Here is a 227,787-nt window from a genome sequence, read left to right as displayed (position 1 = left end):
GGACCGAAGGAAGCGGCCGACATCATCAACGGCGCCGGCAAGGTGATCGAGAAGCGGGTGATGAGCGAGATCGGCAAGATCGACAAGGCGCTCGCCAAGGAGATCGAGAACGAGATGTTCAAGTTCGAGCACCTCTTCGTGCTCGACCCGCAATCCATGGGCACTTTGCTGCGCGACATCGGCAACGACACCCTCATCGACTCGCTCAAGGGCATCAGCGAAGAAGAACGCGAGTACTTCTTCCGCGCGATGTCGAGCCGTGCCGCCGATGGCGTCAAGGACGAGATCGCCGCGCGCGGACGCACCAAGCTGGCCGACGTCGTCGCCGCGCAGAAGGAGGTCGTCCTCGTCGCCCGCAAGCTTGCAGCCGAAGGTTCGATCATCTTCGGCTCGGGCGATGACGAATACGTCTGAGCGGCGCGATGTCCGATCTCGGTTTCAAGATACCCAGGGAAGGCATGAGCCTGCTCGAGGCCCTGACCCAGCCGCAGGGCTTTCGCGCCGACGCGCGCTTCGGCGCGCTGCCGGCACCCGAGCCCGAACCGGCACCGCCGCCACCGCCCGAGGAACCGGCTGCGCCCGATCCGGTGGAGCAGGCCTTCACCCAGGGCTTCACTGCCGGCTACGAGCAGGCGCTGCAGGAAGCGCAAGCCCAGGCCGAAGCTGAAGCCGCGGCCCGTGAAGGGCTTGAACTTTCCCTGACGCGTTTGAACGCGGTTCTCGAAGAGGAACTGCGCAACCGCCTTCGCGAAACGGTTGCCGCCTTGTGCGAAAGCGCGATCGCCCCACTGGCGATCGACGAGGATGCCCTTGTGCGCCGGATCAATGCTGCGGTCGGAATGCTTTCGCGCGCCGACGACGAGCGCGTGATCAAGTTGCACCCAGAGGACGTGAAGCTGGTTTCCCCGCGCCTCGCCGCCGAATGGCAGGTGGAGGAAGAAGCCGGCCTCGAACGCGGCACCATCCGCATCGAGACGGCCAGCGGCGGTGTCGAGGACGGCCCGGCGACCTGGCGCATTGCCATCGCCGAAGCCCTGCAGCAGTGCTGATGAGCCCGTGCTGAAACTCTGGGACCCGATCCTTAGCGACCTGGCCGCCGAGCCGGTCGACCTGACGCCGCGCCGCTTCGGCCTTGTCACCGCCTGCGACGGCGGCTTGCTGGAAGTCAGCGGCCTGTCGGTGCCGGTCGGCGCGATGTGCCGCGTCGGCCATGGCCGGGGCAAGACCCTTTCCGCCGAAGTCATCGGCTTTCGCAACGGCAAGACGATGATGATGTTGCTGGGCGACACGATCATGCTGCGCCCCGGTGCGCGCGTGTGCCCCGAAGGCCGCCCCGGCATGCTGCCGGTGGGCGATGCCTTCCTCGGCCGCGCCGTCGATGGCGAGGGCCTGCCGATCGACGGCGGCCTGCCCATCCATACCCGCACCGAATGGCCCGCGGGCGGCGTGCGCACCTCGGCGCTCGACCGCAGCCCGGTGCGCGAATGCTTCGATACCGGCGTGCGCTCGCTCAATGCGCTCACCACTTTCGGCATCGGCCAGCGCATCGGCGTCATGGCCGGATCGGGCGTCGGCAAGTCGGTGCTGATCGACATGATTGCGCGCGGCGCGACGGCGGACGTGATCATCGTCGGCCTGATCGGCGAGCGCGCCCGCGAAGTTTCCGACTTCGTCGAGCGGCACATGAATGCCGAGAAGAAGGACAAGACCGTGGTCGTCGCCGTGCCGGCCGACCATGCGCCGAACCTGCGCCTGCGCGGCGCAATGCTCGCCACCTCGATGGCCGAGCACTTCCGCGCACAGGGCAAGCGCGTCCTGCTCATCCTCGACAGCCTTACCCGCGTGGCCCACGCCGCGCGCGAGATCGGCCTGCTGCTGGGCGAACCCGGCGCGGCGCGTGGCTATCCGCCATCTGCTCTGGCCACGATCACCAAGCTCGTCGAACGCGCCGGCAACTCGGCCGCCAGCAAGGGTTCGATCACCGGACTCTACACGGTGCTGGCCGACGGCGACAACCAGGACGACCCGGTCGTCGATACCGCGCGCTCGATCCTCGACGGTCACATCGTGCTGTCGCGCGATCTCGCCCAGCGCGGGCAATATCCGGCCGTCGACATCGCCGCTTCGCTCAGCCGCGTGATGAACGACATCGTCTCGTCCGGACACCAGCAACTCGCCCGCCAGTTCCGCGCGCTCATCGCCAGCTACGAGGCGAACCGCGACCTCGTGCTGATGGGTGCCTATCGTGCCGGGGCCGACCCGCAGCTCGACAAGGCGATCGCGATGCACGAACTGCTCACCGCTTTCCTGTGCCAGCAGGCCGGGGAAGTGATCGACCTTTCCGACAGCGGCGCCCAGCTTGCTGCTCTGCTGGGATGAGATTGCCGGCTCCTCCTGTCCCCTGCCGTGAGGCAAGGCCATGAAGGAAGAGCGCAAGCGGCTTGCGCGCCTCAAGCGGCTCGAGAAGATCCGCGCCATCGCCAAGCAGACCGCCGCGATGGAGTCCGCGCAGGCGGAAAGCACGCTCACGCAATTGCGCGCGCTGTCCGACCGCACCCGGCAGATGGCGAGCGACTACGCCAGCCGCCGCGAAATGACCGACGGCGGCTCGCTCCACCAGGTCGGGCGCTTCGTCAGTGGGCTGCAGGCCCTAACCAAGACCACCGACGGCGACGCCCTGCGCGCGCAGTCGATCGCCGATGCCAAGCAGCGCCTCCTCGTCGAGGCGGAACGGCGGCGCGCCGCCATCGAGGAACGCGCCCTGCTGCAGGAACGCATGATCGCCAAGGCCGGGCAGACGCCGGCTCTTGGCAGCAGAAAGGGATCTGGCACGGATCTTGAATAGTACCTTGCATGGTTAACCATGAGGTCCATCAAGGCATGATCCAGTTCTCGGCCCCGTCGATTTCCGCGAACGCTGCCCCGGCCAGCGGCACCGCGCCGTCGGCCACGGGCAATGGCGCCGAAACCGCCGATTTCGCTGCGCTTCTGGGCGCATCGGAAGCCCCTGCCGCGGGAGCTGCCATTGACGTCAAGCCTGCCACAACCGAGCTGACCGCCGCGCTCGCCGTTGAGGTCGCTACGACGACCGGCAAAAGCGGCAATGCAACCGGCAACGAAAGCGGCAAGGAAAGCGGCAAGGAATTGCCGGTTGCCGCAATTGCCGCTGCCGCCGTTTCCGCCCTCATCAAGGATACCAAGCCTACCGCCGACACTGCGGCCGAAGGCAAGGCACCGACCAACGAAGCTCCCGACGAAGAAGCGACTTCAGACCAGGCAGACGTGCCCATCGCGGCTGCCAATCCCGTCCTGCCGCTTGTCGTCCCACCGCTGCCCGGTACTGACACTCCCGTCGAATTCCGGGCAGCGGTTCCAGATACCGCCGCCGGCCGCACCGCTGCCGTCCCTGTCCCCGTCGCGAAGGCTACCGCCGCTACCGCCGCAGCAGTCGTCCAGGGCGAGAGCGCCAAGACCCTGCCGGAAGCGGCAGCTCTGGTGGCCAAGGCCATGACCGCCAGCGGCGGTGCACCGGCGCAGGTCCTGCAGGCCAAGCTGGCGCCGATCGTGACCGCCGATGCACCCGAGGCCGGCAAGACTGCAACCGCCCCGGCAGAGCTGAGCCCGGCCGCCGCGCTCATGGCCCGCATCGACACGGCCAAGGCCGCCGCAAACCGCCCCGCTACCGAAGCCGTGGCCCAGGCAGTGCCTGCAGCTACCGAAGCCGTGGCCCTGGCAATACCTGCAGCCCGCCCCGCTACCGAAGCCGTGGCCCAGGCAGTACCCGCGGGCCGTGCCGCCCCCGAAGTAAAGGCCAAGGCAGGGGACAAGGCCGAAGCCGCCACCGATCTAGCCAGCGATACGGCCCTGCCGGCAGCGCGCGCGACCGCGCAGCCCGTCGTGACCGTGACTCCGGCGCAAACCGCAAGCGCGCCTGCCGCAGCGACCGCCGCCGCAGCGGCCCCGGTAGCGCACGAACGGCCGCACGATTTCACAACGCTGGTCGACCGCCTATCCGAAGCGCGCGAGGCCGCTTCGCCGCAGGTCGTGCGCACCGCGATCAATCATGCCGAGTTCGGCCAGATCTCGATGCAGTTCCGCCCGGACGACGCGAAGATGAGCGTGACGCTCGCCAATGCCGATCCCGGCTTCACGTCTGCGGTTCATTCCGCCGTCGCCGCAACGCTCGCCGGCAATGCAGCAGGCAATGGCGACCAGCAGCGCAGCGACAGCCAGCAGGCCCAGCAACAGCAGCAGGCGACCACCCAGCAACAATCCGCAGCGTCGGGCAACGGACAGGGCCAGGGGCAAGGCCAGCAGCAGGCTGCCCAGGCCCGCGCCGAGCAGGGCGAACGCAACTTTCACCGTGCGCAGACCGCTTCGGCCAGCGCGCAGCAGGACAGCCGGAAGGCGTCCGACGGGGCCGCCAATGGCCCTCGGCGTAGCGGCATCTACGCCTGACATCTGACTATTCGGGGAACTTTGAGATGAGCAAATCCGGCAAGGAAGAGAAGCCCACCAAGAGCAAGGGCAAACTCGGCATCATCCTTGGCGCCGTGGGCCTGCTGGCTGTCGGCGGCGGCGGCATGTTCGGCCTGGTACAGGCCGGCGTAATCGGCGGCGGCCATCAGGAGGCCAAGCAGGACAACAATCCCAAGCTGATCCGCAAGGGCGAAGTCGATCCCTACGCGCCGGTCGGCGACAAGAAGGAAGAAGGCGCCACCGCTGAAGTCGATGGCGAAGGCGGCGACGAATATCGCACCGCCTACTACACCTTCTCCGAGGAATTCACTTCGAACCTCAAGAACTCGGACGCGATGGTGCAGATGGCCCTGGCCTGCTCCACCCGCCGCGATGGCCGTGTGCTGATGTGGCTGAAGAAGCACGAACTGGCAATCCGCTCGCAGCTACTCACCATCATCGCCGATACGCCTGAAGAGGACGTCTACACGATGGCCGGCAAGGGCCACCTGCAGAAGCGCATGACCGACGCGATCAACAAGGTCCTCACCCAGAAGGAAGGCTTCGGCGGTGTCGATGCCGTCTACTTCCGCAGCTTCATCGTCCAGTGATCCAGCGATGACTTCCGCCCGATTCCAAGGAACAGAGCGCATGAAGGCCCGCCACTGCAAGGAACTACTGGGCACCGGTCCGTCGATCGGCGAACTGGTCCCGGCCCTCTCGCTGATCGGCGAGCGGCTTGCCCGGGCGCTGGCCTCGGGTCTCGCCCGCCTATCCGGCGGCGATGCCCCGATCGTGCGCGTCGGCATGCCGCTCGACGGCACGCTCGGTTCGATCCAGTCGGAACTGGAAGGCCTTGCCTCGCACACGCTCCTTGCAGTGGGCCCGGAAGCCCGGCCGCTGCTGGCCGTGTTCGAAGCCGCGCCCGTCTTCCGCCTTGTCGATCGCGCCTTCGGCGGCCGCGGCGACGTGCCCAACCCGCTGCCCGATACTTTCCCGCTTTCCGCCGAACTGCTGATCGCGCGCATCGAGACGACCGTCGCCGATGCGCTTTCGATCGCTTTCGGCGGTGAAGCCAAGCACGCGGTGCGCACCGTGCGCCGCGAGATCAGCCTGCGTCAGCTCGCGCCCTTCGACCGCAACGAGGAGTTGCTGCTGCTTTCGCTCGAAGTCGAGGAAAACGGTTGCGAGCCCTGGTCGATGCTGCTGGCTTTCCCGCAGGCGACGCTTTCGGCCCTCGTCACCGTCCCGCGCCACCCGCGCAAGGCGCGCATGATGAATGTCGCTCCCGATCCTGCGGCTGAGCCCTTTGCCTCGATGCCACTGCAGGTGAAGGCCGTCCTCGTCGACATGACGATGGGCTTTTCGCGCCTGTCCAGCCTCAAGCCCGGCGACATCCTGCCGGTGGCGGTAGCCCGCAGCGTTCCTCTCAAGGTCGGCGACCAGACCGTCGCCAACGGCACCATCGGTGAACTCGACGATCGCGTCGCGGTTCAGGTTTCCCACGCATTCTGACTACGAAAGACGATCAACCATGAGCATTCATCCCCGCGGTTTCGATTTTCTTCGCGACGTCGACGTCCGGCTCTCGGTCGAACTGGGCCGCACCGAAATGAAGCTGAAGGACATCCTCGCCCTCGGCCCTGAAAGCGTCGTCGTGCTCGACCGCATGTCCGACGAGCTGCTCGACGTACTGGTCAACGGCAAGCCGATCGCCAAGGGCGAAGTCATCTCGCACAACGGTCGCTTCGGCCTGCGCATCGTCGAGATGGTCGGCATGGAGGAAACCGCCGGCGAGAACGCCATTCCGCTGCCCGGCGGCGCGGAGGGCTGACGCTCCATGCTTTGGTACATCCTCAAGCTGATCATCCTGCTGCCCATGATCGGCTTCATCGCCTGGGGCTGCCTCAAGCTGGCGAAGAAGATGCAGGAGAAGGCCGGGATCGGCGGCGGTTCGAAGTCGATCCGCATCGTCGAGACCACCATGCTCTCGCCCACGCTCAAGCTTGCGGTGATCGAATTCCACGGACGCGAGATCCTCGTCTCGGCTTCGCGCGGCGGCCTCACCCGCCTCGCCGAAGCTCCGGCGCGTCCCCGCACTGCGGAAAGCCTGCCCGAATGAAGCGCATCGTTTCCCTGATCGCCGCCCTGCCGGCGCTATTGCTGCCCGCAGTGGCCTTCGCGCAGGTCCAGGCCCAGTCGCTTCCGGCGGCAGCACCGGCATCGGACTCGGCGATCCCCGGCGCGCTCGACCGCGCCTTCGGCTCGCTGGGCGGTACCGAGGGTCCGGGCATGAGCCTTTCGCTCCAGCTGCTCCTGATCATGGGGCTGCTGACGATCCTGCCCAGCCTGATCCTTATGATGACCAGTTTCACCCGCATCCTGGTGGTGCTGGCGATCCTGCGCCAGGCCATGGGCCTGCAGCAGTCGCCGCCCAACCAGGTGCTGATCGGCCTGTCGCTGTTCCTCTCGCTCTTCGTCATGGCGCCCACGCTGGAACGCGTGAACGCCAGCGCCATCGCGCCCTACTCCGCCGGTACGATCAATGCCGAGCAGGCGATCGCCAACGGCGGCAAGGAATTCCACGCCTTCATGATCCGCCAGACGCGTGAGCGCGATCTGACCATGTTCGCCGAGATGGCCAATGCGCCGCGTTTCGCGAAGCCGGCCGACGTGCCCTTCTCGATTCTGCTGCCCGCCTTCGTCACCAGCGAACTGAAGACCGCCTTCCAGATCGGCTTCATGCTGTTTCTGCCGTTCCTCGTGATCGACCTCGTCGTCTCCTCCGTCCTCATGTCGCTGGGCATGATGATGATGAGCCCGATGGTGGTATCGCTGCCTTTCAAGCTGCTGCTCTTCGTCATGGTCGACGGCTGGGCGCTGCTGATGGGCTCGCTGGCCTCCAGCTTCGGGTAACGCAGGCGATGGAAGACATCACCAACCTGCTCAGCCTGGCCGACAAGATGCTTTGGGTGACGGCGCTCGTCGCCGCGCCGGTGCTGATCGCCTCTCTCGTCGTCGGCCTCGCGGTCGGCGTCGTGCAGGCCGCCACCTCGGTCAACGAGCAGACCCTGACCTTCGTCCCCAAGCTGGCCATCACCGCCCTCGTGCTGGTGCTGTTCGGCAGCTCGATGATGACGCTGATCGGCGACTTCACGCAGGAGATATTCGCCCAGATCGCGAACATCTCGCAGGCGGAGCGCGTCCTGCCGTGATGAACCTCGACTTCGGTTTCGGCGCGCTTGAACAGGACTTCTGGCGGCTGCTCTTCGTGATGACCCGCATCGGCGCGGCGCTTGTCGCCGCCCCGCTGTTCGGGACCGCGAGCGTGCCGCCCCAGCTTCGCGTCGTCGCAGCCGGAGCCGTTGCCGTCCTGATCTGCACCTGGACCGACGTTCAGGCTCCCGCAGCCCTGTTCTCGCTGGCAGGATTGGTCTCGGTCGCCGGCGAAGTGCTGGTCGGCCTTTCTCTCGGCTTCATCCTGCAGATCGCATTCGCCGCTCCGGTTCTTGCCGCAGAAATCGTCGGCGGCTCGATGGGCATGAGCATGGCCACTGCGGTCGATCCCAACTCGGGGGCGCAGTCGCCTGCGCTCGGCCAGTACTTCTCGGTGGTCATAACCCTGGTCTTCCTCGCACTGGGCGCCCACCTGCAGTGGTTCTCGCTGGTGATCCAGAGCTACAAGACCTTCCCGCCGGGCCACACCTGGCTCGGTGCCGAGCGTCTGTCCGACATCGCCGATTTCGCCAGCTACATGTTCGTCACCGCCGTCACCATCGCCCTGCCCGTCAGCCTGATCCTGCTGATCGTGCAGATGGTCACCGGCGTGCTGAGCCGCTCGGCACCTTCGCTCAATCTCTTCGCACTGGGCCTGCCCGCCGGCGTTCTTGCCGGAATTGCCGCCCTGCTGATTTCCGCCCCGGTCCTCACCGACCTCGTCACCCGCATTTCCGCCGATGCCATCGGCGCTACTTCGGACCTGCTGAAGCCATGAGCGAACAGAGCGGCGAAAAGAGCTTTGCGCCAACAGAGAAGCGCAAACGCGACGCAGCCCAGAAGGGCGACGTCCTTCGCTCGCGCGAGCTGGCAACGGCTGGTGCCGTCGCTGTCGGCGCGACATGGATGCTGGCCGCGGGACCGTGGGTTCTGGAGCGCCTGAGCGAGACGCTGCGCGCGGGCTTCATCTGGGACCGCGCCGCGATCGACGATTTCGAGCCGGGCCAGCTGATCGTCTCGGCGGCGATGTCCGCGCTGCCCCCGGTATTCCTGCTGGGCCTTGCGATCATCGCGGTGTCGCTGATCTCGCAGCTCGGCTTCGGCGAAGGGCGCTGGATCGGCGGCAACATGGCACCCAAGGCTTCGCGCATCAATCCGATGTCCGGCCTCAAGCGCATGTTCGGCCCGAACGGCGCGATCGAACTGGCCAAGGGCATCGGCAAGGTCAGCCTGCTGGGCACGATCGCTTATGTCTGGGCCAACGACAACATCGAGACGATCGCCAAGCTCGGCCGCGGCGACCTGTTCGGGCAGCTTTCCTACGCGTGGCATGGCGTGATCGTGCTGCTTTTCTGGCTTGCCGGCGGCCTTTTCGTGATCGCCCTTATCGACGTGCCGGTGCAGATGGTGCGCCGCCTCTCGCGCCTGAAGATGACGCTTCAGGAAATGCGCGACGAAAGCAAGGAAAGCGAAGGCTCGCCCGAGAAGAAGGCGGCGATCAAGAATGCCCAGCGCAAGATCGCCATGGGCGGCCTGATCCCGGCGATGAAGGAAGCGCAGTTCATCATCACCAACCCGACGCACTTCTCGATCGCGCTCACATACGATCCGGAAAAGGCCCATGCCCCGATCGTGCTCGCCAAGGGCCGCGGCGACAAGGCGCTGGCCATGCGCGAACTGGCCGCCGAGTACAAGGTGCCGGTGCTGGAGTATCCCGCACTCGCCCGCTCGGTGTACTACACCACCCGCGAACGCCAGGTGATCCGCGAGGAACACTACGCCGCGGTCGCCTCGATCCTCGCCTTCGTCATGTCGCTCAAGCGCGGCGAGAAGCGCGTGCGCCCCGAAGTCTCGGTGCCGGTCACGCTGCGCTTCGACGCCGACGGCAATCTCGACCCGGCTTCGGTGCACTGATCGTGGCAAACCCGGAAAAAACCGTTTCCAACCCCTTAAGCCCGGCCCCGAATGGCCGTCCTAGAGGCATATGGTAGACAGCACATCATCGAGCACATCGGCGACCTCATCGCTGATTTCGGCCATCGGCGGTGGCAGCGGGATCGACTTCGGGGCGCTCGCGGAGAACCTCGCCAAGGCGCAGTTTGCCGCACGCAAGGACCAGCTCGCGGTCAAGTCCGACAAGCTGGACGCCAGGATTTCCGCGGCATCGAACATCAAGTCGATGCTGCTCAACCTCGACACCTCGCTCGGTACGCTGGTGCGCTCGGGCGACCTCGCCCGCACGCCCTCGATCGCCAATGCCTCTGTCGCCACAGCGTCGCTGACCGGCTCGGCGCAGCCCACCGGCACGTTCTCGCTCGAAGTCACCCAGCTTGCTTCGGGCCAGCGCATCGCGTCGCAGGCCTATGGCGCATCCACCGATACGGTGGGCTCGGGCACCCTGAAGCTGCGCTTCGGCACGGTTGCCGGCGGTGCCTTCACCGAAGACACCGGCCATGCCGCGGTCGACATCACGATTGCGGCTGGCGCAACGCTGGCTGACGTCGCCTCCGCGATCAACGGTGCCAACTCCGGTGTGACCGCCTATGTCGCGAATACCGTGAACGGCGCCCAGCTCGTGCTGCGCGGCCCCGAAGGCGCGGCCAACGGCTTCGTGCTGGAGGCAACCGAGGATGCCGCCGACCCCGGCCTTTCGAACCTAGCCTGGAACCCGTCCTCGACCAATGGCCAGCTTCTGGCGACCGCGCAGGACGCCAAGCTGAAGATCGACGGCCTCGACGTCACATCTTCCTCGAACGCGGTCTCCGAAGCCATCCCGGGCGTGAAGCTGATGCTCGGCGCCACCAACGTCGGCGCCCCGACGACCGTGTCTTTCAAGGACCCCACGGACGTCATCCAGTCGGCCATGAGCGACTTCACCAGCGCCCTGAACGAATTGATGGCCGAACTGAACAAGGCGACGTCAATCGGCGGAGACCTGGCCAACGACGGCGGCGCCCGCGCGCTCAAGCGCTCGCTCTCGGAATTGGCCGGCACGACGATCATGCCCGGCGCGACCGGCCTGGCGAAAACGCTCTCCGATCTCGGCCTGAAGACCCAACGCGACGGCACCTTCTCACTCGATGCCGAACGGTTCAAGGCGACGCTGGCCGCCGACCAGGACGGCGTCGTAGCCATGTTCACGAACGGCATCAACGGCGTCTACGCGACGTTCGACGGCATCTACCGCAAGGCGACCAGCATCTCCGATCCGGGCTCGCTCGGCGCGTCGATCTCGCGCATGACGACGCAGCTTTCGGACGTGAAGGAAACCATCTCCGACCTCGCCACCAAGCAGGAAGAACTGCGCGCGCGCATGGTGGCCCGCTTCGCCGGCACCGAGACTCGCATCAGCCAGTCGAAGTCGACCCTTTCCTTCCTCCAGGGCCAGATCGCGATCTGGAACAACTCCAAGAACTAAGAACCGTCATGCTGGCCCACCGATCCCCTCACGAAGCCTACCGCCGCGTCGATTTCGACGCCCGCGTCAAGGGCGCCACGCCGAGCGAACTGGTCCACTTGTGCTACGAGCATCTCGTCAGCGCGCTGGGCACGGCGATCCACGCCAATTTCAACGGCGACAACAGCCTCAAGAGCCGTTCGATGACCCGTGCGCTCACCGCCGTCACTGCATTGCAGCTTGGCGTCTCGGGCGAGAGCGACATGGCTGCGGCGCTCAACCATCTCTACGAGTCGGCACGCCGAACGCTGCTGGACAATGCCGTGAACTTCAATCCGCAAACGATCGACACGCTGCGCACCGATTTCATGGAAATCGGGCAGGCGCTGCAGGCAGGCTGAGCAGGGCAACAGCCGAGATCGCACGGTTTCGGTTGCCCTCACCTTAGCGTTTCTCCTCTGCGGGAAACAACAAGCCCAAATCTCCTCGAAATCGGTGGCATCGTCCCACCCGTGCCCTGCGACTGCGCGTAAACCCCTAAGGGCAAACCGGTGGGGAGACTGCAGTGGAACGCATTTCCAACCTGATCCTGATCGACGGCGACACCCGCCGTCGCGCCACGATCAGCCATGCCCTTTCAACAGCCCAGATCCATGTCGAACCGTTCGAGAACATCTCGGAACTGGGCGCCGCATGGCCCCGCGGGGGCGTCGTCCTCCTGCACGAACAGGCCGGGGCCATTTCCAGCCTGATCGAACAGATGGCAAGGCACGGCGAATGGTTCCCGATCATCGCCTTCAGCGAATTTCCTTCGCCGCCGCGGATCGTCCAGGCCGTACTCGACGGGGCGATCGACTATGTCGGCTGGCCGATCACGGCAGATGAACTGAACGCCTCACTCGACCGCGCGATCCGGCGCACGGATGCCTTCGGCCACGCCAAGCTGCGCGAAGTGATGGCCCGGGCACGGATCGACCGACTGAGCCGCCGCGAAAGGGAAGTGCTGAGCGGTGTGGCGAGCGGGCTGTCCAACCGGCTGATCGGCGAAAGGCTCTCGATCAGTCCACGCACGGTAGAGATTCACCGTGCCAACATGCTGACCAAGCTTGGCGCCAGCCATACCTCCGACGCCATCCGCATCGCCATAGAGGCAGCCCTGATCAAGTAGGGTACGGCGCCCGATGGCTACCGGTCAGTGGAGGCGCGCGGCGGGCGGGACTTCGATGGTTTCCAGATCCTGCCCGTCGAATTCCAGACGCGCAAGCAACAGGGAAACATGCGCCGCCAGCAGGGCAAGCGCGACGGTCGCGCCTTCGGAAATCATTTCCTCGGACTCATCGTCCATGACGACCGTGGCCAGACAAGAACCGCTGCCGCCGCGCGACAGCATGAAGGCGATATCCGGCCCCAGTATCGCCAGTACGGCGCTTTCCGCTGCGCCGCTGGCCAGCATCGCCTCGATCGCGTTGAGATCGAGTTCGTGTTTCATCCCCAGCGGCGTTCCCTGCAGCAGCAGTCCAGCCTCGCGAATGCGATCGCTCTCCTCAGCTGCGTCGCTGCCGACGCAGTCGTTCAGGAAATCCCGAAGTCTGGCCGTCCAGACTTCCCAATCCATTGTCCGATCAATCACTGTGCCCGACCCGTTTTGCCATCGCCCCGCACCCGCCAGACGACATGAAGGGCCGACTGTCAATCCGCAGATTCCGCGCAACATAAGGCGCCGTCCCACCTTGCTACAGCATGACTGCACAAGGTGAAGCAGCGATTCACGTCTTACGTGGGGTAGGATTGCATCAACGCGCAGCGGCGTTGGCCACGCGGGCGCGCTCCTCGAACCACGGCACCATGCGCTCGATCGCTTCCTCAACCAGCGGCGTGGAGACCGCAAAGCTGAAGCGCATGAAACGATGACCGTCGACCGGGTCGAAATCGATGCCCGGCGCCGTCGCAACACCGGTATCGCGCAGCAATTGCTGGCAGAGGGCCAGGCAATCGTCGGTCAGATGACTGACATCGGCATAGATGTAGAAGGCCCCGTCGGGCGGCGCGATCTTCTGCAGCCCCAGGCGTGGCAGCGCCGCCAGCAGGAGTTCCCGGTTGCGGGCATAGACCTCGACATGACCCTCCAATTCCTCCCGGCAATCGAAGGCAACCAGCCCTGCGTGCTGGGCAAGGACCGAGGGCGTCAGGAACAGGTTCGACATCCGCGCCCGCGCAACCCCGACGAGATTGGGCGGAACGAGCAGCCAGCCCAGCCGCCATCCGGCCATCGAGTAGTACTTGGAGAAGCTGTTCACCACGACGGCGTCCGGCGCGTATTGCAGCATCGACTGCGCGGACTGGGTGTAGCTCAGCCCGTGGTAGATCTCGTCCGAAACGATCCGGATGCCCTTGCGACGGCAGACTTCGGCTATCGCCGCCAGTTCGCCGGGCGCAATGATCGTGCCGGTTGGATTGGCCGGGCTGGCAACGATCAGACCGTCCGGCACCGGGTCCAGTGCATCGAGCGCGGCTGCCGTGATCTGGTAGCGCTCGGCCGGGCCGCAGGCGACTTCGACCGGCTCGAGATAGAGCGTCTTCAGGGTATTGCGGTAGGCCACGTACCCCGGCCGGGCGAGCGCGACACGCGCGCCCGGCTCGAACAGGCTGGTGAGCGCGAGAACGAAGGCAGGGGAAGCCCCGCAGGTCAGGATCACCTGCTCCCGGTCGACCTTGACATCATAGGCATCGTCGTAATGGCGGGCGATGCGATCGAGCAGGGCGATGTTCTCCCAGTACCCGCCAGGCTCGCTGTCCAGCACCTCGTGTGCCTTGGCGATGGCCGCGGCCGGCGCGCCGGTGGAAGGCTGGCCATATTCCATGTGGATGACATCGCGGCCGCCTTCGGCAAGCTCGTAGGCAAGGCGGCCGATCGCCATGGCGTGGAAGGGTTCGACTTTTGCAACCATGTGCGGTTGCTAGGCTTGCTGCCCCGCTTGCACAAGCGCGAGCCCAAAAACCTTGGTTCGGTGCCCTACGATATACTTCGATGGTAGTACCAACCTACCTTCTCAGATCCGATAAATTGCTGGATTTCAGAGATAAGTTGAAACGGCGTCACTCATACAAGTTAGTCAGAGCACGAAACGGCGTTTCGCATCATGTTGATGGCGGGCAAGCGGAGGTTACGGCGAACCGGCCGCTTGCCGCTTGATTGACGGGGCCATGATGATCTTACGCTTTCTACGCGACCGAACGGCAGGATCGGCGGCCGAGTACGCCCTGCTGCTGGCGATGGCCGGCGGCGGCATCGCGATCGCAGCACTAGCGCTGAGCGGGTCCATCAACCTTGCCATGGCCGATGGCGCCAGTTCGGTAGCCAACGGCGGCAGTACTTCCGGGGGCGGCGGATCTTCGGGCGGTTCGGGCGCAAGCTCGACCGGCGGTAGTTCATCGGGCGGCACGTCCTCGGGAGGTTCGAGCGGGAGCAGCTCCAGCAGCGGTTCATCCGGCGGATCGAATGGTGGCAGCAGTTCGGGGGGAAGCAGCTCGGGCGGCTCCAGCTCTTCCAGCGGAGGCACGACGACCGGAGGTTCGACCAGCACTGGAGGATCGACCTCCGGCAACACCACGACGTCCAGCAGCAGCACCACATCCGGAGGCACGACCGGAGGCGGGACCAGCACGGGTGGTGGCACCGGCAGTTCCTCGGGCAGCAGCACTTCCGGCGGGGTTACCCTGCCGCCGGGATGCAAGAACGGCAACGGCAAGAAAGACTGTCCGACGACCTGACGCCCCCGTACGCTTCGTCCTGACGCGCGGGCTCAGTGCCGCTCGATGGTAATGTGCCGCAGTTCGTGCACCGGTTGCAGGCGACGGCGCAATTCCGCGGTATCGACCCGCTCCTCTTGCACGGAAACGCCGAGGATGGCGGCATGGGCGTCGGGCCCGACGCGCCAGACATGCAGGTCGCAGATCACCGCATCTCCCGGAGCTTCCACCAGTTCGCGCACTTCCGCCGCCACATGATCGTCGGTGCGGTCGAGCAGGACGAAAGCGGTGTCGCGCATGAGCGTCCACGACCAGCGGGCAATCACCAGCGCTCCGACGAGGCCCATGACCGGATCGAGCCAGACCCAGCCGAGATAGCGCCCGGACAGCAAGGCCGCGATGGCCAGCACCGAAGTCAGCGCATCGGCAAGGACATGCATGTAGGCGGAGCGCAGGTTGTTGTCCCCGTGTCCGTGACCATGGTGATGCCCGTGGCCGTGATGATGACCGTGGTTGTGATGATGGCCGTGGTCGTGCCCGTGGTCGTGCCCGTGGTGGTGATGGCCCGAAAGCAGCACGGCGCTGACGATGTTCACGGCCAGACCGATCACCGCGATCACGGTCGCCTCACCGAAGGCAACGCGCACCGGGCTGAGCAGGCGCATGAAGGATTCGAAACCGATACCCAACGCAAAGATCGCCAGCACCAGCGCCGATGCGAACCCGGCCAGATCCCCGACCTTGCCCGTCCCGAAGCTGAAAGCCGGATTGCGCTTGTGGCGGCGGGCGTAGGAATAGGCCATCGCCGCGACACTGAGCGCGCCCGCGTGGGTCGCCATGTGGAAGCCGTCGGCCAGCAGGGCCATCGATCCGGTCAGGTATCCGGCAACGATCTCGCCCACCATCATGACGGCGGTCAGTGCCACGACCCACAGCGTGCGCCGCGCATTGGCATCGTGCGACGCGCCGAGGAAGTCGTGATCGTGAATGAAGCGGTCTATTTCCGGCTGGCTCGCCATGTTCGGCAGTCTTTCTATTTCGCGTAGCGCCGGATCGCCGCGAGCAGGGCTTCGGCCCCGGCTTCGCGCTCGTCCTGCGAGAGTTCGGGAGCGGCGACATGCTCGTTCACGTGCGCCTCGATCAGTTCGTCGATGAGACCGTTCAGCGCGCCGCGCACCGCGGCGGCCAGATGCAGGGTCTTGGTGCAGTCCTCGCCGCCAACCAGCGCGCGCTCCACGGCCTGAAGCTGGCCGATGAGGCGGCGCACACGCATGACAAGGGCGTCGTTGTTGCCGGAGAGATGTCCCATAGGGTACCCCCCTACCCTATAGAATGGCGATTCGGCAAGGTCGCCCAATACGCGACGGAGCAAGGGGCAAGTCGACAGGCGCGCATGGCTTGGGCATTATGCCGCCATCTAGGGGTCGATGCAGGAACCGCCGTGGCTCGGCGGCGTAGCGGCTCGCCATACGAACTGGGGTCATCGATGCCGCAATTGTCCGACCTGGACCACCACCTTCCCGCACCCCTGGCCGAGGCCGTTGCGCCAGTGGCGCGCCTTGCGCAGTTCAAGGCCGGGCAGACCGTCATGGGCCACCAGGACGAGACTTCCGACGTCTTCGTCATCCTAGAAGGCACGCTGCGGATCGAACTGCTTTCGCAGAACGGCCGCGAGATCACGCTCAGCGATGCCGGCCCCGGTGCGCTTGTCGGGGAATTCGCCGCGCTCGACGACCAGCCGCGCTCGGCAACGGTCATGGCCACCACCAAGGCCAGCCTGGCGCGCATTCCCGGCGCGGCCTTTCGCGAAGCGGCGCTCGCCCATCCGGAATCGGCGGAGTGGCTGACCCGGCGCCTGGTGCGGATACTGCGTCAGCTCAACGAACGGATCTTCGAACTCAATGCCCTCGCCGTACGCAGTCGCCTCCACTGCGAACTGCTGCGTTTCTGCCTCGATACGGGTTTCGAGGGCAACGAGGCGACGATCACGCCCTCGCCCACCCACGCCGAACTGGCCAACCGCATCGGCACCCACCGCGAGGCCGTGACGCGCGAACTGCGCTACCTTGCCGAACAGGGCATCACGTCCAGTACCGGGCGCAAGCTGATCGTCTGCGACATTGCCCGCTTGGCGGAAATCGTGCGCGCCGCGGCCGGGGACGTCGAACTGATCCAGCGGGCCAACCAGGCGGGCATCGGCCGCGGCACGGCCTGACTTTCCACCCTGAAAGCCATCCAATCGGGGCTTAGTGGTAAAAGTCACATCAGCCCTGTGACCTAGGTCACGGCGCCCGGCCCCCAATCAGGGTTAACAGGTTCTTGTCCGGAGCGTGCGACCCCGCTTTCGGATGCGACCGGAAGCCAGTGGGAGGCTTGCATGCGACCTTCGGTCTCCCCCTTCCATCCGGAATCACTCGCAGACTAAGGCGGCAGCCGGGCCCGCATACCTCGAGCCAATCCCTAACACGGCTGCCGCCACTTTTCCCGTCCATGAAGATATGAAGAGATGGCCCTTCCCGACGATGCCGGTAGGGGTGCCGACAAGATCGAGAAGGGCCGGTAGACCCGCCACTACGGGTCTATGCGATCGGAGGCGATCGCAAGGCGTTCCTCCCTGAAAGCCTGTGCCGGAGCGACCTGAGTGCGGAACATGTCGCTCCGGCGGAGCCTCCCCTTTCAGGGCGACCCCCAGGATTCACCTGTCAACTCGTGCCTCGACAGGTGGTACCCAACAGCTCTTGTTCTTGTCCGAAACCCGAAGTGCCTGCGGTCGCTGCGCAAACAGCCAGCCGAAGAAATCGTGCCGCGCATCGCCGCTGGCCCATGCACTGCGCCGGGCGAGCGCGGCCAAGGCGCTGCCTCTTGTCAACCGATCGGTTCCCGACTTGGGATCAATACAGGACATGACCAGCGCCTTCTTTCACTGGCCGGTCTGCTCCCACCATCCGCAGTCGCGGCACAGCTGATAGGCAAACAATTTAGCACGATACGCGAAAATGCGTATAATTTTTTGCTAAGCTAAACAAGCAATAAGCAAAATGTACTCAATATCATCTTGCTCATTACTTACCGCGCTGCAGCAAGAGCCTTCTGGCGGCGGCGCTGAACCGAACTGCCCAGCCCGATAGCTTCACGGTACTTCGCGACCGTTCGCCTTGCCAGTGCGAATCCCTTGCCGTTGAGCAGGTCGACCAGCGCATCGTCGGACAGGATCGCCTTGGGATCCTCGGCATCGATCAACTGCTTGATGGCGGCCTTCACCGCCTCTGCCGAAGCCGCGCCCTCTCCGCCCGCGGCACTGACGCCGGAGCTGAAGAAAAACTTCAGCTCGTAAGTCCCGCGCGGACAATTGAGGAACTTGTTCGAAGTCACGCGACTGACGGTCGATTCATGCATGCCGATCGCTTCTGCCACGGCGCGCAGGGTCAGCGGCTTGAGCTGCGAGACGCCGTGGCGGAAGAAGCCGTCCTGCTGCTTCACCAGTTCGCTCGCCACCTTGAGGATCGTCTTCTGCCGCTGGTCGAGCGCCTTGATCAGCCAGTTGGCATCCGCGAGCTTTTCGGAGAGCCACGCGCGCGACGTCTTGTCCTCGCAAGTGCCCTTGAGTTCAACGTAATAGCCGCGGTTGACGATCAGGCGCGGCAAGGTCGCCTGGTTGAGCGCGATGTCCCAGCCCCCGTCGCTGCGCGGCGTCACGAGGATGTCCGGCGTGACGGCCCCGCTCGCCTCCCCGCCGAAGCGCGCGCCCGGCTTGGGATCGTAGTTGCGCAGTTCGGCTAGCATGTCGGCGAAATCCTCGTCGTCGACACCGCACATGCGCTTGAGCCGGGCCAGTTCGCCCTTGGCGACGAGGTCGAGGTTCTCGATCAGGCGCGCCATGCACGGATCGTAGCGGTCCGCCTCGCGCGCCTGCAGGGCGATGCACTCCGACAGCGAGCGCGCACCCACGCCGGTGGGGTCCAGCGACTGGACAAGGATCAGCGCGTCCTCGACCGCATCCTCGGACACGCCGAGATCGGCCGCCATTTCGGCAAGGCCGGCATGGAGATAGCCGGCATCGTCGAGCAGGCCAATGATGTAGCGTGCAATGCCCGCTTCGACGGGATTGAACGCTTCGGGCCCCACTTGCGCCTGCAGGTGTTCTGCAAGGGACTCCGCGCCCCCGGCGTGATCCTCGATACCGGGCCCGGCCTCGCCGCCGGCCATGCGGAATTCGCTGGCCCAGTTGTCGCCGCCGCTGCCAGCCGAGTAGGCCGCCAGTTCGCCGTCACCTGTATCGCGATCTCTGTCGAGCGATCCGGCGTCGATGTCGAGCGGCCGGTCGTCGCTTGCCCGCCCTTCCCCTATCAACTGGTCGACGGGGGAGCCTTCCAGCGTCGTTCGCCGGGCTTCCTCGGGCATTTCCAAGGCTTCGCCCACGGGCGCTGCCGGTTCTGCACCGACGTCGAGCAGGGGATTGGCGTCGAGCGCCTCGCCAATGAAGGTTTCGACTTCGAGATTGGACAGCGCCAGCAGCTTGATCGCCTGCTGGAGTTGCGGCGTCATGACCAGCGACTGGCTTTGCCTCAGGTCTAGCCGGGGCCCCAGCGCCATGCGTCAGTATTCCTGGGCGTCAGGCCTCACAGCGTGAAACCCTCGCCGAGATAGAGCCTGCGCACGTTCTCGTCGGCCACCAGCGCTTCGGGGCTGCCCGCGAAGAGCACCTGTCCGCCGTAGATGATGCAGGCGCGATCGACGATGTCGAGCGTTTCGCGCACGTTGTGGTCGGTGATGAGAACGCCGATTCCGCGAGTCTTGAGGTCTTTCACGAGATCGCGGATGTCCGCGATCGACAGCGGGTCGATGCCCGCGAAAGGCTCGTCAAGCAACATGATCGACGGCTTCGCGGCAAGGGCCCGGGCAATTTCGCAGCGGCGGCGCTCACCGCCCGACAGGGCCATGGCTGGGCTCGAACGCAGGCGCGTCAGGCCGAATTCGTCGAGCAGGCGTTCCAGTTCCCCATCGCGCACGTCCCTGTCCGGCTCGTTGAGTTCCAGCACGGCGCTGATGTTCTGTTCAACGGTCATGCCCCGGAAGATCGAGGTTTCCTGCGGTAGATAGCCCAGGCCAAGGATCGCGCGGCGGTACATCGGCAAGCGGGTGACGTCGACGCCATCCATGAGGATGCGGCCCGAATCCGGCCGCACCAGTCCCATGATCGAATAGAAGCAGGTGGTCTTGCCCGCGCCGTTTGGACCGAGCAGGCCCAGCACTTCGCCTTTCGCCACCGAAAGCGAGATGTCGGTAAGGACCGCGCGCTTGTCGTAGCTCTTGGCGATGGAGATGACTTCGAGCCCGCCGCGTTCGGCGACCGCGGCCGAAGCGGCGGCCGCACTGGAGCTCTGATCCTGCGAAAGTTCGGTCGTTTCCGTCATTGGTTACCGCGTTAACGCAGGCGACCGGGCAACGGCAAGTCGGCATTTTGCCTTCAAGGCCCAGATTGGCAGGTTTCGTGCATGTACCTGATTACCCGGCGCTGTTTACCGATCGCCCTCGGGCTACCGCCCATCCGCATCAACAGACCTTGCCGGAAATTTCGTCAAACTTGATCTTCCCGCAATTTGATGATCTAGTCTTGATGGGATTGAAGGGGAAGTGCTGCTGGATGGTTAAGACCACTCGACATCGGGCCGTCATGACTCCGGTCACCGGGCATCTGGTGGACTGGCGCAAGAAGATGAGCGACCACATCGCTTACGCCCTGCTGGTCTATACCGCCTTGCAGATTTTCGTGACGATCGGTGCCCTGAAGTCGCATGGCAGTTCGCTGCTGCCCTATCTTGCGCTGATCATCCTCGTCATCGCCATTATCCCGGCCTGCCGCCGCTTCGAAGCGCGCTGGAATCGTCTGACCGACGAACAGGCGCACGATCCGGGCATGGCGCCCTATTACCGGCGTGATCGCCTGGTGCTCTGGGCCATGGCCATCGGCCTGCCTTTCGTACTGACGGGACTGTTCAAGGGCCTCGCCCTGATCTTCGCCTGAGCGAGGCTGCGATCGGGGTTCTGCACCCCGGCCAGCCGACAGATCATGCATCTCGCATTTGCCCTCGGCCCGCGCGGCGACTAGGGCTGCCCTCAGCGCGGACCGGCTTTCGCGCGGTTCAAGGGAGTTGCGAAGTCCAATGCTCAATCCGGAACAGGCCAAGGAACGCGCGCAGGACCTGGTTGCGCGTGCCCGCCGCGCAGGCGCCGACGCCGCCGATGCCGTCTATGGCGCCAGTTCCTCGGAAGGCATCCAGATCCGCCTGGGCAAGCTCGAGGATGTGGAGCGTTCGGAAAGCGAGCATATCTCGCTGCGCGTGTTCAGCGGCACCCGTTCGGCCAGCATCGGTTCGTCCGACCTGTCGGACATCGCGCTGGACGAACTGGCCGCGCGCGCGATCGACATGGCCCGCGCGGCGCCGGAAGACGCCTATGCCGGTCTGGCGCCCGAGGAACTGCTGACCCACGGCCCCTTCCCCGAACTGGACCTGATCGATCCTGCCGAACCCAGCCCGCAGGCCCTGCGCGAACGCGCCGAGGAAGCCGAGGACGCGGCCCGGGCCGTGCAAGGGGTGACCAATTCGGACGGCGCCTCGGCCAGTGCCGGCTTCGGCATCTTCGCACTGGCGACCAGCCATGGTTTTGCCGGCGCCTATGGCGCGTCCAGCCACTCCACCAGCGCTTCGGTCGTTGCCGGTGAAGGCGCGGGCAAGCAGCGCGACAGTGCCTGGCGTCAGACGCATCACGTGGAGGACCTTCCGAGCGCGCGCGAAATCGGTGAACTGGCCGGAACCCGTGCGGTCGCCCGCCTCGAACCGGGCAAGGTGAAGAGCGGGCCGATGCCGGTCCTGTTCGATCCGCGAGTCTCGGGTACGCTGGTCGGCCATCTGATCGGCGCCATGTCGGGTAGCGCGATCGCCCGCCGCTCCAGCTTCCTGCTCGACCGGCTCGGGGAACAGATCTTCGCACCGGGCACCGCGATCGCCGAAGATCCGCACCGGCCCCGCGGCCTGCGCGCCCGCCCCTTCGACGGCGAGGGACTGGCGACGCGCGCGCGCAATCTCGTGGAAGACGGGAAAATCACCGGTTGGCTGCTCGACTGTGCTGCGGCCCGCCAACTCGGCCTCGAACCGACCGGCCACGCCTCGCGCGGGGGCGGCGGCGCACCGGGAATCTCGGTGGGCAATATCCACCTCGAACCCGGCCCGCTCTCGCCTGCCGAGCTGATGGCGGACATCGCCGACGGCATCTACGTGACCGAACTGATCGGGCAGGGCGTGAACGGAGTAACGGGAGACTACAGCCGAGGCGCTTCGGGCTTCCGCATCGTCAACGGCGAGCTGGCCGGGCCGGTCGCCGAATTCACCATTGCCGGCAACCTGCTCAAGATGTTCGCGCAGATGACCCCGGCCAGCGACCTAGAATGGCACCGCGCGATCAACGTGCCGACGCTGCGCGTCGACGGCATGACCATCGCCGGAAACTGATGGAAGAACGTCCCTGCGCCGCGCCCGTAGGAAGGGAGCGCGGCGCAGGGTTCACGATCAGAACGCTTCGGCCTCAAGCGCCATCATCGAGCCCTTGCCGGCCTTGATTGCCAGGAAGACCGCGGTTGCCTGCGGCAGGATGCGGTCGAAGTAGAACTGCGCGGTGGTCAGCTTGGTCTTGTAGAAAGCCGCCTCTTCGGTGCCTTCTGCCAGCTTGCGCTGCGCGATCAGCGCCGACTTGGCAAGGCAATAAGCCATCGCGACAAGGCCGGTCAGGCGCAGGTACTCGGTAGCCGCGGCAGCGCCCTCTTCGGGGTCCTTCATGCCCTTTTGCGCGATCGTCGCGGTCGAGAGCTGGAGGGCGCCGAACGCCTTTTCGAGCGCCTCGATCATCTTTCCGAACGTCTCGTCGCCCTTGTTCGCCTCGATGAACTGCGAGACCGGGTGGAAGAACGCGCGCAAGTAGCGGCCCATGTGGGCAGGCAGCTTGCGGCCGACGAGGTCGAGCGCCTGGATGCCATTGGTGCCTTCGTAGATCATGGCGATGCGCGCATCGCGCACATACTGCTCCACGCCGCTTTCGGCGATGTAACCGTGGCCGCCATAGACCTGCACGGCAAGGTTCGCGGTTTCAAAGCCGAGATCGGTGAAAAGCGCCTTCACCACCGGCGTCATCAACGCGACAAAATCCTGCGCGCGCTGCTTCACTTCCGGATCGGTGGCGTGCTTTTCGGCATCGAGCGCGCGGCTGACCCAGGCCGAGATGGCACGGCAGCCTTCGTTATGGGCACGCATCGTCATGAGCATGCGCCGCACGTCGGGGTGTACGATGATCGGGTCAGCCGGGCCGTTCGGGTTCTTCACGCCCGAAAGCGAGCGGCCCTGCAGGCGGTCCTTCGCGTACCACACGGCGGACTGGTAAGCCGCCTCACCCACGCCAAGGCCCTGCACGCCGACCGAAACGCGCTCGGTGTTCATCATCGTGAACATCGCCTCGAGACCCTTGTTGGGCTTGCCGACCAACCAGCCGGTCGATTCCTCGAAATTGAGCTGGCAGGTGGCCGATGCCTTGAGCCCCATCTTGTGCTCGATGGCCGCGACCGAAACTCCGTTCGAAGGCCCGGGCGTGCCGTCGTCCTTGGGCAGGTACTTGGGCACGAGGAACAGGCTGATGCCCTTCACGCCCGCCGGCGCATCGGGAAGCCGCGCGAGGACGAGGTGGATGATATTCTCGGTCAGGTCATGCTCGCCGGCGGAAATGAAGATCTTGCCGCCGGTCAGCTTGTAGCTGCCGTCATCCTGCGGAACCGCCTTGGTGCGCAGCATGCCCAGATCGGTGCCGCAGTGCGATTCGGTAAGGCACATGGTGCCCGACCAGGTGCCCGAGACCATCTTGGGCAGGTAGAACTGCTTGAGCTCGTCGCTGGCATAGCCCTCGATCGCGGTCGTGCCGCCGTGGGTCAGGCCCGGATAGAGACTGAACGACAGGTTCGCCGAGCAGATCATTTCCTCGGTCATCTTGTTGACCGATTCCGGCAGGCCCTGCCCACCCCATTCGGGATCGGACGCCAGCGCGCACCAGCCACCCTCGCGGAACAGTTCGTAGGCTTCCTTGAAGCCCTGCGGCGTGCGCACCACGCCGTTCTCCAGCGTGCAGCCTTCAACGTCGCCGCTGCGGTTGAGCGGGAGGAGAACCTCCTGCGCCACCTTGGCCGCTTCCTCGAGCACGGCATCGACGAGATCGGGGGTGAATTCTTCCAGCGCCTCGAGATTGCCGAAGCCGTCGTCCTGATGAAGCTCGTGCAGCACGAACTTCATGTCGCGCAGGGGTGCCTCGTAGACTTGCATTTCTCACTCTCCTCGCAGGCGCGCCTGCGCGCGCCTTGTCATCGCATCAGTTGCGCAGCGGCTTGCCGGTTTCAAGCATATGTTCGACCCGCGCAATCGTGCGCGGTTCGCGAACCAGCCGCATGAAGGTCTCGCGCTCCAGCTTGAGCAGTTCCTGCTCGCTCACCGTATCGACGAGGTCGGCCTCGCCGCCGGTAAGCACATTGGCCAGGGCGTCGGAAACGACCATGTCGTAATCGGTCGCCATCCCGCGCTTGCGGAAGCCTTGCGCCGCCATGTTGAGCGCGACATGACCGCCCTCGCCCGGCAGCCTGAACTCGGGCGCTTCGGGGGGCGCGTAGCCTTCCACCAGCGAAAGCGCCTTCTGCTTGGCATCGTGAAGCAGGCGGTCGCGGTTCATGGTGATGCCGTCGTCGGGCCGCAGGAACAGCATTTCCTTGGCCTGCGCCGCGGACTTGGAGACCGTTGCGGTCGAGACCGTCTCGAACACCTTGGCCACAGCGGGCATCGGCCCCTTGGGCATCATCGGCGCCTTGCGGGCGCGATCGATCATCTCGCCATTGCCGCCCCAGCCCGGGATCAGGCCGACGCCGCATTCGACGAGGCCGGTGTAAAGCTCGGCATGGGCCTGGATCGCATCGCAGTGCAGCAGGATCTCGCACCCGCCGCCCACGGCCAGACCGGCAGGCGCCCCCACCACCGGGAACGGCGCGTACTTGAGGCCCTTGTAGGCCATCTGGCCACCGGCCACGAGCTTCTCGATCTCGCCATAGGCCGCGATGTTGAGCGCGAAGAGGGCAAGGCCAAGGTTTGCGCCAGCCGAGAAGCTGTCCGCATCGTTATAGACGACGAGCGCCCTGAACTTGCTCGAAACGAGCGGAATAGCCTCGATGATCAGCTTCATCACGTCGCCATCGAGCGCATTCATCTTGCCGGTGAATTCGAGGCAAGCGACGCCCTCGCCGACATCCCACAAGGCCGCCGAACCGTTCTTGAGCAGCGGCTTGGAGGCCAGCTTGACGTCGGCCAGGCGCAGCACCCCTTCGGGGCGCACGACATCGTGGTAGTCCCCATCAAGGCCAAGGAACTGGCGCTTGCCGTCCTCGACGCGATAGAACGTGCGTTCGCCTGCCAGCTTGAGGATTTCGGGAACCGGCTTGCCTTCGGCGTCGAGCCTTCCGGCCAGGTACTGCGCGCCGAGCCTGTCGATCATCTCGAACGGGCCGGACTTCCAGTTGTAGCCGAGCTTCATCGCGTCATCGACGGCCACGACATCGGCGGCGGCTGACGGCACCAGCGCGGCGGCATAGGCCAGCGTCCCGCCCAGAATCGCCCAGGCATATTCGCCCACCGCGCCCTTGGTTTCGACCAGCGCCCGCAGGTCCCCCTTGGCTGCGCGACCCGAAGGGCCGCGGGCGCTGGTCTTCTCGCGGTATTCACCGGTCGCAAGGTCAAGAGCCTCCTTGCGGCGGCCCATGTCCCTATTGAGGCGGTAGAAACCGCCCTTGCCCTTGCGGCCGGTGAATCCCTCGGAAATCATCTTTTCGATAAGCGGATGGCTGCGTGCGATCTCGTGGTAGGGATCGTCCTTGGGCAGCGTGGAAGTCAGGCTCGCCTGCAGGTGCGGCATCAGGTCTATGCCCACGAGGTCGACCAGACCGAAAATGCCGGTCTTGGGCACGCCCATCGGCTTGCCGGCAATCGCATCGGCCTGCTCGACGGTAAGCCCCATGTCGAAAGCGGCATTGAGCCCGAGCTGGATCCAGTACGTGCCTATGCGGTTGGCAATGAAGCCCGGCGTGTCCTTGGCATGAACCACCGTCTTGCCCATAGCGACGTCGGCGAAGCGCTCGACCTTGCCTGCCACGGCCGCGTCGGTCGCAGGGCCGGTAACGATCTCCAGCAGGCGCATGTAGCGCGGCGGATTGAAGAAGTGCGTGATCAGGAAATCGCGCTTGAAGGCATCCGAGCGCCCCTCGACGAGATTGGCAAGCGGGATGGTGGAAGTGTTCGAGGACACCGCCGTGCCCTCGCGCTTGACCGCTTCCAGCTTGGCATAGAGGCCCTGCTTGATGTCGAGCCGCTCGATGACCGCCTCGATCACCCAGTCGCACTCGGCAACCTTGTCGAGATGGTCCTCGATATTGCCGGTCTCGACCAGTTTGGCCGCAGCCTGCGACATGAAGGGCGCCGGCTCGGTCTTGAGCATGCGCGCCACCGCGCCTTCGGCAATGGCGTTGCGGTTCTCGCCTTCCCGGGGAACGATGTCGAGCAGGACAACCGGTACCCCGGCATTGGCGACCTGGGCGGCGATCCCGGCACCCATGGTACCGGCACCGATCACGCAGACTTTCCGGATGCTATCGCTCATTCTGCCGACTCCAGGATCGTGGCGATGCCCTGTCCGCCGCCGATGCACTGGGTGGCCAGCGCATACTTGCCGCCTTCGCGCTTCAGCAGTGCCGCGGCCTTGCCGACGATGCGCGCACCGGTCGCACCGAGCGGGTGCCCGATGGCAATGGCGCCGCCGTCGATGTTGGTCTTCGCGGCATCCAGACCGAGGTCGGTCATGCAGGCAATGGCCTGCGAGGCGAAAGCCTCGTTAAGCTCCACCACGTCGAGGTCTGCCGCAGTAATGCCTGCGCGCTCCATCGCCTTCCTGCTGGAAAGGATCGGGCCGAGCCCCATGGTTTCGGGCGCACAGCCGGAGATCGCCACCGACCTGATGCGGGCAAGGATCGGCAGCCCGTGCTTGCGGGCATAGTCCTCGGTGCAGACCAGCACCGCGCTGGCGCCGTCGGTCAGCGGCGAAGAGGTACCGGCGGTAACCGAACCCTTGGCATCGAAGGCAGGCTTGAGACCGGCGAGGTCTTCGGCCGTGGTGCCGGGACGGATCGTGCCGTCTTCGCTCACGGTCCCGCCCTTGGTTGCAATCGGCACGATCTCGTCGGTGAACTTGCCGGCCTCGCGCGCGGCGGCGGCACGCTTCTGGCTCTCGACAGCCAGGGCGTCCTGCGCCTCACGGCCGATCCGGTACTTCGCGGCGACGTTTTCGGCCGTCTCGCCCATCGACATGTAGGCGGCGCTCTTTTCGGCAAGCGCGCGGTTGGGCATCGGGTTGAAGCCCATCATCGGCACCCGGCTCATCGATTCGACGCCGGCGCAGATGAAGACTTCCCCCGCACCCACGGCAATCTGGCCCATGGCGATGTGGATCGCGCTCATCGACGAGCCGCAGAAACGGTTCACCGTCATCCCGCCCACCGAGATCGGCAGGTCGGCCAGCAGGCCGATCAGGCGCGCCACGTTCAGGCCCTGCTCGCCCTCGGGGAAAGCGCAGCCGACGATCAGATCCTCGACGTCGGACGGTTCGACCTCGGTCTTCTCGATCAGGCCGCGAATCACCTGGGCGGCAAGGTCGTCTGGCCGGACCCGGGCAAGCGCGCCCTTGTTGGCCAGGTGAAACGGGGAACGGGCGAAACCCGCAATCACGACGCTTTGCATGCATTCTCTCCATGAGCGGACGGGCCTGAGAATCCGGACCGTTCGAAACATCTTCCCTTAAGGTGCGATTCTTTCCCTATACGTCAAGCAAATTTTCGGTTATCTCGAGTCCATACCCGGTCCCGGATCGGAGACGTCTGCCAGCAAGCGACGCGAAACCGGGCCTCGGGGAGAGAGATGGAAAGGTCGCACATGAGACTCACGAAACATGCAACAGTGGCATTTGTTGCCGCCATTGTTGCTGCTCCGGTCACGGCATCGGCCGCTGCGCCGGAATCGGTCCTTGGAATGTGGCGCACGCCTTCGAAGCACGGCGTCGTCGAAATCGTCCGCTGCGGAACCTCGATCTGCGGAAAGCTCCTGGAATCCGACAACATCCGCAGCAATCCGGATATGCGGGACGAAAACAACAAGGACGAAGGCAAGCGCAACCGCCGCCTCAAAGGCCTGCAGATCCTCGGCGGATTCGATCGCGACTCGGCCAAGTGGACCGGCGGCACGATCTACAATCCGGAAGACGGCGGCACCTACAAGGCGACGATCACCCCCGCCGGCGCCGACACCCTCAAACTCAAGGGCTGCATCGTCTGGCCCTTGTGCAAGACCCAGACCTGGACGCGGATCAACTGATGCGTTCGGGCGTTACCAGACACCACAAGAAATTGAATTCGGGAGAGATTCGAATGAAGTTGACGTCCGGCCGCGTGCTCCTTTCCAGCGCGGCATCCTTCTTTGCCATGGCCGTCGCAGGATCGGCCCACGCCCAGGCATTCTACCTTCAGGAGCAGTCCGTGCGCGGACAGGGCCGTGCCTTCTCGGGCGAGGCTGCGGACACCGGCGTCGATTCGCTATGGTGGAACCCTGCCTCGATCGCCGGAATGGAAGGCGGTGAGGCCGCCGTGCACGCCAGCGCCATCCTTCCCCGCGGCAAGGTATCCGACAACGGCACCGTGATCGTCCGCCCGGGCTCAGCGCCCGCCTCGGTCGGCGGCGACCCGGTCGAGAAGAACCCGATCGAAAATGGCGTGCTGCCTTCCGGCGCGATCGCCTACGGTTTCGGCAAGGTCGCGGTCGGCCTGGCCGTCAGCGCTCCCTACAACTTCACGACCGATTACGCCGAAGACAGCTGGGCCCGCTACACCGCGGACAAGACCAAGCTGCGCACCTTCGACATCCAGCCGACGCTGGCTGTTGCCGTGACGCCCGAACTGCGCTTGGGTGCCGCGCTCAACATCGAACATGCCGACGCTACCCTGGGCAATTACCTGCCCAATCTTTCCGCCCTGCTGCCCGACGGGCACCAGACCCTGTCCGGCAAGGGCTGGGATATGGGCTGGTCGGTTGGCGCCCAGTATCACACCGGTCCGCTCTCGCTCGGCGTCTCGTACAAGTCGAGCATCAAGCACAAGCTCAAGGGCACAGTCCTGACCGAGGGCCTGCTTGGCCCACTTGCCGGCCAGAACGGCGAGATCGCCACGCACGCCACGTTCAGCACGCCGTGGCAGGCGATCGGCAGCATCCGCTACAAGGCGACCGAACGGCTGACGCTCAACGCGCAGGTCGTGCGCTACGGCTGGAGCAAGTTCGACACCATCGATCTCGGCGCGCCGATCAACGCCTCGATCCCCGAGGACTACAAGAACAGCTGGAGCTATGCCGCGGGCGTCGACTACCTGGTCAATCCCGACTGGACCGTGCGCGCCGGCGTCCAGTACGGCGGAACCCCCACGCGCGACGGCGAACGTGACGCCCGCGTGCCGGACAGCAACCGCTGGAACTTCTCGGCCGGCACCAGCTACGCCGTCAGCAAGGCTTTCACCGTCGATGCCGCCGCTTCGTACATCTCGTTCAAGGATGCCACGATCGACCGCACGACCGCTGCTTACGCAGGCACGGCAGCACAGACCCCGATCCTGGTGAACGGCACACTCACGGACGCATCCGCGCTCGTCTTTTCCCTCGGCGCGCGGGTGAAGTTCTGATGAGCGCCGCGGAGACGATCGGCGGGGCCCCTTCGGGGCAACAGACTCGCCCGGCGCACCCCTCCTCCTCCCAGCTGCCGGAAGAGATGCCGCCGATCGCTCCGCGGTTGCTTACCGACCTGCTCGACCATGCAGTCGAGCATCATGGCGAGTGGCCCGCCATAGATTTCATGGGACGCAAATGGACTTATGCCGAAGTCGGCGATCTGGCGCGCAAGGCCGCGCGCGGCTTGCAGGATCTCGGCGTCAAGCCGGGCACGCGGGTCGGCCTGTGCCTGCCCAACACGCCCTACTATGTGATCTGTTACTTCGCGATCCTGCGCATCGGCGCGGTCGTCGTGAACTTCAACCCGCTCTACACCGAGCGGGAGATGGAGCACCTCATCGAGGATTCGGGCGCCAGCGTCCTGATCGCCTCGGACCTTGCCCTGTCACTGCCCAAGGTCGCCCCACTGGTGGGCAAGGGCAGCCTGTCACGCGTGATCGTGTGCCCCTTCGCCGACGCCCTGCCCACGTTCAAGCGCCGCGCCTTTCAGTTGCTCAAGCGCAAAGACATCGCGCATGAGCCGCACGACCTGCGCTTCGTACGCTTTGCCGACCTGATCGCCCGCGATGCCGCCCCCGATCCGGTCAAGCGCGATCCCGGCGACCTGGCCGTCCTGCAATATACCGGCGGCACCACCGGCGTGCCCAAGGGCGCGATGCTCAGCCACGCGAACCTGGCCGCCAACAGCGCCCAGATGATCGCCCATGTCGGCCACATGCCCGACGAACAGGAGCGCACGCTGGGCGTCCTGCCGCTATTCCACGTCTTCGCGCTGACCACGGTGCTCAACTACTCGGTCGATACCGCGGCGGAAATGATCCTGCTGCCGCGCTTCGAGATGAAGTCGTTCCTCGCCGCCGCACGGCGCACCAGGCCGACCCAGTTCTTCGGCGTGCCCACGCTCTATACCGCGCTCAATCACGTCAACCTGCACGGCGAGTTCGACAGCGTGCGCGTCTGCATTTCGGGCGGCGCCCCCCTCCCGCTCGAAGTGCGCCAGCGCTTCGAAGAGCGCACCGGCGTCAGGGTCGTGGAAGGCTACGGCCTGTCCGAAGCCTCCCCGATCATCGCCTGCAATCCGCTTGAGGGCGTGATCAAGGAAAACTCCTGCGGGCCGGCCTTCCCGGGCACGGCGCTGGAGATCCGCGATCCCGACAACTTCCACAAGGTGCTCGGCACCGGCGAGAAGGGCGAAGTCTGCGCGCGCGGCCCCCAGGTAATGAAAGGCTACTGGAACCGCCCGGAGGAATCGGAAAAGACCTTTATCTACGGGGCCCTGCGGACGGGAGACATTGGCTATCTCGATGCGGACGGCTATCTCTTCCTCGTCGACAGGATCAAGGACCTGATCCTGTGTGGGGGTTACAACGTCTATCCACGCGTGATCGAGGATGCCATCTATGAGCATCCGATGGTCGCGGAAGCGATCGTCATCGGTATTCCCGATGCCTATCGCGGACAGGCCCCCAAGGCGTTCGTTGCATTGCGCGAGGGGGATATCTTGAGCGAAGAAGAATTGCTGGAATTTCTGAAGCCGCGGCTGAACAAGATCGAAATGCCATCGGCGATCGAATTCCGGGACTCACTGCCCAAGACCCTGGTCGGCAAGCTTTCCAAGAAGGAACTCGTGGCCGAAGAAGCCGCGAAGCGCGCACCATGACCGAAAGCGGGGCAAGCGAAAGGGCGGACGAACAGCTTCCCGACATGCTGGGCATTCACGAGGCGGCACAGCATCTCGACGTGACGATGCGCACCTTGCGCTTCTATGAGGACAAGGGCCTGATCGCGCCGCAGCGCGTAGGCACGACGCGCATCTACGGCAAGCGCGAGATCGGGCGCATGCAACTGATCCTGCGCGGCAAGCGACTGGGCTTCAGCATCCGCGAGATCAAGGAGTTCCTCGATCTCTACGACGTCGATCCGGAGCACGTCGAGCAGGTGCGCAAGCTGCTCGTCAAGGTGAGCGAACGGATTTCCGAACTGCGCCGCCAGAAACGCGCGATCGAACAGACACTCGCCGAACTGCGACTCATCGAACAGCAGTCGAAGGACTGGCTGGATGGCGCGAACGGTACGGCCCAGCCGAAGTCGAAAGGTAACGATGACTGATCCCCGGGCCCTTGCCGTCGAGGAGCTGCGCGAACTGCTGCTCGTCGAAGAGATCGACACGGACCTGTTCCGCGGTGCGGCGGCGCCCGAAAGTCCCGGTCGCGTGTTCGGCGGACAGGTGATTGCGCAGGCGCTGGCCGCGGCGGCGAAGGAACTGCGCGAAGGCCATCACGCCCATTCGCTCCACGCCTACTTCATGCGCCCCGGCGACACGCAGCGACCGATCATCTACCGCGTCCTGCGCGACTTCGACGGCGGGACTTTCGCCAATCGCCGCGTCGTCGCCATGCAGGGCGGCAGGCCCATCCTCAATCTTGCAGCCTCGTTCCAGCGCCCCGAAGACGGCTATTCCCATGCCGCGCCGATGCCCGAAGTCCTCGCCCCGGATCGGTGCCCGGACATGCAGGACGTGCTGCGCAAGAAAGGCGCGCCCCTGCCCAAGCACCTGCAGGACCGTCTGGCCGCGTTCGAGATCCGGCCCGGGCCGCCCAGCTCCGACGTCGTCGACGGCGTCGGCCTGCCCAAGCAATACCTGTGGTTTCGCCTTGCCAGCCCGATCGGCGGAGACCCCGCGGTACATCGCATCGTCCTGGCCTATGCCAGCGATTTCGCCCTGCTGACGACGGCAGTCCTGCCGCAGGACATCAAGTTCTTCTCGCCGCAGTTGCAGGCCGCCAGCCTCGATCATGCAGTGTGGTTCCACCGCACGCCTCCGGTCGATGACTGGCTGCTTTATTGCATGGACAGCCCTTGGTCCGGCCACGCCCGCGGCTTCGCGCGGGGAACCGTTTACGACCGCGCCGGAACCATGGTTGCCAGCGTCGCCCAGGAGGGATTGTGTCGCCGGCGCGAGCCACCGGGCAAGGCTTGATTACTGCGCCCATCTCTCTAGTCACGGAACGATGCAAGAGACCAGCAAGCCGGTAGAGGATGTCTTTGCGGGGATGATCCACGTCCCCGGCGGAACTTTCACGATGGGATCGGAGAACTTCTATCCCGAGGAAATGCCGCTGCGCCGGGTGAAGGTCGATCCGTTCTGGATCGACGAAACGCCCGTGACCAACCGCGAATTCGCCGACTTCGTCGAAGCGACCGGTTATGTCACCGTGGCCGAGATCGCCCCTGACCCGAAGGACTATCCGGGCATGTTGCCGGGCATGGACAAGGCGGGATCGCTGGTCTTCCACAAGACCGCGACGCCGGTCGACACCGGCAACCCGGCGAACTGGTGGTCGTTCGTCTTCGGTGCCTGCTGGCGCCACCCGCTCGGCCCCGACAGCAACCTCGACGATCTCTGGGATCACCCGGCGGTGCATATCGCCTTCGCCGATGCAGAGGCTTATGCGAAGTGGGCGGGCAAGGAACTGCCGACAGAGGCCGAGTTCGAGTTCGCCGCGCGCGGCGGCCTCGAAGGCAGGGACTACGCCTGGGGCGATGAACTGGCGCCCGACGGGGCGATGATGGCGAATTACTGGCAGGGCCTGTTTCCCTTCGCCAACCAGTGCCTTGACGGGTGGGAGCGGACCTCTCCGGTCAAGAGCTTCCCGGCCAACGGCTACGGCCTCTACGACATGATCGGCAATACCTGGGAATGGACCACCGACTGGTGGTCCGAACGGCCGCAGACCGTGACCAAGAAGAAGCCGGGTGCCTGCTGCGTGCTGGAAAATCCTCGCGGCGGCAAGCTCAGGGACAGCTTCGATCCGGGCGAGCCGAATGTCAGGATCGGTCGCAAGGTCATCAAGGGCGGCTCGCACCTGTGCGCCGCCAACTACTGCCAGCGCTACCGGCCTGCCGCACGCCACCCGGAAATGATCGACAGCGCCACGACGCATATCGGTTTCCGTTGCGTGGTGCGCGACAAGACCTGATCCGTCAGCGTCCCGGGTGAGCACGCACCCGGGTTCGCCAACCCATCCAGCGCGACAGCGGCGGCGCAATCCGCTTGAGCGCCCATTCGACGGCGACGGCCAGCGCCAGCGAGGCGCCGAACAGTGGCATGGCCAGCGCCAGCAGCACGACGAGACCGACGAGCGCCCAGCTGTGCCGGACCGGCGCAAGCCACGACGGCGCACCGAGCATGTCGGCAGGCCGACGACGCCACCACAGCACCATGCCGGAAATCGACAGGGCGACCAGTCCCAGCAGCACCGCCAGGTTCAGCAACTGGTTGGCAAGGCCCCAGAAGGCCCCTTCGTGGATCGCCACCCCATAGCCGACGGTCCGGTCGATCCAGTGCCGGTCGGAAAAGCGCTCGATACCGATCAGCGTGCCATTGCCCGCAATCTCGGCGCTGTCGCGCTGCGGCCGGTCGGCGGCCTGGCTGCGCACCGTCCACGCCGCACCCGGCGCAGTGGGCGGACTGACTTCGACAGGCGCCGCAAAGTCCAAGGTTCCCGCTCGCCTGACGACCGCATCCAGAACAGGGCGCGGCATGGGCATGGCTTGCCCCATTGCCATGCCATGGTGCCTCGCGTGTTCGGCCATCGTCGCACGCATGGCGGCATCGGCGGCGGCCCGTTCGCGCGCATCGGCGGCAGACCCGGCCGACCAGTCCTGCTTGCCCGCAGCCGTTCCGGTTACCGAGCGGACCTGCCGCAGATAGTCTCCCCAGGCATTGGCCCAGGGCAGACCCGAGGCGATCAGGAACAGCGCGCCGAACGAGATCCACAGCCCGGTCACGGCATGGAGATCGCGCCAGAACACGCCCCTGCCCCTGCGCAGGCGAGGCCACAGCACGCCGCCCAGCCGCCCGCCGGTCTGTCGCGGCCACCACAGGAACAGCCCGGTCAAAAGCATGATCACGGTCCAGCAGGCCGCGGTCTCGACCAGCGCAGAGCCGCGATCCCCTGCCAGCAGTTCGCCGTGAAGGCGGAAGACGACGCGCATCAGCCGGTCCTGCTCGGCAACCTTGTTGAGTACCCTGCCCGTCTGCGGATGGACCCAGACCCGCGTTTCCTGCGCGTCCTTGCCGACAAGGACCTGCACCGCATCGCCAGCGGCCTCGGGCAGCACGTACTTGTGCAGGACCGAGCCCGGCACCGCCGCAACCGCATTCGCAGCCACGGCCCCGGGCGCGAGCATCGGTGCATCGCTGCTCGCGACCTGGCGATAGGGCGCATAGAGTGCGGCCTCGATCTGCGGCTTGAACAGGTAGATGCCACCAGTCACCGAAAGCCAGACGACAAACGGCACGCAGAACAGGCCGGCGTAGAAATGCCAGCGCCACACGGCACGGTACCAGCGCTCGCGGCGCCTTTGCTGCGGTCCGCTCACAGCGACCAACCCGCTTCGATCAGGAAGCTGCGCTGCGGATAGGGGTGATAGACCCAGGCCCGGTCATTGGTGATGTTGTCGGCCCCCGCGCTGAACCGCAGCCGCTCGGTCGCATGCCAGTTTATCCTCGCGTCCAGCGCGAAAAGTTCGGAAGTATAGCCGTAGGTATCGCCGCGTTGCTCGCCCAGCAGGTCGGTGTTGGGCCTGCTGGCATAGCGCATGCCAAGCGAGATCATCACCGGTTCGGCAACCCGGTAGCGCAAGTTCGCATTGACCCGCCAGCGCGGGATGCGCGGGAACTGCACGCCCTCGGCCGCCGGGGCAGCGGCATTGCGCACGGTAATCGAATCGATCCAGGCCAGGTTGGCATCGATGTCGAGCCCTGCAACCGCCACATCGTGCGCCTCGGCGATCAGTTCGAAACCGTACTGGCGGGTAACGTCGATATTCTTGAAGCTCGATGTGGTGACGCCGTTCCGGTTGAAGCCGGTGAAGGCAAAGATGGTGTTACTCACCCGCTGCCAGAAGGCTGAACCGGTCAGTTTCACCCGCCCGAAATCATGCGCGAGCAGGAGGTTCGCATCGCTCGACCGTTCGGGCTTCAGCCCGGGATCGAAGCTGTCCTCGTTGAAGCTGCCATCCCCATCGAGACTGCCCTGGAACAGTTCGCCGACGGTGGGAAAGCGCGTGGCCCTGGCCAGGCTCAGCTGCAGCGTCGTTTGCGGGTCGATGGTCCATTCCAGCGCGGCCTTGGGCTGGAGCCCTGTCGCGTGGCGGCTGTCGTAACGCCCGGTGACCTGCTCGCCCGCGAGGGCCCCGGTGCCAATCCGCGAAAGTCCGCCATCATAGGCGCGCCAGTCCTCGAACCGCGTCCCGAAGGTCAGCGTGACCGGTTCGAATGGCACGCGCAGTTCCGCCCAGCCGGCCAGCGTCCGCGTCGTGCCGAAAGTGCGGGTCGAGAACGCCCTGTCCACATCGGTGCGCCAGTGCGTGAGCGCATGGTTGGTAGCATCGGTGCGGTAGATGTTCGCGCTGGCCCCGCTGGCCAGCGTCGCAATGCCAAGATCGGCGTCCAGCGAAAGGTCGCCGGTCCACCAGTACGTCGGTCCCTGCCGCGCGAGCGTTCCGGGACCATTGGCCGCGCCGGTAGCATAGCCGCTGGATGTGAAGCTGTCCGAGCGCAGGATCTGGTAGGTCGAGACAGTGCCCCCCAGCGTGACCGCGTCCGAAAGCGGTGCGGCCAGCTTGAGCCCGGCCAGCAGTTCGTCGCGCACACTGCGCGACCACTTCGCCCCGCTCGCCTGATACGTCTTTCCCGCCAGCGAGACCGCCCCTTCGCAAACCCTGTTGCCCGCGGCATCGCGCAAGTAGCAGTCGGGTGCGGTCTGGCTGTCGAGGTTGTGCCAGTAGGCGAGCAGCAATTCGCCGGTCACCCCCGAAGCGCCGTCGTAACCGACGCGCAGCTTGGCCTGATCCTGCGTGATCGCCGCAGGGCTCTGCGCTGCGAAGATCGGTTTTGCAGGCGAACCCGGCGCAAAGGCCTGCCCCTGCCGCGGATCGATGACGGCACCGGTCACTTCGGTCGCAGGTTCAGTACTGCGCGATGCCGAGAGGCCGTAGAACATCTGCGGCTGGCCGTCGTTGCGGAAATGGCGGCCGGACACGCGCACCGACCAGGGTCCGTCCTCCTGACGGAAGCCGAAGCCGGCTTCGGCCGAATAGCCCCGATAAGTTTCGTGCGTACCGAACTGGTCATAGCCCTGGGCCAGTCCCTGCACCGTGGCGAAGGCTTCCGTCTGCTTTGGCGAGCGGGTCGTGATGCTGACGAGTCCCCCCATCGAATTGCCTGCATAGCGCGCCGAGTAAGGACCATAGACGATGTCGAACTGCGCGACCTCGCCCGGACCGACCACGCCCCACTTGGGCGCGAAGGCAAAGGAGTTGCCGAGGAAGTTCGACACCGTGAAGCCGTCGACCATCACCAGCGTACGCGCGCTTTGGGTCGAATGGGTGCCCCGGAAGCCCGGCACGCCGTTTGAATCGCCGGCAAAGCGTTTGCGCACGAAGAAATCGGGCGCGTATTTCATCAGGTCCTCGACGTTCTGGGCGTTGATCCCGGCGAACTGTTCCTCGCCAAGACTGACCGAAAGTCCGCGCGGTTCGATCGAGATGGCCGATACGTGCTGGCCGACGACCAGGATGGTGTTGCCGTGCTCCGCTTCCTCCCCGGCGTGAACGGCAAGGGGAAACAGGGCAAGCGGGGCCGCGCAAAGCGCAAGCATGGTCTTTGTCATGAAAAGAATCACCTGAACGGCACGCGTCGCGGCGCCTCCCGGGCGCGCAGGGCGTGCGGATCTTTATTCCTGAGCCGCAAGCCGTTCGAAGGAGCCACTGCGGCGCGAATCACGGATCAGGCGATGCGAGGTGGTCCCTGGCTGGGCGGGCGTATCTGCGCATCGATCGGGCGCAGGTCGAGCGGACGGCGCAGGATCGCGGCGACGAAGACGAAGAGCAGCGCGGCCAGCGCCAGCAGCGGCGGCGCCGATCCCAGTGCCGCCGCCCCCAGCGGCGCAAAGGCGCAAGGGTGGTCGGCAGACTTCGGCGCGTCGTCCTGCGAGCCCTTGCCCGGAATGTGGATCTTGACGGTCGTCCCGGCCGGTGCAGTGCCGGAGCACAGCGCGACGACAAGCTCGCTTCCGACCGGCGCGGGCATGTAGCCGACCGGCACGACTATCTTCAGGCAAAGCGCCACCGCCAACAGCAGCGCCGCGATCCCCGGCCAGCGCCGGATGAAGTGCCTGATAGTCCCCACGAGCCCGCCCCTAGCGGCAATTCCGCCAAGCGTCACGAGTGAAACCGCCTGTCTTGTGCTGTTGCTCAGTGCGCTTGATGACGGAGCCGCTGGCAGGGGGCACCGGTACGCAAACGCCAGTTCATCGCATGCCCCACGATCAGCAGAAGGCTTCCCGTCACGGTCAGGCTGACTTCGCCGCCATGCCCCATGCCCGGCATCAGCGCGAGGGCAAGACTTGCTACCCCCGCAAGGCCAAGCAGAACCGGCCATCGAGCGCCGTGACGGCGATAGCCAAGCCAGAAGGCCGCCAATGCCGCCGGACCGACCATCCCCATGGCCGCGAAGTGGAACGCGGGCGACTGCACGAAGAGCCCAAGGGCACCGGGCAGCAACAGCAGCAGGACCGGCAGCGCCAGGCAATGCACCAGGCACAGGAGCGAGGCAGAGACCGCAGCACCTTCGACGATATCGGTCCGGCGCTTACCGGCCGCGCAACTTCGATTTTGTACAGACATGATACGTAACGATATTCCTACTTGAGTGACGTTATATCATTACTTATTAGGCGCGCCCTCTCATCCAGAAAAGGGGCCCAACTTGAAATTTCGTGCCTTGCTGCTTTCCGCAGCTTCCCTACCCGCGATCTCAGCGCCATCCGCCCATGCCGAGGAGGCGGGTGCAGGCTCGCGAATCGTCGTTACGGCCACGGCGTTCGAACAGAAGGCCAACGAAACCGCGACACCGGTAATCGTCCTGAGAGGCGACGACCTCGTCCATCGCCGCCAGGCCACGCTTGGCGACACGCTGGCCGGACAGCCGGGCATCAATTTTGACAATTTCGGCGGCGGTGCCAGCCGCCCGGTCATCCGCGGCCAGACCGCCCCGCGCGTCCAGTCGCTCTCGGACGGTGCGAACATTCAGGATGCATCGGCCATCTCGCCCGACCATGCCGTCACCGCCGAACCGCTTCTGCTGGACGGAATCGAAGTTCTGCGCGGCCCCTCCGCCCTGCTCTATGGCGGCGGCGCGATCGGCGGCGCGATCAACCTGATCGACAGCAAGATTCCCACAGCGCTCCCCGAGGGAAGTTTCTCGGGCGTTGCCGAAGGCCGCCTCGGCACAGCCGATGACGAACGCTCGCTGGTTGGCGGGCTGACTGCCGGAATCGGCCCCTTCGCATTCCATGTCGAAGGCGTCCGCCGTACCTCGGACGACTACCGCGTTCCCGAGAAGTTCGGCGACCGGCATGTCGACGGTTCGTACAACGACACCTCGACATTCAGTGTCGGCGGCTCCTGGGTCGGACCGGACGGCTATCTCGGCGTCGCCTACACCCGCCAGCGCAGCGAATACGGTCTGCCCGGCCACAGCCACGAATACGAATCATGCCATCCGCACGGCACCAGCCTGCACTGCGGCAGCCACGATGATCATGACGATGATCATGATCACGGGCACGGGCACGGGCATGATGAAGTCCCTTACGTGAAGCTGAGGAGCGAGCGCTTCGACATTCGCAGCGAATATCGCAACCCACTGCCGGGCTTCGAGAAAGTGCGTCTGCGCATGGCCTTCACCGACTACGAGCATGACGAACTCGAGCAAGGCAAAATCTCCACGACCTTCCGCAATAAGGCGCACGACATCCGCTTCGAACTGACGCACAAGCCGCTGGCCGGCCTGCGCGGTATCTTCGGTGTCCAGCATTCCAGCAGCAAGTTCAGCGCCGTCGGTGAGGAAGCCTTCCTGCCGCAAAGCGATACCGAGAACACCGCAATGTTCCTGATGGAAACGCTGCAGGCCGGAAAGGTGCGCTTCGAACTGGCCGCGCGGCAGGAATGGCAGAGCATCGAGGCCACGCTCAACCGTCGTGTCACCCACCAGCCCTTGTCTATCTCCGGCGCGGCGATCTGGAATATCGGCAGCGACTATTCGCTCTCACTCTCGCTCGCCCGCTCGCAGCGGGCGCCCAACGCGCAGGAACTCTTCGCACGCGGCGTTCACCTGGCAACCAACACGTATGAGCTGGGCAGCGCCACCCTGAGCACGGAAACGGCGAAGTCGATCGACGTGACCCTGCGCAAGACCGCCGGGGCGACGACCTTCACGATCGGCGCCTACCACCAGGACTTCAGTGACTACATTTTCGCCGACACGCTGGACCGCCTGGAGGACTTCCGCCTGATTCGCTACACCGCCGCCGATGCCCGCTTCACGGGGATCGACGGCGAAGTGCGCCAGCAGATCACACCGGATTTCGCGCTGTCGATCTTCGGCGACTATGTGCGCGCTAGGCTGAAGGGCGGACTGGGCAACCTGCCCCGCATTCCAGCCGGGCGGCTGGGTGCCCGGACCGATGGTCGCTGGGGGCCGCTCAGCGCGGATCTCGAGTACTATCGCGTGTTCGAGCAAGGCAATGTGGCCTCATTCGAGACGCGCACGCCCGGCTACGACATGGTCAACGCGACTTTGGCCTACAAGTTCGCACTCGGCCCGCAGGCCAATGCCGAACTGTTCGTGCGCGGCAATAACCTGACCAATGCCCTGGCGTACAACCACGCTTCGTTCATCAAGCAGGCAGCGCCGCTGCGCGGCCGCAACTTCGCCTTCGGCGTGCGAAGCACGTTCTGACGGGAAAGCGCCCTCGCGGGCGCCGGGCGCGGCAGGTCTCTCCAGTCCCACGGCCTTCCGCGCCCGCCGTGTCGGCATGCCTTGCCCACACGCGCGAAAGGGGATCGGTCAGTCGCCGTCTTGGTGACTGACCCCATCCTTGGCCATTGTTCAGACTGTGCCACACCAACGCCACGCGACCCGTCCTGCGCGACGCACGACCGACTGCAGACCTGCCCCAATGGGCAGTTATCTCGCTGATTTTTAAGGAGAGGAACTGGAGCGGGCGAAGGGATTCGAACCCTCGACCCCAACCTTGGCAAGGTTGTGCTCTACCCCTGAGCTACGCCCGCTCTGACGTTCAAGGCCTTCCGTTTTTGCCGGTAGGCCCGGGGTGGAGGCGCGCCACTAGCAGTGCCTTTTGGGGGTGGCAAGAGGGAAATCGAAAATTTTTTCACCGGCTATGGCGAAGCAACGCAAAACCGGCATTTCCGACGTAATGACCCTTCACAAATGCTCGCAAAGTCCCGATCTATGCAACCGCAGCACAGTTTAGGAGCAAGCACTTTGGCCAGCATGGGTCTCAACCTCGACGAACAGAAGGCAGTGGACCGTTTTCGCCAGTCCGTTGTCGAACCCTCGATGACGCAGTTGGTGATTCTCGATTTCTGGGCAGAATGGTGCGGCCCGTGCAAGGCGCTCACGCCCGTGCTGGAAAAGGTTGCTGCTGAATATGCAGACAAGGGTGTGCTGCTTGCAAAAGTGAACGTGGACGAGGAGCAGTTCATTGCTTCGCAGTTCCAGGTCCGCTCGATCCCGACTGTCTATGCCATCTTCCGCGGCCAGCCGGTCGCCGACCTGACTGGCGCTCGCACCGAAACGCAGCTCAAGGCCACGCTCGACCAGCTGCTGGAGAAGCTTCCGGTCGAAGCCGGTGGCGCCGGGCCCCAAGCCGATCTCGCGCCGCTCCTTGCCATGGGCGAGGAAGCGCTTGCCGGCGGTGACGGCGAACGCGCCGCCAGCATCTTCATGCAGATCGTGGAAATGGCCCCGGACAACACCGAGGCGCTTTCCGGCCTGATTCGCAGCTTCGTTGCCGCGGATCGCCTTGAGGAAGCCGAGCAGGTACTGGGCAGCCTGACCCCCGAACTGGCGCAGGATTCGCATGTGGAGCGCGCGCGCGCAGCCCTGCAGCTGGCCAAGGACAAGCCCGACGACAGCGAACTGGCTGCCTTGCGCGCCGCCGCGGCCGAACGTCCTGACGACATGGACGCACAGCTTGCTTTCGCCAATGCCGCCTTTGCCGCCGGTGAGCGCGAAGCGGCCGCCGATACGCTGCTGGCGATGATCCAGGCAGACCGCGAATGGAACGAAGGCGCCGCGCGCGCCAAGCTGCTCCAGATCTTCGAGGCTGTCGGTCTGGAAGATCCCTGGGTCTCGGCAACACGGCGCAAGCTCTCGACGATTCTGTTCGGCTGAGGCTCCGTGACGCGCATCACCATCTTTCCCCTGCCCGGGGTGGTTCTCTATCCGGGACTGCAGCTGCCGCTGCACATCTTTGAGCCGCGCTATCGGGCGATGATAAGTGATGCGCTCGCACGCGACCGGCTGATCGGCATGATCCAGCCTCAGCGCCCCGAGGAAGGCGCTCCGCTTTTCTCGATCGGCTGCCTTGGTCGCATCGGCGATGTCGAAGCGCTCGAGGACGGGCGCTTCAACATCATTCTCGAAGGCGAATCGCGCTTCCGCATCGTCAGGGAACTCGATGTGACGACCCCGTTCCGGCAGGTCGAGGCCGAACTGATCGAAGAAAACGAAGACGAAGCCCTCGCCCCGGTCGAGCGCGCCAGCTTCGAGCGCGAAGCGCGCCGCTTTGCCGACATGCAGGGCTATGCGGTGGACTGGGACCAGGTTGCCCGGCTCGATGACGTCTCGCTGATCAACGGCGTGTCACAGATCGCCCCGTTCGACCCGGCCGCCAAGCAGGCCCTGCTGGAAGCGGACGGGCTCAACGCGCGCTGCGAACTGCTCGTGCAGCTCATGCAGTTCTTCGGTCGCCACGGCGAAGGCGACGAAGAAGGCGTAACCCTGCAGTAAATGGCTTGCCGCGGCGGCTCAGGCTGCCGCGGGGAAGCCCAGCACGGCGGTGACGCCATCGATCACGTATTGCGCCGCCAAGGCGGCCAGCAACACGCCAAGCAGGCGGGTAATCACCGCCTCCACCTTGTCGCCCAGCACCCGCATCAACGGCCCTGCCGCAGCGAGCGCGGCAAAGCTGAGCAAAAGGACGAGCAACATCGCGGCGAGCACGGCAAAGGTCTGCTCGATACCTTGAGCGCGCGCGGTCAGCAGCATGATCGTGGCTATCGATCCCGGCCCGGCGAGCATCGGCATCGCCATCGGGAAGACCGACACGTCCTCGACTTCCGGCGTCGCCATGATCTTCTCGGCCCGCTCCTCACGGCGCTGGGTGCGCTTTTCGAACACCATTTCGGTGGCGATCATGAACAGCATGATGCCGCCTGCAATGCGAAAGGCATTGAGTTCGATGTGCAGCGCACCGAGCAGCTTTTCGCCGAACAGCGCGAATATGACGAGAATGATCGCGGCGATGACGCAGGCTCGGGCCGCCATCGCGATGGCCTGCCGGCGCGTGGCATCGGCCGAGAGACCGGCATAGATCGGCGCGCAACCGGGCGGGTCGATGACGACGAACAGCGATACGAAAGCCGAAAGAAACAGCTCAAGCATGGTATTCTACCTGGCGTCCTCGGCACTGACTTTCAGGGAAAGCACAGGCTTCATCTCGCCATCCTTTCGCAATGACACGGTAAGGGTTCGGGCAAAGTCGGGTTCGACGTGGTAGGCCCAGGTCAGCGTGCCGTCTTCCGACGTGCCGCTGCCGTCCATGCCTGCGGCCTTGAGCGGAGCGCGGTCGCGGCCCTCTTCCTCGGGCTTGCCGCGAGAGGCCCCCGGCCATTGGCCGCGCCCCGGGCAGTCGGCCACGGAGGCGGATAGCATGAAGGGCTTGTCGAGCGGCTTGGCCAGCGGCGCGCCCTGATCGAGCACCCAGCGGTATTCGCCCTTCTTGTCCTGCTGCCAGATCGTCGTGAAGTATCCGGTCGTGCCGCCCGGCGCCTCGTAAGCCCCGCGGGTGACGCCAAGCGAGCCATCACAGCTCATCCAGACCTCGTACGGCTCCCACTGCAGGGGCTGCGCGGGATCGGAACGCCCGCCGAGCCAGGACTTCGCAAGGATCGGCTCCGGCACGAACATGATCGCGGATTCGTCCGAGGTCTTGCGGAAGGCAGTCCACTGCCCCTTGTCACGCGCGAGGCGATTGAAGGCGATCTCGGCAGCCACCAGCGCGCTCGGATTGGCGGTGCCGGGGCCGGGCCGGCGACGCGGCTCGGCCAGAGCCGGGGATGCAAGCACCCCGGCCAGCGCCAGCAGCGCAAGACCGAGCGCGGCAGGCTTCAAATCGCGTTCTCGTCCAGCACGATGCCGGCATTGCGATGCGCGGCAACCAAGGTGTTGCGCAGGAGAACCGCAATCGTCATCGGCCCGACGCCACCGGGTACCGGGGTGATCGCCCCGGCAACCTGCGAAGCCGAAACGAAGTCGACGTCGCCGACGAGCTTCGTCTTGCCTTCCTCGGCCGCGGGAACGCGATTGATGCCCACGTCGATCACCGTCGCACCGGGCTTGATCCAGTCACCCTTGACCATTTCCGGACGTCCCACGGCCGCCACGACGATGTCGGCGCGGCGCACGACCTCGGGAAGATCCTTGGTGCGGCTGTGCGCGACTGTCACCGTGCAGCTTTCCGCCGTGAGCAGCTGCGCCATCGGCTTGCCGACGATGTTGGAACGACCGATGACCACCGCATCGAGCCCCGAGAGCGAGCCGAGCCGGTCCTTGAGCAGCATCACGCAGCCCAGCGGCGTGCAGGGCACGAAGCCGGGCAGTCCGGTTGCCAGACGGCCGACATTGACGACGTGGAAGCCATCGACGTCCTTGTCCGGATTGATCGTGGCGATGACCTTCTGCTCGTTCATGTGCGAAGGCAGCGGTAGCTGGACGAGAATGCCGTCCACGGCCGGGTCGGCATTGAGCTTTTCGACCAGCGCCAACAGATCGGCCTCGCCGGTATCTGCTGCCAGCTTGTGTTCGAAGCTGTTCATGCCGCAGGCAACCGTCTGCTTGCCCTTGTTGCGCACGTAAACCTGGCTTGCCGGGTCCTCGCCGACGAGAACCACTGCAAGGCCGGCCTTGCGTCCGGCCCTGGCCTCGAACTGCGAGGCGAATTCGGCAACGCGGCCGCGCAAGCCCTCGGCAAAGGCCTTGCCGTCGATGATTGCTGCTTCGCTCATCAGCCGTAGGCCCTTGCAAGATTGCCGAGAATGATCTGGAGGATGGTGAGCCCGATAATCAGGATCATCGGCGAGAAATCGATCGCCCCGGTGCTCGGCATCAGGCGCCTGATCGGCCGCAACAGCGGTTCAAGCAGGGCATTGAGGGCCTGGTAGACCGACGCCACGAACTGGTTGTGCATGTTGACCACGTTGAAGGCGATCAACAGGCCCAGCACGAACTGCACGATCACCACGAACACGACGATGTTCACGAGGTAATCGATGATTTGATAAAGAGTGTAGAAGAGCAAGTCCTGCTCCCTTTCTTCTGGAACTGGCGCTGCGGCTGATAGCCGAGCAGGCGCGGGGGGAGCAAGGCCGCTGTCTGCAGCGGCCCGATGCCCGCCGACGAAAGTCTATTGCGGCAGGGTTGAAGTGCGCTCGATCCGCCAGTTGAGCTGCTCCTCGCTGGCTCCCGGCACATCGTTTACCCGGCGCAGTACGATCGTGCCGCGGCGCGAGGGGCGCCCATCGGCGAAGTCGACCACCATTGGCGCTTCATAATACAGCGAACCGGCCGCGCCCGAGGTATCGCCCTTGCCGACGGCGATCTTCGGTCCGGCATTGCCGCCGAACTCCGCTCCGAGCTTCTCGGGCGTCATCTGCGCATCGAGGCTCCAGGCGCGGGCCGCGTCGGCCCAGTCGCCGATGCGGATGGCATTGGTGTAGAAACGCAGCAGGCGTTCGGGATCGCGGCGCTCCTTCAGAGCCGCCATGTCGAGACCGGCGGCCAGACCGGCAGAAGCCGCCCCGGAGGCATCGGCGGAAGGCACTTCCTGAACCATGGCTCCTTCGCTTGGCTCGCCGCTGATGCTGGCGGAAGGCTCGGCCATCGGCGGCTCCCTGTCGCAGGCGGAGAGCAGCAGCACGCTCGCCGTGAGCGCGGTGGCAAAAGCGGCTTTGAGATGCATGGTTTCAGAGATGCCTTTCAGACCCTTGGTCCCCTTCGCAAAAATCCTAGCCTGCGCGGATGAGCGTGCCGGCACCTTCCTGCGTGAAAATTTCCAATAACATGGCATGCGATACCCGTCCGTCAAGGACAACGGCGGCTTCACACCCAGCTTCCACGGCATGGACGCAGGTTTCGAGCTTCGGGATCATCCCTCCCGAGATGGTGCCGTCCTTCTGCAGGCGGTCGATGTCGGCCGGGCGCAGGTCGGTCAACAGTTCGCCCTGCTTGTCGAGAACGCCGTGCACGTCAGTCAGCAGGAACAGGCGCGCCGCGCCCAGCGCCGCCGCGATCGAGCCCGCCATAGTATCGGCGTTGACGTTGTAGGTCTCGCCATTGGGGCCCGGCGCGATCGGCGCGATGACCGGGATCATGCCTGCTGCAGAAATCGATTCGATCACGCTGGTGTCGATCCTGTCGGGCTCGCCGACGAAGCCGAGATCGACCACGCGCTCGATATTGCTGTCCGGGTCCTTGCTGGTGCGCTGCACCTTTCGGGCCGTAACGAGACCGCCGTCCTTGCCGGACAGGCCCATCGCGCGACCGCCGGCCTTGGCGATCCAGCCCACGATCTCCTTGTTGATCGCACCCGAAAGGACCATTTCAGCCACTTCGGCAGTCGCCTTGTCGGTAACGCGCAGCCCGTCGACGAACTGGCTTTCCACCCCGACCTTCTTGAGCATAGCCCCGATCTGCGGGCCGCCACCGTGGACGACCACGGGATTGATGCCCACCGCCTTGAGCAGGACGACGTCTTCGGCGAAATCGTGCGCCAGTTCGGGATCGCCCATGGCATGGCCGCCATACTTCACGACGAACGTGCGACCTGCGTAACGCTGCAGGTAAGGCAGCGCGTCTACAAGCGTTTCGGCCTTGGCGAGGAGCGAGGGATCGTGGGGATTCGGCATGGGGTGCGCTTTAACGCGCCTGCGCGCGATTTGAAGCATTTTCGGCGTTTCCGTCCAGAAAACGGCCGAGTTTCACGACGATCCAGATCACGATCGGGACCACGACGGCCGAGAGCACGACCTTGGCAAGCGCCTGCCCGACCAAAATCCCGAAAATCTCACGCACGCCGTAGAACGAGATGGTGATGAAGATCATCGTGTCGACGATCTGCGAGAGCGCCGCGGCGATGAAGCCGCGCAAGCCCGCGAAGCGCCCGGTCGCGGCGCGTAGCCTGGAGAAAATCCAGATATTGAGTGTGAGCGAGACCGCATAGGCGCAGATCCCCGCCGCCATCATCCGGCCCGACTGCCCTAGGATGACCGGAAAGGCGGCCTTGGCCGGCTCGTACATACCCGGATCGGTCGGCAGTTGCAGCACGAAGAAGGTCAGCGCGATCGCCATGACCAGCGGCACCAGTCCGAAGCGCGCCAGCCGGTTCGCGGTGTCCTTGCCGTAGAGTTCGGCAATGCCGCTCGACGTCGCCACCAGGGTGAGGAAGGGAAAGATGCCCGCCTCCACCGCAAGCGGCCCGATCGACACCTGCTTGGCGCCCAGCACGCCGCCCAGTGTCACCATGCCGCCATAAATCAGCGAGAAGAGCATGAGGCCCGGCGGACAGTTGCGCGATTGCGGCGAGGACGGCGTAATCATGGGCGGATGATCTAACCGCTCGTCCTCGCAATTGCACTAGCCGCCGTTACCGCAGGACATTAGGTTTGCCGGGTTTTTTGCCCTCCTACGGAGAAATGCGCCGAATGCACGTTGCCTACAGCCTGATCGGCATTGCTCTCATCGTCGCTGTCGCATTCCTCCTCTCCACAGATCGAAAAGCCATCCGTCTGCGCGTGGTCGGCGCTGCCTTTGCGCTGCAGGCGGGCTTTGCCGCCCTCGTCCTTTACGTGCCCTTCGGCCGGTCGCTGCTGAATGGCGCATCGCGCGGCGTGAGCAACCTGCTCGGCTATGCCCATGCCGGGGTGGAGTTCCTGTTCGGCCCCCTCGCCCGGCCCGAGATCGGCGGCACCAGCTTTGCGATTTCGGCGCTGCCGGTCATCATCTTCTTCGCCTCGCTGATCTCGATCCTCTACTACCTGCGGATCATGCCGCTGGTGATCCGTTGGATCGGCGGCGCGCTGGAGAAAGTGACCGGGATCAGCAAGGTCGAGAGCCTGTGTGCGGCCTCCAACATCTTCGTCGGGCAGAGCGAGAGCCCACTGGTCATCCGCCCCTACATCGCCGGGCTGACGCCCTCGCAGCTGTTCTGCGTGATGACGGTGGGCCTGGCCGGTGTCGCCGGCACGATCCTGGCGGCCTACGCCAGCATGGGCATCCGCATCGACTATCTCGTGGCCGCCGCCTTCATGTCGGCGCCGGGCGGCATCTTCATGGCCAAGATGATCATGCCCGATCCGCGCAGCCTGACGCTTGCCCAGGAAGACGCCGCGCTCGAAGCCGCGGCCTGCGGCGCGCAGGCAGAAGTGCCGCATGACGAGGAACGCCCCGCCAATCTCATCATGGCCGCATCGCAAGGCGCACAGACCGGCGTGAAGCTGGCGGTCGCGGTCGGCGCGATGGTCCTTGCCTTCGTTGCCCTGATCGCGCTGGCCAATGGCGTGGTCGACTGGGCGGCTGGCCTGATGGGCTACCGGGACGTCACCTTCCAGTCGCTGCTGGGCTACCTGCTCGCGCCGGTCTTCTACCTGCTCGCCACGCCCGACTGGCACGAGGCAATCCAGGCAGGCAGCCTGTTCGGCACCAAGATCGTGCTCAACGAATTCGTCGCCTTCATCGACCTTGGCAGCGCGGCGGGCCTGTCCGCGCGCACTGTCGCCGTCGTCACTTTCGCGCTGTGCGGCTTTGCCAATTTCTCCTCGATCGCGATCCAGATGGCGGTGACCGGCGGTCTTGCCCCCAACCAGCGCCCGGTGATCGCGCGCCTGGGACTGCGCGCGCTGGCGGCGGGCAGCCTGTCCAACCTGATGAGCGCGGCGCTGGCCGGCCTGTTCCTCGGACTTGGCTGAGAAAAGGCGGGAAACCGGGCCTTCGCCGCCCTTACAACGTGCGCGAGCACCTCAAAATCAACGTCTTGCGCGTCACGGGTATTACAGGCAGCATTGCGGGCGGCCATCATGGAGGATTACCATGGATGAAATGAAGCCCACTCCGACGCCTGCAAATTCCGGCTTCGAATTCAATAATCCGACGATCATCAGCCTGCTTTATCTTGCCTCGTTCATGACCGGGGTGACGGCGATCATCGGCATCGTCCTTGCATTTGTGTGGCGCAACGAACCGAAAGCGGACTGGGAAGTTTCGCATTACCAGTACCTGATCAATACGTTCTGGATCGGACTGGCGGGCTCTGTCCTGGGCTTCATGCTCATGATCGTGCTGATCGGCTTCCTGATCCTGCCCGCCGTGGCCGTACTGGTGATCGTGCGCAGCGTGATGAGCCTTCTCAACGCGCAGAAACACGCGCCGATGCCCAATCCCTCGACGTGGCTGGCCTGATCCGGATCGACTGAAGAAAAAGGAGCGTCGCGACCAAGCCGTGACGCTCCGTCATGACGCTCCATTGCACTCCTGCGACAAGCGTTTCGCAAGGAGTGGCAGCGCCGCCCGGACGGGGATTCGCGCTGTCCGGGCGGCGCCTGGCCGGCTCTGGCGCCGGCTTTCACAGGCGCGTCCTCCGGCACGAGTCGCAGGAACTGGCTTGCCTTTTCCTGCCGAATTCGGCTGCACCCTTGTTCCGATGTTTCAACGCCCGGTACAATCCCAAGGTTGCAGGAATAGGGCACCAACGGCCCGGTAATTGCGACCCGTGTCTTTCATGTCACAGGCAGCGTGGCGATTTTGCACTGCAGCATGGCAGGCGCATGAGACAGCCGCGCTCGTCGCTGCCCCACCCACGAGATTTGGCGGCCCACCGACTTGTCGCAGCGGGCCGGCCTTGCCGGATTACTCCGCCGCTTGCGTACCACCGAACATGTCGGGTTCGCTGCCGTCGTCTAGTTCGTCGACGTCGTTGGCCTTGGCCTTGCGGCGCTGGTCGAAGTTCGTCCAGACATCGTTCCAGTTGCCCCGGGTCGCGCCCTTCGAATACTCGGTGGCGCGGGTTTCGAAGAAGTTGGCGTGCTCGACGCCGTTGAGCAGCGGCTGCAGCCAGGGCAGCGGGTGCTCGTCGATCAGGTAGATCGGCTTGAGGCCAAGCTGGCCGAGACGCCAGTCAGCGATGTAGCGGATGTACTTCTTGATGTCCTTGGCAGTCATGCCCGGAACCGGACCCAGTTCGAAGGCCAGGTCGATGAAGTTGTCTTCCAGCCGCACGGTGGTTTGGCACTGGTCGGCGATGTCTTCCTTCACCGCCTTGGTCAGACAGTCGCGCTCCTTGGTGAAGGCGTGGAACAGGCGGGTGATGCCCTCGCAGTGCAGCGATTCGTCGCGCACCGACCACGAGACGATCTGCCCCATGCCCTTCATCTTGTTGAAGCGCGGGAAGTTCATCAGCATCGCGAAGCTGGCGAAGAGCTGCACGCCTTCGGTAAAACCGCCGAACATGGCGAGCGTGCGGGCGATGTCCTCATCGCTGTCGACGCCGAAGCGCTGCAGGTAGTCGTGCTTGTCCTTGAGCTCGGCATATTCGAGGAACATGCCGTACTCGCTCTCGGGCATGCCGATGGTGTCGAGCAGGTGCGAGTAGGCCGCGATGTGCACCGTCTCCATGTTGGAGAAGGCGGTGAGCATCATCTTGATCTCGGTCGGCTTGAACACCCGCGCGTACTTGTCGTGGTAGCAGTCCTGCACCTCGACGTCGGCCTGGGTGAAGAAGCGGAAGATCTGCGTGAGCAGGTTACGCTCATGCTCCGACAGCTTCTGCGCCCAGTCCCGGCAGTCCTCGCCCAACGGCACTTCCTCGGGCAGCCAGTGCACCTGCTGCTGGAGCTTCCAGTAGTCGTAAGCCCAGGGATATTCGAAGGGCTTGTAGGTCTTGCGGGCTTCGAGAAGGGGCATGGGCGACTCACTCCGGGCATCGATTGATCATTGGCCCGGTCGATTCGGCCAGCCGGATCGGCGGCTCAGCAGGACTTTCCGGGTCGAAAACGCTTTCGCCCGCAGTGACATGACCCGAGCGAAGGACGGCACGATAACCAAAATCGTCCGCTATTGCAGATGGGTACATCGACATATTCACAGCGAAGTTTTCGTACATCTAGCGGCATGACGAATATGGGGACGCTAGCCCTAGTATTCCAGAGCCGATCCACCCCGCCCATGTGCGACGCGACTCGTGCTCGCTCCTCGGCTTTGCCCTTTGCGCGGCGCGCGGATGCACGGGCAGGAACCCCGAAGGCTCCCCGAACATTATCATGGTATAGCGGAGCCGGCTTTTCTGCCGCTACCCATCAGGAGAATTCCCGTGACACAGCCAAGACCTGAGGAAACCGCCTGGACGACGGTCGTGGGGACGATCCGCAAGGGCATGCGGGTAATCAATCCCGACGGCTCCTGCATCGGTATCGTGTCCGGCATGAAGGGAGAGGAGATCTTCCTCGAAGGGACATCGGACGATCGGGCGCAGGACTTCATCGTCATCACCCAGGTCGACGGCGTCGACGAGACGAGCGTCCTCCTGTCCGGGCGCGGGGATGCCACCTTCGGCCTTGGCAGCACCCCCTGAGCCTCACTTCCAGAACCAGCGCGGATTGAGCGAGCGGCTCTTCCGGTTGCGCCACATCTGCACGTAGAGCCACAGGCCCGAGATCGAGAAGAAGATCAGGGTCAGGCCGGAGAGCACCGAAATCAGCGTGCCGATCGGGCCGAAGCTTTCACCCGAGTGGAGGTGATGGAACAGGCCGGTCAGCGAACGGATCCCGCCGGCATCGCCGCGTGGCGGCATGCACCGCCAGCCTTCGGGGCATTCGAAGCCCACCGGCGGCGTGGCCGCAGCCTGCGCCGCGGCATCGGACGCGCCGCTCGGCCAGAGCACGGCAACCTGGCTCAGAACCCCGGTGACGGCGATCCAGAGCATGAAGACGCCAAAGAAAACGGAAAGCCATCGGTGCCATTTGCGCATTGTCGTATCTGTTCCTGAAACTGGTGTTGGGAGAGGAATTGTCGGACGGGATCCCATCGCATTCGGCCCGTCGATCTCAAGCCACAAATTGTCGCAAATGGTAAAAGTTGCACACTTCGCCGACATGTTCCGGCAATGCCGTTTCCCGTCGTGCACCTGCGACACGATTACTTGCATTGCGGGATCATAACTGACTGACGCAGGTCGGGAATTCGCCCCCACTGCACCGCGAACAGCGCCGATTTCTGCGCCGTTTCGGCATCGAAGCCGCAAAAGACGGCGGGGAAAACTCCACCACCGGCCGCCACTGCAGGCTATCGGCCACAGTCAAACGGCACTAAAGGACCTGTCAAAATCCCATGAAAATCGGGCGTCGCGTGCAAAAGTGGGTATCTGGAAGAAATTCGAACGATTTTTCAGGTGGTTGATCTTGCCGGTCATCCTCGACAGGGCCACGCGCCCTGGCGCGGCGCCGATCAATGCCGACCTGCTGCCCGTACCCGGCGGCGAGACGCGTTTCCTTTTCCTGCACGGCAAGGGTGAATTCCGCCACGAGATCGTGCGCACATCGCACTATCAGCCGGAACTGAAGGCGATCGCCGGCAATGGCGATGCCCTGCGCCGCAAACACGAATGCATTGCCACGCTCGACCTTGACGAGGATCACACGAACAGCCGGGGCGACGTCACGGTCACGATCGATGAAGTTGTGATCGGCTATTGCCCGCGCACCCTGACCACGCAGTTTCGCGAATGGCTCAAGCGCTGGCACCTCTCGCACGCGATGGTGAAGTGCAGCGCGGTGATCGTGACGGTCGTCGACCGCAGCGGCGGCAACGGGCCCAACTACCGGGTGAAGATCGACATCGAACTGCCGTTCCGCATGACCGTGGAGTAATCCGCGGCGGCGGGATGCACGGCCTGAACAGACCGCACCCACCTTTGCCAAAGCCCAAACGAAAACGGCCCCCGGATTTCCGGAGGCCGCTTCCGCTGGGTGTCTGTGTCGGGGTCGCTGATGAACGCCCCTGACAATCCCCTTACTGGCAGGCGAGGCACTCGTCGTAGTCGGTCGTCTCGCCGATCTCGAACTTGGGTGCCTCCTTGGTGTTGTCCGCTTCCACGCCGCCGGCGAAACCGGCACGCTGCACCGACTTCGAGCGCAGGTAGTAGAGCGACTTGATGCCCCTTTCCCACGCCTGGAAGTGCAGCATCATCAGGTCCCACTTGTCGACGTCGGCCGGGATGAACAGGTTCAGCGACTGGGCCTGGTCGATATAGGGCGTGCGGTCGGCCGCGAATTCGAGCAGCCAACGCTGGTCGATCTCGAAGCTGGTCTTGTAGATCGCCTTTTCCTCCGGCGAGAGGAAGTCGAGCTGCTGGACCGAACCGCCATGCTCGAGGATCGAGTTCCACACGTTGGCGGAGTCCTTCGACTTCGAGGCCAGCAGCTTCTGCAGGTAGGGGTTCTTCACCACGAAGGAGCCCGAGAGCGTCTTGTGGGTGTAGATGTTGGCCGGGATCGGCTCGATACAGGCCGAAGTGCCGCCGCAGATGATCGAGATCGACGCGGTCGGCGCGATCGCCATCTTGCAGCTGAAACGTTCCATCACGCCCTGGTCGGCCGCGTCCGGGCACGGACCGCGTTCCTTGGCGAGCATCATCGAAGCCTCGTTGGCCTTCTGGTTGATGTACTGGAACATCTGCAGGTTGAGCGCCTTGGCCATCGCACTTTCGAAGGCGATGCCTTTCTGCTGCAGGAACGAGTGGAAACCCATCACGCCCATGCCGACCGAACGTTCGCGCATGGCCGAGTACTTCGCGCGGGCCATCTCGTCCGGCGCGCGATCGATGTAGTCCTGCAGCACGTTGTCGAGGAAGCGCAGGACGTCTTCGACGAAGCGCTTTTCGCCCTTCCACTGGTCCCAGGTTTCCAGGTTGAGCGAGGACAGGCAGCACACCGCCGTACGGTCGTTGCCGAGGTGGTCGCGGCCCGTGGGCAGGGTGATTTCCGAGCAGAGGTTCGAGGTCGAGACCTTCAGGCCGAGATCGCGGTGATGCTTGGGCATCATGCGGTTCACGGTGTCGGAGAAGACGATGTAGGGCTCACCGGTGGCAAGGCGGGTCTCGACCAGCTTCTGGAACAGCGAGCGGGCATTGACCGAACCGCGCACCGAACCGTCGCGCGGGCTCTTGAGCTCGAATTCGCGACCGTCGCGCACGGCTTCCATGAACTCGTCGGTGAGCAGCACGCCGTGGTGCAGGTTGAGCGCCTTGCGGTTGAAGTCGCCCGAAGGCTTGCGGATCTCGAGGAACTCCTCGATCTCGGGGTGCGAGACATCGATGTAGCAAGCGGCCGAACCGCGGCGCAGCGAGCCCTGCGAGATCGCGAGGGTCAGCGAGTCCATCACGCGCACGAAGGGAATGATGCCGCTGGTCTTGCCATTGAGGCCGACCGGTTCGCCGATGCCGCGCACCGAACCCCAGTAAGTGCCGATGCCGCCGCCGCGCGAGGCGAGCCAGACGTTCTCATTCCAGGTCGCGACGATGCCCTCAAGGCTGTCGTCGACCGAATTCAGGTAGCACGAGATCGGCAGTCCGCGCCCGGTGCCGCCGTTCGACAGGACCGGGGTGGCAGGCATGAACCACAGCTTCGAAATGTAGTCGTAGAGACGCTGCGCATGTTCCTGGTCGTCGGCATAGGCATCCGCGACGCGCGCAAAGATGTCCTGATACCTCTCGCCGGGCAGCAGGTAGCGGTCGTCGAGCGTTTCCTTGCCGAAGTCGGTCAGAAGCGCATCGCGGCTTTCGTCCGTGACGATCGTGAAACGGCGGTCATGGATGGTCTTCGAATCGCTCTTGCGCGGCGCCTTCGCCGCGTCGACCAGATCTGCGGTGGCGATGTCGGTTTTTTCCATGGCGACTGCCGGGCCCTTGCCCGTCTCCTTGTTCTGTTTGCTCGCGTCCCGTGCCTCTACGGCACTGTCCGTATCCGAAGCCACCGCCCCGACATGTTCCACGTCAGCACTTTCCACGACCGCGTCGCTTTCGTTCCTGAAATCCACTTTTCGCCCCCGTGTCATCGCACTTGTCATCGAACTGCCCGAAAGCAGCTTCATCTCTTCCGCATCGGCCAGGCGGTACCGTCACGAGTCGGCGGGCATCTGCATCCCCGTCTACCAGATACGGTACAAAAAGAGAACGGAATTACCCGTTCCGCCTTGGTCCTTGAGGCTTCCGGTCGGCTTTCATACCGGGACTCGCCGCTTGGCGGATCAAGACCCACCAACTTGCGATCCCTCTAGGTATTGAGCCCCGGCCGCCGTCGCGACACAACCCATAGTGCCTGTTCTGAATTTCTCTGCAAGAGGGGCACCCCTGAAGCGAAGACTTTCCCACCGAACCGCTGGACAGCCCCGCCGCTCTCGCGACGCGTGGAAAGTCCTTCACCCGCGTCTCTGGCAAGTCCGAATGTCATGCCCGCACGGAAAAATTTTTCCCCAGTAATCTGACGACGAACGGAATCAGGAATACGACGAAACGAGTTCCCCTAAGCCCTGCCCGTGCCCCGATCTTGTCTGTCACCGCTTTCGCAGGCAAGCCGGGACACAATGCAACCGTCTTGTCTTTCAACGGTTATAAGGCCGCCTGACGCGAAAGCAGGCTGGCAGGAGGGAACCGGAATCATGCTCAACATCATCGGCGCCATCATCAGCGGCCTCGTCATCGGCGTTCTGGCGCGTTTCTTCTACCCGGGCGCGGTCGACATGGGCTGGATCGCCACGATTCTGCTGGGCATCGGCGGCTCGCTCGTCGCCGGGCTGGTTTCCAGCCGCGGGCAGAGCGATTTCAGCCGCGCCGGCTGCCTCGCCTCGATCATCGGCGCGATCGTGCTGATCTTCCTCGGTCGGCTGCTCGGAATCGGCACCTGATCACGGGTGCCTGCAGCGCGCATCGCTCCCCCGCCTGCGCGGGAATGACGCAAGAGGAGTGCGTACCCGGGCCCCGCCTCTCTAGGGAACCAGCACCGTGTCCTCAGCGACCGGAAGCGTCTCGGGGTAATCGAGCGTGTAGTGCAGGCCGCGGCTCTCGTGACGCCGCAGCGCCGAATCCACGATCAGTTCCGCCGATTGCAGCAGGTTGCGCAGTTCGACGAGATCGGTCGAGACGCGGAAGTGGCGGTAATATTCCTCCACTTCGCCATTGAGCATCTGGATGCGGTGCATCGCACGTTCCAGCCGCTTGGTGGTGCGCACGATGCCGACGTAGTTCCACATGAACCGGCGAATCTCGGTCCAGTTCTGCTTGATGACGACTTCCTCGTCCGAATCGGTGACGCGGCTCTCGTCCCAGTCGCGAATCGGCGGCGGGGCATCGAAAGCGTCCCAGTGGTCGAGAATGTGCGCGGCTGCCGCCTCGCCGAAGACGAAGCATTCGAGCAGCGAATTGGACGCAAGGCGATTCGCCCCGTGCAACCCGCTTTCGGTGCATTCGCCCGCGGCATAGAGCCCGGGCAGGTCGGTCCGTCCGTCCAGATCCACCAGCACGCCGCCGCAGGTGTAGTGCTGCGCCGGCACCACCGGGATCGGCTCCCTGGTCATGTCGATGCCCAGCGAGATCAGCTTCTCGTAGATGTTCGGGAAGTGCTCCTTCACGAACTCGGGCGGACGGTGGCTGATGTCGAGGTGGACATAGTCGAGGCCATAGCGCTTGATCTGGTCGTCGATCGCGCGGGCTACCACGTCGCGCGGCGCCAGTTCGGCGCGCTCGTCATAGTCGGGCATGAAGCGACGCCCGGTGACCGGGTGCCTGAGATGTCCGCCTTCGCCGCGCACCGCCTCGGTAATAAGGAAGTTCTTGACCTCCAGATTGTAGAGGCAGGTCGGGTGGAACTGCATCATCTCCATGTTGGAGACGCGTGCACCGGCACGCCAGGCCATGGCGATCCCGTCCCCGGTGGCGCCGCGCGGCGCAGTACTGAACCGATAGACGCGCCCCGCCCCGCCGGTGGCGAGCACCGTGGCACGCGCCGTATAGGCCTCGACGTGGCCGGTTTCCTCGTTGAGTGCATAGACGCCCCAGATGCGTCCCGAACCGGAATAGCGCATCTCGTGCCGCCCGGTGATAAGGTCGATGCACGAACGGCCCGGCAGCAGGGTAATGTTGGGGCTGTCCTCGGCAGCCTTGAGCAGCGCCTGCTGCACGGCCCAGCCGGTGGCATCGTTGACGTGGACGATGCGGCGATGGGAATGGCCGCCTTCCCGCGTCAGGTGCAGCGCATCGCCTTCCATGTTGAACGGCACGCCCAGTTCGACCAGCCGCCCGATCGCGCTCGGCGCGCGCTCGACGACGTATTCGACCGTCTCCAGCCGGTTGAGGCCCGCACCGGCGACCATCGTGTCACGGATATGCTCTTCGAAGGTGTCTCCGGCATCCAGCACGGCTGCGATGCCGCCCTGCGCCCAGGCGGTGGAGCCACCGGTCAACTGGCCCTTGGCGAGGACCAGAACCTTGAGCTTCGAGGCCAGTGCCAGCGCGGCGGTAAGGCCCGCTGCCCCTGAACCAATGACGACGACATCGTATTGCACGCTACTGCGATCTGACGGTTCCATCCCGCCTCATTGGCGAGAGACGCGCCCAATCGCAATAACCTGCCGGTAGATAGCCTGTCTTTTTGGCTGTTCCGCCCCCTGCCCTCCTACAAGGGCAGGTCAGGCTGCCTGGCTGGTAAGGCTGACGAAGACGTCCTCGAGATCGGCTTCGCGAGTCGTCACGTCGACGATCGAGAACCCCTGCGCCTGCACCGCCGAGAGGATCTCGCCGGCATTGGCGCGGTCCTTGTCGTACGTGATCTCGAGAATGCGTTCGCCGCTCGTCTCGCACTTCACGAAGCCGGGGTGGCTGGGCAGTTCGGTCAGGTCGCGATCGAGCGTGAGCACCAGGATCTTCTCGCGTGCCATGCCCACCAGTTCGCGGGTCGGCTTGTTGGCGATCAGTTCGCCGTGATTGATGATGGCGATGCGGTCGCACAGTTCCTCGGCTTCCTCGAGGTAGTGCGTGGTGAGCACGATCGTCACGCCTTCGCGGTTCATCTCGGTAACCAGTTCCCAGAGCTGGCGGCGCAATTCCACATCGACACCCGCGGTCGGCTCGTCGAGCACCAGCACCGGCGGCTGATGGACAAGCGCCTTGGCGATGAGCAGGCGGCGCTTCATCCCGCCAGACAGCGTGCGCGCATAGGCATCGCGCTTGTCCGCGAGGTGGACGGCGCGCAGCAGTTCCTCGCTGCGGCGCAAATGCTTGGCGATGCCGTAGAGGCCCGCCTGGATCTCCAGCACCTCGTAAGGCGTGAAGAAGGGATCGAAGACGATCTCCTGCGGGACGATACCGATCGAACGCTTTGCATTGCGCTGGTCCCGATCGATGTCGAAGCCCCAGATATCGATCGAACCGGAGGTCTTGCGAACGAGGCCCGCCATGATGTTGATCAGCGTCGACTTGCCCGCGCCGTTGGGGCCGAGCAGACCGAAGATGCCGCCTTCCGGAACATCGAAGGAAACGCCCTTGAGGGCCAGCTTGCCCTCGCCGCCACCGGCCGGGGCGTAGCGCTTCTTGAGGTCGCGAATGGAGATGGCGGGGGCTGAAGTGCTGGTCATTCCTGCGCATTTGGGGGAAGTTGCTTCCCGGGTAAAGCCCCGGCTGGCAAGGCGGTATGCGAGGCCCCTTCCCCGGACCATGCAAGATCTTCCCACACGCGGTTGCGAATCTGCGCCCTTCCCGGCTGGAAATGGCCCGCACTCGCTGCTAATGGCGCAGCTCATGAGCAACGCGCCCGAAACCGTCTACACCGATTCCCATCGCGTCTCCTGCGACGGGGCTTCCGACATCCGCGCCAACGGCGCCTACAAGCCCGCAGCGCTGGGCCATCCGCGCGTGTGGATGGAGATCGACGAAAAGGGTTATGTCGAATGCGGCTATTGCGATCGCCGCTTCGTCCTGAAGGGCGGCCCGGCCGACCGGCAGGCAGCCTGATCGGCACTCGTCCCGGTCATCGGCCGGGACGCCCCTCAATATCACCGGCGCGGGCCCGATAAGGCCCCCCGATAAGGGTCCCCGATAAGGACCATTGCCATTTCAATTCGCGCCGGGGGGCCTATATCCGGTCCTATGACCGTTACTGACCCGCGCTCGCTCCTCTATCGCCAACTCACGCCCGAGGACGCGCAGGCGCTTGCCGCGGAAACGCTGCAGGCCTGCGACGACGGCGAACTCTACATGCAGTTCATGGCGACAGAGGCTTTCGGCTTCGACGACGGCCGGCTCAAGACCGCCGACTATTCGCGCGACGCCGGCTTCGGCCTGCGCGGCGTTTCGGGCGAGATGACCGGTTTCGCCCACGCCAACGAAATTTCCGCCGCCGCGATCCGCCGCGCCGGCGAGACGCTGCAACTGCTTGACCCTGCCACTGGCAAGCGCGCCGCACCGCCACAGAAGAGCAACCAGCACCTCTACACCGATGCCTCGCCACTCGATCTCGTCGGCTTCGGCGAGAAGGTGAAGCTGCTCGAGACCATCGACGCGGCCGCCCGCGCCCGCGACCCGCGTGTCGCGCAGGTCAGCGCGAGCCTCTCAGGTTCGTGGTCGGTGGTCGAAATCGTGCGGGCCGACGGCTTCGTCGCCACCGACGTGCGACCGCTGGTCCGCCTCAACGTCTCGATCGTCGCCGAAAGCAACGGACGACGCGAGACCGGATCGTTCGGCATGGGCGGTCGCTGGCTCTACGACGACCTGTTCAAGCCCGAGAACTGGAACCGCGCCATCGACACCGCGCTCGAACGCGCGCTGATCAACCTTGAAAGCGTCGACGCCCCGGCAGGCGAGATGACCGTACTGCTCGGCCCCGGCTGGCCCGGCGTGCTGCTGCACGAAGCCATCGGCCACGGCCTCGAGGGCGATTTCAACCGCAAGGGCACTTCGGCCTTCACCGGACGCATCGGCGAACGCGTCGGCGCTCCGGGCGTCACCATCGTCGACGACGGCTCGCTCATGGGCCGCCGCGGCTCACTCACCATCGACGACGAGGGCACCCCGACGCGCGAGACGGTGCTGATCGAGGACGGCGTGCTCAAAGGCTACATGCAGGATCGCCTCAATGCGCGCCTGATGGGCGTGGAGCCGACCGGCAATGGGCGCCGCGAGAATTACGCCCATGCCCCGCTGCCGCGCATGACCAATACCTTCATGAAGTCCGGCAACGACGATCCCGAGGAACTGCTCAGCCGCATCGGCAACGGCATCTACGCCAAGAACTTCGGCGGCGGCCAGGTCGACATCGTCTCGGGCAAGTTCGTGTTCTCCTGCACCGAGGCCTACAAGGTCGAAAACGGCAAGCTCGGCGCGCCGATCAAGGGCGCGACGCTGATCGGCGACGGCCCTTCCGTTCTCACCCGGGTCAAGGGCATTGGCAACGACCTGGCACTCGACGAGGGCGTGGGAATATGTGGCAAGGGCGGGCAGAGCGTGCCGGCTGGCGTCGGCCAGCCCAGCCTCCTGATCGAGGGCCTCACCGTCGGCGGAACCGCCTGATATCGGCCCTTGCCCCCCTTCCTCCCAGAGCCTTGGCGGTCAGCTTGGGTTAAGACGCTCCGTGCAACAGTCGCGATGAAAGGGAAGTGGGATCATAAGGAGAAATGACATGCAGAAGGTACTCGCCGCTGTAGCTGTCGTCGCCACGCTCCTTGCCGCACCCGTCGCCGATGCGCGCACCAAGCTCACCGGCGAGGAACAGCTGGCCAAGATGCTCGATGGCCGCGAGGCCGGAAAGCCGGTCAATTGCATTCCGTCCTACATGGCGCAGGACACACGCGTGATCGACAAGACGGCGATCGTCTATCGCATCGGCAAAACGCTTTACGTCAACCGCCCGACCAATGCCGATTCACTCGACGACGACGACATTCTCGTCACCAAGCTGTACTCCAGCCAGCTGTGCCGTCTCGACACCGTGCAGTTGCACGATCGCGGCAGCCGATTCTGGAGCGGCTTCGTCGGACTTCAGGACTTCGTGCCCTACACCAAGGTCGCTTCGGCCAAGTAAGCGCCAGCGCCATAAGACCAAGAGGTCCCCTGCGGAAGACGGCCGGGAGTTTCTCGCGGCCGTCTTCTCATTTGCGCAACCGATACGCCAAACAAATTAATGTCTTGCAGTGGTTGCAATCCACAAGCGACCTGCGGCATGTCCAGCGCCCTCGAGCCTACCCTGGCTTGGCAACTTATGCGCCCGGGCAACAGGCTCGGGCGCATTTTTCATGCGCGCGACGCTTTATGGAAGGGAAGCCAGCATGACCATACGATCCGGCTGCCGATGGCTCCTTGCCGTGCTCTATGCAGCAGCAGGCGTGCTCCACCTCGCCCTTCCCGGCCCGTTTCTCTCGATTGTACCGCCGTGGGTTCCGTTTCCGGCAAGCGTCATCGCGCTGACCGGCCTTGCCGAGTTGGCTGGCGCGGCAGGGCTGGCCCAGCCTTTCTCACCCGCGCTGCGACGTGCTGCGGCTTGGGGTCTTGCCGCCTATGCGCTGTGTGTCTGGCCGGCTAACGTGCAGCATATGCTGATCGACATGGCGAGGCCGGACAATGGCCTTGGGCTTGCCTATCACGTGCCCCGGCTCGCCCTGCAACCGGTGCTGATCTGGTGGGCGCTATGGGCGGGCAAGGTTACCGCCTGGCCCTTCCGTTCACGCCCCTGAGCCCGCTCCAGCCCTCTCGGCGCCGGAGCCGATTTCCTTCCGAAATCGGCTCGGCCCTCCTCCAGACAGGGCTTTCAGGTGTTCCACGGCTCACGCATGGACGACGCCGTGAACGGCCCGCTCAGGCTCACTATACAGGTGTCACCGCGAAATGTGGCGGTCAGGAGGCCACAGTTTCAGTGCCAGCCCTACGCGCCGCCCCCGGTAGCTTCGACTTCCGCTGCATCGGCCGATTCAGCTTCGTACTCGGCGATGGCCTCCGAAGCGATACGGGTCGAATCGATGCCCGCCGGGATCCCGCAATAGACTGCAACCTGCAGCAGGGCTTCCCTGATCTCTTCATGCGTCAGGCCGTTGCGAAGGGCCGCCTTGACGTGAAGGCGCAACTCATGCGGGCGGTTCAGCGCACTGATCATGGCAAGGTTGATCAAGCTGCGATCGCGGCGGGCCAGGCCCGGTCGCGACCAGATCTCGCCCCAGCAGTAGGTAGTCGAAAGCTCCTGCATCGGGCGGGTGAATTCATCCGCCCGAGCCATGGCATTCTCAACATATGCGGCGCCCAGAACTTCCTTGCGCAACTTCAGGCCGCGTTCAAACCGATCTTCGCTCATCGCCAGATACCTTTCAGCCCTGCCCTGTGCCGTCTTCCGGACAGGTCAAAGTCCGCCCACGAGGCAGTACTTTACATTCATGTAATCCGCCAGACCGTGGCTCGATCCTTCGCGCCCGAAACCGGATTCCTTCACGCCGCCGAACGGGGCAACTTCCGTGGAGATCAGGCCGTCATTGACACCTACCATGCCGTACTCCAGCCCTTCCATCATCCGCCATTGGCGCGCCGCGTCAGTGGTAAAGATGTAGGCTGCAAGGCCGAAGGGCGTGTCGTTGGCGATCCGCAGCGCCTCGGCTTCGTCCTCGAAGCGCAGTACCGGTGCGACAGGGCCGAATATTTCCTGGGATGCAATCGCCATCTCGGCGGTTACCCCGGCAAGCACCACGGGAGCATGGAAGGAGCCAGCTTCGGGAGCCGTAGCACTACCGCCGACGCGCACCGCGCCTTCTTCGATCGCCCGGGCAACAAGGCCGGACACGCGCTTGACCGCGCGATCGTCGATCAGCGGTCCCATCGTCGACGAGGCGTTGATGCCATTATCGACCCGCAACTGCGCAACGGCCGCCGCCAGCCTTTCAACGAATGCGTCATGGATGCCGGCCTGGACGAGAAAGCGGTTGGCGCAGACGCAGGTCTGCCCGGCATTTCGAAAGCGCGAAGCCAGGGCGCCGGCCACTGCGCGGTCCAGGTCCGCATCGTCGAACACGATGAACGGCGCGTTGCCGCCCAGTTCGAGGCTCAGGCGCTTAACCTGGCCTGCGGCCTTGGCCATGATGACCTTGCCCACTTCAGTCGAGCCGGTGAAGCTGATCTTGCGCACCAGCGGATGGGTGCAGAACAAGTCACCCGCTGCGGGAGAATTGCGCGCGGGCGTGACCCGAAACAAGGTATCGGGCACGCCAGCCCGATGTGCCAGCGTTTCCAATGCCAACGCCGAGAGCGGCGTGGCATCGGCCGGCTTGACGATGATCGAACACCCCGCGGCAAGCGCGGGCGCAACCTTCCGGGTGATCATCGCCAAGGGGAAGTTCCAGGGCGTGATCGCCGCGCAAGTGCCAACCGGCTGGCGCAGCGTGAGCACCCGTTTGTCGGTCGCAAAGCTGGGAATCACCTCGCCGTAAGCACGGCGCGCCTCTTCCGAAAACCATTCTATGAAGGCTGCGCCGTACTTTACCTCGGCCCGCGCCTCGGCCAGTGGCTTGCCGCTCTCCAGCGTCATCAGCAAAGCAAGCTCTTCGGCATGGTCGACGATCAGGTCGTACCATGCCCGCAGCACATCGCTGCGATCCTTGGCGGTGCGCGCGGCCCAGCCATGCCGGGCCGCATCGGCCGCCTCGATCATCGCCGTTATTTCGCCGATATCATATAGCCGGGCATGGGCAATAAGCCCGCCGTCTGCCGGATTGATAACCCCGATCCCGTCCTGGCTATCCAAAGTGTCGGGACGCAAGAGTCCAAGGGCAGAATCTGCCATCATGGTATCGCCTTATTGTTCGGGTGTGACTGTCAGAGCATCCGCGGCAGGACGTCGGTTTCCCCACCCTTGTCGAGGATGCGGTGCTTGAGCGCGCCGACCACGTGGAGACAGACGAGGCCGAGCAATACATACGCGCTGTATTGGTGCAGAGTATCGAACACTTCGAATGCCGCGTCGTTCTTGGGCAGGATCTCAGGCACTTCACCGAAGAAGAAGAACGGGACACCATCGCTCTGCGTGAAGCTCGCCGACATCGAGTAACCCAGCAGGGGAACCAGAACCGTCAACAGCATGATCAAGCGGTGAACGATGTGCGAAAGGGTCTTTTCCCAGGGCTTGAGCGCTTCCGGCTCATGCGGGAGGATACGCCGATTGCGCCAACGGATCGTCAGATGCACCACCGCCAGCAGCCAAACGAGAACGCCGAACTGCTTGTGATTGTGGTAGAACATGTCGAAAGTGTCGAGCGGCGTACTCTCAGGCAGGCCGGTCATGTACCAGCCCGACCAGATCAGGCCGAGGATGATGACCGCACGCACCCAGTGCAGGATCCGCATCGAAAGAGGGTACTTTGGGGTAGCCGCCGTATCACCAGCCATGATCAGTCTCCTTTTTTATAAGCATCCTAGAGGTAAATACCGCGCGAATAGCCGCCATCGACGGTAAGCGACTGTCCGGTGACCGCCGCATTCGGTGCCGTCGCGATAAACGTGACAAGCCGTCCGACCGCCTCGACATCCAGGATTGAGCCGGTGGGAATATCGGCCGTGAACTCCGCCTCGACGATCGCACTGTCGACACCGCGCTCGTGCGCCAACTCGACAAAGAGTTCGTCCAGATGCGGTGTCCGCACAATACCGGGATGCACCGCATTGACGGTGATGCCGAATGGACCAAGCTGGTCCGACAGCACTTTCGTCAGGTGCGAAACCGCGACATTGCGAAGTCCGCTCAGCGTGTCGCTGGACCGCCCGGTCAGGCCTCCGATATTGATGACGTGTCCCGAACCTTGCGCCTTCATCGCCGGCACAACGGCCTGAGTATAGCGCAAATACCCGCCGACCTTTGTGTCTACATCGGTAATCAGCAGATCGACGTCGACATCCTCGATCGCGCCACCGATCGGATTCGAACTCGCCGCGGCGTTGACCAGCACGTCAATCCGGCCGAAGCGATCGAGCGTCGCTTCGACCATGAGAGCAATCTGCTCCGGACTGGTTGCATCCGATACAAGCGGGACGACTTGACCGTGCGCTTCCAAGGACCGTGCAGCTGCTTCAAGCCGCTCCAGGCTTCGTGCGGTAATCACGACTCTGAAACCAGCCGCGCACAGTTCACGCACGATCCCCGGGGCGATTCCTCCACTGCCACCCGTGACGATGGCTACCGGTGCCGTGCTCAAGGCAGTTCCGCCTGAATCAGCAGCGGCCCGTCAAGGGCAAGACCTTCGCTGAGAGCCGCAGCCAGTTCACCCGAAGTTGTGACCTTGATAGCCTTCACGCCATAGCCAGCCGCCAGCGACACCCAGTCCACGCGCGGATTGTCGAGCTTGGTCAGCCCGGCGATCACGGTATCGTCCAGAGGCGCTTCCGCACGCGTCAGCTCGGTCTGCAGGATGGCATAACGATGGTTCGCAGCCATGATGACAGTCACCGGCAGCTTTTCACGCGCCATCGTCCACAACGACTGCAAAGTATACTGAGCGCTGCCGTCGGATTGAAGCGAGACGACCCGGGATTCGGGCGCCGCCAGGGCCGCACCCACCGCACAGGGCAGCCCCTGCCCGATCGCTCCGCCGGTATTGGTCATCACCCGATGGCGACGCGCGCGATGCGCGTTGCGCAGCCACGGTCCACCCAGGGTCGAGCCTTCCAGCGAAATGATGGTGTCTTCTGGCAGTTGGGCGATCAGTTCCTCGATCACCAGCGCCGGAGTCAGAGCGGCATCGCGATCACCCGTCGCAAGTGCCGGTTCTGCCGCGGGCTGCACCGGCAGCGTGGCGGCATCAAAAGCCTCGCACAACTGCTCGAGCGCTGCGACGGCATCGTGTTCGGGGCCGGCAAGCCTTACTAGATTTTCCTCGACGACGAGCTGGCTGGGATAACCTTCATAGCCGAAATAGCTGATCGGCATGCGCGATCCGGCAAGCACGACCTTGGCAGAGCCCATCTGCGCGATCACATCGTCAGGGAAATAGGCCTGCCGTTCGACCGCCGGAAGGTCACCGCCCAGCGTCACGATAGCAGGGTAAGGCTCCATCAGCAGTCGCCCGCCAAGATGCGCCGCCAGTGCCGCACCGGCACGGATGCCGGCCTCGCACAGGGCATTGCCACCCAGCAGGACGATCACATCGTCCGCCCCGTCCAGTGCCGCCCGCGCCTGGCTGATCACGCCGGCATCTACCGGAGTGCCTGCCCATTCGCGGGCCACAAGCTGCGCCTTATCACCAACCGCGGCCGCATCGATCACATCGGTCGGGACGACAAGCGTTGCCGCTCCGCCTTCCGCTTCGCACGTCGCGGCGAAAGCGGCATCGACATCGGCAGCGATGGCCCCGGTCGAGGCCATGCGAATGACCTGCCGTGAAACCGGGGAGGCCAGCGATTCGATGTCGGACGTCAACGGAGCATCGTATTCCAGATGCCAGGTCGCATGATCGCCAATCAGGTTGATGATACGCGAACCGGCGCGACGGGCATTATGCAGGTTGGCAATGCCGTTGGCGAAGCCTGGGCCGAGGTGCAGCAGCGTCATCGGAACCTTGCCCGAGACACGCGCGTATCCGTCAGCTGCCCCGGTGCAGACACCTTCGAACAGGCTGAGAACCGAACGGATCTTGCCATTGCGCGCCAAGGCACTGACCATCGTCAACTCGGTGGTACCCGGATTGGCGAAGCAGATCGTCGACCCTCCTTCGAAGAGGGCATCGAACATCACGTCCGCGCCGGTGCGCTCGCTGCGCGGAGATTGTTCGCTCATGCTGTCTGTTCCTGTCTTGTGCGCCCATCAATTGCTGCACGGGCGCTCACCCCGGCGAGGAAACCTTCGACAAGTCGAACGAAATCCTGCGGTGCATCATCATGGACATAGTGCGATGCGCCATCCACAGTGGCATGGCGCAGCATGGAGTTCTGCCCCTCCAGCTTGCGCACGGCATCGAGATTGCAAAAATCGGAGCGACCGCCCCGGATGACCAGGGTCGGCACGTCGATGGCGGCTATAACCGGCCAAAGATCGACCACCCGCGCCGGGTCGGGAGCGATGCGCGTTTCGGCGATTCCCTCAGCGTCGTAGCGCCAGATCACCGAACCATCTTCCTGCGCGCGCATGCTTTCCCAAAGGCGCTCCTCAATGGCGACATCGCCCACGTTGGGACGCAGCTTGCGCCAATAGGCCCGCGCCTCGCCCCAGTCCGCAAAACGGGTTGGCAGAGCCCGCATTTCCCGGACGATCCGTTCGAAGCCCTCGCCGGAAACCGAGGAACCGGCGGTAATGTCCTCGACGACCAAGGCCTCGAGCCGTTCGGGATTGCTGGCCGCGTAAACGTAGGACGTGGTGCCGCCCATGGAATGCCCGATCAGCACGAACCGATCGAGACCGAGCGCGGCCACCACGGCCTCGAGATCGGTGACGTAAGCGTCGGTGTAATAGTTGCGACCGCGATCCCAGTCGCTCTCTCCGCGACCGCGCGCGTCGAAAGCGATGAGATGAAAACGGTCGCCGAGAGCCTGAGCCAGATTACGCCAGGTTCCGGAGTAGCCCCGAAGACCGTGCAGCAGGACGATCGCCGGATTGGCCGGCGATCCCCACTCACGCACGTGGATGCCCACGTCGCCATTGACAACAGTGCGTGTCCGCTCGCCTTCCAACAGCGAAATGGCGGACGGCGGCATATCCGGAACCTGAGACGCAGACATCAGATCACGCTTCCTTCAGGTCAGGCCGTTGCCTTCGGCGTCTTCTGCGCGCAGGCCACCGAGGCGTGCGTTGAGACGACCGCGCGTGGCGAAAGCCCAGCATACGATGACTTCATCGGCCTTCGGGCCGTCATCGAACGACACGCTCATGGTGTCGTAGTGCGACCGGACATAAAGGGCGTCCTTGTGACCAAGCGGAATGTCGAGGATCGTGCCCGGCACGCCGCGCTTGCCGGTCGACGGAACCCACGACGCACCACCACCGACGGCCTTGCGGACGGGATCGGCGGCAGGGTTGGTCAGCAGGGCATTGCCGTGTTCGTATTCACCGTCGAGCCCGACGAGGATCGCCTTGCCGTAGCTTTCGATCTTCGCTCCGCCCGAAAGGGCGTTGAGACGCCGACCGAATTCCTCGCCAAGCGCAGGCGAAGCTTCGATCCATGCCGAAAGGTCCTCGACGTACTGCCCGGCATAGGGGTTCTTGAGGCATGCACCGACCATGTACTTGAACAGGGGCGCGCCATCGGCGGCGGCACCCGTCTCGCCTGCCCAGATTTCCTGAACCTGGGCGTACCAGCGACGAACGTGAAAAGCGCCGAAATTGGAAGCGTAATTAGTCATGGTAGATTCCTACACTATACCTTGTGCAATAAATGCCGGCACGCCCGATCACAGTTGGATCGGATCGGCCTGTCCCTGATTGCGATTGAGTTCAGCCTGCGAAAGGCCACCCGCCTGCGGAATCTTCTGGCAGAACACCTCAAGCATGTGTCCGTCCGGATCGTAGAAGTAGATCCCTACCGACACCCCGTGATCGAGTATCTCGGCGATCTCCACACCACGCTCCTTGAAGAAGTCGTAGTTGGCGCGCAGGTCGTCCATGCTGGTGCCGGCCATCATCAGGCCGATATGCTCGAACTCCTTGCCCTTGGCCGCGCCTTCCTCGGCCTTGAACAGGGCAATGTCGTGGTCGCTTTCGCCGAAGCTCATGAACACGCCGCCCTTGTAGGGGCCATCGCCGGCGCGAGCCGTGATCTTCATGTTGAGCACGTCGCAGTACCACTGCGCGGAGGCTTCCGGATCGCGCACAAAGAGAACGATGTGCGCGATGCGATCGACTTTAATTGGTGACATGCGGCAACCCCAGATCTTCCGGAACGCCCGGAATCCAAGTCAGGTCGGTGATCTCGTTGAACTCGCGCCATTCCTTGGCCCAAGTCCGCCCACCGTCGGTGCTGCGATAGAGATACCCGAACTTGCTTGCGGAAAGGAGGAAATCCGGGTCTGCCGGATTAGATCCGAAGGCCCACATGCAGGAGTTCGAAGGCTTGTCCAGCTCCGAACGGGTCCAGGTCAGGCCAGCATCGTCGGAAGTCAGGATCGCCGCGGTCGTTCCCGGCGTACCATCGCCGATGCCTACCGCGAGCTGCGTGGCACTGCCCGGCTTGCGGACCATGATACGCGAATAGCGCAGGCCCCACGCTTCCTTGGCAGGCGTCCGTTCCCACGTCTTGCCGCCGTCGGTCGAACGGTAGAGCGCGATCACCGTCAGGGCGAGATGGACCTTGCTGCCATCATCCTGCGGCAGGATCATGATGTCGTGCAGGTCCGAATTGCCGCCGAACTCCGACCAGGTCGTGTCGATGCGGTCCCAGGTGTCACCGCCATCGCGGCTCCGCCAAAGTCCACCTTCCTCGACACCGGCCCAAACGTCGTTGGCATCATCGGGATCGACGACCACGGCAAGCATCCGCGGGCGATTCACGCCTTCGCAGAATTCCGGCATTTCCAGGGAAGTCTGTTCCCAGGTCTGCCCGCCATCGCGCGAGCGGAACAGGGCCGATCGCGAAGGGGCGCCGGTGCCGGCGTACATGACCTTCGGATCGCTCTCGCTAACAGCCAGCTTCCACACCGCGTAGCCATTGAGCGCGCAGTCGATCCGGCGCCAGTGGACACCGCAATCCTCGCTGTAGAAGAGGCCCTTTTCAGCGCCTGCGAAAACCGCATCGGGGTTGGCCGGATCGACCAGGAGACAGCGCACGCGGTCGTCGTACTCCAGATCCTGCCGGATATTGATGCGATACCAGCTTTTGCCGTCATCGTGGCTGCGCATGACGGCTTGTCCGTCGGTTGCAACAATGAGTGTTCTGCTCATGAGTGTCCCGTTCCTGCTATTCTGGCCTGCTGCTTTTGGCGTTTGTTCTGGCTCAGCTGAGATTGACCCAGATGCTCTTCACTTCGCTGTAGAGTTCCATCGCCTGGCGGCCATGCTCACGTCCCCAGCCGGACTGCTTGAAGCCACCGAACGGTGTCGCGTTGTCAACGAGGTTGAAGCAATTGATCCAGACCGTGCCGGCCTTGACCGCACCTGCCAGGCGATGGGCCTGCTTGAGGTTGTTGGTCCAGATCCCGGCGGAAAGACCGAAGTCGGAGTCGTTGGCCTGCGCCACGAGATCCTCGGGATCCGACCAGCTCAGCGCGCTCAGCACCGGACCGAAGATCTCCTCGCGCACGACGCGCATGTCGCGCCCCGCATTGGCAAGGATCGTCGGCTGGAAGAAGAAGCCATCGTTCAGCCCTTCAGGCCGCCCGCCGCCGCACACCAGCTCGGCACCTTCCCGCACGCCGATGTCGACATAGGAGCTGACGCGATCCCACTGCTCTTCGGACACCAGCGGACCGAAGTTCACGCCAGCATCAAGCCCGTTGCCGATCGTCAGCTTGGCAGCATGATCGGCGACGCGGGCAAGCAGGTCGTCATGGATCGATTCGTGGGCGTAAAGGCGCGAACCGGCAGTGCAGGTCTGGCCCTGGTTGAAGAAGATGCCGGCAGCGATCGAAGCCGCGGCGGCATCCAGATCGGCGTCGGGGAGAACGATCTGCGGCGACTTTCCGCCCAGCTCGAGGCTCACCTTCTTCAGGTTGCCCGTGCTTCCGCGCACGATCGCCTTGCCGACCTCGGTCGAACCGGTGAATGCCACCTTGTCCACACCCGGATGATCGACCAGCGCGGCGCCGGCCTCACCGAAACCGGTGATGACGTTGAACACGCCGGCCGGAATGCCTGCTTCGAGCGCCAGCTCGGCCAGGCGCAGGGCGGTCAGCGGGGTCTGCTCGGCAGGCTTGAGCACAACAGTGCAGCCCGCAGCCAGTGCCGGCGCCACCTTCCATGCCGCCATCGACATCGGATAGTTCCACGGCACGATAAGGCCGCAGACACCCACCGGCTCGCGCACGGTGTAATTGAGAATCTTCGCCCCGCTACGCGGTGAAACCGGCAGGGTCTCACCACCGAACTTGGTCGGCCATCCTGCGAAGTAACGGAAGGTCTTGATCGAACCCTCGATCTCGACCGCCTGGGTGAGTGCCGCAGGCTTGCCGTTGTCGATGCACTCCAGCACCGCCAGTTCCTGCGCATCACGCTCGATCAGGTCTGCCAGTCGGTTGAGGAGCAGCGAGCGATCGACCGCGCTCATGTCACGCCAGGCGGGATTGTTCAGCGCGCGGCGAGCGGCCTGCACGGCAAGATCCACATCTTCCACGCCGCCTTCCGCCACCTGGCAGATTTCACGGCACGTTGCAGGATTGAGCGTGGCAAAGGTCTTGCCAGAGCGCGCCGGAACCGACTTGCCGTCGATAATCAGGCCACGCGGCGAATTCTTCAGATCGGCTTCAAGCCGTGCGGCGATCGAGAACGCATCGGATGCGCTTGCGGTAGCAACTGCGGACATCACCCCTCCTTGGGAAAGACCAAAGCCCGCGAACATCCATAGGGTTCAACCGGCCATGGTTTGTCATCATCGAATCGTCTGATAGCGCACCTTCATGGAGTAAACAATACTAGTTTTTTATCTCTGGTTGTTTCATAAGATCGACAATTAGCTCCCGGCGATGCTGGGCGATCCCTTGGTTAGAACTGGGAGAATGACAGCGTGACTCAGTCCGGGAATACTCTTGAAAGCATATTGGCGGCCGCCCGCAGAACCGGGACCCCGCTTCCACTGCCGGCAAACGAGCCCTCGCTCGCAGAGGCCTATGACGTGCAGCGCGCGATCATGCGCACGACCAATCTGCCGGTGATGGTATGGAAGCTGGCCCTGACAACACCCCAGGCGCGCGACGCATTCGGCACGGACGAGCCTATCGTCGGACGCCTGGCCGCAAGCGCGATCCTCAACAACGGCACGCAGACCCGCCAGGCCTGGCCCGAGATGTTCGCGGAAGCGGAACTTGTATTCGAGATCGGGCATGACCTGCCGCCGAAGGACACCCCTTATACCCGGGAGACCGTCCTTCCCGCGATCCAGGCGCTCTACGCCGGCATCGAACTTGCAGCCCCGCGCTATACCACCAGTGACATGCCCCTGGGGCTGCTGGTGGCTGACAATGCGATGGGGCATGCGCTGGTTCTGGGCGCTCGTCTTTCCGCACAATGGGAAGACAGCTATGCCGACATGCCGGTTTCGATCGCGCTCAACGGCGAAGTGCAGGAGAACGGCTCCACCACGCGCGTCATGGGCAATCCGCTCGATGCGCTGGTGTGGCTGGCCAACTGGCTTTGCGACAATGGCGAGGGCGGTCTACGCCGCGAACAGCTCGTTTCGGCGGGAAGCTGCACCGGCGCCACTCCGATCAGTGCCGGGGATTCGGTCAGCGCCGCATTCAATGGCATCGAAGTCGCACGCGTATCCCTTTTAGCATGAGTATCATACGGAGATCTGTAAATGAGCCTTGATTTAGGACTGGAAGGTAAGGTTGCCGTCATCACCGGTGGTGGTGTGGGCATCGGCAAGGAAACGGCACGCAAGCTGGCGCTCGCGGGGGCGAAGGTTGTGATTGCGGCACGGACCGCATCGAAGCTGGAAGCCGCGGCCGAGGAACTGCGCAACAGCACCGGGGGCGAGATCATCGCCGTGCCCACCGACACGACCTCGAAGGAATCGGTCGAAGCGCTCGTCGCCGCGGCCGTCGAACGCTTCGGCGCCGTGCACATTCTCGTCAACTGCGCGGCCGCACCTGGCGGCCTGGTGCGCAACGCGATCGAGGAAGCCGACGAGGACGCGCTGATGCTCGACCTCAACACCAAGCTCTTCGGCTATTTCCGCACCGCCAAGGCTTGCGTCCCGCACATGCGCAAGGCCGGATGGGGCCGGATCGTCAACGTCGGCGGCCTGACCGCACGTTGCACCGAGGCCCTCTCGGGCATGCGCAACACGGCACTGGTGCACTTCACCAAGACGCTGTCGGATGAAGTCGGCAAGGATGGCATCACCGTCAACATCATCCATCCCGGCGTCACCCGCACCGAGCACATCGAGGAATGGTTTGCGGAGATGGCACAGGACGAAGGCACGACCGTCGACGCCATTGTCGAACGCGAAGCCGCAGCTCCTGCAGCTCTCAAGCGCATGCTCGAGGTCGAGGAAGTGGCCGACCCGATCGTGTTCCTCTGCTCGAAGCTCGGCAGCGGCGTGACCGGTGAATCCATCGCTGTCGATGGCGGCCTGTCCCGCGCAGTCTTCCTCTAAGCAGAAGAGAAACTTCCGCCAAAAGAAAAGGGCGTCGGCCTCGCGGTCGGCGCCCTTTCAATTTGCCTACAAGCGGAAAGGCTCAGGCAGACTTGCGTGAAATACCGATGATTGTCGCAATCGTGCTGCAGACGGTCACCACGCAGCAGGCATAGAGCATCAGGTTGAAGCTACCGGTCGCAAGCGAAGCCGCCGCAGCTGCAGGGCCAAGACCGGTCCCGAAAGTCTGGATAGCCCCCATCGCGCAGACCACACGGCCGCGACCGCATGCCTCCGAACAGATCCCGGAAAGCAGGGGCTGGGCGAAGTTCCAGCTGAACATCATGAGCCCGCAGGCGATGACGAAGGCGCTTTGGGTCACGGTGCCCGTGAACATCAGGAAGCCGATCACGCCGATTACGCAGCTCACGATCAAGGGCCCCGTCCGACCCCAGCGCTGCGGCAACATCCCGGCCAATGCGGCCCCGACGACCGCTGACATCGTGCCGATTGCAAGTCCGCTGGCGATCGTGCCGACAGGAATGCCGCTCTCCTGACCGATGCGCTCGGCATATGTCCAGCCCGCGCCCATCGCGAAGAAGAGCAGAAACACGCCGATCAGGGATCCGGACGCGAGGCGCCGGTCCAGTACGGCGCCACCACTGGCGAAAACATCCACTTCATCCACGGATCCGTCCGGGAGAGACTTGAGCGACAGGATGATGGCAAGGCTTGCCACCGCAATCGCGACAAAGATCGTGCGCGGAGCGAAGTTGGCCTGAATTTCCGGCAATGCGTAAAGGAACAGCGAGCTGACCAGGGCCCCTGCGACCAGGTAGATCGAGAAAGCGCGGTCAGGATTGCGTGCGCGCCCGAGGGCGGCGAAGGAAAAGCCAACGGCAATTCCTTCGCCTGCCCCGGCAACGACGCGGGAAGCAGCCATTGCCACGAAATCCGTAGCAAGGCCGGTAAGCAGGTTCCCGGCCGCGATCAGGACCAGCCCGACCGCTACCGCCAACCGCCACCGCACCCTCGACAATGCGAAAGTGCTGAGGCCGATGGTCACACCCATGGCGTTGATGTCCCACGCCGCCAGGTAACCGAGTTGGTCGTTGTCAAACCCGGTCTGCTGCGCCACCAGCGCAAGAAAACCGGGAGTGGCGAAGATGACGAGCGCCCCGATGATCCCAACGCCAATGGCACTTGCCAAGCCTTGGGTTGTTAGCCGCACGACATCGCCGCCAGTGGGCGCAGTCGAATCGATAGGTATTGTCTGGTTCATCGGTGCGCCCTCTCCCCGGCTATCTTACCGTTTGCGATCAGGCCGGAAGCACGTCACTGACCGCGAGCGCGAACTTGTCGACAAGTTCATCGACTTCGGCACGATTGATGACAAGCGGCGGAGCGAAAACCAGGGTGTCGCCCAGAGCGCGCGTGATCAGGCCGCGTTCCGCCGCTGCCTTGAGCACCTGGCGACCGGTACGGTCTGCCATCGGCAGAACTTCCTTGGTGGCGCGATCCTTGACCAGTTCGATACCGATCATCAGGCCCTGACCGCGAATGTCGCCGACATTGGCATGCTGGCCCAGACGATCCTTCAGCGACTGGAGCATGTAAGGGCCGACGTCGGCCACATTGTCCACCACCTTGAGTTCGTCGATCAGCTTGAGCGCGGCGAGTGCCGCTGCAGCGCCAACCGGATGCGCGGAATAGGTGTAGCCATGGCCGAACAGTCCGGCCTTGGCAGCCTCGCCTTCGATCACGTCCCAGACCTTGGGCGAGATGAAGCAGACCGACATCGGGAAGTAGCCCGAGGTCACGCCCTTGGCCGAGGTAATCAGGTCGGGTTCATAGCCGTAGGTCTGGCTGCCCCAGTACGTGCCGAGACGGCCGAAACCGGAGACGACTTCGTCCGCCACCAGCAGGATGTCGTGCTTCTTGAGGATCGCGCCGATCTCTTCGAAATAACCTTCCGGGGGAGGGATAAGCCCGCCGGCGCCCATGACCGCTTCAGCGAAGAAGGCCGCGATGGTGTCGGCGCCCTCGCGCTCGATCACGTCTTCCAGTTCCTTGGCCAGCTGGCGCGAGAATTCACGCTCGCTCATGCCTTCGGGCGCCTTGCGATAATAGTACGGCGCGCTGACGTGAATGATCGGACCCTTGGGAAGGTCGAACAGGGTATGCATGCCGGGCAGGCCCGTCAGGCTGGCCGTGGCCACGCCCGAACCGTGATAGGCATTCCAACGCGCAATGATCTTCTTCTTTTCCGGCTTGCCGCGCAGGTTGTTGTAGTACCAGATCAGCTTGAGCTGGGTTTCGTTGGCGTCGCTGCCGGAAGCGCCGAAGAACACGCGCGACATCGGCACCGGTGCGCGCTCGAGCAGCGCTTCGGCACATTCGGCAACCACGTCGGTCGACATGCCGTTGAACGTGTGAAAGAACGACAGGCGTTCGCTCTGGCGGGCGATCGCCTCGGTGATCTCCTTGCGGCCGTAACCCAGATTCACGCACCAGAGGCCGGCCATGCCGTCGAGGTATTCCTTGCCGTCCACATCCGTAACGCGAACGCCCGAACCGCTTGCCATGACCGTAGGCCCGTCAGCCATGAGATCGGTAATCGCGGTGAACGGGTGGAATTGGCTGCGCTGATCGCGCAGCGCGGCTTGGGAAAGCTGAGACGACATTGGGTATCTCCATTCTTTGCCCGCATCGTTTATCGAATCAGGGCTGCACTTCATGTTTTGCGAGGCATTGCGCAGTCGGTCCAAATATGCAACAGTCTTAGTGTATTCGATGCGTTTTTTTCGTTTAGTGAACAATATCGAAGATCACGAGTCCGAACTCGGCCGGTTGCCGCGCGCCCGCACCATTGACTTGATGCTCTGCCTGGAAGAGGAGAAATCATGGACGAAAAACCAGACCTCGGTAACGTGATGGCCATGATGTCGTTCGCGGCTGTCGTCAGCACGGGCGGCTTTTCCAGCGCAGCCAACATGCTGGGCTATTCAAAGGCAGCTGTCAGCCGCCAGATTGCGAAACTCGAACAGAGCATCGGCGTACGTCTGCTGGACCGCACCACCCGCTCGGTCACCCTGACGCCCGCCGGACGCGAGATGTATGCCCGCTGCGCACGCATCGTCGAGGAAGTGAGCGAGGCAAACCAGATCATCAGCGGCATGATCTCGCGCCCGCGCGGCGAACTCAAGATCAATGCGCCGGTCGTCTCCTCGCTGTTCGACCTGACTTCGATCCTGCCGCGCTTCCTCCAGACCTACCCCGATGTCCGGCTCTTCGTGAACCTGTCGGACAGCAAAGTTGATCTGATCAAAGGACGCTTCGACGTGGCGTTCTGGATGGGCGACACCTTCGATTCCACGCTCGATTCCGTGCGCCTGCGCAATTACCCGATGGTGCTGGTGGCATCGCGCGACTACCTCGCGCGCGCAGGCAAGCCCAACGCGCCGCACGATCTCAAGGACCACACCTGCATAGCGGAGACGCACATCTCCAAGGTGGGCGAATGGCGCCTGTCGGAGGATGTGACCGTTGCCATCAATCGCGGGCCACTGACAAGCAACTCGGTGCGGATGGCGCGCGAAGCCACGCTCGAGGGGCTGGGGATCAGCTACCTGCCGCGGTTCCTGGTGGAGGACGACATTGCCGAAGGCAGGCTCGACCCGCTATTGCCGGATCTGGTGACAGAGCGCATTCCGCTGCACATCATTTTCCCGCGCGGCAACTATGCGCTTTCGAAAGTTCGCGCCTTCGTGGACTTCGTGCGTGAGGAGATGGCCGACGACGATGAACAGTCGTCAGCCAATCTCCTCGCACTGGCATCTGCGATCTGATCCCTTACAGGTCGAGGCAGTCGTTCTCGAAGCCAAACGCCACCGCACCGACATTGCGGGCGTAGGGATAGGGATTGTTGGCAACGTGCGCACGAGCGCAGTGGATGTCCAGGAACGCGCGCTGAATGGGGTTGCCGAGGTAGATCGCCTTGCCGCCCGAGAACAGCATGAGCAAGTCGATCGCCGTCACGCAGCGGCTGACCATCGAAGTCGTGTGATGCCCCAGTTCGACCCGCCTTTCGATCGGCCAGTCATTGGCCTCCGCGCGCCGCTCCAGTTCAGCGAGATCGCTCGCAAGGCGTAGTTCGAGGTCATTGAGGATGACCTTGACCTCGGCCACCGCTTCCTGGATCGTCGTATCTTCGGCAAGACGCGCACCGGAATATGTGGCGCGCTTGTCACGCGTCGTCTGGACAAAGGTATCCAGCGCACGGCGCAAGGAGCCGATCGAAGTGGTCGAGACCGTGCGATTGAACAACTGCGCGAAAGGAATGCGGTAAAGCGCGCCAGGATTGGCTGCCATGCCGGGGCAGTCGAGCCGGAACATGTCCTTTTCCCGGATCACGCGGTGGGCGGGAACGAAGGCGTCGTTGACGACGATATCATTGCTGCCGGTCGGCGCCAGGCCCATCACGTTCCAGGTGTCGACGATCTCGTAGTCCGCGCGCGGCACGAGAAAGTTGAAAGGCTCTGGCCCCCCATCATCGACAACCATGTTCGCACCGAGGATGACCCAGTCGCAATGCGCCGATCCGCTGGAAAAGGCCCAGCGCCCGCTCAGGCGAAATCCGCCCTCGACCTTTGTCACCTTGCCCGTGGGCATGTAGGAAGAACTGATCAGGACGCTGCCGTCCTCGCCCCAGACATCTTCGGCGGCCTGCGGATCGAACAGCGCCAGTTGCCAGTTGTGAACGGCGACCACACCGTAAACCCAGGCGCTGCCCATGCAGCCTTCGGCCAGAGTCTTGGCAATCTCGCAATAGACAGCGGGCGACATCTCGTAGCCGCCATAACGCTTGGGCTGAAGCACTTTGAAGAAGCCCGCTTCGGTAAAGTCGCGGATCGTCTCTTCGGATACCTGCCGGTCAGCGATGGCCTTGGCCTCACGTTCACGCAAGACTGGGACCAATTCACGCGCCCGGCGGATCAGTTCGGCGGCACTTGAAGCGCTTTCTCCTGCGCTGGGTAGCGCGCAGGCGGCCATTTCGCTGGTGGCACTTTGCATTACTGACGTTTCCTTTCCCTCTTACGTCACCGCATGCCCAAACTCGACGGTCGTGGCCGTGCGGTTCGTAAAACCACAACTCAGCACGGTCGGCCTTCTGCTGATTCGCATAACCCGTCGGTGCCTTTACATACCATCAATTCCGGCGTTCACGTTGACAAAGCACGCAGATCTCTGCGGATTAGGCCCAACGAATCAACGATCAAACGCCGTTTCTATTTCGCAACAATAAAGCCGAATTGCCATGAACTGTAAACCGTGCAATACCAAGCGACGTTCAACACAATTGGACAGTCGCGCGCGGCGCCAAGTGCATAAGTAAGAGGGAAGCACGGTCGCGCACTCAGGGAGAAAAATACGATGATGAACACGCACAAGGCTGCCCGTATGGCGGCGCTGATGTTATCTACTGCAGGGCTGCTCGGCCCGGTCCAATCCTTCGCTCAAGACGCCGAGGCCCAGGACGACTCCTCGCTATCCACATCGAATTCCGGGGGCGTCGCCAATACAATTGTCGTTACCGCCAACAAGCGAAGCGAAAACTTGCAGAAGGTGCCGATCTCGGTCAGCGCGTTCTCCGGCGAGCAGATCGACCGACTGGGCATCACCGACACCACTCAGATCACGCAACAGATTCCGTCACTTCGGGTCAACGCCTATTCACCCAATCTGACCATCTTCAGCCTGCGTGGCATTTCACAGAACAACTTCACCGACAATCTCGAGGCACCGGTCGCTGTCTATCAGGACAATGCCTATGTCGCCTCGATGAACGCAGTTGCAGGCCAGTTGTTCGACATCAAGCGGGTCGAAGTTCTGCGCGGTCCGCAGGGCACGCTGTTCGGGCGCAACGCAACAGGCGGTCTGATCCACTATCTCAGCGAAGACGCCAGCTCCGATAACTTGAACGGTTATGCTCAGGGCGAATACGGCCGTTTCAACTCCTGGTCGATCGAAGGCGCGGCAGGCGGCAAGCTCGTCGATGGGGTTCGTCTGCGCGTTGCAGGACGCGTCGAAAAGGCCGACGGCTACATCAAGTCACGCGATACCGACGCCACGGCGCTCGGTCTTGGGGTGATCCCGGGCAGCGGACAGGATCTTGGCGGCAAGAACGGCTGGGCCGCTCGCGCCAACCTCCAGGTCGATCTTACTCCCGATGCCACGCTCAGCTTGTGGTACAAGCACGCTGAAGACAATCACGTCGCCACTGGCGGCTATGTCTTCGAGAACTGCGTCTATCTCGACAATGGCTATTGCAACACGAACGCCGCCGGCCTGAGCGACGATCAGAACGGCGTGATCAACGGCATCACCTCCGAGAAGGCTTCCCCCTGGGAGCACTTTGGCGAACGACGCGGCAGCTTCGACCGGGTGATGAACAGCTATCAGGGCCAGCTTGACTGGAAGTTCGGTGGAGTCGAACTGACATCGATCACCAACTACCTCACCATGGACAAGGTTTACGCCGAAGACGGTGACGCGTTGCCGTTCACGATCGTCAACGTCGACTCGCGGGTCAATTTCCACCAGTTTTCCCAAGAGACGCGGCTTGCCGGCGAGAGTGACATGCTCAAGTGGCAGGTCGGCGGCTACTACCTCGACATGAAGTACGATGGTTCGCACGCAGTAACCGGCGTACCGATCATCGATCTGGCGATCGCGAGCAACGGCGGATACTCGCTTCCCACCGTCGCCCAACAGTACGTGATCCATTCGAAGAACTGGTCGATCTTCGCTCAAGGTGACATCAATTTCACCGACAGGCTGTCGCTCACCCTGGGCGGACGCTACTCCAAGGATCACAAGCGGATCGACTATGCCGCGATCCTGTCGGACCCGACTTTTGCCCCGCAACCGGATCCGGTCTTGCTCTTCACCGACCAGGATTTCCTTGCGGAAGCCCCGGGCGTGAATCGCGAAGTCTATGGCGACTGGGCCGCGCGCGTCTCGCTCAACTTCCAGCTGACGCCGAGTACACTGCTGTTCGCGTCGTGGAACCGCGGCATCAAGGGCGGCAACTGGTCCTTGTCCTCGTCGATCCAGCCGAAGGACTTCCGCCATCGTCCCGAGACTCTGAACAGCCTCGAAGGTGGCTTCAAGGCCTCGCTCCTGGGCGGAATGATGCGCCTCAACGGCACCATCTTCCACTACATCTACGATGACTACCAGGCCTTCTCGCTGGCTGGCGGCGTTCCGCACGTCTTCAACAGCAACGCGCACTCGACTGGTGCCGAACTGGAGGCATTCCTGTCACCGTCACGCAATTTCGATGCCGTGCTCGGTGCAACCTGGCAGACTTCGTCGGTCGACAAGATCCCGGCAACCGACGTGCAGTTCGGCCCCGAACTGTTCCCGGGCGCCCCGGATTCACAGTACTGCACGAACCTTGGCGGGGTATTCCGTTGTGATTTCCCGCAAAAGGACATCACCGGAGCCGAACTGCCCAATGCACCGCGTTTCAGCTTCAACTACCTGTTCCGGTACAATTTCGACGCGGCCGGTGGCAACATCGCGGCGCAGGTCGATGGCGTCTGGTACGATGACCAGTTCCTCGAAGTGACCAACGGACTGGGCTCGGTGCAGAAGGCGTACAACGTCACGAACGCATCGTTGACCTATCGCCATGAAGGTACCGGCATCTCGCTTACCGCATGGGGCCGTAATGTGTTCAATCAGGCCTATCGCGCCTATGCACTGAATCTGGGCATTCTGGGCGTCACGTCAATCTACGCTCCGCCGGCCACTTATGGTGCCACGCTGCGGATTCCTTTCGGAGAATAACCGCAAATCCGGATCGGCATCTGTCCCAAAGTTTGGCAGATGCCGATCCGGACCCCTTCTTGTCTTTTGAATGACACCTGGCGCTTCGCGATCTCCTCGAAGCCCATACCCCGACAGACTGACGGCGCCGTATCTGGCAGTCCGCGCCAACTGGTTTGCACCGATGAAGGGCTGGGCTGGGCGGGGCTATCAACACACCCCTTTGTATTCGGCGATCATGCGCAACCTGAGCCGGTAGCCGGCGGCAAGTTCGGCCTTTCGCCCAAAATCCAATTCAAGGCATGATACGAGCGGTGACCGAAGGTCGCCGGGCAAGGCGCTGACAGCGCGAACTCTTCCTGAAGAGCACGGTCAAACTGAACTCATGCGATCTCGGAAATCTGGCCAGTTCAGTTTTTCCTGGAGGCGCGTGATTGAGACATTTCCTGCATGGCTTCCGTCTTCAATGGTCGCGCGATCAGGAGTTTTGTATCGAACACAAGCCCGCCGACGGTTCGAACCTGATAAAGCGCTTCGAATGCCCCCGCTCCGCCGGTTCGTTTCGCGAGACTGTCCAGCTGGCGCTTGTCCGACACAATCTTGGTCACTTGCGCGAGCCCCTCGTCGCTGCCCCCGGAGATGAGGATGTTGTGGTTCCCCGACCTCCCGGGAAAGCTTGCAAGGTAGCCGTAGTCAATGCCGTAGGAGTGCGCGGAAGCCTCATTGCCGCCGTTCGATGCCTCCTCTTCGGCAGCATACTTGATCCGGTAAACCTTACCGCTAGCCTTATCCTTGATTTCGTCGAAATCGTCGGTCGGCGCAAATCCGGACAGGCGCAGGAATGGCGATCGCATCACGCCCAACTGCGAAAAATACTGGATATATATGATACTGTTCGAATCGATGAGATCCTGAGACATGCGTGACACCGGCATGATCTCTGCAGCCTCCGAACCGGGATGCATCTCGGAGACCTGTTTCAGTACAGCAACGGCAACTTTGGCCACCTGCCCCGATACACGGTAGATATCCCGGGCGTGCAGCTTGCCACGCAACCGCGGATTCAAGGTCAGATATTTGGATAGATCGGCTTCTGACTGGATTGCCGTGTCGAGTCTGAGGCTTGTCATTATGCCTTCATCGCCACTTTCGGCAATCATGTAGAAATCGCCCACGGCGATGACCGGCATCCGCCCATTGGCCATGAGTGGCTTCCAAAGTGCGGTCCGGGCAAGTGGTGACGGCTGAAGCAAATTGCTCGCGAAAAGGAATGCCGCCGCCCAGAGCAAGCCATTGACACAAAGAAAGATTGCAAGAACCTGCCGCTTCGAGATTCGCTTCAGCCTCGATGCCAGGGTTATCGGCTCCAGTTCGTCCTCATCCTCCAGCTCCGGCATTTCGGACAGGATGAGGCGATACTCGCCTTTGGGAATGGTCAACCGGAGGCCGGATTTCCCCTCATTGAACTTGTCCAGCCTTTGACGCAGCCGGTGCATATAACTGCGAACCATGGAGTTCACTGACGTATCGAAGGCTCCGCTCTTGCCGAAGACATCGATCGCGATCTCGATTTCCTTGGGTGCGCGCTCGTCATCTACCCGTTCGAGCAGATAGTCGAACAGGTTCACCAACATCGTCGAGCGGCTGTCCCCGATCAGCGCTGTCCGGAACCGAGACGCTTCCTCGGCGAGGGATACCCCGCCAGCTTCTCCCGTTTGCCCCAAGGCAATTTGGCTATTCAAAGACCTGAAATCTCCCTTGCGACGCAATCCATTCACCGTCCTTCTGCCGACCGCTCAAACAAGCGAATGCGGCAGGACCGGGAAACGCCAGAGCCTCCGCCCCCAATACAATGAACCACCGTTGCCTCGCCCGGCACAAGGCGTCGCGAGTTGATGTAACTCGGGACCAAGGCTCAAGTTCGGCAATACGCAAGAGCTCGTCCATGACGACATGACAGGGGCGCCAATTCACTCCTCTTTATCGCCAGCTAGACGCGATCCCCGTGCCCGGCGCTCAACAGCATCTGGCCTCCAACCGTATAGGGCAAAGCGCCTTGTTGCAATGCCCGAAGACTGTGGCGGGCAACGGCCAGGCTAACTTCAACCTGCTTGCAAATGACAGATTTACGGGGATTTCGAACCGGGTGTTGAAGCCGGATTGCTTCCAGTCGTACCGCATTTCAGGCGTCGATCATTCGGCAACCCGACTGCCCCTGCTTTCGCCAAACGCGCAAACTGCGCAACGACGAACACAGGATCGGAATTCCAGGTTCACGCAAACTCTCCCGTCCGAGGAGAGCGCGTCAGGCATCTATTCCATCAAAGCTTGCCGGTGAGTTCCGGCACGGCGTTGAAGAGGTCTGCGACGAGGCCGATGTCGGCGACCTGGAAGATCGGGGCGTCCTCGTCCTTGTTGATGGCGATGATGGTCTTGGAGTCCTTCATGCCGGCAAGGTGCTGGATCGCGCCCGAGATGCCCACGGCAATGTAGACTTCGGGTGCCACGATCTTGCCGGTCTGGCCGACCTGGTAGTCGTTGGGCACGTAGCCCGCATCGACCGCGGCGCGGCTGGCGCCCACGCCGGCGCCGAGCTTGTCGGCGAGCGGCATGATGTATTCCTCGAAAGTCGCGGCGTCCTTGAGCGCGCGGCCACCCGAGACGACGATCTTCGCGCTGGTCAGTTCCGGACGCTCCGACTTCGCCAGCTCGGCGCCCACGAAGCTCGACAGTCCGGCATCGCCCGGACCCGCAACGTCTTCGATAGCCGCCGAACCGCCGGTGGCGGCCGCCTTCTCGAAGGCCGTACCGCGCACGGTGATCACCAGCTTGGCGTCGGTGCTTTCGACCGTGGCAATCGCGTTGCCGGCATAGATCGGACGGGTGAAGGTCTTCTCGCCCTCGACCGAGAGAATGTCCGAGACCTGCATCACGTCGAGCAGCGCGGCGACGCGCGGCGCGACGTTCTTGCCGGTGGTGGTCGCCGGGGCGACGAAGGCATCGTGATCGGCCATGAGGTCGGCGATCAGCGGCGCGACGTTCTCGGCCAGGCCATGCTCGTAGGCGGCGTTGTCGGCGAGGTGGACCTTGCCCACGCCGGCGATCTGCGCGGCCGCCTCGGCGACGGCGCGGCAACCCGAACCGGCAACGAGAAGGTGGACTTCACCCAGCCTGGCAGCCGCGGTGACAGTGGCGAGCGTCGCGTCCTTGAGCGACGCATTGTCGTGTTCGACCCAAACAAGCGTCTTCATGAGTCTTGTATCCTTTCCCGGCCGTGCCCTCAGGCGACGCCCATTTCCTTGAGCTTGGCAACGAGGGCATCGACGTCGGGCACCTTGATGCCCGCCTGACGCACCGGCGGCTCGGAGACCTTGAGGGTCTTGAGACGCGGAGCGATGTCGACGCCGAAGTCGGCAGGCGTCTTGCTGTCGAGCGGCTTCTTCTTCGCCTTCATGATGTTGGGCAGCGAAGCGTAGCGCGGCTCGTTCAGGCGCAGGTCGGTGGTGACGATCGCGGGCATCGCCAGCCTGACGGTCTCCAGACCGCCGTCGACTTCGCGGGTCACGGCAACGCTGTCACCGTCGATCTCGACCTTGCTGGCAAAAGTGCCCTGCGGACGGCCCAGCAGCGCGGCCAGCATCTGGCCGGTCTGGTTGGAGTCGTCGTCGATGGCCTGCTTGCCGAGGATGACAAGGCCGGGGTTCTCCTCGGCGACGATCGCTTTCAGGATCTTGGCAACGGCCAGCGGTTCGACTTCCGCGTCGGTCTCGACGAGAATCGCCCGGTCCGCTCCCATGGCGAGCGCCGTACGCAGCGTTTCCTGCGCCTTGGCCGGGCCGACCGAGACCGCAATGATCTCTTCCGCCTTGCCCGCTTCCTTCAGGCGAATGGCTTCCTCGACAGCGATCTCGTCGAAGGGGTTCATGCTCATCTTGACGTTGGCAAGATCAACGCCGGTACCGTCGGACTTCACCCGCGGCTTCACGTTGTAGTCGATCACCCGCTTTACCGGGACGATGATTTTCATCGAACTAATCCCTCGTGTATTGTAATCCCGTATCGCGAGCCGCGCATGGCATTCATGCGCGGCTTGCGACATTCAGTTCCGGGCCGACCAGGGGCCAAGCTCGGACACTTCACGCAGGAACGGAACTTCGTCGCTTTCAGGCTTCTCGAATTCACGCGCGTAGCGGTGTCCGCTGAAGACCGCCGCCGCAATCGTGCCCGGTGCCAGACTGTCACCGATCCGCGAGAAGGACTTAATGCCGGCATCGCGCACCTGATCGCCCATTGCGGCAAGCGCATTGTAGACGGAATCATGCGAAGTTCGCGAGGTCACCATCACCACCGAATTCGCTTCGATGGTCGTCTCCCGCCCCGTGAATGCACATGCCAGCTTCGCGGCCTGATCGCTGAAGCCCACAAGCCCCTGATTGGCCACAATCGTAACGCCCTTGTCCAGCAGCCGCTTCTGGATGCGCGGCTGCTCGAGCGTATTTGCGGTCCATCCCGAAACGACCGGTGCCGGCGTCACCAGCGTGACATCAAGCCCCAGATCCCGCAACTTCTCGGCAATGACGCCGCCCATGTAATAATGGTCGTCATCGAAAACCACGGTCGGTCCGGTGGGAATGCGGCCAGCCATGATGTCATCCGGCGTATAGATCGCCTTCTCATCGAGACCTGCAAGCGGCGTGCGGTGATAACGGGCAACGCCGTCGCGGCGCCATGAAGAGCCCGTCGCAAGCACGACCCGATCGAATTCCGCACCCAGGATTTCGTCGGCGGACATGTGGCTGTCCATATAGATCTCGACATTGGCGAGCTGGTGCAGCTGACCGAGACGATAGTCGCGCACGCGGCCCCAGGCAGAGAGACCTGGCAGCAAGGGCTCACGCAACACGCGCCCGCCCAGTTCGGTCGTCGCTTCGGCCAGGGCGACTTCGTAGCCGCGCTTGCCCAGCGAGACCGCACACTCCAGGCCGGCAGGGCCAGCGCCGACGACGAGAACGCGATCCTGGCTTTCCCGCGCAGGGATCAGTTCCGGATGCCAGTTACGCCGCCATTCTTCGCCCATGGTCGGGTTCTGCGTGCAGCGGATCGGCGTGTAGGTATTGTCGGCAGCCGCGCAAATATTGCAACCGATGCATTCGCGGATGTCGTCGAGCCTGCCTTCCTTGATCTTGTTGGGAAGGTAGGGATCCGCGATCGACGGGCGGGCGGCGCCCACCATGTCGAGCACACCCCGACGTACCTGCGACACCATCGTGTCAGGCGACGTGAAACGTCCGACTGATACGACGGGCTTACTGGTGACCTGCTTGACGAAGGAGACATAATCTTCGTGCACCGCCTCTTCGCCAAATCGCGAAGGCCGCGAGTCATTGGACCAGTCGCCAACCGTCACGTCCCAGAGATCGGGAAGATCCGCCAGCATCTCGATAAGATCCCGGCCTTCCCCGTCCGAGCACAGTCCCGCCGGGCCGACCAGTTCGTCGACGCAGATGCGGACCGGCACAGCGCAGGTGTCGCCGACGGCGTCCTTTGTTTCCTCGATCAGTTCGCGCAAAAGGCGCGCGCGGTTCTCCAGCGAGCCGCCATATTCGTCGGTCCGCTGATTGTATCGGCGCGACAGGAACTGCATCGGCGTGGTCAGGCCGTGCGCAGCATAGACATAGATAAGGTCGAACCCGGCCTGCTTCGCGCGGCGCGCTGCGGCGGCATGCCACCGGCGCAGATTCCGGATGTCTTCCTTGTCCATCGCACGCGACTGGACAGGATCATAGGAAACAACCGTGTGCGACGAAGGCCCGAGCGGGATCTCGCGCGAAATCCGGTTCTGCGCCCGAAAACCGTGATGGCCAAGCTCGACACCGGCAAGCGAGTCAAACTCGTGAATGGCGTCGGCCGCTCGCGCCAGGGCGGGGATGTCCCGGTCGTCCCACAGGCGCGCTTCGTTGTGCGGCGAAATGTCGGCGGAGGGATGAATTTCGCAGACTTCGGTGCACACGACTGCCCAGCCGCCTTCCGCCTTGACGCGCCGCATGGCCGCCATGCCGGACGGGGCCCGGTGCCCCATGCCGTTGCAGTGCGGGACTTGATAGAAGCGATTCTTGGCCGTTACCGGCCCAATCTGCACTGGTTCGAACAAAATGTCGTAACGGGACCCGTTCAATTGCACCTCCTAAAGTTGGGTTGGCGGGCTCCCATGCAGGTCCAATCGACAATTGCCCCCACACGGCAAAACGAGAGCAAAATGCCCTCGCCATTCCCGTCATCCAATTCTGCCTGGATTATATACGCCAGCTACGGACCAATTATATACATAATGCAACAATGGTGTCAATATGCATTCTTGGTTGCAAATATGAAACAGTCTTGCCATGGATATCTGGCGGGATTGTCCCGCTGTCAGCCTTGGAGAGACGTGATGTCCCAACTCGTAAGATTTTCTAGCCCGGATACGGTTACGCCGCCTTATGGACCCTATTCCCACGTTGCGACTGTATCGGCTGACGCTGAGCTGGTATTCCTTTCTGGCCAGGTCGGCGAACTCCCCGACGGCAGCCTTCCGGAGAGCATCGAAGATCAGTACCTGCAAACGATCAAGACCATCGCTGCCATCCTTGAAGCGGAAGGCCTTGGCCCGCAGAATATCGTCAAGCTCACCACTTATGTAACTGAACCGATCCCGGCCGATCGTCTCCGCGCTGCGCGCCATTCCGTATTCGGCGACATCAAACCGGCCGCCACCCTCCTTTTCGTGCCCCGCCTTGCCGCCGATGGTTACAAGGTTGAGATTGACACCATCGCGGTGCGCGCCGCGAAGTAAGTCTCAAGTAACAGACCTGACCAGTGGGGACTGACTGTTCAGTCCCCACTGGCCTGCGGTCAAAGCAAAAAGCGCGGCAAGTCCAGGTCATCCGACAGTCCCGTTTGCACCGCGTATCGTCTGCGATAGTGACAAACCCGCTCAAACAGACGGTCCGGCACGGTCAGACCAAACACGCCTGGTCGACGGGCACCGAGGCAATGGCCGCGAGAGTCGCGCCCTGCACCGCTTAGATCGGCAAGCCCAGCCTCCAGCCGGGATCGTCTCCAGAACGACGGTCGGACCGGGAGTGCGGATTGCAAGTGCGGCCAGCAGCAAAACATCAGGATTCTACCGCGGACACCCCCTGCCATGCGATACGGCGCGGCGATGCTGTCATCGCCGCGCCGTTCATCCTGCACGATCCTGATCTTGTGAGGCAGCGCCGGGGCCCGCGGCCGATACCCCTTGCTACCCGTTCAGCGTGAGCCTTCACCGGCGCTACTGAATTGGAGGATTTGGACGTCATCCTCTTCACGTCGCCGCGATACAGGACCCAGGCCTTGCTCAAGCCCCAAACTCATGTCCGGGCCATTGACTCGGTACGGGACGGGTCAGGACCAATGCGGGCGGATCTCATTCTACTCGGCGATCAAGGTTCGCGCGTCGAATGACAGTGACTGATCCGCCCGGCGTTCGGTGTGGTCGAATACGCCTTCTTCCACGGCCTGCGGGGGCCGCTGTTCAAAAGAACAGCGTCTCCAGCGTGAAGCCGATCCAGCGGCCGAGGAATATCACGGTTGTCCAGAGGATGAACGACAGGGCGCCGGAGATACGCGCGGCAGTCGGAGGCGGCATGTCTTCGTCCCATTCGGCAATCCTGCGGTACGCAGTCGAATGGAACCAGATCATGTTCAGGCCGGCCAGCGCGATGAAGCCCAGCTTCACGAGAAACTGAGTATTGTTGGCGTAGGACACCGGATTCGACATGAACATGAGCGTTCCGGTGATCGCTGCCACGACGAACGCCACCCACGTGTAAGGCAACAGTTCAGCGGTCAGGCGTTGGGCACTTCTGCGATGCGATGCCACTCCGAAAAGCCGCAGATCGACGATCAGGATAGTGCCGAAGACGATCGCGATCGCCAATACGTGGAGCGATTCGAGGAGGGGAAAGGCGCTGGCGTTTTCGCGGATACCCGCGGACAGCGGCAAATCGTTAATTTTCTGGAGCGCTGTTTCTATATTCATGGCTGAAATCTTCCATTGGATGGAGGTAGGCGGCCGATGCCGTGGACATGAAGATCAGGTGTAGGCGATGAAACGCCCGCAAAAGATCACGGCACACCAAATGATCACCATCAACCAAGCCAGAGACCTGGAAGCTTCCGGAACAACCTCGCCTGCCATCGTATCGCCGGTCCGCAGAAGTGACTTGCGGGCCTTCAGGGTGACCAGGCTAGCACCGGCAACCAGCGCCATCTTGATCCAGAATAGGGTGTTACCCAAGGTACGGCCTGGCTCGGCCACGATCAGTACCGTGCCCGTCAGAAGCAGGACGACAAGTGCAACTTTCATCCACGGCAGGTAACGGCGAAGCACGTCCGCCTCCGGGCGATCGGTCGCGATAACTCCCGCCAAGCGAAGTTCGGTTAGAAGTGCGGATCCGACCACTACGGCGATTGCAAGAATATGCACCGTCTGGATGTTCGGGATGATCCACGTCGTTTCTCTGATCGCAGTCGAGACCGGAGTGGCGTAAAGCCATTCGCCGAATGCGGTTATGGACATTGCTATTTCCCCTCTCTGGGATGAGTGGCGGTCAGGCCCTGTTTTTCGATGAAATCTTCGGATTGACCCTACAGGCGGGGCGATCCGATCCAAGTTATGAAACGGTACTGTACCGGTACAACTGACGGTGTAGCGCAGGGAATGACACTGTTACAAAGCGGTGACATTCCCATTAAGTTATTGAATTTTCTATATATATTACAAGACCGTCGCCGGCCCGTTCAAAAGCTGCGTTTCAGGCCGAGCCTAACCTGCCTCGGTTCTGCAATCTTGCTGTTATATCCTTCCACCCCTTCCGCCGGTTCGCCGGGAAGTCGGGTGGTGTAGAAATAATCGACATCGTGCCCCTTGCTGTTCAGGGCATTGAGCAGATCCAGCGAAAGCTCCCATTTGCCGGGTGTGAAGGCGACCCTGGCATTGAGCAATGTGGTGGCGCTGCCCTTGGCGCTGTTATCCTCGGTAAGGGCATGCGGCCCCAGATGCCGAACGCGCAGCGACGCGTTGATGCGGTTGAAATGCGTGGCGACGCCCAGCTCCCCGGCATTTCGCAATGCGCCGGGAATGTAGTTGGCACCGGCCGGCAGATCCACATAACGGGCTTTCGCCGCAGTCCAGACCGCGTCCAGCGTCAGCCAGTTGCTGAGCTTCCACCACGCGGTAAGCTCGTATCCCTGGCGACGCCCGGCACCGCTGGGTTCAACCGCTCCGGAATCGCCGACATATATCAACTCGCTGGCAATCCGGCTCCACCAGTAGTTACCGGTGAACACCAGTCGTCCACGTTCCAACCGAAAGCCCAGTTCGCGAAAGTTGCCCTTGACCAGACCGGGTGCAGGTTCGGTCGGCGCAGTGACGCCTCTGGCATCATTGCTGTGAAACCCCTGACCGTAGTTCGCGTAGAGCGCCAAGCCGTCGGCTACTTCGACATTGGCTCCAATGCGCGGTGAATAGATGCTATCCTTGACCACACCGCTCCAGGCTGCCCCCGCCAGAGCCTTGGTTTCGAACCGATAGAAGTCCCCGCGAAGGCCGCCGACGATCATGACCGCCGGTACTGGCTTCCATTGCACTTCAGAATAGAGCGCCGCGGAATCTTCCTGCACGGCGAACCTGCTTCTGGTAAAATCGATCACACCTTGAATGGTGTGATCCAGTCCGACCTGGGAGATATCATCCGCTCGCCCTTCGGCCCCGAAAGTCAGGCTGAGCCCATCGCCGAGAGTAAATCGCTTTTCGATCCTGCCGCCATAGCCCCACATCTTCTCGTACTGTCGGAGTTCATCCCCGTTGACGGGATCGTCGAGAAAGTAGGTGAAGTTGGAAAGAAGGCTCCAGTTATAATGCTGCGCCCAGAGTGTCAGCCGCCAATCGTCCGCCCCATCGATGTTGAGCGTGAACGTCTGCCGGTCGGTCCTCCCGTTCAGGTAAGGATCAAGGGTGCCATAAGCGTCCTTGATCAATGTTCCGATCGCGCGTTCGGGAATTTGCTCGGTGGGATTCCACCGCGCACTGTAAAGGTTGGCACTCAACTGGATCTTGCCGAAAGGCACGTCCACCCCATACTTCAGCAGCCCCGAATAGCTGTTGAAATCCTCTGGCAGAGCCCAAGGCCCATCGTTGAATTTGGCTTGGCCTATGGCGAGCAGGTCCCCGCCAGCGACCGGGATTGATCCCCCCCCAACCAGGCGCCGATATTGGAAACTGCCGGCTTCGGCGGTAACGAAGGGATCTAGCTGGCTCTTTGTCGTTATCCGCGCCGAAGCGACAAATCCGAAATCACCGTCATCGGCCCGATAGGGACCTTTGCGATAATCGATCCGCGCAACGGATTCCGGAATCAGCCCCCCTACGTCGAGATACCCCTGGCCATGACCATGCGTACGCAGATTCATGGGCATTTCGTCTATGTGCAGCGAAAAGTCCGTACCGTGGTCCAGGTTGAAACCACGTACGAAATACTGGTTCGCCTTGCCGCCACCGGAATGCTGCGTCGCTATCATTCCTGGAACGGCTTCCAGAAGTTCTGCCGGACGCAGCAAAGGCCGATCCGCCAGGTCTGCACCGGCGACTGCCCCCTCGCTGGCGGCAACCGAAGTACCGATGCGGTGCTCACCCCGGGCCGTCACGATGATCACGGGCAAGCCCGATACCGGGCTGTCCTCCGCGCGTACCGGGGCTGCAATCGCTTCCGACAGTAAGCCACCGGCAAGGAGCAGTGCCCCTCCCCTCCATCGCGGCCTGCTTGTTCTTGGCAGCTTCATGACGCAGCTTCTCCCTTTCTGCGCGGGCGGTGTAACCGGCCCAATGCTGCCGATGGTTCGCAGATCCGGTTTGCGCGGCAAGTTACGAACGGTTCGGACAAAGAGCGAACGTGCGTGCGCCTTCGGGGCTTCTGGCCGCAAAAATGGACCGTCATGGATCGACAAGGTCCCGATTTCAGTGCCGACCTTGGTTCTGTTACGGGCCGTAACCCTGCTGCAACCCATCCGTTGTCGCAAATCCGGCCAAGTCTCACTTCAGTCACTCAGACGTTCTCCGAACACCGGTGGAGCACGTTTTCGGCCTGCCTGTACCGGTCATGTCTCTTGGTCTTTCGAGCCGAATCCGCGGCTTTGTTCCTGCGAACTGGCGGGCAGGACGGTCAGGGGGCGGCTTCTCGTCCACTGCTGTCTTGCTATAGACGGTCAGGCGCCCTGATTGCGGCCAGCAAGCACGCACGGGAGGGTGCGGTGGCGATTTCGGACAAGCGTCAGGGGCAACAGCGAGGCCCCACGGAACCTCTCGTTCAAGCAGGGAGGCGCTCAGCCGGTACGAAATGTAGTCATGAGGACGCGACTAGCTAGCTTGACGGGCCTCAGATGAAAAACTTCGAACTGCGGCGGGAAGTGGGTCACCGTAATCAGCGAAAGCCGGTGCCTGCCGCAGCCCTCCGATCCATTCGGGTGCAGTTTTCCAGCAGGGCAAGCAGGGCACTGGAAGTCGTGACCGCAATCGTGTGCCAGCACGTTGCGCAGGCCAATCATACGGGAAAAGTTCGGGCATGAATACGCCCGAACCTTTGCCGGCTCACACGTCGATGACGTGCGCTTGCCGTCTCGATAGCGGCTACTTGTTGGGGCGCTTCGAGTTCGGATACCAGAACGTCGTGTGGCAAGCCTCGCATCGCTCGTCGATTTCACCCCCGATCCGGCTGAGCGCTTCCGGATCCTTGTGATCGATCGCAGCGAGAGCTTCGACCGCACTTTCGCGCACGGCTCCTGCAAACTCATCGAATTCCGGCCGGTTGGCTTTCACCATGGCGTCGATCTGCTGCGGTGTCAGTTCACCCAGTCCGGCCTTGGTGCCCGAAGGTGCAGCGGGTCGGCCGGGAATCATCGCCAGGTTCATGGACTCGATCAGGGTAATCGCGTGCCTGCGCACTTCGTGCCATTCCTCGTCCGTGCGCGGTTGGTGCTTGTCTACACCATTGGCGTTCGAAACGATCCAGACCGAGTTCCAGAGACCGTCCGCAGACGGATCTACCGTAGAATCCATCAGTTCCTTGATGCTCGCAATCGCCTTCAGCGGCGGGCTTTCCGTTACCGCATTTTCTGCGGCGGAACTCTTATGCGAGCCACAGCTGCTCAGTGACAGAGCAAGCACCGCCAGGGTGGCAACGGAGCGACGAATGCCGCGCCCGCTGACCTTCAACACACCGGACTTCCATGCATTCATTCCTGCTTGCCTTCCAATGTGATTACCCATGGCAGTGCCTTTCTCTGCTTTAGACCCCGAACGGGGTCATCGACGACGGTTCACTGTCGTCAAAAATTGAGCCTGTACTGTACGCCGAGCTGACGGGGACGACTGACCACGCCACGCAGCACGCGTTCGTAGTTGCCGTCAGGTAGAAGCTCGCGGCGTTCGAAACCCGACATCGGTTGATCGCCATAAGTCAGGCGCTTGTCGAACAGGTTCTTCACATAAACCATCAACTGCGACTGCCCGAACTTCAGACCGATATTGCCGTTGACCAGGTTGAGCGGCTGACGAGTAAAGAACTCTGCATTCCCGTCGGCCACCGAAGGCACCTTCGTAGAACTGGTGTAGCTATAGTCAGCGGCGATGAAGAAGTCCAAATCGTCGCTAATCGGTGCCTCGTAAGAGCCCGAAATGCTGGCAGTCCACTTCGGGACGAGGCCGAGAGGGCTGTTCGGCGGCTGAGGCAGGAAGCCGGGATCGATCAGCTTCGCATCGAGGTAGCCGATGCCCAATTGGAGCATGAGCGGTACTTCGGCGAAGGGGCGTCCGCCAATTTCAAACTCGCCGCCATTGATTCGCGCCTTGCCGGCATTGGTCACGAACGTCAGGCCGCAAGTGGGAAGCGTGGCAACCTGCTGAATGTTCGACCAGTCCATGCGGAAAGCGGCGCCCGATGCAGTCACGCGGCCACCGGCGAACCGGCTCTTGGCACCGACTTCATAGCTCCACAGGGTGTCCGAACGATACTGTCCGGCACCATCGAGGGTCAGACCCAGCGCGCCAAGATCGTCACCACAGAATGACGGCAACGCCGAGTTTGTGCCGCCGACGCGGAAGCCCTTTGAAACCGAGGCATAGACATTGCCACGGTCGCCGACTTCATACGAAATCACGGCCTTGGGAATCAGTCCCGATTGACGGGCGTCCCGCCCATCATTGACATTGCCTTCGGGCCCGAACAGGGCGCCGGTATCTTCACTGGGATCCTGATGCTGACGAATCCAGTACTTGCGCAGCCCCATCGTGAACGTCAGCCGCGAAACCGGCTCGTAATACAGTTCACCAAATAGAGCGGTGTTCTTTTCGTTTCTCTTGACCCGCACTTCGGCAAGATAGGGGGGCGAAAAGCCCGCGTCAGCCAGTTCGGGAACTTCCACTGCGGGGTTGAAGTCACGGTTGTTCTGATTCTTGTGGAACACGCCAACGATACCGGACAGTCCCGGAATGAGGGTTCCTTCATCGAAGGACAGCCGCGTTTCGTGGGTAAATGCCTTTTCCCGCGAATTTATCAGAACGTAGAAGGGCACGCCCGTGAAATCGGCGTCGAATACGGACTGGAAAAAGTATTTCGTGCCTTCGGTATTGTCGTCAACCTGCGTGATTTCACGACTGAAGTAGCTGTTGGACGAGACAATATCGAAGCCATCACCCTTGTACCGAAGAACAAGAGCGCCAAGGCCCCAGTCGTCTTTCGAGTACTCCTGGACATCGGTGTCGCGGTCGAGCGTATAGGATACCGGTCGATAAGCAGGGAGCTTCAGGTAAGCCCCGGGGAAACCGCGCAGCCGGCTGCTCTGACCCATGAAGCTGACGGTTGCTTCAAGCGAGTCTGCGAGTTGGGCACGCAGAGCCACCGAGCCGGAGAGGACACGGTTACGGCCCTGGCCATCCTTGGATACCAACGCTCCGGTGGCGTCAGGAAAACGACGCGTAATGAAACCCGAGTCCTGCAGGTAGCCAACTGCGACGTTAAGCCCGATCTTGTCCGGGACGAGAACGAAATTGTTCTGAATGTTGGCATCGTAATCGAAACCGCCATTCTTCGTTCCGCCGGCCTGTGCACTCATCGTGCCCTCATTGAGGGTAAGCGACGGCTTCTTGGAAATGTATCGAAGGTTGCCGCCCATCGAGCTTGCGCCGAACAGCGTTCCTTGCGGTCCCTTGAGAACTTCGATGCGATCGAGATTCAAGACCTGGGGGCTAACCGAAGACGGGACTGGAGTGTCATCGATGTAGAATGAAGTTGTTCCAACACCGACCACGCCACGGATGGAGGTTTCGCGATCGCCGCTCCACAGAAACGTTCCGCCCTGACCGAACTGGAACGACAAGTTGGGAATCTTGGTCGCATAGTCGACGAAGCTGGTGATGTTCTGCGTCTCGAGAAACTCTGACGAATAGCTGGTAATCGCTGCGGGAACCTCGGTCAGCGATTCTTCCTTGCGCCGCGCGGTCACCAGGATGACATCCTGATCGCTTGCCTGCGGCCCTTCTGAGTTGGCGCCCGAGCCATCCTGCGCGAAGGCAGTGCCAGCCGACAGCAAGCATACACCACAAAGAAGGCCTCGACGCGCGGCTTTCAAACCCCATGTCGCCATGCCCTGCTGGCGCATGGATTCGTTGCCATGAAATAACTTCATTTTGAAATCCCCCTGATTGTTTATCTCGATACCTTTGGCCGCTCCTAAACCGCGGCAGTATCCATCATGACTGGCGGTCCTTGCGACGCCTGAACTGCGCGTTCCGCATATGATCGGTCCACGAACGTTTCATCCGCACAGCGAATTGAACGTCGCGAATACCGGCCTGACTATTCCGTCTTGAGATCTACAGTGCCGTCCGAATTGATCACGTCGTGCAAATTGTCGCAGACATATTCGGGAATGCGGTAGCCAGGCGTTCGCTCGTAAACCCAGCGGAACTGATAGGGTGTCCGCAGATAGACGGGATCCTCGATCGAAATATCGAGATAGAGCTTCTTGCCGCCGTCCGCCAACTGGTACCGCTCAGTAATCTCCATCGCCTCGCTGTGAGGAATCTCGAAGAACTGGACATCCGTCTTGACGCCCCGCGTCTTGACCACGAGCGTGTCGCCTTCCCAATGGCCCGACGAAAACCCGTAATAACTCGGCGCAAGGTCATCGACCGGTGGCATCTCCGCATCCATGTAGATGCGGCGGGTCTGCATGAAGAGCTCAGCCAGAACCGTGATCTGTCCGGGCGTCTGCAGGATCTGGATCGGATAAATGGCCTGCATTACGGTCGGCATGCCTTCCGGCAGACACAACGTACTCGGATCGAGCAGCGGCGTGCCAGCTGCAAGCGCCTGCCTGCGCTTGATGCGCTGTTCCTTCCATTGCTTTGCATAGGGCTCCACCAGATCCGGCCCCAGATCAGGCGGAGGAACATCGTCGAAATCGGCGCTATAGGTCGGCCAGGGAGCTGGATATCTGGCCCACACGCCGTTGAGATCGTGGGATCCGTTGGCGCTGGCCGCCGTTATCGGCCTCGGCGGCGGTTGCGTGGCATCCTTTGTTGCGTTCTTCGTTGCCGCCACTGCGCCAGTTGCTGCAGCAGGGACCGCCGAACATGCCACGGCAATGGCGGCCAGATGCGTAACGGTAAACTTCATGACACCCCCATTCTCTTGCCGGCTTCGCATCTGCCAGCCCAACACCGTCAAAGTGCCTCGAGCTTCTTGCCGTCTGCGAGCGTCGCAGTCTTGAGCGCTCCACCAGGCTTCCCGCTGCGCAGGGGGAAAATGGAGACGTCGATCGTGTCGCCAACCTTGATGCTGTTGAATTTCCAACCGGCTCCGGTCATGGCCGAGGGGCTGGAGCATTCAAGGGCGTAACGCGTATCGCCGCTCTGGACGACAACGAAGACGTGCGGATTGCCCCACTTGAATTGCACGACCTTGACTTTCTTGAGGTCGACAATCTTGTCCTGATCGAACATGGCGAATGAATGATGCGCCACGGCTGGAGCGCTGATCGCGGCCAGTCCCAGCGATATGGTCACCGCAGCCTTACCGAAAACGTTCATGTGAATCTCCCTTCGCCCCTCTTCAGCGACGCCTGGATTGCGACGTCGCACCAATCCGGTTTTTGGTGCCATGCAATTGTCACTAAGCAGGTTTAACTGCCGAGCGCCGCCCTCTCAGCAGGACCGCAGCATCCGATTCCCGGTACAGTTTTCAATGTAGCAACCCGAACCGGGCCGTCGCTTGGAAAGCGGTCACGAAACCGTTTGCGTTACGACGGTAACATGATCCAGGTAACAGCTATCAGGTCGCTCGCGTACGGCAGCACCCTGCCGCAGTCTGGCGAAAGTCGAAATTCCCTCGGACAGGGGCAAAGACAAAGCGCCGCATTCTCGACCGTTACCCGTCGTCTTCCTGCGGTTCACGCAACAAGCCGACGCATCCGAACAGAATAGAGCGTTACACCCTGTCGCACGAACGGTTTCACGACCGCATCCCGGTTCCCCTATCGCCGCCATCGGATAGGCTGAAGGCCTAGTAACGCCAAGTAAACGAGAGGACGGATACCGGTCATTGAAGTCGACGAATGCAAAGAACGCATGGAACGATCGGCTCTATAGCGCTCGTCCGCTGCCGTGCCACTCTGCCGGGCGGCAGTCATTCAGATCGGGCGCGACACGCATATCGCAATCTCGGGACCTGCCGCTAAATCCGGCCAATTCCCCAATTGGCAGACCGTACGCCACCAAGATGGCGCCTTTGGTGCAAATTTTCTTTCATCACTCATGACGGAGCGAACCTCGATGTCGCAACGAAGGGACTTTCTCAAACAGTCCATCGCTGTTGGTCTATGTGCAGCCTGGAGCCAGAGCGCCTATGCCGCCCTTGCACCTGATGCCCGGGCGGGCATCATCCGCGCCCTGAGGCGGCGGGACGACACAATCGTAAAGTTGCCCACGATCGGGGACGGCTACAAGATGACCTGGACGCCGGACAACCGGCAACTGACCGTCGTCAACGATGGCGCCGGCTGGGTAAATCCACCCGACATGTTCTACAAGCGATCCCTGTGGTCGATCGGCGGCAATGATCCGCACGAAGCCTCGGCGCATATCGTTGACGGCTATCCTTCCGTCGAACAATCGCAGGAGCCGGAAGAGGCCCCGCACTACCACGGCCACGGCCTGTTGGCAGTGAATGGCCGGATCTACCAGTTCCTCACCGCACTGGACCGGGCCGAAGACCGGCCGCGTCACTGGACGACGGCCAAGCTTATCTATTCCGAAGATGGTGGCCGCACCTGGCGCAATCAGGACGGCACGTCCCCGGTGCAATGGGAGGACTGGCACGAGCAGAAAAAGGACAAATTCGCCTTCTTCAACGAGCCGGACGGGTGCTTCTCCCTGCTGACCGTCCTGCAGATGGGTCAGGATTACCGGGCAAACCGCGACGGCTATATCTATGTCTACGGCACGAACGGAAGCGTCGACGGCAAGATGAACGAGCTCGTGCTCTTCCGGGTGGGGATTGAAGAGATCCTCGACCGGCGTGCCTATCGCTTCTTCGCCGGCATCCAGCCGGACGGCACGCCGCTCTGGTCTCCAGTGCTTGACGACAGACAGCCGGTTCATGTCTTTCCGCGCGGCTGGGTCAATTCGACCAACCTCTTCCCCGGCGACCTGGTAGTCGAGACATGGCTGCCCAGCATCGTCTTCAACGAGGCCCTCGATGCCTACATGATGGTGAGTGCCGGAAACGGTTGTGCCGATGACGGGACGGAATTCGGCAAGCCGAGCTATCTCGGCTTCTGGATTTCAGAGACACCCTGGGGGCCATGGCGCCAAGTCCATGAAGAGCGTGCCTGGACGCCGGGTGGCGATCCCCAGTCCCGCGCCTATTCTCCCCAAATTTCTCCCAAGTGGATGTCCGATGACGGAAAATCCTTCTGGCTGGTCTGGACCGACCTGAAGGGAATACGCGAGATCGCTCAGGCGACGAATGCCCCTGACGAAGGAGACAGTCCGGAAGCGAAAAGCGCACCATCCGCATCGGAAGCGGCCCTGGAGGCCAACGAGGTGATGCATTCATTCATGCCGGGATACGGGTTCAACGCCCAGCTAGTTGAGTTGGATGTCGTGTGATCGGGATGCCGGTATGGACATATCGGGGTAATCTTGTGCCGCCAGCGTGCAGTTGATACGAACTGCCGCCAGGCGGCTTCGCTAAAGGTCGCGCATCCAATGACTTCGCAAGCCCCACCTCGTATGCCCTGCGCCGCATGGAAATAACAATGAACAGCCAGGCTGCCTCTGCCGACGATGCCACTGCCCGCGCCTTGGCCGAAGAAGGCGAAGCCGTGCGGGACTTCATCAGGTCAAATCGGTCCGACACCCTCCTTCGCCTGTTCGATTATCTGCTCCAGCAATCCCTTCAGGAGCATCGGCCCAAAGAAACGGAAATTGCCGAAGAAGTCTTTCAGGAGAGCCGCGAAGAGGAAAGCACGCAAGGATCACGCGTTCGGGTCGGCATTCACCGCCTGCGCAAGAAACTCGACCTTTACTATGCCGACAGGACCGGAGCGCGGATCGTTATCCCGCATGGCGAATACGGCTTGGTCCTGCAGCAACCCGAAGGCGTCGAGATCGAGGAAAATGTCCCTTCGGCGCCGGCTCGCCCAAACAGGCGCCGCAGGTTTGTCATCGCCATGGTTGCCTTGGCCACCCTGTTGGCGAACCTTGCGCTGGGCGGGCTCTATTTCAGACAACAGCAGGACATGGGCAATCACACGGTCAGATCGACCCTGTGGAAAGGCTTTGAAAAGGACAACCCGACCAAGATCGTCATTGGCGATTACTTCATGTTCATGAGCAAGAACATGATCAACGGCAAAGAAGAGCCGACACAGGACCTTTCGATCTACGAAATTGACGGCTTCTATGAGCGTGTGACTATGCAACACGGGTCCAAGCACGGCATCATGGATGATGATTCACGTCACGTCAGCATAATGGAGGGCGATTCGCACTCCGTCAGCGTCGATATACTGCAATCGGTAAGCTCGCTCTGGCCAATCATAAAGAAATACAAGCCGGCCGTCGTATCTGCGTCAGAGCTCGATGCGGAGATGATGACTTCGCCAAACATCATTTATGTCGGCGCTCTCGATGCATTGACTCCTCTGATCGGCGACCCGCTCTTCAAGGCTTCGGCTTTCCGCTGCGCGGACACCTGCTACGAACTTGTCGAGAAATCGTCGGGTCGGCATTTCCTCTCGGGCAGTCCGTATCTTCTCGCCGATGACATCATCCCGCGCCATGATTACGGCTACATCGCCAGCTTCCCAGGGCCGTCCGGCAAGCGGATCCTGGTCATATCGGGCACCGGCGACGCCGGGGTGAGGCAGATGGTCAATCTTGCAATGGACTCCAAGCGCCTGCAGCAACTTGGCTACCGTATTGGGCGCAACTTCGACTCCTTCGAAGCCCTGTACCAGGTGCGCACGATGTTCTCGCAGGGCTATCAGACGTCCCTCCTCATTGCCCACCCCATCGATACAGCCGGGGTGTGGGACAAGACCGAGCGCGTAAACTGGCACGCAGCCCCACCCCTCTCAAACTGACGGACCTTCGCGCAAGCGAACTTCGGCCGTTGAAACGCGCCACTCAGAAGGCCCGATCCCAACGAAAAGGGGCCCGCATTGCTGCGGGCCCCTTTTGCATACCGTGCTCGCCGGGACCTGTCGGTGCCAGACGGCAAATCATTCCCACTCGATCGTGCCGGGCGGCTTCGAGGTGTAGTCGTAGACGACGCGGTTGATGCCCTTGACCTCATTGATGATGCGCGTGGCGACGCGGCTGAGGAACGCGGCATCGAAAGGATAGATGTCGGCGGTCATGCCATCGGTCGAGGTGACTGCGCGCAAGGCGCAGACGCTGTCGTAGGTGCGACCGTCGCCCATGACGCCCACGGTCTTGACCGGCAGCAGCACTGCGAATGCCTGCCAGATCGCATCGTAGAGACCGGCATTGCGGATCTCTTCCAGGTAGATCGCATCGGCCTTGCGCAGGATGTCGGCCTTGTCGCGGCTGACTTCGCCGGGGATGCGGATGGCCAGGCCCGGTCCGGGGAACGGGTGACGGCCGACGAAGATGTCGGGCAGGCCCAGCTCGCGGCCCAGTTCGCGCACTTCGTCCTTGAACAGTTCGCGCAGCGGCTCGACCAGCTTCATGTCCATACGCTCGGGCAGACCGCCGACGTTGTGGTGGCTCTTGATCGTGACCGAGGGACCGCCGGTGAACGAAACCGATTCGATCACGTCGGGGTAGAGCGTGCCCTGGGCCAGGAACTCGGCGCCGCCGATCTTCTTCGCCTCGTCCTCGAAGACATCGATGAAGGTCTTGCCGATGAACTTGCGCTTCTTTTCAGGGTCGGTGACGCCCTCCAGTCCCTTGAGGAACAGGGTCGAGGCATCGACGTGGACGAGCGGGATGTTGTAGTGCCCGCGGAACAGCGACACGACCTGCTCGGCCTCGCCCATGCGCATCAGGCCGTGATCGACGAAAACGCAAGTGAGCTGGTCGCCGATAGCCTCGTGAATGAGGACGGCGGCCACGGCGGAATCGACGCCGCCCGAAAGGCCGCAGATCACGCGCTTGTCGCCAACCTGTTCGCGGATTTCCTCGATCTTGGTCTTGCGGAACTCGGCCATCGTCCAGTCGCCGGCCATGCCGCAGACGTGGCGCACGAAGTTCTTGAGCAGCTTGCCACCATCGGGCGTGTGAACCACCTCAGGGTGGAACTGCATCGCATAGATGCGCTTCTCGTCGTTGGCGATCACCGCGAAGGGCGCGCCGGCGCTGGAAGCGACGGGGCGGAAGCCGGGGGCGAGGCTGGTCACCTTGTCACCATGACTCATCCAGACCTGGTGCTTTTCGCCCACGTTCCACAGCCCGTCGAACAGGGCGCACTCATCCGCGATTTCGATGAAGGCGCGGCCGAACTCACCCGAATCGCCGGCAAGCACTTCGCCGCCCAGCTGGTGCATCAGCGACTGCTGGCCATAGCAGATGCCGAGCATCGGGCGCCCGCTCTCAAGAATGGCATCGGGAATGCGCGGCCCGTTCCCGTCGAGCACCGATGCCGGCGAACCCGAGAGGATGATGCCCACGGGATCGAGGCGCTTGAAGGCTTCCTCGGCCATCGAGAAGGGTGCGATTTCGGAATAGACGCCCGCCTCGCGCACACGGCGCGCGATCAGCTGGGTAACCTGGCTGCCGAAATCGACGATGAGTACGGAATCTGAGGACGGGATGTTCATGGCTGGCCCCTAATGCGAGGCGCCGCGAGTGTCCAGATGGCAGTCGCGCCAGGAAAGCTCCGCATTCGCCCTAAAGTGCAACCCAAGTTGCAAAACTTGCAATCTCTATTCCGCAAATAGAGATTGAGAATCAGGGCGACCAGGACTAAATGCTGCATATGCGAAGGGAACGGGGCGAACCCGTCTCTTATCGAATGCAGGAGTAGAAACAGATGACCATCGTTGAACGGACAGTCGGCCTTGCCGCGGCATTCGGAATCAGTGCCCTGGCGTTTGCCGTGACCCTCGTCTGAGGGCAAAATAATCCCAACCGAAGGGCGGTCCAAACGGGCCGCCCTTTTGCTTTGCACCTGCACAATTTCGTGACCCGACCCGCGATCGGGCGCCCTTGGCACCACTCCGAAAACGCGCCGATCCGGTCAATTGCAGGACGCGCAAGAAACGCGCACGGCACTATCGGCAACGCGGCCGTCACAAGGGCACCGCAGCGTCGGGCCCAACTGACGACCACGACCGAACCGATTCGCTGCAGGCCGCCGCCTCGCGCCCCGACGCACCCGCCCGCCGCATCGGCGCGCCGAAGGGCGGCCAACTCTTGTGGAAAAGCACCCCACCCCTGCCGCTTTTGCTTGGGTTTGCCAGGTCCAGTGCCTATAGACTCGGCATGGCTAGCGAACCCGAAAACGGCAAGAACACCAACTCCTACGGCGCAGACTCGATCAAGGTCCTCAAGGGCCTCGACGCAGTGCGCAAACGCCCTGGCATGTATATCGGCGACACCGACGACGGTTCGGGTCTCCACCACATGGTTTTCGAGGTTTCCGACAACGCGATCGACGAAGCCCTGGCCGGGCACTGCGATCTCGTCCTCATCGAACTGAACCCGGACGGCTCGGTCTCGGTAGAGGACAACGGCCGCGGCATCCCCACCGACATCCATGCCGAGGAAGGCGTTTCGGCGGCCGAGGTCATCATGACCCAGCTCCACGCCGGCGGTAAGTTCGAGAACACTTCGGACGACAATGCGTACAAGGTTTCCGGCGGCCTGCACGGCGTCGGCGTCTCCGTGGTCAACGCCCTGTCCGAGTGGCTGGAACTGACCATCTGGCGCGACGGCAAGGAGCACTGGATGAAGTTCGCCCATGGCGACGCCGTCTCCCCGCTGGAAGTGCGCGGCCCAGCCCCTGAAGGCAAGAAGGGCACGCGCGTGACCTTCCTCGCCTCGACCGACACGTTCAAGAACGTCACCGAGTTCGACTTCGAGAAGCTGGAGCACCGTTACCGCGAACTCGCGTTCCTCAATTCGGGCGTACGCATCAAGCTGCGCGACCGCCGCCATGAGGAAATCCTCGAGCACGACCTGTTCTACGAAGGCGGGATCGGCGCATTCGTGCAGTTCCTCGACCGCAACAAGCAGGCGCTGATGTCCGACCCGATCGCCATTTCGGCGGACAAGGACGGGATCGGCATGGAGGTCGCGCTCGAATGGAACGATTCCTATTACGAGAACGTCTTGTGCTTCACCAACAACATCCCGCAACGTGACGGCGGCACCCACCTCGCCGCGTTCCGTGCCGCGCTGACCCGCACGCTCAACGGCTATGCCGAGCGCTCCGGGCTCCTCAAGAAGGAGAAGGTCTCGCTTTCGGGCGACGACATGCGCGAAGGCCTGACCGCGATCGTCTCGGTGAAGTTGCCCGACCCCAAGTTCTCCTCGCAGACCAAGGACAAGCTGGTCAGCTCCGAAGTGCGTCAGCCGCTCGAAGCGCTGATGAGCGAGAAGATGACCGAGTGGCTGGAGGAAAACCCCGCCACGGCCAAGACCATCGTCCAGAAGGTGATCGACGCCGCTGCCGCCCGCGAAGCGGCGCGCCGCGCCCGCGAGCTGACCCGCCGCAAGGGCGCAATGGACATCGCCAGCCTGCCCGGCAAGCTGGCCGACTGCCAGGAGCGCGATCCCTCCAAGTGCGAACTGTTCCTGGTCGAGGGTGACTCCGCAGGCGGTTCGGCCAAGCAGGGCCGCGACCGCAAGACCCAGGCGATCCTCCCGCTCAAGGGCAAGATCCTCAACGTCGAGCGTGCGCGCTTCGACCGCATCATTTCCTCGAAGGAAGTGGGCACGCTGATCCAGGCCATGGGCACCGGCATCCGTGACGACTTCAACCTGGAAAAGCTGCGCTACCACAAGATTGTCATCATGACCGACGCCGACGTCGACGGCGCGCACATCCGCACCCTGCTGCTGACGTTCTTCCATCGCCAGATGCCCGAGATCATCCGCGCCGGGCACCTCTTCATCGCCCAGCCGCCGCTCTACAAGGTCGCCAAGGGCCGCAGCGAAGTCTATCTCAAGGACAACGCCGCGCTCGACCGCTACCTCGTCGAAGGCGGGCTCAACGGCCGCGTGCTGGAAACCGCGGGCGGCGCACGCAGCGGGTCCGACCTCGAATCGCTGGTCGAACATGCCATCCGCATGCGCAATCTGATGGCCTTCGTGCCGCGCCGCTATGACACCAACATCATCGAGGCTCTCGCGCTTGCCGGCGTACTTGCGCCTGACCTGACCAACGATGCGCGCGACGCGGCGATGACCCGCGCGGCCGCCTGGCTGGACCGCGGCGACAGCGAAGCGCGCTGGACCGTAAGCATGAGCCCCGAGGGTAACCTCGAGGTCGAGCGTCTGTGGCGCGGTGTCACCGATCACCACAAGATCGAGGCAGCCTTCCTCAACAGCGCCGAAGCCCGCAAGCTGGCCCGCCTCGCGTCCGAGAACGTCGAGGTCTATGCCAGTGCCGCCCGCCTCGTGCGCGCAACGGCCGTCACCGAGACCGCCGAGGCGGAAGAGACGACCGAGGCAGAGGACGAAGGCGAAACGACCGCAGCGCGTCCGGTGGTTGGCGAAGACGCCATCACCCGGCCGAGCGAACTGCTGGACAAGGTACTCACTGCGGGCCGCAAGGGTATGTCGATCCAGCGCTACAAGGGTCTTGGCGAAATGAACGCCGAGCAGCTTTGGGAAACCACGCTCGATCCCGAGAACCGCGCGCTGCTTCAGGTAAAGGTCGAGGACGCGGACGTGACCGACGAAATCTTCACCCGCCTGATGGGCGACATCGTCGAACCGCGCCGCGAATTCATCCAGGAAAACGCGCTCAACGTCGCCAACCTCGACGTCTGATAGCCGCGCAGGGGCGCGGCGGGCTCGTCCTTCGACGCATCGAAATCGACCCGGAACGGTTCGCCATCGGGCGGTATGCCGTTCCGGTGTTGCGCCGGAACGCAGGCGACCATAAGTTGCGCCGATGCGTATTCTTCTTGCCGCAGCGCTCCTCGCCAGCGCCGCCCCGCTCAGCCCCGTCCTTGCGTCCGAGACGACCGGCCCCGCCCCCATTCTGACGACGCCCGACGCAAGGGATGTCTGGACCCGCGCGCAGCCGGAAGTGGCCCGCGTCACCCACGTTGCACTCGATCTCGATGTCGACTTCGCCACCAGAACGCTGGGCGGCGCCGCCGTGCTCGACGTACTGGCCGCACCGGGTGCGGGGCAGATCGTACTCGACGTCGATGACCTCGACATCGCCTCGGTCACCGACGCCTCGGGCAAGGCGCTGACCTGGAAGATCGGCGCCGACGATCCGGAGCTTGGCTCGGCCATGACCGTCGATCTTGCCGGGGCCAGACAGATCCGCATTGCCTACCGCACCAGGCAGGGTGCCAGCGCTCTGCAGTGGCTTCCGCCGGAAATGACCGCGGGCAAGAAGAAGCCTTACCTTTTCAGCCAGGGCCAGCCGATCAACAACCGCAGCTGGATCCCGACGCAGGACAGCCCGGGCATCCGCCAGACCTGGGAAGCGTCACTCACCGTACCGGGCGATCTCGTCGCGGTCATGAGCGCGGAGAAGCTGTCGGGTGACAAGGGCGAGGCTCTGCCGGACGGACGCCGCCGCTTCCGCTTCCGCATGGACAAGCCGGTTCCGCCCTACCTCATCGCCTTCGCGGTGGGCGACATCCGGTTCAAGTCGCTCGGCCCGCGTTCGGGCGTCTGGGCCGAAGCGCCGATGCTCGACAAGGCGGCGAAGGAATTCGGCGACGTCGAGAAGATGATCGACGCGGCCTCCGCGCTTTACGGTCCCTATCGCTGGGGCCGTTACGACATGCTGGTGCTGCCGCCCGCCTTCCCCTTCGGCGGGATGGAAAACCCGATGCTCACGTTCCTGACGCCGACCATCATCACCGGAGACCGGTCGAACACCGACGTCGTCGCGCATGAGCTGGCGCATTCGTGGTCCGGCAATCTCGTAACCAATGCGACATGGTCGGATTCGTGGCTCAACGAAGGCTTCACGACCTATTTCGAAAACCGCATCATGGAATCGCTCTACGGCAAGGAGCGCGCGGCGATGTACGCCGATCTAGACTGGGACGGCATGCTGCGCGACATCGCGGCAGCTGGCGGCCAGACCGCGGCGACTACCCGCCTGCACGGCGATCCGGGCGCGACGGCTGGCCAGCTCGACTACTTCAAGGGGTCGAATTTCCTGCGCATGATCGAATATACGGTGGGCCGTGTGCGTTGGGACGCCTACCTTACCTCCTATTTCGACCGTCACGCATTCCAGCCGCAAACGACGGCGGGGGTCCTCAATGACCTGCGCGAACACCTGCTCAAGGACGACTGCGCGCTCGAGCTCAAGCTGCAGCTCGACCGCTGGGCCTATGCGGCTGGGCTTCCCGACAATGCGGTTCACGTCAAAAGCGCGACGCTGGCGAAGATCGATGAAAAGCTCGCGGCCTACACGGCTGGCGGACCGGCAAGCGCGGTGCAGCCGCAGGGCTGGAGTACGCAGGAATGGCTGCGTTTCCTCAACGGCATTCCGCGCGAACAGACCCCCGCGCGCCTTAAGGAACTGGACGAGACCCTGGGCCTGTCTTCATCCACCAATGCCTATGTGCAATCCGCCTGGCTCGAACTCGCCATCGCCAATCGCTATGAGCCGGCGCTGCCAACGCTGCGCCGCTACGTCTCCTCGATCGGGCGCGGGCTGTTGATCGCACCGCTCTATCGCGGGCTGATGAAGCAGGGCGACTGGGGCGCAAGGATCGCGCGAGAGGACTTCGCCCAAGCCAAGCCGACCTATCACCCCGCCACCGCCGATGCGATCGAGCGAATCATACAGGGTAATTGAACGCGCCTTCGTGACGACGCGCAGTATCTGGGCTAATATGGCGGCATGACTGTCATCCCATTAGGCGGGGCAAGGCAATGAACGGGTCGATCGGCGCAGCGCCTTCGGCCGCGGACTTCGATGCTTTGGCCCGCTCTGCCTTCGCGCGCATCCCCGAACCGTTTTCCAGGCACCTGGACGGCATCACCGTCCAGGTGGAGGAATTCGCCGACGAAGAAACGCTGGCGGCGCTCGGCATGGACGATGCCTGGGAGCTGACCGGCCTCTACCAGGGGCGCCCCATGGACGAGGAAACGGTGTGGAGCGCAGGCGAACTGCCTTCGCGCATCACCCTCTATCGTCAGCCACTGCTGGCCGAATGGTGCGAAACCGGGGTCAGCCTCGAAGCGCTCGTGACCCACGTCGTGATCCACGAGGTCGGCCACCACTTCGGCCTGTCCGACGCCCAGATGCACGCGCTGGAAGGACAGGCGCACTAGCGGCGTTAGAGGCGCGCGCCCTTGGCGGGTTCCAGGGCCGCTAGGCTGCGACTTCCTCTACCGTCCGCTCGCTCGCCGCGTCGAGCAGGCGGCGTTCCAGCGCCTTGAGGCGGCTGGTCGACGTCAGCTTCTCGCCCAGCAGGTCGGTGACATAGAATGTGTCCGCCGCGCGCTCGCCATAAGTGGCGACGTGGGCAGAATAGACCATGAGCTTGGATTCGAAGAGAGCGTGGGCCAGCCGGTTGAGCAGCGCCGGACGGTCGCGCGCGTTAACTTCGACGACGGTAAAGCGGTTCGAAGCCTTGTTGTCGAAGATCACCCACGGGCGCACCTCGAAGGCATCGGCACGCGGCCGGGCATCGGGCTTGGCAACCAGTTGCGGCAGGATCTTGATGCGGTTCGCCAGCGCGTTCTCGATAGAGGTGCGCAGCCTTTCGAGCTGGCTTTCCTCCATGAACGGCCGGCCCAGCGGATCCTGCACAAGGAAGTTATCGACCGCACGACCGGTGCGCGTGGTGTGGATGCGCGCGTCGATGATGTTGCCGCCGGCCAGGTGAATGCCCCCGGCGATGCGGTAGAACAGGCCGGGGTGGTCCGAAGCGATAACGGTAACGAGCGTGGCGCCATGGGCCTGATAGTATTCGGTATGGATCGAGAGCGCATGGCCCTGCGCCTCGGCCGCCTCGAGCTGGGCGAGGTTCTTGGCGATGACGTCCTCGCTCTCTGCGATCCAGTAGGAATCGACGAACTTTGCACCGACTTTCTCGATCAGTGCGGCATTCGCGGGATCGAGCGCCTCGACCGCGGCCTTCTTGGCGGCAATGCGCTTCTCGCGGCCGAATTCGGCGTGGCCCAGGCGCAGGCGCTCTTCGGTGGCGGAATAGAGCTCGCCGATGAGCTGGCGCTTCCAGCTGTTCCAGGTGCCCGGACCGACGGCGCGGATATCGACAATCGTCAGCATCGTCAGCTGGCGCAGGCGGTCGAGCGATTGCACGACCTGCACGAAATCGGCGATCGTCTTGGCATCCGAAAGGTCGCGCTTGAAGGCCGTGGCCGAAAGCAGCAGGTGCTGGCGCACCAGCCAGCTCACAAGCTCGGTCTCGTCTTCGTCGAGCCCGAAGCGCGGGCACAGCTTGAGCGCGATCTCGGCTCCCAGCACGGAATGGTCCCCGCCCCTGCCCTTGGCGATGTCGTGCAGCAGAACCGAGGCATAGAGGGCGCGGCGAGAGCGGACCTTGTGGACGATGTCATGCGCCAGCGGGTGGTCGTTCTTCAGCTCGCCCTTCTCGATCCGAGACAGCAGGCCGATCGCCCGGATGGTGTGTTCGTCCACCGTGTAATGGTGGTACATGTCGAACTGCATCTGCGCATTGACGCGGCCGAACTCGGTGACGAAGCGGCCGAACACACCAGCCTCGTTGAAGGCCCGCAGCGTGATCTCGGGATTGTTGCGGCTGGTGAGCAGTTCCATGAACAGCTCGTTGGCGCGCTTGTCGCGGCGCACCTCGCCCTTGATCAGCACGGCATCGCGCGAAATCAGGCGCATGGTTTCGGGATGGATCTCCAGCCCTTCCTTGTCGGCCAGCACGAAGATTTCCAGCATCCGGACCGGATCGCGTTCGAACCAGTCGTCGCTTGGTGCCTTGATGCGCCCGCCGAAGACCTTGTAGCCCTTGAGCGTGCGTTCCTTGGCCCGGAACCCTGCAAGCAGCCCGCGCGGCTGCTTGCGCGCGAACTGCTCGTCGAGCTGGGCAAGGAATACCCCGGTCAGGTTGCCGACGACTTTCGCCTGCAGGAAGAAGAAGTGCATGAAGCGCTCGACCGCGCTCTTGCCGGGGCGATCGGCATAGTTCATCCGCGCCGCAACTTCGCGCTGCAGGTCGAAGGTCAGGCGATCCTCGGCCCGCCGGGTGATCGTGTGGAGATGGCAACGCACCGCCCAGAAGAAGTTTTCGGCCCGGCGAAACGCCTTGTATTCCTTGGGCGTCAACAGGCCAACGTGGACCAGTTCGGAAGGGTCGCGCACCTTGTGGATGTACTTGCCGATCCAGTAAAGCGTGTGCAGGTCGCGCAGCGAACCCTTGCCTTCCTTGACGTTGGGCTCGACGACGTAGCGGCTGTCGCCCATGCGCTTGTGGCGTTCCTCGCGCTCGGCCAGCTTCTCGACCACAAACTGGCGCTCGGTGCCGGAAACCACGTCGCTCCAGAATCTCTCGCGCGCTTCCTCGAAAAGGTCCTGGTCGCCCCAGACGTAGCGCCCTTCCAGCATCGCGGTGCGGATCGTCAGGTCCGAGCGGCTCATCTTCACCATCTCGTCGAGCGAACGGCTCGAATGCCCGATCTTGAGGCCCAGGTCCCAGAGGAAATAGAGCATCGCCTCGATCACCTGTTCGCACCAGGGCGTCTGCTTGATCGGGGTGAGGAAAGCGATGTCGACGTCCGAATGCGGCGCCATTTCGCCCCGGCCATAGCCGCCCACGGCCATGATCGTCAGGCGCTCCCCGCGTGAGCGGTTGCTGACCGGATAGACGTTGTTGACGACGTGATCGTGAATCACCCGCATGAGCTGGTCGACCAGGAACGCCTGCGCCTCGGCAACGTCGTGCCCGGCTGACGGCTTGCTGGTCAGCCGCTCGGCGATTTCCTCGCGCCCCGCATCCAGCGCAGCGCGCAACACCTCCACGATGGCGCGGCGGGCCTTGGTGTGGCCGGACTCGTCGACCAGCTTGTCGATGGCCAGGACCAGGGCTCGGCGATCGATGACGGAACGCGGGGAAGGAATGCGGATGACGCTCATATTCCGAGACTTCTAGACGGCACAGGCCCCAAGGGGAACCCGCTCTCGGTGAACATGGCGAACGCGCCGCCCGATCGCCATTTTCGCGATGAACCGGCAAAACCCGGCTATCTTCGCCCCTCCCACTATGCCAGAAGGCCGCCGAGCAGCCGCCGGCACCGGCGGACACGGTAACGCAAAAATACGAGGTCGAACGCTTGTCCCTGCTTACCCTTGCCGCTGCTGCCGCACAGGCACACGAACCGATTCACTGGGTCGACCTGGGCCTGAAGAACTACCTTTTCCGGATCGGCAGCTTCGAACTGCGCTGGTACTCTCTGGCCTACCTGGCCGGTATCGTGCTGGGCTACTGGCACCTTTCGCGCATGATCAGGTCGCCCGGCGCGCCGCTGGCGCAGCGCCATGTCGATGACCTGTTCTTCTACTGCACGCTCGGCATCATCCTGGGCGGGCGGCTCGGCTACGCGACCTTCTACACCGGCGGCAACACCGGCATACCCAGTCTCTGGGCCCACCCGACCGAGCTGCTTTCGCTGTGGCACGGCGGGATGAGCTTCCACGGCGGCCTGATCGGCGTGCTGCTGGCAATGGCCTGGGTTTCCTGGCGCGGCGGGCTGAACTTCGTGCGCGTGGCAGACTACATTTCGGTCTGCGTGCCCTTCGGCATGATGTTCGGGCGTCTCGCCAATTTCGTGAACGGCGAGCTCTGGGGCCGCGTCGTCACCAATCCGAACCTGCCCTGGGCGATGATCTTCCCCGACGCGCCGGACCAGCTTCCGCGCCACCCCAGCCAGCTTTACGAAGCCGGGCTGGAAGGCCTGCTGATGATCGTCATCATGCTGGCGCTGTTCTGGAAGACGCACGCGCGCTTCCGTCCCGGACTGCTGGTCGGCGTCTTTACCGTCGGCATCGGCTCCGCCCGTTTCTTCGTCGAGTTCTTCCGCGAACCCGACGCGCAGCTCGAGAACTTCGCGCGCGAAACCGGGCTGTCGATGGGCCAGTGGCTGACGATCCCGCTGATCCTGCTGGGCCTGTTCATGATCGCCCGCGCCATCGCCAAACCGGCCCTCGCCAGCGGCAGGCCCGCTACCGCCTGATGACCGGCATCGAGGACAGCCGCGACCCGCTGGATGCGATCTTCCGGCGGCTGATCGCCAATTACGGCCCGATCACGCTCATGCACTACATGGGCGAATCGAATGCGCGTTACTACTCGGGCAAGGATCCGCTGGGCAGCGCGGGCGACTTCATTACTGCCCCGGAAATCAGCCAGATGTTCGGCGAACTGATCGGACTGTGGCTGGCCGACATGTGGATCCGCGCCGGGCGCAGCGAACAGGTCCATTACGTCGAGCTCGGCCCCGGGCGCGGCACGCTGGCACGCGATGCGCTCAGGGCCATGAAGAAGTACGGCCTCGAGCCCAAGGTCCACTTCGTCGAGAGTTCGGCCGCGCTCAAGGACATCCAGCTTGCCGCGGTGTCTCAGGCGCAGTGGCATCACGACATGTCCACCCTTCCCACGCGCGGCCCTCTGCTGATCGTGGGCAACGAATTCCTCGATGCGCTGCCGATCCGCCAGCTGGTCAAGACCGCGCAGGGCTGGCGCGAGCGCATGGTCGGCCTGGATGCCGACGAACATTTCATCCCGGTCGCCGGCGACAAGCCGATGGACGCCGCGATCCCAGAAGCGCGGCGCGAGGCCGAGGACGGCACCCTGATCGAGACTTGCCCGGGCGCATCCTCGATCGTCTACGAGGTTTCCGGCAGGCTGCTGGCACAAGGCGGCGCGGCCCTGCTGATCGACTACGGCTACGACGAGCCGCGCACAGGCTCGACCCTGCAGGCCCTGCGCGAACACAAGATGGTCGATCCCTTCACCATGCCCGGCGAGGCCGACCTTACCGCGCATGTGGACTTTGCGGCCATGGCCAATGTCGTGCGGTCGCGCGGCGTGCGTCACCTCGGAACCGTCACGCAAGGCCACTGGCTGCGCGCGCTGGGGATCGAGGCGCGCGCGCAGAGCCTTGCAAAAGTTGCCCCGCAGCACGCCGAGGCGATCCAGTCGGCGATGCACCGGCTGGTTGCAGAAGATCAGATGGGCACGCTGTTCAAGGTCATGGGCATCGGCGCGCCGGAATGGCCGCTCGGCGCGGGGTTCTGACCGCGCCGTCTCCCAAACCGGTCAGTTCCTGTGTTCGATAGCCCGCGGCTCGTGCGGCACCTGCCGCACCGGAACCGCACCGATCCACTGCTGGAAGGCATCGCTATCGACCATGCCCTTGCGGACATCCCTGCCCTTGGTGAATGTCGCGAAGCCGTCGCCGCCTTCGGCCAGGAAGTTGTTCACGGTCACGCGATAGTCGGCCTGCGGATCGACGGGCTTGCCGTCGACCGTCAGCGACAGCAGGCGCTCACCGGCAGGACGCCGCAAATCGTAGGCAAAGCGCACATTGGCAGACGGTGCAAGCACCTGCTGGACTTTCGCCCGGCTCAGCCCGTCCTCGATGACTTCGCGCACTTGTGCGCCGGTCAGCGTCATCGTCACCAGGGTATTGTTGAACGGCTGGACCGCATAGACCTGCCCGAAGGTCACTTCGCCGTCCGGCCCCGGATCGATCGGCGCGCGGATGCCGAAGGGGTTGGTAAAGGCGATCTGCGCCCCGGCCTCGCGGCTGGCGGCCAGTTGCGCATCGGCGATCAGGCTGCCCAGCGAACCGCCGGTCATGCCCTCGTTCGCCGACTTCGAAGCCGGTCCCGACAAGTGCCCCACCGGCCGCGAGACTTGCGCCTGTGCATTGTGCACGTAGCGCGCGACATAGGCGCTGACGTCGGCGCGCGGCTGGAACGCGGGATAGAGCGCCGTATTGGCGACCGCGCCGCGGCCGCTGGAATAGGCTTGGGACTGGACGATGACGTTGTGCGCCTGCTTGGCGAGAACGCGATGGCTTGCCGGGTCGATGGTGAGCGTGATGTCGGTCACCGCCTTGCCGTAGACATTCGCGCTCGTCAGCAGGATCGGCCGCGACGGATCGATCTCACCATAATTGCAGACGTAGGCCCAGTGGGTGTGACCCGAGACGACCACGTCGACGCGGGGATCGATCCTGGTAAGGATCGGCAGTATCCCGCCGTTCAGCCCCTCGCAGCCGTTGGGATCGGATTCGCCGGTTGTCTTGCCGCCCTGATGGATCAGCACGACAATGGCATCGGCGCCCGCCGCTTTCAGGCGGGGCACCTCGCGGTTGATCGCCTCGGCCTCGTCCCCGAAAGTCAGGCCCCTGATCTGCTCGGGCGCGACCAGCGTGGGCACTTCGCGCAGCGAGAGGCCGATGAATCCGACCGTCACCTTGCCGGCGCCCGAACCGAATGTCTTCATCCCGGTCGCGGGGAACAGCGTCGAACCGTCGGGCTTGTAGGTGCTGGCCGCGAGGTACCGGTAGCCAGCGCCCTTGAACTGTTCGAGCTGGCAGGGCTGGAGTCGTGTGTATTTCTCGCAGCCGCCGTCCTGCAATCGCTGCAGTTCCTTCCAGCCCCGATCGAATTCGTGGTTGCCGACCGCGTTGAACTCAAGCCCGATGCGGTTCATCACACCCACCGCAGGCTCATCGAGATGCAGCGAGGAGGCAAGCTGCGAAGCGCTGGTCAGGTCGCCGGCGGCCACCACCACGTTGTTGGGATGCTCGGCCTTGAGCGAATCGACAGCCGAGGCGAGCCACGCCGCCCCGCCAGCGGGCACCGCGACCATGCCACCGTTCCCGTCCGACGCCCCGATCGAGGCTTTGGGCGGCTCGAGCGCGCCGTGAAAATCGTTGATGGCGATGATCCCGACTTCAACGGGCGCGGCGGTCTGCTCAATCGCCCGGGGGATGGCGCAGGCCGACAGCAGTCCGAGCAGGACAAGGGACAGAAAGCGATTCATGGAAGCGGCTTATCTCGTTCGAACATGACGGCGGCAAGACGAATGCGCCCAAACCGGTGCCATGATACCGGCCTCGCCGATTCTTTGGGGAGAGGGGTTGCAAGGCGCTGAATGCACCCCCACCTGCTGCAGTGCAACATTCCCATGAGCAGGACCCTGCCATGAATGCCCATATCCACGCGCCCGATGCCGACATGCAAACCGTACTCGTCCTGCAGGGCGGCGGCGCGCTCGGGGCCTACCAGGCCGGCGTTTTCGAAGCGCTTGCCGATCATGGCGCCACGCCGGACTGGATCGCGGGAATCTCGATCGGCGCGATCAATGCCGCGATCATAGCCGGCAATGCTCCCGAAGACCGCCTTCCGCAGCTGCGGCGCTTCTGGGACCTGGTATCCTCGGAACTGCAATTCCATCTGGACGAGCGCATCGGTTTCGCCCGCCGCGCCTTCAACGAGGCTTCGGCCTTCGTTGCCGCGACCATCGGCATTCCCGGCTTCTACAATCCGCGCCTGCTCCCGCCGCTCAACCCGGAATGGCCGGTCGAACTGGGATCGCTGAGCTACTACGACACCGCGCCGTTGCGCGCGACCTTGCTCGAGCTGGTCGATTTCGACCGCATCAATCGCTGTGAAACCCGTTTCAGCGTCGGTGCGGTGAACATGCTCAACGGCAACTTCGCCTATTTCGACAACCGCGAACGCAGGATCGGGCCAGAGCACATCATGGCCAGCGGCGCGCTGCCACCCGGCTTCCCCCCGGTGCAGATCGACGGCGAATGGTACTGGGACGGCGGCCTCGTTTCCAACACGCCGCTGCAATACGTCCTCGACAACCGCAGCCAGTGCGAGATGACCGTGTTCCAGGTGGACCTGTTCAGCTCGCGCGGGGAAGAGCCGCGCACGATGGCCGACGTCGCCCAGCGCGAGAAGGACATCCGCTACTCCAGCCGCACCCGCCTCAACACCGACATGTCACGCCGCCTCCATGCCTTGCGTGCGGCGGCGCATCGGCTGGCAGATCGGCTGCCTGAAGAATTTCGGGACGACCCCGACCTTGCCGCGCTGCTGGCATGCCGACCGGCCGGGCCGGTCGCAGTGATGCACCTGATCAATCGCGGAAAATCCTACGAATCCAATTCGAAGGACTACGAGTTCTCGCGCATGACGGTTAACGAGCACTGGGCAGCGGGCAAGGCCGAAGCGATCCACTCGCTCAAGCATCCCAACTGGACGGGCCGCCGCCTGCGGCCCGACGAAATCATAACGTTCGACCTTGCCAGCGATTGCCGCTGAGCACCCGAACGAGAGCAGGAGCAGGTACATGAAGCTGAAGGACAAGGTCTGCATCGTCACCGGCGCGGCAAGCGGGATCGGCAATGCCATCGCGCACCGCTACGCCTCCGAAGGCGGCAGGGTGGCCATTGCCGACCTCAACATCGATGCGGCCGAGAAGGCAGCCTCCGACATCCGCGAAAAGTTCGGCACCCAGGCCATGGCGGTGGCCATGGACGTGACCAGCGAGGAACAGGTGAACGACGGCGTCGCCAAGGTCGTCGATACCTGGGGCACGGTCGATGTCCTCGTTTCCAATGCCGGCATCCAGATCGTCAATCCGATCGAGGAATTCGCCTTCGCCGACTGGAAGAAGATGCTCGCCATTCACCTCGACGGCGCGTTCCTGACGTCCAAGGCGGTGATCCCGCACATGTACAGGCAGAAGTCCGGCTCGATCATCTTCATGGGCTCGGTCCACTCCAAGGAAGCGAGCCCGCTCAAGTCCGCCTACGTCACCGCCAAGCATGGCCTGCTCGGCCTTTCGCGGGTGATCGCGAAGGAAGGTGGCAAGAAGGGCGTGCGCACCAACGTGATCTGCCCGGGCTTCGTGAAGACCCCGCTGGTCGACAAGCAGATCCCCGAACAGGCCAAGGAACTGGGCATTTCCGAAGAGGAAGTCGTCAGCAAGGTCATGCTCGGCCAAACCGTCGATACCGAGTTCACCACGGTCGAGGACATCGCCGAAGTCGCGCTATTCTTCGCGGCCTTCGAAACCAACGCGCTCACCGGCCAGTCGCTGATCGCCAGCCACGGCTGGTGCATGGAATGAGGGGCTGACGCCCCCTTTCCACCCTATTTCCTCGCGGGGCGCTCAGCCCTGCGAGGCAACCTCCAGACGTTCCAGCGCCGCAGCGCGCCCGATCAGGGGCAGCAGGGCAGCCATGTCCGGGCCATGCTCGCGCCCGGTCAGCGCCTGTCGCAGCGGCAGGAACAGTGCCTTGCCCTTGCGCCCGGTCGCATCCTTGAGCGCGCCGGTCAGCGCCTTCCAGACATCGGCCTGCCACTCCGTCGCCGCCAGCACTTGCGCTGCCTGCGCCAGGTAGGCTCGCGCCTCGTCATCGAGAGCAGGCGCATCGATCGGCCCGGTCACCACCTGCCACCAGTCCGCCGCCTCGCGGACATGCGAGAGATTGGGCCGCACCGCTTCCCAGGCCGCGGCGTCCATGCCAGCCGGCAGACGGTCGGCAACATCGGCAAAAGGCAGGACATGAACTATGGCGGCGTTGACGCGCTCCAGTTCCAACTCGTCGAAACGCGCCGGCGCACGCCCGAAACGGGACAGGTCGAAACCCTCAGCCAGGGCGGCGCCGTCCAGTGCGGGATCGACCGGGTCCGAAGTGCCGAGACGTCCCAGCAGCGCGACGACGGCCTGCGGCTCGATGCCCGCCTCGCGGAAATGCGAAACGCCCAGCGAGCCGAGGCGCTTGGACAGCTTGCCCTCGGTTCCGACCAGCAGTGCCTCGTGCGCGAAACGCGGCGGCGCGGCGCCCAGCGCCTCGAACATCTGCACTTGCGCGGCAGTGTTCGACACATGGTCTTCCCCGCGCAGGATATCGGTCACGCCCATGTCGACATCATCGATGGCCGAGGGCAGCATGTAGAGCCAGGAACCATCGGCACGGCGGATTACCGGGTCCGACATCTGCGCCGGATCGAAGTTCTGCGGGCCGCGGATGCCGTCCACCCACTCGATCGCATGCTCGCGGTCCAGCAGGAAGCGCCAGTGCGGCATCTCGCCCGCAGCGATCTTCGCCGCCTTCTCTTCTTCGCCAAGGTTCAGCGCTGCCCGGTCATAGATCGGCGGCAGTCCCCGGCCGAGCAGGACCTTGCGCTTGAGTTCAAGCTCCTGCGGACTTTCCCAGCAGGGATAGACGCGGCCCGCGGCCTTGAGCCGTTCGAACTCACGCTCATACAGTTCGAAGCGGGCGGACTGGCGCTCCTCGCCTTCGGGATGAATGCCCAGCCAGGCAAGGTCCGCGCGAATCGCCTCGACGTATTCCTCGCGGCTGCGTGCGGCGTCGGTATCGTCGATACGCAGCACGAACCGCCCCTCCGCCTGCTTGGCGAGCAACCAGTTGTGCAGCGCCGTGCGGATATTGCCGACATGCAGGTGCCCTGTGGGCGAAGGAGCGAAGCGCGTTGTTACGGTCATGGCCGCTGCGATTACGGCGCGCAGTGCGCGGCGTCAAAGGGACAGTTCGCCCCGGCCTTGGATCACCCGCCAGTCGGCAGGAGAACCGCCGCGCCCTGGACTTCGCCCGCCCGCAGCGCCTCCAGCGCCGCTGCGGCCTGATCGAGCGGGAATGTCTGGGTGGCGATCCGAAGATCGGCGCGCTGCGCGACTTCGAAGAAACTCGTGCCGTCCTCCCGGGTCAGGTTGGCTACGGAGAGGACGTGCCGCTCGCCCCACAGGTCTGCGTAAGGGAATGAGGGGATGTCGCTCATGTGGATGCCCGCGCAAACGACCCGCCCGCCCTTGCGCACGGCCCTGAGTGCGAGCGGCACCAGTCCGCCCACCGGCGCAAAAATCAGCGCTGCATCGAGTTCTTCGGGCGGCGGATCGCTGGAGCCTCCGGCCCAAGTGCAACCCAGCGAGAGGGCAAAGGCCTGACCTTCCCGGTCGCCGTCGCGGGTGAAGGCATGAACGCGCCTCCCCTGCCAGACCGCAATCTGCGCGAGGATGTGCGCCGCCGCACCGAAGCCGTAGAGCCCCAACACCGGGGCATCGCCGGCAAGGCGCAAGGCCCGCCAGCCGATCAGCCCCGCGCACAGAAGCGGGGCAGCCTCGACATCGGAAAACCGCTCGGGCAGCGCGAAGCAAAAATGGGCATCGGCGGTGACGTGCGTGGCATAGCCGCCATCGCGTGTGGCTCCGGTGAATTGAGGGCGGTCGCACAGGTTCTCCTGCCCCTCGCGGCAATAGCGGCATGTCCCGCAGCTGTGGCCCAACCAGGGAATGCCGACCCGCTCCCCGACGGAGAAGCCCGACACGCCCTCTCCCAACGCCACGATTCGCCCGACGATCTCGTGTCCGGGAATCACCGGATAGTGCGCCGCCACTTCGCCATCGAGAACGTGCAGGTCGGTGCGGCACACGCCGCAGGCGGCGATCTTCACCAGCACTTCGCCGGGGCCGGGCTGGGGAACCGAACGCTCGATCCGGTGCGGCGCCTTGCCCGGGCCGTCGATCTGCATGGCCGTCATCTTGTCCATGGCCGCTCCCGCCCTGCTCCTCGCGGTGGATGGAACGGTCAGTCTAGGACCAAAGGCCGCAAAGCTGAAGCACCGGTGGCCCCGTCAGGTCGACGAACTGCGCGAGGTGCCCAGCGGCGCATCGCTGACCTCTCCGCCGCTGCGGAAGGCATGGGTGATCGGATAGCGCCGGTCACGGCCGAAATTGCGCGCCGTGAGCTTTACCCCCGGAGGAGCCTGGCGGCGCTTGTACTCGGCCAGGTGCAGCAGCCGCTCGACATGTTCGACGGTTGCACGGTCGAAGCCCTCGGCAACCACCTGCTCCACGCTCTTGTCGTGTTCAACGAGGCCGAGGAGGATCGGATCGAGCACATCGTAAGGCGGAAGGCTGTCCGAATCGCGCTGGTTGTCCCGCAGCTCGGCGGTCGGTGCCTTGGTGAGGATGCGCTCGGGAATGACAGTGCCTTCCGGTCCGAGGCCAATGCGCGGCACGTGCCGGTTGCGCCAGCGCGAGATCGCGAAGACGGTCGTCTTGTAGGCGTCCTTCAGCGGGTTGTAGCCCCCCGCCATGTCGCCGTAGATCGTCGCATAGCCGACGCTCATCTCGCTCTTGTTGCCGGTGGTCATCAACATCGGCCCGAACTTGTTGGACAGGGCCATGAGCGCGGTGCCGCGCACCCGCGACTGCAGGTTCTCTTCCGCCAATCCGCGATTCGTCCCGTCAAATACCTCGCCCAGCATCGAATCGAAACCGTCCACGGCCGAGCCGATCGGCATGACCGTGTACCGGATGCCCAGCGCCTTGGCGCAGGCCGCGGCATCGTCGAGGCTTGCCTGGCTGGTGAAGCGCGAAGGCATCATCACCCCCCAGACCCGTTCCGCCCCCAGGGCATCGACGGCGATCGCAGCGCAGGCCGCCGAATCGATCCCGCCTGACAGGCCGAGAACGACGCCGGGGAAACCGTTGCGGTTCACATAGTCGCGCAGCGCCAGGACCATGGCACAATAGATGTCCTCCGGATGCTCGGCGAGGGTTTCCAACTGCCCGCGATCGCAACGCCAGCCCTGCGCCGTCTTGGTCCAGTTGGTCTGGACGACCTGCTCCTCCCAGTCGCGCAACTGGACGGCAAGGCCGCCATCGCCGTTGACCACGAAGCTCGCCCCGTCGAAGGCCAGTTCGTCCTGCCCGCCGACGCGGTTGAGATAGGCGAGCGGCAGGCCGGTATCGACCGCGCGGCGCTTGGCCACGCCCTCGATGCGCAGCGCGTCCTTGTTGATCTCGTAAGGGCTGCCGTTGATGCAGATGAAGATCTCGGCGCCGAAATCGGCCAGGTGGCGGCAGACTTCGGGACGCCAGATATCCTCGCAGATCGGCACGCCGATCATCGTGCCGCGCAGGATGATCGGTTCGGGAAGCGGTCCGGGCTGGAACAGCCGCATCTCGTCGAAAGTGCCGTAGTTGGGCAGCTCGTGCTTGAGGCGAACGGCCGCGACCTTGCCCTGGTCGAGCAGAGCAACCGCATTGTGCAGCGCACCATCGAGGACGATGGCAGTGCCGACCAGCATTGCCGGACCGGCCGAAGCGCTGGCCTTGGCAAGCGTCTGGAGTTCGGCCGCGGCCCGTTCGATCAGCGAAGGCTTGAGAATGAGGTCCTCTGGCGGATAGCCCACGAGGTGCAGTTCGGGGAAGACGATCAGGTCCGACCCGGCGGCCTGCTTGCGCGCCGCCAATACGCCTTCGGCGTTGCCCGGGATATCCCCCACCGACTGGTTGAGCTGCGCGAGGGTGATCTTCAGCGTATCGGGCATAGGTCAAGTGATGCCCGCGCCTCAGATGTCATGCAAGTAAAACGCAAATAAAAAACCCTCCCGGATGGGAGGGCTTTTCCCCGTCCGAAGACGGGATCTTCCGTTGACCCCACAGGATGCAGACGGAAGGCAACTGGGGGTCGGCGAGCCGAATGGCTGGCGCCGAACCCCCGGCCGGATTACATCGCTTCGGTAGCTTCCTCGGAGGGAGCGTCCGTCGCGTCGCCGGTCATCATTTCACCGGGAACGGTTTCAACCGACTCGGTACCTTCGTCGGTCGGAGCTTCCGAACCGCAAGCTGCGAGAGCCAGAGCGGTAGCCGACGCGAACACGGCGTAAGCAATCTTCTTCATGCGAATCCCCTTGCATTGTTTGGCGCAGGCGCCAACGCTTGCAGGCAAGCCTGCAGCGCCATTCTTTAGACGAGGTTATGGTGCAACGCAAATAGGAAGTAGAGGGGGCAAAACCCGCTGAAATCCTAGGGGTTGCGTACATATAAAGATATCTTTATATGCTTTTCCATGCGGATCGACCCTCTCTTGCGGGCTCTTTCGGAGCCGACGCGCCTGCGCATCATGCGTCTTCTGGCGCATATGGAGCTTGCCGTCGGCGAGCTTGCCCAGGTGCTCGGACAGAGCCAGCCGAGGGTCTCTCGCCATATCCGAATCCTGTGCGATGCCGGCCTTGCCGAACGCCGCAAGGAAGGCAGCTGGGTCTTCCTGCGCAGCGCCGTGAGCGAAAACTGCACCCCGCCGCTCGGTGCCGCCGCGGCCCGTCTTCTTGCCATCGCCGAGCGCGACGATGCGGCCTTTTCTGCGCGCTGCGCCGAGGATCGCCGCCGCCTCGCCGCGATTCGCGCCGCGCGTGAAGCCAGTGCGGAAGCCTACTTCGCCCGTCATGCGCAGGAATGGGATACGCTGCGCCAGCTCCACGGTGCGGACGAACCGGTGGAAGCGGCGCTGCTCGGCAAGCTCGACGGCGAGAAGGCCGGCAAGCTGCTCGACATCGGCACCGGCACAGGACGCATGGCAGAGCTTCTCGCCGACCGTGCCAGCCACGTGACCGCGCTCGACAAGAGTCCGGAGATGTTGCGAATTGCGCGCGCCCGCTTGCAATCTTTGCCATCGGACAAGCTCGATCTGGTGCAGGGGGACTTTACCGCCCTGCCTTTCGCCGACGCAGCATTCGATACCGTGCTGTTCCACCAGGTGCTGCACTATGCGCAGGAACCGGGGGCCGTGCTGGCCGAAGCCGCGCGGGTTACCCGCGCGGGCGGGCGCATCGCCGTCGTCGATCTCGCCGCGCATGAGCGCGAGGAGTTGCGTGAGCGCCACGCCCACGCCCGACTCGGCTTCTCGGACGAGCAGATGCTCGGCCTTCTCACCGATGCGGGCTTCGCGCCCGAATCGCCCGCGGCTCTGCCGGGGGATCCTCTCACCGTGAAAATCTGGACCGGACGCCGCAACTCAGGCACGGCGCCCGAAAACCAGGACAATGCTCAAGGAAAGGCCGCGCGCCCATGACCGCCGCAATCCGACCGGCTGATGCCCCCCTGTTCGGGGTGCAGCCGGGCGACATCTCCGTCTCCTTCGAATTCTTTCCGCCCAAGACGGAGAAGATGGAGACGCAGCTTTGGGAAGCGATCACCCAGCTTGCCCCTCTCAGTCCGAGCTTCGTCTCGGTCACATACGGCGCGGGCGGTTCCACCCGTGAACGCACCCATGCCACGGTTTCGCGAATCATCCGCGAGACCGACCTCGTACCCGCCGCCCACCTCACCTGCGTTGCGGCAAGCAAGGCCCAGATCGACGAGATCGTCGACCGCTACTGGGAAGCGGGTGTGCGCCATATCGTCGCCCTGCGCGGCGATCCGCCGCCAGCCGACGGAGGCAGGTTCGTGCCTCACCCGGAAGGCTACGCCAGCGCCGCCGATCTGGTGGCCGGGATCAAGGCGCGACACGGCTTCGACATCTCGGTCGCCGCCTATCCGGAAATCCACCCCGACGCGACGAGCGCCGAGGCGGACCTCGACAATCTCAAGCGCAAGCTGGACGCAGGTGCCTCGCGCGCGATCACGCAGTTCTTCTTCTCGACCGATGCCTATTTCCGCTTCCTCGACAAGGCGCTGGCGGCCGGGATCACCGCGCCGATCCTGCCCGGCATCATGCCGGTGACCAGTTTCTCGGCGATCCGCCGCATGTCGGGCAACACCGAGATCCCCGCCTGGCTCGAAGCCATGTTCGAGGGACTCGACGATCGCCCCGGCCCACGCGCCCTCGTCGCCGCGGTCGCCGCTGCCGACTTGTGCAAGCGCCTTTATGACGGTGGCGTGCGCGACTTTCACTTCTATACTCTCAACCGCGCCGAGCAGGCTTACGCGATCTGTCAGCTTCTCGGCCTGCGCCCCAAGGAGATCGGCTGATGTCGGCTCGCGAAACCTTCCTCGCCGAGGCTGCCAAGCGCATCCTCATTACCGATGGCGCCTTCGGCACCGAAATCCAGAACTGGAAGCTCGCCGAAGCGGACTACGCCGGTAACCTGGGCCTGAGCCATGAGCAGAAGGGCAACAACGACATCCTTGCGCTGAGCAAGCCCGAGGTGCCCGAGGCGATCCACCGCGCCTACTTCGAGGCCGGCGCTGACATTGCCGAGACCAACACCTTCTCGGCCAACCGCATCAGCCAAGCCGACTACGGCGCCGAGCACCTCGTGCGCGAGATCAACGTCGAATCGGCCCGTCTCGCCCGCAAGGTCGCCGACGAGTTCCAGGCCAAGGACGGACGCCCTCGTTTCGTGGCCGGCGCCATCGGCCCGACCAACAAGACCCTGTCGCTCAGCCCCGACGTCAACGACCCGGGATACCGCGAGATCGACTGGGACACGCTGGTCGACGTCTACAAGGAACAGGCCGCCGCGCTCGTCGAGGGCGGTGCGGACTTCATCCTCATCGAGACGGTATTCGATACGCTCAATGCCAAGGCCGGCATCATGGCGGTCAAGCAGCTCGAGGCAGAACTGGGCCGCGAAGTGCCGATCATGCTGTCGATGACGCTGACCGACCTTTCAGGCCGCAACCTTTCCGGCCACACGGTAGAGGCCTTCTGGCACGCGGTACGCCATGCCAGGCCGATCACGATCGGGCTCAACTGCTCGTTCGGCGCCACCCAGCTGCGCCCGCACGTCAAGACGCTGTCTGAAATCGCCGATACGCTGATCATGATCTATCCCAACGCGGGCCTGCCCAACGAACTGGGCGCCTACGACGAAATGCCCGACACGACTGCGGGCTTTGTCGGCGAGTGGGCCGTCGCGGGCCAGGTCAACGTGCTGGGCGGCTGCTGCGGCTCCACCCCGGACCATATCGCGGCAATCGCCCGGCAGGTGACGGGCGTGGCCCCGCGCAAGGTTCCCTCGCTGGAACCGGTGACGCGCCTCGCCGGTCTCGAACCCTTCATCATGGCAGCTTGAGGAAGCAGGAACGCAGGCGATGGACGACATTCCCATCTGGCGCATCCGACAGGCAGGTCCCGAAGACGCGGAGGCCCTCTCCCTCGTCGGTTCGGCAACTTTTCTCGAGAGCTTCGCCGGTGTCGTCGACGGCAGCGGGATCATCGCCCACTGCGTGCACCAGCACAGCGCCGAGACCTATCGCGCCTATCTTGCCAAGGGCGCCAAGGCCTGGCTTGCGGAAGTCGAACCGGGCCACGCGCCGGTCGGCTATGCCATGGTATGCGCACCGGAACTGGAACTGGCGCATGCCGGCGATCTCGAACTCAAGCGCATCTACATGCTCTCGCGCTACCAGGGCACGGTTCTTGCCAGCGCCCTGATGCAGGCGGTCGTCGCCGCGGCATCGGGCCATGCACGACTCCTGCTCGGCGTTAAGGAAGACAACCGCCGCGCCCTTTCGTTCTATGCCAAGCACGGCTTCGAGACGATCGGCACCCGCCGCTTCGATGTCGGCGGCAAGACTTATGACGACTTCGTACTGGCGCGTGTGCTCACGCCCGCTCCGGCACAGTGATTCAACGAGAAAAACAATGACCGCGACACCTTCATCTGCCCGTTTCGTCAATGTCGGCGAGCGCACCAACGTCACCGGATCGGCGAAGTTCAAGAAGCTGATCATGGCCGGCGACTATCCCGCCGCCGTCGAAGTCGCGCGCCAGCAGGTCGAGAACGGCGCGCAGGTCATCGACGTCAACATGGACGAGGGCCTGCTCGACGCCGTCGAGGCGATGACCACATACCTCAAGCTGATCGCCGCCGAGCCCGACATCGCGCGCGTGCCGGTGATGATCGACAGCTCGAAGTGGGAGGTGATCGAGGCTGGCCTCAAGTGCGTCTCGGGCAAGCCGATCGTCAACTCGATCAGCATGAAGGAAGGCGAGGCCCAGTTTCTCGAACAGGCACGCAAGTGCATGACCTATGGCGCCGCCGTGGTGGTCATGGCCTTCGACGAGACCGGCCAGGCCGACACCAAGGAGCGCAAGGTCGAGATCTGCAAGCGCGCCTACAAGCTGCTGACCGGCATCGGCTTCCCGCCCGAGGACATCATCTTCGATCCCAACGTCTTCGCCGTCGCCACCGGCATCGAGGAGCATGACCGCTACGCGCTCGACTTCATCGAAGCGGTGAAGGAAATCCGCGAAGCCTGCCCGCACGTCCATTTTTCGGGCGGCCTGTCGAACCTCTCGTTCAGCTTCCGCGGCAACGAGACGGTGCGCCGGGCGATGCACTCGGTCTTCCTTTACTATGCGATCCCGGCCGGGCTCGACATGGCGATCGTCAATGCCGGCCAGCTCGACGTCTACGACCAGATCGACCCGGTGCTGCGCGAAGCCTGCGAAGACGTGATCCTGATGCGCCGCGAGGATGCGACCGAGCGCCTCATCGAACTGGCCGAGAGCTTCAAGGGCCAGGACAAGGCCGCCGAAAAGGCCGCCGAGGAATGGCGCGGCTGGGAAGTGACCAAGCGGCTGGAGCATGCGCTGGTAAAGGGCATCGACGCCTATGTCGTCGAGGATACCGAGGAAGCGCGCCAGGCCGCGGCCGACCGGGGCGGACGGCCGATCGAGGTGATCGAGGGCCCGTTGATGGACGGCATGAACGTCGTGGGCGACCTGTTCGGCTCGGGCAAGATGTTCCTGCCGCAGGTGGTCAAGTCCGCGCGCGTCATGAAGAAGGCCGTCGCCCACCTCATCCCCTTCATCGAGGCGGAAAAGGAAGCAGGCGCCAAGGCCAAGGGCCGCATCATCATGGCCACCGTCAAGGGCGACGTCCATGACATCGGCAAGAACATCGTCGGCGTCGTCCTGCAGTGCAACGGCTACGAAGTGATCGACCTTGGCGTCATGGTTCCCTGGTCGAAGATCCTCGAAAGCGCGAACGAGAACGATGCGGACATCATCGGCCTTTCCGGCCTCATCACCCCCTCACTCGACGAGATGGTGACCGTGGCCGAGGAAATGCAGCGCGCGAAGATGAACATTCCGCTGCTGATAGGCGGCGCGACCACCAGCAAGGTCCACACCGCACTGCGCATCGACCCGGCCTACGAAGGCCCGGTGATCCACGTGCTCGACGCCAGCCGCGCAGTCGGCGTCGCCTCGCAGCTGCTGTCGGACACGCAGGCCGAAGGCTTCAAGTCCTCGGTCGCGATCGACTACCAGAAGGTGCGCGAGGCGCGCGAGGGCAAGGGCCAGTCGGACCTCCTGCCGCTGGCCGATGCCCGCGAGAATGCCTTCAAGCCCGCCTTCGCCGACAAGGCCCCCGCGCCGGTGCAGCCCGGGCTGCACGTGTTCGGGGAATGGGACCTTGCCGACCTTGTCGAGACGTTCGACTGGACGCCCTTCTTCCGCGCTTGGGAACTGGCCGGCACCTACCCGGCGATCCTCGAGGACGAAGTGGTGGGCGAAAGCGCCCGCAACCTCTTTGCCGATGCCAAGGCGATGCTGGAAAAGATCGTCAGCGAGAAGTGGCTGACGGCAAAGGGCGTCTGCGCCTTCTGGCCCGCTCACCGCGAAGGCGATGACGTTCTGCTGGAAGACGGCACACGCCTGCCTTTCCTGCGCCAGCAGTTCAAGAAGTCGCGCAGCCGGGCAAACTTCTGCCTTGCCGACTTCGTCGACACGCAGGACGACTGGCTCGGCGGCTTCGCGGTCGGCATCCACGGCATCGAACCGCACCTTGCGCGCTTCCAGGCGGCGCACGACGACTATTCGGACATCCTGCTCAAGGCGCTGGCCGACCGCTTCGCCGAAGCCTTTGCCGAACGCCTGCACAGCCACGTGCGCACCACCTTGTGGGGCTATGCGCCTGATGAGCAGTTCACCAATGAAGCGCTGATCCGCGAGGAATATCGAGGCATCCGCCCGGCTCCCGGCTACCCGGCCTGCCCGGACCACTCGCTCAAGCCGATCCTTTTCGACCTGCTCAAGGCGCAGGACAACGCCGGGATCACGCTGACCGAAAGCCAGGCAATGCTGCCCACCGCCGCAGTTTCGGGATTCTACTTCGCGCACCCGGAAAGCCAGTACTTCGGAGTCGCGCGCATCGGCCGCGACCAGCTGGAGGACTACGCCGGGCGGCGCGGGGTGGAACTGGCGACCGCCGAACGCTGGCTGCGTCCCAACCTCGACTGACGTCCCTGCGTTCAGGAACCCAAAGGGCCCGCAATTTAACGGGTTCCGGGCTGCCCCCGCGCCCGGAACCCGTCCCCCCACGACAGACTGGCTTAGCGGCCGGCCTGACCCGGTCGGTGGCCGGGAACGGGAAAACGACCGGTCGCGGCGGTCCAGCGCGGCATGCCTGCCGGGACCGGGGCCAGGGCGCCCTGAGTAGCCATGCGGACTGCCCCGCCGATCATTCCGAAAATCTTTCCTGCAGTCGGTTCCATGTGCTTGATCCCTCGCATGTGCAGCCCGCTTGCCGGGGCTTGTCTCTCGATGAACCCACTATGGCGCGAGGGGCCCAGCGGGTCTGTGCGCGTCTGCACAGCCCTGCTGTGATTTATCCCACATGCCCCGGATCGGACCGGTTTACGCCAGCCGGAGCGCAAAAACTTCGCAGGCCGAACACCGCAACGGCGGAAAATTAACCTCCGGGCGGTTCCCAGGCCATGGCCGCGTCTGCCATAAGCCGCGCCGTGCCTGCTGCCGACCTGCTTCCTGACGCGCTCGATGCCCTTCACGCCACTTTCGGCTTCACCGCCTTTCGCGGTGTGCAGGAACACGTCGTCTCGCGCGTGCTGTCCGGCCAGTCGACACTGGCGGTCATGCCCACCGGCGCGGGCAAGTCGCTGACCTACCAGCTTCCGGCGGTGATGCTGGAAGGCACTTGCGTCGTCGTCAGCCCGCTGATCGCTCTGATGCACGACCAGTTGCGCTCGGCCACGGCCAACGGCATCCGCGCCGCGACCCTCACCAGCGCCGATACCGACCGCGAAGTGACCATCGACCGGTTCCGCGAGGGCGAACTCGATCTGCTCTACGTCGCCCCGGAACGCGCCAGCCAGCCGCATTTCCGCGAACTGCTTTCCAAGGCGCGTGTCTCGCTCTTCGCCATCGACGAAGCCCACTGCGTTTCCGAATGGGGGCACGATTTCCGGCCCGACTACCGGCTGCTGCGCCCGCTGCTCGATGCATTTCCGGAAGTGCCGCGTCTCGCCCTGACGGCAACCGCGGATCACCATACCCGCGCAGACATCCTCGCCCAGCTCGGCATTGCCGAGAACGGGCTGATCGTCGCCGGGTTCGACCGCCCCAACATCCGCTATGCGATCCGCCCGCGCGAGAATGCCGCACGCCAGCTCAAGGCGCTGCTCGAAGAGAACTCCGGCCCCGGTATCATCTATGCCCCGACCCGCGCCCGCGTCGAGCAACTCGCCGAGACGCTGGCCGCCACCGGTCGGCGGGTGCTGCCCTACCACGCCGGTCTCTCGCCCGAAGTGCGCGCCCGCAACCAGGCCGCCTTCGTCGCCAGCGAAGACATGGTGATGGTCGCAACGGTTGCCTTCGGCATGGGCATCGACAAACCTGATGTGCGCTTCGTCGCCCACGCCGGCATCCCCAAGTCGATCGAAGGCTACTATCAGGAAACCGGACGCGCCGGGCGCGACGGCGATCCCTCGATCGCGGTGATGTTCTGGGGCGCGGACGACTTCGCCCGCGCCCGCATCCGTCTGTCGGAAGTGGAAGAACGCCGCCAGCAGTCAGAGCGCCAACGGCTCGACGCGCTGGCGGGTCTGGTCGAAACCGCCCAATGCCGCCGCGCCGTGCTGCTGCGCCACTTCGGCGAGGAACCCGCGCCGACCTGCGACAATTGCGATAACTGCCTCGAGCCCCCGGGCGTTGCCGACGTCACCGAACTGGCGCGCAAGCTGCTTTCCGCCGTCTATCGTACCGGGCAGTCCTATGGACTGGGCCACCTGGAAAAGGTGCTGGCCGGCATCGCCGACGACCGCGTGCTCCAGCGCGGGCATGACCAGCTCTCGGTCTTCGGGATCATGACCGAGGACGAAAAGCCCCTGCTCAAGCCGCTGTCCCGCGCACTGCAGGCACGCGGCAGCCTGCTCCCGACCGAACACGGCGGCCTTGCGCTGGGCGGCGATGCGCGCGAAATCCTCAAGGGTGAAGCAAGCGTGCCGATCGTCCTGCCCCCGAAGCAGGAGCGCAAGCGGCGCGGGGGCGGCAGCAGCCGGGACGGCGGCGCCAACCCCATCGGCAATCCGCTGTTCGAAGCCCTGCGCGCCCTGCGCCGTGACCTCGCCGCAGAGGCGGGCGTGCCGCCCTACGTCATCTTCCACGATTCCACCTTGCGCGAGATGGCGACGGTCCAGCCATCGTCCCGTGCGGAAATGGGCGAGATCGGCGGCATCGGCTCACGCAAGCTCGACGCCTACGGCGATGCCTTCCTGGCGGTGATCCGCCAGTTCTGACGCCCAGCGGCGACTGCACCCGTGCGCCCCCCGGCAAGCGTCGCCCCGGATCGGGTCCGGGGTGACGGCACCACTATGTCTTACAGCATGTTACGAGGATCCGCTCAGAGCGGGTTGTCGAGCTCGATGATCTCTTCGTCGCTGGTCCGCTGGGTGGTCTTGAGCTGGCGCGCCTGGGTGAAGCTGTCGAGCACCGGCTTGTCGCGGCCGTAGATGTCGTTGAACTGCTTGAGTTCCCCGTCGATCGAGCGGGCGATGGTGAAGTAGGTCAGGTACACCGGGAAGGTCCGGGTCATCTCGACCTTGGTATATTCACCCGAGCGCGAGATATCGGCCGCTTCGGCTGCCGGCATCTTGGCGCCGAGGATGGCCATGGTCATGCCCAGCTCCACCGCACGTTCGGTGCGGATACAGCCGTGACTGAAGGCGCGCACGTCCTCGTCGAAGTACTGCTTGGCAGGCGTGTCGTGCAGGTAGATCGCGTGCGGGTTGGGCATGTCGATCTTCATCAGGCCCAGCGAGTTGTTCGGCCCCGGCTGCTGGACGACGTAAATCGTCCCATCGGCGGCCTTGGTGGCCTTGTAGCCCGCCGCCTTCGCCCAGCGCGGGTTGTTCAGCACCTTCTGGCCCAGGCCTTCGCCCTGCACGATCGACTGCGGCACCGTCCAGGTCGGGTTGAAGACCACCGCAGAGACCGTCTCGGCCAACTGCGGCGTCGCCGTGCGGCCCGGCTTGCCGACGACCGTGCGATAAGTACGGATGATCTTGTTCTTGACCGTCAGGCGCAGCTGGAACTCGGGCACGTTGGTGAGCAGGTAGACATCGCCGAGATCGCGGGCGAGCCAGCGCCAACGGTCCATGTTGGCGCGGATGAGCGCGCGCTTGGCCTTGTTCGCCATCGGCGTTGCCGCCAGTTCAGCCTTGAGCGCAGCATAGTCGGGCACCGTGGGCGCCAGCTTGTCGACAACGCCCGGGACATCATGATCGGACAGGGCCTGCGCCATGATCTGCACGGTCGGCATGTTGTCCTGGTCGGGATCGACCGCGAACCACTGCACCCGCGCATCCATCGGCGTGCGACCGTCGCGCAGGTCCTCGATCAGCCAGGCGAAGACCTTGCTCGCCAGGGCATCGAGCGCATCGCTCTCGCCGCCGGCAATGGCGGCCTTGAGCGCCGCAGGCTGGTAGTCCGCCGGAAGCAGGCCTTCCTTGCCGATATATTCGATGGTCGACAGCAGCGCCTTGGCGTCGGCCAGCGACCACGACATGACCGGCTCGGCCAGGAGGATCGGTTGCACGACCGATTCCGGAGCCGTGCCCGGCGCACCCTGCAAGGGCTGCTGGCTCGCCGGTTTGACCGGGGACTGCATCGGGATCGTCGCCGGAGCTGGCGATGCGGCCGGGGCCTTCGTTGCCGTCGCGGCAGGCGCGGATCTGCCCGTTGCCGGCTTAGGCAGGATGTCCTCGGGCATCTCGGTCTTGATGCGCTGTGCAAGGACTGGCTGGGCCATCAGGCTTGCCGCCATCGCTGTCGAAAGCGCCGTAAAGCCGAACCGCTTGAAACTCATCATATACTTCGTTACCTGCCCGAAACTCTAAAAAACCAAGGAACTGCCGCAAGGGACTGTCCACGAGGCGCTTGCGGCCCCGATTTGCCCCCTCATAGCCTACTCTTCAAGAATTTGTCCTGAGCCTGCGATGAATTGCTTGCGCACAAGTGAACCCGGCTCGACAGGAATGGCGATGCAAGCGAATTCGATCAAGCCGGTATCCACCTTGCTGCCTGTCCTGTCTGTCTGCATGGGAATTGTGGCGTTCAGCGCCATGGATGCGGCAATGAAAGGGGCCTCGATCGCGATCGGCGTCTTCAGCGCGTTACTCTTCCGCTATCTTATCGGCACCGTACTCACTTTCCCGATCTGGTTTTACGCCGGGCGTCCGCTGCCGGACCGGAGCGTCCTGATCGTCCACGTGCAGCGTGCCGCTATCGTGACCGCGATGGCCGCACTGTTCTTCTACGGCGTCGTTCGGGTCCCATTGGCGGAGGCGGTCGCGCTTTCGTTCATCGCTCCGATCGTCGCGCTTTACTTTGCCTCACTTTTGCTTGGCGAAATCATTCGCCCGCGCGCCATCGTGGCCGCGGCGATGGGCATTGTCGGCGTTCTCGTTATCGGAGCAGGTCGCTTGGGAACCGGCACCTACTCCTCCCAGGCCATCGAAGGAGTCGCTGCGACCCTCGGCTCGGCCATGTTCTACGCCCTGAACCTTGTGTTTCAGCGGAAGCAGGCACTGGTCGCTGGCCCGGTTGAAATCGCCATGTTCCAGAACCTCATCGTCGCATTGATATTGCTAACTTTTTCCCCCTGGCTGACTGTCATGCCCGATGCTGCCAGCCTGCATCTGACGCTGGTGGGAGCTGTCCTCGCGACCATGGCGATCCTGTTCCTGTCCTGGGGCTATGCCCGCGCAGAAGCGCAGGTGCTGTTGCCGATCGAGTACACCGCCTTTCTCTGGGCCGCCCTGTTCGGTTGGCTGCAGTTCGGAGAAGAGGTCGGCATAACGACGGTGCTCGGCGCAGTTCTCATCGTCATCGGCTGTCTGATCGGCGCCAGAAACGCGAAAACTGGCCTTTAGTAGCAGGTTGCCCCCTCTTGACCTGAGACCCTCGAGCGCGCATCCGCAGGGCAACGAGTCCGCTTGTCGCACTGCAGCACGGCCCGCGATTCCCTCTGGGCCGCCCGATCAGGGAGGCAAGCTCCATAACCAAGGGGAAATTGCCTACCATGACCCAAGTCGGACAGGATACGCTCGGTACCCGCAGCAAAATGACCGTCGGCGGCAAGCAGGTCGCCTTCTACTCGCTCAAGAAAGCGTCCGAGAAGATCGGCGACGTTTCGCGCCTGCCCTTCTCGATGAAGGTCCTTCTCGAGAACCTGCTGCGCTTCGAGGACGGCGGCTTCACCGTCTCGACCGATGATATCCAGGCGATTGCCGACTGGCAGAAGAACCCCGTGACCGGCGAGGAAATCCAGTACCGCCCGGCCCGCGTGCTCCTGCAGGACTTCACCGGCGTTCCCTGCGTCGTCGACCTTGCCGCGATGCGCGACGCGATCGCCACGCTGGGCGGAGACACCTCCAAGATCAATCCGCAGGTTCCCGTGAACCTCGTAATCGACCACTCGGTCATGGTCGACGAGTTCGGCCACCCCAAGGCTTTCGAGCAGAACGTCGAGATCGAATACCACCGCAACATGGAACGCTACGACTTCCTCAAGTGGGGTTCCAAGTCGCTCTCCAACTTCTACGCGGTTCCCCCCGGCACCGGCATCTGCCACCAGGTGAACCTGGAAAACATCGCCCGGTCCGTGTGGACCAGCGAAGACCAGAACGGTGAAACGGTCGCCTATTTCGACACCTGCGTCGGCACCGACAGCCACACCACCATGGTCAACGGCCTGGGCGTGCTGGGCTGGGGCGTCGGCGGCATCGAAGCCGAAGCCGCGATGCTCGGCCAGCCGGTTTCCATGCTCATCCCCGAAGTCGTGGGTTTCAAGTTCACCGGCCAGCTGAAGGAAGGTGTCACCGCCACCGACCTCGTGCTGACCTGCACCAACATGCTGCGCAAGCATGGCGTGGTCGGCAAGTTCGTCGAATACTACGGCGAGGGCCTCGCCTCGCTGAGCCTTGCCGACCGTGCGACGCTCGCCAACATGGCCCCGGAATACGGCGCGACCTGCGGCCTCTTCGGCATCGACGACAAGACCATCGACTATCTGCGCCTCACCGGCCGCGAGGAAGAGCAGATCGCTCTCGTCGAAGCCTATGCCAAGGAGCAGGGTTTCTGGATGGAGCCGGGTGCGCCCGAGCCGATCTTCTCCTCGACTCTCGAACTCGACCTCTCGACCGTCGTGCCCTCGCTTGCCGGCCCGAAGCGTCCGCAGGACAAGGTGATCCTCACCGAGGTCGACGACGTGTTCAACAAGGACATGGCCGAAACCTACAAGAAGGAGCGCCAGAGCGTTCCGGTCGAAGGCAAGGACTTCTCGATCACCGACGGCGACGTCATGATCGCCGCCATCACCAGCTGCACCAACACCTCGAACCCGAGCGTGCTGATTGCCGCCGGCCTCGTTGCCAAGAAGGCCGACGAGCTGGGCCTGAAGCCCAAGCCCTGGGTCAAGACCTCGCTGGCTCCGGGCTCGCAGGTCGTCACCGACTACCTCAACAAGGCCGGTCTGCAGAAGCACCTCGACAACATCGGCTTCAACCTCGTCGGCTACGGCTGCACCACCTGCATCGGCAACTCCGGCCCACTGGCCGAGCCGATCAGCAAAGCGATCAACGAGAACGGCCTCGTCGCTTCGGCGGTCATCTCGGGCAACCGCAACTTCGAGGGTCGTGTCAGCCCCGACGTGCGCGCCAACTTCCTCGCCTCGCCGCCGCTGGTGGTTGCCTATGCGCTGAAGGGCACCGTGGTCGAAGACTTCACCACCACCCCGATCGGTCAGGGCAAGGATGGCCAGGACGTGTTCCTCAAGGACATCTGGCCGACCAACCTCGAAGTAGCCGAAACCATGGCCGCCTGCGTCGACCGTTCGATGTTCCAGGCCCGCTACGCCGATGTCTACAAGGGCGACGAGCACTGGCAGGCGATCAACGTCGTCGGCTCGGAAACCTACAACTGGCGCGCCGGATCGACCTATGTCGCCAACCCGCCGTACTTCGAGGGCATGGAAATGACCCCGGCGCCGATCAGCGACATCATCGAAGCCAAGCCGCTGCTCATTCTCGGCGATTCGGTCACCACCGACCACATCTCGCCGGCCGGCTCGATCAAGGCCGACAGCCCCGCGGGCCAGTGGCTGATGGAGCACCAGGTCGCCAAGGCCGACTTCAACTCCTACGGCTCGCGCCGTGGCCACCATGAAGTGATGATGCGCGGCACCTTCGCCAACATCCGCATCCGCAACGAGATGGTCCCGGGCACCGAAGGCGGCATCTCGCGCTTCGGCGAAGAGGTGATGCCGGTCTACGACGTCGCCATGAAGTACAAGGGGCAGGGCACCCCGCTGGTGGTCGTCGCCGGTAAGGAATACGGCACCGGCTCCTCGCGTGACTGGGCGGCCAAGGGCACCAACCTGCTGGGCGTTCGCGCCGTCATCGTCGAGAGCTTCGAGCGCATCCACCGCTCGAACCTGGTCGGCATGGGCGTGCTGCCGCTGCAGTTCAAGGACGGCGACACCCGCCAGAGCCTCGGCCTGACCGGCGACGATGCCTTCACCATCAAGGGCGTCGCCACCCTCAAGCCGCGTCAGGACGTCGAAGTCGAAGTGACGCGTCCGGACGGCTCGACCTTCACCTTCACCGCGCTGTGCCGCATCGATACCGCCAACGAAGTGGAATATTTCAACAACGGCGGCATCCTGCAGTACGTGCTGCGTAAGCTGGCGGCCTGATCGCCCCAGCCCGACAGGTAGAGAAAAAGCCCCGTCCTGCACCGCGCAGGGCGGGGTTTTTCATGGGGCGCCTGCCAAACAAAAAGGGCGGCACCGAAGTGCCGCCCTTCCCCCTTGGAACGGGCTTATGCCGGGTATCAGCCTTCCGACTTGCCCCTTGAGAGGCGTCGTCGGCCGACGACTGTCGCGGCAGCCGCTCCGAACAGAATGAGCATCGGCGGGGCCGGAACTTCGTGCCCGCCCGAACTGGTGCTGGTCGAACCGCCGGAGGACGAGGAACTGCTCGAAGAAGATGAGCTGCTGCTCGAGGACGAGGACGAACTGGAAGAGGACGAGGAACTGCTGCTCGACGAGGAAGAGGAACTGCTGGACCCGCCGCTGGAAGTCGTACCCCCCGACGAACTCGACGAAGAGGACGATGAGGAACTCGACGAAGAAGAGGACGAGGAACTGGAGCTGCTGGTCACACCACCGGTACTGGTCGAAACGTTGCCGGAGGTCGACGACACGTTGCCCGAAGTGCTGCTGACGTTGCCGGAGCTGGTCGAGGTCGTCGATGTGACGCCACCCGTGGTCGAGGTCACGCCGCCCGTGGTCGATGTCACACCGCCGCTCGAACTGGACGTCGAGGTCGAGCCGCCCGTAGTCGTAGATGTCAGGCCACCGGTGGAAGTCGAGGTGGAGCCCCCCGTGGTCGTCAGTCCGCCCGTCGAAGTCGAGGTCGAGCCGCCGCTGGTCGTGGAACTGATCACGACGTTTCCGCCGCCGCCACCGCCGCCGCCACCGAAGAAGCCGCCGAAGAAGCCGCCGCCGAAACCGCCCATCGGACCGCCGCCGATCACGACCGGCACGCCGCCACCGCTACCGCCGACCGGCGGTTGGGGGGCTGGCGGGATATAGGGCGGGGGCAGCGGCACCATGGCCACTTCGGGCTGTTCGCAGCAAGTCCGCTTGATGATCTTGCGCACGCGCTTGGTTTCGCGCGGGAGTTCCCTCTTCGCCACCCGCTTGACCGGCTTGGGCTGAGCGACCTTGGCCTGCTTGACCTTGCGGTACTGCACCTCCTTCGAGGGCGTTTCCGCCACGTGGACGGCGCCGCCACCGATGATGGCGCAGCCTGCCGCGCAGGCAGACAATTTCGCAAGGGCCATCCGAACCGACATAAGCGATGCTCTCTTTGTTCCGTCTGGGCATTGCGGCCGCCTGAATGGCTAACCGACCAGTCCATCTGGCACAGAGAACACGCAGAATGCTTAACGCCACAACGGCATTAACCGTGAATCGGGCGTCCCGAACCGGGAAACACGGTTAATTAATCATCAAACCCAAAGGCCTGTACCGAAACGGGACTGCCGGAAGGCAGGTTTGTAAACGTCCCCGACGCTTTTTCGAGCCTAGTCAGTGGATTGGTCCGAATCGAAAAGTCCACCCTGCGGCCCGGCCGGCGGCGTCAGCCCCAGGTGCTTCCAGCCCAGATCGTTGAGGCAACGGCCACGCGCCGTGCGGGCGACGAGCCCGAGCTGGATCAGGTAGGGCTCGATCACTTCCTCGATCGTATCGCGCGGTTCCGACAGACCCGCGGCCAACGTTTCCACGCCGACCGGCCCGCCCTTGTAGATGTCGGCAATCATGTGAAGGTAGCGCCGATCCTGCGCATCGAGGCCGATCGAATCGACTTCGAGCCGGGTCAGCGCGTCGTCGGCGATGGCCCGGGTGATCACGTCGCTTCCCGCGACATGCGCAAAGTCGCGCACCCGGCGCATCAGCCGCCCGGCCACGCGCGGCGTTCCACGCGAACGACGGGCGATCTCGGTCGCCCCGCCCTTGTCCATGCCGATGCCAAGCAACCCCGCGCCGCGCGTGACGACGTGTTCCAGTTCGGGCACGGTGTAGAACTGCAGGCGAACGGGAATGCCGAAACGGTCGCGCAAGGGCGTCTGCAGCAGGCCCTGCCGGGTGGTCGCGCCGATCAGGGTGAAGGGCGGCAGGTCGATGCGCACCGAGCGCGCAGACGGCCCTTCGCCGATGATGAGATCGAGCGCACGATCCTCCATCGCCGGATAGAGCACTTCCTCGACCACCGGGTTGAGGCGGTGAATCTCGTCGATGAACAGGACGTCGCCCTGTTCAAGATTGGTCAGCAGCGCGGCGAGGTCGCCCGCCTTGGCGATGACCGGGCCGGAAGTGGCGCGAAAGCCCACGCCCAGTTCCCGCGCGACGATCTGCGCCAAGGTGGTCTTGCCCAGACCCGGAGGGCCAAAGAAGAGCACGTGATCCATCGCCTCGCGCCGCGACTTGGCGGACTCGATGAAGATGCGCAGGTTGTCCTTGGCGCCCGCCTGCCCGACGAACTCCTCAAGCGTCTTGGGCCGCAGCGCCGCATCCGCGTCTTCGGCCTGGCGGGAGGAGGAAAGAATGGGATTGTCGGTCATGCCGTGGTCGCTTGGGGAAGAATGGCCCCTGAGACAAGTTCAGGGTGATGTGCTGAGGTAACGTTATGCTTCACCCCGCCGCCCTCTTGAGGGCCACGCGGACGATGGCGTTGAGGTCGGCATCCTCGCCCAGCTCGCCCATCGCGTGGGCTACCGCGGCGCTGGCGATGGCGGGCTTGAAGCCCAGGTTCTGCAATGCGGATACCGCATCGGCGCTGACCGATCCTGCAGGCATCGCAGACGCCGCCAGGCCCGGAGAGCCCGGCGCGGTCGGCATGCCGCCGGCCTTTTCCTTCAACTCGTTGACGATCCGGCTTGCCAGCTTCGGGCCAACGCCATTGGCGCGCGCGACCATCGCGGCGTCGCCACCGGCGCAGGCGCGCTGGAGTTCCTCGGTGTTGAGCGCCGAGAGGATCGCAAGCGCCACCTTCGAGCCAACGCCCTGCACGGCCGTCAGCAGGCGGAACCAGTTACGCTCCGCCGCGCTGGCAAAGCCGATGAGGCGCTGGTCGGTCTCGGAAACCTGCATTTCGGTATGGACGACCACCTTGTCGCCGCGAATGCCCAGATGCTCCAGCGTACGGGCCGAGCAGTGGACGAGGTAACCCACCCCGTTGACGTCGATGATCGCCCAGTCCGGGCCGGTATCGTCGAGCAGACCTGTAAGCTTGGCGATCATGGTTTGTTCCTATGGCACAAGGGCGAGTCGCGCGGCAAGGACAAAGGCGCAAGAGCCGTGGATCACCGCAGAAGCAATCCGGTGACAAGCCCGCCGGCGAGGACTAAGCATGGCCGCGATGGGGCAAGATCGGGCTGACCGGACATCGGCGCAGGAGCGGTGGAAGCGCGCGTCTTCGGGCTGGAAGCTGCTCGTCGTCCTCACCGCAATCGCCGCGCTGGCCCTGCGGGTGCGCGAATTCTCTCTTTACGACATCGCTTATTCGGATGAGCTGCTCCAGTATCTCGAGCAGGCCAACCGCTTCGTCACCGGACACGGCGTGATCCCCTGGGAATGGCGCGTGGGCCTGCGCAATGCGCTGATCCCGCAAGCGCTGGCCCTGCCGGTCTGGCTCGGCCATGCGCTTGGGCCCGGCACCATGATGCCCGTGGCGCTTGCCCGCGCGGCGTTCCTGGCCCTGAACCTGCTGGTCCTGCCCGCGGCCTATCGCCTTGGCGCCCTGCACTCGCGCGCCGCCGCGCTGGTGGCGCTCTTCGCAGCGTCGGTCTGGTGGGAGAGCGTGCTGTTCAGCGAGTTGATGCTGGCCGAGAGCCTGGGCGCCGCACTCATGCTGCCGGGCGCGGCTTTGCTCCTCGATCCACGCGCCTCGCGCCGCGCGCTCATGCTCGCCGGGATCCTGCTGGGCCTCGCCGTGCTAGTACGCATGCAATACGCGGTCTTCGCGGCCGTACTGGCGCTGAGCGTCCTGCGCATGGACCGTGCGCGCTGGGTACCGGTCGCGCTCGGCGGCCTCGTCGCGCTGCTGATCGGCGCGGCAAGCGACCTTGCTGCCGGGTTGCCGCCTTTCGGCTGGGTCATGGTCGGCATTTCGAAGAACATCGGCGAAGGCATCGCCGCGCGCTTCGGCACTTTACCGCCGCCGGCCTATGTCGGGATGCTCCAGCGGCATCTCTGGCCGGTCTTTGCCCCGGTACTGGTGGGCGCGGCGCTGGCCGGCCCGCGCTATCGCCCGCTCATGCTCGCAGCACTGGCCAACCTGATCGCGCACAGCCTGATCGGCCACAAGGAATACCGATTCGTCTGGCTGACGACGCTGACCCTCGTCATCCTGTCCGCCATCGCCCTCGTGCGCCTTGCAGACTGGCTGGCGAATCGGCGCGGACAGGAACCCGGGAACTTGCGCAGCGCCGCCATTCTGTGCGGTGCCATTGCCCTGCTGTCTGCCTTTTCCGCCACCATGACCGGCGGGGCGAGCGCATGGCGCGGAGGCGGCGCGATTCCCCGCCTGGCCGGATTGGCGGCGCAGGACCCCAAGGTCTGCGGCATTGCCGTGGCCTATGAGTTCAAGAGCCACGTCGTGCCCTCACTGCTGCCCCGCCGCGTACCGCTGATGCTGGCGCCCGAAGGTGTCCTGTCCGGCAACCGGCCGCTCTCTCCGGGGCTTGCTGCGGCGGCCGACGCGCTGGTGCTCAACTCGGATACGCCGCTGCCACAGGGATACGAACGCCGCGCCTGCCTCCCGCTCGCAGGGGACAGCCCCTGCCTCTTCGTGCGGGCAGGCTCTTGCACGGGCGATGTTCGAGACAGCTACCAGCAGGCGATTGCCAAGAACGGCTTGTAAGGACCGGCTTACCGTTAGCCCTCAGCGGTGGCTGCCGAGCATATTTGCGTGCGTGATCGCCACGGCGAGAGCGTCGGAGGCGTCCTCTCCGGCCAGCTTCACCCCGGGCAGCAGCACCTTGAGCATGGCCTGGATCTGCGACTTCTCAGCCCCGCCGGTGCCGACCAGCGCCTTCTTGACGACCTTGGTCGAATATTCGGCCACCGGCATCCCGGCGCGTGCCAGCGAGAGCATGGCGACGCCGCGCGCCTGACCGAGCTTGAGCGTGGACTGCGGGTTCACGTTGACGAAGACTTCCTCCACCGCACCCGCATCGGGCCGGTGGTGGAGGATCACGTCGGTCAGGGCCGCGTCGAGTTCGACGAGCCGGTCGGCCATTGCCGCCTTGGCATCGGTGCGGATCTGCCCGTTGGCGACGTGGCTGAGCCGACTGCCCGACTTGGCGACGATGCCCCAGCCGGTGCAGGTCAGGCCGGGATCGAGGCCGATGATGATCATTATGCGGGACCGGCAGGGATCGGGCTTGCGGGCGGAACGCGAAGATCCGCCCGGCGCAAGATCATCCCAGCTGTTCCATGACCTCGTCCGAGATCTCGTAGTTGCCCCAGACGGTCTGGACGTCGTCGTCGTCGTCCAGCGTGTCCACCAGCTTGAGCAGGGTCGAGGCGGTGTCGGCATCGACATCGACCTTGATGTTCGGCTTCCACGCCAGCTTGACGCCTTCGGCCTCGCCGAGCGCCTTTTCCAGCTCGCGGGCGACTTCGTGCAGGTCTTCCACCGCGGTCCAGACCGAGTGGCTGTCCTCGTCGCTTTCCACGTCCTGCGCGCCGGCCTCGATCGCGGCTTCGAGGACCTTGTCCTCATCGCCCACGGAGCCGGGGTACTCGATCAGGCCGAGGCGTTCGAAGCCGTGCGAAACCGCGCCGCTCGCACCGAGGTTGCCGCCGTTCTTGGAGAAGGCGGTGCGCACGTTGGTGGCGGTGCGGTTGCGGTTGTCGGTCAGCGCCTCGACGATGAGCGCGACGCCGCCGGGGCCGTAACCCTCGTAGCGCACTTCCTCGTAGTTCTCGGCATCGCCCTTGCTCGCCTTGTCGATCGCACGCTGGATGTTGTCCTTGGGCATCGACTGCGCCTTGGCCGCGTTGACGGCTGCGCGCAGGCGCGGGTTCATGTCCGGATCGGGCATGCCCATCTTGGCCGCGACGGTGATTTCGCGCGAAAGCTTGGAGAACATCGCCGAGCGCTTTTTGTCCTGCGCGCCCTTGCGATGCATGATGTTCTTGAACTTGGAATGGCCTGCCATGGGTCCGCCCGTGATTTCGTTATGGATCGCCGGGAACCGGTTCCCGGCTGGTAAGATCGCGCGCCCTTACAACAGGCGCATGGCCTAGGGCAACCGCCCCCGACGACCTCAGACGACGACGGCCGTGCCCGAACAGCTGACCATCAGCATCGACCCGCTCTGCCCGATCACCTCGTAGTCGAGGTCGACGCCGACGACGGCATTGCCGCCCAGCTTCGCCGCTTCCGCTTCCATTTCCGCAAGGGCTTCCTTGCGGGCACGCTGCAGTACCTGCTCGTACTTGCCCGAACGCCCACCGACGATGTCGGTGATCGAGGCGAAGATATCGCGGAAGATGTTGGCGCCGACGATCACCTCGCCGGTGACGATACCCAGGTAATGCTGGACCGGGCGACCTTCGACGGCGGGGGTGGTAGTGACGATCATTCGGCTCTCTCCTCGGCGCGTTGCTCGTGGCGCATGCCTAGCGCAAGCCGGGGCCGAGGTCAGCCTCGATCGTCACTGTCCCGCAGCGCGGCGACTGCCGCGCAAGCCGATCAGTCGATGCCGAGCGCAGCCTTGTAGGTGTCGAGAATCATGTCCATTTCGCGGCGGTCGTCGGGCTTCATCTTCCGCAGGCGCACGATCTGGCGCATGATCTTGACGTCGTAGCCCACGGCCTTGGCCTCGTTGTAGACGTCGCGGATATCGTCCGAGATGCCCTTCTTTTCCTCTTCGAGGCGCTCGACGCGCTCGATCAGCAGGCGCAGGCGATCGTCGGTGGTTTCGGCCATGGGATGTCAGCTCCGGAAACTGGGATGGTGAATCGATTGGTCGGGGCTGATAGCCGCAGCCGGAGATTCGGGCAAAGCCGGACCTGTGGAAATTGCAGGCGCGGAAAAAGCCCGCGCGCGACCGGACTGCCGCACGCGGGGCCAGCGATCAGTGCGATCCGCCGTTCTTCTTCAGGCTTTCCTCCATCCGGGCAAGCTGTTCGGACGTCGCCTCGGTCTGGTACTTGTCCTTCCATTCGGCAAAAGGCATGCCATGGATCAGGGCGCGGGCCTCGGCCTTGTCGCCTTCGAAGCCGGCATCGCGAATCCAGTCGGCCAGGCAATTGCGGCAAAAGCCGGCAAGTCCCATCAAATCAATGTTTTGCGCGTCATGGCGCTGCTGGAGATGACGTACCAGCCGACGGAAGGCAGCGGCCGCGATTGCGTCGTCAAGATCTGCGATTTCGTATTCTTCGGTCATATCCCTGCCATTCGTCCTTGGTTTGTAACCTGCCCTTTGCCATATGACCCGGCAACTTCGAAAGAGGCAGAAACGACTTGGCCAATCTCCCCAACCGTCGATCCCCCCATCACCGTGGCATCAAGCGCGCGCGCAAGGTCAAGATCCTGGCAACGCTCGGCCCCGCCAGCCGTGACAAGGAGACCATCGCCAAGCTGCTGAGAGCCGGCGCCGACGCCTTCCGCGTCAACATGAGCCACGGCGATCACGAAACCCACCGCGAAACCATCGCCAATATCCGCGCGGTCGAAAAGGACCTGATGCGCCCGGTCGCCGTGCTGTGCGACCTGCAGGGGCCGAAACTGCGCGTCGGCCAGTTCGAAGGCGGCAAGGCGTTTATCCGCCACGGTGCGCATTTCACGCTCGATCGCAATCCCGAACCGGGCAACGACGACCGCGTCTGCCTGCCGCATCCGGAACTGTTCGGCCTGCTCCAGAAGGGCCAGCGCCTGCTGATCGATGACGGCAAACTTCGCCTCGTCGTCATTCGTGCCGAACCCGACGCGATCCTGTGCAGCGCCGAAGTCGGCGGCCCGATCTCCGACCGCAAGGGCGTGAACATTCCCGACGCGATCGTGCCGGTCCCGGCGCTGACCGAGAAGGACCGTCGCGACCTGGCCTTCGCCGTCCAGGAAGGCGCGGACTGGATCGGCCTCTCCTTCGTCCAGCGCCCCGAGGACGTTGCCGAAGCGCGGCGCCTGATGGGCGGCCACGGCGCGCTGATGGCCAAGATCGAAAAGCCCGCCGCGGTCGAGAGCCTGAACGAGATCATCGAGCTGTCGGACGGCATCATGGTCGCGCGCGGCGACCTGGGCGTCGAACTGAATCCCGAAGAAGTGCCGCCGATCCAGAAGCGCATAATCGAGATGACGCGCGGACACGGCAAGCCGGTCGTCGTCGCCACCCAGATGCTGGAATCGATGATCACCAGCCCCTCGCCGACCCGCGCGGAAGTCTCCGACGTCGCCAATGCGGTCTACGATGGCGCCGACGCGGTCATGCTCTCGGCAGAGACCGCTGCGGGCCAGTGGCCTGTAGAGGCCGTGACGATCATGGACCGCATTGCTTCGCAGGTCGAAGGAGATTCGACCTACAACGCGCGCGTCCACCTTGCGCAGACGCCGCCCGACGCGACGACGGCCGACGCGCTTTCGGCTTCGTGCGCGACCATCGCCGACACGCTGCCAATCGAGGGAATCATCGTCTTCACCGGTTCGGGCGGCTCGGCGCGCCGCGTGGCCCGCGAACGTCCGGCCGCGCCGATGCTGGTGCTCACGCCCTCGCAGAAGACGGCCCGTCGCCTTGCCCTTCTCTGGGGCGCGCATACGGTCTCGACACGGGACATCGGCAGCTTCGAGGAGATGATCGCCAAGGGCAAGCGCATGGCCCTGCGCCATGGCTTCGGTGCCGGCGGCTCGCGGCTTGTCACGCTGGCTGGCGTTCCATTCGGCGTTCCGGGCTCGACCAACCTGCTGCATGTCGTGACCCTCACCGGCAACGAACTCGACACGCCGAAGTAAGCCGGACACACCTGTGGCGCTTCATACGCTTTGGATCTTTGCGGTCGCGGTCTTCCTCCTGAGCGCGACCCCGGGACCGAACATGCTCCATGTCCTCTCGCGCAGCGTGGAGCTGGGCGTGAAGCGCACCGTGGCGACGATGGCCGGCTGCCTGCTCGGCCTCGTCACCCTGCTGGCCGCTTCGGCGGTCGGACTGGGCGCCCTGCTCCACGCTCTGCCGGGCGTCTTCACTACGCTTCGCATCGCCGGCGCGGGTTACCTCCTGTTCCTGGCGGTCAAGGCCTGGCGTGCGCCGGTTCGCGAGGACGAGGCCGAAACGCCGGACCTGCGCCCCGAAATCTCTGGGCTGGCGCTGTTCCGCGGCGGCTATGCGATCTCGATCAGCAATCCCAAGGCGATCGTCTTCGCCGCTGCCTTCCTGCCGCAGTTCATCGACCCGGCCCGCCCGCAAGTGCCGCAGTTCGCCATCCTCGTCGGCGTCTTCGCGGTGATCGAGGCGTTCTGGTATTCGGTCTATGCCGGAAGCGGGCGCGCACTCTCGCGCCACCTGAACCGCGCTGGCGTGAAACGCGCATTCCTCCGGCTGACCGGCGGACTGTTCGCCGGCTTCGGCCTCTCGCTGCTGGCCTTCCGCGCCACCTGATGCAGCCCCTCCCCCACGAGGAGGAGGGATTCACCGGTTCAACCGCGCGCGCCGAACAGAGCGCTGCCCACGCGTACATGCGTCGCGCCGAGCATCACCGCCGTCTCGAAATCGTCGCTCATGCCCATGCTGAGCCGGTCCAGCCCGTTCTCGGCGGCGATCTTGGCAAGCAGCGCGAAGAAGGGTGCCGCCTCGATGCCGAGAGGCGGCACGCACATCAGGCCGACCACCGGGATCTGCGCCTCGCGCGCCGAGGCCAGCAACGCGGGGACATCGGCAATCGCACAACCACCCTTCTGCTCTTCCTCACCGATGTTTACCTGCACGAAGCAGGGGACCTGCCGACCGAACTTGGCCATCGCCTTGCCCAGCGCCGACACCAGCGAGGGTCGATCCAGCGAATGGATGCAGTCGAACAGCTGCACGGCGTCTTCCGCCTTGTTCGACTGAAGCTGCCCGACGAGATGGAGCTGCAACCCTTCATAGCGCTCGCGCAGTGCGGGCCACTTGGCCTGCGCTTCCTGCACCTTGTTCTCGCCGAATACGCGCTGCCCCTCTTCGATCAGCGGGACGATCCGCTCGGCCGGGTGGGTCTTGGATATGGCGATGAGCTCGACGGCCTCGGGCTTGCGGTGCGCAATCTTCGCGGCTTGCGCGATCTTCGCCCGGACGGTCTGCAGGGGAGTAAGGTCTGGTTGATCCATGGGCCGCTGCTATAGCGATTGCGTGCCGATCCGCTACCCGCCTCTTGCTATGAACCTGCCCGACCTATGGCTGGTCAGCGACGAACGCATCGACGCGCAGTTGCCGCACGCGCTTGCACGACTGCCGCGCGGATCGGGCTTCATCTTCCGCCATTATCGCCTGCCCCCTGCCCGGCGCCGCGCGCGCTTCGAACAGTTGGCGCGCATCGCCAGGAAGCATGGTCATCTCGTCGTGCTGTCCGGTACGCCGCGCGAAGCCAGGCGATGGCGGGCCGCCGGGGCCTACGGAGCCCCGCAAAGGCTCGCGGGCGGCCCCACCGGATTGCGCGTCGCGACCGTTCATTCTCTGCGCGAACTGGCGCAGGCGAACCGCACGCGCGCCGATGCCGTGCTGCTTTCGCCGGTCTTCCCGACCCGCTCGCATCCCGGCGCGCCCCACCTCGGTCTGGTGCGTTTTCGCCTCATGGCGGCCCGCTCATGCATGCCGGTCATCGCCCTGGGCGGAATGAACGCCTATCGGGCACGCTCTGCCCGGATCAGGAAATGGGCGGCGATTCAGGGGCTTGCAAAATCGCCCACAAAGTCGTTCCCGATCCATTCTTGACGGCGAGTCCCGCCAAAGCGCATTATCACGACCTGTAATCAGGGGAATTCCGAATGGCCACACGGCCCATGGCGCCCGGGCGGCGCATCGCCAAGCCGGACTGGCGCGCAGTCCTGAAGCGCAGCCTGCGCCGCGCAACCGAACTGAGCGGTGCCGTGGTCCTGTTCGCGGCCATGACGTTCCTCGCGCTCGCCCTGCTGAGCTATCACCAGACCGACCCTTCCGCCTCGACTGCCGCAGGCGGCGACGTGCAGAACTGGATGGGGGCTGCCGGCGCCTGGGTGGCCGAGCGCGCGCTGTTCTTCTTCGGCCCGGTTGCGGCGCTGTTCGTGCCCCTGCTCTATGTCTTCGCCCGCAAGCTGTGGCTGCTGGTCGAGGAAGACGACAACGAGATCGAGCATTCCAACCAGCGCTGGTGGCGTCCCGTGGGGATGCTGGCCTTCGCGATGGTCCTGGTGGCGACGGTCCTGTCGCTGTGGATCGACGAACCGGGCGGTACCCTGCCCGCGTCCTGGGGCGGAATCACCGGCCTGCTCGGCGCCAAGGCGATCAGCGCCATCGCCGGGTTCACCCCCGAAGCCGTGGGCGGATGGATCAAGCTTGCCCTTGCGCTAGTCTTCCTCGCCGGGGGTATCGCGCTGATCGGCAAGGTCTTCGCCATCGACTGGGGGCGCCTGCTGACCCTGCCCGGCCGTATCGGCCAGGTTCGCGACGCCCTGCCCAAGCCTGCGAAACGCACCGCCGCGCGCGAAACGTCGGACGAGGGCGAAGTGGAGACCGCGAAGCCGGAAGCCCCGGCCCCGCGTGTCGCCGCCCCGGCCCCGCTCAACGAACCGGCCCGCAAGGCCCCGCAGATCGTCGACCCGACAACACCTGCGCGCCCGGCGCAGCTGGGCACCGGCAGCCAGCAGAAGGACCTGTTCGACCAGTACCAGCTGCCGCCGCTCGACATCCTCGCCGATCCGCCCGCCAATTCCGGCCAGAAGATCGACAAGCTCAGCCTCGAGCGCAACGCGCGCCTGCTGGAAACCGTGCTCGACGACTTCAACGTCAAGGGCGAGATCACCGCCGTGCGCACCGGCCCGGTCGTCACCATGTACGAACTGGAACCGGCCCCGGGCATCAAGGCCAGCCGCGTGATCGGCCTGGCTGACGACATCGCCCGCAACATGTCGGCGATCTCGGCGCGCGTCTCCTCGATCCCGGGCCGCACGGTCATGGGCATCGAACTTCCCAACGCCGACCGCCAGATGGTGTCCTTCAAGGAAATGGTCGGCTCGGAAAACTTCGCCCACCACAAGGGCATGCTGCCGATCATCCTGGGCAAGGACATCGCCGGCGAACCCGTCGTCGCCGATCTTGCCACGATGCCTCACCTGCTCGTCGCCGGTACCACCGGCTCGGGCAAGTCGGTCGGCCTCAACTGCATCCTGCTCTCGCTGCTCTACCGGATGACCCCGGCGCAGTGCCGCCTGATCCTCGTCGACCCCAAGGTCCTCGAACTCAAGAGCTACGACGACATTCCGCACCTGCTCTCGCCGGTGGTCACAGAACCGCCCAAGGCCGTGCGCGCGCTCAAGTGGGCGGTCGAGGAAATGGAGCGCCGCTATCGCCAGATGAGCGAGATTTCGGTGCGCAACCTCGCCAGCTTCAACGAGAAGGTCCGCGCCGCCGCGGCCAAGGGCAAGCCGCTGGGCCGCCGCGTCCAGATCGGCTTCGATCCCGAAACCGGCGAGGAACTCTACGAGGAAAACCAGCTCGATTATGAAGTGCTGCCGCAGATCGTCCTGATCGTCGACGAGCTGGCCGACCTCATGGTCACCGTCGGCAAGGAAATCGAAGTGCTCATCCAGCGCCTCTCGCAAAAGAGCCGCGCGGCGGGCATCCACCTGATCATGGCCACGCAGCGCCCCTCGGTCGACGTCATCACCGGGGTCATCAAGGCCAACCTGCCGACGCGTATCTCGTTTGCCGTGACCAGTCGCATCGACAGCCGCACGATCCTTGGCGAACAGGGCGCCGAACAGCTGCTGGGCAAGGGCGACATGCTCTACAAGCCCAACACCGACCCGATCAAACGCGTCCACGGCCCCTTCGTATCGGACGAGGAAGTCGAACACGTCGCCAACTTCTGGCGCACGCAGGGCAAGCCGGAGTACATCGACGCTGTCACCGAAGAGCCCGAGGAAGGCAGCTTCGGCTTCGACGATCTCAACGCCACCGCCTCGGACAATCCCGAGGAGCGCAAGTACCTGCAGGTCTGCCAGCTGGTGTTCGAGAACCAGAAGGTCTCGGTCTCGTGGCTGCAGCGCCAGATGGGCGTGGGGTACAACACCGCGGCCAAGTGGGTGGAGCGCATGGAAAATGACGGCTATGTCGGCCCGGCCAACCACGTCGGCCGCCGCGACATCTATCGCGACGAAAACGGCAACCCGCTGTAAGTTTGCGCTTCTCCTGCAACCCGAAGCAGGACCGCGCAATGTCGTAGCTTCGGCCTGAACCGGGAAATGGGCTCTGAAGACGGTTCAGGGTGATGTAATGACAGGCGCGCCATTTGCGCTAAACCCGACTTCCACACGCAAGCTACCCACCGGAAAGGCCCAGATGGAACAACACGCGCAGGACTTCCTGCTGAGGGACGGCTTCCTGCTGCTCGGCACCGCGCTGATCTTTGTTCTGCTGTTTCGGCGGCTGGGCCTCGGCGCGACCTTGGGTTACCTGCTCGCCGGTGCGATCCTCGGTCCCTACGCGCTCGACCTGATCGGCGACCCGAAGGGCAAGATCGGCATTGCCGAACTGGGCATTACCCTGCTGCTCTTCGTGGTCGGACTCGAACTGGCGCCTCGGCGGCTATGGCGCATGCGGCACGAGATCTTCGGACTGGGCCTGCTGCAGGTCGCGCTTTGCGGCTTGGCCGTATCGGCGGTGATCCATTTCTTCGCCGGCTTTTCCATCGAGGCGTCTCTGGCGCTGGGCCTGCCGCTGGGCCTGTCCTCGACTGCACAGGTCCTGCCGATGCTGCAAAGCGCGGGACGCCTGCATACGCCATTCGGCGAGCGCGCCTTTGCGGTGCTGCTGTTCCAGGATCTCTCGATCATCCCGCTGATCACCATCATCGCGGCGATGAACCGCAATCCCAACCTGCCCGAAGGTCCTCCAGGCTGGCAGCTCGCGCTGCTCACGGTCGCCGCCATCGTCGGCCTGATCGCGGCGGGGCGTTTCGTCATCCGCCCGCTGTTCCGCCTCATCGGCAACCTCGGCGAGCGCGAGATGTTCGTATTCGCCGCGCTGTTCACGGTGATCGCCTCGGCGGCGCTGATGCAGTGGCTCGGCCTGTCGACCGCACTTGGCGCCTTCATCGCCGGCGTCATGCTGGCCGACTCGCCCTATCGCCATGAGCTGGAAGCGGACGTCGAACCGTTCCGCTCGATCCTGCTCGGCCTTTTCTTCATGTCGGTGGGCATGATGCTCGACCTGTCCGCCATCGCCGAGCGTCCACTGTTCGTGGCCGCCATGGCCACAGCGCTGATCGCGGTGAAGGCGACCATCATCTTCGCCCTGGCCCTGGCCTTCCGGATGAATTGGCGCAGTGCGCTGGCCTTGGGCCTGCTCCTCAGCCAGGGCGGCGAATTCGGCTTCGTCCTTTTCGCGCAGGCGCAGAACGCCTGGCTCATCGAGCCGCAGGCCGCCAGCCTGTTCAGCGCCATCGTCACCCTGTCGATGGTCACCACCCCGTTCCTGATGATGGCAACCCGGCGCATTCGCGAAACCCCGGCGAGCCGGCAGGAGCGCGAGGCCCCGCGCGAGGACGGCGCGAGCGCGCTCGTCGTCGGCTACGGGCGCTTCGGCCAAACCGTGGCCCAGATCCTGATTACCGCCGACATCCAGGTCACGCTGATCGACAACGACATCGAGATGATCGACCGCGCCGGCGCGTTCGGCGCCAAGGTCTATTTCGGCGACGGCACGCGCCTCGACCTGCTGCGACAGGCCGGGGCCGGCAATGCGCAGATGATCGTGTTCTGCATCGACGGCGACCAGCTGACCGAAACATTCCTGCACGCGGTTCACGACGCCTTCCCCGAGGCGCAGATCCATGCCCGCGTCTACGACCGCCGCTCGCTGCTGCGGCTGAAAGACACGCCGGTCAAGTTCATGGCCCGCGAAGTGATCGAATCCGCGGTCGTCCTCGCCCGCTCGGCGCTCGATGGTCTCGGCCTCTCGATCGAGGATATCGACAAGGCCGAGAGCCACTATCGCAAGAACGACAAGGAACGGCTCTCGCTACAGCACGAAGCCGGAGACCTGCGCGTCGCGCGCGATCGCATCATCACCCAGCCAACCCGCTAAGCGCCCCGCGGCGGTCAGGCGCCAGGCACCGCGTATCCTTCGAAGCGCTTGATTCGCCGCAACGAGAAGCTTGTGCGCATCGACGAGACGCCGGGCAGGCGCGCCAGGCAGTCGCGATGGATCCGGTCGTAATGGTCGAGGTCGACCGCAGCGACGCGCAGCTGATAGTCGGCCGCGCCCGACATCAGGTGACACTCGAGGATCTCGTCAAAGTCGCACACGGCCCGCTCGAACCGGTCCATGGCCTCCCGGCTTTGGCTGTTGAGCGTGATTTCGACGAAGACTTCCACCGTCAGGCCCAGCCGCCGGGCATCGACCCGCGCGGCATAGCCGAGGATCATCCCCTGCTCCTCCAACGACCGGATACGGCGGTGGCAGGCGGAGGAAGACAGGTTCACGCGTTCGGCCAGATCGGCGATCGAACGCGATGAATCTGCCTGTAGCGCCGAAAGCAAGGCGCGATCCGCTCTATCCATGGGAAAATTTCCCTACAATTACCTTTGTTTGGGCTATTATCCCATAAATCCCGCCGTGCAAGGGCAAATTTGGTGAAACATTGCTCGGGAATGGGTGTATTTTCCATCGCACCAAGTTTACCGTATTTTTTGGAGTTGGATCATGCGCGTCGGTACCGTCCGGGAAATCAAGAACCACGAATATCGTGTCGGCCTCACCCCTGAGAGCGCCCGCGAGCTTGTCGCTAACGGCCACGAAGTGTGGGTGGAAAAGTCGGCCGGTCTCGGCATTGGCGCCGCTGACAGCGCCTACGCCGCTGCCGGTGCCAAGATCATCGACACCGCCGCCGAAATCTTCGCCGGTTGCGAGATGGTCGTAAAGGTGAAGGAACCGCAGGCCGTCGAGCGCGCGATGCTGCGCGAAGGCCAGATCCTCTACACCTACCTGCACCTCGCGCCCGATCCGGAGCAGACCGCCGACCTCGTGAAGTCGGGCGTCACCGCGATTGCCTATGAAACCGTCACCGGACCGGGCAATTCGCTGCCCCTGCTCAAGCCGATGAGCCAGGTCGCGGGCCGCATGTCGGTCCAGGCCGGCGCCACCGCGCTGGAGAAGGCCCACGGCGGTCGCGGCGTTCTGCTCGGCGGCGTTCCGGGCGTGATGCCGGGCAAGGTTGCAGTCATCGGCGGCGGCGTCGTCGGCTTCAACGCCGCGCAGATGGCCGTTGGCCTCGGTGCCGACGTCACCATCCTCGACCGTAGCCCCGACGTTCTCGAACGCCTCGGCATCTACTTCGAAGCCCGCGCCAAGACCCGCATCGCGAGCACAGCCAACCTCGCCGAGAGCGTTGCCGACGCCGACCTCGTCATCGGCGCGGTGCTGATCCCCGGCGCCGCCGCTCCCAAGCTCGTCACCCGCGAGATGCTCGGCACGATGAAGCCGGGCGCGGTGCTCGTAGACGTCGCCATCGATCAGGGCGGCTGCTTCGAAACGAGCCGTGCGACCACGCATGCCGAGCCGACCTTCATGGTTGACGGCATCGTTCACTACTGCGTCGCCAACATGCCGGGCGCCGTCGCGCGCACCAGCACTTATGCACTCAACAACGTGACCCTGCCCCACGCGCTGGCGATCGCCAACCTGGGCTGGAAGCAGGCGTTGGCCAACGATCCGCACCTGGCCAACGGTCTCAACGTGCACGCCGGCCAGATCACCTACGAAGCCGTCGCCACCGAACTGGGCTACGACTACACGTCGCTGAAGACCGTCCTCGGCTAAGAAGAATTATGAGAAATTAACCGTATTTTCAGCGGACTCCGGCATTCCTTGCGAATGATCCGGAGCCGCTGGAAATTGCTGGTAAGTCTGCTCCTGCTCTTATGGGCAGGACAGGCCCCAGCTGCGCCGGTCGCCGACGAATTCCCCATCGGCTCGACCTGCTTCGCATCCGGCACGCTGGAAACGAACTACCGCGACATCGCGCAGGATCGCTCTCGCTGGCACTGCCAGCCCGGCGATGCCTCCATCGTCGACCAGCGATCTTTCATCCGCTTCGACATGAACGGGCGCAAGGCAATCGAAAGCCCCGTCCTGACCACCCGCCTGACGCTGTTCTCGGCGATGCGCATTACCGCCATCGGCACCCTCGGCGAAAACCGCAGCCTCGCCTACAGTCGTGACGAGGTCTCCTTCGCGACCAATGACTGGCTCATGCGCGCGCGCTTGCCCCGCCTGTCGCAGCCGGTCGCGGCCTATGTCGTCGAATTCGACTTGCCCCGCCATGTCGGCGTGCTGACCGGCGCAACCATCGCCCCTGCCCCAAAGGCCCTGGATGTCGGACGCTCCGAGCTGATCATCGCCTGGCTTTGCGGCCTGCTGTGCGTTCCGCTCGTCCTCAACTTCGCGTTCTTCCGGGTGCTGCGCCAGCGCTTCGTGCTCTGGCACGCGGCAGCAGTGCTGTTCATGCTGATCCAGACCCTCGTGAGCAGCGGCCTGATCAATCGCTTCTTCTCGCTGTCGATGATGGAATTGTGCGTGCTGTCCGCCGGGAGCTGGGGACTGGCGATCGCCACTGCATCGCTGTTCATCAGCGACCTGATCGAACCGGGCAAGCTGGACCGCATCCAGGTCCAGTCGCTGCGCTGGCTGGGACCCTGGGTCCTTGCCTGGAGCTACGTATATCTCTTTGCCAGCGACCCGATCCGCCCGCTCTCCGCACAGGCCTATCTCGCCAGCTACGTGCCCGCGATCCTCGTCTTCGCCTGGGTCTTCACGACCGCAGCCAGCCGCGGCAGCCGGGCGATACTGTTCCAGATCGTCGCCTGGGCGCCGATGATGCTGACCGGCGCCCTGCGCATCGTTTCCGCGCTTGGCCTGTTCGAAGTGCCGATCGAACTGATGCTCGAGCAGCACATCTCGATCGGCTTCGAAGTCGTGGTCACCTCGATCGGCGTGGCCGACCGCTTCATGGCGATCAAGCGCCAGCGCGACCATGCTCTCGCCCATACCAAGATCTTGGAAGGCCTGGCGGCGCGCGATCCGCTGACCGGCCTGTTCAACCGGCGCGGGATCGAGGAACGCTTCGACGAGCTGACCGAAGAAGGCTTCGCAACGATGGCCCTGCTCGACCTCGACCACTTCAAGGTGATTAACGACACCATGGGCCATGCCACCGGCGATGCCGTGCTGCAGGCGGTCGCCGTCGCGCTCGGGGCGGACGAGGATACCCTGGCGGTGCGCATCGGCGGCGAGGAGTTCCTGCTGCTCCTGCGCGGCAAGGACGGTCCTGAGCGCGCGGAGCGCCGCCGCAAGTCGATTCCCGCGCGCATTGCCGCGGAAATTCCCGGCCTCGACCGCCTGGTCACAGCCAGCATGGGCATGGTCACCTGCACGTCGCCCGTGCGCTTCTCGGAACTCTACAGCCGCTGCGACCATCTGCTCTACGAGGCCAAGGCCGCGGGCCGGAACCGGACCGAACGCGTGACCATGACCCCGAAACCGGCACGCGAGTCCGGCGCAACCGTCGTCAGTCTGCGCTGAAGCAGTCGACCACTTCGGCCGGAACCCGCATGATCCGGCCACTGGCAATGTCGATCATCGCCCATGTCGTGCGCGCCGATACGATCACCTTGCCCTTCGCATTGCGAAAGTCGACGCAGCGGTCGAAACGCGCCCCGCTCGGCCCATCGGGAATGAAGGTCTCGGCAGTCACGCTCTCGCCTTCGCGGATGTTGCCACGATAGTCGATCTCGTGGCGGGTCACGACCCAGGCGTAACGTTCCTGGTGCTCGGGACGCGCATCGGCTTCCCAATGCGCGGTCGCAATCGCTTCCATCCATTGCACCCAGACCGCATTGTTGACGTGGCCCATCACGTCGATGTGCCCCGCCTCGGCGGTAAAGGTGCAGGTGAACCGGTCGCTCAAACCTCCACTCCGAGCTGCCACAGGATAAAGGCGAATTCTTCAGCGGTTTCCTTCAGGCTTTCGAACCGGCCCGACTTGCCGCCGTGCCCGGCGCCCATGTTGGTCTTGAGAATCAGCTCGTTGCCGTCGGTCTTGAACTCGCGCAGCCGTGCAACCCACTTCGCCGGCTCCCAGTACGTCACGCGCGGGTCATTGAGGCCGGCAGTGACCATGATCGGCGGATAAGCTTGCCGCTTGACCTGGTCGTAAGGGGAATAGCTCAGGATCAGTTCGAAGGCGGCCCTGTCTTCGATCGGATTGCCCCACTCCGGCCATTCGCCCGGCGTGAGCGGCAGGCTTTCGTCGAGCATCGTGTTGAGAACGTCGACGAAAGGCACGTGGGCGACGACTGCCCCGAACAGTTCGGGATCGGAATTGACCACCGCGCCCATCAGCTCGCCCCCGGCCGAACCGCCCGAGATCGAGATCTTGCCCGGCGCCGTGTAACCGCGCTCGACGAGGCCCCTGGCAACGTCGACGAAGTCGTTGAAGGTGTTGGTCCGCTGCTCCAGCTTGCCTGCCTTGTACCAGGCGCGGCCAAGATCGTCGCCGCCGCGGATATGGGCGATGGCGAAGGCAAAACCGCGATCGACCAGGCTGAGGCGTGAGATCGAGAACCCCGGCTCGATGGCGAGGCCGTACGCGCCGTATCCGTAAAGGTGCAAAGGCCCCGCCCCGGTCCGGTCACGGCGATAGACCACGCTCACGGGAACCGCGGTGCCGTCGCGCGCGGTGATTTCCAGTCGCTCGGTCGTATAGAGCGATGCATCGTAGCCCGAAGGGATTTCCTGCACCTTGAGCGTCTCGAGCGTACGCGCTGCCACGTCGTAGTCGTAGACCGTCGCCGGGCTGACCATCGATTCGTAGCTCAGCCGCAAGGTATCCATGTGCCATTCGGGATTGTTCGAAAGGCCCGCCGAATAGCTCGCTTCGGGAAAATGGATCGGCTCGACGCGTGCCGGATCGTCGTAATGGCGCACCTCGATCTGGTCGAGACCGGCGCGGCGCCCCTCGATCACGTAGAAGTCGCGGAACAGGTCGACGCCGGTCAGGTAGAAGTCGTCCGATCCCTCGATCAGCGTCGTCCATTCGCCCGGATTGTCCAGCGGCGCGGTGGCGAGGCGGAAGTTCTCGTGCGTGTCGTTGGCATGGATGTAGAGCACGCCCTCGCGCTCATCGACATCGTACTCCACGCCCTTGCTGCGCGCCTTCACCAGGATCTGCTCGCCGAGCGGATCGTCGGCCCGCACCAGTCGCGCCTCGCTCGTCTCGTGGTCGCTGGTGCCGATGATCAGCCAGCTTTCGTTCGACGAGAGCGAGGAGCCGACGCGGAAACCGTCGTCGCTCTCGTGATAGAGTTCCACGTCCTTGTCGAGCGGATCGCCCAACCAGTGCAGGCGGGCATTGTCGGTGCGCCACTGTTCGTTGGCCAGCGAATAGACGAGGCCCCTGTCATCGCCGACCCAGACCAGCGAGGACAAGGTGCCGGGGATCTCGTCAGGCAGCAATTCCCCGGTTTCGAGGTTCTTGATCCGCGCGGTGAAGCGCTCCGATCCGTTGTCGTCGAAGGAATAGGCCAGCAGCGTCCCGCCCTTGCTGACCGAGATCGCGCCGAGGCTGAAATACTCCTTGCCCTCGGCCAGCGCGACTTCGTCGAGGATCAGTTGGTCCTCGCCGCCGGCCACGGGCCTGCGCCACCACTTTTTGTACTCGGCGCCTTCCTCGAACTCGATCCAGTAGAGCCAGTCACCGTCCTTCTGCGGCACCGATTTGTCGGCTTCCTTGATCCGCGCGCGCATTTCCTTGAACAGCGTGTCGATCGCGTCCTTGCGGTCGGCCATCCGCGCCTCGAACCAGCGGTTCTCCGCCTCCAGGTGCGCCAGCACCTCCTTGTCTGTGACCTGCGGATATCCGGGGTCGCGCAGCCAGGCGTAATCGTCGGAGACGCTCAGCCCGTGGTGCGTGACGGAATGCGGCTTCTTCGCCGCCTGTGGAGGACCTGCAACGGTCTGGGTGGAATCTGCCATGTCTCGCATCTATGTTGGCGCAATGCCCCCCGCAAGTCGGATACCGAAACCATGTTGATGAATACCCATGAAGCGCGCCTCGATGCGCTGCGCAAGGAACTCAAGTCGCGCGGCCTCGATGGCTTCGTCATCCCGATCTCCGACGAACACATGAGCGAGTACGTGGGCGGCTATGCCCAGCGCCTTGCGTGGCTGACCGGCTTCGGCGGCTCGGCCGGAACCGCCGTCGTGCTGACCGATCCCTCGCTGCAACCGGCAGCGGCGATGTTCGTCGACGGCCGCTATACCCTGCAAGTGCGCGACCAGGTCGACGGGCGCCTCTACGCCTATGAAAGCGTGCCGCAGACCAGCATCGCCAAGTGGCTGGAAACCCACGCCCCGCAAGGCGCGAACATCGGCTACGATGCCTGGTTGCATGGCAAGCGCTGGGTGGAAGCCGTCGACAAGGCACTTGCCGCCAAGGGCGGCAAGGTCACGCCGGTCGAAACCAATCCCATCGATTCGATCTGGGAAGACCAGCCCGCGCCATCCCCGGCCCCGGCGCTCGTCCATCCCGAGGCGTTCACCGGCCAGGCAAGCGAGGCCAAGCGCGGCGCGGTTTCCGAATGGCTCGGCGAACGCCGTCTCGATGCGACGGTGATCACCGCTCTCGATTCAATCGCCTGGCTGCTCAACATTCGCGGTACCGACGTCGAGCGCACGCCGGTGGCGCTGTCCTACGTGATCGCCCATGCCGACGGCACCGCAGACCTGTTCATCGCCGAAGAGAAGGTTACGCCCGAACTGCGCCAGCACCTTGGCAATGCCGTACGCATCCAGCCGCGCGACCGGTTCGTCGCCGGACTGGAAGGCCTTTCCGGCAAGCGCGTCGCCGTCGACCCCGAGCGCGCCGTCAGCGCTATCTTCGAGAGGTTGCGTATCGGTGGCGCGGAAGTGGTCGAAGAACGCGACCCCACCGTACTGCCCAAGGCGATCAAGAACCCGGTCGAACAGCAAGGCCACCGCGACGCACAGACCCGCGACGGAGCTGCCGTGTCGCAGTTCCTGCACTGGCTCTCGGTCGAGGCGCCCAAGGGCGCGGTGAGCGAAATGGCTGCGGCCGACCGGTTGCAGGCCTTCCGCCAATCCTGCGGCGACTTGCGCGACCTTTCGTTCGACACGATTTCCGGCGCCGGTCCGAACGGCGCAGTGGTACACTACCGCGTCTCGGAAGAAACCAACCGCACGCTCGAGCCGAACAGCGTCTATCTCGTCGATTCCGGCGGCCAGTATCCGGATGGCACGACCGACATCACCCGCACGGTCTGGGTCGGCCCCGGCGAGCCACCGGTAGAAGTGAAAGACCGCTTCACCCGGGTCCTGAAGGGCCATATCGCGCTGGCCCGCGCGGTCTTCCCGCAAGGTACCGCCGGCAGCCAGCTGGACGTGCTGGCACGCCAGTTCCTCTGGGCGGCCGGGCTCGACTATGCCCATGGCACCGGTCATGGCGTCGGCTCGTTCCTCTCGGTCCACGAAGGGCCGCAGCGCATCGCCAAGTCGGCGGGTGGCCAGGCCGGAACCGACCAGTCGCTGATGCCCGGCATGATCATCTCGAACGAGCCGGGTTACTACAAGACCGGAGAATACGGCATCCGCATCGAGAACCTCGTGCTGGTGGAACCGCGCGAGATCGATGGCGCGGAAGGCGAATTCTACGGCTTCGAGACGCTCACCCTGGCCCCGATCGAGCGCCGCCTGGTCGATACCGCCCTGTTCACCCGTGACGACCTGGCATGGTGGAACGCCTACCATGCCCGCGTTCTCGACGTGGTCGGCCCGCAGCTCGAAGGCAGCGCCAAGACCTGGCTCGAAGAACAGTGCGCACCGCTTTGAGCATTTGACGGCTTGCCGTGACGGCGCCCGCTTGCTTCACTCCCCCGGTCCTGCCGATCGCCCGATCGAAGGCAGGGCCGGGAGAATGACCGATGTCGCAAGCCCATAACCTGCACGCCAACCCGATCCATCTCGGGCTCGGGGCCCGGGCCGAGGCCCAACCCGCCTTTACCGGCCTCGAATGGTACGAGGCCTATGCCGCGCGCACCCTTGCCGATGGCGCAGAAGGCCGGCTTGTCGCCCTCCACGATTTCTCCGGCGACTGGACTTCGTGGGAAGTCCATCCCGAGGGCGACGAAGTCGTCGTATGCACGGCCGGTGAAATGACGCTGATCCAGGAGCGCGAGGATGGCTCTACCACTTCGCAGGTTCTTGCCGCGGGCGAATATGCGATCAATCCCGCCGGGACCTGGCACACCGCCGACATTGCCAGGACCGCCACGGCACTGTTCATCACCTGCGGCTTCGGCACTCTCCACCGACCCCGCTGAATCCTTGCAAGCTCATGAATGGACCCGGCCAACTGAGACAATTCGCGACAATAATCGCCCATCCCGGCATAACTGCGCGACAAGCGCTATCTAGAAGGGGCACAAGAAAGTCGCGGGGTACGATCTTCCCCCTCCCTTCCCCCGCCCCGCGACTTTCGCCCCATTTTCGGGAGCAGCGAGGAGAGAATACATGACCAGGTTCGCAAAGGTGTCGCTTGCGATATCCGCCGCCACACTTGCCATCGGCGGCGTTGCCTATGCGCAGATGCCCCATGGCAATTCGATGATGGACACAGACGGCGACGGCGTCGTGACCCGCGCCGAGGCGCAGGCCTCGGCGGCCGCGATGTTCGCCCGCATGGACGCCAACAAGGACGGCAAGCTCGACGAGGCGGATCGTGAGCTGCGCCACACCGAAATGAAGACCCGCATGTTCGAAATGATGGATGCCAACAAGGATGGCAGCATCTCGAAGCAGGAATTCATGGACGCCAGGCACCCCGGCCCCGACGGCATGGGCGGTCCCGGTGGCCCCGGAATGAATGGCCCCGGAATGGACGGCCCCGGAATGGATGGCCCCGGCGGTCCCGGAATGAAGGGCCATCACGGCAAGCATGACTGGCATCGCGGCGGCATGGCGATGATGAAGATGGCCGACACCAACAACGACGGCGCGATCTCGCAGGCCGAGTTCGAGGCCGCCTCCGCCAAGCACTTCGACATGATGGACGCCAACAAGGACGGCAAGGTCACCAGGGAAGAACGCAAGGCCGCGCGTGACAAGATGAAGGCGCAATGGCAGTCGAAGAAGGCGCAGAAGACGAGCGCCGACAACTGAATGGCCGGCGCGGAAGAAGGATTGCAATGAACGATACCGCGCCACCCAAGCTGCTCCTCGTCGACGACGAGGCAGCCCTGCGCGAGCCCCTGGCCGAGTACCTCTCGCGCCAGGGGTTTGCCGTGGACCAGGCGGTCAGCGCCGCCGAGGCCCGCAGCCGCCTGCGCGAAGAAAAGCCCGATCTGGTCCTGCTGGATATCATGATGCCGGGCGAAGATGGCCTGTCGCTGTGCCGCCACCTCGTCGAAGCGCAGGACCTGCCGGTCATCTTCTTGACCGCGCGCGGCGAAGCTACCGACCGCATCGTCGGGCTGGAAATCGGCGCAGACGATTACGTCGTGAAACCATTCGAGCCGCGCGAACTGGTTGCACGCATTCGTAGCGTACTGCGCCGCTCCTCGCGCGCACCGACCGCCCCGGTCGAGAACGAAGCACTCATGTTCGAGGGCTGGCATCTCGATCCGCTCAAGCGGCGCCTGACCGATGCCGAAGGCGCTGTCGTTGCCATTTCCTCGGTCGAATTCCGCCTCCTGATGGCGTTCCTCGAACATCCGCGTCAGGTCCTCAACCGCGACCGCCTGCTCGACATGGTGCAGGGCCGCGAAGCGCACCTGTTCGACCGTGCGGTGGACAACCAGGTCAGCCGCCTGCGCCGCAAGATCGAGGTGGACAGCCGCAATCCGCAGTTGATCCAGACGGTCTGGGGTGGCGGCTACATGCTGGCCACGGACGTGAAACGCGTACCGCTCGACGCCGAATGAAGTTCCTCCAGCCCCGCAGCCTGATGGGCCAGATGCTCATGGCCGTGGCCGTGGCCCTGCTGCTCGTTCAGGGGCTTGGCGCCGTGCTCGTCTATCGCGCCCAGCGCGAAGGCTACGAAACCGGCATGCTCAATGCCGCCGCCTTCCGCCTCATCGCCGAAACGCGGGGGCCGCAATGGGTCGCACGCAAGTTGCGCAAACAGGAGGACGCGCCATTCGGCGGTCCTCCTCCGCGTGGCTTTCCCCTCGAGTTCTCGACGCAGCTTCCCATCGATGCACGCGAAATCCGTGACGAACGCGCACAGGAGCGACTGCACGAAATCCTGCATGATCAGGACTTTCCCGAATCGGACATCATCGTCGTTCATCGCGCGGTCGGCCAGGACCCGATCGCGCGCCTGGGCATGGTCATGCGCGGCCGCGCCCATCATCTGGAACCGGAGGAAATCGCCAAGTCGATGGACGACCACCTGCTGGTCGTCGCAGTCAGGCCCAAGCAGCGCGACAACTGGATGATCGTAAGGGTGCGCACGCCTCGCGCCATGAACATCCTGCTCATACCGATCGTTCTGCAGACCCTGTTCATCTACGTGGTGCTGGTCGGCGCGGTGGCCCTGATCCTGCGCCGGATCACGCGCCCGCTTGCCGCCCTGACCAACCGCGTCGAGCGCTTTTCCATGACGCAGGACGCCGACGGACAGCTCCAGCCATCGGGCCCTGAGGACATGCGCCGCCTGATCGTCGCCCACAATGCCATGGAGGCGCGCATTGCCGCCATGCTCGATGAAAAGGACGTCATGCTCGGCGCCATCGGCCACGATCTCAAGACTCCGCTTGCCGCCCTGCGCGTTCGCATCGAATCGGTACAGGACGAAGGCGAACGCTCCCGTATGGCCATGACCATCGAGGACATCGTGCGCACGCTGGACGACATCCTCTCGCTCGCCCGCGTCGGCAGGCCCAGCGACCCGCGCGAACGCACCGAGCTTTCCGCCCTGGTCGCCTCGGTGGTCGAGGAATACGAGGATCTTGGCGATCCGGTCGAGCTGGCCGACAGTGAGCGCATCGTCCTCGAACTGCGATCGACCTGGCTGCGTCGCGCCATGCGCAACCTGATCGACAATGCCCTGCGCTACGGAGAAAGGGCGAGCGTCTCGCTCAAGCGCGAGGGCAACCTCGCCGTCATCCGGATCGAGGACGAAGGCCCGGGCATTCCGGAAGACACCATCGACGCGATGATGGACCCCTTCACGCGCGGCGATCCTTCCCGCAATTCGCTGACCGGCGGCGCCGGCCTCGGCCTGGCGCTGGCCCGCGCCATTGCCGAACAGCACGGTGGCGCCCTCAGCCTGTCCAACCGCCGCTCTGCCAACGACACTGTCGAAGGTCTCAGCGCGCGGATCGCCATTCCGGTGAGCTGAGCGCGGCACCGATCGGACCTAACGCAGACTGGGCCTCGACCTAAACGCGGGCAACCGCCCCCGCATCGTGCTAGCGCATCAGGCCACCGATGAGGTTGCGCGCGAAGCGGCCGATCCCCGGAATCCCGATGGCCTTCTCGATCGTGTTGCCGATCGTACCGGCCGCCGCGCTGGCGGCCGACGCCTTGGGGTTCGCCCGGCTCTTCTTGCCCTGCAGGGTCTGGGCGAGGATCGATCCGGCGCTGGCGGCGGCGGCACCGGCAGCGGCCTTGGCGACCTTGCCGCCCAAACCGTCCCAAAGGCTTGGGCTGCGTCTTTCGCGCTTGCGGACTTCGGCTTCGCCCCGTTCGGCCACTTCCTCGGCCGTGACGGCGGCATCCGCGGCTTTCGCGGCCAGCACTTCCTCGGCGCTCTCCCGGTCCACGCGGGAATCGTACTTGCCCTCGCACGGGCTGATCGACTGAATGATCGCCCGCTCCTTCTCCGACACCGGACCGAGGCGTGAACGGGGCGGGGCGATGAGCGTGCGCTGGACGATAGTGGGCGCGCCGTCCCCGTCGAGCGTCGAGACCAGCGCCTCGCCGACCTTGAGCTCGGTGATTGCGGCCTCGACGTCCAGCTCGGGATTGATCCGGAAGGTCTCTGCAGCCGCCTTGATCGCCTTCTTGTCGCGTGGAGTGAAGGCGCGCAGCGCATGCTGGACGCGATTGCCCAGCTGCCCCGCAATGTCCTCGGGAATGTCGATCGGGTTCTGGGTCACGAAATAGACGCCCACGCCCTTCGAACGGATCAGGCGCACAACCTGCTCGACGGTGTCCTGCAGGGCCTTGGGGGCATCGTCGAAGAGCAGGTGCGCTTCATCGAAGAAGAAGACCAGCTTGGGTTTTTCCGGATCGCCGACTTCGGGCATGGCCTCGAACAGTTCGGACAGCAGCCAGAGCAGGAACGTCGCATAGAGCTTCGGGCTGCGCATCAGCCGGTCGGCGGCCAGCACATTGATATAGCCGCGCCCCTGCTCGTCGCAGCGGATGAAGTCCTGGATCTCCAGCGCCGGTTCGCCAAAGAACTGCGCCGCCCCCTGGCTGTCCAGCGCCAGCAACTGTCGCTGGATCGTACCGACGCTGGCCTTGGTCACATTGCCGTATTTTGCCGAGAGTTCCGCCGCGTTCTCAGCCGTGTAGGCCAGCATCGACTGCAGGTCCTCAAGGTCGAGCAGCAGCAGACCCTGTTCGTCGGCATAGCGGAAGACGATGTTGAGCACGCCTTCCTGCGTGTCGTTGAGATCCATCAGCCGCGCCAGCAGCAGCGGCCCCATTTCCGAGATCGTGGTGCGGACCGGATGGCCCTGCTCGCCGTAGATGTCCCAGAAAACCGCCGGATTGTCGGAGTAGGCATAATCGGCAAGGCCGATTTCCTTCGCCCGGCTCTCCAGCTTGTCGGCATGCTTGAAGGTCGGGCTGCCCGGCATCGAGATACCCGAAAGGTCGCCCTTCACATCGGCCATGAACACCGGCACGCCTTGCGCGGAGAACTGCTCGGCGATGGTCTGGAGCGTCACCGTCTTGCCGGTGCCCGTCGCTCCGGCGATCAACCCATGGCGGTTCGCCCTGCCCAGCCGCAGCGCCTGTCGGTTTCCATCGGCACCAAGTCCCAGAAAGATATCGCTCATTGCCGGTCCCGGGCTCCCTTGTTTCGCCAGTCTGCCTCCAGTGATAAGGCTGCATTTCCCCGAGTGCGAGAGGGTTTTTGCCAGCCGGCGATTGCGCGGCTAAAGGCGGGGCGAAACACGCACCATGACACGTCCATTCGTCCTTCTAGATGACGCCCGCACCCTGGGCGCAGCCGCAGCCCGGCTCTACCGCGAACCGCTCGAAATCGTCGAGGCGCGGCGGGCGCAGGATGTCGCCCCCGCGCTGGAACGCCTCGAAGCCCTGCAGCGCGAAGGCCGCCACCTGGCCGGGTACATGGCCTACGAGGCCGGTCTTGCTCTGGAGCCGCGGCTCGCCGGGCTGCTTCCCGAACGCACGGGCTCTGCCGAACCGCTCGTATGGTTCGGCGTCTTCGCTGGCTACGAGACCATCCCCGCTGCAGACGTTCCGACCTGGCTTGCCTCGTGTGCGCCGGACGATGCCGCCGCGATCGGTCCGCTCGACCCCCAAGTCGCGATCGGGGACTATGAGCAGGCGTTCGACACCCTGCATGGCGCGATCGGCGACGGCGACATCTACCAAGCCAACCTGACGATGCCGCTGGAGGGTCCGTGGCGCGGCGATCCCTTCGCGCTCTACGCCGCGATCCGCCCGGCCGCCGGTGCCGGATACGGCGGACTGATCCACGACGGCAGTCACTGGATCCTGAGCTTTTCGCCCGAACTGTTCTTCTCGCTCAAGGGCGGTTCTGTCCGGGTCAAGCCGATGAAGGGCACGCGCCCGCGCGGCCGAGACGAGACCGAGGACCAGCACCTGCGCGCGGAACTGGCGGCTTCCGAAAAGGACCGCGCCGAGAACCTCATGATCCTCGATCTCATGCGCAACGACCTTTCGCGCGTGGCCGAGGCCGGGTCGGTCCGGGTCGAAGATCCCTTCACGATCGAGACCTACCCGACCGTTCACCAGATGGTATCCTCGGTCGGCGCGACGCTCGCCCCCGGCAAGGGCGCGGTCGACGTGCTGCGCGCGCTGTTTCCCTGCGGCTCGATCACCGGTGCGCCCAAGATCCGGGCGATGGAACTGATCGCGCAAGTCGAACGCCACGTGCGGGGCCCGTATTGCGGCTCGATCGGCCGGATCGAACCCTCTGGCGATGCCGCGTTTAATGTGGCAATCCGCACCTTGCGGCTCACTCCCGGCGAAAATGGCGGGGGCAGAGCGGTGCTAGGGGTCGGATCGGCAATCGTTGCCGATTCGCAAGCGCTTCCCGAGTGGCGGGAATGCCTGATCAAAGGGGGTTTCGTGCGAGAGTCGGAAGCGCGTCATTCGGGTGGGACAAACTCGCCCGCGAGCTTCGATCTGATCGAGACCATGCGCTTTACGCCGGAAGACGGCATTCCGCTGCTCGAACTCCATCTGGAACGGATCAAGGCGAGCGCCGCCGCGCTCGGTTTCACTTTCGATCGCCACGCCGTGCGCAATGCGATCCAGGCGCTGTGCTTCGACGCCGAGCGACCGGCCAAGCTGCGTCTCGTCGCGGCCCGCAGCGGTGCCTACGCGCTCGAACTGGCAGACGTGACCGAGAGCTTGCCCGAACCGGCAACGGTCGCGGTGCTGCGCATGCCCGTCGACAGCGGCGACTGGCGCCTGCGCCACAAGACCAGCGACCGCGGTTTCTACGAGGCCGGCCTTGCCGCGGCCCGGCAAGCCGGGGCGAACGAAGCCATCTTCCTGCGCGACGATGGCCTCGTCACCGAAGGCTGCTTCACCAACCTGTTCGTCGAGCGCGACGGCAAGCTGCTGACGCCTCCTGCCGATCTCGGCCTGCTGCCCGGCGTCCTGCGGCGCTCGCTGCTCGACGAAGGCCGGGCCGTCGAAGCCAGGCTGACGCTCGACGATCTTGCCGGTGGCTTCTTTATCGGCAACGCCCTGCGCGGCCTCATTCCGGCTAGATTGCTCACCTGATGCACACATCCCTTGCCCTTTCCCGCATCGCCCCGTCCCAGACGACGGCGATGACAGACCGCGCCATCCAGCTTCGCGAGCAGGGCGTCGACATCATCTCGCTTTCGGTCGGCGAACCCGATTTCGCCACCCCGTCCCACGTGATCGAGGCCGCCAAGGCCGCGCTCGATGCGGGCGACACCAAGTACACTGCGGTTGGCGGCACATCGCGGCTCAAGCAGGCCGCCGCGCTGCACTTTGCGCGCGACCTGGGCATCGCGGTGCCTGCCTCGCAGGTCACGGTCAGTGCAGGCGGCAAGCAGGCGATCTTCCATGCCCTGCTCGCCACGATCAGCGAAGGCGAGGAAGTGATCGTGCCCTGCCCCTGGTGGGTGAGCTATCCCGAGATCATCCGCTTCGCCGGCGGCAGCGTCGTGCCGCTCAAGACTTCGGCAAAGAACAACTTCCGCTTCACCGCCGCCGATCTCGAAGCGCAGATCGGTCCGCGCACGCAGTGGCTGCTGCTCAACAGCCCGGGCAATCCGACCGGCGCCTATTATCCGGCCGACATGCTACGCAACATCGGCGAGGTCCTGCGCCGCAATCCGCGCGTCATGGTGCTCTCGGACGACATCTACGCGCCGATCAACTACACCGGCGAGCCGCACGCGACGCTGGCGAACCTGTGCCCGGACCTTGCGGACCGTATCCTGACGATCTCGGGCGTATCCAAGAGCCACGCGATGACCGGCTTCCGCATCGGCGTGGCTGCCGGGCCGGAATGGCTGATCAGGGCGATGGAAAAGCTGCAGTCGCATTCCTCGGGCAACCCCTGTTCGATCAGCCAGGCGGCTGCCGTGGCCGCCTTCGAAGGCCCGCAGGATTTCCTGGCCGAGTGGTGCGAGCGCTTCCGCGCGCGCCGCGACATGGTGGTCTCGGCGATCAACGCCATTCCCGGCCTTTCGACCCCGACGCCCGACGGCGCCTTTTACTGCATGGTCGATGCCGCTCCGCTGATGCAGCGGTTCGGCGACGATACCGGCCTTGCGCTCCACCTCCTCGAAAACGGCGTCGCGATCGTCCCGGCATCGGGCTTCGGCGGCCGTGACGGCTTCCGCATCAGCTTCGGCGCCGACGAGGCCAAACTCACCGAGGCATTGCGCCGCATTGCGAAGGCGCTTGCCTGATGGAAGTCATCTGATGGAACTGGAAATTCTCTTCGAAGACGGCGAAGCGCTTGTCATCGACAAGCCTGCGGGTCTGCCGCTCGACCGCCCCCGCGCAGGCGGGGTAAGCCTCGACAACTATATCGACACGCTCAAACTGGGCTTCCAGCGTGAGCCGATCCCCGTCCACCGCCTCGACCGCGACACCTCCGGCTGCCTGCTGCTGGCCCGCAACCCCAAGGCGCTCAAGCGCTTCGCCGCGGCATTCGAGGAACGGCTGGTGGAAAAGCGCTATCTAGGCATCGTCGACGGCGTCCCGGCCGAGGACGAGGGTACGATCGCCCTGTCGCTCTCGAAAGTGAGCACGGTCAAGGACGGCTGGCGCATGATCCCGGCGCGCAAGGGCAAGCCGGCAGTCACGCACTGGCGCAAACTCGATACCCGCGACGGCCTGACCCTCGTGGAGTTCCGCCCCGAGACCGGCCGGACCCACCAGATCCGCGTCCACGCCGCCTCCGGCCTTGGCATGCCGCTGCTTGGCGATCCGGTCTACGGCACCAAGAAAGGCGCCGGTCGCACGATGCTCCATGCCGCAGCGATCACCGTTCCGCGCGGCGAGAAAGACCCCATCGTCGCGGTCGCTCCGCTTCCCGCCGATTTCGCGGCCCTCGGCTTCGTCGACCCCGGATTTGCAGACCCCGGCTCGGCAGACATCGGCCCTGCCGATGAGTGAAGCGGTCGTCGAGCGCGCCAACGCCCTCGTGACCGAGACCTTCATCGCCTCGGCCGGGCCGGGCGGGCAGAACGTCAACAAGGTCGCGACGGCGGTCCAGCTGCGCCTCGACGTCTACGCCCTGCGCCTTGCGCCGCCGGTTTTCGCCCGGCTCAAGCAGCTTGCCGGAAGCCGAATGACCGCCAGGGGCGAACTGGTGTTGACGGCACGCACTTTCCGCACCCAGGAAGCCAACCGCACCGATGCCCGCGAGCGCATGGCCGAGCTGTTGCGCGAAGCGCACCAGCTGCCCGAGAAGCGCGCCAAGAGCCGCCTGAACCGGGTCGGCAAGACGCAGCGCCTCAAAGGCAAGAAGATCCGGGGCGCCGTAAAGGCCGGGCGCGGCAAGGTGAGCTTCGACTGAATAGGTAACGTCTGCCCTTCGCGCGCTACGAGATGTGCCAACCTCGCATCTTTCCCCCTTCGACAGGAACGCGGCAACAGGCGCCTACTTTACTCGGCAACCTCATACGTAGCCGCTTCTGAGGGAGCGTCGGACGACTCCGGTGCCGCCGCAGGAGGCCTGCGCTCATCAAGCATTTCCGCTGCCTGATCGAGGGCGCGGGCCTCGCCGACGGTCACCCCGCCCGGGCCGGGATCGTTGTCGCCCTTGCCGCATCCGGCAAGGGCCAGCACGGCCATCAGCGGGACGAGACTGCGCATGGCCCGGTTCAACCTTCGATGATCCGGGTTTCCGGGTGGTGCTTGTCGAGGTGCTTGCGGATGATCCTCAGATTGCGGCTGTTCGAACGGAACACGAAGTCGAACGCATCGCCTACCAGCGGAACCGCGCCGAGCGCAGTGTCGACGCCGACATTGGCGGTCATCCGCGCCAATTGCCACTTCGACATGCCCAGGTTGCGGGCTTCCCAGACGAGGTACATGCCAAGCGCCGCGCCGATCAGGTCGCCCAGAACGGGCACGAAACCGACAATGGCGTCTAGGCCGACCTTGTAGCGGATGCCGGGCACTTCGAAGGCCCGTTCGAGGACCAGTTCGAGCGCCTCGATACGGCGGCGGATCGACATCGGATCGGTGCCGATCGGCAGTTCCATGTCCATGCGCCGCGCGGTATTCTCTCCGGTCGCCAAGGCTCGGCTACTCCTTCTGGTTGCCTGTGCTCAGCCTCTTATCTGGGGAGCCAGGCCAGGGGCATCAAGGGATGCCACCCCCAGCTGTTGGTCGCAAAGCCATCGACGCTACCGCGCACCAGCGACCAGCGGATCGGTGAACCGAAGGGAATATAGACGTTGTCCGCAGTCAGTTCCGCCTCGGCCTCCGTCATCAGCGCAGCGCGTTCTTCCGGTGTCGCCGCCGCCAGGGCCTCACTGACACGCGCATCCGCCTCCTGCGAACACAGGCCGAATTTTGCACGACAGGACAAGTGGTTAAGATACCAGACGGCGCGCGGATAGCGCGCGACGTCGTCAACCAACGTGAGATCCGCACTGTCTGCGCTTTCCGCCTTTTCGAGGTGCAGCCCGATCGCCGCGAAATCGTTGCCGAGCTTCTCGAGGAGAATGTCGGAACCTTCCCCCTGCGGCAGCCAGATGCTGATCTGCGGACCGGCTGCCGCTCCGGGGCCGGGCGCGGCCCCGGCCTTGGCGGCCTGCTTGGCCCTGTCGCCGTCCTGCTTTGCGGAAGCCTGCCAGATGCGCACGCGCGCGGCGGCGATGGCGCGTCGCTCGTCCAGCGATTGCTCGCTCCAGCGCTCACCGATGGTGCCGAGATCGCCGTCGAGACTGGGCGTCACGATCCGGGTCGTGGGCTTCCAGCCGCCGAGACGGAACTGCTCGATCAGCGCGTCCCGGTCGATCGCCATGGCCAGCGCCTCGCGATTGGCCGGATCGGCCAGGAAACCCCTGTCGTTCATGACCTGCAAGCCGAACAGGCCGACCACCGGATCGAGCTGGATCGTCCCGCGCAGGATGCCGACCGAGCGGGTCAGCGGGAAATCTTCGATCCGTCCGCCCAGGACGAGGTCTGTCTTGCCATCGTTGAAGCGCTGAACCGCTTCGGGACCGCTGAGCGAGAGCAGGTCGATGTTGCGGGTACGCTTATCCCAGTTCTGGATCTCCGGCAGGCCCAGCGTCGAAGGATCGATCGGCGTCAGCCGCGCAACGTCGCCGATCTTCTTCATCCGCATCGGGCCGTTGCCCTGCTTGTCCTCATAGAGCCCGAGTTCAGGCTGGGCGAGTAGCTGAAGCAGATAGGGCATCGGGCGAGCGAGACGGATCTCGACAACCCGGCCCGCCATGACGCGAACTTCGTCGATGCCGGCCAGGTCGAGCGCAAAGGTGTTGCGCCGCAGGGACTTCAGCGCCGTATCGAGCGCCTTCTTTGCCGACTCCGCCGAGATCGGATCTCCCGAGGCCCAATCCCCGTCGCGCAACCGGAAGATATAGCTCTGGCCGTCGTCGGTCACGATCCAGCGATCGGCCAGTGCGGGAATCACGCGTCCCTTTTCGTCGAAGGCGACAAGCCCTTCGACCGTCGCGGCACGAATCAACTGACCGGAGGCGGTCACCTCCTTGCCGGACTGGAACGGATCGTCCGGCTCCCCGATCACCGCCACGTTCAGGGTCGAATTGTCGAAGCCACTGCAGGCGCCCAGAGTCAACGCGACCAAGGGGGCAAGGGCCCGGAAGGCTTTGCGCGTGGGAAGCATGTTTGCCGGACTAATCGATTTGCGCCGTGCCGCAAATGCGCAAGCGACGATTTCGCACGAAAGTCTCGATATTGTGGGAAAAACGCCCTGCCCTCTGCCGGACAAGATCCACTGTCAGATCTTGCGCAGGCCTGTCACGCCCGCAACCGGGGGCTGGTGAGTACGTACGAAGCGCGGCGAGGGATCCTCGCCTGCGCTGACCGGCGCGCGTGCCAGCTTGGGATCGATGTCGTCCCGGAAGGCCACGCCGAAGCGGCTTTCCTGGACCCAGGCTACTGTGCCGTCGACCCAGCCGACATTGCGGATGCTGACCGAGACCTTCGATCCGCGCACCACGCGGACCGTGCCTTCGCCCATCATGCCGCCGGCAGAAAGGTTGCGCACCTTGATGCGAAATTCGCCATCGAGGCCATCGACGCGCAGATCAGCCAGCAGAAACAGGCTGTCGCGCGCGATCTGCCGATTTTCGCCTTTGATCATAAGCTCCATCCGGTGCCAGTAATGCCCATGCAAACAGACACTTGCACGAGCAGACACGCTACCTGACGAAGGCTAGTCCCGAGTGACGAAAAAAGAGTTAACAGCACGGTAATCCCTCAGGCGAGATGAACTACCGTGCCAAAATGGGTCAGTCGTCGCGGGAAATCTTTTCGCGGCGCTCGTGCGCTTCCTGTGCCTCGACGGTCATGGTCGCGATCGGACGTGCCTCGAGTCGGCCCAGGCCGATCGGTTCGCCGGTCACTTCGCAAAAGCCGTATTCACCTTCCTCGATCCGGCGCAGGGCGGAATCGATCTTGGCGATCAGCTTGCGCTGGCGGTCGCGGGTACGCAGTTCGATACCCCAGTCGGTCTCGCTCGACGCGCGATCGTTGAGGTCCGGCTCACGAATCGGACCGTCCTGCAGTTGCTGCAGGGTGCCTGCAGCAGCGTCGAGGATCAGCCGTTTCCAGGCCATGAGCAGCCGGCGGAAATAATCCTGCTGCGATTCGCACATGTAGGGTTCGTCAGGTTCGGCGACATAAGAGCCGCCCAAGACACGCTTTGCTTTCGAAAGCACATCAATTTCATCAGACAGGGCCGTTGCCATCCAGAGAATCTCCGCACGTATGCCCCGAACCTTCATCGCCCTGCGGCCCCGGTTTTTCCGGTAACCCCTCGAAGATCCGCGGTTGGTCGCGCCTATAAATGCGCCGTATGTGCGGCACAAGGGCAGATGCGCCGCCGTCCACAAAAAACCTGAACCCGGCTTCGAAACGGGACAGGTTCTTTCGGACCTGCGCAGAGTTCCACAAACGACGTTAACGGATTGTTGACCATCGCTGGTCCAGCCTAGCCGTGTCGAACTGCCAAAACGGGCTTTGTTGGACAGGGGGGTATCGAGAGATGCAAACTGTTTGGATCAAGAACGACGCATTCGCCAGCGCTTCAGCCGCGGATATCGAAGCTGAAGACCTGCTGGTTGCCAATTGCCTTGCTGCTGCGTCGCAAGGAGACGTTTCCGCCTATTTCGATCTCGGAGTCGCGTACTCCACCGGCAGCCATGGCGCCGCCTGCGATCTGATCGAGGCGCACAAGTGGTTCAACCTCGCCGCCGTTGCCGGTCACGAGGAAGCCGCGACGTGCCGCGCGGAAGTGGCCGACGAAATGACGGCTCGCGAAATTGCCGAAGCCCAGCGCCGCGCGCGCGAATGGCTCTCGGCCTCGATGCGCCGCGCAGCCTGAATCATCGCACGACAGACCGGAGCTTCGCTCCGGTTCAGGCCTTGCGGTAAGGCGCTCTCTCGCCCAGCCAGAGCTGGTCCTGGGCGATTCCGGCGCGCTCCCGCTCAAGGTAGTCGGCAATCGCTTCGCGCAGGCCGTCGTGGACGATGTAGTGCGCCGAAACCGTGCGCACCGGCTCATAACCGCGCGCCAGCTTGTGCCCGCCCTGGGCCCCTGCCTCGACGCGTGACAGGCCCAGTGCGATCGCAGCATCGATCGCCTGATAGTAGCACAGCTCGAAGTGCAGGAACGGCTTGTCGAGCCGGGCACCCCAGTAGCGCCCGTAAAGCGCCTCGTCGCCGATGAAGTTCAGCGCGCCGGCTACGGGTTCGCCGTCAATGAAGGCCAGTACCAGCAGGATCCGGTCCGCCATCGTCTCGCCCATCAGCGTGAACGCGGATCGCGTCAGGTACGGCCGACCCCACTTGCGCGCGCCGGTATCCTGATAGAACTCCCAGAATGCATCCCAATGCTCCTCGCGGATGTTCTCGCCGCGCAGGGTGCGAATTTCGACGCCTTCCTGCGCCTTTGCACGCTCCTTGCGGATATCCTTGCGCTTGCGCGACGACAGCGCGGTCAGGAATTCCTCGAAGTCCGCATAGGCGCGGTTTTCCCAGTGAAACTGGATATCCTCACGCAAAAGCCAGCCGGCCTTCTCGAAATACGGAACCTGCTCGGGCTCGATGAAGGTGGCATGGGCCGAAGAAAACCCGTTGTTCCGGCACAGCGTTTCCGCCGCGCGCAGCAGAGGGAGAGTCAGCTCGGGATGCGATGTCAGCAGGCGCGGGCCGGTCGCCGGAGTGAATGGCACGGCAATCTGCAGCTTGGGATAGTACTCACCCCCTGCCCGATGCCAGGCATCGGCCCAGGCATGGTCGAAGACATATTCACCCTGGCTGTGCTGCTTGAGATAGGACGGCAGGGCTGCGGCAAGGCTTCCGTCGGGCCCTTCGATAGTAATCGGAACCGGCTGCCAACCGCTGCGCCCGCCGACGCTGCCCGATTCCTCAAGCGCGCTGAGGAAGGCATGGGAAACGAACGGGTTGCCGCCGCCGGTCAGGCCATCCCACTCCTGCGCAGGAAGCGCCCCGATGGCAGAATGGACTTTCGCAGTGAATTCGCCTTCGCTCACGCTGCCGCGCCTGCTCCTTTCTCTGCCACGACAACGCCCTCGAAGATCGGGGCATCGGCATGGACTGCTGCACGTTCGCGATGCTCACCCGACCGCACCGTCCAGGTGGCGACCGGAATGCCCCGCCGTCGCTGGCTCGCAGCGAAGCTACTGGGCAGATCGCGGATATCGTAGGCCAGAAAGTCGGGTCTGGCATGCCAGAGTGCAAGATGCCTGCGGATCCTTCCCGGCAGGGCGCGATCATCTTCCTCAGTCACGACGAGCCCGCGCACGGTATGCGGAGAATGTCGGCAGAACCAGCTTGCGACGCGCGGATCGAAGCTCATCACCCCGTGCGCGCCTGTATAGCCTTCGAGGGCGCGGCGCACGGCAAGGCAGGTCGCGGCGACGCGCTGCCCGCGGCTCGACTTCACCTCGATCAGGATCGGCACCTGGCCGTCGACGATATTGAGGACCTGCCGCAGGGTCGGAATCGTCTCCGCCGTACCCGAAAGCTGCAGGGCGCCGAGCTGGGCAGCGCTGCGCCGGGCCACCGGCCCGGTTTCCCGCGTCAGCCGATCGAGGTCGAAGTCATGGAATACGACCGGCTGACCGTCGCCCGAACGCTGCACGTCGATCTCGATCCCGTATCCACCGGCGATTGCATGTTCGATGGCGGCACGGGAATTTTCGGGCACGCCCGGCGCATGAAGCCCGCGGTGGGCATAGCTGTACGCGCCGACCCACGCGACCTTGCGGGGGTCAGGGGCCGGCGCGAACCAGCGATCAAGCAGGGCGAAGGGCAACAATGGCATCCACTTCGACGGCAGCGCCGAGCGGAAGTACCGGCACGCCGACCGCGCTGCGCGCATGCTGACCGGCTTCGCCGAAGACGGCTGCCATCAGTTCCGATGCACCATTGGCGATCTTGGGCTGATCGGTGAAGTCGCCGGTGGAGCTGACGAAGGCGCCCAGCTTCAGGACTCGCTCGACCCGGTCAAGCGAGCCGATGGCAGCCTTGAGCTGTGCGAGGATCATCACGCCGCAGGCCTGGGCCGCTTCGATACCCTGTTCCAGTGATACATTCTCGCCCAGACGACCGGTAACGAGCTTGCCGTCGACGAAAGGCAGCTGGCCCGAGACATAGGCCACGTTGCCGGAGACGACGACGGGAACATAGGCTGCGACGGGCGCGGCCGGTTCGGGCAGGACGAGGCCGAGCTGTTCAAGGCGGGCGTCGATTTCACTCATTTGTCTTCACTGTCCTTCAAGGTAACGGCTGCCTGGAGATCAGCCTTTGGAGAATTGACCAGGCGATCGAGCAGCCAGGGCAGCGCACTGCTCCAGTCGTCGATCCGGGCGTCGGCGTCCCCGGCCTTGTGGGCGCAGGGGATATGCGGGGCAATGCTCGGCTCCGCGCACAAGTGCAGGCGGCCGATCTCCGGCGCGACATCGCGGACCGAGCCGTGATGCGGCGCGAGGTCGTCGATGAAGACCGCTCGGCTTGGTGCATATTCGTCGAGAATTGCCTTGAGGGCGGGACCCTTCGGCCCCTGGTTGGTATAGACCCGCACGTCGATGCCGTGGTCCGCCAGTTGCCGGGTCCGTGCTTCCTTGCGGAAATCCATGAGATTGGTGAGCACGACGACGTCCGCATGTTCAGCGATCGTCCCGATCGCCGCAACCGCGCCTTCCACCGGGGTCTGGCGATGCATCTGTCCGTCGAAGAACTTGTTGAGCAACTGCCATGCGTCCTTCTCGGTGATCAGCTCATCGCTGTCGACCCGGCGCATCGAGCGGTAGAAGTCGCTCCGGTCGAGGTCGAAAGTCACGCCCTCATCCTCGGCCAGCCATTCACGAAAGTGCGTGACCATATACAGCAGCACTTCATCGCAGTCGGTGATGAGCAATGGCTTTTTCATGCTCCCAGCCTTTCACGCGCGGCCACCAGTGTGGCGGGCGCAACGCCCAGCGCTTCGGAAGCTGCGACAAGGTCGGCCTCGTGGGCGCAGAGGAACTCTATCACCGCTGCCAGCGTCGCCGGCTCGCCCAGCGAAGCGCGCAGCGAATCCGGGGTCAGCCCGGTCAGGGCGAGGAACCGGGTGGCGCGATCGTCGTCGCCCAGCACCCAACCCAGGGCGTTCAGCGCCAGGGCCTGCGGGTCACCGTTGGCTGGGGATGGCGTGTCTCTGAGAATTGTCAGCCTCGCTTGCGTAACATAGAGCGGTAGGGAACCCCTAGATGGTGTCCAGGCGTCGAATGGCAAAGCGAATCCTCGTTGTCGAGGACAACGACCTCAATCGGAAGCTCTTTTGCGATGTGCTCAAGAGCCAGGGCTTCGCCGTGGAGCCGGTGGCCGACGGCCTCGATGCGCTGGACCGCGCCCGCGACTTCGTGCCCAATCTGGTCATCATGGACATCCAGTTGCCCAATGTCTCCGGCCTCGACCTGATCGAGGCCGCCAAGAAGGACCCGGTCCTGCGCACGATCCCGGTCCTGGCGGTCACCGCCTATGCCGGCAAGGGCGACGAGGAGCGGATTCGCGAGGCGGGTGCCGAAGGCTATCTTGCCAAGCCGGTCTCGATCGGTCCTTTCATGCAGGCCGTGAAAGCCCTGATCTAGGCCGTTTATGATCCGGCAGCCTGCGAGTATGCTTGACTTTGCCGCGCCGCGCCGCTTTTGCGCCGCATTTCCCGGCCAGAGAGCCGCCCGACCCTATCGGAGTTGAAAAGACCATGGACCGCGAAGAAACCTCGGCCCGGATCGCCGCACTGATCGACCCCTTCAACAAGAAGGGCGTCGAGATCACCGACGCGACCCGCTTCACTGACGATCTTGAGTTCGACAGCCTCACCGTCATGGATTTCGTCGCGGCCATCGAAGACGAATTCGACATCATCATTTCGATGAACCAGCAGGCCGAGATCGAGAATTACGGTCAGCTCGTCGACGCCGTGGTCAAGCTCCAGGGCTGACGGAACTCCCAAGGAAACGGCCCATGACCGACATGCTCAGCGACAATGTAACCGAAACCCACGCGGACCTGTTCAGCAAGTTCGACCCGCTCATCCAGATGCGCGAGAACCTGCTCGCTTCCGGCGTCGAGGATCCGTTCGGCCTCGTCATGGAACGCGTGCTCTCGCCAACCGTGGCGATGTGCAACGGACGCGAGACGATCCTGCTCGGCACCTACAACTACATGGGCATGACCTTCGATCCCGACGTGATCGAAGCGGGCAAGCAGGCGCTCGACGACTTCGGCTCGGGCACCACCGGCAGCCGCGTGCTCAACGGCACCTATGCCGGGCACAAGGCCGTCGAGGAAGCGCTTTGCGATTTCTACGGCATGGATCACGCCATGGTCTTCTCGACCGGCTACCAGGCCAACCTCGGCATCATCTCGACGATTGCCGGCAAGGGCGACTACATCGTCCTCGACATCGACAGCCACGCCTCGATCTGGGACGGCTGCAAGATGGGCGACGCCGAAGTCGTGCCCTTCAAGCACAATGACATCGAGGCGATGGAAAAACGCCTGCGCCGCATTCCCGAAGGTGCCGGCAAACTCGTCGTCCTCGAAGGCGTCTACTCGATGCTGGGTGACATCGCTCCGCTCAAGGAAATGATCGCCGTCGCCAAGAAGTACGGCGCGATGGTGCTGGTCGACGAAGCGCACTCGATGGGCTTCATCGGCCCCAACGGTCGCGGCGTGGCCGAAGACCAGGACTGCCTCGCGGATGTCGATTTCGTGATCGGCACTTTCTCCAAGTCGGTCGGCACGGTCGGTGGCTTCTGCGTTTCGAACCACCCCAAGTTCGAGATCATGCGCCTGGTGTGCCGCCCCTACGTGTTCACCGCCAGCCTTCCGCCGAGCGTGGTCGCCACCGCCTGCACCTCGATCCGCAAGCTGATGAACGCGGGCGAGAAGCGCGCGCACCTCTGGGAGAACTCGCGCACCCTGCACAAGGGTCTGCGCGATGCCGGGTTCGAACTGGGTACGGACGAACCGCAAAGCGCGATCATCTCGGTTATCATGCCCGACCTCGAACGCGGCGCGGCGATGTGGGAAGCGCTGCTGCACGAAGGCCTCTATGTGAACCTGGCAAGGCCGCCGGCAACGCCCGCCAACATGACCCTGCTGCGCTGCTCGCTGTGTGCCGAACATTCGGCTGAACAGGTCGAGCAGATCATCGGCATGTTCACGCGCGCCGGGACGACGGTCGGCATCATCTGACAAGACGAAACCGGCAGGCGTCGAAGCACGCCTGCCGGTCTTCTCAACCCGATTCGGGCCCCGGCGGTCAGCCCTTACCCGCGTGCAGGGCGACGTAGCCGAGAAACGCCTTCATCCACTTGCCCGCAAAACCGGCGGTAGCTTGGGCGAACTGGCCCTGCGCGGTCAGCAGGTCGTCACTCCATTGCAGATAGGCTTCCGGCAGGCCCAGCGTCGGCATGTCGAGCACGGCCAGCACGTTGCGCAAGTGCTGCTGCGCCGCGGCCGTTCCCAGCTTGCCCGGCGAGGTGCCGATGACGCCAGCCGGCTTTCCCTTCCAGCAGCTATGCCCTGGCGGACGCGATCCATGATCGATCGCGTTCTTCAGGACGCCCGGGATCGAGCGGTTGTACTCCGGAGTCGCGAAGATCACCCCGTCGGATTCGGTCACAAGCGTTTTCAGGTCCCTGACGGCCTGCGGCTGATCGTCGTCCTGGTCCTGATTGTAGAGCGGCAATGCGCCGATATCCGCAAAAGTAAAGCTGTGACCTTGCGCTTCGGGCAAGGCAACCATGGCCTTTGCCAGCCTGCGATTGAAGGAATCGGCGCGCAAGCTGCCGACGATGACGGCGATCTTGAGGGGCATGGCGTTCTCCTGTTTCCGGTTACGGCAAGAACCCGCGTCGGCCCCAGCCGTTCCCGTTGCGCCTTGTGCCTCAAATCGTCAGTGGATGGAAATGATCCCGTCGACGGCCTGCCATTCCTGCGGGCCGATCAGGTGCTTGTGGGCGATCCTGACCGAATGCAGCGGCCCTTCGATTTCACGGCTCCAGTAGTCGAGAAAACCGCGAAGGACCGGGAAGCGTGGTGCCACGTCGTATTGCTGAAATGCGAAGAGCTGAAGCAACTTCGGATGGTCCGGCAGGAAATAGTGGATCTCTATGGTCGAAAGCCCGTAGCCTTCGAGCTGCTTCAGGAAATCCTGACTTGCTCCATCCATCCGAACAGCCATAGCCCTCCTTCCGGCACTGCCCACATATTGCAGTGCAGCAAGAAGAGAATGCCACAAGTCGCATTTCAGTCAAGTATCTCCGCAGGCGCGAAGAATCCCTGATCCGGCGTTTACGTCTGCGCCGGCTGTCGCAGGATCACGCCGGCTGCGTTGCCGCAGCTGCTTCGCACTTCTCGTTGGTCTGCTCCGCGCCGCCACCGAGGAACGCGATGGCAAGAAAACCGGCAACCACGAGCACGGCAAAAGCGGCGGTGACCTTGCCCAGGTGCTTGTCGATCACGGCCTTGATCGGCGCGCCGAAGAGGCGGAACAGCACACCCACGATCATGAAGCTGATCGAACGGGAAACGATCGAGGCCCCGATGAACACCGCCAGGTTCATGCCGATGAAGCCTGCGGTGATCGTCAGCAGCTTGAAGGGAATCGGCGTTGCCCCCTTCACGATGATGATTTCCGCCCCGTATTCGCGCAAATAGCAGGCAGCCTTGGGGAAACTCTCCGAAAGCCCCAGCGCCCGCAGAAGCGTTTCGCCGAAAGCCTCATAGGCGAAATGGCCGATCGCATAACCAAGCAGGCCGCCGGCCACCGACGCGAGCGTGGCGATGATCGCGAAGCGAATCGCCTTCTTCGGTTCGGCCAGACACATCAGGCCCAGCAACGGATGCGGCGGAACCGGGAAGAAGCTGGCTTCGACGAAGGCGAAGGCGGCCAACCACCATTCGGCATGACGATGCGCGGCCTTGGCCATGGTCCAATCGTAAAGGCGACGCAGCATCGAATTCTCCGGAGGATTCAGTCGGCGCGTGCTTAGAGGCAGGCGAGTTTGCCGACAAGCAATAACCTATTTGGTTATTAATGCTTGACATCGTCACGCTCTTTCGGTACACAACAGGAACATCGCGATAAACCGGTCGCCCAAGGGCTTCGAACCGGTTCGCGAACACTCCTCTCATCATGGATCGATCATGGCGGACACACCCTCGTCCGGTCGCATCGCGTGTTCCGTTCCGGCGGAACCCGCGTTGGCCGATCATGACTGGCGCGCGCGCTTCCTCTCCGAACTGGCGGCAAGTTCGAACGTCGCCGCCTCCGCCCGCAAGGCCGGTGTTGCTCCGGCGCTGGCCTACGCAGCCCGGAGGCAGGATCCCGAATTCTATCGCGCCTGGCACGAGGCGCTTTGCGAAGGCTACGACCACCTTGAAATGAACCTGCTGCACCGGCTTCGCGAGGGAGAAGTGAAACCGGCCGCCGGTTCCCGACGTGGCACGCGGCTTTTCGACAATGCCACGGCCCTGCGCCTGCTCACGCTTCACCGTGAAGCAGTCGCAAGGCAGCGGGCCCAGCGGGAAAGCCGCGATGCCGGGGCCATCCTCGATGCCATCGACGCCAAGCTGGACCGGATGCGCGCCCGCAGCGCTGCAACCGGATCCGATACGGACAGGCCGGCCGATGCAACGCAGTGACCGCCTTGCCTGGCTGCTCTCATTGCCCCTTCGCGAAAGACGCAGGCGCGTGCGCGAACTCAGCGAGGCGGAACAGGCCGAATTCCTCACTCACTGGCGGCTCTGGGCGCGACCTGAACAGCTGGCTCCGCCAGGCGACTGGCGGACATGGCTGGTCATGGCAGGACGCGGATTCGGCAAGACCCGCGCAGGTGCCGAATGGGTTCGTTCAATCGCGGAGTCCGATCCGGCGGCGCGCATCGCATTGGTGGGCGCAACCCTGCCGGAGGTGCGGGCGGTGATGGTCGAGGGCGAAAGCGGACTCCTGGCGATCTGCCCTGCGCGCCGCGCGCCGGGCTTCGAGCCTTCCCTGCGGCGGCTGGTCTGGCCCAACGGTGCGCAGGCCCTGCTCTATTCGGCCGGCGAACCGGAATCGCTGCGCGGTCCGCAGCACAGCCATGCCTGGTGCGACGAGATAGCCAAGTGGGACAATGCCGCAGGCAAGGCAGGCCGCACCTGGGACAATCTCCTGTTCGGCCTGCGTCTGGGCGACAGGGCCCGGGCCATGGCGACGACGACACCGCGGGCCGTGCCGCTGGTCCAGCGCCTGCTCTGCGAGCCGGACGACGACCTCGTCATCACCCGCGGCAGAACCGAGGACAATCGCGACAACCTGCCGCCCAGCTACTTGCGCGACATGCGGCGCAGCTTCGGCAAGTCCCTGCTGGGACGTCAGGAACTCGACGGCGAACTGCTCGACGATATCGAAGGTGCGCTCTGGACCCGCGCCCTGATCGAAGCCTGCAGGGCCAGCCCGCCCGCTGAAGCGGTTCGCGTCGTCATCGGCGTCGATCCGCCCGCTTCGGCAGGCGGCGATGCCTGCGGGATCGTCGTGGCCGCCCGCTGCGCGGAAGGACGCGGGCACATTCTCGCCGATGCCTCGGTCGAAAAGGCCAGTCCGGAGCGCTGGGCCCGCGCCGTGGCCGGCGCGGCAGCCGCCTGGCGCGCCGACCGCGTCGTCGCCGAAGCCAATCAGGGCGGGGCAATGGTCGCCAGCGTCCTGCGGGCCGCCGACGTTACGCTGCCGATCCGGCTGGTCCATGCCAGCCGCGGCAAGGTTGCCCGCGCCGAGCCGGTCGCCGCGCTCTACGAAGCCGGGAAAGTCCGCCATGCAGGACATTTCCCTGCGCTCGAGGACGAGCTCTGCGGGTTGATCGCGGGCGGCACCTACCAGGGTCCGGGCCGCTCACCCGACCGCGCCGACGCCCTTGTCTGGGCCATCACCGAATTGCTGCTCGACCGCGCCGCCGCGCCGCGCGTGCGCACCACCTGAGCCAACCAGCGAAAGGCAATCCCCATGTCCTTCATCGATACGCTCCTTGCCGCCTTCAAGGGCGAGAGTACCCGCGCGCCACTGGCGCGAGGGCCGGCATCGCCCTGGTTCTTCGCCGATGGCGGCGGCGGGCGCACGCCCTTCGAATACAACCTCGCCGTGCGCCAGGCCTATCTCGACAATCCGGTGGCCCAGCGCGCGGTGCGGCTGGTGGCGGAAGGGATCGCCGGTGCGCCACTGCAGGCCCCCGATCCGGGGCCCATCGCCCTCGTCACAGCGACGAGCGCCGGGCAGTCCCTGCTCGAAACCATCGTCTCGCACCTGCTGCTGCACGGCAACGCCTACGTTCAGGTCATCAAGGATGCGCGCGGTCGCCCCGCCGAGCTGTTCGCGCTGCGCCCCGAGAGAATGACGATCCTGGCTGGCGACGACGGCTGGCCGAGCGCATTCACTTACGCCGTAGCCGGGCGACAGCTGGCCATCCCCCTGCTCGACGAGGACGCCTCGCCGAACCTCATCCACATCCGCCACTTCCATCCGGCGGACGACCACTACGGCGCCGGGTGCCTGACCGCCGCGCACGAGGCGATCGCCACCCACAACGCTGCTTCGCACTGGAACCGGCAACTGCTCGAGAACGCGGCCCGGCCTTCGGGCGCGCTCGTCTACGAAGCGGGTGACGGCAACGGGTTGACCAGCGACCAGTTCGACCGATTGCGCAGCGAACTGTCATCCGCCTTTGCCGGTTCGGGCAATGCCGGGCGCCCGATGCTGCTCGAAGGCGGACTCAAGTGGCAGGCCATGGCGCTGAGTCCGGCCGACATGGATTTCGCCACGCTCAAGGCCGCGGCCGCCCGCGACATCGCGCTCGCCTTCGGAGTGCCGCCGATGCTTCTGGGCCTCCCAGGCGATTCGACTTACGCCAATTACCGCGAGGCCAACCGCGCGCTCTGGCGTCTGACCCTGCTTCCGCTAGCCGCCAAGATGCTGGCGGCCATCGGCGAAGGTCTGGAGCCATGGTTCCCCGACGCCGCGCTCACCATCGACCTCGACCGGATCCCGGCGCTTGCCGAAGACCGCGAGCGGCTCTGGGCGCAAGTCGGTGCCGCCGACTTCCTTGCACCTTCCGAAAAGCGCGCCTTGCTCGGCCTGCCCGAGCGCCCAAACCATGCGGAGGCCGAGCAATGACCAAGAGCGACATGTTGACCGGGCTCGTCTCACAGGCCGCAAACGAGGGCAACGACATCGTCACCCTGCGCGCCATCGTCGAGGAAGCCAGCGAACTGGGCGCGAGCCGGATGCTCGAGCGGATCGGTCTCGACGATGCCACGGCCCACGAGGACGTGAGCGAACTGCGTGAACTGCTCCAGGCGTGGCGTGACGCCAAGACGAGCGCACAAACAGCGGCGATCGGCTGGATCGTGCGCGGGCTGTTGGCCCTGCTGCTGCTGGGCATCGCGGTCCGGCTCGGCGCGACGGAGCTGCTGCGATGAACGGCCCGCGCTTTGCCGGCTACGCCGCCCTGTTCGACCGCCGCGATGCCGGGCGCGACACGATCCGCCGCGGCGCCTTCGCCCGCACACTTGCCGAACGGCGCGATCCGCTGCCGCTGTTCTGGCAGCACCGCCCCGACCTGCGCATCGGCTGGATCGAGACCCTGGCCGAAGACGCTCGGGGCCTGCGGGTGATCGCCGCACTCGACAATCCGCAAGGCGCGGCAGCCCTCTCCCTTCGGAACGGGGCCGTCTCGGGCCTCTCGTTCGGCTACCGCGCGCGCACCAGCCGCCCCGGCCGCGACGGGCGCGAACTGCTCGACATCGACCTGTTCGAAGTCAGCCTCGTCTCCCGCCCGATGCAGCACGGCGCGCGCGTTCATCTCGTCTGCTGAAGCGCGCGCCCTCTCCGGGCCGCACCAACTTTTCCCACCGACCGAAAGGCAATTGCTGATGGAATCCCCTGTGCCCACCGAAAACCTCGAAGCCTCGTTCGATCTCGTCGCCCGGCAGGATGCGACCGAGGCCACCGTCGAAGCGATCCGCACCGACGTCGAGGACGTGAAGTCCCGCCTCGATCGCATCAGCCGCGCCGCTGCCCGTCCGGTGATCGCAGGCAGCGTGGCCGCCAGCCCCGAAGTGAAGGGCTTCGTCGAGGGCTACCTGCGCCATGGCCGCGAGACCGAGCTCAAGTCGATCTCCGGCGCGGTTGCGGCCGACGGCGGCTATGCCGTGCCCCGGGAAATCGACGCGCTGATCGCCTCACGCCTCACCTCGATCAGTCCGATCCGCTCGATCGCCCAGGTCGTGCAGACCGGCAGCGCGGGCTATCGCAAGCTGGTGACGACCGGCGGCACCGCGTCCGGCTGGGTCAGCGAAACCGCTGTGCGCCCGCAAACCGATACGCCCGGCTTCGCCGAAATCGCCCCGCCGACCGGCGAGCTCTACGCCAATCCGGCGGCGAGCCAGGCGATGCTCGACGATGCGGTCTTCGACCTCCAGTCCTGGCTGGCCGACGAGATCGCCACCGAGTTTGCCCGGGCCGAGGGCGCGGCCTTCGTCAGCGGTGACGGGGTCAACCAGCCGAAGGGATTTCTCTCTGCGCCGACCAGCACCGCCGGCGACGCTGCCCGCACCTTCGGGACGCTGCAGCACCTCGCCTCGGGCGATGCCTCCGGCTTTGACGCCGCGCCCGATCTCAAGCTGATCGACCTCGTTCATGCGCTCAAGTCCGGGCACCGTCAGGGGGCGAGCTGGGTGATGAACTCGGCCACGCTGGCCGAAGTGCGCAAGCTCAAGACCAACGACGGCGCTTTCGTCTGGCAGCCCGGCCTCGTCGAAGGCCAGCCCGATCGCCTGCTGGGCTATCCCGTCGTCGAAGCGGAAGACATGCCCGACATCGCCGCCGGGGAATGCCCGATCGCCTTCGGCAACTTCCGCGCCGGCTATCTGATCGCCGAACGCAGCGCCACCGCGATCCTGCGCGATCCCTACACCAACAAGCCCTTCGTCCACTTCTACGCCACCAAGCGGATCGGCGGACAGGTGCTCGACAGCGACGCGATCAAGCTCCTCAAGATCGCTGCCTGATCGAACGGTCGTCCCGGCCCGCGCCGGGACGACACCTTTCCCATTGTCGATGGAGAGACCGATGAACCGGGTCATCCTTACGCCGGCCACGCTGCCGAGTTCGGCACTCGCCGAAGTCAAACAGTGGCTTGGCATTACCACCGCGCAGGACGATGCCGCGCTGCAGGCCCTGCTGGAAACCGCGCTCGACCAGTTCGAGGCCTTCACCGGACAAAGGCCGCTGGAGTCCGAATGCGAAGAAACGCTGGACGCCGCTGCAGGCTGGATGAGCCTCGCCACGCGTCCGGTCCAGGCGATCACCTCTCTCGAGACCCTGGCGGCCGATGGCTCCCGTATGGCGCTGGCGACCGAACGCTATGACATCGATCTCGATGCCGATGGCACCGGGCGCATCCGCTTGCTGGCAAACAAGCCGGACGCACGGATCGCCGTGCGCTTCACCGCAGGCCTCTCGGCTGCATGGGACGATCTGCCCCAGTCCCTGCGCCACGGCGTGATCCGGCTCGCCGCTCACCAGCACCGGGAGCGGGAAACCGAAGGTGCGGCACAGCTTCCGCCTGCTTCCGTCGCTGCGCTCTGGCGCCCGTGGCGAAGCCTGCGCCTGGCATGACCCGCCATATTATCGCAGCCGAGGCGGGCAAGGCCCTCGATGCCCTCGCCTCACGGCTGACCGCCGCCGCCTCCAGTCTCGGCAAGGCCCATGCCCGGTCCCGCCGCCTCGCCCGCCGCGACGACGAAACCCGTTGGCGCCGCGCGGACCTGGTCTGGCCCCTGTTCCCGAAAGGATAGCCCATGGAAGTGCCCTTGCGCGCCGCCCTGCTCGATTGGCTGACCGCCGATACCACTCTGGTCGATCAGTTGAATGCCATCGTCGAGGAAGCCCCCTTGCGCGCCAGCCTGCCCTGGCTCGCGATTGCGGCCAGTGCCAGCAGCGACTGGAGCACCAAGACCGCTGCGGGCCGCGAGGTGCGCGTCGCACTTGAATTGCATTGTCGCGGCGACCGGCCCGATGCTGCGGCCGCGCTCGTCGCCGCCATCGAGGCGCGGATCGAGGCCATGCCGCGCGAGCAGTCAGGGCTCGCGATCGTCACGATCCGGTTCCTGCGCGCCCGCGCCCAGCAGCGCAGCGAGAGCCGCCGCGCGATCCTGCTCGAATACGGTTTCCGGCTGCTCTCGCAGTGATCCCCCAGTCCCTCTCTTTCCAAGGAGTACGCAGATGTCCGCACAAAAAGGCAGCGCCTTCCTTCTCAAGATCTCCGATGGCGGGAATCCGGCCACGTTCCGGACCGTGGCCGGTCTTCGTACCACGCAGATGTCCGTCACCGGTGAAACCGTCGTCATCACCAGCAAGGACAGTGGCGGCTGGCGCGAACTGCTTTCCGGCGCAGGCGTCCGCGCGGTGTCGGTCAGCGCGGCAGGCCTCTTCCTTGGCAGCGCCGCCGAGGCGCAGATCCGCGCCAACGCCATGAACGGCACGCTCGACAGCTACGAGCTGAGCTTCGAGGACGGCGAGAAACTGCGCGGCAGCTTCCTCGTCCAGCGGCTCGACTATGCCGGCGACTTCAATGGCGAGCGCAATTACACGCTCCAGCTCGAAAGCTCGGGCGAGGTATCGGCGGCATGAAACAGGCTGAGGCCGAGCACAGGCGGACGAACCCGCTGCGCGGGGAAGCTGCCGTCCAGATCGACGGGACGGCCCATGTCTTGCGCCCGACCTTCGGCGCCCTCGTCGCCGCAGAGGAGGAACTGGGACCGCTCTTCGCGCTCGTCGAGCGGGCGGGGGCCGGAGAATTGCGGCTGTCCGAACTGGCGACTCTGTTCTGGCACTGTCTCGCCGACCGGCAGGCGCTGACCCGGGAAGCTCTGGGCGAGGCGATTGCCCGGTGCGGACTGGCCGCCTGTACCGGGCCACTACGCACCCTGCTTTCGCAGATCCTCAAGGGCAGCGGATGAGCCCCTCGTTCGGCGAACATGCGCTGGCTCTGTTCGCAGTGGCCGCACGTCACTTGGGCTGGCGACCGGACGTATTCTGGGCCGCCACGCCCTGCGAACTGGCCGCAGCCCTGCGCCCGCCCCTCCCCCCCGCCGCGTCCGGCATCGACCGGGCCGCACTGCAAAGGCTGATGGAAAACGACCATGGATGACGAAATCGAAAGCCTGCTGGTCGATGTGCGCGCCAGCACCGAGGGCTTTGCCCGGGACATCGCAACGATGCGCGCCAGTGTCGAGACCGATCTGGTTTCCGGTTTCACGAAGGCCGGCGATGTACTGGAACGCGGCCTTGCCGGCGCCATTCGCAGCGGCAATCTGGGGTTCGACGATCTCAAGCGCGTGGCAAGCGAAACGCTGAGCGCCATAGCCGCGCAAGCGGCACAGGGCCTGCCTGCCGCATTGGGCATCGGCGCTTCGGGTAGCCCTGTCGACTTCGGCAGCATTCTGGGCTCGGCCTTCGGGCTGCCCGGCCGGGCTACCGGCGGCAATGTCTCGCCCGGGCGGGGCTACCTCGTCGGCGAGCGGGGGCCGGAGCTTTTCGTGCCGACTTCGGCCGGCCGCGTCGAAGCCGGAACGCTTGGCCAGCCGAGGGCGAGCGACGTGCGCGTGGCCATCAACCTTGTCGCCCCTCGCGGGTCGAGCACGCCGCAATCGTTGCAGCGTTCCAGCCGTCAGGTAGCCAGCGCCGTGCGGCGCGCGCTTTCCCGAAGCTGACCGCCAACCGTCCCGGAAAATCACCAGGACGACAATCAGGCATTTCACCCAATCCGGAGAACCCCGATGGCATTCTGGCTCGCTTCGCAGCGCGAAGGACAGGTGAGCGACTGGATCCAGCGCTTCGACGCGCGTTTCTGGACCGTCAACTTCCCCCGCCCGATGGTGGCCACCGTGATCTCGACCGCCCCCGACGCGCTACGCGTGGACGCGTCGTTCCTGCGCAAGGCGGATCTCGGCGGCCTGATCTGGGCGAGCGAGGATACGCTCGATCACCCGCTGCTCGCCTATCGCACCGACCGCAACTATGCCCATACCTCGCTCCGCTTTCGTTGGCGGTCCGGCGGCGTGCTGCCGCTCGATGCCCTCTACGGCCCAACGCTGACCATCGAGGGCCGCGACAGGAGCGGCGCGGCGCGCACCTGGTATGTCCGCCTGTGGAACTATGCCGAGGGCAGCGGCGAGGACGCGCAGATCGCCTTGCCCTTTTCCGACCTTGAAAGCGGCTTTTCCCTGCCCGGCGAACGCATCTGGCCGGACGACATCGACCGCATGTTCATCTCTTTCGCGCCGCCCGGTTATGACGGCAGCGCCGACCCTCTGCCAACCGAAGCCGAAGGCTGGATCGAAATGAGCGAAATCAGTGTCGACGGTTCGCGTGCGATGCTGGAGATCGGTGACGTCATGGTGCCGCCACATGGCCTTGCCGTGGCCACCGGGTTCGACGACCAGGGCGTCCAGACTCCCGCGCGCCTCCTGCGCAACGTGCGACAACTGGGCTATCGCGGGTCGGTGGTGCTTTACCTCGGGATGAGCCACTATTTCCGCCTCACCGCCGAAGACGGCCGCTACCTTGCCGGCGGTAGCGCAGATCCTCTCAATACCCCGACCCGCGTCTGGCACCGTGCCTTCTTCGCCGAATGCCTGCGGCTGGGCTTCAGCCCGATGGCCTCGCTATCCTACGAACTGCTCGACCAGCACTGCCCCGAGGACTGGAAACAGCGGGACCATCTCGGCAATCCGGCCCTGACCGGCTGGACGCCGCCATCGACCTTGATCTCGCCTGCCAACGCCGCGGCGATGGGCTGGCTCCAATCCGTCGCGGCCGCGTTCGCCCTGCTCATGGCCGAAGCCGGCGCTCCGGTGCGCTTCCAGGTGGGCGAGCCGTGGTGGTGGACTTTTGCCAACGGCCGCATCTGCCTCTACGACGAAGCCGCCGTCGCGGCCTTCGGCGGCGCACCGCCCGCGATCCCCGACATGCGTGCCGCGCTCGACGCGGCGCAGAAGGACCTGCTCGACGCGGCCGGTGTCCTGCTTGCGCAATCGACGGCGGACGTGGTCACTGCGGTGCGCAGCGCCGTTGTGCCCGAGCCGGTGGAAGCGCTTGCCCTCGTCTTCACGCCCACGCTGCTCGATCCGGAGATGCCGGAACTCAAGCGCGCGAATCTGCCCCTGGGCTGGGCGGCCCCGGCCTTCGACCGGCTGCAGGTGGAAGACTACGACTGGCTGACCGCCGGGGCCGATGCACCGCGCCGCCGCGCCTATGAAGAAATCAACGCCCGCCTCGGCTATCCGCCTGCGGAACAGGACTACCTCGCGGGTTTCGTCCTGAACCAAATGCAGGCCGACCAGTGGCGTCTGATCGATGCCGGTATCGACGAAGCCACGCGGCGCGCGCCGCACGAGATCGTCGTCTGGGCTCTTCCGCAAATCGCGCGCGACGGTTTTGTCCGCCTGCCCTCCAACGCCAGCCAAGGAAGCGCCATGCAAGCCTTCGACGACGTGCCCTATCCGCTGCGCCTCGGGCGCGATGCCAGTATCTCGCCAGAGTTCTCGACCGCCGTATCCGTCACCGCCTCGGGGTTCGAGCGCCGCAACAGCCTGTGGTCGGATGCCCGCCTGCGCTTCGATGTCGGGCCGGGCATCCGCTCGGAACAGGAACTGGGCCAGCTCATCGCCTTCTTTCGGGCCCGGCGCGGTCCGGCACGGGGCTTTCGCCTGCGCGATCCCAGCGATTTCAGCTCCAACGCCATGACCGGGACGCCTACCGCCCTCGACCAGTCCCTCGGCGTCGGCGACGGCACGCAAACCGCTTTCGCATTGGTCAAGCGTTACGGCGATGGGGAAGAAGCACAGGTCCGCAGGATCACGCGTCCCGAATTCCCGACCATCCTGGTCAGCATCGATGACGCGATTCAGGTCGGGAACTGGTCGCTGGACAGCGGGGGGACGATCCTGTTCGACGATCCCCCTGCACCAGGAGCCGCGGTTCGGGCAGGCTTTCACTTCGACGTGCCGGTCCGCTTCGCCGAGGATCGCCTGGAGATTTCGGGAGCCGCCTTCGCAGCCGGGGAAGCGCCCAGCGTTCCCGTTATCGAAATCAGGGAGGCCGCATGACCCGGACATGGTTTGCACAGGACCTCGAAACGGTCGCGACCTTCTGGCGGATCCTGCGCCGCGATGGCGTGACCTTCGGCTTCACCACTCATGATCGCAACTTGTGGTTCGACGGCGTGCAGCACCGCGCCTCGCCGGGAATGGTGCCCTCCTCGATCCGCAAGCGCGCCGACCTCGATCCTGACAGCGTGGAAGTCCAGGGCATTCTCAGCGACGATTCGATCACGGCAACCGACCTTGCAGCCGGGCGATTCGACGGTTCGCGCGTATATATCGGCCTGATCGATTGGGAGACCCTCGAAAGGGTGGTGCTCTATTCCGGAACGCTGGGCGAAGTTTCCCAGGAGGGCGAGGACTTCTCCGCCTCGCTTGCTTCACGCAAGGCGGAACTGCAGTGCGACCCGATCCCCCGCACCAGCCCGACATGCCGTGCCGCATTTTGCGGCCCGGGCTGCAATCTCAATCCGCAGAGGTTCAGCCGCGAAGTGAGGCTTGTCGCCATGGACGCGCAGGCGAACGCAGCCACTTTCGAGGCGGATTTCGATGCCGCACTCCATGTCGGCGGAGCGCTACGCTGGGTCGACGGACCGCAGGCCGGGATCGCGATGTCGGTCATGTCGGCGGACCCGGCAGGCGGCCTCGTGCTCGACACGCCGCTGGATGAAACGATCCCACCCGGCAGCGCAGCGGTGCTGCGCGAAGGCTGCGACCGCACACTGGATACGTGCGCGGTCCGCTTCGGCAATGCCGTCAACTTCCGCGGCGAGCCGTTCCTGCCCGGCAATGACATGCTCACCCGCTATCCTTCCCCTGTGCAATGACCGGCGATGAACTGGCGCGAGCCGCGCTGGAACTGGTCGGCACGCGCTGGAAACTGCACGGACGCGATCCGCGCCACGGCCTGGATTGCGTGGGCGTGCTGGCTGTCGCTGCGGCATCCTGCGGCCAACGGGTTGCGCTCCCCAACGGCTACCCCCTGCGATCGCGCAGGGTCCCTGATCCGGAAGATATCGTCCGGCAGCTCTCGCTCGAACCTGCGAGCGGTTCGTGCCTGCCGGGCGACGTCCTGCTGCTGAGGCCCGGCCCCTGCCAGTATCATCTGGCCATCGCCGTCGGCCAGCGCTGCATCGTCCACGCCCATTGCGGCCTTCGCCAGGTCGTCTGCGGCGCCTTGCCCGAAGGCTGGCCCACACTTGGGCACTGGCGCCCCCACTCTTCCGATTGAGGACCTGATATGGCGACGCTTATCTTCAGCACTGTGGGCACTGCGATCGGCGGCCCGATCGGCGGGGCCATCGGCGGCCTCGTCGGCCAGGGCATTGACACTGCGATCTTCGGGTCCGGCCGCCGCGAAGGCCCGAGACTGCAGGAACTGCAGCTTACGACCTCGACGTACGGCCAGCCGCTCCCGCGCCATTTCGGCACCATGCGTGTAGCCGGTTCGATCATCTGGGCGACCGATCTCGTCGAACACAGCGAAACGCAGGGAGGCGGCAAAGGCGCCCCCACCGTCACCACCTACAGTTACACCGCCAATCTGGCCGTGGCCCTCTCCAGCCGCCCGATCCTGGGCATCGGCCGCATCTGGGCGGACGGCAAGTTGCTTCGCGGCACCGAGGGCGACCTGAAAGTCGGCGGCACCATGCGACTGTATACCGGCGAAGGCGACCAACCTGCCGATCCGCTGATCGCCGCGAACGAGGGCGCCGAACGTTGCCCGGCCTGGCGCGGTCTCGCTTACGTGGTGTTCGAAGGGCTCGACTTATCCGAATTCTACAATCGCCTCCCCGCGATGACCTTCGAGATCCTCGCCGACGAAAGTTTCGATCTGCAGGACGTGGTGGGCGAACTGGTCGACGGCATCGACGCACGGGTTCCGTTCGACGGCATCACCGGTTACACCGTGAATGGCCCTTTGGCGCAATGCATCGAAACGCTCGATCCCGTGATCCCGCTCAACATTTCGGGAGACGGCGAGGGCTTTGCGATCAGCCATGAGCGCGACCGGGACAATCCGCGCCCGTTGCCCGCGCCGGCAGTCTCCATCGAGGACGGCGATTTCGGCGGATCTCTCGGCTTTACCCGCCATCGCCTACCAGCATCGCAGCAACCGGTGCGAAGCCTGCGCTATTTCGATGCAGAGCGCGACTACCTACCCGGAATACAGCACGCCTCCGCCTCGCCCCCGCCGGGACAACCCCGCAGCATCGAACTTCCGGCAGCGCTCGATGCGCAAGCGGCCCGGGCCCTGATCGAGAAAGCCTCGCGCCGGATCGACTGGTCACGCGACCGCCTCGCATGGCGCTCCTGCGAACTCGATCCCGCAATCGCGCCGGGATCGACCGTTTCGGTCCCCGGTGTGGCCGGGCCATGGCGTGTGATCGAATGGGAATGGCGAGCAAGCGGCGTCGAATTCGCGCTGGAACGCCTGCCCCCGGTCGGCGCAATCGATGCCCCTGACCTCCCGGCTGACGGCGGCCGTGCGAACCTGCCCGCCGACCTGCCCCTGGCCTCGACGCAACTCGTCGCTTTCGAACTCCCGCCGGGCACGACGAACAGCGATGCGGCCAGCCCGAATGTCTTTGCGGCCGTATCCGCCGCTTCGGCTAATTGGAGCGGGGCCGCACTCTATGCCGACAAGGGCGATGGTGAAATGCTGCCGCTCGGCCCCAGTGGACGGAGGCGCAGCATAATCGGAACTGCCGCGACGATACTGAAACCGGGACATCCCCTGTTGTTCGATCGGGAGCGGACGGTTGAAGTCGCCCTGGTAGATCCCGCGATGATCCTCAGCTCCGCCTCTTTCCGCCAGATGACGCTGGGGGCAAACCTTGCCCTGCTCGGGCAGGAGATCATCCAGTTCGCAAATGCCCAGGCTATCGGTGAGGGCCGCTGGATGCTGAGCGGGCTTCTGCGCGGTAGGGGCGGCAGCGAAGCGGCTGTATCGGGTCATGCGATCGGCGAGGCTTTCGTTCTGCTCGATTCCCGGCTGGTGCCGCTCGATGCCTCTGCGCTCGGCGCGGACCGCAATCGCCAGGTTCTCGCCATCGGTCGCGGGGACGGCGAGCCCGTCGCGTCTTCAGTACTGCTCGGCGGCATCACGCTGCGCCCGCTCGCTCCGGTGCATCCGCGCCACACCCTGAAGAGCGATGGCACCTTGCACCTCTCGTGGACCAGACGCGCAAGGGGCGCATGGCCGTGGCAGGACGGCATCGACGTCCCGCTTGTCGAGGAAGCCGAGCGTTATCTCGTCACACTCGGCCCTCTCGATGCCCCTGTCGCGACCTGGCAGGTGGGGACACCCGAACTCGCGATCGAGCCCGCCTTGCTCGCGGAACTGTCCACCGCCTTCGCCGGACAATTCCTGCAGGTGCGCCAGCAAGGCACGCAAGCCCTTTCCGCGCCGCTTCTGCTGCGCTCCCTCCCATGATCCGTGATGCAAAGGACCTCGTGATGAGCGATCCCGTTATATTCGAGAGCAATAGCCCACGCTTTTCCCTCCCCCTCCTGTATTCCGGACAGTCCGGAAAGGAAGTCTTCGTCAACGAGGCGTTCGCACGGATCGATGCCGCGCTGCACTGCAGTATTCTAGGGGAAAACACGGATCCGCCCGAAAATCCTGCCGATGGTGACAACTGGCTGATCAGCGCCGATGCGACAGGCGAATGGGCTGGATACGAAAACGCAATCGCATGCCGCCAAAGCGGTAACTGGATATTCCTCGCGCCGCACGAAGGCATGCGGATATTCGACCGTTCGAGCGGGCAGGAACTCCTATTTTTCGGTTTTTGGAGAAAAGGTTCCATTCTTGAGGAACCAGTTGGAGGTTCGACCGTTGATGTGGAGGCTCGGGCCTCGATCAATGAGATAATCGCGGTCCTGCAAGCCTTGGGTATCTCTCCCTCGGCATAACCGGAAACGATGAACAGGGGTTCAGCAGGTGAAGTTCAACGCTCAATACAGCGTCGCCGCACAGCGCCAAACCCCCGAAAACGCGACATTTCTGCAACAGTCGCCGTCATTGTGCGCTTGCACCCGGTTTGTTGAAGGGTTAGACACTCCACCCACTCGGTGGCTCCAAATCTCTATCAGTAGGGGAAACGTATGAGGAAACTCGTCATTGGACTGGCGCTGGCTTCGACAGCTATCGCCACGCCCGCGTTCGCGCGCGACGACAGCTGGTATCTCGAACTCGACTTCGGCGGCATGATCGTCGAAGACGCTGACCTCGATATCGCCGGCGTCAACAACGCTGCAACTCTCGACACGCACACCGGTTATGACGGCGGTGCAGCGATCGGTTACGACTTCGGTGGCTTCCGCCTCGAAACCGAAGCCAGCTACCGTCGTGCGGAAAATGACACGATCAACTCCGTCGAAGATGGCACGTTCAGTGACCGTGGTCACAGCTCGATGCTTTCGTTCATGGTCAATGGCCTGCTCGACTTCGGTCCCGATGACGGCATCCAGGGCTTCGTCGGTGGCGGCGTCGGCGTCGGCCGCGTCGACTATCGCTTACAGGGCGTTGGCAGCGATTCCGACACCGGTTTCGCATGGCAGGCTCTGGCAGGCGTTCGCGCTCCGATCACCAAGCATTGGGACGCAGGCCTCAAGTATCGCTTCATGAACGTCGACAACGTCGATGTGGTTCTGGGCGGAAGCGATGTGAGCACCCGCTGGCGCTCGCACTCGCTGATGGCGACCCTGGGCTACAACTTCGGTGGCGAAGAAGCGGCTCCGCCGCCGCCCCCGCCGCCCCCGCCGCCCCCGCCGCCCCCGCCGCCCCCGCCGCCGCCGCCGCCGGTGGTCTGCAACAAGGGGCCGTACATCGTGTTCTTCGACTGGGATAAGTCGGACATCACGCCGGAAGCCGCGACCATTCTCGACAGCGCTGTCAGTGCCTATGGCAACTGCGACAACGTTCCGATCATGCTCGCCGGTTACACCGACCGTTCGGGTACGGTGAAGTACAACATGGGCCTGTCGGAGCGTCGTAACGCTTCGGTCCGTGACTACCTCACCAGCCACGGCATCCCCGACGGTGCGATCTCGAGCGAAGCGTTCGGTGAAGCCAACCCGCGCGTTCCCACCGCCGACGGTGTGCGCGAGCTGCAGAACCGCCGCGTCGAGATCACTTACGGTCCGGGCTCGGGCATGTAAGCGAACCGGCAACGGTGAAAAGATCGGGGGGACGGAGCAATCCGTCCCCCTTTTCTTTTGCTGTCGGCATGGCTTTGCTGTCGGCATGGCTCAGCGCTGCCGTCCCGGGTGAAAGCACAAATGCATCGGGCGTGACCTTGCGATCACGCCCGTGCGTTCGTCAGCAATGATTGTGAGCGGCGCTAGGCAGCGTAATCGGTAGGATCCACCAGGCCCGCCTGCTCGAAGCCCGCCTTACGCAAGCGGCAGCTATCGCACAGGCCGCAAGCCCGACCGTCAGGCTGCGGATCGTAGCAGGACCAGCTCATCCCGGCATCGAGGCCAAGCCGATGCGCCTCGCCCGCAATTTCCGCCTTGCTCATGTACTGCAACGGCGCGTGGATGGTGAAAGCGTTGCCCTGCGCTCCCACCTTGGTCGCCAGGGTCGCGATATTTTCGAAGGCCGCGATGAACTCCGGCCGGCAATCGGGATATCCCGAATAATCGAGCGCATTCACGCCAATGAAGATGTCCTTGGCACCGACCGTCTCGGCCCAGGCCAGCGTCAGCGACAGGAAGACGAGATTGCGCGCGGGGACATAGGTCACCGGAATGTCCGGACCGACGCCGTCCTTGGGGACCTCGATATCGTCGGTCAGCGCCGATCCGCCGAACCGGCGCAGATCCAACGGCAGGACGACATGGCGCTCCGCCCCCAGACGATCCGCGATCGTGCGCGCAGCATCGATTTCGCGGCGATGCCGCTGGTTGTAGTCGATAGTCAGCGCGTTGACGGCGAAACCGGCCTCCTTGGCCAGACCGGCCGAGACCATGGAATCAAGCCCACCGGAAAGCAGGACAACGGCTTGCCGGGGCTGGTTGGTAGAATGATCCTGCATGGCGCCCGCGCTAGGCCCGCATTACGACGTTGACAACCTTCAGCTGCGGCAATTGCCGATGCGCCGCGCTTCGGCTGCGTAGACGAAGGGGCGGCCGTTCACGATGCCCTGCGTGTCGATCTGGACAAGGCTGTCGGTCTCACGCCGGATATGCGTACGACCGTAACCTTGCCCGCGACAGGTATATTGGACCGTCACCTCATTGGGCGTGTCCTCGACGACCACGGAACTGCAATTCAGCCCCGGATGGCGCAACTGGATGAGCTTGCGACCATTATCGAGGCAGATGTTGCTCTGCCCCGCACCGTCCCTCTGGCGTAGCTCCCAGTCGCCGCTGTCGAGATTATCGAGCATCGACAGGGAGTTTCGCTCCCCGTAGGCCGGCAGGGCCACGGCGAGCGAGGCACCGCCAAACAGCATTGCCAACGCAAATTTGCTCATCTTTCCAGTCGTTACCCTTGCGGCATGACTACAAGAGTCTTCGCCAATCTAGTCGCTCTTCGCCAATATCGGCAATTCGAACTGAAAAACAAGGACTCGGCCGCCAATCCGCTGTTAAACCGGGATTCGCAATACTTTCGAACAGAAAGCACAGTCGACCGGAATCGTGCCGTCGTCATCGCGCATCTCTGCCAGTTCTTTTTCCTCAAAGCGGGACAGAATCGACTGGTAATGTTCGACCGTACATCGGCAACCGCGTTGAAGATGGCCAAGCTGCTCGACGCGAACCTCGCTTTCCTCGTGGAACAGGCGCCAGACGAGTTGCTCGAGATTGAGGACGGGGTCGACCAGCTCCTCGGGCTTGGTGCTACCTGCCATGATCGAGACATGGGCCCAGTCGGGATGATCGTCCTGCGCATGGAGCCGTGCCTTGCCCTCTTCCCCTTCGGGAAGGTGCTGGACCAGCAGGCCACCGGCGACGCAGCGCGGATCGTTGGAGCGAACGGCGACGCGGATCAGCGTGGGCACCTGCTCGGACTGCGCGAAGTAGGATTCGCAGGCCTGCGCCAGCGATTCCCCTTCAAGCGGAACCACACCCTGGTAGCGCTCCTTGGTCGTGGCCAGATCGAAGGTGATCGCGAAGTAGCCCTTGCCGAAGAGCGCCTCAAGCGAAGCCTCCTCTTCGCCGAGCTTTGCCAGCAGATCGTCATCATGACGAACATAGCCGCGAATTTCCCCGTCGCGGTAGTCGCAAACGAGCAAGTCGACAGGGCCGCCTTCCGCCTGCGCCTGTACCGTCAGCTGCGACCCGTTCTCCTTGAGAAGCGAACCCATGAGCGCCGTCAGGACCAGGGCCTCGGCAAGCAGGTGCTTGACCTTCGTCGGATAGTCGTGTGCCGACAGGACCGTCTCGAGTGCAGGGCCAAGACGCACGACGCGCCCGCGTGCGTGCCGATCGGGAACCGTGAACGCGAGGACCCGGTCGAAACCGGTTTCCTCGCTCACGATCAGATAGTCCTCGCTCACAGCTTGCCCAGCGCCCACAGGAGAACGGATTTCTGCGCGTGGAGGCGGTTCTCCGCCTCGTCCCACACGGCAGACTGCGGTCCGTCGATCACTTCGTTGGTCACTTCTTCCTCGCGGTGTGCGGGCAGGCAGTGCAGGAACATCGCACCCGGATCGGCCTGCGCCATGAGCGCGGTGTTGACCTGATAAGGCTGCATGGCCGCGATGTGCTTTTCACCGCCCGGCTGGCCCATCGAGACCCACGTGTCCGTCACGACGACCTGCGCGCCCTTCACCGCATGGATCGGGTCCTGGGTGAGGATCACCTCGCCGCCCGCCGCTCGTGCCTGCTCGATGAACCCGGCATTCGGCTCATAACCCGAAGGGCCGCCGATGCGCACGGTAAACTTCATCTGCCCTGCCGCCTCGATCAGCGAATTGGCGACATTGTTGCCATCACCGAGCCAGGCCACCTGGAGGCCGGGAAGTGAGAAGCCACGTTCGACGACCGTAAGCAGGTCCGCGACGATCTGGCACGGGTGCGACAGATCGGTCAGGCCGTTGATAACAGGCACCTCGGCGTAGTGGGCCAGTTCCTCGATCTTGGCGTGATCGTCGGTGCGAATCATGATCGCATCGACCATGCGGCTGAGAACCCGCGCGGTGTCAGCCACGGTCTCACCACGGCCAAGCTGCGTGCTTCCCGCCTCCATGATCAGCGCGCTGCCGCCGAGCTGACGCATCGCCATGTCGAACGACACGCGGGTGCGGGTCGAATTCTTCTCGAAGATCATCGCCAGGACGTGACCGGCGAGCGGCGCGTCCGCATCGGGACGCGCCTTGGGCCATTCCTTGCGCGCCGCCTTGCGATCGATCGCATCGTTCAGCATCGCGGCGAGCGTGTCGCCGCCCGCATCCGACAGGCTGAGGAAATGCCGGGTCATCAGGATACCTCTTCGGGCTTGTAGCTGGCCGCCGCGGCGGAGAGCTTTTCCATGAATTCGTCGATGTGGCTGTCATCGATCACCAGCGGCGGCAGCACGCGCACCACATTGTCACCGGCCGAAACCGCGAGGACCTGATGATTGTCGCGCATGTGCGCTACGAAAGGACGCGGCTCGACCTTCATCTTCAAACCGATGAACAGGCCGCGACCGCGGACGAGTTCGAAAAGATCGGGGTAGTTGCCGATGAACTGTTCGAGGCGCGACTTCAGCCGCTCACCCGTCGCCCGCACGCCGGCAAGGAACTCTTCGTCGGCAATCACGTCAAGCACCGCGCCAATCGCTGCCATGGCGAAGGGGTTGCCGCCATAGGTCGACCCGTGGGTTCCTGCGACCATGCCGCGGGCAGCCTTTTCGGTGGCAAGGCACGCGCCAACCGGGAAGCCCCCGCCGATGCCCTTGGCCGTCGCCATGATGTCCGGCTCGATGCCATACTGTTCATAGGCATAGAGCGTGCCTGACCGGCCTACGCCGCTCTGCACTTCGTCGAGCACAAGCATCAGGTCATGTTCGTCGCACAGCTGGCGCAGTCCCTGCAGGAAAGCCTCGTCGGCAATGCGGATACCGCCTTCGCCCTGGATCGGCTCGACCAGAAAACCGGCCGTGTTGGGTCCGATCGCGGCCTTCGCGGCCTCCAGATCGTTGAACTCAAGGTACTTGAAGCCGGGGAGCAGGGGCAGGAAGCCCTTGTGCATCTTCTCCTGGCTCGACGCGCTGATGGTCGCCATCGTCCGCCCGTGGAAGGCGTTGTTGAAGGTGATGAGTTCGTACTTCTCATCGTTGCCGACCGACTGGTGATAGGCACGCGCGGTCTTGATCGCACATTCCACCGCCTCGGCGCCGGAATTGGTGAAGAACACGGTATCGGCAAAGGTGAGATCGACCAGCCGCTGCGCGATGGCTTCGCCCTGCGGGCTGCCATAGAGGTTCGAGACATGCATCAGCGTCTCGGCTTGCTTCTGGATCGCTCCGATCAGGCCCTTGTGCGAATGACCTAGGGCATTGACCGCGATGCCGCTGGCGAAATCGAGGAATCTGCGGCCGTCTTCGCTGATCAGATGGCAGTGTTCGCCGCGAACGGGCCGAACTCCGCACCGGGGGTATACGGGCATCAGCGGGGTGATCGACATGTCGGTAATCCTCGAAACGAATCAATGAGACGAAATTGGTGAATCGCAAACGACAAATGGCGGCCCTATCCGGACCGCCATTTGCGCGCTTTTATGCTGTTGCAATGCCCCGGTCAAACGACCGGGATCAAAGCAGGCTGATCAACCCTGAAGCGGCGACAGGTTGACCGCCGAGTACTTGCCTCGTCGATCGACCTCGATGTCGAACTCCACGCGATCGCCTTCGTTCAGGGCGCTGAGGCCCGAACGCTCGACTGCGCTGATGTGAACGAAGGCATCAGGCTGCCCATCGTCACGGGTGATGAAGCCAAAGCCCTTCATCGAGTTGAAGAACTTCACCGTGCCGGTGGCTTTCTCGCCGGTCAGCTGACGCTGCGGTGCAACCTCGCGCTTCTGCACGGGGATGACATCGCCGACGACCACGAGGTCGCTGGCCGAAACCTTGCCGCCGCGATCGACGAGCTGGAATTCCAGCTGCTGCCCTTCGGCCAGGCCTTCCAGACCCGCACGTTCGACCGCGCTGATGTGCACGAACACATCGTCGCCGCCTTCATCGCGCTGAATGAAGCCGAAACCCTTTGCCGAATTGAAAAACTTTACGACGCCGCGGCCCTGTCCAACGACCTGAGCCGGCATGCCGCCGCCACGAGGAGCGCCGCCGCCGCCGCCGCCGAAGCCGCGACCACCACCGCCGCCGCCGCCGAAGCCGCCACGCGGGCCACCGCCGCCACGGTCGTCGCCGCCACCGCCGAAGCGATCACCGCCGCCACCGCCGAAACGGTCGCCACCACCGAAGCGATCACCGCCTCCAAATCGATCCTGTCCGGCGAAGAACGGATCGAAATCGTCCTCTCCAAACCGATCCCGCTTGTCGCGTCCCCTTCCGCGACGACCTCTGTCAAAACCCATCTTTACGAACGTACCTTCGATGCGCCCCACAAGCATTCACTCGGACGCGTGGACGATCCGCGCCGAACGTCAGAAAACTTACCGGACATGCGCCCGCACCTCTTCTGCGGTCACGGTTCATACACTAGTCTCAAGCCCATGGCGAACAGAATTACGTGCCTTTTTCGTTGAACCGCGCGGGATTGGACCATCCAGTTCGTCGATTTGGCTTGCCAGTTGCTTCAAGAGCGCCTCTTGATCGCGCCGCCCTGAAGGTGCCATGCGTCTTCGCCAAGGCTGCCATTTCGGAGAAATACGATCATGTTCCGCCAGATTACCGACACCGTTTTCGCCAGTCCGCAGATCGGCCTCGACGCCATTGCGGCCGCGAAAGACATGGGAATCGTGCGGATTATCAACAATCGTCCCGAAGGCGAAAGCGATGATCAGACTCCGGGCGCGGAAATCGAAGCAGCCGCGAAAGCCGCCGGAATGGACTATGTCGCGATCCCGGTAACCCATGCCGGTTTCAGCGAAGCGCAGGTGGACGCGATGTTCGAGGCGCTGGAAAGTGCAGACGGTCCGGTACTGGCCTACTGCCGTTCGGGAACCCGTTCGACCCTCCTGTGGGCCCTCGCGCGGGCGAAGGCAGGCGACAATCCGACCGTGATTGCCTCCAAGGCGTCGGCCGCTGGGTACGACGTCTCCCCGATTCGCCAGCTGATCGAAATGCTCGCCGCACGGAGCTGACCGGACCGATCAGGACCGGGGGTCAGAGCGCCGGTTCTCCCTGTTCTCCGGTCCGGATTCGCCGGACGTCGGCGAGCTCGTAAACGAAAATCTTGCCGTCGCCGATTTCGTCATTGTTCGCCGTGCGGCGAATGACTTCGACGATCCTGTCGGCAAGCCCATCCGGAACGGCAATCTCGAGCCTGATCTTGGGCAGCATGGACGATGCGTACTCCGCGCCGCGGTAGACTTCCGTCTGCCCCCTCTGACGACCGAAGCCGCTGACTTCGGAGACCGTCATGCCGGAGATCCCAGCCGACCCGAGGGCATCCTTCACTTCCGTGAACTTGAAGGGTTTGATGATAGCCGTGATGTATTTCATCGCGCACCCCGCCCGTTAGCGCGTTCATCCCGGCCATTACCGGAACCGGTTGGCAGCATCACACATGCCGGCCGGAAAACACAGTGAAATGGCGCAGACAGAAAAATGGGCCGGAGCGGCTGGCTCCGGCCCTTACAGTCTGTGTTCGCAGGAGGAACACCGGTTGGCGACGACGGATGGGAGGAGAGGATGAAGTACCCGCCGCCGCCAAACTCTAGGAACTTAGTTGTAGGCGCGCTCGCCATGCTCGCCGATGTCGAGGCCTTCCTGCTCGACTTCGGGAGTGACGCGCAGGCCGGTGATCAGCTTGGCGATGAAGATCGCGATGACGGTGCCGACTGCAGCCCATGCAATCGAGAGAAGGACCGCCTGGATCTGGATCCACACCTGGGCGCCCATCGCGGTCGAACCGTCGCCCGGCCCACCGAGACCCGGCTGATAGACGAAGCCGGTGCCGATGGCGCCGACGATGCCGCCGATGCCGTGAACGCCGAAAGCATCCAGCGAGTCATCGTATCCGAGCGCCGGCTTCACCTTCGAGACCATGATGAAGCAGATGAGCGAAGCGATGGCGCCGAGGACGATCGCGCCGAACGGGCCCGAGTTGCCAGCTGCCGGGGTAACGGCGACGAGGCCGGCGACGATACCCGAGCAGAAGCCCAATGCCGAACCCTTGTGACCCGAGAACCGCTCCGCAAGCATCCAGAACAGGCCGGCCGAAGCGGTGGCGACGAAAGTGTTGATCATGGCGAGACCGGCGGTGCCGTCAGCCTCGAGTTCGGAACCGGCGTTGAAGCCGAACCAACCCACCCACAGCAGGCCGGTGCCGACCATGGTCAGCGTCAGCGAGTGCGGCGGCATCGGCTCGCTCGGGTAGCCCTTGCGCTTGCCGAGGATCAGCGCGGCAACGAGAGCCGAAACACCGGCGTTGATGTGAACGACCGTACCGCCGGCGAAGTCGAGAGCGCCCATCTCGAAGAGAAGGCCGCCGCTCGCCCACACCATGTGCGCGATCGGGAAATAGACGATGGTGAGCCACACGGCGGTGAAAGCCATGACTGCCGAAAACTTCATGCGCTCAACCGTCGCGCCCAGGACGAGGGCAGCGGTGATCGCGGCGAAGGTCATCTGGAAGCAGATGAAGACGTATTCGCTGATGACTTCGTCAGAGAACGTGGCGGCCGTGCTGTCCGGCGTGGTGTTCGCCAGGAACGCGTTGCCCCAGGCGAAGAAGGCATTGCCTTCGGGACCGAATGCGGTCGAGTAACCGTAGATCACCCAGATGATCATGGCGAGCGCAGCGGCAGCGCCGATCTGGGTCATGGTCGAAAGCATGTTCTTGGAGCGGGTCAGACCGCCGTAGAACAAGGCAAGGCCGGGCAGGATCATAAGCAGGACCAGAACGGTCGAGGTCATCATCCAGGCATTGTTACCGGGGTTGGGGACCGGAGCGGCCGCTGCGGCGGCTTCCTGGGCCCAGGCGGGCATGGCGGCGAACATGGACGCACCGAGTACGCCTGCGCCGCAAATCATCTTGCGGATCATCGTGGATTCCCTCCTGTCGGAAGCGCCTGTCAAAGCGCGGTGTCGCCGGATTCGCCGGTGCGGATGCGCACTGCCGCAGCAAGGTCGAGGACAAAGATCTTGCCGTCGCCGATTGCTTCGGTGCTCGCCACCTGCTGGATCGTTTCCACGATCTTGGCAGCCAGATCGTCGGTCGCGGCGACCTCGATCTTCACCTTCGGCAGCATGTTGGTCGAATACTCGGCCCCACGATAGATTTCCGTCTGACCCTTCTGGCGCCCGAATCCCTTCACCTCGGACACGGTCATGCCTGCAACACCGATCGCACCCAGCGCTTCCCGAACTTCGTCGAGCTTGAAGGGCTTGATGATGGCTATGATGAACTTCATGCCTATCCCCTGTCTGTCGCCGGCCCAGCGCCGGCTGCAGACATGCCAAGCAAGCCGCGTGCCAATTTACGAAATGGCAAGATTCAAGGCGGATTCGAGCCCGGCAGCCTCACCCACAGCACAGGTCGGCGCCCGATTCCTGAGCAGTTGCCTATTTTTTAGGCAGCCCTAGCGAGGCATGGACGGGCAAATGGTCCGACCCGACCGCCGAAAGGGGACTGTGGTGGACTTTAGTCTCGAGCACTTCCCATTGAGGCGACACGATAATGCGATCCAGCCGGGCGATCGGTCGCCGCGCCGGGAAACTCTGCCCAGGCGCCAACACCCGCCAGCTTGCATCGAATTCGCGGAAGCAGCCGCCGTGGACCGCCCATTCGTTAAGGTCCCCCATCAGGACCGTGGGGCAATCGTGATCGCAATCGGCGACGTGGGCGAGGACGCTGCGCACCTGGTGGCGCCTGCGCAGGCCCGACAGGTCGAGATGCATGCCCACGACGCGAAAACGCTGCCCCTCAACCATGAGGTCGGCCCGCACCGCACCCCTCGGTTCGAGCACCGGCAAGGGCACGGGCGCCGCTTCGACGAGATCGATGCCCTTGCGCACGAGGATCGCGTTGCCGTGCCAGCCCAGGCTGTCCGGCTTCATCGACATCGGGACCGGGTGGTAGTCGGTCGCATCGTGGATCGCATCGAGAGGCAGCGCCGCCATCCTTCGGCCGAAACGGCGGTCCACTTCCTGAAGGGCGACGATATCGGCATCGACCTCGCGCAGGATGCGCAAAATCCGCTCATGATCGCGCCGACGGTCGAGGCCGACCGCCTTGTGGATGTTATAACTCGCAAACCTGATCTTCACGCCCGAAACCGCTCCTGCAGGCCCCGACCGGGCCGCCTTTCAGGCAGAGTATCACCGACGATCCGGAGGCTGCCAAGGTCTGTGCAGGATCAATCCGCGAAGCCGGTGGCGGGTTCCCTGCGGATCGAACGGCTCAACGCTCCTTGGTGGCGCTGAAAGTCAGATCCGGATTGCGTTCCTGCTGGTAGCCCACGTCCCAGGCCGACTTGGCCATGAACACCGGATCGCCGTCACGGTCCTTGGCCAGGTTCATCTTGTTGAAGTCGGCAAAATCCCGGAGCGCCTTGTCGCTGCCCTTGATCCAGCGCGCCGTATCGAAAGGCGAAGCCTCGAGCATCGCCTCGACCTTGTACTCCGCCTCCAGCCGCGAGATCAGCACGTCGAGCTGGAGCTGGCCGACGACGCCGACGATCCATTGCGAACCGATCTCCGGGTAGAAGACCTGGATGACGCCCTCTTCGGACAGGTCGTCGAGTGCCTTGCGCAGCTGCTTGGTCTTGGTCGGGTCCTTGAGTGCGACGCGGCGCAGGATTTCCGGCGCGAAGTTGGGCAGGCCGGTGAAGCGAATCTGGTTCTTCTCGGACAGGGTATCGCCCACGCGCAGGGTGCCGTGGTTGGGAATGCCGATGATGTCGCCCGGCTCGGCGCTGTCGGCGATTTCGCGGTCCTGCGCAAAGAAGAGAATCGGCGAGTGCACCGCGATCGGCTTGCCCAGCCCTGACGGTGTCAGCTTCATGCCGCGCTTGAAGGTGCCGGACACCAGCCGCATGAAGGCGATGCGGTCGCGGTGCATCGGGTCCATGTTGGCCTGGACCTTGAAGATAAAGCCGGTGACTTCCTTGTGTCCGGGATCGACCGGACCGGCCTCGGTCGGCTGCGGGCGCGGCGGCGGCGCGAATTTCGCGATTGCGTCGATCAGCTCGACCACGCCGAAGTTCTTGAGTGCGGAACCGAAGAACACCGGTGTCAGGTCGCCACCGCGATAGGCTTCGATGTCGAATTCGGGATAGCCGGCCCGGGCCAGCTCGATTTCCTCGGCAACCTCCCCGGGCAGTTCGACGTCTTCATCGACCTTGCCGAGGAATTCCTTGCTGCCCCCTTCCGGACGGCTGACCCTGCCGCTCTTGAGGTCGAGAATGCCCTGGAACAGGCCGCCCATGCCGACCGGCCAGGACATCGGGCAGACATCGAGCGCGAGGACGTCGGCCACTTCGTCGAGCAGGTCGAAGCAGGCCCGGCCTTCGCGGTCGACCTTGTTGACGAAAGTGATGATCGGTACCGAGCGCAGGCGGCAGACCTCGAACAGCTTGCGGGTCTGCGGCTCGATGCCCTTGGCCGCGTCGATCACCATGATCGCCGAATCGACCGCCGTCAGCGTGCGGTAGGTATCCTCGGAAAAGTCCTCGTGGCCCGGCGTGTCGAGCAGGTTGAAGGTGATTGTGTTGCCATCGGCATCGGTGCGCTCGAAGGTCATGACCGAGCTGGTCACCGAGATGCCGCGCTGCTGCTCGATCTTCATCCAGTCCGAGCGTGCGCGGCGCGCCTGTCCGCGCGCCTTGACCTGTCCGGCAAGGTGAATCGCCCCGCCTTGAAGCAGGAGCTTCTCGGTCAGGGTCGTCTTGCCCGCGTCAGGATGCGAGATGATGGCGAAGGTGCGGCGCGATGCAGTCATGGGCGCGCCTTTAGTGGCGCGCGCGCCTAACCGCAACTTTCGTGCGCTTACCCTTCGCGGGCGACCTGGAAGCCGGCGAAGGACTGATTGACCGGCATCAGCTCCAGGGCATTGATATTGACGTGCGGCGGCTGGCTGGCGACCCACAGCACGACGTCAGCGATATCCGCCCCCGTCAACGGGTTCACGCCGGCATAAAGCCGATCCGAGGCGTCCTGATCCCCGCCCGTGCGAATGACAGTGAACTCGGTCTCGACCATGCCCGGCTCGATCGAGGTGACCCGCACCCCGGTGCCCGAGAGGTCCGAGCGCAGGCCCAGCGAGAATTGACGTACGAAGGCCTTCGTGCCGCCGTAGACGTTGCCACCGGTGTAGGGATAGGTCGCCGCAACCGAGGAAAGGTTCACGATCACCGCCTTGCGCGCGATCAGCCCGGGCAGCAGCTTGTGGGTGAGCGAGACCAGCGAGGTCACGTTGGTCTCGATCATCGTCTTCCATTCATCGAGATCGGACTTCTGCGCGGGCTGGGTACCGAGCGCGAGCCCGGCATTGTTCACGAGGCAGTCGATCTGCGCGAATTCTTCGGGAAGCGCGGCCAAGGCGGCATCGCGGGCCGCTTCATCGCGCACATCGAAAATGCAGGGGTGGACATTGTCCGCGCCCAGTTCGCCCACCAATGCGGCGAGCCGCTCCGCCCGGCGACCGGTTGCCACCACGCGCCACCCGGCCTTCACGAAGGCGCGGGCACAGGCTTCGCCGATACCGGCCGTGGCACCGGTGACGAGAACGGTCTTCATCTTGATCTCCTTCAATCGGCCGTCAGGACGGTCACGTCCATGCGGAACGAACGGCTGGCGCCGGGTTCGAGTTCAACGATTCCAGGCTTGCTCCGGAAATCGCCGGCGTATCCCACCGGATCGGCGTGGCCCTGCCAGGGCTCGATGCACAAGTAGCGCGCGCCCGGTTTCTGCCAGATCCCCAGCATCGGCGTATCGGGAAAGGCGATGGCCAGCTGGGAACCGCCGGGCGTCCCGAAAGTCAGCGAGCGGCTCGTCGGCGCGTCCCAGATCATCGCGTCCGGCTCGAACAGCGCGGCGTCGAGTTCCAGATGGTGCCCTTCCACCGGGGTTTCGAAGGCTTCCGACAGAAGCAGGCCGCTCGACGGATCGATTCGCCGGATCGGCTGCGGCTCGGGCTCGGCGAACACGATGACGTGATCGGCCTTTTCCGACCCGCCGGGCAGCGGCCAGGCGAAGGCGGGATGATAGCCGAAACTGAAGGGCAGCGACGCATTGCCGGCGTTGCGAACCGTCGTCGCCATATGCAGCGTCATGCCTGTCAGATGGAACTCCACCTCCAGCGCAAAGGCGAAAGGATAGACCGCGCGGGTTTCATCGCTGTCCGTCAGGCGAAAGCGGGCGCGGCTTTCATCCGCCTCGATAACTTCGAACAGGGAATTTCGAGCGAAGCCGTGCTTGGGCAAGGCAAATTCCTGCCCGTCGAGCAGGTACCTGTCGCCATTGAGGGCGCCGACAATGGGGAACAGGAGCGGAGCATGGCCGCCCCAGAACGCCGGGTCTGCGTCGGTCATGAACTCGCGCCCGAGCGCGTCGGTCAGCGACCAGAGTTCGGCCCCGAAGGGATTGATCCGGGCGGTCAGATCGCCGGAACCGATAGTCAGCAATTCCACTTCCGGCACCGGCGATCTCCTGTCCTGGTCGGTCAGCCGCGCAGCACGGCCCCGAGCTTGGCGGCAGCGGCGGTCACCTTGTCGGCAATCGCCTTGAGGTCTTCTTCCTTGTAGCTCTTTTCCTGCGGCTGGAGCGTCACTTCAAGGGCCAGCGACTTCTGGCCCTCGGGAACGCCGGCGCCGCGGAAATCGTCGAAGAGGCGGGCCGAGACGATGTTCGCCTTGTCCGCGCCCTGCACCAGCCGCACGAGATCGCCCGCCGGCGTCTCAAGCGGAACGAGGAAGGCAAAGTCGCGCGTGATCGCCTGCAGCGCAGGCGGCGCATACTTGATCCGGGCGAAGCTGGCCGCGCCCTTCTTTGCCGGGATGGCATCGAGATAGATCTCGGCCAGGGCCACCTGCCCATCGATGTCGAATTGCTTCGCCACCTTGGGATGGATCATGCCGAAGCGCGCCAGCACGTTCTTGGGCCCGAGGCGCAGCGTCGCCGACTGCCCGGGATGGAACTGCGGCCCGGCCTCGCCCATGACCTGGAGCTTCTCGACAGGGGCGCCCGCCTCGGCGAGCAGCGCCAGCACTTCACCCTTGGCGTCGAAGGCGTCGAAAGCCGTCGCCTTGCCCGTTGCCCAGCCACGCGACGCCTTCTCGCCAGCAAGCACGACGCCGAGGGTCAGGCGCTCGTCGCTCATGCCCGCCTGGCCCCGCAGATAGCGGCGGCCGATCTCGAACAGGCGCAAGCTGGCCGCGCCGCGGTCGAGGTTGCGACGCGCAGCGGAAAGCAGGCCCGGCAGCAGCGAGGGACGCATGACCTTCATGTCTTCGCTGATCGGGTTCGACAGGGTCCACAGGGCCCCTTCGCCATGGGCAAAGGCCGCGGCTTCTGCTTCGGGAAGGAACGACCAGGTCACCGCCTCGTGCATGCCGCGCGCAGCAGCGGCGCGGCGAACGCGGCGCTCCAGCTTCTGCATGGCCGTGGCAGTCGGCAGGGCGACGCCATCGGCACGCGGCAGGGCAACGCTTTCCACCTTGTCTAGCCCGTGGATGCGCACCACTTCCTCGACGATGTCGGGCGCGCCGTCGATGTCCGGACGCCAGCCCGGGACGGTCACGGCCCAGGCCTTGTCGAAATTCGTTTCCTCGGCGACTACCGAGAAGCCCAGCGCCTCAAGGATGCGCTGCTGCTCTTGGGGCTGTACCGCAACGCCGCCGAGCTTCTCGGTCAAGCCGGGCTCGAAATGGACGATCTTGGGCGAAGCCGGCGCCGCACCGGCGCGAACCACGTGCGAAGCCTCGCCGCCGCAGATCATCTGGATCAGCACAGTCAGGAAATCGAGACCGGTGTCGAGGAACTGCGGATCGATGCCCCGCTCGAAGCGGCTGCGCGCATCCGAGGTGAGATTGAGCATGCGCCCCGTCTTGGCAATGCGAACCGGATCGAAATAGGCGATCTCGAGCAGGACGTCGGTCGTCTCGTCGGAACATCCCGAATGCTCGCCGCCCATGATGCCGGCGATGTCGTGCACGCCGTTGTCGTCGGCGATCACGGTCATCTCGCCATCGAGCGTGTAGCTCTTCTCATTCAGCGCAACGACGGTCTCGCCATCGCGGGCCCGGCGGGCGACCACGGGACCCGACAGCTTGGCCAGATCGTAGGCATGGGCCGGACGACCATGGCCGAGCATCAGGTAATTGGTGATGTCTACCAGTGCCGAAATCGGACGCTGGCCTGCCGAGAGCAGCTGGTCCTGCAGCCACTGGGGCGACGGGCCGTTCTTCACACCCTTGATCACGCGGCCGTAGAAGGCCGGGCAGCCATCAGGATCGTCAGTACGGATTTCGACCGGGCACGGGAAAGTGCCTTCGACGTGCTCCACCCTGATCGGCTTGAGTGTGCCGAGGCCGGCCGCAGCCAGGTCGCGGGCAATGCCGAAGAGACCCATGCAGTCCGGCCGGTTGGGGGTGATTGCCACTTCGATGATCGGGCTCGCGCCGTGATAGGCGGCGAAATCGGTGCCGACCGGCGCGTCTTCGGGCAGCTCGATGATCCCATCGTGGTCTTCACCCAGCTCCAGCTCGCGCGTGGAGCACATCATGCCGTTCGATTCGACGCCGCGCACGGCGGAAACCTTGAGGACCATGCCGTTGGCGGGAACCGTCGCACCGGGCAGGCCCAGTACGCCGATGAGCCCGGCACGCGCATTCGGGGCACCGCAGACGACCTGGATCGGATCGCCCTCGCCGGTATCGACCGTGAGCACCTGCAGCTTGTCGGCATCGGGGTGACGCGCAGCGGTCAAAACCTTGGCGACGCGAAAGCCGGCGAGCCTAGCGGCAGGGTCCTCGATGCCTTCGACTTCAAGGCCGATGGCATTGAGCGTGGCCGCCACTTCGTCGACGGTCGCTTCGGTTTCGATGTAGCGCTTGAGCCAGGCGAGCGAGAATTTCATGTGTTCTTTCCTTCCGCTCAGGCCGGGGTACCGACGCCACCCGAAAGGGTCGGCACGTCGAGGGCGGAGAAGCCGTAGTGAGAGAGCCAGCGAACGTCGCCGTCGAAGAAGGCGCGCAGGTCGTCCATGCCGTACTTCAGCATGGCGAGTCGGTCGACGCCGGTACCGAAGGCAAAGCCCTGCCATTCGTCGGGATCGAGCCCGCCGGCCTCGATGACGCGGCGATTGACCATACCCGAGCCCAGCACTTCCATCCAGGCATGGCCCGGCGCATCGCCCGATCCGCCCACGACGCGGCGACCGCCCTCGTAGGCATAACCCACGTCGACTTCGACCGAGGGTTCGGTGAAGGGGAAGTAGCTGGGACGCAGGCGCAGCACGATATCGTCACGTTCGAAGAAGGCCTTGAGGAAGGTTTCCAAGGTCCACTTGAGGTGCCCCAGGTGGATGCCCTTGTCGATGACGAGGCCCTCGATCTGGTGGAACATCGGCGTGTGCGTGGCATCGCTGTCGGAACGATAGACGCGCCCCGGCGCGATGACGCGCAGCGGTGCCCCGCCAGGATTGTGCTTCACCACATCGAGCATCGAACGGATCTGCACCGGCGAGGTATGCGTGCGCAGCAGCATCTCGCGCCCGCCTTCGTTGCGGTCGGGGAAATAGAAGGTGTCGTGCATAGCGCGCGCCGGATGGCTTTCGGGCATGTTGAGCGCGGTGAAGTTGTGCCAGTCGTCTTCGATCTCGGGACCGGTGGCAACGGCAAAGCCCATGTCGGCGAAGACTTCCGCCAGTTCGTCCATCACCTGCGAGACCGGGTGTACCGATCCGCGCGGCTGCTCAGGCGCGGGCAGCGAAAGGTCGATGGTCTCGGATTCGAGGCGGGCATCGAGCGCCGCGGTTTCCAGCGCGTCCTTGCGTGCGGTCAGCGCCTCGGTAACGCTCTCGCGCAGACCGTGGATCCTGGGGCCTTCGACCTTGCGTTCATCGGGGCTCATCTTGCCCAGGGTCTTGAGCAGGCCCGAGATCGAGCCTTGCTTACCCAGAAATTCGACGCGCAGCGCCTCCAGCGTATCGAGATCGGATGCCCCCGCTATCCGCGAGAGCGCCTCCTGGCCGGTTGCTGCGTAGTCCACGTGTCGTCTGCCTGCTGCTTTGCTGGTATCGAGCCGCGGTCCTTAGGCAGGTCAGCCGCGAATCGCAACGAAAGAGCAGGATAGCGCGGCGCGAAGGCGCAATTCTTCACAGCGCGGGCTTGATCTCGCGCCAGCCCGCACCTTGCTGCAGTTCGCGCGCGACTTCGCGGGAATAGCGCGTCCGCTCGCGAATGATCGGCTCGACGACCGGCTTGGCAAGCTGCCCGTATTCGGACGGGGTCATGCCCATGAACTCGCGGAAGTCTCGAACGAACTGCGCCTGGTCGTGATAGGCGGCGTCCATCGCCCCCATCCACTTGAGCGTCGGGTCGACGGTGAAGTCGATCAGGCTGCGCAGGAAGCGCTGACGACGCAGGAGCGTCTTGGGTGAGAACCCGAAGGCGCGCTGGCACAATCGCTCCAGCGTGCGGCGGCTGACGCCCGAACGGTCGACCAGTTGCGGCACCGTCTCGATATCCGGATCGTAAAGCGCTTCGTAGACTTCGGCGATGCTGCGGGCGGAAGGATCCTGCAGCGGCTCGAGTCCATCGAAAAATCGGGTCAGGCGGTCCAGTTCGCCCTGCCGGTCGGGCACGGGTCCGAACAGTGTCTGCGCCAATGGCCTGAACTTGGCGAAGGCGGGATGGGTCATGCCATCGGCCAGCCGGTTGGCATAGGCACGCGCGGGCTCTCCGATCAGCAGCGCCCAGCCCAGTGGATGGAGCAGCACGCCCCACTGGCGAATGGTCCCTGTCCGCAGGTACGCCTCCTGCGAGCGTGGCCCCGAGACGGAAAACGTCGCCGTGCCGAGCGATTGCCCCTCGCGCGTCATGCCGCCGACGAGCGGCACATGATTGAACCGCAGGGTTGCCCAGTCGGGAAACATGAAGTCTTCGACGAAACCATCGCCATCGACTTCGATCTCAATCAGGAAAACCCCGGCGAAATAGCGCTGCAACCTCGGAGAGGTGCTCATGTATTCCGCAGACACCTTGCAGGACGGGGGCATCCTTTCAAGCTCCTAACTGGAACAGCGAACTTAATGCAAAGTTCTGCGCACGCAAGAAAATGGGCGCGGATTCATGCATCCGCGCCCATTCCTGATCTCGGTCCGGGCTGTCGGGCCCGGGCGGAAAGCGGTTCCGATCAGGCCGGAAGCGCTTCCTTCGCCTGCTTGATCACCGCCGAGAAAACCGAACCCTCGTTCATGGCGAGGTCGGCCATCGTCTTGCGGTCGAGTTCGATCCCGGCGAGCTTGGCGCCGTGGATGAACTGCGAGTAGGTCAGGCCTTCGGCGCGGACGGCAGCGTTGATACGCTGGATCCAGAGCGCGCGGAAAGTCCGCTTCTTAACCTTGCGGTCGCGATAGGCGTACTGGCCGGCCTTTTCGACGGCCTGGCGAGCGACGCGGATCGTATTCTTGCGGCGGCCGCGGTAGCCCTTGGCCTGGTCCAGAATACGCTTGTGCTTGGCGCGGGTGGTTACACCCCTCTTGATACGGCTCATCGGTCAGTACTCCTCAGTTGAGCCCGTAGGGCGCCCACTTCTTGATCGTCTTGGCATCGGCGTCGGAAATGACCTCGGTGCCGCGATTCTGGCGGATGTACTTGCCGTTATGGCTGATCAGGCGGTGACGCTTGCCGGCAACGCCGTGCTTCACCTTGCCGGTGGCGGTGAGCTTGAAGCGCTTCTTGACGCCGCTCTTCGTCTTCAACTTGGGCATTTTCGACTCCTTTTCAGGGACACGTCGCACCAGCCGTGGCAGCCCTTCATGGCCAGACCAGCACGCCGAATCCCCGTTGTGGAGATTCGACCGCGTCGATTGAAGGTCGCGCCCTTAGTGGGAAGTCCGCCGCAAGGCAAGCGCGAAGAGGCGCCAGACCGACGTTCACACCCCGTTACGCAACGTGGTGAAAGCACTCGACCGGCTCTCCTTGAGCCATGCGAGGAAATCACCGCCGACTATCGGGCGAGCATGAGCGGGAAGCGGGATCCGCCAGAGATAGACCTGCGCCGCGATTCGCAATCCCTGGTCGGTGCGCACCGGCATCGCCGCGCGGCGGTATTCCCTGCCTTCATAACGATCGAGAATGGACAATTCGCCTGCCGCCAGTTCAAGGTCGCACAAGGTGCCGCGCACGCGTTGCGCGGATGCCGCCGGAACCAGAGCGGGAAACCAGCCACTGCTGACGCGAATCGCATGAATCCGTCCGGGAACGCTGGCTTCTGCGCTTGCCCCGCAGCGCGCCGCGATCCATTCGCCCATGCGGGTTCCCGCGTGGGGCTGAAGCGTACCGTAAACGAATAATCGCAGCCGCGTCACCGCTTCGGGCCGTCACCGATCAGTGATGGCAAGCCAGCGCTTCCACGACGTCTTCCAGTCGCGCCGGATCGCCGATCGCAAGGACTTCACCGCCCGAGGCGGCGTGAAGCGGCTCACCGTTCCAGTCGCACATCGTCCCGCCCGCCCCTTCGACGATCGGCACGAGAGCAGCCCAATCGTGCAGCTTCAACCCGGCCTCGCAGACGAGATCGATCTGCCCCGAAGCAAGCAGGCCATAATTATAGCAGTCCCCGCCCATCATCATCCGGCGATGGTCGGTGCGGGCGGCAAGGGCCATGAAGTGGTCGCCCTGATGGTCGTCGAAATATTGCGGGCCAGTCGTCGCCAGCATGGCATCGGAGAGTTGGCGGCAGGTCCGGGTGCGCACCTCGCGTCCATTGAACGTGGTCGCCATGCCGCTGGCGCCCACCCAACGCTCACCGAGAATCGGCTGATCGATCACGCCCATCACGGGCCAGCCGTCGACCAGCAGGGCGATCAGGGTGCCGAAGATCGGCCGACCCGCGATGAACGAGACGGTGCCGTCGATCGGGTCGAGCACCCAGGTCCGGCCCGATGTTCCGGCTTCGGTGCCGAATTCCTCGCCGACGATCTCGTCGCGCGGCACTTCCGCCTTGAGGATCCGGCGCATCGCCTCTTCGGCGGCGCGGTCGGCCACCGTTACCGGTGAGGCATCATCCTTGCGCTCGGCATTGAGTCCGGAACGAAAGTGCGGGCGAATCGCATCGCCGGCGGCATCCGCCAGACGCAGGGCAAGGGCGAGGTCCTGATCGATCTTCATGGGCACCCTCTGCCTGCAGCTTTCCGGACTGGTCAAGCGGCAATATGTTAACTGCAGTACCTGTAAGAAAATTGCAGGTCGGCTAAAAGGAATGTATGAATTTCCTACATTGCGACACTTGGAGCGACATTGTATTTCATGGTTAAGGGGTTTTAACTTAACGAAAGAGGGGCATGCATCGCAAGAAACGTCCGGCCGTGGACTCGTCCATAGCGTCGGAACAGGGGATGACTAGTGGAGGCCAACCCCTTTCCTATAACCGGGCACCTGCACCGGACCTGGCCCCGTGGGTAGGTCGCCTGTACGTGACCAAAGTAACCGCACCTGAGGACTATCGGTTGTCCTGCGGGCTGTTCAACGACACCGCCTGCGTGCGTATCCAGCTTGCCGGCGACTGGAGGGCGGTGACGGCTACAGGCCCCGAACATTTCGGCAAGGCTGCACTATTTTTCGGCCCTCAGTCGCGGCGCATGCCCGTTTCGGTAACGGGCAGCTTCACAAGCGTCGGCCTTGCCTTGCGCCCGGGTGCCTGCCTCACGCTGCAGGGCCTGCACGTGCGCGAATTCGTGGACCGGCTGGTCGTGACCGATGCGGTCAAAACGCCCTCGGCCAACATCCTTTCACGCATCGATCCGGATGGAACCCCGGAAGACTGGCTGCAGGGACTGGAAGAGATGATTCGGCAGCGAATCGCTCAGATCGACGCAAAGCAGCCCGATCCGATCATCTCCCGCTTCGAAGAGCTGGCGTTCAGCAATCCCAACATCACCGTCGCCCAGGCGGCGCGCGATTGCGGCGTCGAACGCCGCAAGCTCGAACGCATGGTCAGCCGTGACTTCGGCATGTCACCCAAGCAGGTCTTGCGCCGCGCCCGCGCGCTCGACATGGCAAGCTACCTGCGCGGCGTGGCGGACAGGAACGAGGGCGACGAGATCACCCTGCGCTATTACGATGAAAGCCACCTCATCCACGAATTCACCGAACTGTTCGGAATGTCGCCGCGCCAGTTCCAGAGCACGCCGCAGCCGATCCTGACCCTGGCCCTCGAATCGCGGCAGGCCCGCAGGCTGGAAGCGCTCAAGCGGCTCCAGCCCGGAGAAGACAGACCCTGGGCGTGACGAGCCGGACGCCACACTCGCAGCGCCAGCCCTTCATCGTTTGATTGGAAGCGGATCCAGCTCAGTCGAAGAGGCTGGAAACCGAGCTTTCGTCAGCGATACGGCGAATCGCCTCGCCGATCAGCGGCGCGATGGTCAGGATGCGGATGCGATCCGATTCGCGGGCGGCCTCGGTGGCCTGAATCGAATCGGTGATCACCAGTTCCTTGAGCGCCGAATTGTTCACGCGCGAAACCGCCGCACCAGAGAGCACACCGTGGGTGATGTAGGCGGTGACGCTGACCGCGCCCTCGTCCATCAGCGCCTGCGCGGCATTGCACAGGGTGCCGCCCGAATCGATGATGTCGTCGATCAGGATGCAGGCGCGGCCCTTGACGTCGCCGATGATGTTCATGACCTCGGACTGGCCCGGACGATCGCGCCGCTTGTCGACGATGGCCAGCGGCGCATTGTCGAGACGCTTGGCCAGCGCGCGGGCGCGGACCACGCCGCCGACGTCAGGCGAGACCACCATCAGCGACTGGTCGCCGTAGCGGGCCTGGATATCGGCCGCCATGACCGGCGCTGCGAAGAGGTTGTCGGTCGGGATATCGAAGAAGCCCTGGATCTGACCGGCGTGCAGGTCGACCGAGAGGACGCGGTCGGCGCCGGCTTCGGTGATCAGGTTGGCAACGAGCTTGGCCGAGATCGGCGTGCGCGGTCCGGGCTTGCGGTCCTGGCGGGCATAGCCGAAGTAGGGAACGACAGCCGTGATCCGCTTGGCCGAAGCGCGGCGCAGCGCGTCGATGCAGATCAGCAGTTCCATCAGGTTGTCGTTCGCCGGGAAGCTCGTCGGCTGGACGACGAAGACATCTTCGCCGCGCACGTTCTCATGGATTTCGACGAAGATTTCCTCGTCGGCGAAGCGCCGGACGCTGGCATCGGTTAGCGGCAACTCCAGATAGCCCGCGATAGCGCGCGCAAGCGGAAGGTTGCTGTTGCCGGACATGATCTTCATCGCGAATCCCCGAGACGGCCGATAGTTTTTGGGCTGATGGCGCAGGCCTCTAGCCATGCGTCATGCGATTGCAATAGAGCGCGGCAGGTTTTTCTCCCCCGCCACAAGCGGTAAGGCCGGACCCGCACCAACGGACCCGGCCCTAACTGCCTGAATCGTCTGGACGAGGCGATCAGTGGCGGTGTTCGCCCTTGATCCAGCGCACCGTTCCCGAACTTGCGCGCATGACGACGCTTTCGGTTGTCATCTTGCCGCCCTTGAGGCGCTTCACGCCATCGAGCAGCGAACCGCTGGTCACGCCGGTCGCCGCGAAGATGCAGTCGCCCTTGGCCAGTTCGTTAAGCGCGTAGACCTTGTTCAGGTCCTCGATCCCCCATTTGCGCGCACGGGCCCGCTCATCGTCATTACGGAACAGCAGGCGCCCCTGCATCTGCCCGCCCACGCAGCGCAGCGCAGCAGCGGCCAGCACGCCCTCGGGCGCACCACCCGAACCCATGTAGACGTCGATCGTGGTCGTCTCGTCGGTAACCGCGATCACGCCGGCGACATCGCCATCGGGGATGAGCTGGATGCCGCAACCGATCGCGCGCAGTTCCTCGATCAGGTCGGCATGGCGCGGTCGGTCGAGCACGCATACGATGATCTCGTGAGGATCGACGCCCTTGGCCGCGGCGATCGACTTGATGTTCTCGGTCGGCGTCTTGTTGAGGTCGATCACGCCCTCCGGATAGCCCGGCCCTACCGCCAGCTTGTCCATGTAAACATCGGGCGCGTTGAGCAGGCCGCCTTCTTCGGCGGCAGCCAGCACCGCCAGCGCATTCGGCCCGGCCTTGGCCGTGATCGTCGTGCCTTCCAGCGGGTCGAGCGCGATGTCGATCTTCGGCCCCCGGTCAGGTGCACCGCCGACCTTCTCGCCGATGAAGAGCATGGGAGCCTCGTCCCGCTCTCCCTCACCAATCACGACAGTCCCGTCGATATAAAGTTCGTCAAAAGCCTTGCGCATGGCCTCAACGGCGGCATGATCGGCAGCTTTCTCGTCACCGCGACCAATTAGTTCAGACGCGGCAATGGCCGCTGCCTCAGTAACGCGCACCATTTCGAGAACGAGAACGCGATCGAGAACTTTACTTGCAGGAGTTTTCTTGTCGGACATGTTCACTCCGGATTAATCCGAGGAGGAAAGGTTCGGACCGCTTAGACAGAGGAATTGGAATTGTCGAGAAGGTGGCCTTTCGTTTTCGCGCTGGTTGCATTTGCGCCCATCCCGGCAATGGCACAGGTGAGCGACGCTGATCGGGAACTGGCGGAAAGGATGATGGCGGGCGGCCGCGTGACGCCGGACAAGCTGACCAATCGCTGCACTGCGCCGGAGCGGCGGGGCGACATCGTCGTCTGCGCGCCCAAGCAGGACGAATTTCGCATGCCGTCCACCGCCGAGAGCGATCCCAATTCGAAGGAAGCATTGAACGACGGCCAGCTTCGCCCGCCCGATGTTGCCGGAAACGGCATCTTCAAGGGCAAGGCGACGATGGGCTTCGGCAGAGTGACCCAACCCTACATCATCGACCTTTCATCGATCCCCGAAGCCCCGGAAGGATCGGATGCCGACAAGATCGCCAAGGGCGAGATGCGCGCCGACTGACCCCGAGACGGAGGATCGGGCCGCAGAACTGCGCCCGATCCCTTGCTCGGGCTGCGCGATCAGTTGGCGATGATCTGCATGACCAGCGGCTGGCCCGCGAGGCTGTCCGATCCGTCCAGAATGCGCATGGCCTCTGTGACTGCCGATTCCGGTCCCTCGTGCGTGACGACGGCGATGATGACTTCACCCGCATCGTCCGAAGGAGCCTTCTGGATCAGGCTTTCGATGGAAACGCCTGCATCGCGCATAGCCGCCGTGATCTCGGCAAGAACGCCAGGGCGGTCGTGGACGATGAAGCGAAGGTAGGACCGGCTGTTGCGGTGACCGGTCGGTGCCGGAGCGATATCTTCAAGCTCGTTCGCCGGCATCGAGAAGGCCGCGCCCTTTTCGCCACGCGCGATGTCGATGATGTCGGCGACCACGGCGCTCGCAGTCGGCCCGTCACCGGCGCCGGCGCCCTGAAACAGCAGGCGGCCCATGAAGTTGCCCTCGGCGACTACGGCGTTCGTAGCCCCGTCGACATGCGCGAGCGGGTGGTCGATCGGAACGAGATGCGGCCGCACCCGCTGGAAGAGACCGACTCCGCCATCGAGGCGGTCGATCTCGGCCATGCCGATCAGGCGGATGACGTAGCCCAGCGAACGGGCCTGCTCGATGTCCGCAGCCTTGACCGGCGAGACGCCCATGGTCTCCACGGCGTCGAAACGCAGGCGCGAACCGAAGGCGATGGCGGCAAGGATCGACAGCTTGTGTGCAGCATCGATGCCTTCGATGTCGAAGGTCGGATCGGCTTCCGCATAACCCAGGCGCTGCGCTTCCTCGAGAACATCGGTGAAGTCCCGGCCGGTATCCTCCATGGTGGAGAGGATGTAATTGCAGGTGCCGTTGAGAATGCCGTAGACGCGCTCGATCTCGTTGGCTGCGGCGCCTTCGCTCAGGCCCTTGATGACCGGGATGCCCCCGGCAACCGCCGCTTCGAACTTCAGGGCCACGCCGGCGGCTTCGGCAGCCGAAGCCAGCTCAAGTCCGTGATGGGCAATCATCGCCTTGTTGGCAGTGACCAGGCCCTTGCCATTACCGATCGCCTTGCGTGCGAGAGACAGCGCCGGACCATCCGAGCCGCCCACCAGCTCCACGACGACATCGACGTCATCGCGTGCCGCAAGTGCTGCGGGATCGTCTTCCCAGACATACTGCGTCAGGTCGACACCGCGATCCTTGGTGCGGTCGCGCGCACTGACCGCGGCAATGCGAATCGGACGCCCTGCACGGCGGGCAATAAGCTCCGCATTGGTCTCGATGAGACGGACGACGCCGGTACCGACGGTACCCAGGCCTGCAAGTGCGATATTGAGCGGTTCTACCATGGACTTCCCTTTCGGGAGCGCGCCCTAGGCGAGGCGGGGCGGAATTGCCAGTACATTCCCGCGCCAACCGTCAATCTTGCCGCAAGGCGACCCTGTTGAAGGCGCCCCGCATCCACGCCGCCCCTTCAGTTCCCCTGACCCAATGTGCGGCGGCACACGCCGAGTTCGCCCAGAACCATCCGGTAGTCGGATTCGGCCTGTCGGCGCGCCGCGAAGCTTTCGGAAACATTGGACTTGGGCGACAGCGTGTTCGGCAGGAAACAGGCGAGGCGGTACCATTCGAGCGTGTCGCGCCTGGGCGGATTGCCGACATCGGCGATCAGCTCGGAAAAGGAGGCCCCCCAGACCGGCGGCTGTCCGGGCTCATGGCGCACGGTGATCGAGGCTGCCGAGCCATCCTTGGTCGAGAGGAAGATCTGGGTCTCCCCCTGCCCGGCCAGCGTTCCCGGCACGTAGAGAATTTCGCGAACCCCGGTCACCTTCGCAGGAGCATCGGGCGCGACGAGGGCCTGGAGCACGCGGCGGACTTCGGCATCGGCCTCCGGCGTCCAGAGCTGCTGTGCCTCGGGCGACACAAGCTGGATCTCGCCGGGCCTTCCCTTTACCGCACGTGCGAAGAGCAGGACGTCCTGCTTCTTGAGGCTGGGTGCCTTGCCGCGCGCATCGAGCGGGAGGTCGACGAGGTACGCGACTGATTCGCCGAGCGGCGTCGAACCGGTCAGCAGCGCCTTCGTATCGGCCTGAACATAGAAGCGCGCCATGCCCGGTTTCAGGCCAGGCGCCCTCTCGTCGGCCACCCGGATCATTTTTCGAACCTGTGCATGGATCACCAGACCTGACGAATCAGCTAGGTCGGCGACGTCGGCGTAAGTAACGCCGGTGGACACTGCCGCGCTATCCTGCGCGAGTACGGGAAAAGCTTGCGAAGCGAGCAAGATCCCTGCGAACCCATTCGCAAGTACGCGCAATTTGGATGACATGGAACGGTATCTCCGTAGAAAGAACAAACTGTATAGGCCTGTCGATTGACAGGCTCAAAATCGCTTGGCGATAATTTCGTACGAACGGGGCTGAATTGACGGTTAACCTCTGTCACGCTCATAAGACATTGCGCAGGGGGGGCTTCACCGCTAATGAAGCTCGCAAAACGGGGCAAAAACAAAAAAACGCCCCTCGGCCCGGTCCCCCGTTGCACCGTCTACGGGTTAAGGGTTGTCAGCCGTCAGGGTGGGTAATTTAAGTTTCGTCATGGACTTCGCAACTGCGAAGGCCATGGTCGCCCTTGGATTCGTCCGGGGCTTGGTAATGGAGTGATGCGTCTGAATGGCTTACGCTGACCAGCAAATGAGCGGTAATAAGATTACCGCGCTTGTCATTGTCGCGCTGATCCACGTCTTCGTCGGCTATGCGCTAGTCACGGGCCTCGCCTACGAGGCGGCGAAGAAAGTCATCAATAAGGTGACTACCGTGGACATCAAGGAAGAGAAACCCAAGGAGGAAGAGCCGCCGCCGCCACCTCCGAAACAGGAAAATGTACCGCCGCCGCCCATTGTGGCGCCGCCGCCGCCGATCAACATCGCTCCGGCCCCGCCGCCGGTGCAGACCGTGATCACCCCGCCGCCGCCGCCGCCTGTGGTCATCCAGACTGCAGCACCCCCGCCGCCGCCGCCGCCGCCGTCCAAGTCCAAGGGCGCCACGCCCAAGGGCATGAACAGCTGGGCAGCCCGCATCCAGGCCAACTACCCGACCCGCGCCGCTCGTGAAGAGCGTGAAGGTCGCGTTGGCGTGCGCGTGTCCATCGGCCCGGACGGCAGGGTTACCGCATGCTCGGTAACGAGCTCGAGCGGCAGCCCGGACCTGGACGAAGCTGCATGTGACGGCATGAGCCGCTACGCACGCTTCAACCCGGCCCTCGACACCGCGGGTAATCCGACGACGGATACGTATTCGACCGCGATCGTCTACAAGCTCAACTAACTCCTGTACGGCAGGGTCCTGAGCGGACCCCGGCCAACTCCTGCATTCTTCTTGAGAGGTAAAATCGCATGCTTATCGTTGACATCCTCGCCGCTGCCGGCGAAGCCGCCGCGCCTCAGAACAAATTCGGTTTCGCTGAAGCCCTCGAGCAGGGCGGCTTCATCGCCTACGCGACCGTGATCATTCTCGGCATTATGTCCTTCGGTTCGTTCTACATCCTGTTCACCAAGTGGTTCGAACAGTCGAAGATCCTGCGCCAGTTCAACACTGTCCGCACCAGCTTCTGGAAGGCTCCCACCCTGCGTGAAGGCGCCGCCAAGCTCGAAAAGAACAGCGCATGGCGCCAGCTCGTCGACGACGGCATCGCCGCTGAAGACCAGCACGCCAAGATGACCGATTCGCTCGAAGCCCACGACTGGCTCCACGGCTCGCTCGCTCGCTCGGAATCGACCATCAACGCGCGTCTCGCTTCGGGTCTGCCGTTCCTTGCCACCGTCGGCGCGACCGCACCGTTCATCGGTCTGTTCGGTACCGTCGTCGGCATCTACCGCGCTCTGATCGCCATCGGCATCGCCGGTTCGGCCTCGATCGACAAGGTCGCCGGTCCGGTCGGTGAAGCTCTGATCATGACCGCGCTGGGTCTGCTCGTCGCCGTTCCCGCCGTTCTCGCCTACAACTACCTCCAGAGCCGCAACAAGCGCATCGCGGAAATGCTGACCGGCTTCTCGAACGACGTTCTCGCGAACATCAACTCGAAGGGCGCCGTGAAGCCCGCCATCGCTTCTGCTCCGGCCAAGGCTGCTCCGGCCAAGCCGGCTGCCGCTCCGGCCAAGTCGTAAGACGCTAGAAACGCGGCAGGTACTCAAGCTGCCGCGTTTTCGGGGCCCAAGGCGACGGAGCGATGCATGCGTGTCCGTCGCCTCCCCAGGGCAACGCTAGGATTAGGATAAGACTATGGCGATATCCACGGGCGGAGGCGGTGCAGACTCACCGATGTCCGACATCAACACGACGCCGCTCGTCGACGTCATGCTGGTGCTTCTGATCATCTTCCTGATCGCGGTTCCGGTCGCGATCCAGACGATCGAAAAGCTGCACATTCCGATCATCAAGTCGGTTGAATCGAAGGACAAGGTCGAAAACCTGCTCCTCACCGTTTCGACGACTGACGATGCCGGTCGCAACGCAGGTGAACCCGGTTACACGGGCGCATCGCGCAATGGCGAGTGCCGCGTCTACTTCAACAACATCACACCGGTCACTGCGGAAGAACTGCGCGACCGTGCCTTCAAGCGCCTCGACTCGATCGTGAAGCGCGAAGGCGGCGCCGAGGCCCTGATGAAGAATCCGGACCTCATCCCGCAGGTGCACATCCGCGGCGACGTGAACGCCCCGTGGCGGTGCGTTGCCGGTGCGATCTACAACGTCCAGATCTCGGGCTATCCGACGGTCGGGTTCATCTCGAACCCCGTCGACCCGAACGCCTGACGTTCGTAAAGGAACAGGAGTAACACCTCATGGCAATGTCAGGCGGCAAGGATGATGGCTCGCCGATGATGGAAATGAACACGACGCCGTTGATCGACGTCATGCTCGTTCTCCTCATCATGTTCATCATCACCATCCCGGTTGCGACGCACTCGATCGACATCGACCTGCCGGTTGCAACCCCTCCGACGGACACCCCTCCGCCGGTCGACCCGGTCCGCAACAAGGTTGTCCTTACCTCGGATGACAAGATCATGTGGAACGGCAACCAGATCGACGGCGCGACCCTGCAGCGCCTGCTCGCGGACACGACCAAGATCGATCCCGAGCCGGAACTGCAGTTCCAGCCGGAGCCGCAGGCCAGCTACGATCTCTCGGCCAAGGTGCTGCAGGTGATCAAGGCTTCGCAGGTCTCGAAGTTCGGCTTCGTCGGCAACGAACAGTACGCTGAATTCGGCAAGTAAGTCGAAACCGGCGGATCCATTCAGGATCACGGAAAAGGGGCGGAGAAATCCGCCCCTTTTTCTATGCGCGCATGATACGCGCTCAACCGGGCGACCTTCGAAACTGGTCCTCCAGCACCGGATCGACACGCATGGCAAGCGAGGCGAGGCTTTCCGCCTCGTGAAGCAATTCGTCATCCGCCGCTCCGGACGGCAGGTTCTCCCGCCCGATCATGGATAGCACGGGAACGGACAGCGGGCTGATCCGATCGAGCCGAATGTGATCGATCTCGCGCGCGGCCCGGTCGAGGACATCCGCCACACGCGCCACGTCGGTCATGCGCGAGCGGGCGTCGGCCCAGGCCGCCTCAAGCAGGAGGTGATCCGGCTCGTACTTGCGCAGGACATCGTAGATCAGGTCGGTCGAGAAGGTGACCTGCCGTCCCGACTTGCGCTTGCCGGGTTGCTGTCGCTCGACAAGGCCGGAAATCACGGCGACCTCTCGGAACGCCCGGCGCAGCAGATAGGACTGCTGCACCCAGTCGACGAATTCGTGGGTGAGGATGTCGGGTGAGAGCAGAGCCGCCGGATCCTCCACCGGCTCGAGGCCCCAGATGGATAGCGCATAGTCTGTCGCCACGAAGCCGAGCGGGCCCAGCCCGCGATCCTCCATGCGGCGCGTCACCAGCATTCCCAACGACTGGTTCGCCGGCCAGCCCTCGAATGTGTAGTAGGTCGTATAGGCCAGCCCGCGATGGGGAAAGCTCTCGACCAGAAGGCGCCCCGGAGCCGGCAGGTGCGAGCGCCAGTCCTGCACTTCCAGCCATTCGCGCACGTCATCGGGAAAGCGCGCCCAGCCAGCCCGGTCCGCCAGCATCTCGCGCACCCGGTCCGCCAGATGGGTCGAGATCGGCATGCGTTGCCCCATGTAGCTGGGGATCGTCGCCGAACGCTTCGCCGCCCGGACGACAAGGTCGAGATCCTTGAGCGATTCCACTTCTAGATCCATGCCGGCAAAGCGGAAGGTATCGCCGGGCTCCAGGCTGGCGCCGAACCCCTCCTCCACCTTGCCCAGCGAGCGGCCGTTACGAAAGCGCACATCCAGCATCTCGGCATCGACGATGATCCCGGCGTTGAGCCGGTGGCGCGCAGCATGCTCGGGATGGGTCAGCCGCCAGGTGCCGTCCCTCTCCTTCACGATCCGGCGGAAACGGTCGTAGGAACGCAGCGCATATCCGCCGGTCGCCACGAAATCGAGGACCCGCGCGAAGATCGTCTCGTCCACCCAGGCGTAGGCCTGGGTGGAGCGCACTTCGGACAGGACATCTTCCTCCCGGAACGGGCCGGAGCAGGCGCATGCCATGACGTGCTGGGCCAGGACGTCCAGACCGCCCGGACGGAACCCCTCGCCGTCGCGCCGTCCTTCCCTGACCGCCTCCTGCGCGGCGAATGCCTCGAAGAACTCGAAGCGGTTGCCCGGGACCAGCACGGCCTCGCTCGGGCTGTCGAGGCGGTGGTTCGCCCTGCCGATGCGCTGCAGCAGGCGCGAGGAGCCCTTGGGCGCCCCCATCTGGACGACGAGGTCGATATCGCCCCAGTCGATGCCCAAATCGAGGCTGGCCGTACAGACGAGCGCCCGCAACTCGCCTCGCGCCATCGCCCCTTCCACCTTGCGGCGTGCCTCTTTCGACAGGGAGCCGTGATGGATGCCGATGGACAGCTTGTCCTCGTTGGCGTCCCAGAGGCACTGGAAGATATACTCGGCAAGGAAGCGGGTGTTGGTGAACACCAGCGTCGTGCGATGCGCCCGGATCTTCTCGTAGAGCTGGTCGATCGCCCAGGTCGCCGCATGCCCGCTCCAGGGAATCCGCTCGTCGCGCGGAAGCAGAATGGAGACATCCGGGTCCGCGCCAGGCTCGCCCTCGACGAGCGCGACCGAATCGATGTCCCCCCACGGTGCCAGCCAGTCACGGTAGGAATCGGGGTCGGCAAGGGTCGCCGAAAGTGCTGCGCGCTGCATCCCGGGCGCAAGCGCCTGCAACCGCGCAAGCGAGAGTGCCAGCAGATCGCCGCGCTTGCCGGTGGCGAATGCGTGTACTTCGTCGATCACTACCCGCCGCAGGGTGGAGAACAGCTCCGGCGCTTCCGGATAGCTGAGCAGCAGGGACAGCGATTCGGGCGTCGTCAGCAGGACATGCGGTGGACGGGCCCGCTGCCGGGCCTTGCGGTCGGACGGCGTATCGCCACTGCGGGTCTCGATGCGGACCGGCAGCCCGATTTCCTCGACCGGGGTCAGGAGGTTGCGCTGCACATCGTGCGCCAGCGCCTTGAGCGGTGAGACGTAGAGCGTGTGGAGACCGTCGACAGGTATCGCCCCGCCCAGCCGCGAGGGACAGAAGGCCGCCAGCGTCGGCAGGAAGCCTGCAAGGGTCTTGCCCGCTCCGGTATCCGCCACCAGCAGGGCATGGCGCCCCTCGTCCGCAGCCGCCAGCATTTCGGCCTGGTGGCGCCGGACGCGCCAGCCCCGCCCTTCGAACCATTGCGCGATCTCGGGCGGGACTCCCGCTTGCTCAGTCATTCCTGGTCTGTCCCGGCTCGGCTCATCGGACCTGCAACATAGCGTTCCCCACTGAAAATGCAGCGGGAACTCGTCCGGTTCCGGCAAGCCCCCTTGCGACACATGCCGCGATCTTCGAAGAAGGCCGCAACGACGCCGCAGGGAGGTGGAATGATAGCGATTGCCGACACCGATCACCTGACGGCCGCCGGTGTCGGTCTGGCACTGGGGCTGCTCGTCGGCCTCCAGCGCGGCTGGGTCCTGCGCGACCAGCCGGAAGGCTCGCGCTTTGCCGGTATCCGTACCTTCGCCCTCATCGGCCTGGGCGGGAGCCTGGCCGGCCTGCTCTACACCAATGCCAAAGGTCCGGCCACGACGCTGCTGGTGGCGATCTGCGCCCTGGTAATCCTCGGCTACGAAAGGGCTACGCGCAGCTCCCAGCGGATCGACGGCACGTCCGGGATCGTCGCCCTGCTCACGCTCGCCTGCGGCTTTCTGGTCGGCACCGGAGAAGAATTGCTGGGCATCGCCATCGCCGTCGTGATGGTCCTGATCCTGGCCATGCGCACGCAGCTCCACGGCTGGATCCGGCATCTGAGCGAGAAGGAGATGCTCTCCATCGCGCGCTTCGCGCTGATCGCGCTCGTCATCCTTCCGCTGCTGCCCGACAAGTCCTTCGGCCCCTACGACGCATGGAACCCGCGCAAGCTCTGGCTCGTCGTCGTGCTGGTTTCGGGTTTCTCCTTCGCCGGCTATTTCGCCGCCCGCATCCTCGGCCCGACGCGCGGCATCCTCGCAACCGCGGCAGCCGGATCCTTCGTCTCCTCCACGGCGGTGACCGCCTCGCTTGCCAACAAGCTGAAGGAGGGGACGCAGGGAACCATGATCGTGGCCGCCGGGATCTCCCTGGCATCGCTGGTAATGTTCATGCGCGTGCTCGCGCTCGTGAGCGTTCTTGCCCCGCCCGCCCTGCCCGAACTGGCGCAAATCGTCGCCCCCGGCATGGTGGTGAGCCTCGTCATCGCCTTGTGGTATCTGCGGCGCGCCGCGCAGGAGAAGCGCAGCGAGGACGGTCACGACGTCGAGATGCGCAACCCCTTCGACATCGGCCCTGCCCTGCTGCTGACCGTGCTGGTCATGGTCCTGACGGTAGCTGCGCAATGGGTGCTCCAGCACTTCGGCGACAGGGAACTCGCCATCGTCCTGGCGCTCTCGGGCGCGGTGGACGTGGATTCCGCGATCATCACTCTAGGCAACTTGCCCGCAGGCACGCTGACGCCAAGGACTGCAGGTCTCGTCCTCTCCGTGCCGGTCATTCTCAACACCCTGTTCAAGGCCTTCGTCGCCAGCAGCGTCGGCGGTTGGCACAAGGGCAAGCACGGGACGCTCCCCCTGATCGCCTGCGCGATTCCCGTGACGGTGACCGCCCTGCTCCTGATCTGATCCCGCTTGCCGTGCGCCTCAGTTGTCTCGCGCAAGCCCCGATGCGGCAAGCTGCGCGTCGACTTGCGCGATAAGACGCTCCAGTCCTTGCGCCGTCGTGCTCTCGGCGCGGGCGACCAGCACGTCCTGCGTGTTTGAGGCCCGCAGCAGCCACCAGCCATCCGGGGTCCTCACCCGCACGCCATCGATGGCGATGAAATCGGCCCCCGCTTCGGCAAGCCGCTGGCGCACTTCCTCGACCGCCGCGAACTTGCGGTTCTCATCGACGTGGAAACGCAGCTCGGGCGTATTGAGCAGGTCCGGCATGGCCCCGCGCAATTCGGTGATGGAGCGGCCCAGGCGCACCGAGGCTGCCATCAGTCGGACCGCCGCATAGAGCGCGTCGTCGTAGCCATAAAAGTCATGCGCGAAGAAGACGTGGCCGCTCATCTCTCCGGCCAGCGGCGCCCCTGTCTCGGCCATTTTCGCCTTCATCAGCGAATGGCCGGTCTTCCACATCAGCGGAACCCCGCCATGGCCGGCAATCGCATCGAAGAGGGCCTGCGACGCCTTGACGTCAGCGATGACGGTCGCCCCGGGAACCAGCCGCAACAGGTCTTCGGCAAAGATCATCAGCAGCTGATCGCCCCAAATCGTTCGCCCCATTCCATCGACCACGCCGATGCGGTCGGCATCGCCGTCGAAAGCGATGCCGAAGTCCAGTCCCTCGGCCGCGACGAGCGCCTTGAGGTCGACCAGGTTGGCTTCCTCGGTCGGATCGGGATGGTGATTGGGAAAGGTCCCGTCGACCGTGGTGAAGAGCAGGAAATGCTTACCCGGCAAGCGCGCCGTCAGCTTTTCCAGTGCCGGCCCGGCAGCCCCGTTTCCGGCATCCCAGCCGATTCGCAGCGCGGACAGCGCCGCCCTCGGCACGTCGCCCAGACCCTCGACGATCCGGGCGACGTAGGCTTCCAGGACCTCGCGAGCCTCTACACGGCCGGCACCTTCGTCCCAGACCCCCGCCTGCGCCATGGCACCGAGGCGGGCGATGTCCTCTCCGAAGAACGGCTTGCCTGCCAGCACCATCTTGAAACCGTTG

General features: G+C 64.3%; 218 protein-coding genes and 1 tRNA gene (2 of these 219 running past the window's edge). 108 read left to right on the top strand and 111 right to left on the bottom strand.

Going from position 1 to position 227,787, the window contains the following annotated elements; genetic code table 11:
• From fliG to B5483_RS08880, 16 genes are all read left to right on the top strand, one after another.
• A protein-coding gene (gene fliG, locus B5483_RS08955; RefSeq protein ID WP_054945482.1) for a flagellar motor switch protein FliG crosses the window boundary here: on the top strand, positions 1-414 show its 3' portion. The gene continues 594 nt to the left of window position 1, outside the view; only the last 414 of its 1,008 coding nucleotides appear in the window; its start codon lies off the left edge, out of view; the stop codon is at positions 412-414.
• A gap of 8 nt (positions 415-422) precedes the next feature.
• Entirely contained in the window at positions 423-1,049 is a 627-nt protein-coding gene (locus tag B5483_RS08950; RefSeq protein ID WP_054945481.1) for a FliH/SctL family protein, read from the top strand.
• A gap of 7 nt (positions 1,050-1,056) precedes the next feature.
• Entirely contained in the window at positions 1,057-2,379 is a 1,323-nt protein-coding gene (locus B5483_RS08945; RefSeq protein ID WP_054945480.1) for a FliI/YscN family ATPase, read from the top strand.
• A 40-nt stretch (positions 2,380-2,419) separates the two neighbouring features.
• Complete coding sequence (locus tag B5483_RS08940; protein WP_054945479.1) at positions 2,420-2,845, top strand: hypothetical protein; 426 nt, start codon at positions 2,420-2,422, stop codon at positions 2,843-2,845.
• Positions 2,846-2,880: 35 nt separating this feature from the next.
• Complete coding sequence (locus B5483_RS08935; protein WP_245828896.1) at positions 2,881-4,458, top strand: hypothetical protein; 1,578 nt, start codon at positions 2,881-2,883, stop codon at positions 4,456-4,458.
• Positions 4,459-4,484: 26 nt separating this feature from the next.
• Entirely contained in the window at positions 4,485-5,069 is a 585-nt protein-coding gene (locus B5483_RS08930; protein WP_054945477.1) for a flagellar basal body-associated FliL family protein, read from the top strand.
• A gap of 40 nt (positions 5,070-5,109) precedes the next feature.
• The gene (locus tag B5483_RS08925; RefSeq protein WP_079730098.1) at positions 5,110-5,973 is read left to right on the top strand and encodes a FliM/FliN family flagellar motor switch protein; all 864 of its coding nucleotides are present in this window, start codon (positions 5,110-5,112) and stop codon (positions 5,971-5,973) included.
• 19 nt (positions 5,974-5,992) lie between these two features.
• On the top strand, positions 5,993-6,292 hold the full coding sequence (gene fliN / locus B5483_RS08920) for a flagellar motor switch protein FliN (RefSeq protein ID WP_079730097.1): 300 nt from the start codon (positions 5,993-5,995) through the stop codon (positions 6,290-6,292).
• 6 nt (positions 6,293-6,298) lie between these two features.
• Positions 6,299-6,580, top strand: coding sequence for a flagellar biosynthetic protein FliO (locus tag B5483_RS08915; protein WP_054945474.1), 282 nt, complete (start codon positions 6,299-6,301; stop codon positions 6,578-6,580).
• Complete coding sequence (fliP, locus tag B5483_RS08910; protein WP_054945473.1) at positions 6,577-7,374, top strand: flagellar type III secretion system pore protein FliP; 798 nt, start codon at positions 6,577-6,579, stop codon at positions 7,372-7,374. The genes B5483_RS08915 and fliP overlap by 4 nt, the downstream gene beginning before the upstream one ends.
• An 8-nt stretch (positions 7,375-7,382) precedes the next feature.
• Positions 7,383-7,673, top strand: coding sequence for a flagellar biosynthetic protein FliQ (locus tag B5483_RS08905; protein ID WP_054945472.1), 291 nt, complete (start codon positions 7,383-7,385; stop codon positions 7,671-7,673).
• Complete coding sequence (gene fliR / locus B5483_RS08900; protein WP_176167987.1) at positions 7,673-8,452, top strand: flagellar biosynthetic protein FliR; 780 nt, start codon at positions 7,673-7,675, stop codon at positions 8,450-8,452. Before B5483_RS08905 ends, fliR begins: the two co-directional genes overlap by 1 nt.
• Complete coding sequence (locus B5483_RS08895; RefSeq protein WP_054945470.1) at positions 8,449-9,588, top strand: EscU/YscU/HrcU family type III secretion system export apparatus switch protein; 1,140 nt, start codon at positions 8,449-8,451, stop codon at positions 9,586-9,588. The genes fliR and B5483_RS08895 overlap by 4 nt, the downstream gene beginning before the upstream one ends.
• Positions 9,589-9,658: 70 nt before the next feature.
• Complete coding sequence (gene fliD / locus B5483_RS08890) at positions 9,659-11,092, top strand: flagellar filament capping protein FliD (RefSeq protein ID WP_054945469.1); 1,434 nt, start codon at positions 9,659-9,661, stop codon at positions 11,090-11,092.
• 8 nt (positions 11,093-11,100) lie between these two features.
• Positions 11,101-11,472, top strand: coding sequence for a flagellar export chaperone FliS (locus B5483_RS08885; RefSeq protein ID WP_079730095.1), 372 nt, complete (start codon positions 11,101-11,103; stop codon positions 11,470-11,472).
• A 164-nt stretch (positions 11,473-11,636) separates the two neighbouring features.
• Positions 11,637-12,239, top strand: coding sequence for a response regulator transcription factor (locus tag B5483_RS08880; RefSeq protein ID WP_054945467.1), 603 nt, complete (start codon positions 11,637-11,639; stop codon positions 12,237-12,239).
• 24 nt (positions 12,240-12,263) lie between these two features.
• On the opposite strand, the gene B5483_RS08875 is transcribed toward B5483_RS08880, so the two are convergent.
• The 5 genes from B5483_RS08875 to B5483_RS08855 form a co-directional block, all read right to left on the bottom strand.
• Positions 12,264-12,686 carry a hypothetical protein gene (locus B5483_RS08875; protein WP_054945466.1) on the bottom strand — a complete coding sequence of 141 codons (423 nt, stop codon included), beginning with the start codon at positions 12,684-12,686 and terminating at the stop codon, positions 12,264-12,266.
• Between the two features lie 178 nt (positions 12,687-12,864).
• On the bottom strand, positions 12,865-14,019 hold the full coding sequence (locus B5483_RS08870) for an aminotransferase class I/II-fold pyridoxal phosphate-dependent enzyme (protein WP_079730094.1): 1,155 nt from the start codon (positions 14,017-14,019) through the stop codon (positions 12,865-12,867).
• A gap of 216 nt (positions 14,020-14,235) precedes the next feature.
• Positions 14,236-14,820, bottom strand: coding sequence for a hypothetical protein (locus B5483_RS23165; RefSeq protein WP_176167986.1), 585 nt, complete (start codon positions 14,818-14,820; stop codon positions 14,236-14,238).
• 54 nt (positions 14,821-14,874) lie between these two features.
• The gene (gene dmeF / locus B5483_RS08860; RefSeq protein WP_079730092.1) at positions 14,875-15,840 is read right to left on the bottom strand and encodes a CDF family Co(II)/Ni(II) efflux transporter DmeF; all 966 of its coding nucleotides are present in this window, start codon (positions 15,838-15,840) and stop codon (positions 14,875-14,877) included.
• Between the two features lie 14 nt (positions 15,841-15,854).
• Positions 15,855-16,130, bottom strand: coding sequence for a metal/formaldehyde-sensitive transcriptional repressor (locus tag B5483_RS08855; protein ID WP_054945462.1), 276 nt, complete (start codon positions 16,128-16,130; stop codon positions 15,855-15,857).
• Positions 16,131-16,262: 132 nt separating this feature from the next.
• On the opposite strand from B5483_RS08855, the gene B5483_RS08850 reads away from it, so the two are divergent.
• The gene (locus B5483_RS08850) at positions 16,263-17,036 is read left to right on the top strand and encodes a Crp/Fnr family transcriptional regulator (RefSeq protein ID WP_245828895.1); all 774 of its coding nucleotides are present in this window, start codon (positions 16,263-16,265) and stop codon (positions 17,034-17,036) included.
• Between the two features lie 851 nt (positions 17,037-17,887).
• Here B5483_RS08850 and rpoN read toward each other — a convergent pair.
• Together rpoN and lptB are read right to left on the bottom strand one after the other, a co-directional pair.
• Positions 17,888-19,414 carry an RNA polymerase factor sigma-54 gene (gene rpoN, locus B5483_RS08845; RefSeq protein ID WP_054945460.1) on the bottom strand — a complete coding sequence of 509 codons (1,527 nt, stop codon included), beginning with the start codon at positions 19,412-19,414 and terminating at the stop codon, positions 17,888-17,890.
• 26 nt (positions 19,415-19,440) lie between these two features.
• A complete protein-coding gene (gene lptB, locus B5483_RS08840) occupies positions 19,441-20,235 on the bottom strand; it encodes an LPS export ABC transporter ATP-binding protein (RefSeq protein WP_054945459.1) in 795 nt (264 codons plus the stop codon).
• 230 nt (positions 20,236-20,465) lie between these two features.
• Between lptB and B5483_RS08835 the strand changes: the two genes are divergently transcribed.
• Both B5483_RS08835 and B5483_RS08830 read left to right on the top strand, forming a co-directional pair.
• The gene (locus B5483_RS08835; RefSeq protein WP_231634578.1) at positions 20,466-20,846 is read left to right on the top strand and encodes a hypothetical protein; all 381 of its coding nucleotides are present in this window, start codon (positions 20,466-20,468) and stop codon (positions 20,844-20,846) included.
• 139 nt (positions 20,847-20,985) lie between these two features.
• The gene (locus tag B5483_RS08830) at positions 20,986-22,332 is read left to right on the top strand and encodes a TldD/PmbA family protein (RefSeq protein ID WP_054945458.1); all 1,347 of its coding nucleotides are present in this window, start codon (positions 20,986-20,988) and stop codon (positions 22,330-22,332) included.
• Between the two features lie 57 nt (positions 22,333-22,389).
• Here B5483_RS08830 and B5483_RS08825 read toward each other — a convergent pair whose 3' ends face one another.
• The 3 genes from B5483_RS08825 to B5483_RS08815 are packed head-to-tail and all read right to left on the bottom strand — an operon-like array spanning position 22,390 to position 27,684.
• Positions 22,390-24,180, bottom strand: coding sequence for an acyl-CoA dehydrogenase C-terminal domain-containing protein (locus B5483_RS08825; protein WP_079730090.1), 1,791 nt, complete (start codon positions 24,178-24,180; stop codon positions 22,390-22,392).
• A 46-nt stretch (positions 24,181-24,226) separates the two neighbouring features.
• The gene (locus B5483_RS08820) at positions 24,227-26,551 is read right to left on the bottom strand and encodes a 3-hydroxyacyl-CoA dehydrogenase/enoyl-CoA hydratase family protein (protein ID WP_079730089.1); all 2,325 of its coding nucleotides are present in this window, start codon (positions 26,549-26,551) and stop codon (positions 24,227-24,229) included.
• On the bottom strand, positions 26,548-27,684 hold the full coding sequence (locus tag B5483_RS08815) for a thiolase family protein (protein WP_079730088.1): 1,137 nt from the start codon (positions 27,682-27,684) through the stop codon (positions 26,548-26,550). The genes B5483_RS08820 and B5483_RS08815 overlap by 4 nt, the downstream gene beginning before the upstream one ends.
• Positions 27,685-27,876: 192 nt before the next feature.
• On the opposite strand from B5483_RS08815, the gene B5483_RS08810 reads away from it, so the two are divergent.
• From B5483_RS08810 to B5483_RS08785, 6 genes are all read left to right on the top strand, one after another.
• Complete coding sequence (locus tag B5483_RS08810) at positions 27,877-28,314, top strand: DUF2147 domain-containing protein (protein ID WP_054945454.1); 438 nt, start codon at positions 27,877-27,879, stop codon at positions 28,312-28,314.
• A gap of 53 nt (positions 28,315-28,367) precedes the next feature.
• Positions 28,368-29,666 carry an OmpP1/FadL family transporter gene (locus tag B5483_RS08805; RefSeq protein WP_054945453.1) on the top strand — a complete coding sequence of 433 codons (1,299 nt, stop codon included), beginning with the start codon at positions 28,368-28,370 and terminating at the stop codon, positions 29,664-29,666.
• The gene (locus B5483_RS08800) at positions 29,666-31,372 is read left to right on the top strand and encodes a long-chain-fatty-acid--CoA ligase (RefSeq protein ID WP_079730087.1); all 1,707 of its coding nucleotides are present in this window, start codon (positions 29,666-29,668) and stop codon (positions 31,370-31,372) included. The genes B5483_RS08805 and B5483_RS08800 overlap by 1 nt, the downstream gene beginning before the upstream one ends.
• Entirely contained in the window at positions 31,369-31,821 is a 453-nt protein-coding gene (locus tag B5483_RS08795; RefSeq protein ID WP_054945451.1) for a MerR family transcriptional regulator, read from the top strand. Before B5483_RS08800 ends, B5483_RS08795 begins: the two co-directional genes overlap by 4 nt.
• Positions 31,814-32,692 carry an acyl-CoA thioesterase gene (locus tag B5483_RS08790; protein ID WP_054945450.1) on the top strand — a complete coding sequence of 293 codons (879 nt, stop codon included), beginning with the start codon at positions 31,814-31,816 and terminating at the stop codon, positions 32,690-32,692. The genes B5483_RS08795 and B5483_RS08790 overlap by 8 nt, the downstream gene beginning before the upstream one ends.
• Positions 32,693-32,765: 73 nt before the next feature.
• The gene (locus B5483_RS08785) at positions 32,766-33,692 is read left to right on the top strand and encodes a formylglycine-generating enzyme family protein (RefSeq protein WP_054945553.1); all 927 of its coding nucleotides are present in this window, start codon (positions 32,766-32,768) and stop codon (positions 33,690-33,692) included.
• Between the two features lie 4 nt (positions 33,693-33,696).
• On the opposite strand, the gene B5483_RS08780 is transcribed toward B5483_RS08785, so the two are convergent.
• The 4 genes from B5483_RS08780 to B5483_RS08765 form a co-directional block, all read right to left on the bottom strand.
• Entirely contained in the window at positions 33,697-35,097 is a 1,401-nt protein-coding gene (locus tag B5483_RS08780) for a PepSY-associated TM helix domain-containing protein (protein WP_079730086.1), read from the bottom strand.
• Entirely contained in the window at positions 35,094-37,391 is a 2,298-nt protein-coding gene (locus tag B5483_RS08775) for a TonB-dependent receptor (RefSeq protein ID WP_245828894.1), read from the bottom strand. The genes B5483_RS08780 and B5483_RS08775 overlap by 4 nt, the downstream gene beginning before the upstream one ends.
• Before the next feature lie 116 nt (positions 37,392-37,507).
• Complete coding sequence (locus B5483_RS08770) at positions 37,508-37,909, bottom strand: hypothetical protein (protein WP_054945447.1); 402 nt, start codon at positions 37,907-37,909, stop codon at positions 37,508-37,510.
• A 65-nt stretch (positions 37,910-37,974) separates the two neighbouring features.
• Positions 37,975-38,406, bottom strand: a complete 432-nt coding sequence (locus B5483_RS08765; RefSeq protein ID WP_079730085.1) for a MerC domain-containing protein — start codon at positions 38,404-38,406, stop codon at positions 37,975-37,977.
• A gap of 82 nt (positions 38,407-38,488) precedes the next feature.
• Between B5483_RS08765 and B5483_RS08760 the strand changes: the two genes are divergently transcribed.
• On the top strand, positions 38,489-40,522 hold the full coding sequence (locus tag B5483_RS08760) for a TonB-dependent receptor domain-containing protein (protein ID WP_245828893.1): 2,034 nt from the start codon (positions 38,489-38,491) through the stop codon (positions 40,520-40,522).
• A 257-nt stretch (positions 40,523-40,779) separates the two neighbouring features.
• Here B5483_RS08760 and B5483_RS08755 read toward each other — a convergent pair.
• Positions 40,780-40,854: transfer RNA gene (locus B5483_RS08755), tRNA-Gly, on the bottom strand.
• 223 nt (positions 40,855-41,077) lie between these two features.
• On the opposite strand from B5483_RS08755, the gene trxA reads away from it, so the two are divergent.
• Together trxA and B5483_RS08745 are read left to right on the top strand one after the other, a co-directional pair.
• Positions 41,078-41,980, top strand: coding sequence for a thioredoxin (trxA, locus tag B5483_RS08750; RefSeq protein WP_054945444.1), 903 nt, complete (start codon positions 41,078-41,080; stop codon positions 41,978-41,980).
• Between the two features lie 6 nt (positions 41,981-41,986).
• Complete coding sequence (locus B5483_RS08745; protein WP_079730083.1) at positions 41,987-42,598, top strand: LON peptidase substrate-binding domain-containing protein; 612 nt, start codon at positions 41,987-41,989, stop codon at positions 42,596-42,598.
• 18 nt (positions 42,599-42,616) lie between these two features.
• Here the strand turns inward: B5483_RS08745 and B5483_RS08740 are convergent, their stop codons facing one another.
• From B5483_RS08740 to B5483_RS08710, 7 genes are all read right to left on the bottom strand, one after another.
• The gene (locus tag B5483_RS08740) at positions 42,617-43,252 is read right to left on the bottom strand and encodes a MarC family protein (RefSeq protein ID WP_054945442.1); all 636 of its coding nucleotides are present in this window, start codon (positions 43,250-43,252) and stop codon (positions 42,617-42,619) included.
• Between the two features lie 6 nt (positions 43,253-43,258).
• A complete protein-coding gene (locus B5483_RS08735; RefSeq protein ID WP_079730082.1) occupies positions 43,259-43,981 on the bottom strand; it encodes a hypothetical protein in 723 nt (240 codons plus the stop codon).
• Positions 43,978-44,874 carry a bifunctional methylenetetrahydrofolate dehydrogenase/methenyltetrahydrofolate cyclohydrolase FolD gene (folD, locus tag B5483_RS08730; protein ID WP_079730081.1) on the bottom strand — a complete coding sequence of 299 codons (897 nt, stop codon included), beginning with the start codon at positions 44,872-44,874 and terminating at the stop codon, positions 43,978-43,980. The genes B5483_RS08735 and folD overlap by 4 nt, the downstream gene beginning before the upstream one ends.
• The gene (locus tag B5483_RS08725) at positions 44,874-45,167 is read right to left on the bottom strand and encodes a YggT family protein (protein ID WP_079730080.1); all 294 of its coding nucleotides are present in this window, start codon (positions 45,165-45,167) and stop codon (positions 44,874-44,876) included. Before B5483_RS08725 ends, folD begins: the two co-directional genes overlap by 1 nt.
• 105 nt (positions 45,168-45,272) lie before the next feature.
• A complete protein-coding gene (locus B5483_RS08720; RefSeq protein ID WP_054945552.1) occupies positions 45,273-45,827 on the bottom strand; it encodes a hypothetical protein in 555 nt (184 codons plus the stop codon).
• A 46-nt stretch (positions 45,828-45,873) separates the two neighbouring features.
• Positions 45,874-46,773 carry an acetylglutamate kinase gene (gene argB / locus B5483_RS08715; RefSeq protein WP_007012364.1) on the bottom strand — a complete coding sequence of 300 codons (900 nt, stop codon included), beginning with the start codon at positions 46,771-46,773 and terminating at the stop codon, positions 45,874-45,876.
• Positions 46,774-46,783: 10 nt separating this feature from the next.
• Positions 46,784-47,464 (bottom strand): queuosine precursor transporter, encoded by a 681-nt coding sequence (locus B5483_RS08710; protein WP_079730079.1) that lies wholly within the window; start codon positions 47,462-47,464, stop codon positions 46,784-46,786.
• 104 nt (positions 47,465-47,568) lie between these two features.
• Here B5483_RS08710 and B5483_RS08705 point away from each other — a divergent pair, with 104 nt between their 5' ends.
• Both B5483_RS08705 and B5483_RS08700 read left to right on the top strand, forming a co-directional pair.
• The gene (locus B5483_RS08705) at positions 47,569-48,831 is read left to right on the top strand and encodes a NupC/NupG family nucleoside CNT transporter (RefSeq protein ID WP_079730078.1); all 1,263 of its coding nucleotides are present in this window, start codon (positions 47,569-47,571) and stop codon (positions 48,829-48,831) included.
• 121 nt (positions 48,832-48,952) lie between these two features.
• Positions 48,953-49,321: a DUF4870 family protein gene (locus B5483_RS08700; protein ID WP_079730077.1), complete on the top strand. Its 369-nt coding sequence runs from the start codon at positions 48,953-48,955 to the stop codon at positions 49,319-49,321.
• Positions 49,322-49,768: 447 nt separating this feature from the next.
• Here the strand turns inward: B5483_RS08700 and B5483_RS08695 are convergent, their stop codons facing one another.
• Positions 49,769-50,821 carry a ribonucleotide-diphosphate reductase subunit beta gene (locus B5483_RS08695; RefSeq protein WP_054945435.1) on the bottom strand — a complete coding sequence of 351 codons (1,053 nt, stop codon included), beginning with the start codon at positions 50,819-50,821 and terminating at the stop codon, positions 49,769-49,771.
• Positions 50,822-51,227: 406 nt separating this feature from the next.
• Between B5483_RS08695 and B5483_RS08685 the strand changes: the two genes are divergently transcribed.
• Positions 51,228-51,488, top strand: coding sequence for a DUF2171 domain-containing protein (locus B5483_RS08685; protein ID WP_054945433.1), 261 nt, complete (start codon positions 51,228-51,230; stop codon positions 51,486-51,488).
• A gap of 3 nt (positions 51,489-51,491) precedes the next feature.
• Here the strand turns inward: B5483_RS08685 and B5483_RS08680 are convergent, their stop codons facing one another.
• On the bottom strand, positions 51,492-51,884 hold the full coding sequence (locus tag B5483_RS08680; protein WP_054945432.1) for a PepSY domain-containing protein: 393 nt from the start codon (positions 51,882-51,884) through the stop codon (positions 51,492-51,494).
• A gap of 430 nt (positions 51,885-52,314) precedes the next feature.
• Here B5483_RS08680 and B5483_RS08675 point away from each other — a divergent pair, with 430 nt between their 5' ends.
• Positions 52,315-52,782, top strand: coding sequence for a hypothetical protein (locus tag B5483_RS08675; protein ID WP_231634577.1), 468 nt, complete (start codon positions 52,315-52,317; stop codon positions 52,780-52,782).
• Between the two features lie 142 nt (positions 52,783-52,924).
• On the opposite strand, the gene B5483_RS08670 is transcribed toward B5483_RS08675, so the two are convergent.
• On the bottom strand, positions 52,925-55,003 hold the full coding sequence (locus B5483_RS08670; protein WP_425435034.1) for a ribonucleoside-diphosphate reductase subunit alpha: 2,079 nt from the start codon (positions 55,001-55,003) through the stop codon (positions 52,925-52,927).
• A gap of 567 nt (positions 55,004-55,570) precedes the next feature.
• On the opposite strand from B5483_RS08670, the gene B5483_RS08665 reads away from it, so the two are divergent.
• The gene (locus B5483_RS08665; RefSeq protein WP_054945430.1) at positions 55,571-55,816 is read left to right on the top strand and encodes a GlsB/YeaQ/YmgE family stress response membrane protein; all 246 of its coding nucleotides are present in this window, start codon (positions 55,571-55,573) and stop codon (positions 55,814-55,816) included.
• A gap of 81 nt (positions 55,817-55,897) precedes the next feature.
• Here B5483_RS08665 and nadB read toward each other — a convergent pair whose 3' ends face one another.
• Positions 55,898-57,496: an L-aspartate oxidase gene (nadB, locus tag B5483_RS08660; RefSeq protein WP_054945429.1), complete on the bottom strand. Its 1,599-nt coding sequence runs from the start codon at positions 57,494-57,496 to the stop codon at positions 55,898-55,900.
• Positions 57,497-57,595: 99 nt separating this feature from the next.
• Positions 57,596-58,540, bottom strand: coding sequence for an ABC transporter ATP-binding protein (locus B5483_RS08655; RefSeq protein ID WP_054945428.1), 945 nt, complete (start codon positions 58,538-58,540; stop codon positions 57,596-57,598).
• A 163-nt stretch (positions 58,541-58,703) separates the two neighbouring features.
• On the opposite strand from B5483_RS08655, the gene B5483_RS08650 reads away from it, so the two are divergent.
• From B5483_RS08650 to B5483_RS08635, 4 genes are all read left to right on the top strand, one after another.
• Positions 58,704-58,916 (top strand): zinc-finger domain-containing protein, encoded by a 213-nt coding sequence (locus B5483_RS08650; protein ID WP_054945550.1) that lies wholly within the window; start codon positions 58,704-58,706, stop codon positions 58,914-58,916.
• Between the two features lie 135 nt (positions 58,917-59,051).
• On the top strand, positions 59,052-60,470 hold the full coding sequence (gene tldD, locus B5483_RS08645) for a metalloprotease TldD (protein WP_079730076.1): 1,419 nt from the start codon (positions 59,052-59,054) through the stop codon (positions 60,468-60,470).
• 109 nt (positions 60,471-60,579) lie between these two features.
• Entirely contained in the window at positions 60,580-60,981 is a 402-nt protein-coding gene (locus B5483_RS08640; protein ID WP_054948166.1) for a hypothetical protein, read from the top strand.
• 244 nt (positions 60,982-61,225) lie between these two features.
• The gene (locus B5483_RS08635; protein WP_079730347.1) at positions 61,226-61,630 is read left to right on the top strand and encodes a DoxX family protein; all 405 of its coding nucleotides are present in this window, start codon (positions 61,226-61,228) and stop codon (positions 61,628-61,630) included.
• 188 nt (positions 61,631-61,818) lie between these two features.
• Here the strand turns inward: B5483_RS08635 and B5483_RS08630 are convergent, their stop codons facing one another.
• Genes B5483_RS08630 through B5483_RS08585 form a run of 10 tightly spaced genes read right to left on the bottom strand, consistent with a single transcriptional unit; the run spans position 61,819 to position 71,368 of the window.
• A complete protein-coding gene (locus B5483_RS08630) occupies positions 61,819-62,241 on the bottom strand; it encodes a carboxymuconolactone decarboxylase family protein (protein WP_079730075.1) in 423 nt (140 codons plus the stop codon).
• A gap of 45 nt (positions 62,242-62,286) precedes the next feature.
• Positions 62,287-63,717 carry an NAD-dependent succinate-semialdehyde dehydrogenase gene (locus tag B5483_RS08625; RefSeq protein ID WP_079730346.1) on the bottom strand — a complete coding sequence of 477 codons (1,431 nt, stop codon included), beginning with the start codon at positions 63,715-63,717 and terminating at the stop codon, positions 62,287-62,289.
• Between the two features lie 32 nt (positions 63,718-63,749).
• The gene (locus B5483_RS08620; RefSeq protein WP_054948163.1) at positions 63,750-64,319 is read right to left on the bottom strand and encodes a cytochrome b; all 570 of its coding nucleotides are present in this window, start codon (positions 64,317-64,319) and stop codon (positions 63,750-63,752) included.
• Between the two features lie 26 nt (positions 64,320-64,345).
• A complete protein-coding gene (locus tag B5483_RS08615) occupies positions 64,346-65,122 on the bottom strand; it encodes an SDR family NAD(P)-dependent oxidoreductase (protein ID WP_054948162.1) in 777 nt (258 codons plus the stop codon).
• On the bottom strand, positions 65,119-66,699 hold the full coding sequence (locus B5483_RS08610; protein ID WP_079730074.1) for an acetolactate synthase large subunit: 1,581 nt from the start codon (positions 66,697-66,699) through the stop codon (positions 65,119-65,121). The genes B5483_RS08615 and B5483_RS08610 overlap by 4 nt, the downstream gene beginning before the upstream one ends.
• Positions 66,696-67,637, bottom strand: a complete 942-nt coding sequence (locus B5483_RS08605; RefSeq protein WP_079730073.1) for an alpha/beta fold hydrolase — start codon at positions 67,635-67,637, stop codon at positions 66,696-66,698. Before B5483_RS08605 ends, B5483_RS08610 begins: the two co-directional genes overlap by 4 nt.
• 15 nt (positions 67,638-67,652) lie before the next feature.
• Entirely contained in the window at positions 67,653-68,258 is a 606-nt protein-coding gene (locus tag B5483_RS08600; RefSeq protein ID WP_054948159.1) for an amino acid synthesis family protein, read from the bottom strand.
• Positions 68,259-68,306: 48 nt separating this feature from the next.
• Entirely contained in the window at positions 68,307-68,771 is a 465-nt protein-coding gene (locus B5483_RS08595; protein WP_054948158.1) for a VOC family protein, read from the bottom strand.
• Positions 68,758-69,792, bottom strand: coding sequence for a WD40/YVTN/BNR-like repeat-containing protein (locus B5483_RS08590; RefSeq protein WP_054948157.1), 1,035 nt, complete (start codon positions 69,790-69,792; stop codon positions 68,758-68,760). Before B5483_RS08590 ends, B5483_RS08595 begins: the two co-directional genes overlap by 14 nt.
• Positions 69,793-69,844: 52 nt before the next feature.
• Positions 69,845-71,368 carry an aldehyde dehydrogenase family protein gene (locus B5483_RS08585; protein ID WP_054948156.1) on the bottom strand — a complete coding sequence of 508 codons (1,524 nt, stop codon included), beginning with the start codon at positions 71,366-71,368 and terminating at the stop codon, positions 69,845-69,847.
• Between the two features lie 201 nt (positions 71,369-71,569).
• On the opposite strand from B5483_RS08585, the gene B5483_RS08580 reads away from it, so the two are divergent.
• Both B5483_RS08580 and B5483_RS08575 read left to right on the top strand, forming a co-directional pair.
• Positions 71,570-72,340, top strand: coding sequence for a 2-keto-4-pentenoate hydratase (locus B5483_RS08580; protein WP_139383943.1), 771 nt, complete (start codon positions 71,570-71,572; stop codon positions 72,338-72,340).
• Positions 72,341-72,361: 21 nt separating this feature from the next.
• Positions 72,362-73,165, top strand: a complete 804-nt coding sequence (locus B5483_RS08575) for an SDR family NAD(P)-dependent oxidoreductase (RefSeq protein WP_054948154.1) — start codon at positions 72,362-72,364, stop codon at positions 73,163-73,165.
• Between the two features lie 82 nt (positions 73,166-73,247).
• Here B5483_RS08575 and B5483_RS08570 read toward each other — a convergent pair whose 3' ends face one another.
• Together B5483_RS08570 and B5483_RS08565 are read right to left on the bottom strand one after the other, a co-directional pair.
• The gene (locus tag B5483_RS08570) at positions 73,248-74,426 is read right to left on the bottom strand and encodes an MFS transporter (protein WP_054948153.1); all 1,179 of its coding nucleotides are present in this window, start codon (positions 74,424-74,426) and stop codon (positions 73,248-73,250) included.
• 37 nt (positions 74,427-74,463) lie between these two features.
• The gene (locus tag B5483_RS08565) at positions 74,464-75,828 is read right to left on the bottom strand and encodes an aminotransferase (protein WP_054948152.1); all 1,365 of its coding nucleotides are present in this window, start codon (positions 75,826-75,828) and stop codon (positions 74,464-74,466) included.
• Between the two features lie 219 nt (positions 75,829-76,047).
• Between B5483_RS08565 and B5483_RS08560 the strand changes: the two genes are divergently transcribed.
• Positions 76,048-76,992, top strand: coding sequence for a LysR family transcriptional regulator (locus B5483_RS08560; protein ID WP_231634815.1), 945 nt, complete (start codon positions 76,048-76,050; stop codon positions 76,990-76,992).
• Between the two features lie 4 nt (positions 76,993-76,996).
• On the opposite strand, the gene B5483_RS08555 is transcribed toward B5483_RS08560, so the two are convergent.
• Entirely contained in the window at positions 76,997-78,217 is a 1,221-nt protein-coding gene (locus B5483_RS08555; protein WP_079730072.1) for an acyl-CoA dehydrogenase family protein, read from the bottom strand.
• Between the two features lie 360 nt (positions 78,218-78,577).
• Here B5483_RS08555 and B5483_RS08550 point away from each other — a divergent pair, with 360 nt between their 5' ends.
• Complete coding sequence (locus B5483_RS08550) at positions 78,578-80,998, top strand: TonB-dependent receptor (RefSeq protein WP_176167985.1); 2,421 nt, start codon at positions 78,578-78,580, stop codon at positions 80,996-80,998.
• Positions 80,999-81,387: 389 nt separating this feature from the next.
• Here the strand turns inward: B5483_RS08550 and B5483_RS08545 are convergent, their stop codons facing one another.
• The 4 genes from B5483_RS08545 to B5483_RS08530 all read right to left on the bottom strand — a co-directional run bounded on the left by B5483_RS08545 (position 81,388) and on the right by B5483_RS08530 (position 87,152).
• Complete coding sequence (locus B5483_RS08545) at positions 81,388-82,719, bottom strand: hypothetical protein (protein ID WP_156367422.1); 1,332 nt, start codon at positions 82,717-82,719, stop codon at positions 81,388-81,390.
• A gap of 579 nt (positions 82,720-83,298) precedes the next feature.
• The gene (locus B5483_RS08540) at positions 83,299-84,228 is read right to left on the bottom strand and encodes an electron transfer flavoprotein subunit alpha/FixB family protein (RefSeq protein WP_079729962.1); all 930 of its coding nucleotides are present in this window, start codon (positions 84,226-84,228) and stop codon (positions 83,299-83,301) included.
• 29 nt (positions 84,229-84,257) lie between these two features.
• Positions 84,258-85,004, bottom strand: coding sequence for an electron transfer flavoprotein subunit beta/FixA family protein (locus tag B5483_RS08535; RefSeq protein WP_054948484.1), 747 nt, complete (start codon positions 85,002-85,004; stop codon positions 84,258-84,260).
• Between the two features lie 72 nt (positions 85,005-85,076).
• Entirely contained in the window at positions 85,077-87,152 is a 2,076-nt protein-coding gene (locus B5483_RS08530; RefSeq protein ID WP_139383941.1) for an oxidoreductase, read from the bottom strand.
• Positions 87,153-87,407: 255 nt separating this feature from the next.
• Between B5483_RS08530 and B5483_RS23160 the strand changes: the two genes are divergently transcribed.
• Positions 87,408-87,809, top strand: coding sequence for a RidA family protein (locus B5483_RS23160; RefSeq protein WP_054948242.1), 402 nt, complete (start codon positions 87,408-87,410; stop codon positions 87,807-87,809).
• Between the two features lie 723 nt (positions 87,810-88,532).
• On the opposite strand, the gene B5483_RS08520 is transcribed toward B5483_RS23160, so the two are convergent.
• The 7 genes from B5483_RS08520 to B5483_RS08490 all read right to left on the bottom strand — a co-directional run bounded on the left by B5483_RS08520 (position 88,533) and on the right by B5483_RS08490 (position 97,145).
• Positions 88,533-89,039 (bottom strand): DUF6644 family protein, encoded by a 507-nt coding sequence (locus B5483_RS08520; RefSeq protein WP_054948241.1) that lies wholly within the window; start codon positions 89,037-89,039, stop codon positions 88,533-88,535.
• Positions 89,040-89,093: 54 nt separating this feature from the next.
• Positions 89,094-89,579 (bottom strand): DUF6644 family protein, encoded by a 486-nt coding sequence (locus B5483_RS08515; protein WP_079730070.1) that lies wholly within the window; start codon positions 89,577-89,579, stop codon positions 89,094-89,096.
• 221 nt (positions 89,580-89,800) lie between these two features.
• A complete protein-coding gene (locus tag B5483_RS08510) occupies positions 89,801-91,840 on the bottom strand; it encodes a TonB-dependent receptor (protein WP_176167984.1) in 2,040 nt (679 codons plus the stop codon).
• An 844-nt stretch (positions 91,841-92,684) separates the two neighbouring features.
• Positions 92,685-93,113 (bottom strand): cytochrome c, encoded by a 429-nt coding sequence (locus B5483_RS08505; RefSeq protein ID WP_139383940.1) that lies wholly within the window; start codon positions 93,111-93,113, stop codon positions 92,685-92,687.
• A 269-nt stretch (positions 93,114-93,382) separates the two neighbouring features.
• A complete protein-coding gene (locus tag B5483_RS08500) occupies positions 93,383-95,740 on the bottom strand; it encodes a TonB-dependent receptor (protein WP_079730067.1) in 2,358 nt (785 codons plus the stop codon).
• Positions 95,741-95,910: 170 nt separating this feature from the next.
• Positions 95,911-96,774, bottom strand: a complete 864-nt coding sequence (locus B5483_RS08495; protein WP_176167983.1) for a hypothetical protein — start codon at positions 96,772-96,774, stop codon at positions 95,911-95,913.
• Positions 96,775-96,779: 5 nt separating this feature from the next.
• A complete protein-coding gene (locus B5483_RS08490; protein WP_079730065.1) occupies positions 96,780-97,145 on the bottom strand; it encodes a DUF6152 family protein in 366 nt (121 codons plus the stop codon).
• A gap of 741 nt (positions 97,146-97,886) precedes the next feature.
• Here B5483_RS08490 and B5483_RS08485 point away from each other — a divergent pair.
• Both B5483_RS08485 and B5483_RS08480 read left to right on the top strand, forming a co-directional pair.
• Complete coding sequence (locus B5483_RS08485) at positions 97,887-99,224, top strand: DUF4185 domain-containing protein (RefSeq protein ID WP_217698198.1); 1,338 nt, start codon at positions 97,887-97,889, stop codon at positions 99,222-99,224.
• A gap of 149 nt (positions 99,225-99,373) precedes the next feature.
• Positions 99,374-100,702 (top strand): hypothetical protein, encoded by a 1,329-nt coding sequence (locus tag B5483_RS08480; protein ID WP_079730064.1) that lies wholly within the window; start codon positions 99,374-99,376, stop codon positions 100,700-100,702.
• Positions 100,703-100,840: 138 nt separating this feature from the next.
• Here B5483_RS08480 and guaA read toward each other — a convergent pair whose 3' ends face one another.
• Positions 100,841-102,400 carry a glutamine-hydrolyzing GMP synthase gene (gene guaA / locus B5483_RS08475; protein WP_054948234.1) on the bottom strand — a complete coding sequence of 520 codons (1,560 nt, stop codon included), beginning with the start codon at positions 102,398-102,400 and terminating at the stop codon, positions 100,841-100,843.
• Between the two features lie 664 nt (positions 102,401-103,064).
• On the opposite strand from guaA, the gene gyrB reads away from it, so the two are divergent.
• The 3 genes from gyrB (at position 103,065) to B5483_RS08460 (ending at position 108,065) form a co-directional block, all read left to right on the top strand.
• On the top strand, positions 103,065-105,578 hold the full coding sequence (gene gyrB / locus B5483_RS08470) for a DNA topoisomerase (ATP-hydrolyzing) subunit B (protein ID WP_054948233.1): 2,514 nt from the start codon (positions 103,065-103,067) through the stop codon (positions 105,576-105,578).
• A gap of 124 nt (positions 105,579-105,702) precedes the next feature.
• Positions 105,703-107,586 (top strand): M1 family metallopeptidase, encoded by a 1,884-nt coding sequence (locus tag B5483_RS08465; protein ID WP_079730063.1) that lies wholly within the window; start codon positions 105,703-105,705, stop codon positions 107,584-107,586.
• A 77-nt stretch (positions 107,587-107,663) separates the two neighbouring features.
• On the top strand, positions 107,664-108,065 hold the full coding sequence (locus tag B5483_RS08460) for a metallopeptidase family protein (protein ID WP_054948231.1): 402 nt from the start codon (positions 107,664-107,666) through the stop codon (positions 108,063-108,065).
• Positions 108,066-108,105: 40 nt separating this feature from the next.
• Here the strand turns inward: B5483_RS08460 and B5483_RS08455 are convergent, their stop codons facing one another.
• Entirely contained in the window at positions 108,106-110,862 is a 2,757-nt protein-coding gene (locus B5483_RS08455; protein WP_054948230.1) for a [protein-PII] uridylyltransferase, read from the bottom strand.
• 197 nt (positions 110,863-111,059) lie between these two features.
• Between B5483_RS08455 and lgt the strand changes: the two genes are divergently transcribed.
• Complete coding sequence (lgt, locus tag B5483_RS08450; RefSeq protein WP_054948229.1) at positions 111,060-111,959, top strand: prolipoprotein diacylglyceryl transferase; 900 nt, start codon at positions 111,060-111,062, stop codon at positions 111,957-111,959.
• A complete protein-coding gene (locus B5483_RS08445; protein ID WP_079730062.1) occupies positions 111,959-113,023 on the top strand; it encodes a class I SAM-dependent methyltransferase in 1,065 nt (354 codons plus the stop codon). The genes lgt and B5483_RS08445 overlap by 1 nt, the downstream gene beginning before the upstream one ends.
• Positions 113,024-113,044: 21 nt before the next feature.
• On the opposite strand, the gene B5483_RS08440 is transcribed toward B5483_RS08445, so the two are convergent.
• Positions 113,045-114,781, bottom strand: coding sequence for a bifunctional metallophosphatase/5'-nucleotidase (locus tag B5483_RS08440; protein ID WP_079730061.1), 1,737 nt, complete (start codon positions 114,779-114,781; stop codon positions 113,045-113,047).
• 161 nt (positions 114,782-114,942) lie between these two features.
• On the opposite strand from B5483_RS08440, the gene B5483_RS08435 reads away from it, so the two are divergent.
• Both B5483_RS08435 and B5483_RS08430 read left to right on the top strand, forming a co-directional pair.
• The gene (locus B5483_RS08435; protein ID WP_079730060.1) at positions 114,943-116,073 is read left to right on the top strand and encodes a DUF3734 domain-containing protein; all 1,131 of its coding nucleotides are present in this window, start codon (positions 114,943-114,945) and stop codon (positions 116,071-116,073) included.
• Positions 116,074-116,101: 28 nt separating this feature from the next.
• On the top strand, positions 116,102-116,884 hold the full coding sequence (locus B5483_RS08430) for a 3-hydroxybutyrate dehydrogenase (protein WP_054946671.1): 783 nt from the start codon (positions 116,102-116,104) through the stop codon (positions 116,882-116,884).
• A 42-nt stretch (positions 116,885-116,926) separates the two neighbouring features.
• On the opposite strand, the gene gltX is transcribed toward B5483_RS08430, so the two are convergent.
• The 4 genes from gltX to B5483_RS23155 form a co-directional block, all read right to left on the bottom strand.
• Positions 116,927-118,267 (bottom strand): glutamate--tRNA ligase, encoded by a 1,341-nt coding sequence (gltX, locus tag B5483_RS08425; protein ID WP_079730059.1) that lies wholly within the window; start codon positions 118,265-118,267, stop codon positions 116,927-116,929.
• A gap of 62 nt (positions 118,268-118,329) precedes the next feature.
• Positions 118,330-119,328: a zinc-dependent alcohol dehydrogenase family protein gene (locus tag B5483_RS08420; RefSeq protein WP_079730058.1), complete on the bottom strand. Its 999-nt coding sequence runs from the start codon at positions 119,326-119,328 to the stop codon at positions 118,330-118,332.
• An 84-nt stretch (positions 119,329-119,412) separates the two neighbouring features.
• Positions 119,413-121,116, bottom strand: coding sequence for an NAD+ synthase (locus B5483_RS08415; protein WP_079730057.1), 1,704 nt, complete (start codon positions 121,114-121,116; stop codon positions 119,413-119,415).
• A 179-nt stretch (positions 121,117-121,295) separates the two neighbouring features.
• Positions 121,296-121,469 (bottom strand): hypothetical protein, encoded by a 174-nt coding sequence (locus B5483_RS23155; protein WP_176167982.1) that lies wholly within the window; start codon positions 121,467-121,469, stop codon positions 121,296-121,298.
• Positions 121,470-121,637: 168 nt separating this feature from the next.
• Between B5483_RS23155 and B5483_RS08410 the strand changes: the two genes are divergently transcribed.
• Genes B5483_RS08410 through metH form a run of 5 tightly spaced genes read left to right on the top strand, consistent with a single transcriptional unit; the run spans position 121,638 to position 127,760 of the window.
• Positions 121,638-122,639 (top strand): ArsR/SmtB family transcription factor, encoded by a 1,002-nt coding sequence (locus B5483_RS08410; RefSeq protein WP_054946667.1) that lies wholly within the window; start codon positions 121,638-121,640, stop codon positions 122,637-122,639.
• On the top strand, positions 122,636-123,538 hold the full coding sequence (metF, locus tag B5483_RS08405) for a methylenetetrahydrofolate reductase [NAD(P)H] (protein WP_054946666.1): 903 nt from the start codon (positions 122,636-122,638) through the stop codon (positions 123,536-123,538). Before B5483_RS08410 ends, metF begins: the two co-directional genes overlap by 4 nt.
• A complete protein-coding gene (locus tag B5483_RS08400) occupies positions 123,538-124,584 on the top strand; it encodes a homocysteine S-methyltransferase family protein (protein ID WP_054946665.1) in 1,047 nt (348 codons plus the stop codon). The genes metF and B5483_RS08400 overlap by 1 nt, the downstream gene beginning before the upstream one ends.
• Before the next feature lie 19 nt (positions 124,585-124,603).
• The gene (locus B5483_RS08395) at positions 124,604-125,140 is read left to right on the top strand and encodes a GNAT family N-acetyltransferase (protein WP_054946664.1); all 537 of its coding nucleotides are present in this window, start codon (positions 124,604-124,606) and stop codon (positions 125,138-125,140) included.
• A 16-nt stretch (positions 125,141-125,156) separates the two neighbouring features.
• Complete coding sequence (gene metH / locus B5483_RS08390) at positions 125,157-127,760, top strand: methionine synthase (protein WP_054946663.1); 2,604 nt, start codon at positions 125,157-125,159, stop codon at positions 127,758-127,760.
• Positions 127,761-127,852: 92 nt separating this feature from the next.
• Here metH and B5483_RS23150 read toward each other — a convergent pair whose 3' ends face one another.
• Positions 127,853-128,014 (bottom strand): hypothetical protein, encoded by a 162-nt coding sequence (locus B5483_RS23150; RefSeq protein WP_156367353.1) that lies wholly within the window; start codon positions 128,012-128,014, stop codon positions 127,853-127,855.
• Positions 128,015-128,236: 222 nt separating this feature from the next.
• Here B5483_RS23150 and recQ point away from each other — a divergent pair, with 222 nt between their 5' ends.
• On the top strand, positions 128,237-130,054 hold the full coding sequence (gene recQ / locus B5483_RS08385; RefSeq protein WP_079730056.1) for a DNA helicase RecQ: 1,818 nt from the start codon (positions 128,237-128,239) through the stop codon (positions 130,052-130,054).
• Positions 130,055-130,158: 104 nt separating this feature from the next.
• On the opposite strand, the gene B5483_RS08380 is transcribed toward recQ, so the two are convergent.
• On the bottom strand, positions 130,159-131,625 hold the full coding sequence (locus B5483_RS08380; protein ID WP_079730055.1) for a L,D-transpeptidase family protein: 1,467 nt from the start codon (positions 131,623-131,625) through the stop codon (positions 130,159-130,161).
• 205 nt (positions 131,626-131,830) lie between these two features.
• Here B5483_RS08380 and B5483_RS08375 point away from each other — a divergent pair, with 205 nt between their 5' ends.
• The 3 genes from B5483_RS08375 (at position 131,831) to B5483_RS08365 (ending at position 136,410) form a co-directional block, all read left to right on the top strand.
• Positions 131,831-132,688: a DMT family transporter gene (locus tag B5483_RS08375; RefSeq protein ID WP_342743659.1), complete on the top strand. Its 858-nt coding sequence runs from the start codon at positions 131,831-131,833 to the stop codon at positions 132,686-132,688.
• 149 nt (positions 132,689-132,837) lie between these two features.
• Positions 132,838-135,510, top strand: coding sequence for an aconitate hydratase AcnA (acnA, locus tag B5483_RS08370; RefSeq protein WP_079730054.1), 2,673 nt, complete (start codon positions 132,838-132,840; stop codon positions 135,508-135,510).
• A gap of 207 nt (positions 135,511-135,717) precedes the next feature.
• A complete protein-coding gene (locus tag B5483_RS08365) occupies positions 135,718-136,410 on the top strand; it encodes a hypothetical protein (RefSeq protein ID WP_176167981.1) in 693 nt (230 codons plus the stop codon).
• Between the two features lie 494 nt (positions 136,411-136,904).
• Here B5483_RS08365 and ruvB read toward each other — a convergent pair whose 3' ends face one another.
• Positions 136,905-137,942 carry a Holliday junction branch migration DNA helicase RuvB gene (gene ruvB, locus B5483_RS08360; protein WP_054946658.1) on the bottom strand — a complete coding sequence of 346 codons (1,038 nt, stop codon included), beginning with the start codon at positions 137,940-137,942 and terminating at the stop codon, positions 136,905-136,907.
• A 70-nt stretch (positions 137,943-138,012) separates the two neighbouring features.
• The gene (ruvA, locus tag B5483_RS08355) at positions 138,013-138,621 is read right to left on the bottom strand and encodes a Holliday junction branch migration protein RuvA (RefSeq protein WP_079730053.1); all 609 of its coding nucleotides are present in this window, start codon (positions 138,619-138,621) and stop codon (positions 138,013-138,015) included.
• A 109-nt stretch (positions 138,622-138,730) separates the two neighbouring features.
• Here ruvA and B5483_RS08350 point away from each other — a divergent pair, with 109 nt between their 5' ends.
• A complete protein-coding gene (locus B5483_RS08350) occupies positions 138,731-140,242 on the top strand; it encodes a glycosyltransferase family protein (protein WP_079730052.1) in 1,512 nt (503 codons plus the stop codon).
• 21 nt (positions 140,243-140,263) lie between these two features.
• Here B5483_RS08350 and ruvC read toward each other — a convergent pair whose 3' ends face one another.
• The 5 genes from ruvC to B5483_RS08325 form a co-directional block, all read right to left on the bottom strand.
• Complete coding sequence (gene ruvC / locus B5483_RS08345) at positions 140,264-140,740, bottom strand: crossover junction endodeoxyribonuclease RuvC (RefSeq protein WP_054946655.1); 477 nt, start codon at positions 140,738-140,740, stop codon at positions 140,264-140,266.
• Positions 140,741-140,801: 61 nt separating this feature from the next.
• On the bottom strand, positions 140,802-141,545 hold the full coding sequence (locus B5483_RS08340) for a YebC/PmpR family DNA-binding transcriptional regulator (RefSeq protein ID WP_054946654.1): 744 nt from the start codon (positions 141,543-141,545) through the stop codon (positions 140,802-140,804).
• Between the two features lie 108 nt (positions 141,546-141,653).
• Positions 141,654-141,971 carry a heavy metal-binding domain-containing protein gene (locus tag B5483_RS08335; protein WP_054946653.1) on the bottom strand — a complete coding sequence of 106 codons (318 nt, stop codon included), beginning with the start codon at positions 141,969-141,971 and terminating at the stop codon, positions 141,654-141,656.
• 110 nt (positions 141,972-142,081) lie between these two features.
• Positions 142,082-142,318, bottom strand: coding sequence for a DUF2312 domain-containing protein (locus B5483_RS08330; RefSeq protein WP_007012906.1), 237 nt, complete (start codon positions 142,316-142,318; stop codon positions 142,082-142,084).
• Positions 142,319-142,466: 148 nt separating this feature from the next.
• Complete coding sequence (locus tag B5483_RS08325) at positions 142,467-142,778, bottom strand: DUF1244 domain-containing protein (protein ID WP_079730051.1); 312 nt, start codon at positions 142,776-142,778, stop codon at positions 142,467-142,469.
• A gap of 77 nt (positions 142,779-142,855) precedes the next feature.
• Between B5483_RS08325 and pyk the strand changes: the two genes are divergently transcribed.
• Together pyk and B5483_RS08315 are read left to right on the top strand one after the other, a co-directional pair.
• Positions 142,856-144,337, top strand: a complete 1,482-nt coding sequence (gene pyk / locus B5483_RS08320) for a pyruvate kinase (protein ID WP_054946651.1) — start codon at positions 142,856-142,858, stop codon at positions 144,335-144,337.
• 13 nt (positions 144,338-144,350) lie between these two features.
• Positions 144,351-144,980, top strand: a complete 630-nt coding sequence (locus tag B5483_RS08315; protein WP_079730050.1) for a LysE family translocator — start codon at positions 144,351-144,353, stop codon at positions 144,978-144,980.
• A gap of 38 nt (positions 144,981-145,018) precedes the next feature.
• Here B5483_RS08315 and B5483_RS08310 read toward each other — a convergent pair whose 3' ends face one another.
• A complete protein-coding gene (locus B5483_RS08310) occupies positions 145,019-145,684 on the bottom strand; it encodes a YggS family pyridoxal phosphate-dependent enzyme (RefSeq protein ID WP_054946649.1) in 666 nt (221 codons plus the stop codon).
• Between the two features lie 49 nt (positions 145,685-145,733).
• On the opposite strand from B5483_RS08310, the gene B5483_RS08305 reads away from it, so the two are divergent.
• From B5483_RS08305 to B5483_RS08295, 3 genes are all read left to right on the top strand, one after another.
• A complete protein-coding gene (locus B5483_RS08305; RefSeq protein ID WP_079730049.1) occupies positions 145,734-146,288 on the top strand; it encodes a thiamine phosphate synthase in 555 nt (184 codons plus the stop codon).
• A 53-nt stretch (positions 146,289-146,341) separates the two neighbouring features.
• Positions 146,342-148,729 carry a DNA translocase FtsK gene (locus tag B5483_RS08300; protein ID WP_079730048.1) on the top strand — a complete coding sequence of 796 codons (2,388 nt, stop codon included), beginning with the start codon at positions 146,342-146,344 and terminating at the stop codon, positions 148,727-148,729.
• Positions 148,730-148,892: 163 nt separating this feature from the next.
• Positions 148,893-150,638 (top strand): cation:proton antiporter domain-containing protein, encoded by a 1,746-nt coding sequence (locus B5483_RS08295; RefSeq protein ID WP_054946646.1) that lies wholly within the window; start codon positions 148,893-148,895, stop codon positions 150,636-150,638.
• A 14-nt stretch (positions 150,639-150,652) separates the two neighbouring features.
• On the opposite strand, the gene B5483_RS08290 is transcribed toward B5483_RS08295, so the two are convergent.
• Entirely contained in the window at positions 150,653-151,114 is a 462-nt protein-coding gene (locus B5483_RS08290) for an Lrp/AsnC family transcriptional regulator (protein WP_054946645.1), read from the bottom strand.
• A 142-nt stretch (positions 151,115-151,256) separates the two neighbouring features.
• On the opposite strand from B5483_RS08290, the gene ald reads away from it, so the two are divergent.
• Together ald and B5483_RS08280 are read left to right on the top strand one after the other, a co-directional pair.
• Complete coding sequence (ald, locus tag B5483_RS08285) at positions 151,257-152,372, top strand: alanine dehydrogenase (protein WP_054946644.1); 1,116 nt, start codon at positions 151,257-151,259, stop codon at positions 152,370-152,372.
• Between the two features lie 54 nt (positions 152,373-152,426).
• Entirely contained in the window at positions 152,427-154,133 is a 1,707-nt protein-coding gene (locus tag B5483_RS08280) for a sensor domain-containing diguanylate cyclase (RefSeq protein WP_079730047.1), read from the top strand.
• Here the strand turns inward: B5483_RS08280 and B5483_RS08275 are convergent.
• The gene (locus B5483_RS08275; protein ID WP_079730046.1) at positions 154,120-154,518 is read right to left on the bottom strand and encodes an acyl-CoA thioesterase; all 399 of its coding nucleotides are present in this window, start codon (positions 154,516-154,518) and stop codon (positions 154,120-154,122) included. The two genes, B5483_RS08280 and B5483_RS08275, sit on opposite strands and share 14 nt — an antisense overlap.
• Positions 154,515-156,584: a S9 family peptidase gene (locus tag B5483_RS08270; RefSeq protein WP_425435033.1), complete on the bottom strand. Its 2,070-nt coding sequence runs from the start codon at positions 156,582-156,584 to the stop codon at positions 154,515-154,517. Before B5483_RS08270 ends, B5483_RS08275 begins: the two co-directional genes overlap by 4 nt.
• A gap of 57 nt (positions 156,585-156,641) precedes the next feature.
• On the opposite strand from B5483_RS08270, the gene B5483_RS08265 reads away from it, so the two are divergent.
• The 5 genes from B5483_RS08265 to B5483_RS08245 all read left to right on the top strand — a co-directional run bounded on the left by B5483_RS08265 (position 156,642) and on the right by B5483_RS08245 (position 161,967).
• Positions 156,642-158,456 carry an aminopeptidase P family protein gene (locus tag B5483_RS08265; protein WP_079730342.1) on the top strand — a complete coding sequence of 605 codons (1,815 nt, stop codon included), beginning with the start codon at positions 156,642-156,644 and terminating at the stop codon, positions 158,454-158,456.
• Positions 158,457-158,548: 92 nt separating this feature from the next.
• The gene (locus B5483_RS08260) at positions 158,549-158,947 is read left to right on the top strand and encodes a cupin domain-containing protein (RefSeq protein ID WP_079730044.1); all 399 of its coding nucleotides are present in this window, start codon (positions 158,549-158,551) and stop codon (positions 158,945-158,947) included.
• 190 nt (positions 158,948-159,137) lie between these two features.
• Complete coding sequence (locus B5483_RS08255; RefSeq protein ID WP_079730043.1) at positions 159,138-159,785, top strand: EF-hand domain-containing protein; 648 nt, start codon at positions 159,138-159,140, stop codon at positions 159,783-159,785.
• Between the two features lie 26 nt (positions 159,786-159,811).
• Entirely contained in the window at positions 159,812-160,546 is a 735-nt protein-coding gene (locus tag B5483_RS08250; protein WP_079730042.1) for a response regulator, read from the top strand.
• Entirely contained in the window at positions 160,543-161,967 is a 1,425-nt protein-coding gene (locus B5483_RS08245) for an ATP-binding protein (RefSeq protein ID WP_079730041.1), read from the top strand. Before B5483_RS08250 ends, B5483_RS08245 begins: the two co-directional genes overlap by 4 nt.
• Positions 161,968-162,037: 70 nt before the next feature.
• Here the strand turns inward: B5483_RS08245 and B5483_RS08240 are convergent, their stop codons facing one another.
• Positions 162,038-163,636, bottom strand: a complete 1,599-nt coding sequence (locus B5483_RS08240; RefSeq protein ID WP_054946635.1) for a helicase HerA-like domain-containing protein — start codon at positions 163,634-163,636, stop codon at positions 162,038-162,040.
• Between the two features lie 124 nt (positions 163,637-163,760).
• On the opposite strand from B5483_RS08240, the gene pabB reads away from it, so the two are divergent.
• Genes pabB through arfB form a run of 4 tightly spaced genes read left to right on the top strand, consistent with a single transcriptional unit; the run spans position 163,761 to position 167,862 of the window.
• Positions 163,761-165,581 carry an aminodeoxychorismate synthase component I gene (gene pabB / locus B5483_RS08235; protein WP_079730040.1) on the top strand — a complete coding sequence of 607 codons (1,821 nt, stop codon included), beginning with the start codon at positions 163,761-163,763 and terminating at the stop codon, positions 165,579-165,581.
• The gene (locus tag B5483_RS08230; protein WP_079730039.1) at positions 165,581-166,747 is read left to right on the top strand and encodes a pyridoxal phosphate-dependent aminotransferase; all 1,167 of its coding nucleotides are present in this window, start codon (positions 165,581-165,583) and stop codon (positions 166,745-166,747) included. Before pabB ends, B5483_RS08230 begins: the two co-directional genes overlap by 1 nt.
• A 13-nt stretch (positions 166,748-166,760) precedes the next feature.
• The gene (locus tag B5483_RS08225) at positions 166,761-167,459 is read left to right on the top strand and encodes an RluA family pseudouridine synthase (protein ID WP_176167979.1); all 699 of its coding nucleotides are present in this window, start codon (positions 166,761-166,763) and stop codon (positions 167,457-167,459) included.
• Positions 167,452-167,862 (top strand): alternative ribosome rescue aminoacyl-tRNA hydrolase ArfB, encoded by a 411-nt coding sequence (arfB, locus tag B5483_RS08220; RefSeq protein ID WP_054946632.1) that lies wholly within the window; start codon positions 167,452-167,454, stop codon positions 167,860-167,862. The genes B5483_RS08225 and arfB overlap by 8 nt, the downstream gene beginning before the upstream one ends.
• Before the next feature lie 89 nt (positions 167,863-167,951).
• Here arfB and B5483_RS08215 read toward each other — a convergent pair whose 3' ends face one another.
• The 5 genes from B5483_RS08215 to dksA all read right to left on the bottom strand — a co-directional run bounded on the left by B5483_RS08215 (position 167,952) and on the right by dksA (position 171,253).
• On the bottom strand, positions 167,952-168,161 hold the full coding sequence (locus B5483_RS08215; protein ID WP_054946631.1) for a hypothetical protein: 210 nt from the start codon (positions 168,159-168,161) through the stop codon (positions 167,952-167,954).
• Positions 168,162-168,169: 8 nt separating this feature from the next.
• Complete coding sequence (locus B5483_RS08210) at positions 168,170-168,553, bottom strand: DUF4112 domain-containing protein (protein ID WP_079730341.1); 384 nt, start codon at positions 168,551-168,553, stop codon at positions 168,170-168,172.
• Positions 168,554-168,627: 74 nt separating this feature from the next.
• On the bottom strand, positions 168,628-170,166 hold the full coding sequence (locus B5483_RS08205; RefSeq protein ID WP_079730038.1) for an ABC transporter substrate-binding protein: 1,539 nt from the start codon (positions 170,164-170,166) through the stop codon (positions 168,628-168,630).
• A 114-nt stretch (positions 170,167-170,280) separates the two neighbouring features.
• Positions 170,281-170,646 carry a PilZ domain-containing protein gene (locus B5483_RS08200; protein WP_054946691.1) on the bottom strand — a complete coding sequence of 122 codons (366 nt, stop codon included), beginning with the start codon at positions 170,644-170,646 and terminating at the stop codon, positions 170,281-170,283.
• Between the two features lie 148 nt (positions 170,647-170,794).
• Positions 170,795-171,253 carry an RNA polymerase-binding protein DksA gene (gene dksA, locus B5483_RS08195; RefSeq protein ID WP_054946690.1) on the bottom strand — a complete coding sequence of 153 codons (459 nt, stop codon included), beginning with the start codon at positions 171,251-171,253 and terminating at the stop codon, positions 170,795-170,797.
• Positions 171,254-171,549: 296 nt separating this feature from the next.
• On the opposite strand from dksA, the gene B5483_RS08190 reads away from it, so the two are divergent.
• A complete protein-coding gene (locus B5483_RS08190) occupies positions 171,550-171,888 on the top strand; it encodes an SEL1-like repeat protein (protein WP_054946628.1) in 339 nt (112 codons plus the stop codon).
• A 34-nt stretch (positions 171,889-171,922) separates the two neighbouring features.
• On the opposite strand, the gene B5483_RS08185 is transcribed toward B5483_RS08190, so the two are convergent.
• The 5 genes from B5483_RS08185 to B5483_RS08165 are packed head-to-tail and all read right to left on the bottom strand — an operon-like array spanning position 171,923 to position 175,166.
• Entirely contained in the window at positions 171,923-173,059 is a 1,137-nt protein-coding gene (locus B5483_RS08185) for a GNAT family N-acetyltransferase (protein ID WP_079730037.1), read from the bottom strand.
• Positions 173,056-173,853, bottom strand: coding sequence for a glycerophosphodiester phosphodiesterase family protein (locus B5483_RS08180; protein WP_054946626.1), 798 nt, complete (start codon positions 173,851-173,853; stop codon positions 173,056-173,058). The genes B5483_RS08185 and B5483_RS08180 overlap by 4 nt, the downstream gene beginning before the upstream one ends.
• The gene (locus B5483_RS08175) at positions 173,825-174,289 is read right to left on the bottom strand and encodes a RidA family protein (protein ID WP_054946625.1); all 465 of its coding nucleotides are present in this window, start codon (positions 174,287-174,289) and stop codon (positions 173,825-173,827) included. Before B5483_RS08175 ends, B5483_RS08180 begins: the two co-directional genes overlap by 29 nt.
• Complete coding sequence (locus B5483_RS08170) at positions 174,286-174,960, bottom strand: hypothetical protein (protein WP_054946624.1); 675 nt, start codon at positions 174,958-174,960, stop codon at positions 174,286-174,288. The genes B5483_RS08175 and B5483_RS08170 overlap by 4 nt, the downstream gene beginning before the upstream one ends.
• Positions 174,957-175,166, bottom strand: coding sequence for a DUF3572 family protein (locus B5483_RS08165; protein WP_054946623.1), 210 nt, complete (start codon positions 175,164-175,166; stop codon positions 174,957-174,959). Before B5483_RS08165 ends, B5483_RS08170 begins: the two co-directional genes overlap by 4 nt.
• A 131-nt stretch (positions 175,167-175,297) precedes the next feature.
• On the opposite strand from B5483_RS08165, the gene B5483_RS08160 reads away from it, so the two are divergent.
• The 3 genes from B5483_RS08160 to spt all read left to right on the top strand — a co-directional run bounded on the left by B5483_RS08160 (position 175,298) and on the right by spt (position 177,272).
• Entirely contained in the window at positions 175,298-175,660 is a 363-nt protein-coding gene (locus B5483_RS08160) for a response regulator (RefSeq protein ID WP_054946622.1), read from the top strand.
• Between the two features lie 113 nt (positions 175,661-175,773).
• Positions 175,774-176,013 (top strand): acyl carrier protein, encoded by a 240-nt coding sequence (locus B5483_RS08155; protein ID WP_079730339.1) that lies wholly within the window; start codon positions 175,774-175,776, stop codon positions 176,011-176,013.
• A 23-nt stretch (positions 176,014-176,036) separates the two neighbouring features.
• Positions 176,037-177,272 carry a serine palmitoyltransferase gene (gene spt, locus B5483_RS08150; RefSeq protein ID WP_054946620.1) on the top strand — a complete coding sequence of 412 codons (1,236 nt, stop codon included), beginning with the start codon at positions 176,037-176,039 and terminating at the stop codon, positions 177,270-177,272.
• Positions 177,273-177,339: 67 nt separating this feature from the next.
• Here the strand turns inward: spt and B5483_RS08145 are convergent, their stop codons facing one another.
• The 3 genes from B5483_RS08145 to B5483_RS08135 form a co-directional block, all read right to left on the bottom strand.
• Positions 177,340-177,897, bottom strand: a complete 558-nt coding sequence (locus tag B5483_RS08145) for an NADPH-dependent FMN reductase (protein ID WP_079730036.1) — start codon at positions 177,895-177,897, stop codon at positions 177,340-177,342.
• 78 nt (positions 177,898-177,975) lie between these two features.
• Entirely contained in the window at positions 177,976-178,251 is a 276-nt protein-coding gene (locus B5483_RS08140; protein WP_054946618.1) for an usg protein, read from the bottom strand.
• 148 nt (positions 178,252-178,399) lie between these two features.
• Positions 178,400-179,038, bottom strand: a complete 639-nt coding sequence (locus B5483_RS08135; protein ID WP_054946617.1) for a YqaA family protein — start codon at positions 179,036-179,038, stop codon at positions 178,400-178,402.
• Between the two features lie 190 nt (positions 179,039-179,228).
• Here B5483_RS08135 and B5483_RS08130 point away from each other — a divergent pair, with 190 nt between their 5' ends.
• From B5483_RS08130 to B5483_RS08040, 19 genes are all read left to right on the top strand, one after another.
• The gene (locus tag B5483_RS08130) at positions 179,229-179,726 is read left to right on the top strand and encodes a hypothetical protein (RefSeq protein WP_054946616.1); all 498 of its coding nucleotides are present in this window, start codon (positions 179,229-179,231) and stop codon (positions 179,724-179,726) included.
• Positions 179,713-181,038 (top strand): DNA-packaging protein, encoded by a 1,326-nt coding sequence (locus B5483_RS08125; protein ID WP_079730035.1) that lies wholly within the window; start codon positions 179,713-179,715, stop codon positions 181,036-181,038. Before B5483_RS08130 ends, B5483_RS08125 begins: the two co-directional genes overlap by 14 nt.
• Before the next feature lie 24 nt (positions 181,039-181,062).
• Positions 181,063-182,226: a phage portal protein gene (locus tag B5483_RS08120; protein ID WP_079730034.1), complete on the top strand. Its 1,164-nt coding sequence runs from the start codon at positions 181,063-181,065 to the stop codon at positions 182,224-182,226.
• The gene (locus B5483_RS08115; protein ID WP_054946613.1) at positions 182,223-182,531 is read left to right on the top strand and encodes a DUF6127 family protein; all 309 of its coding nucleotides are present in this window, start codon (positions 182,223-182,225) and stop codon (positions 182,529-182,531) included. The genes B5483_RS08120 and B5483_RS08115 overlap by 4 nt, the downstream gene beginning before the upstream one ends.
• The gene (locus tag B5483_RS08110) at positions 182,528-182,926 is read left to right on the top strand and encodes an HK97 family phage prohead protease (RefSeq protein WP_079730033.1); all 399 of its coding nucleotides are present in this window, start codon (positions 182,528-182,530) and stop codon (positions 182,924-182,926) included. Before B5483_RS08115 ends, B5483_RS08110 begins: the two co-directional genes overlap by 4 nt.
• 58 nt (positions 182,927-182,984) lie before the next feature.
• Complete coding sequence (locus B5483_RS08105; RefSeq protein WP_079730032.1) at positions 182,985-184,121, top strand: phage major capsid protein; 1,137 nt, start codon at positions 182,985-182,987, stop codon at positions 184,119-184,121.
• A 61-nt stretch (positions 184,122-184,182) separates the two neighbouring features.
• Positions 184,183-184,731 (top strand): head-tail connector protein, encoded by a 549-nt coding sequence (locus tag B5483_RS08100; RefSeq protein WP_079730031.1) that lies wholly within the window; start codon positions 184,183-184,185, stop codon positions 184,729-184,731.
• On the top strand, positions 184,728-184,910 hold the full coding sequence (locus B5483_RS08095) for a hypothetical protein (protein ID WP_079730030.1): 183 nt from the start codon (positions 184,728-184,730) through the stop codon (positions 184,908-184,910). The genes B5483_RS08100 and B5483_RS08095 overlap by 4 nt, the downstream gene beginning before the upstream one ends.
• A 3-nt stretch (positions 184,911-184,913) precedes the next feature.
• Positions 184,914-185,303: a tail completion protein gp17 gene (gp17, locus tag B5483_RS08090; protein ID WP_079730029.1), complete on the top strand. Its 390-nt coding sequence runs from the start codon at positions 184,914-184,916 to the stop codon at positions 185,301-185,303.
• Between the two features lie 34 nt (positions 185,304-185,337).
• Positions 185,338-185,745: a phage major tail protein, TP901-1 family gene (locus B5483_RS08085; protein WP_054946607.1), complete on the top strand. Its 408-nt coding sequence runs from the start codon at positions 185,338-185,340 to the stop codon at positions 185,743-185,745.
• Complete coding sequence (locus B5483_RS08080; protein ID WP_079730028.1) at positions 185,742-186,074, top strand: gene transfer agent family protein; 333 nt, start codon at positions 185,742-185,744, stop codon at positions 186,072-186,074. The genes B5483_RS08085 and B5483_RS08080 overlap by 4 nt, the downstream gene beginning before the upstream one ends.
• Positions 186,071-186,265, top strand: a complete 195-nt coding sequence (locus B5483_RS08075; RefSeq protein WP_054946605.1) for a phage tail assembly chaperone — start codon at positions 186,071-186,073, stop codon at positions 186,263-186,265. The genes B5483_RS08080 and B5483_RS08075 overlap by 4 nt, the downstream gene beginning before the upstream one ends.
• The gene (locus B5483_RS08070; RefSeq protein WP_079730027.1) at positions 186,258-186,827 is read left to right on the top strand and encodes a tail tape measure protein; all 570 of its coding nucleotides are present in this window, start codon (positions 186,258-186,260) and stop codon (positions 186,825-186,827) included. The genes B5483_RS08075 and B5483_RS08070 overlap by 8 nt, the downstream gene beginning before the upstream one ends.
• A gap of 66 nt (positions 186,828-186,893) precedes the next feature.
• Entirely contained in the window at positions 186,894-189,224 is a 2,331-nt protein-coding gene (locus B5483_RS08065) for a DUF2460 domain-containing protein (RefSeq protein ID WP_079730026.1), read from the top strand.
• Positions 189,221-190,045 carry a DUF2163 domain-containing protein gene (locus B5483_RS08060; RefSeq protein ID WP_079730025.1) on the top strand — a complete coding sequence of 275 codons (825 nt, stop codon included), beginning with the start codon at positions 189,221-189,223 and terminating at the stop codon, positions 190,043-190,045. Before B5483_RS08065 ends, B5483_RS08060 begins: the two co-directional genes overlap by 4 nt.
• Positions 190,042-190,449 carry a hypothetical protein gene (locus B5483_RS08055; RefSeq protein ID WP_079730024.1) on the top strand — a complete coding sequence of 136 codons (408 nt, stop codon included), beginning with the start codon at positions 190,042-190,044 and terminating at the stop codon, positions 190,447-190,449. The genes B5483_RS08060 and B5483_RS08055 overlap by 4 nt, the downstream gene beginning before the upstream one ends.
• Positions 190,450-190,458: 9 nt before the next feature.
• Entirely contained in the window at positions 190,459-192,654 is a 2,196-nt protein-coding gene (locus B5483_RS08050) for a GTA baseplate fiber-binding domain-containing protein (RefSeq protein ID WP_079730023.1), read from the top strand.
• Positions 192,655-192,677: 23 nt separating this feature from the next.
• Complete coding sequence (locus B5483_RS08045; protein ID WP_054946689.1) at positions 192,678-193,136, top strand: DUF2793 domain-containing protein; 459 nt, start codon at positions 192,678-192,680, stop codon at positions 193,134-193,136.
• Between the two features lie 192 nt (positions 193,137-193,328).
• Positions 193,329-194,384 carry an OmpA family protein gene (locus tag B5483_RS08040; RefSeq protein WP_079730022.1) on the top strand — a complete coding sequence of 352 codons (1,056 nt, stop codon included), beginning with the start codon at positions 193,329-193,331 and terminating at the stop codon, positions 194,382-194,384.
• Positions 194,385-194,566: 182 nt separating this feature from the next.
• Here the strand turns inward: B5483_RS08040 and queC are convergent, their stop codons facing one another.
• From queC to B5483_RS23655, 6 genes are all read right to left on the bottom strand, one after another.
• Positions 194,567-195,262, bottom strand: a complete 696-nt coding sequence (gene queC, locus B5483_RS08035) for a 7-cyano-7-deazaguanine synthase QueC (protein ID WP_054946598.1) — start codon at positions 195,260-195,262, stop codon at positions 194,567-194,569.
• A 39-nt stretch (positions 195,263-195,301) separates the two neighbouring features.
• Positions 195,302-195,703, bottom strand: coding sequence for a DUF3617 domain-containing protein (locus B5483_RS08030; RefSeq protein ID WP_054946597.1), 402 nt, complete (start codon positions 195,701-195,703; stop codon positions 195,302-195,304).
• A gap of 114 nt (positions 195,704-195,817) precedes the next feature.
• Positions 195,818-196,729, bottom strand: a complete 912-nt coding sequence (gene hslO / locus B5483_RS08025; RefSeq protein ID WP_079730021.1) for an Hsp33 family molecular chaperone HslO — start codon at positions 196,727-196,729, stop codon at positions 195,818-195,820.
• The gene (argF, locus tag B5483_RS08020) at positions 196,726-197,652 is read right to left on the bottom strand and encodes an ornithine carbamoyltransferase (protein ID WP_054946596.1); all 927 of its coding nucleotides are present in this window, start codon (positions 197,650-197,652) and stop codon (positions 196,726-196,728) included. The genes hslO and argF overlap by 4 nt, the downstream gene beginning before the upstream one ends.
• Complete coding sequence (locus B5483_RS08015) at positions 197,652-198,842, bottom strand: aspartate aminotransferase family protein (RefSeq protein WP_054946595.1); 1,191 nt, start codon at positions 198,840-198,842, stop codon at positions 197,652-197,654. Before B5483_RS08015 ends, argF begins: the two co-directional genes overlap by 1 nt.
• Before the next feature lie 141 nt (positions 198,843-198,983).
• Entirely contained in the window at positions 198,984-199,751 is a 768-nt protein-coding gene (locus B5483_RS23655) for a cold-shock protein (RefSeq protein WP_079730338.1), read from the bottom strand.
• Positions 199,752-200,051: 300 nt separating this feature from the next.
• Here B5483_RS23655 and B5483_RS08005 point away from each other — a divergent pair, with 300 nt between their 5' ends.
• Entirely contained in the window at positions 200,052-200,480 is a 429-nt protein-coding gene (locus tag B5483_RS08005; RefSeq protein ID WP_054946594.1) for a protein tyrosine phosphatase family protein, read from the top strand.
• 22 nt (positions 200,481-200,502) lie between these two features.
• Here the strand turns inward: B5483_RS08005 and B5483_RS08000 are convergent, their stop codons facing one another.
• From B5483_RS08000 to hisN, 14 genes are all read right to left on the bottom strand, one after another.
• Complete coding sequence (locus B5483_RS08000; RefSeq protein WP_054946593.1) at positions 200,503-200,841, bottom strand: P-II family nitrogen regulator; 339 nt, start codon at positions 200,839-200,841, stop codon at positions 200,503-200,505.
• 222 nt (positions 200,842-201,063) lie between these two features.
• A complete protein-coding gene (locus tag B5483_RS07995) occupies positions 201,064-202,386 on the bottom strand; it encodes an ammonium transporter (RefSeq protein ID WP_079730020.1) in 1,323 nt (440 codons plus the stop codon).
• A gap of 29 nt (positions 202,387-202,415) precedes the next feature.
• Entirely contained in the window at positions 202,416-202,754 is a 339-nt protein-coding gene (locus tag B5483_RS07990; RefSeq protein ID WP_007012848.1) for a P-II family nitrogen regulator, read from the bottom strand.
• Positions 202,755-202,905: 151 nt separating this feature from the next.
• The gene (locus tag B5483_RS07985) at positions 202,906-203,610 is read right to left on the bottom strand and encodes an endonuclease/exonuclease/phosphatase family protein (RefSeq protein ID WP_079730019.1); all 705 of its coding nucleotides are present in this window, start codon (positions 203,608-203,610) and stop codon (positions 202,906-202,908) included.
• 133 nt (positions 203,611-203,743) lie between these two features.
• Positions 203,744-205,282, bottom strand: coding sequence for a peptide chain release factor 3 (locus tag B5483_RS07980; protein WP_054946590.1), 1,539 nt, complete (start codon positions 205,280-205,282; stop codon positions 203,744-203,746).
• 47 nt (positions 205,283-205,329) lie between these two features.
• A complete protein-coding gene (locus tag B5483_RS07975; protein ID WP_054946686.1) occupies positions 205,330-206,079 on the bottom strand; it encodes an SDR family NAD(P)-dependent oxidoreductase in 750 nt (249 codons plus the stop codon).
• Between the two features lie 11 nt (positions 206,080-206,090).
• Positions 206,091-206,981 carry an aldose 1-epimerase family protein gene (locus B5483_RS07970; RefSeq protein ID WP_139383938.1) on the bottom strand — a complete coding sequence of 297 codons (891 nt, stop codon included), beginning with the start codon at positions 206,979-206,981 and terminating at the stop codon, positions 206,091-206,093.
• A gap of 23 nt (positions 206,982-207,004) precedes the next feature.
• Positions 207,005-209,419 carry a phenylalanine--tRNA ligase subunit beta gene (gene pheT / locus B5483_RS07965; RefSeq protein ID WP_079730018.1) on the bottom strand — a complete coding sequence of 805 codons (2,415 nt, stop codon included), beginning with the start codon at positions 209,417-209,419 and terminating at the stop codon, positions 207,005-207,007.
• Positions 209,420-209,436: 17 nt separating this feature from the next.
• The gene (gene pheS / locus B5483_RS07960; RefSeq protein WP_079730017.1) at positions 209,437-210,552 is read right to left on the bottom strand and encodes a phenylalanine--tRNA ligase subunit alpha; all 1,116 of its coding nucleotides are present in this window, start codon (positions 210,550-210,552) and stop codon (positions 209,437-209,439) included.
• A gap of 106 nt (positions 210,553-210,658) precedes the next feature.
• The gene (locus tag B5483_RS07955) at positions 210,659-211,528 is read right to left on the bottom strand and encodes a helix-turn-helix domain-containing protein (RefSeq protein ID WP_245828892.1); all 870 of its coding nucleotides are present in this window, start codon (positions 211,526-211,528) and stop codon (positions 210,659-210,661) included.
• Between the two features lie 170 nt (positions 211,529-211,698).
• A complete protein-coding gene (gene rplT / locus B5483_RS07950; RefSeq protein ID WP_007012840.1) occupies positions 211,699-212,058 on the bottom strand; it encodes a 50S ribosomal protein L20 in 360 nt (119 codons plus the stop codon).
• 13 nt (positions 212,059-212,071) lie between these two features.
• Positions 212,072-212,275 (bottom strand): 50S ribosomal protein L35, encoded by a 204-nt coding sequence (gene rpmI, locus B5483_RS07945; protein ID WP_007012839.1) that lies wholly within the window; start codon positions 212,273-212,275, stop codon positions 212,072-212,074.
• A 165-nt stretch (positions 212,276-212,440) separates the two neighbouring features.
• Positions 212,441-212,875, bottom strand: coding sequence for a gamma-glutamylcyclotransferase family protein (locus B5483_RS07940; RefSeq protein WP_255352295.1), 435 nt, complete (start codon positions 212,873-212,875; stop codon positions 212,441-212,443).
• Between the two features lie 19 nt (positions 212,876-212,894).
• On the bottom strand, positions 212,895-213,677 hold the full coding sequence (hisN, locus tag B5483_RS07935; protein WP_079730015.1) for a histidinol-phosphatase: 783 nt from the start codon (positions 213,675-213,677) through the stop codon (positions 212,895-212,897).
• Between the two features lie 173 nt (positions 213,678-213,850).
• Here hisN and B5483_RS07930 point away from each other — a divergent pair, with 173 nt between their 5' ends.
• Positions 213,851-214,795 carry a helix-turn-helix domain-containing protein gene (locus tag B5483_RS07930; RefSeq protein WP_079730014.1) on the top strand — a complete coding sequence of 315 codons (945 nt, stop codon included), beginning with the start codon at positions 213,851-213,853 and terminating at the stop codon, positions 214,793-214,795.
• A gap of 61 nt (positions 214,796-214,856) precedes the next feature.
• Here the strand turns inward: B5483_RS07930 and B5483_RS07925 are convergent, their stop codons facing one another.
• Both B5483_RS07925 and glpX read right to left on the bottom strand, forming a co-directional pair.
• A complete protein-coding gene (locus B5483_RS07925) occupies positions 214,857-215,792 on the bottom strand; it encodes a ribose-phosphate pyrophosphokinase (protein ID WP_054946584.1) in 936 nt (311 codons plus the stop codon).
• Between the two features lie 172 nt (positions 215,793-215,964).
• Positions 215,965-216,945: a class II fructose-bisphosphatase gene (gene glpX, locus B5483_RS07920; RefSeq protein ID WP_054946583.1), complete on the bottom strand. Its 981-nt coding sequence runs from the start codon at positions 216,943-216,945 to the stop codon at positions 215,965-215,967.
• Positions 216,946-217,071: 126 nt separating this feature from the next.
• Here glpX and B5483_RS07915 point away from each other — a divergent pair, with 126 nt between their 5' ends.
• Complete coding sequence (locus tag B5483_RS07915) at positions 217,072-217,434, top strand: hypothetical protein (protein ID WP_245828890.1); 363 nt, start codon at positions 217,072-217,074, stop codon at positions 217,432-217,434.
• A 59-nt stretch (positions 217,435-217,493) separates the two neighbouring features.
• Here the strand turns inward: B5483_RS07915 and B5483_RS07910 are convergent, their stop codons facing one another.
• Complete coding sequence (locus tag B5483_RS07910; RefSeq protein WP_079730013.1) at positions 217,494-218,801, bottom strand: homoserine dehydrogenase; 1,308 nt, start codon at positions 218,799-218,801, stop codon at positions 217,494-217,496.
• Positions 218,802-218,926: 125 nt separating this feature from the next.
• Complete coding sequence (locus tag B5483_RS07905) at positions 218,927-219,781, bottom strand: hypothetical protein (RefSeq protein WP_079730012.1); 855 nt, start codon at positions 219,779-219,781, stop codon at positions 218,927-218,929.
• A gap of 343 nt (positions 219,782-220,124) precedes the next feature.
• Here B5483_RS07905 and B5483_RS07900 point away from each other — a divergent pair, with 343 nt between their 5' ends.
• The 4 genes from B5483_RS07900 (at position 220,125) to B5483_RS07885 (ending at position 222,730) form a co-directional block, all read left to right on the top strand.
• Complete coding sequence (locus tag B5483_RS07900) at positions 220,125-220,778, top strand: energy transducer TonB (protein WP_054946580.1); 654 nt, start codon at positions 220,125-220,127, stop codon at positions 220,776-220,778.
• Between the two features lie 68 nt (positions 220,779-220,846).
• Positions 220,847-221,617: a MotA/TolQ/ExbB proton channel family protein gene (locus B5483_RS07895; RefSeq protein WP_054946579.1), complete on the top strand. Its 771-nt coding sequence runs from the start codon at positions 220,847-220,849 to the stop codon at positions 221,615-221,617.
• Between the two features lie 115 nt (positions 221,618-221,732).
• Positions 221,733-222,266: an ExbD/TolR family protein gene (locus B5483_RS07890; protein ID WP_176167978.1), complete on the top strand. Its 534-nt coding sequence runs from the start codon at positions 221,733-221,735 to the stop codon at positions 222,264-222,266.
• Positions 222,267-222,295: 29 nt separating this feature from the next.
• Positions 222,296-222,730 carry an ExbD/TolR family protein gene (locus B5483_RS07885; RefSeq protein ID WP_054946577.1) on the top strand — a complete coding sequence of 145 codons (435 nt, stop codon included), beginning with the start codon at positions 222,296-222,298 and terminating at the stop codon, positions 222,728-222,730.
• 82 nt (positions 222,731-222,812) lie between these two features.
• On the opposite strand, the gene B5483_RS07880 is transcribed toward B5483_RS07885, so the two are convergent.
• A complete protein-coding gene (locus B5483_RS07880; protein ID WP_079730011.1) occupies positions 222,813-225,287 on the bottom strand; it encodes a ligase-associated DNA damage response DEXH box helicase in 2,475 nt (824 codons plus the stop codon).
• A gap of 150 nt (positions 225,288-225,437) precedes the next feature.
• Here B5483_RS07880 and B5483_RS07875 point away from each other — a divergent pair, with 150 nt between their 5' ends.
• The gene (locus tag B5483_RS07875) at positions 225,438-226,709 is read left to right on the top strand and encodes an MgtC/SapB family protein (protein WP_079730335.1); all 1,272 of its coding nucleotides are present in this window, start codon (positions 225,438-225,440) and stop codon (positions 226,707-226,709) included.
• Between the two features lie 18 nt (positions 226,710-226,727).
• Here B5483_RS07875 and pgmG read toward each other — a convergent pair whose 3' ends face one another.
• Positions 226,728-227,787, bottom strand: partial view of a phosphoglucomutase/phosphomannomutase PgmG gene (gene pgmG, locus B5483_RS07870; RefSeq protein WP_079730010.1) — the 3' portion only. The gene runs 332 nt beyond the window's last position; the window shows 1,060 of its 1,392 coding nt (coding positions 333-1,392); the start codon falls outside the window, past its right edge — the gene reads right to left on this strand; it ends in the stop codon at positions 226,728-226,730.

The organism is Novosphingobium mathurense (genome assembly GCF_900168325.1).
Classification (GTDB): domain Bacteria; phylum Pseudomonadota; class Alphaproteobacteria; order Sphingomonadales; family Sphingomonadaceae; genus Novosphingobium; species Novosphingobium mathurense.
The sequence above is the reverse complement of the archived record's forward strand: the minus strand, read 5'-3'. Positions and strand labels throughout refer to the sequence as shown.

Excerpts from the sequence above, each read along its gene's own strand:
- B5483_RS08625 (WP_079730346.1), bottom strand. The coding sequence starts at position 63,717 with ATGGCAGATTCTGCCCTTGGACTCTTGCGTCCCGACACTTTGGATAGC.
- B5483_RS08415 (WP_079730057.1), bottom strand. The coding sequence starts at position 121,116 with ATGCCCGATACGCTGAAGATCACCCTCGCGCAGCTCAACCAGTCGGTG.
- fliR (WP_176167987.1), top strand. The coding sequence starts at position 7,673 with ATGAACCTCGACTTCGGTTTCGGCGCGCTTGAACAGGACTTCTGGCGG.
- tldD (WP_079730076.1), top strand. The coding sequence starts at position 59,052 with ATGACCGTTACTGACCCGCGCTCGCTCCTCTATCGCCAACTCACGCCC.
- B5483_RS08595 (WP_054948158.1), bottom strand. The coding sequence starts at position 68,771 with ATGTCACCAATTAAAGTCGATCGCATCGCGCACATCGTTCTCTTTGTG.
- B5483_RS08940 (WP_054945479.1), top strand. The coding sequence starts at position 2,420 with ATGAAGGAAGAGCGCAAGCGGCTTGCGCGCCTCAAGCGGCTCGAGAAG.
- B5483_RS08265 (WP_079730342.1), top strand. The coding sequence starts at position 156,642 with ATGAATACCCATGAAGCGCGCCTCGATGCGCTGCGCAAGGAACTCAAG.
- B5483_RS08255 (WP_079730043.1), top strand. The coding sequence starts at position 159,138 with ATGACCAGGTTCGCAAAGGTGTCGCTTGCGATATCCGCCGCCACACTT.
- dmeF (WP_079730092.1), bottom strand. The coding sequence starts at position 15,840 with ATGGCGAGCCAGCCGGAAATAGACCGCTTCATTCACGATCACGACTTC.
- B5483_RS08410 (WP_054946667.1), top strand. The coding sequence starts at position 121,638 with ATGCGGATCGACCCTCTCTTGCGGGCTCTTTCGGAGCCGACGCGCCTG.
- B5483_RS08140 (WP_054946618.1), bottom strand. The coding sequence starts at position 178,251 with ATGGATGGAGCAAGTCAGGATTTCCTGAAGCAGCTCGAAGGCTACGGG.
- B5483_RS08870 (WP_079730094.1), bottom strand. The coding sequence starts at position 14,019 with ATGGTTGCAAAAGTCGAACCCTTCCACGCCATGGCGATCGGCCGCCTT.
- B5483_RS08605 (WP_079730073.1), bottom strand. The coding sequence starts at position 67,637 with ATGTCTGCGTCTCAGGTTCCGGATATGCCGCCGTCCGCCATTTCGCTG.
- B5483_RS23150 (WP_156367353.1), bottom strand. The coding sequence starts at position 128,014 with ATGGAACCGACTGCAGGAAAGATTTTCGGAATGATCGGCGGGGCAGTC.
- B5483_RS08395 (WP_054946664.1), top strand. The coding sequence starts at position 124,604 with ATGGACGACATTCCCATCTGGCGCATCCGACAGGCAGGTCCCGAAGAC.
- B5483_RS08490 (WP_079730065.1), bottom strand. The coding sequence starts at position 97,145 with ATGAACGTTTTCGGTAAGGCTGCGGTGACCATATCGCTGGGACTGGCC.
- nadB (WP_054945429.1), bottom strand. The coding sequence starts at position 57,496 with ATGGAACCGTCAGATCGCAGTAGCGTGCAATACGATGTCGTCGTCATT.
- B5483_RS08130 (WP_054946616.1), top strand. The coding sequence starts at position 179,229 with ATGGCGGACACACCCTCGTCCGGTCGCATCGCGTGTTCCGTTCCGGCG.
- B5483_RS08115 (WP_054946613.1), top strand. The coding sequence starts at position 182,223 with ATGACCAAGAGCGACATGTTGACCGGGCTCGTCTCACAGGCCGCAAAC.
- pabB (WP_079730040.1), top strand. The coding sequence starts at position 163,761 with ATGACACGTCCATTCGTCCTTCTAGATGACGCCCGCACCCTGGGCGCA.
- B5483_RS08915 (WP_054945474.1), top strand. The coding sequence starts at position 6,299 with ATGCTTTGGTACATCCTCAAGCTGATCATCCTGCTGCCCATGATCGGC.
- B5483_RS08335 (WP_054946653.1), bottom strand. The coding sequence starts at position 141,971 with ATGATCGTCACTACCACCCCCGCCGTCGAAGGTCGCCCGGTCCAGCAT.
- B5483_RS08145 (WP_079730036.1), bottom strand. The coding sequence starts at position 177,897 with ATGCCCCTCAAGATCGCCGTCATCGTCGGCAGCTTGCGCGCCGATTCC.
- B5483_RS08565 (WP_054948152.1), bottom strand. The coding sequence starts at position 75,828 with ATGTCGTCTCAGCTTTCCCAAGCCGCGCTGCGCGATCAGCGCAGCCAA.
- ruvC (WP_054946655.1), bottom strand. The coding sequence starts at position 140,740 with ATGATCATCATCGGCCTCGATCCCGGCCTGACCTGCACCGGCTGGGGC.
- B5483_RS07900 (WP_054946580.1), top strand. The coding sequence starts at position 220,125 with ATGGCTTACGCTGACCAGCAAATGAGCGGTAATAAGATTACCGCGCTT.
- arfB (WP_054946632.1), top strand. The coding sequence starts at position 167,452 with ATGAGTGAAGCGGTCGTCGAGCGCGCCAACGCCCTCGTGACCGAGACC.
- B5483_RS08110 (WP_079730033.1), top strand. The coding sequence starts at position 182,528 with ATGAACGGCCCGCGCTTTGCCGGCTACGCCGCCCTGTTCGACCGCCGC.
- gltX (WP_079730059.1), bottom strand. The coding sequence starts at position 118,267 with ATGACCGTAACAACGCGCTTCGCTCCTTCGCCCACAGGGCACCTGCAT.
- B5483_RS08005 (WP_054946594.1), top strand. The coding sequence starts at position 200,052 with ATGTTCCGCCAGATTACCGACACCGTTTTCGCCAGTCCGCAGATCGGC.
- B5483_RS08790 (WP_054945450.1), top strand. The coding sequence starts at position 31,814 with ATGACTGATCCCCGGGCCCTTGCCGTCGAGGAGCTGCGCGAACTGCTG.
- fliD (WP_054945469.1), top strand. The coding sequence starts at position 9,659 with ATGGTAGACAGCACATCATCGAGCACATCGGCGACCTCATCGCTGATT.
- metH (WP_054946663.1), top strand. The coding sequence starts at position 125,157 with ATGACCGCGACACCTTCATCTGCCCGTTTCGTCAATGTCGGCGAGCGC.
- B5483_RS08795 (WP_054945451.1), top strand. The coding sequence starts at position 31,369 with ATGACCGAAAGCGGGGCAAGCGAAAGGGCGGACGAACAGCTTCCCGAC.
- B5483_RS08705 (WP_079730078.1), top strand. The coding sequence starts at position 47,569 with ATGCACGTTGCCTACAGCCTGATCGGCATTGCTCTCATCGTCGCTGTC.
- B5483_RS08640 (WP_054948166.1), top strand. The coding sequence starts at position 60,580 with ATGCAGAAGGTACTCGCCGCTGTAGCTGTCGTCGCCACGCTCCTTGCC.
- B5483_RS08305 (WP_079730049.1), top strand. The coding sequence starts at position 145,734 with ATGAACCTGCCCGACCTATGGCTGGTCAGCGACGAACGCATCGACGCG.
- B5483_RS08620 (WP_054948163.1), bottom strand. The coding sequence starts at position 64,319 with ATGGCTGGTGATACGGCGGCTACCCCAAAGTACCCTCTTTCGATGCGG.
- argF (WP_054946596.1), bottom strand. The coding sequence starts at position 197,652 with ATGACCCGGCATTTCCTCAGCCTGTCGGATGCGGGCGGCGACACGCTC.
- B5483_RS23655 (WP_079730338.1), bottom strand. The coding sequence starts at position 199,751 with ATGGGTTTTGACAGAGGTCGTCGCGGAAGGGGACGCGACAAGCGGGAT.
- B5483_RS08670 (WP_425435034.1), bottom strand. The coding sequence starts at position 55,003 with ATGAAGCTGCTTTCGGGCAGTTCGATGACAAGTGCGATGACACGGGGG.
- B5483_RS08055 (WP_079730024.1), top strand. The coding sequence starts at position 190,042 with ATGACCGGCGATGAACTGGCGCGAGCCGCGCTGGAACTGGTCGGCACG.
- B5483_RS08855 (WP_054945462.1), bottom strand. The coding sequence starts at position 16,130 with ATGGGACATCTCTCCGGCAACAACGACGCCCTTGTCATGCGTGTGCGC.
- B5483_RS07980 (WP_054946590.1), bottom strand. The coding sequence starts at position 205,282 with ATGACTGCATCGCGCCGCACCTTCGCCATCATCTCGCATCCTGACGCG.
- B5483_RS08310 (WP_054946649.1), bottom strand. The coding sequence starts at position 145,684 with ATGGATCAACCAGACCTTACTCCCCTGCAGACCGTCCGGGCGAAGATC.
- B5483_RS08800 (WP_079730087.1), top strand. The coding sequence starts at position 29,666 with ATGAGCGCCGCGGAGACGATCGGCGGGGCCCCTTCGGGGCAACAGACT.
- B5483_RS08250 (WP_079730042.1), top strand. The coding sequence starts at position 159,812 with ATGAACGATACCGCGCCACCCAAGCTGCTCCTCGTCGACGACGAGGCA.
- lptB (WP_054945459.1), bottom strand. The coding sequence starts at position 20,235 with ATGACGGAAACGACCGAACTTTCGCAGGATCAGAGCTCCAGTGCGGCC.
- B5483_RS08240 (WP_054946635.1), bottom strand. The coding sequence starts at position 163,636 with ATGAGCGATATCTTTCTGGGACTTGGTGCCGATGGAAACCGACAGGCG.
- B5483_RS08040 (WP_079730022.1), top strand. The coding sequence starts at position 193,329 with ATGAGGAAACTCGTCATTGGACTGGCGCTGGCTTCGACAGCTATCGCC.
- B5483_RS07975 (WP_054946686.1), bottom strand. The coding sequence starts at position 206,079 with ATGAAGACCGTTCTCGTCACCGGTGCCACGGCCGGTATCGGCGAAGCC.
- B5483_RS23160 (WP_054948242.1), top strand. The coding sequence starts at position 87,408 with ATGTCCCAACTCGTAAGATTTTCTAGCCCGGATACGGTTACGCCGCCT.
- B5483_RS08270 (WP_425435033.1), bottom strand. The coding sequence starts at position 156,584 with ATGGCAGATTCCACCCAGACCGTTGCAGGTCCTCCACAGGCGGCGAAG.
- B5483_RS08065 (WP_079730026.1), top strand. The coding sequence starts at position 186,894 with ATGGCATTCTGGCTCGCTTCGCAGCGCGAAGGACAGGTGAGCGACTGG.
- B5483_RS08935 (WP_245828896.1), top strand. The coding sequence starts at position 2,881 with ATGATCCAGTTCTCGGCCCCGTCGATTTCCGCGAACGCTGCCCCGGCC.
- rpoN (WP_054945460.1), bottom strand. The coding sequence starts at position 19,414 with ATGGCGCTGGGGCCCCGGCTAGACCTGAGGCAAAGCCAGTCGCTGGTC.
- B5483_RS08765 (WP_079730085.1), bottom strand. The coding sequence starts at position 38,406 with ATGTCTGTACAAAATCGAAGTTGCGCGGCCGGTAAGCGCCGGACCGAT.
- ruvB (WP_054946658.1), bottom strand. The coding sequence starts at position 137,942 with ATGACCGACAATCCCATTCTTTCCTCCTCCCGCCAGGCCGAAGACGCG.
- B5483_RS08000 (WP_054946593.1), bottom strand. The coding sequence starts at position 200,841 with ATGAAATACATCACGGCTATCATCAAACCCTTCAAGTTCACGGAAGTG.
- B5483_RS08075 (WP_054946605.1), top strand. The coding sequence starts at position 186,071 with ATGAGCCCCTCGTTCGGCGAACATGCGCTGGCTCTGTTCGCAGTGGCC.
- B5483_RS08085 (WP_054946607.1), top strand. The coding sequence starts at position 185,338 with ATGTCCGCACAAAAAGGCAGCGCCTTCCTTCTCAAGATCTCCGATGGC.
- B5483_RS08210 (WP_079730341.1), bottom strand. The coding sequence starts at position 168,553 with ATGGAACTGCCGATCGGCACCGATCCGATGTCGATCCGCCGCCGTATC.
- B5483_RS08245 (WP_079730041.1), top strand. The coding sequence starts at position 160,543 with ATGAAGTTCCTCCAGCCCCGCAGCCTGATGGGCCAGATGCTCATGGCC.
- rpmI (WP_007012839.1), bottom strand. The coding sequence starts at position 212,275 with ATGCCCAAGTTGAAGACGAAGAGCGGCGTCAAGAAGCGCTTCAAGCTC.
- B5483_RS08440 (WP_079730061.1), bottom strand. The coding sequence starts at position 114,781 with ATGAATCGCTTTCTGTCCCTTGTCCTGCTCGGACTGCTGTCGGCCTGC.
- B5483_RS08200 (WP_054946691.1), bottom strand. The coding sequence starts at position 170,646 with ATGATCAAAGGCGAAAATCGGCAGATCGCGCGCGACAGCCTGTTTCTG.
- recQ (WP_079730056.1), top strand. The coding sequence starts at position 128,237 with ATGGCCGCGTCTGCCATAAGCCGCGCCGTGCCTGCTGCCGACCTGCTT.
- B5483_RS08435 (WP_079730060.1), top strand. The coding sequence starts at position 114,943 with ATGAATGCCCATATCCACGCGCCCGATGCCGACATGCAAACCGTACTC.
- B5483_RS08030 (WP_054946597.1), bottom strand. The coding sequence starts at position 195,703 with ATGAGCAAATTTGCGTTGGCAATGCTGTTTGGCGGTGCCTCGCTCGCC.
- B5483_RS08680 (WP_054945432.1), bottom strand. The coding sequence starts at position 51,884 with ATGCGCAAATGGCACCGATGGCTTTCCGTTTTCTTTGGCGTCTTCATG.
- B5483_RS08650 (WP_054945550.1), top strand. The coding sequence starts at position 58,704 with ATGAGCAACGCGCCCGAAACCGTCTACACCGATTCCCATCGCGTCTCC.
- ruvA (WP_079730053.1), bottom strand. The coding sequence starts at position 138,621 with ATGATCGCCAAGCTTACAGGTCTGCTCGACGATACCGGCCCGGACTGG.
- B5483_RS08295 (WP_054946646.1), top strand. The coding sequence starts at position 148,893 with ATGGAACAACACGCGCAGGACTTCCTGCTGAGGGACGGCTTCCTGCTG.
- B5483_RS08835 (WP_231634578.1), top strand. The coding sequence starts at position 20,466 with ATGGTTAAGACCACTCGACATCGGGCCGTCATGACTCCGGTCACCGGG.
- B5483_RS07955 (WP_245828892.1), bottom strand. The coding sequence starts at position 211,528 with ATGAGCACCTCTCCGAGGTTGCAGCGCTATTTCGCCGGGGTTTTCCTG.
- B5483_RS08100 (WP_079730031.1), top strand. The coding sequence starts at position 184,183 with ATGAACCGGGTCATCCTTACGCCGGCCACGCTGCCGAGTTCGGCACTC.
- B5483_RS08875 (WP_054945466.1), bottom strand. The coding sequence starts at position 12,686 with ATGGATTGGGAAGTCTGGACGGCCAGACTTCGGGATTTCCTGAACGAC.
- B5483_RS08430 (WP_054946671.1), top strand. The coding sequence starts at position 116,102 with ATGAAGCTGAAGGACAAGGTCTGCATCGTCACCGGCGCGGCAAGCGGG.
- B5483_RS08365 (WP_176167981.1), top strand. The coding sequence starts at position 135,718 with ATGAGCATCGGCGGGGCCGGAACTTCGTGCCCGCCCGAACTGGTGCTG.
- B5483_RS08380 (WP_079730055.1), bottom strand. The coding sequence starts at position 131,625 with ATGATGAGTTTCAAGCGGTTCGGCTTTACGGCGCTTTCGACAGCGATG.
- B5483_RS08260 (WP_079730044.1), top strand. The coding sequence starts at position 158,549 with ATGTCGCAAGCCCATAACCTGCACGCCAACCCGATCCATCTCGGGCTC.
- dksA (WP_054946690.1), bottom strand. The coding sequence starts at position 171,253 with ATGGCAACGGCCCTGTCTGATGAAATTGATGTGCTTTCGAAAGCAAAG.
- B5483_RS08160 (WP_054946622.1), top strand. The coding sequence starts at position 175,298 with ATGGCAAAGCGAATCCTCGTTGTCGAGGACAACGACCTCAATCGGAAG.
- B5483_RS08585 (WP_054948156.1), bottom strand. The coding sequence starts at position 71,368 with ATGTCCGCAGTTGCTACCGCAAGCGCATCCGATGCGTTCTCGATCGCC.
- B5483_RS07990 (WP_007012848.1), bottom strand. The coding sequence starts at position 202,754 with ATGAAGTTCATCATAGCCATCATCAAGCCCTTCAAGCTCGACGAAGTT.
- B5483_RS08105 (WP_079730032.1), top strand. The coding sequence starts at position 182,985 with ATGGAATCCCCTGTGCCCACCGAAAACCTCGAAGCCTCGTTCGATCTC.
- pheT (WP_079730018.1), bottom strand. The coding sequence starts at position 209,419 with ATGAAATTCTCGCTCGCCTGGCTCAAGCGCTACATCGAAACCGAAGCG.
- hisN (WP_079730015.1), bottom strand. The coding sequence starts at position 213,677 with ATGAAGATCGATCAGGACCTCGCCCTTGCCCTGCGTCTGGCGGATGCC.
- trxA (WP_054945444.1), top strand. The coding sequence starts at position 41,078 with ATGGGTCTCAACCTCGACGAACAGAAGGCAGTGGACCGTTTTCGCCAG.
- B5483_RS08805 (WP_054945453.1), top strand. The coding sequence starts at position 28,368 with ATGAAGTTGACGTCCGGCCGCGTGCTCCTTTCCAGCGCGGCATCCTTC.
- B5483_RS08215 (WP_054946631.1), bottom strand. The coding sequence starts at position 168,161 with ATGCGCAGTCTCGTCCCGCTGATGGCCGTGCTGGCCCTTGCCGGATGC.
- B5483_RS08950 (WP_054945481.1), top strand. The coding sequence starts at position 423 with ATGTCCGATCTCGGTTTCAAGATACCCAGGGAAGGCATGAGCCTGCTC.
- B5483_RS08400 (WP_054946665.1), top strand. The coding sequence starts at position 123,538 with ATGTCGGCTCGCGAAACCTTCCTCGCCGAGGCTGCCAAGCGCATCCTC.
- guaA (WP_054948234.1), bottom strand. The coding sequence starts at position 102,400 with ATGAACATCCCGTCCTCAGATTCCGTACTCATCGTCGATTTCGGCAGC.
- B5483_RS08460 (WP_054948231.1), top strand. The coding sequence starts at position 107,664 with ATGAACGGGTCGATCGGCGCAGCGCCTTCGGCCGCGGACTTCGATGCT.
- B5483_RS08600 (WP_054948159.1), bottom strand. The coding sequence starts at position 68,258 with ATGACTAATTACGCTTCCAATTTCGGCGCTTTTCACGTTCGTCGCTGG.
- B5483_RS08885 (WP_079730095.1), top strand. The coding sequence starts at position 11,101 with ATGCTGGCCCACCGATCCCCTCACGAAGCCTACCGCCGCGTCGATTTC.
- B5483_RS08300 (WP_079730048.1), top strand. The coding sequence starts at position 146,342 with ATGGCCACACGGCCCATGGCGCCCGGGCGGCGCATCGCCAAGCCGGAC.
- B5483_RS08230 (WP_079730039.1), top strand. The coding sequence starts at position 165,581 with ATGCACACATCCCTTGCCCTTTCCCGCATCGCCCCGTCCCAGACGACG.
- B5483_RS08500 (WP_079730067.1), bottom strand. The coding sequence starts at position 95,740 with ATGAAGTTATTTCATGGCAACGAATCCATGCGCCAGCAGGGCATGGCG.
- B5483_RS08815 (WP_079730088.1), bottom strand. The coding sequence starts at position 27,684 with ATGCAAAGCGTCGTGATTGCGGGTTTCGCCCGTTCCCCGTTTCACCTG.
- B5483_RS08905 (WP_054945472.1), top strand. The coding sequence starts at position 7,383 with ATGGAAGACATCACCAACCTGCTCAGCCTGGCCGACAAGATGCTTTGG.
- B5483_RS08540 (WP_079729962.1), bottom strand. The coding sequence starts at position 84,228 with ATGAAGACGCTTGTTTGGGTCGAACACGACAATGCGTCGCTCAAGGAC.
- B5483_RS08455 (WP_054948230.1), bottom strand. The coding sequence starts at position 110,862 with ATGAGCGTCATCCGCATTCCTTCCCCGCGTTCCGTCATCGATCGCCGA.
- rplT (WP_007012840.1), bottom strand. The coding sequence starts at position 212,058 with ATGAGCCGTATCAAGAGGGGTGTAACCACCCGCGCCAAGCACAAGCGT.
- B5483_RS08180 (WP_054946626.1), bottom strand. The coding sequence starts at position 173,853 with ATGCCATTGTTGCCCTTCGCCCTGCTTGATCGCTGGTTCGCGCCGGCC.
- B5483_RS08555 (WP_079730072.1), bottom strand. The coding sequence starts at position 78,217 with ATGCAAAGTGCCACCAGCGAAATGGCCGCCTGCGCGCTACCCAGCGCA.
- B5483_RS08550 (WP_176167985.1), top strand. The coding sequence starts at position 78,578 with ATGATGAACACGCACAAGGCTGCCCGTATGGCGGCGCTGATGTTATCT.
- fliP (WP_054945473.1), top strand. The coding sequence starts at position 6,577 with ATGAAGCGCATCGTTTCCCTGATCGCCGCCCTGCCGGCGCTATTGCTG.
- B5483_RS08695 (WP_054945435.1), bottom strand. The coding sequence starts at position 50,821 with ATGCCCCTTCTCGAAGCCCGCAAGACCTACAAGCCCTTCGAATATCCC.
- B5483_RS08830 (WP_054945458.1), top strand. The coding sequence starts at position 20,986 with ATGCTCAATCCGGAACAGGCCAAGGAACGCGCGCAGGACCTGGTTGCG.
- B5483_RS23155 (WP_176167982.1), bottom strand. The coding sequence starts at position 121,469 with ATGAAGAAGATTGCTTACGCCGTGTTCGCGTCGGCTACCGCTCTGGCT.
- B5483_RS08785 (WP_054945553.1), top strand. The coding sequence starts at position 32,766 with ATGATCCACGTCCCCGGCGGAACTTTCACGATGGGATCGGAGAACTTC.
- B5483_RS08825 (WP_079730090.1), bottom strand. The coding sequence starts at position 24,180 with ATGCAAGTCTACGAGGCACCCCTGCGCGACATGAAGTTCGTGCTGCAC.
- argB (WP_007012364.1), bottom strand. The coding sequence starts at position 46,773 with ATGCCGAATCCCCACGATCCCTCGCTCCTCGCCAAGGCCGAAACGCTT.
- B5483_RS07910 (WP_079730013.1), bottom strand. The coding sequence starts at position 218,801 with ATGGTAGAACCGCTCAATATCGCACTTGCAGGCCTGGGTACCGTCGGT.
- gp17 (WP_079730029.1), top strand. The coding sequence starts at position 184,914 with ATGGAAGTGCCCTTGCGCGCCGCCCTGCTCGATTGGCTGACCGCCGAT.
- spt (WP_054946620.1), top strand. The coding sequence starts at position 176,037 with ATGACCGACATGCTCAGCGACAATGTAACCGAAACCCACGCGGACCTG.
- B5483_RS08465 (WP_079730063.1), top strand. The coding sequence starts at position 105,703 with ATGCGTATTCTTCTTGCCGCAGCGCTCCTCGCCAGCGCCGCCCCGCTC.
- B5483_RS07885 (WP_054946577.1), top strand. The coding sequence starts at position 222,296 with ATGGCAATGTCAGGCGGCAAGGATGATGGCTCGCCGATGATGGAAATG.
- B5483_RS08775 (WP_245828894.1), bottom strand. The coding sequence starts at position 37,391 with ATGACAAAGACCATGCTTGCGCTTTGCGCGGCCCCGCTTGCCCTGTTT.
- B5483_RS08175 (WP_054946625.1), bottom strand. The coding sequence starts at position 174,289 with ATGAGTGAAATCGACGCCCGCCTTGAACAGCTCGGCCTCGTCCTGCCC.
- B5483_RS08095 (WP_079730030.1), top strand. The coding sequence starts at position 184,728 with ATGACCCGCCATATTATCGCAGCCGAGGCGGGCAAGGCCCTCGATGCC.
- B5483_RS08325 (WP_079730051.1), bottom strand. The coding sequence starts at position 142,778 with ATGACCGAAGAATACGAAATCGCAGATCTTGACGACGCAATCGCGGCC.
- B5483_RS08135 (WP_054946617.1), bottom strand. The coding sequence starts at position 179,038 with ATGCTGCGTCGCCTTTACGATTGGACCATGGCCAAGGCCGCGCATCGT.
- B5483_RS08895 (WP_054945470.1), top strand. The coding sequence starts at position 8,449 with ATGAGCGAACAGAGCGGCGAAAAGAGCTTTGCGCCAACAGAGAAGCGC.
- B5483_RS08925 (WP_079730098.1), top strand. The coding sequence starts at position 5,110 with ATGAAGGCCCGCCACTGCAAGGAACTACTGGGCACCGGTCCGTCGATC.
- B5483_RS08350 (WP_079730052.1), top strand. The coding sequence starts at position 138,731 with ATGGCCGCGATGGGGCAAGATCGGGCTGACCGGACATCGGCGCAGGAG.
- B5483_RS08520 (WP_054948241.1), bottom strand. The coding sequence starts at position 89,039 with ATGAATATAGAAACAGCGCTCCAGAAAATTAACGATTTGCCGCTGTCC.
- B5483_RS07880 (WP_079730011.1), bottom strand. The coding sequence starts at position 225,287 with ATGACTGAGCAAGCGGGAGTCCCGCCCGAGATCGCGCAATGGTTCGAA.
- glpX (WP_054946583.1), bottom strand. The coding sequence starts at position 216,945 with ATGTCCGACAAGAAAACTCCTGCAAGTAAAGTTCTCGATCGCGTTCTC.
- B5483_RS08280 (WP_079730047.1), top strand. The coding sequence starts at position 152,427 with ATGATCCGGAGCCGCTGGAAATTGCTGGTAAGTCTGCTCCTGCTCTTA.
- B5483_RS07995 (WP_079730020.1), bottom strand. The coding sequence starts at position 202,386 with ATGATCCGCAAGATGATTTGCGGCGCAGGCGTACTCGGTGCGTCCATG.
- B5483_RS07875 (WP_079730335.1), top strand. The coding sequence starts at position 225,438 with ATGATAGCGATTGCCGACACCGATCACCTGACGGCCGCCGGTGTCGGT.
- B5483_RS07905 (WP_079730012.1), bottom strand. The coding sequence starts at position 219,781 with ATGTCATCCAAATTGCGCGTACTTGCGAATGGGTTCGCAGGGATCTTG.
- B5483_RS08445 (WP_079730062.1), top strand. The coding sequence starts at position 111,959 with ATGACCGGCATCGAGGACAGCCGCGACCCGCTGGATGCGATCTTCCGG.
- acnA (WP_079730054.1), top strand. The coding sequence starts at position 132,838 with ATGACCCAAGTCGGACAGGATACGCTCGGTACCCGCAGCAAAATGACC.
- B5483_RS08710 (WP_079730079.1), bottom strand. The coding sequence starts at position 47,464 with ATGATTACGCCGTCCTCGCCGCAATCGCGCAACTGTCCGCCGGGCCTC.
- B5483_RS07895 (WP_054946579.1), top strand. The coding sequence starts at position 220,847 with ATGCTTATCGTTGACATCCTCGCCGCTGCCGGCGAAGCCGCCGCGCCT.
- B5483_RS07930 (WP_079730014.1), top strand. The coding sequence starts at position 213,851 with ATGCATCGCAAGAAACGTCCGGCCGTGGACTCGTCCATAGCGTCGGAA.
- B5483_RS08480 (WP_079730064.1), top strand. The coding sequence starts at position 99,374 with ATGAACAGCCAGGCTGCCTCTGCCGACGATGCCACTGCCCGCGCCTTG.
- B5483_RS08515 (WP_079730070.1), bottom strand. The coding sequence starts at position 89,579 with ATGTCCATAACCGCATTCGGCGAATGGCTTTACGCCACTCCGGTCTCG.
- B5483_RS08610 (WP_079730074.1), bottom strand. The coding sequence starts at position 66,699 with ATGAGCGAACAATCTCCGCGCAGCGAGCGCACCGGCGCGGACGTGATG.
- B5483_RS08485 (WP_217698198.1), top strand. The coding sequence starts at position 97,887 with ATGTCGCAACGAAGGGACTTTCTCAAACAGTCCATCGCTGTTGGTCTA.
- B5483_RS08535 (WP_054948484.1), bottom strand. The coding sequence starts at position 85,004 with ATGAAAATCATCGTCCCGGTAAAGCGGGTGATCGACTACAACGTGAAG.
- B5483_RS08015 (WP_054946595.1), bottom strand. The coding sequence starts at position 198,842 with ATGTCGATCACCCCGCTGATGCCCGTATACCCCCGGTGCGGAGTTCGG.
- B5483_RS08420 (WP_079730058.1), bottom strand. The coding sequence starts at position 119,328 with ATGGACAAGATGACGGCCATGCAGATCGACGGCCCGGGCAAGGCGCCG.
- fliN (WP_079730097.1), top strand. The coding sequence starts at position 5,993 with ATGAGCATTCATCCCCGCGGTTTCGATTTTCTTCGCGACGTCGACGTC.
- B5483_RS08190 (WP_054946628.1), top strand. The coding sequence starts at position 171,550 with ATGCAAACTGTTTGGATCAAGAACGACGCATTCGCCAGCGCTTCAGCC.
- B5483_RS08225 (WP_176167979.1), top strand. The coding sequence starts at position 166,761 with ATGGAACTGGAAATTCTCTTCGAAGACGGCGAAGCGCTTGTCATCGAC.
- B5483_RS08740 (WP_054945442.1), bottom strand. The coding sequence starts at position 43,252 with ATGCTTGAGCTGTTTCTTTCGGCTTTCGTATCGCTGTTCGTCGTCATC.
- queC (WP_054946598.1), bottom strand. The coding sequence starts at position 195,262 with ATGCAGGATCATTCTACCAACCAGCCCCGGCAAGCCGTTGTCCTGCTT.
- B5483_RS08340 (WP_054946654.1), bottom strand. The coding sequence starts at position 141,545 with ATGGCAGGCCATTCCAAGTTCAAGAACATCATGCATCGCAAGGGCGCG.
- B5483_RS08070 (WP_079730027.1), top strand. The coding sequence starts at position 186,258 with ATGGATGACGAAATCGAAAGCCTGCTGGTCGATGTGCGCGCCAGCACC.
- B5483_RS08930 (WP_054945477.1), top strand. The coding sequence starts at position 4,485 with ATGAGCAAATCCGGCAAGGAAGAGAAGCCCACCAAGAGCAAGGGCAAA.
- B5483_RS08060 (WP_079730025.1), top strand. The coding sequence starts at position 189,221 with ATGACCCGGACATGGTTTGCACAGGACCTCGAAACGGTCGCGACCTTC.
- B5483_RS08050 (WP_079730023.1), top strand. The coding sequence starts at position 190,459 with ATGGCGACGCTTATCTTCAGCACTGTGGGCACTGCGATCGGCGGCCCG.
- B5483_RS08720 (WP_054945552.1), bottom strand. The coding sequence starts at position 45,827 with ATGCATCTCAAAGCCGCTTTTGCCACCGCGCTCACGGCGAGCGTGCTG.
- B5483_RS08575 (WP_054948154.1), top strand. The coding sequence starts at position 72,362 with ATGAGCCTTGATTTAGGACTGGAAGGTAAGGTTGCCGTCATCACCGGT.
- ald (WP_054946644.1), top strand. The coding sequence starts at position 151,257 with ATGCGCGTCGGTACCGTCCGGGAAATCAAGAACCACGAATATCGTGTC.
- B5483_RS08510 (WP_176167984.1), bottom strand. The coding sequence starts at position 91,840 with ATGAAGCTGCCAAGAACAAGCAGGCCGCGATGGAGGGGAGGGGCACTG.
- B5483_RS08700 (WP_079730077.1), top strand. The coding sequence starts at position 48,953 with ATGGATGAAATGAAGCCCACTCCGACGCCTGCAAATTCCGGCTTCGAA.
- B5483_RS08505 (WP_139383940.1), bottom strand. The coding sequence starts at position 93,113 with ATGGATTCTACGGTAGATCCGTCTGCGGACGGTCTCTGGAACTCGGTC.
- B5483_RS08290 (WP_054946645.1), bottom strand. The coding sequence starts at position 151,114 with ATGGATAGAGCGGATCGCGCCTTGCTTTCGGCGCTACAGGCAGATTCA.
- B5483_RS08080 (WP_079730028.1), top strand. The coding sequence starts at position 185,742 with ATGAAACAGGCTGAGGCCGAGCACAGGCGGACGAACCCGCTGCGCGGG.
- B5483_RS08045 (WP_054946689.1), top strand. The coding sequence starts at position 192,678 with ATGAGCGATCCCGTTATATTCGAGAGCAATAGCCCACGCTTTTCCCTC.
- B5483_RS08590 (WP_054948157.1), bottom strand. The coding sequence starts at position 69,792 with ATGAGCAGAACACTCATTGTTGCAACCGACGGACAAGCCGTCATGCGC.
- B5483_RS08665 (WP_054945430.1), top strand. The coding sequence starts at position 55,571 with ATGCTCAACATCATCGGCGCCATCATCAGCGGCCTCGTCATCGGCGTT.
- B5483_RS07925 (WP_054946584.1), bottom strand. The coding sequence starts at position 215,792 with ATGAAGATCATGTCCGGCAACAGCAACCTTCCGCTTGCGCGCGCTATC.
- B5483_RS08155 (WP_079730339.1), top strand. The coding sequence starts at position 175,774 with ATGGACCGCGAAGAAACCTCGGCCCGGATCGCCGCACTGATCGACCCC.
- metF (WP_054946666.1), top strand. The coding sequence starts at position 122,636 with ATGACCGCCGCAATCCGACCGGCTGATGCCCCCCTGTTCGGGGTGCAG.
- folD (WP_079730081.1), bottom strand. The coding sequence starts at position 44,874 with ATGAGCGAAGCAGCAATCATCGACGGCAAGGCCTTTGCCGAGGGCTTG.
- B5483_RS08125 (WP_079730035.1), top strand. The coding sequence starts at position 179,713 with ATGCAACGCAGTGACCGCCTTGCCTGGCTGCTCTCATTGCCCCTTCGC.
- B5483_RS08205 (WP_079730038.1), bottom strand. The coding sequence starts at position 170,166 with ATGCTTCCCACGCGCAAAGCCTTCCGGGCCCTTGCCCCCTTGGTCGCG.
- B5483_RS08170 (WP_054946624.1), bottom strand. The coding sequence starts at position 174,960 with ATGAAAAAGCCATTGCTCATCACCGACTGCGATGAAGTGCTGCTGTAT.
- B5483_RS08330 (WP_007012906.1), bottom strand. The coding sequence starts at position 142,318 with ATGGCCGAAACCACCGACGATCGCCTGCGCCTGCTGATCGAGCGCGTC.
- B5483_RS08635 (WP_079730347.1), top strand. The coding sequence starts at position 61,226 with ATGACCATACGATCCGGCTGCCGATGGCTCCTTGCCGTGCTCTATGCA.
- B5483_RS07890 (WP_176167978.1), top strand. The coding sequence starts at position 221,733 with ATGGCGATATCCACGGGCGGAGGCGGTGCAGACTCACCGATGTCCGAC.
- B5483_RS08820 (WP_079730089.1), bottom strand. The coding sequence starts at position 26,551 with ATGAGCGATAGCATCCGGAAAGTCTGCGTGATCGGTGCCGGTACCATG.
- B5483_RS08570 (WP_054948153.1), bottom strand. The coding sequence starts at position 74,426 with ATGAACCAGACAATACCTATCGATTCGACTGCGCCCACTGGCGGCGAT.
- B5483_RS08630 (WP_079730075.1), bottom strand. The coding sequence starts at position 62,241 with ATGAGCGAAGATCGGTTTGAACGCGGCCTGAAGTTGCGCAAGGAAGTT.
- gyrB (WP_054948233.1), top strand. The coding sequence starts at position 103,065 with ATGGCTAGCGAACCCGAAAACGGCAAGAACACCAACTCCTACGGCGCA.
- B5483_RS08120 (WP_079730034.1), top strand. The coding sequence starts at position 181,063 with ATGTCCTTCATCGATACGCTCCTTGCCGCCTTCAAGGGCGAGAGTACC.
- B5483_RS08655 (WP_054945428.1), bottom strand. The coding sequence starts at position 58,540 with ATGACCAGCACTTCAGCCCCCGCCATCTCCATTCGCGACCTCAAGAAG.
- B5483_RS08810 (WP_054945454.1), top strand. The coding sequence starts at position 27,877 with ATGAGACTCACGAAACATGCAACAGTGGCATTTGTTGCCGCCATTGTT.
- B5483_RS08560 (WP_231634815.1), top strand. The coding sequence starts at position 76,048 with ATGGACGAAAAACCAGACCTCGGTAACGTGATGGCCATGATGTCGTTC.